Here is a 221966-nt window from a genome sequence, read left to right as displayed (position 1 = left end):
TTCACGTAGAGATGGGCGTCGCCGAGCGTGTGGACGAAGTCTCCCGGCTCCAGGCCCGTCACCTGGGCGATCATCGCCGTGAGCAGCGCATAGGAGGCGATGTTGAACGGCACGCCGAGGAACACGTCGGCCGAGCGCTGATAGAGCTGGCACGAGAGCCGGCCGTCGGCGACGTAGAACTGGAACAGGCAATGGCAGGGCGCCAGCGCCATCCTGTCGAGGTCGGCCGGGTTCCAGGCCGAGACGATCAGCCGGCGGGAATCGGGGTTTCGCCGTATCTCGTCCACGAGCCAGGAGATCTGGTCCACGGCGCCGCCGTCGGGCTTGGCCCACGAACGCCATTGCTTCCCATAGACCGGCCCGAGATCGCCGTTCGCATCGGCCCATTCGTCCCAGATCGTGACGCCGTTGGCCTGCAGGGCGCGCACGTTGGTGTCGCCGGTGAGGAACCACAGCAATTCGTGGATGATCGAGCGCAGGTGCAGCTGCTTCGTCGTGACGAGGGGAAAGCCCTCCGCCAGGTCGAAGCGCATCTGGTGGCCGAAGACCGAGAGCGTCCCCGTGCCGGTCCGGTCGTCCTTGCGCGTTCCCTCGGAGAGGATGCGTTCGAGAAGCTGATGATAGGCGTGCATCGGGGTCCCGTGTTGCGTCTCCCGCGATACCGCGAACGGGGCCGCGAGGCGAGCGTCAGGCGGGCGCCGGCCACAGCAAGTAGGCGACCACGGCGAGATTGCTCCAGACGTGGAGCAGGATACAGGGCCAGAGCCGCCCGGTCCGCCAGCGCAGCCAGCCGAGCATCAGGGCGAGGGGAATCAGCGAGACCGGGCGGGCGATGCTGCCGACCTGGATGTGGAGCAGCACGAACAGGGCGGAGGTGGAGAGGATCGCACCCCACGGATTGAGGAAGCGCGAGGCCCGCTCGAACATCGCCCCGCGCATGAGCACCTCTTCCGCCACGGGCGCCAGCACGATGGTGAAGGCGAGCCAAGCGATGGCCCCGGTTCTGCTGAGCAGCGGCGACAGGCCGACATTGCGGCCGAACGCCATGTGGAAGACGTCCGCCGTCCCGATCACCCACAGGATGTGGAGGAACGGCCAGAGCAGGAGGATGGCCAGCAGCCGCGAGGGCGCGAGGCCCGGCGCCTCCACGGGGGTCAGCGCGAGTCTGGCGCGCCACGCCCCGCCACTGGACCGGATCGCCGCGCCGATGACAATGGCGACGATGAGGCATTGCCGCAGGATATCGCTCGCCACCTCGCGCAGGACCAGCTGCTGCGGATACAACCGGGGGCGGCGGGCCTCGGTGGCGAAGGGGTCTATGCCCTGCAGGATGTCCGCGCCGACGCGCACGACGAGCAGGGCGGCGATGGCCGCCGCGACCATCACGAACAGGGTCGCCAGGACGAGGCCGATGGCATCGCGAAACGCCGCCGCGGCGAGGCGGATCGGGGACCGGCGCGACCGCGCGCCACCGGAGGTGGCCAGCATTGCGCCGATTGCCCGGTTGTCGGACAACTCCACGTCAGGATCGGGCTTCAAAAGCGACGCCTCTCCCTCTATATTCGTGTCGTTCGGTCGAAAGGCCGAACTGGGTGCCTGACAATCTTCGGCCAAGGCCGCTCGATCCCGGCGCTTTCACCAGAATCCCGGGTACGTGGATACGGTGTCAATTCACCGCCCCCCGTGGAGACCACGGTGGGAACGGCGCGATTGAAACCGGCGCCCGAGTCCGGCAAGCCTTCACGTCAATTCACCGACCCGGTGCGCCGTCGGCGCGACATTCCGGCAGGTACCGGGCAAAGCGACAAGCGATGGCAGACGATCTCATCCGTTACGACCTCCTGGTTCAGGATGCCCTGCGCGGCGTCGTGCGCAAGGTGCTGACCGACGCGGCCCGCGAAGGTCTCGCCGGCGAGCACCATTTCTACGTGTCGTTCCGGACGGAGGCGCCGGGGGTGCGGATGTCGCAGCGCCTGCGGGAGAAATACCCCCAGGACATGACCATCGTCCTCCAGCATCAGTTCTGGGATCTCGGCGTCACCGAGCATTCCTTCGAGGTCGGCCTGTCCTTCTCCGGGGTTCCCGAGCGCCTGCTCGTGCCCTTCGACGCCTTGAGCGGGTTCTTCGACCCCTCGGTGCAGTTCGGCCTCAAGTTCGATCTGAACGAGACGGCGGACGAGGACGCGCAGGACGATGCGCCGCAACCTCCCGGCACGAAGAACGCCACGCGGGGCGCGGCCTCCGAGCCGAGCGAGATCATGCCGAAGGGCAACGCCGTCTCGGCGATCGGCGCCAGCGTGCCCAAGCTCCTCCCCGCGCAGGGCGCGAGCCAGAACCTCGACAAGACCGAGGACGGCCCCGACGGCAAGGCGGCCCGCCCCGCGGCCAAGAAGCCCGAAGGCGGCGAAGCCGGTGCCGAAGTCGTCAGCCTCGACGCGTTCCGCAAGAAGAGCTGAGATTAAAGTCGCTTCGCCGCTTTTCGCGATGCCCGACGAATCGGGCCGTGCTTCGCTCCACCCGTCCGGGGCTACCGGATTCACGCAATTGCTCGACGGCTGTTCCCATTATTCAATAGGGTTCGGCCTAAGGCGCGACGTGCTCCCTCTCCTTCCAGGAGAGGGGACCCGCGAATTGGTGAGTGTCGTAGCCATCGGGGGAAGGGACGTTGGTTACGCTGAGTCTGCGCGAGCGCGGTCGTGAGACCTCGCCCCCCTCTCCTCAACGTCTGCAGCGCAGCGGAGGGTGATCCGCGACCCGCCGCAGCGAGTCTCAGCCCCGCCGCTCCACCTGCATCCGCAAGCCGTGTTCCGGCCGCAGCGTCACCCGCTGGAGCGGCGTGACGGGGGCGTGGTCGGGTGACAGCGAGAAGCGCGCGGCGCGGGCGATGTGCGCCAGGACGATCACCGCCTCCTGCAGCGAGAAGCTCTGGCCGATGCAGACGCGGGGGCCCGCGCCGAACGGCAGATAGGAGAAGCGCCGAACGGTGGCCCGGTTCTCCGGCAGGAAGCGCTCCGGCATGAACGCCTCGGGATCGTCCCACAGGGTGCGGTGGCGGTGGAGCACGTAGGGCGCCACCATGATGAGCGAGCCCTTGGGGATCTTGATCCGGCCGATCCGGTCCTCCGCGATGGCTTGACGGCTCAGGAACGGCACCGGCGGGAACAGCCGCATCGTCTCTTCCATCACCGCCTTGGTGAAGGGGAGCGCGTCGGCATCGAACCCGTCGCCCTGCACGGCATCCACCTCGCGCTCGACGCGGGCACGGGCCTCGTGATCCTGCGACAGGCAATAGAGCGCCCAGGTGAGCGCGTTCGCCGTGGTTTCGTGGCCGGCGGCGATGAAGGTGACGATGTTGGCTTTGACCTCCAGATCGCTGAGGCCCTTGCCGGTTTCCGGGTCCTGCGCCTGAAGCAGCAGGGTCAGCAGGTCGGAGGGGGCCGTTCCGGCGTCGAGCTGCGTGCGCCGGCGCGCGATGAGGGCGTTCACCACCTCCTCGAAGAAGCGGATCGCCGGCCGCGCCCGGAGCCGGCCGATGCGCGGCACGAAGGCCGGCACGCCGAACACGTCCATCGGGTCCACCGGCCCGACCGATTCGAGGAACCGGGTGATGGCGCGGCCCAACGCATCGGGGTCGCTGGACAGGCCCTCGGTGAAGATCGTCCGCTCCAGCACGTCGAGGGTGACGCGGGTCATTTCCAGGGGCACGTCCACGGTGGTGGCGTCGCGCCGGGCGAGGCGGCGGCCGATCCGCGCGCCCGCCTCGTTCATGGGGGCGGCGAAGCCGAGGACGTGGCGGGCCGAGAAGATCGGCGCCAGGGTGCGCCGCTGCAGCTTCCACTCCTCGCCCTCCGCCGTGAGGAGGCCGTTGCCGAGCCCCGGCGCGAGCACCCGGCGCTGCAGGTCGTCCTTGCGGTAGTTGGCGGCGTTCTCCACGAACAGGTAGCGGATCAGGGCCGGGTCGCTGACCACGGTGACGCGGCCCATGGCGCCTTCGCGCGCCACCACGGGCTCCACGAAATGCTCGTCGAGCCAGGTGGTGATCGGGTTGGCGCGCACCGCCTTGAGGAAGGCGAGCAACCCCGGCTGTTCGCGCCGGGGGCGCGGGACGACGGGGCGGAAGCGCGGGAGGGCGTCGGGCTCCAGGGTCGCGGCGTCCAACGGCATCGGCAATCGTCCTCGCTTTGTCCCGGAGCGTGCCTGACTCCGGCACGGACCTGTGACGCCTTTGAAAGAAAGCACCATCGCGGTTTTCGGCCGCACCGTTTAAGTAGGGCCGCATACCCCGCCATCTAAGAGGCCACGATGTCGCCGCTCGAAAGCCCCACCGAAACGTCCGCCACCCGGACCGAGTCCGACACGTTCGGCCCCATCGAGGTTCCGGCCCATCGCTACTGGGGCGCGCAGACCCAGCGCTCGATCCAGAACTTCAAGATCGGCACCGAGAAGATGCCGGCCCCCCTGGTCCATGCCCTCGGGATGGTGAAGCAGGCCGCCGCCCTGGTGAACCAGGATCTCGGCGCCCTCGACCCGAAGGTGGCCCAGGCTATCGCCGCCTCCGCCGCCGAGGTGGTGTCCGGCGAGCACGACCAGGAATTCCCCCTCGTGGTCTGGCAGACGGGGTCGGGCACCCAGTCGAACATGAACGCCAACGAGGTCATCGCGAGCCTGGCCAACGAGCTGCTCGGCGGAAAGCGGGGCGGCAAGTCGCCGGTCCACCCCAACGACCACGTGAATCGCGGCCAATCCTCCAACGACGTGTTCCCCACGGCGATGCACATCGCGGTCTCGCGCGAGATCAACGACCGGCTGCTGCCCTCCCTGAAGCACCTGCACGACGCGCTCCAGGCGAAGTCCGAGGCGTTCTCGTCCATCGTCAAGATCGGCCGGACCCACCTACAGGATGCGACGCCCGTCTCCCTCGGCCAGGAATTCTCCGGCTATGTCGCGCAGGTGGCGTTGGGCACCGAGCGGGTGAAGGCGACGCTTCCGGGCGTTCTTGCTCTCGCGCAGGGCGGCACGGCGGTCGGCACCGGCCTCAACGCCCATCCGGAATTCGCGGAGAAGTTCGCGGCCAAGGTCGCCGAACTGACCGGCCTGCCCTTCACCTCGGCCGCCAACAAGTTCGAGGCGCTGGCCACCCACGACGCCCTCGTCTTCACGCAGGGCGCGCTGTCCGCCCTGGCGGCGGGCCTGTTCAAGATCGCCCAGGACATCCGCTTCCTCGGCTCCGGCCCGCGCTCGGGCCTCGGCGAACTCTCCCTGCCGGAGAACGAGCCGGGCTCGTCGATCATGCCGGGCAAGGTCAACCCGACGCAGTGCGAGGCCCTGACCATGGTCTGCGCCCAGGTGATCGGCAACGGCACCACGGTGAGCTTCGCCGGCTCCCAGGGTAATTTCGAGCTCAACGTGTTCAAGCCGGTCATCGCCAACGCGGTGCTGCAATCGATCCGCATCCTCGCCGATGCGGCCGTGAGCTTCGCCGACAATTGCGTCGTCGGCATCAAGGCCAACGAGGACAAGATCGCCGACCTGATGAGCCGCTCGCTCATGCTGGTGACGGCGCTCGCTCCCTCCATCGGCTACGACAAGGCCGCCGAGATCGCCAAGACCGCGCACAAGCGCGGCACCACCCTGAAGGAAGAGGCCCTGCGTCTCGGCTACGTCACGGAGGCGGAGTTCGACCACGTCGTGCGCCCCGAGACCATGCTGGCACCGAGCGTCGACTGACGGGGAAGCTCATGGCCGAGATCATCAACCTGCGCTCGGTCCGCAAGGGCAAGGCGCGGGCCGAGAAGGAGGCGAAGGCGGAGGACAACCGCATCGCCTTCGGCCGGCCGAAGAAGGCCAGGACCCTGGCCGAGGCCAAGAAGGCCATCGAGTTCTCGCGCCACGAAGGCCACAAGCTCGTGGGACCGGATTCGGACGGGTGACAAGCGTGACGCTTCACCCTCCCCCCTCTGCGGGGGAGGGTGCCTGCGGAGCAGGCGGGAGAGGGGGCGACCTCTCCGGATACGGCGCTCCCCTCTCCCGACCCACTTCGTGGGCCACCCTCCCCCGCAAAGGGGGGAGGGAATGACCGAGCCGACCCCCGGCACCACCAAACGCTCGGTGATGATCGCCGGCCACCGGACCAGCGTATCGTTGGAGACGCCGTTCTGGGAGGCTTTGCGCGAGATCGCCGCCGCCCGCGGGCAGTCGGTTCAGGTGCTGATCGGCGAAATCGACGAAGCGCGGGGCGCGCAGAACCTGTCCTCGGCGATCCGGGTGTTCGTGCTGGCCGAAGTGCGCCGGCCGAACTGAAGCCGCGGGCGTCTATGGCCGCCGGATACCGACGAGGCTCGCCGAGGCGGGCGCGCCGAACGTCTCGCGGAAGGCGTTGGCGAAATGGGCCTGATCGGCGAACGCCGCGTCGTGGGCCGCTCCCGTGAAGGTTTCACCCCGAATGACGGCGTCGATCGCCCGCCGCATGCGCAGCCACGAGCGATAGCGCCGGAAGGGAACTCCGACCTCGCGGGTGAACAGATGCTGCATCCGCGAGGAGGACAGCCCGACGGAGGCCGCAAGGCGCGGTGCCGACATGCCCGTGTCCTGGCAGGTGCCGAGGTCGGCCATGATCCGGGCGATGCGCCCATCGAGCGTCGGTCCGTTCCGGCGCACCGCGAAACCGGCGAGATCGGCGATGGCCTGCCCGGCCCAGACCGTGGCGCGCGGGCATTCGTAGAGCGCACGCAAGGGCTCGATCTCACCCCGCATGGCGACGCGTGCGCCGTCGATGTCCTGGCCGGCGGCGATCAGGCCCAGGAGAGCCCGCGCTCCCGCCTCCGGCTCGAGATAGAGCACGGCCAGGGGGTCGCCGGCGCAATCGAGTTCGTGCCGCATCCCGGCCGGGACGAAAGCCGTGCGGCAGGCGATCCACGGACCGGGCCTGAACCGGATGCGGAAGGGGCCATACAGGCCCGCCAGATAGACCGGCGCACCATGCTGGTGGCTGGCGTTGTAGGCGAGCGGTCCGGCAAAGAAGGTATGCCCGCCCTCGACGTGCCAAAGGGGGCCGAGGGCGGGGGCAGCACGTTCGTTCAAGCGGTGTCCCCTCCCCACGCGCTAGGCCGGTCATCCCCGCCTCGCGGCCCACCGGCGCGGCAGGGACAGCCGGAGATCCTGCGACGATGATCACATTGAGCCGCCGCCTTGTCACGGGCGCCCTCGCGGGCCTCGCTCTTTCCGGCGCGAGGCCGGCCCTGGCCGGTGCGGTCGCCCTGGCCGAGGCGTCGGCGTCGGGGCGCATCCGGCTCGGCGCCTTCACCATCACCACCTTGCTCGATGCGGACGAGACCATCGACGGGCCATGGCCGATCGTCGGCGAGGACCGCCCGAGAGAGGAGGTGCAAGCGCTGATGCGGGAGAACCGGCTTGCCCCGGACCGCTTCACGCCGGGCTTCACCCCGACGCTGATCGAGACCGGCACACAACGCATTCTCTTCGATACCGGAAACGGCGAGGTCGGCTTCATCCCCAGGCCGGCGGGAGGGCGGCTGGGTCGGGCGCTACGGCGCGCCGGAATTGCGCCGGAGACGATCGACCTCGTGGTGATCACGCATTGCCATACGGACCATATCGGCGGCCTCCTGGAGGGCGGCATTCCGCAATTTCCCAACGCGGCCTATGTCGTGGGAGAGGCGGAATACCGCTTCTGGACCGCGGAGGAGCGCCTTTCGGCGCCGGCGGACAGCAACACCTACCGGTCGGCCGCAGTGGTGCGCAGCCACCTCGTCCCGCTGCGCGACCGCATCCGCTTCGTCGGACCCGGCGACACGGTCGCGCCCGGCATCGACGTGGTGGCGGCCTTCGGGCACACGCCGGGGCACCTTGCCTTCCATTGCGAGAGCGAGGGGCATCGGATGCTCGTGTGGGGCGATTGCGCCCATCACGAGGTGGCATCGTTGAGCCACCCCGAATGGCACGCCCTGTTCGATCTCGACAAGGATCGGGGCATCGCGACCCGTCGGGCGATCTACGCGATGGCCGCCACCGAGAGGCTGCTGGTGGCGGGCTATCACACGGCGTTCCCGTCGCTCGGCCATGTCGAAGCGCGAGGGACGGGCTATCGCTGGATTCCGGTGAGCGAGTCCGGAACTCCCTGACCCCCCTCTTCCCGTCCGCGGCCGATCCTAGCCATCGACAGGACATGCGCAGGTCTTGGGCAAATGGTCAGGTCCTGGCGTCGCTTCGGGCCTACTCCGCCGCCTCCAGCACCCGCGTCCCGCCCAATCCTTCCAGTACCGCCGGCTTCGGCCCGCCCGTCGCCCAGTCCAGCAGTTCCACCGTGTGCACGATGGGGATGCGCGTGCCGTTCCCGATCTGCGTGGCGCAGCCGATATTGCCGGTGGCGATGAGATCGGGGCGCATGCGCTCGATATTGGCCACCTTCCGGTCGCGCAGGCGCCCGGCGATCTCCGGCTGGAGAATGTTGTAGGTGCCGGCCGAGCCGCAGCAGATATGGCCCTCGGGCACGTCCTTCACGGTGAAGCCGGCCTTCTTGAGCAGGTTCTTCGGCTCGGTGCGGATGCCCTGGCCGTGCTGCATCGAACAGGCGGAATGGTAGGCGACCACGAGATCGCTCTCGAACAGCGGCGGCATCAGGCCGAGGTTGGCGACGTATTCGGTCACGTCCTTGGCGAGGGCCGAGACCCGCGCCGCCTTGTCCGCATAGGCCGGGTCGTCGCGGAACATGAAGCCGTAATCCTTGATCGTCGTGCCGCAGCCGGAGGCCGTGACGATGATCGCGTCGAGGCCGTCGCCGTCCATCTCGGCGATCCAGGCGTCGATGGTGCGCTTGGCCTGGGCGTGGGAGGTCTCGGACTTGCCCATATGGTGGGTGAGCGCGCCGCAGCACCCCTCCCCTTTCGCCTGGACCACCTCGACGCCGTGGCGGGTGAGAAGCCGGACCGCCGCCTCGTTGAAATCCGGCCGCAACACGCTCTGGGCGCAGCCGCGCAGGAGGGCGACCCGTCCGGCGCGGGCGGGCGCGGCCTCGCCCTGGAGCAGGGCGCTGGCTTCCCGCGCGCGGTTGTCGGCGGGGAAGGTCCCGGGCCGGTCGTTGACGGTGCGGTTGGGCAGGAGCGCGGGGGCGAGGTCGAGCATCGCCGCGAGGCGGTTGCCGACACGGGGCAACTGGGCGACGAGCGGCCGGAACGGCGAGCCGATCTTGGCGGCCAGAAGCGCCAGGCGGAAGCGGTTCGGATAGGGCAGCACGAAGGCCAGCACGCTGCGCAGGAGCCTGTCGCTCAAGGGCCGGCGATAGGTCTCCTCGATATGCGTGCGGGCGTGATCCACGAGGTGCATGTAATGCACGCCGGACGGACAGGTCGTCATGCAGGACAGGCAGGACAGGCAGCGGTCGACATGCTTGACCACCTCGGGCGTCGCCGGCTTGCCGCCCTCCAGCATGTCCTTGATGAGGTAGATGCGGCCGCGCGGGGAATCGAGTTCGTCGCCGAGGAGGAGATAGGTCGGGCAGGTGGCGGTGCAGAACCCGCAATGCACGCAGGTCCGCAGGATCTTCTCGGACGCCGCCATCGCCGGCTCGGCAAGCTGCGTCAGGCTGAAATTGGTCTGCACGGCGTTTCCTCGGGGTCCCGATACGTCAGCCCGCCCGGCGATCGTCCGCCGCCCGGCGCTGTTTCCTGAAGCTTAGAGGGAATTTGGACGGAAGCCGAGGCTTGGAACGGCTCTAAGCGGCAGCCTGCCGCACCCCGACGGCGCGGATGGCGCAGACCGGCGGAAGCGCTCCCCACGAGCGCTCGCCGCGGGACGTTCAGATGCCCGCATACATCCGGCCGGGGTTGAACACCCCCTTCGGATCGTGGGCCGCCTTGATCCCGGCCGTCATCCGCAGCAGGGGATCGGACAGGGGCTCGAAGACGGCGGTGGCCGCGCGCACCGCGTCCGGCGCCCGCACCAGGGTGGCGTGCCCTCCGGTGGAGCGCAGGACGTCGCGGATGGTCTCGGCGCCGGCATCACCCTCGGAAGAAGTGGCGAGCCAGACGAGGCCGCCGCCCCAATCGTAGAACCAGCGCGCCTGGCGCTGCGCCGCGATGGCGGCGGTGACGGCGGGTCCTTTGGTCGGCGTGGTGGAAATCCGCCATACGGCGGCCGCGCGCGGCTCCGTCAGCGGGATCACGTCGCGGATCGCAGCCCACAGGACGGCGCCGATCCCGTCCTCGATGATCTCCGGCTCGCCGAAGCGCCGCAGGAGCTTGCGCAACTCGCCGAGGCGATAATCGAGGGAGTCCGAAAAGCCCTCCAGACGCATCAGGGTGCGTGGGCTCGGCCCGTCGAGGCCGCTCGGCAGGTGAGCGGCGCCGGTGAGTTCGAACGGCGATCCGAGGGCGGCGCTGAGGGCCGCCACCGCCGTGGCGTCGTCCAGGCCGGAAAAGGCCAGGGTCGCCGTCCGTTCCTGGACCGGCAGCACCTTGAAGGTCACCTCGGTGAGGAGGCCGAGGGTGCCCCACGAGCCGGCCATGAGCTTGACGAGGTCGAGGCCGGTGACGTTCTTCATCACCCGCCCGCCGGACTTGATGGCCTCGCCGCGCCCGTTGACGAAGCGGACGCCGATCAGGCTGTCGCGGGCCGCGCCCGCATTGATCCGGCGCGGTCCGGCATTGTTGGTGGCGGCCACCGCGCCGAAGGTCGGCTCGCCGCCCGAGCCCATCAGGATGCGGTGGTCCATCGGCTCGAAGGGCAGCATCTGGCCGCGTTCCGCGAGCAAAGCCTGGACCTGCGCGAGGGGAGTGCCGGCGCGGGCGGCGACCACCATCTCGGCCGGTTCGTAGAGCGTGATGCCGGAGAGTTTCAGGGAAGAGAGAGTCGATTCGTCCTGCGCAGGGCGGCCGATGGCGGCTTTGGTGCCCCCGCCGACGAGGCGCATCGGCTCGGCGCGGCCAGCCGCATCGGCGACGATGGCTTGCGCCTCGCCTTCGTCCTGAGGCTCGTATGTCCGCATCGTTTCCCGCCCGTTGTGATGCTCGCCGGCATCCTTTGCCGAACCATATGCGGGAAGCGGTGCCCCCCTTTCAAGCGGCGCTCCTGTCTCAGGCGGTCGGGGTGACGGCGCGCTGCCGCAGATACGCGGCGGCGAGGCCGCGCAGGCCGGCGATGTCGAACAGCGCCACGAGCAGGGCGTAGACCAGCACGCCGAGGGGCAGGGAGATGGCGAGGGCCATGGCCGGGTCCATGTGCCGGAACGGCGCGAGGCAGGCCATCATCGCCAGGGTGGCGGTGCAGGCGGCAAAGACGTCCCACCAATCGATCCGCAGGCGCTGCGGTCCGGCGAGAGCGCGGACCGCCAGCCACAGGGTCGAGGCGACGAGGCCGGCGCTCTGCGCCATGGCGATGCCGGGCGCCCCGAAATGCGCGGGCAGGACGAGCAGGCAGACGGCGTTCACGGCGAGGCCGACGATGGCGGCGGCGATGACCGGCACCGTCTTGCGGCGGATCTGGAAGATCGGGTTGAGGCCGAAATTGAGCAGCGTGCCGCAGAGCAGGCCGGGAATGAGGATCAGCGCGTAAAGGGCGAAGGGTCCGCGATACGCCTCCGGCACGATGAGCCCCTGGATCGCAGGAAGCACCGCCCAGAGCCCGCCGGCGCAGGGCACCATCAGGGCCACCACGATGCTTGCGTTGCGGCCGATCTGGGCTTCGGCCGCCACGTGGCCCTCGTGCTCGTCCACCCGCACGGCGAGCTGGAACAGGATGAGGTCGAGGGCCGTGCCGATCATGCTCAGGCTGCGGGTGGCGACATCGGCGGCCAGGGCGAAATAGCCGGCCTCCGCCAGTCCGAACCACATGGCGATGGCGCTGCGGTTGAGGAACGGCGTGATCTGGTAGATCGCGTTCGCGGCGATGAGCGGCAGCCCGTAGGCGCGAAACAGCCGCCAGGTCTCGCCCATGCGCACGCGGACGATGGGCACCTTCGGATCGAGCAGAGGCCTGCGCAGCACGAGGACGGGCAGGAACTGGCTGAGCCCGCAGGCGACGAGCACCCAGACCGGCTGGGGAAACAGCCAGGCCGCCCCCGCCATGAGCAGGAAGGCGAGGCCGTTTTTGACGATGGTCAGCTTCAGGTAGAGGCCGCCGTCGAAGCGCGCCCGCGTCAGGGCCGCGTGATAATCGAACAGGCCGATGCCGAAGGCGGCCAGCCCTGCCCCCGCCGCGATGGCGAAGCGCCCTTGCGCATCCATCTCCACCGTCGCGCCGACCACCGCGCACAGGGCGGAGGCGACCAGCAGGACGAGGGCGAGGACGGCATAGGCGCGGTCCAGTCCATGACGGATCCAGGGCTCTTCCTGCCGGACGCGGTTGGAATAGAACCGGGTGGCCGAGAGCCGGAGCCATTCGAAGACGAGGGTGTTGAGGACCACGGCGCCCGTGGTGGCGAGGCCGAACAGGCCGAAATCCGCCGGCCCCATCAGCTTGGCGAGGAGCAGGCCGAGGCAGAAATTGAGCCCGGCATTCAGGATGAAGGCGGCGATCACGGCCATACGGTCGACTCTGGTCGCCGGAGGCCCGGCTCTGCTCTCGATCCTTGCGCGCCGGCCCGAAAAGAATTCCCTAAATCCCGAACCCGACCGGTCGGCCCCGCGTCAGAACCAGCCGCGCAGCTTGAAGAAGACGACCGGGATGATCGCGCTGATGACGATCAGCGACAGACCATAGGGATAGCCGTAGACCCAGTCGAGTTCCGGCATGTGCTTGAAGTTCATGCCGTACATGGAGGCGATGAGGGTCGGCGGAACGCCCACCACCGAGACTACGGTGAGCACGCGGAAGGTGTTGTTCTGCTCGATGTTGATGAGGCCGAGGGTGGCGTCGAGGAGGAACTGCACGTTCTCCGAAAGCCGGATCTCGAACTCGTCGAGGGAGGCGATGTCCCGGCGCAGGGTCTCGAAGCGCGGCATCTCCGTGGCGCCGAGGAGGTGCTCGCACTCACCGGCGACGAACGGGAGGATGCGCTCGAGGCCGAGTAGGCTCGAGCGGATCTTGCCGAGCGCCTTGCCCCGCCGGCCGACGCTGCGGAGGATGCGGCGGAGGGCCAGGTCGCGCCGACGCGGGGTCTTGCCGGAATCGCCGGCGACGCCCCCTGCCCTCACGTCGAAATCGAAGATCCGGGTGGAGAGTGCGTCGAGATCGGCGCCCATCTCCTCCAGGGCGTCAGCGAGGCTGTCCACCAGCTCCTCCACCAGGAGGAGGAAGATCTCGGTGCCGGTCTGGCAATCGCCGTCGCCGTCGCCGATGCGCTTCTTGACCTCCTCGAAGGCGCGCAGCTCGTTGAACCTGACCGTGATGAGCCGGTCCCGGGTCAGGACGAAGCCGAGCGGGGTCAGCTGCGAATCCACCTTGTCGAAGGTGATCATCGGGGTGGAGAGCGAGAGCCCGTTCTTGAGCCGCCGCAGGCGGCTGGAATTCTCGACCTCGCTCAGGGCTTTTCGCGAGGGGACGCGCAAGCCCGTGGCGGCCTCGATATGCTCCGCCTCCTCGGTGCTCGGATCGTTCAGATCGATCCAGATCGCGTGGCTCGGCACGCCGCCGCCATTGGCTGCGCCGGAATGCTCGACCGCGCCCTGCGGTCCCTGAAGACTGATCATGGGGTGATTGTCATCCGTCTGTCAGCGACCGGAGAGCAGAACATGCTGCGCAAACGCGGCATGACGCGTCGTCCGCGTCTTGACTCGCAAGGGGCTTGGGCCTACCTCCGCCCTTGCTTTGGCACTCTTCGCTCGGGAGTGCTAACAGCCTGGGTTGGGCGAGCCCTTCGGCCGCATCAACGCCATCCATGAATTTGAAGCAAGAGGGCAGCTCATGAAGTTCCGTCCGCTGCACGACCGTGTCGTCGTCCGCCGTATCGAAGGCGAAGAGAAGACCAAGGGGGGCATCATCATCCCCGATACCGCCAAGGAGAAGCCGCAAGAGGGCGAGATCGTCGCCGTCGGCCCTGGCGCCCGTGACGAGGCCGGCCGGGTGAACCCGCTCGACGTCAAGGCCGGTGACCGCGTCCTGTTCGGCAAGTGGTCCGGCACCGAAGTCAAGATCGACGGTCAGGACCTCCTGATCATGAAGGAATCCGACATCATGGGCGTCGTCGCCTAAAGCGACCCGGCCCTCTTCCTTCTTCCCATCCAAGCCCTTCGAGCGCGCACTTCGATGAGCGCCTCAGGGCTTCGAACCTCATGAGGATTTGAACATGGCAGCGAAAGAAGTACGCTTCGGCTCCGATGCCCGCGAGAAGATGCTCCGCGGCGTCGACATTCTCGCCGATGCAGTGAAGGTCACGCTCGGCCCCAAGGGTCGCAACGTCGTCATCGAGAAGAGCTTCGGCGCTCCCCGCATCACCAAGGACGGCGTCACCGTCGCCAAGGAGATCGAGCTCTCCGACAAGTTCGAGAACATGGGCGCCCAGATGGTGCGCGAAGTGGCCTCGAAGACCAACGACATCGCTGGCGACGGCACCACCACCGCCACCGTCCTGGCCCAGGCCATCGTCCGTGAAGGCGCCAAGTACGTCGCCGCCGGCATGAACCCGATGGACCTGAAGCGCGGCATCGACCTCGCCACCACCGCCGCCGTGAAGGACATCACGAGCCGCGCCAAGAAGGTCGCCTCGTCCGAGGAAGTCGCCCAGGTCGGCACCATCTCGGCCAATGGCGACAAGGAAATCGGCGAGATGATCGCCCATGCCATGCAGAAGGTCGGCAACGAGGGTGTCATCACCGTCGAGGAAGCCAAGACCGCCGAGACCGAGCTCGACGTCGTCGAGGGCATGCAGTTCGACCGCGGCTACCTCTCCCCGTACTTCATCACGAACGCGGAGAAGATGGTCGCCGAGCTCGAGGACCCCTACATCCTCATCCACGAGAAGAAGCTCTCGTCGCTCCAGGCGATGCTGCCGGTTCTCGAGGCCGTGGTGCAGACCGGCAAGCCGCTCGTCATCATCGCCGAGGACATCGAGGGTGAGGCTCTCGCCACGCTCGTCGTGAACAAGCTGCGCGGTGGCCTCAAGGTCGCTGCCGTCAAGGCTCCGGGCTTCGGCGATCGCCGCAAGGCCATGCTCGAGGACATCGCGATCCTGACCCAGGGTCAGATGATCGCCGAGGACCTCGGCATCAAGCTCGAGAACGTCACCCTCCCTATGCTCGGCCGCGCCAAGCGCATCCGCATCGAGAAGGAGACCACCACGATCATCGACGGTCTCGGCGAGAAGGCGGACATCGAAGCCCGCGTCGGCCAGATCAAGGCGCAGATCGAGGAGACCACCTCGGACTACGACCGTGAGAAGCTCCAGGAGCGCCTGGCCAAGCTCGCCGGCGGCGTCGCGGTCATCCGCGTCGGCGGCGCGACCGAGGTCGAGGTCAAGGAGAAGAAGGACCGCGTCGACGACGCGCTCAACGCCACCCGCGCTGCGGTGGAAGAGGGTATCGTCCCCGGCGGCGGTACCGCCCTCCTGCGTGCCCGTGAGGCCGTCCGCGCTCTCCAGAGCGACAATCCGGACGTCCAGGCCGGCATCAAGATCGTGCTGAAGGCCCTCGAGGCCCCGATCCGCCAGATCGCCGCCAACTCGGGCGTCGAAGGCTCGATCGTGGTCGGCAAGATCACCGACAACACCTCTTCGATCACCTACGGCTTCAACGCCCAGACCGAAGAGTATGTCGACATGATCCAGGCCGGCATCGTCGACCCGGCCAAGGTCGTGCGCACCGCTCTGCAGGACGCTTCCTCCATCGCCGGCCTCCTCGTCACCACCGAGGCCATGATCGCCGATGCTCCCAAGAAGGACGGCGGCGCTCCCCAGATGCCGGGCGGCGGCGGCATGGGCGGCATGGACTTCTAAGAAGTCCGCGCTCTCCATCGGAACGGTTGCTTTCGCGGTTTTGGCCGCGAGGGCGGAAAGGGTCGTCGCAAGACGGCCCTTTTTTCGTTGTGGGGAACCACTGCGGGCAAGGATATCACGGGTCTGCCCGGCCTCGATCGGGCTACGACCTTCACGCAACTGGCAGGCATCGCGGGTCCCCTCTCCTTCCAGGAGAGGGAGTGCCGCCGCGCCTCTTGTCGAACCCTCTTGGATCGAGGGAACGGCTGTCGAGCAGATGTGTGAATCCGGTAGCCCAGATAGGGGGAACCGGGCAGCGCGCCATGCCCCCGCCGCGGAGATGGCCCTCTCCGCGACCCCGCTCGCGCCTATCCCGCGCGGCGCCGGCACCGGACGTAGGAGGCGTCGCCCTTGGCGCTCGACCATGTCAGGCGGTTGCCGTCGACCAGAAGCTTCACCTGGGACGACCAGCGCCGGCCGCCATCGCTGCAGGAGGCCGACACGCTCCAGCTCGCGCCGATGCGCCGCCCGTCGCGGAAGGTGCACACCGTGTTGCCGGCCCGAGCCCCGCTTTCGGTGATCCGCGCCGGAATGTATCCCCGCCGCCGCGCGCCGCGGCCGCACGCGGATTCGTTGGGTCCCCAAAGACCGACATAGGCTGCCGGCTCGACCGGGGGCGATGCGGCCGTGACCGCGTCGGCACGGGGCGCCAGTTCGGCATCCTGCCGCAAGGCGGCGGACCGGATGCCGGGCTGGACCGCTGGGGCGACCACGGCATCCCGGCCCGACGGACCGGACCCGACACCCACATCGGACCAGGGAGCGCTGCCACGGGGCGGGCGCGCCCCACCCGCCCGATTCTCGAACGGACCGGGTTCGTTGAAGGCCGTCTGGATCGTGTCGATCTCCGGGCGCGCCGGCGGGTCGTCGGTCAGCAGAACGGTGCTGTAGCCGAGGAGCACGCCCCAGCCCATGGCGAGCGAGACGGGAAGCACCAGGGCGCGGCTCGACCTGACGGAGCCGTTCGCTACGGCCGGCGACGGCGCTCCCTCGTCGCTCCCCCTCGCATCCCTCTCTTCGACGCCCGCGGTCATCGTCGTCTCCCGTAAGGCTCCCCCTGGGGCGGAACCGATCTCGCAGCGGCGGCCGCTTCACCGTTCGGCGACTTGAGCAGCCCCCGCCCCCCTTCGACAACCGGACCCTTATGCACTCATGAAGCCGGCTTTGGTCAGGACAGGCCTGTGGCTATTCTGTCCCGGCGCCATCGATAGCGGTGGATAGACTCCGCGAATAGGGCGAGCAAACGGCAAGCCCTTCCCGTCCCTCACCAAAACTGCCATGCTCAAGCTTGTGAGAAACAAGTCAGTTATCCGTGCCATCGTGATGAGACGCTTCGCCTTCGCCGTCTGCGTCACCATCGCAGTCCCGGCCGGTGCTCAAGCACCCCCCTCCACCATGCGGATGGCCTGCGCGGATGCGATGGCGCTCGTGAAGCGGGACGGGTCGGCGGTCCTGTCGTGGCCGGCGGGCAAGCCGGAGAAGCCAAGCAGGATTGAGCCACCGGGCCGGACCGAGCGCTTCGTCAGCGACCGGAGCCAGTGCGGGATGACGGAGATCGCCGAACTCCGCTTCGTGCCCACCCGCGACAATCTGGAATGCCCGGTCGGCTACCGATGTCGCGAACCGGATTACGGCGATTGGGATTGGCCCTGATCCGATCTGACGCATCCGGCGGCGCCTTCCCCCGCCACGATCTCGCCACGACCGGCCGTCACTGCCGCCGTCACGGTCCGGTCCCGATCCGGCGGGCGAAGTCGCCTATTTGAATCATCCACTTGAGGAGACGCGCGTGGCCGTACTCAGGACAGGCCTCGGCCTGCAGGCCGCCATTACGGCGCTCTTCGCACTCCTGCTGCTCCTTTTGCCCGGTGAGCTGTCGCCGCCGCTCTACGTTTCGCTGGCGGGCTTCGCCATGGCGGCGATCCTCATCGCCTCGCGCAACATCTCCGCCTATCTGAAGGTGTTCATCTCGGTCTACGCGGCCGGGTACGTTCTGTTGGCCGGCTCGAAGGCGCTGGCGACCGCGAACCTTCTGCCGGCAACGGTCGCGGCGCTTCTGCCACCGGCCTTCGCGGCGACGGCAGCCGTCGTGTTCGCACTCATCGTCATGCTCGTCTCATATCTCAAGCCCATCCGAGCGATCACGCAGATCACCGACCCGTTCTTCATGAACCGGGACGAGCCGACACAAGAGATCAAGATGTTCCGCTGGTTCGGGAATACCGAAGGGCGGATCGGACAGCGGCTCGTGGCTTTATCGATCTTCGTCAGCTTCCTCGATGTAGCATTGACGCTGAGATTCAATTTCTACTATCGCGACATGTACAACGCGCTCCAAGAATACAACGCTGAGGTATTCTGGTATCAGGTCGTCTGGATCTTCATACCGCTCGCGGTCATCAACGTCGCTCTTGGGATGTTCGACCTCTACGTCGATTCCTCATTGCATATCCGTTGGAGGACATGGCTGACGCGGAGCTTTTATCAGCGCTGGTTGAACGACAGCACCCATTATCGGATTCCGTTCACCGGCGAGGAAGCCGATAACCCGGATCAGCGCATTCAAAGCGACGTCAATCTGTTCATTCAACAGACAGCGAGCCTTTCGATCCGGCTCCTGTCCCAGGCGGCGCAACTCGTCTCGTTCCTCGTCATCTTGTGGACGCTGTCGCGGGACTTCATCCTGCCCTTCACCGAGAACACGGTCATCCCCGGCTTCCTGGTCTGGATGGTCGTCGCCTATGCCGTCGTTGGCACCTGGCTCACGCACATCGTTGGCAAGCCGCTCATCGGGCTCGATTTCCGCCAAGAGAAGGTCGAGGCGGACTTCCGGTTCTCGCTGGCCCGGAACCGCATCTACAGCGAGCAGATCGCCCTCCTCCGCGGCGAGCGCGCGGAGACGGTACGGCTGAGGACGTTCTTCCATTCGATCATCGAGAACTACGTCGATATCATCTATCGGCGGATCAAGCTCATCGCCCTGACGTTCAGCTATCGGCAGGCCAGCGCGATCTTCCCGCTGGTGCTCGCCGCGCCCTCCTTCTTTGCGAAGAAGATCACCCTGGGGGGCCTCCAGCAGACATCGAGCGCCTTCGGAAGCGTGCAGGAATCGCTGTCGTTCTTCATCAACGCCTACATCACGATCGCGTCCTACAAAGCCAACACGAACCGGTTGGCCTCCTTCAACCGGGCGATCAGCAAGGCGGAAGCCCTGTCCGGTGCCGGATACGGGCTCGTCCAGGGCAATGGGACCGGTCCGAACGTCACCGCCTCCGGCCTGACCCTCGCCCTGCCCGACGGCCGCGAGATCGTCACCGCCGGCTCGTTCACCCTCGGCAAGGGGGCGGCGACGCTGCTCACCGGGCCGTCCGGCTCCGGCAAGTCGACCCTGTTCCGCGCGATCGCCGGCATCTGGCCGTTCGGGAAGGGCCGGGTCGACGTGCCGGAAGGCCAGTCCGCGCTGGTTCTGCCGCAGCGGCCCTATATCCCGCTCGGGACCCTGCGCGGTGCCGTGGTCTATCCCAGCACCACCGACCAGTTCTCCGACGAGGCGATCCGCGAGGCGCTGATCGCCGCGCAGCTGCCGCAGCTCGCCGACCGTCTCGACGAGGTCGATGCCTGGGATCAGCGCCTCTCCGGTGGCGAACAGCAGCGGCTGGCCATCGCCCGCGCCGTGCTGGCAAAGCCCGCCTGGCTCTTCCTCGACGAATCCACCGCCGCCCTCGACGAGCCGAGCGAGGCCGGCATCTACCGGATGCTGCGCGAGCGCCTGCCGGGGACGACGATCGTTTCCATCGGCCATCGCTCGACCCTGCATGCCCTCCACGACACGCGCATCGACATGAAGCCGGGCCAGGACGGGCGCTTCACGCCGACGGAACTCTCCGGAGCCGCGGGCGCCAAGTAAAAGTAAGCAGCCTCAGCGCAGGAACGTCACCGCGAGCGGCGCCAGGATCGCGGTGATGAGGGCGTTGAGGCCCAGCGCGATGCCGGCGAAGGCGCCGGCCACCTCGTTCACCTGGAACGCCCTCGCCGTGCCGACGCCATGGGCGGCGAGACCCGCCGCGAAGCCGCGCGCGCGCATGTCCTCGATGCGGAGCAGGTTCATGAGCGGAGTGACCAGGATGCCGCCGGTCATGCCGGTCAGCATCACCAGCACCGCCGCCAGGGTCGGATCGCCGCCGAGATTCTGGGCGATGCCCATGGCCACGCCGGTCGTCACCGATTTCGGCACCGAGGCGACGATGACGTCGTGCGGGATACCGAAGGCGGTTCCGAGAGTCGTCGCCGAGATCAGCGCCACCACCGAGCCGACGAGGAGGGCCGCCAGCATCGGCGTCAGCGAGCGAAGCACCGTCGCGCGGTATTCGTAGAGCGGGATCGCCAGGGCCACGGTCGCCGGCCCCAGCAGGAAGTGGACGAACTGCGCGCCCTCGAAATAGGTGGGATAGGGCGTCCCCGTCAGCTTCAGCACGCAGGCCATCAGGATGATGGCGACCACCACGGGATTGGCGAGGGGATGCCGGTTCGTCGCCGTGGCGATGCGGTCGGCCACGGCGTAGACCATGAGCGTGACGGTCAGCCACAGCAGGGGCGTGCGCGAGAGATAGACCCAGAGGGCGAAATCTCCGGTCATGGCCGCTCCCCCGGTGCGACCCAGCGCTTGACGGCCACGAAGGTGAGCGCCGTCGCCGTCAGGGTCGCCAGCGTCGAGACGACGACCACGCAGGCGAGGGCCAGGCCATGGGCTTCGAGCACGTCGAGCCGGCCGACGATCCCGGCGCCGGCCGGGATGAACATCAGCGAGAGATGGGCAAGCAGCCCTTTTCCCGAGCGCTCCAGGGTGCCGTCCACGAGGGGCGCGGCGAGGATGCGGGCGGCCTGGCCGCGCCAACGGTCTCGGACCACCATGAAGAGAAGGAGGAGCGCCATCCCGATGACGGGGCCTGGCACCGGAAGGGCCGCTCCCCGTGCCAGCGCTTCACCGACGAGCTGAGCCAGGAGGATCAGCGTCAAACTGACGATCATCGCGCCACGATCCTCCCGCCACGCCCTATGGCCCGCCGATCCCGGAGATCGCGCCTGCAAGGCCGCCCTACGATACCGCTTCGGTCTCGGCGCCAGCGCGTGCGAGGCGGATCGCCGTGTCGTCGAACCGCAGCAGGCGCCCGAGCCGCCAGACCAGCGCTTCCTCGAATTCATGAACGGTGCCATCGGCGCCGGCCACGGACCAGGCCATCGACAGCAGCCGCGCCCGCTCGGACTCACCGAATTCGTGGCCCATCATCTCCACCAGCAGCGCCATGTCGCGGGTCTGCGAATCGACACTGGCCGCGCGGGCGATGAGCGCCTCGGCCTGCTCGCGGTTTCCGGCGTAGCGCCCTTCCACGAGGCGGCACAGCCGCTCCGACTCGGCCCCGTCGAGGACGCCGTCCACCCGCGCCACATGGACGAGAAGGGCGATGGCCGCCAGACGCTCGTCGACCGCCTCCGCCTCCTCCGGGCTCGCGGACAGGCCGAACGCGTCGGCGGCATAGGCACGCAGGCGGGCGATGAGGGACATGGCGGTTCCTGACAGACGCCGCGAGCCTTCGAAGCCGCGCCGCCCTACGTCAAGGCGGCACGGACGGTCGCGGGACCGGGAGCCGGCCTGCGTGGCACAGTTGCATCAGGAAGACGACGCCGAGCACCTTGCCATCGGCCGATCGGACGGCTATGACCCCGCAACGATCCGACGCGCCACGCAGCGTCACACCACGGATCTCGCCGCAATAGCTCAGCTGGTAGAGCACCTCATTCGTAATGAGGGGGTCGGGGGTTCGAATCCCTCTTGCGGCACCAGCATCCTTTCGAGTTGCCGGTTTGTCCGTGATGAATTTGAGTGAGTGCCCGAGCGGTTCGGCACCGAAAGTTCAGTGCATCCTTGTCCTTACAGGCTGAGCCTTCCGTTGAAGCCGGCATCGCAGGCCATGGACGGGCCGAAGGGCTTCAGGAGTAGGCGACCAAGTGGGTCGCAGCATGATAAATTGCTCCGTCGAGCCTGTCTCGCCCCTCGGTCGGAGAGCATCGTAATCGTCATGGAAGACTGGAAAGATGGCGTCGATCCGGAGTTGTTCAACGCGGATCTCAGGCCGCAGGACGATGTCCTCATTGTCGGCGATATCGAGGCCATCAATCCACGCGGCGGAAAATTGACTTTGAAGAAAGGGAGTTTCTTCAAAGTCAGAATGTTGGGAGGCATCCTGTTCTGCCGTCCCAAGGGCGGCGGAAAGCACGACGAGATCGCAGTCATGCCAGCGGACTTCCGGAACGTTCAATTCCTGCAGCTGAAGGTGGTGCCCGTCGAATGACCGGCTACGGCACCAGCCGGACACGCCGAGGCGTTGGGACGGGCATTAAAGCGGATCGGCGGCGCGGGCGCCATTAACGGAATTCCACCGGTTTGCACCCGGTCTCCGGCCGAGCGACGACAGCGCGCACCAGGTTCCTGATTCGCACATTTTAGTGCCTCGGGCGTGGTTCAATCCAAGGCTCAAGACCGGCCGCATCGGGGCTCCCAGGGAGACCTATGGATCAACTGCTGAGACTGACGCTCCTCCTCAGCCGGTGGACGCGCCGCCGCTGGACGCGGACGGAAGCCATGATCGCATTGTCGGTCATCGCTTTCGCCTTCATCATCGGGATGATCGAGTGGGCCGGTTATTGGCCCGAGGCCCTGGTGGCCGAGAAGGTGCGTAGGGCGCCGATGAGGTTTTGAGGCACCCATCGGTGGCGATCTTCCCCCCAATTACGCGGTGATGCCAACGATCGGCGATCAGGTCGGCCGCCCGCGGATATCGGTGGGTTCTAGATTGTCGCCGAACACCCAGGCTGAAACCTTGAGTGGCGTCTCATTGGGAGCATCTAGGAAGAGGTAAAGATAATCGAACGAGCGTTGCTCATGATTCAGCACGCATTCGATGATCTGGATATCGTCCGTGAGCTTCGCCCATTCCGCGTTCGGCAGATCATAGACCCGATCTCCCTGCCTGCCCCACTTGGTGTAAAGGCCTCCGCTGATGACACCGCCCGGAATGCCATGCGCCATGGTGATCACCACGCGATGGGGAATGGAGACGAACGCATTACCGTTGATGGCGTGATCGCCCGCCACAGTCAGATCGATGTCGTTCGTGCGCCCCAGCCACGGCTCATTCCCGATACGGGGATTACCGGAAAGACCGTTTCCAGAGGTCATGAAAAGCGGGGGCAGCGCTTGCAACTCGCAGGTCGTCCACTGCCCGTTATGATAGACCACGATGCCGTTTCCTGCCTGGCTCATGTCGGGGCCGGAGCTTACGCCGACTGCTCTGCGAGGATTGAAGACGGGCATGAAAAGTTCCCCAGTCAGACGGTGGTGACGGCGTTCTCGGCAGCGAGCCGCGCCTTCAATTCAGGAAAGGGAACATCGGCGAGGGCCCGATCGGACAGACTGCCGTTGTTGAAAGCGAGCGCCGTGAGCATGCCGCAGGATTGAGCCCCGCAGGCCACGGTCTGCTCCATCCGCCATGACGAGCGCCAGATGGCATCCCCGCTTGCTCCCCAGGAGACGGTCAGGTTGGAGCATTGTCCCGGATGCGGCAGGAAACAACGAAGCGGCACGCCATAGTTCGGGCGCTCCCTGTAGCCGATCGACCCTTCCTTGCGCGCGTAACCTTCGGGGGTATTGTAGTAGTAGGGCGTGTGAATATCGGCATGGTACCCGCCGGTGGCCACGCTATCTTCGAAATTCCAGGCGCGACGTGTTGAAGGATCTTTCCTCAAGTGTTCGGCCGTCATCATGAACTGTCCCCAGATGCCACCGCCGTCGCGGATGTAGAACTGCGGTGGCCATCCTGGAAATAGCGTGTAGATCTCTTGGAACGTGTCGTCCGGGAGGAGCAGGGTCTGCATTGACTCGCGTCGACTTCTGGCGACATCCGGATGGTTCGCGGTCACCCAATGTGACCCCATGGTGATCCAGGCTGCGCGCTCCACGATGCGTTCTCTTTCCGCATAGCTCGCCTCGCACCAGCCGTTCGTGAAAGCGCCGGGGAGATCGCAGCCGTTCGTGCCATACCGGCCGGATTGGCGCGCCACGGTCGTGTCCACTGCTCGGACGGACCCGCCAAACGGGAAAAGGCTCCCCGCGGCACCCGTGCTCTGCGGACTGTTCGGCGCCTGTGACCTGTAGATGAGGTCGAGAATGCGACGGTCATCCGCTTGCGTCCAATCTGAAGGCTTCACCCATGGGAGCCCCCCTGGTTCGCCTTTGGCTCTTCGAAACAACTCGAAACGCCAACCATTGGCTTGGTTCGCCGCGGTGGCATCGCCCGTGTTGAGGCCCCGTTGAGGCGCCTGGGTGGCGAACCAGAACCTGTCGCCGCGTGTATCGACTAGAGTATGATCCTCGTTCTCATGCCGTGACGGGTTCCAACCTGGCGTCGACATCTTGCCGTTGCGGTCTTCGTGTTCGACTGGCGCATTGAACTGCGCTTGCCCCTCGCGACCGGAGCGCAGGCGAACTCCGGCAAGGCGGGCGAGGTCGTATTCGTACGAAGCATCATGGAAGTAATCGGCGACGATGAAATCGCCGCTTTCTAGCTCGACCATACTGATCCGCGCCGTGCCAGGGTGCTTATAAACCTTCTTAAGCCGAATATTGGTGCGTACATCGATCAATGGACTTGCTAAGTACACCGCATCCATTGCTGCGCGCATTTGGTTGGCGCTGACATTTTTCATCTCTCGGCGGTCGGTGAAGCCTAGGTTCTCGCCGATCTTCACGTTGACCCGCTTCGTCTTACCCCAGCGGCGCGTCGACCAATCACCGATGCCGAGACCACCGGCACTAGTACCGCCGATATGGCGGGTCCATTCGCCGATCAGGCAACGCGCGCCGGTCTCGACAGCATAGGCCGCGAAGGCCATCCCGGCCTGAGTGGCCCCATAGCAGAAGATATCGGTGTTGATGGTCGCCATCGTTACGCACCCGCCTGAAGTACGGCGAATGCAGCGCGCATCTTCGAAGCGGCGGCCTCGATCGAAAGCGTTTGTCCATCCGTCATCGGAGCTCCCGCCCAGACGAAGAATGGGGTGAGGTTCGAGAACCCGACGGCTTTGCCGCTCGGTGTGGTCTGAGCCAAAACGAGCATCTCGTAATTGTTGCCGCCCAGCGTAACCGACGCTGTGGGGACATCCTGAAACCGACGACGGTGGGCAAAGCGATATGTGGCCGCGCCGATACGGTTCACCGCGAAAAGTCCGCCTTGATCCTCGGTAGATGTAGTCCCGCTGAAGAGAACGTCGTTCGTGGTCTTGCCCGAGCGAGCACCGGCAGCGGTGAACGATTCCCGGTTCGGCGCGAGGCCAGTCGTATAGCTGCCCATGACAGAAGCGTTTGCACCGTCGGGCACATCATTCACCAAAGCCCCAAAACCGTGGTGATTCACGGCAAACTTGCTCGTATCTGCGCTTGGAACGTAAGTCGTATTTATGTATTGGTCGATCGAATTACCGGTAAAGCCTTCGTACTTGGTGAAAGCGATCTCGCTTCCGCTTGGTGAGACCTCGATCCACGCTACATTTCGAACGATGTCCTGCAGGGCCAGGGCTCGGGAGGGGCCGCCCAGAATCGCGCCCATGCTCATGTTTCTGAGCGCGCCTGAAACCCGGATTTCGCTCAGGAAGGTGGCGATGATCTCTCGCTCGGCTGTCGTAGGTTCGTAGGACGCCTTGGCGAAATAGGCGTCCGCCACGGCATATTTCAGCGCATCGATGCCGGAATTGTTGGTGTAGTCGGCGCGGACCGGGCATGTGCCAGCCTTGGCCATCGCGTAAATCGCGACCTTGGGCGGATGCATCCGGTAATAGGTTCCGCCACCCGGCTCCAGAGGCTGCGTCCACTCGGTGCCCTCCACCGGAGGTGCGCCGATGCCAAGCAGAAGAGTCTGATCCGCAGAATTGTTTGTAATATCGACGCTATTCAGGCCTCGATCTTCAGGAATAAGAACAACAATATCATTTCCTACCTTTGCGTGAGCAATAAAGGAATAAAATTTTTCGCCCAATCAAGCCTCCGGCTGTGCGATATGTTTTAGGAAAAGGGAGCGAGCGCGCCGTTTGACCGATATCTGCCGCAACGATCAAGAATGCGTGATCGATTATAGAAGGGATTGATGCGGTTGCAAAGCCTTCAATGGACGCTTTGACGCATATCGTACGAACTGCCGGAGAGGTCCTGTCCGCGACATCACGCAAAGGCTTCGGCTCGAACGCGCGAAGCGGACTCGTAGGAGGCGCATTTATGATGCGCTGCGGTCGGAGACCGCCCGAGTAGGCACGCGGTTCGTGCCGAATCGAGGAAGCGTCGTCTTGGGTGCCGATCTGGCCGTTTTGTCCCAGAGGAGGCGGAGGTTCAGGCCGCGGACAGGCGATCCGGGTACGGCTTGACCTCACCCATGCGTGTCATGCCGCGTGCTCGGTCGCCCGGCTCGAATTCGCCGGCGGGATCACGGATTGGGATTCCACCCGGTTCCGGCCCGCCGTCTTCGCCGCGTAGAGCGCCGCGTCCGCGGCACGGAGCAGTTGCGATGCGGTGAGGCCCACATGCCGTAGCGCGCCGTGGGCTGCGGTGACCCCGATGCTCACGGTGACGACACCACCATCCGGCAGGCCGGGATGGGGAATCGCCTGGCCCATCACCGCCAGCCGCAGGCTTTCGCCCACATCGCCGATCGTCTCGGCCGTGGCCCGGGGAACGAAGGCGGCGAATTCCTCCCCGCCGTAGCGGCAGACGAGGCCGCCCCAGCGGGCGAGATCGCGTTTCAGAGTGTCGGCGACGCTCACCAGGCAGCCATCGCCCTCGGCGTGGCCGGCCGTGTCGTTGAGACGCTTGAAATGGTCGATATCGACGAGGAGCACGCCGAACCATTCGTGTCGGGTCGCGGCAAGCTCCCAATGCTCGTCCAGCTGCTCGGCGAAGAGCCGGCGGTTCGCCGCACCGGTGAGAGGGTCGGTCTCCGAGAGGATCGTGAGTCGGGCGCAGGCCCGGGCCAGTTCGTCCGCCTGTTCCCTCTCCCGCAGACCGAGGAGGAAACTCTTCTTGCGGTCCCATTCGCGCGAATAGGCGAGCTTGATCGGCACCAGGATGAGCGCCGCCACGAGGAGGGGCACGCCCGTATGCCCATCCGGTCCGAACCCGGACACGAAGACGAAGCCGACATACAGCAGAAATGCCGATCCGCAGAACCACAGGCTGAACCGGAACGACAGGGGCGAGATCATTCCCACCACGAGGGGAACGATGGCGGCGAGGATGAGGTAGGTGTCGGCGTGCTCCTGCGGCACCATCCTGGCGCTGTTGAGGATGATCGCCATGTCCGCGAGTGCCGTGATCGTCGCGGCCGCTCCCTGCCGGCGCAGGGAGGGCCGCCCGCGCAAAGCCACGATCCACCCCAACGCGAGGGGAATGAAGACACCGACCGTCAACCCGGCGGGCACCGCGATCGCATCGCGGCCGAACAGATCGAAATCGATTTTCAACGAGATGATGTTGAAGAGGACGAAGACCAGCAGCCACGACTGCAAGTACAGGCCACGCGGAGGCACGTCCTCGGCATGGTATTGAGCTTCGAGGCGCTGCGGCAGGCGAAGGCGATGCCAGGGCCGGCTCAATCCGACCTCGATGGACGTGGGCATCAGGTCACGACGCTCCGGCGCGGTTAGTTCAACTGTTCCGCCGCATCATAAAATGAGAGCACCGTAAACGCAAAGGTCGCCCTCCCCCGCTTCGTTTGGCGTTTCGACGGCGCAGCGACGAGGCGCGAGCCGATCGGGGGGACGCATCAATCGGAGCCGGGGCCTTTCGCAAAGCCGGCCAGGGTGAAGAGGTCGACGGACAGTTTGGCGCCGACGACGAAGGCATCCGGAATGGGCTTGCGATAGGTGGGAAACCGGGTCTGGTCCGGGTCGACGATGTATTGCAGGTTCGGCGTCAGGCGGATCGCGGGCGTGACCTGGATGCCGTAATTGAGCTCCATCATCACCTGCCGGCTCGGGATCTTGCGATCGATGCCCAGCGCGGCCTGGGCCAGCCGGATGTTCTGCAGGGCGAGATCGCTGAACGCCTGCGTGTTGATGACGAAGCCCAGCGTATCGAAGGGCCGGCCGGCGAAGGTGCCGGTCTGCAGGGCGCCGATCTCGAGGAAGTAATCCTCGTTGAGACGCCCCGACGTGCCGGCCATGGCGACGCCGAACAGGGTCAGCCCCTGGGGCGCGGTGGGGTCGGGCCGCCAGACCATCTGGTCGAACCGGGCATAGACGCCCGAGCGCCCGAACCGGGTGCCGAGGGGCAACCCGGTGAGAACCGCCGGCCGGCCGGTGACGTCGCGCATGGGATCGACATAGTCGGAGGCGTCGTACCAGCCGCCGATCCCGTAATTGCGCGGCAGGCGATCGTTGGCGAAGGTGGTGGAATAGCCGAGCTCGAACGGCATGATCGCGCCGGTGGCGCCCTTGGTGGAGAAATCGAGGCCGTTGTCGCCCGGCTGCTGGTGCAGCGGGTTCACTTCGTAGATTCCGCCATGGACGAACACCCTGTCGGTGAGCCAGGCCTTGGCGTGCGCGCCCCAGCTCGCCACCGGCCAGAAGGTGAAGTTCGAGGTCTTGAACACGAAGGTCGGGTTGCCGCAGGCGGAATTCGATTGAAAATTGCAGTAGATCGGTGAGTTGAGGAAGGCGATGTTGGCAACCAACCGCCCGAACTCGACGTCGAGCCGATTGTCGAACAGCTTCTGCTGGTAGCTGAGCAGCGTGAGCCGCGTCGTCTGCCCGCCGCCGAAGATCTCCTGGACCGAGGTGTTGTTGCCGATGGAATCGTCGGAGAGGCTGCGCCCGTGGCGGTTGGTGACCGCGATGTGGAACGAGCCGCCCGCGATCCCGGCGAGGCGGTCGAGGTCGCCGTCGATGCCGAAGAAGAGCTGCCCCGCGTAGGCCGAGCCCTGGCGAATGCCGCCGATCGGGTTCGCGGCTGCCTGGCCCGTGTAGTTGGCGCTCAACGCGAGTCCATTGCCGATATCGAACACGCCGACCGGCAGGGTCGCCGGGGTCGCGCTCTGCCCGAGGGTATCGGCGGCGCCGGCCGCGCTGTCGGCACCGGTGATGTCCTGGCCGTCCGGCTGGCCGGCGGTCGTGCCGCGCGGCGCCATCTGCGCGAGGGTCCCGGACGTCGTCGCCGCGCAAAGCGCGAGCGCTGCGAGTATCGTCGGTCCTGCCTTCATCCTGTTCCCCCCTCGATGATTCCGATGCTGTCGCGGATCCGCTCCTGCTGCCGGCTCCGATGCGTGTCCCTCTCACCTCCACGGGAGGGGGTGGCCCTCGCGTGAGCGGGGGTCGGGAGAGGGGGGCGCGTTGTCCGGAAAGGTCGTCCCCTCTCGTGCTCGATGAGGGCTGTCAGGCCGACCGCTTCTTCAGCAGCCCCACCATCAGGCCCGTGACGACCGTCCCGGCCACGAGGGCGATCACGGCCCAGGGCAGGTTCGTGACGGCATTGGGGATCGGCAGCACGAACAGGCCGCCATGGGGCACCTTCAGGGTCACGCCGGCGGTGAGCGCGATGGCGCCGGCCAGGGCCGAGCCCGCGACCATGGAGGGGATCACCCGCAGGGGGTCGGCCGCCGCGAAGGGAATCGCGCCCTCGGTGATGAAGGCGGCGCCGAGCACCGCCGCCGCGCCGCCGGCCTCGCGCTCGGGTTGCGAGAAGCGGTTCGGGAACAGCCGGGTGGCCAGCGCGATCCCGAGCGGGGGCGTCATGCCGCCGAGCATCACCGCCGCCATGGGCGCGTCGACGCCGGAAGAGAGCAGGGCCGCGGCCGAGGCATAGGCGGCCTTGTTGATCGGGCCGCCCATGTCGACGGCCATCATCCCGCCGAGGATCAGGCCGAGGACGAGGGCGCTCGCCCCCTGCATGCCCTTCAGCCAGTCGGTGAGGCCGGCCAGAATCGCGGCGACGGGCACGCCCACCACGTAGATCATCATCAGTCCGGTGATGGTGGTGGCGAGCAGCGGCAGGATCAGGACGGGTTTCAACCCTTCGAGATTCCGGTGCAGCCGGATGTGTCGATTGAGGAAGCGCGTGACGTAGCCGGCGATGAAGCCCGCCGCGATGCCGCCGAGGAACCCGGCCTGGAGGTTCGCCGCCAGCATACCGCCGATCATGCCCGGTGCGATGCCGGGCCGGTCGGCGATGGAATAGGCGATGTAGCCGGCCAGGGCCGGGACGATGAGGGCGAAGGCCGCCTTGGCACCGATCTCGCCCAGCGCGTAGCCGAGGCTGCCGGCATGGTCCGGCTTCATTGCGTCGATGCCGCCGACAGCGAAGGCCAGGGCGATGAGGAGGCCGCCCGCCACCACGAAAGGCAGCATGAAGGAGACGCCGGTCATCAGGTGCTTGTAGGCGCCGGCCCTGCTCTCGGCGGCGGCCGGCCGGGATGGCGTCTCCTCCGTCTCGGCACCATGCCCCTGCCCCTGGACCTGCGCTTCGGCGAGAGCGGTGGCGATCAGCCCTTTCCCGTCGCGGATCGCCGCCTTGGTGTTGGTGGCGTAGAGCCGCTTGCCGGAAAAGCGGGAGCGGTCGACCCCGGTATCGGCGGCGATGAGGACGATGTCGGCCGACGCGATCTCGGTGGCGGTGAGCGCATCGCGGGCACCCACCGAACCTTGCGTCTCCACCCTCACCTCGTGGCCCAGCGCCTGCGCGGCGGCCTGGATGCCTTCCGCCGCCATGAAAGTGTGGGCGATGCCGGTGGGGCAGGAGGTGACGGCGACGATCCGCATCCTACCGCCCGCGTCGGGCGCTGCCGGCGCGGTGTCACTGTCCGTCAGGAAGCGACCGAGCACCGAATCGGCGTCGGTCAGCACCTCCTCGATACCGATCCGGACCTTGCGCATGGTGCCGAAACGACCCTCCCCGAGATCGCCCTCTCCGATCAGCAGGACGGAATCGCCCCGGGCGATGGCGGATTCGGCCAGCGGATTGCCACCGACCCCCTTGCCCCTGAGTTCGAGGTCGAGGGCCTGCCCGAGGCGGGCGGCGGCCTGGCGCAGGGCCTCTCCGGCCAGCACCGCATGGGTGCCGAGATCCCCGCCCCCGACGACGGCCAACATCTGGGCCATGGTTTCCTCCGCCTGTTCTTGGTTGTGTCCGGGCCGCGCCCTTCGGATCCATCACCTCAGGGTGAGGTTCGGGGTGGGACGTTCATGGTCTCGACCCGCACGGTCTCGACGATGGCGAGGATGGTCCCTCGGCTCGGCAGATTGGCGCCGGGAAGGGTCAGCTTGCCGGCGGCGAAGGCCAGCGCCAGCCGCGCGGTCTCGGCCAGGGGCAGGCCCGCATGGAGGCCGGCGACGAGGCCCGCCACCAGGGCATCCCCCGCCCCCACGGTGCTCGACACCTCCGTCGGCGGCGGATGGGCGAGGAGCGCCTCGTCCCGCGTGACGAAGAGGGCGCCGTCGCCTCCCAGCGACACCACCACGAGGGGAATGCCGCGCGCGACCAGGGCACGCGCCGTGGCGACGACCTCCGGCAGGGTATCGAGGGGCCGGCCGGCCCAGTCCGCCAGTTCCTGGCGGTTGGGCTTGATCACCTCGGGGAGGTGATCGGACGCGAGGGCCGCCGTGAGGGCCGGGCCGGACACGTCCAGCACCACGCGGACGCCGCGCGCCGTCAACAGCTGCGTCAGGGCCGCATAGGTCTCGACCCCGAGCCCCCCCGGCAGGCTGCCCGCGAGGACGACGAGGCTCCCCTCCGTGGCGACCTGGCGCAGGACCGCCCGGATGGTGTCGAGCGCACCCGACGTCGCGGCGAGGCCTGGCAGGTTGATGTCCGTGGTCTCGTTGGAGGCGGCGTCGAGGAGTTTCAGGTTGGTGCGGGTCTCGCCGGGGATCCAGGCGAAGCGGTCGTCGATCCCCTTGCGGGCGAACAGGGCCTCGAACGGCGTGGCGTTGTCCGAGCCGAGGATGCCGGTGGCCGAGACCTTCGAGCCCCAATCGGCGAGGCAGGAGGCGACGTTGACGCCCTTGCCGCCCGCATCCGAGCGCACGGCGCGCGCCCGGTGGACGTGGCCCGGCGTCAGCGCGTCGAGGGTAACCGTCTGGTCGATGGCCGGGTTGAGGGTGACGGTGACGATGGCGGCGCTCATGCCTCGGCTCCTTCGAGGGCGCGGACGGCGGCGGCGTCCTCCTGGTCGCAGGCGCGGGCGGCGAGCGCCTGCAACTCGCCCATCTCCGAGGCCCGGAGCCGCGCCTTCACGGCGGGGACGTCGCGGGGTGTCATCGAGAGTTCGTGGACGCCGAGGCCGGCGAGGAGGCTCGCCCCGAACGGATCTCCGGCGATGCCGCCGCAGACGCCGACCCAGCGCTCGTGCCGCGCCGCGCCCGCACAGGTCATCCGGATCAGGCGCAGGACGGCCGGGTGCAGGCTGTCGGCCTCCGGCGCGAGCTCGGTGTTCTGGCGGTCGATGGCGAGGGCGTATTGCGTGAGGTCGTTGGTGCCGATGGAGAAGAAGTCGCAATATTTCGCCAGGGCGTCGGCCTGGATCGCGGCGGCCGGCACCTCGATCATGATGCCGATGGGCAGTGCCGGCGCGTCGAATTCGGCGCGGATACGCTCGCAATGGCCGCGCAGGGTAGCGATCTCGGGGATCGAGGTGATCATCGGAAACATGATCGACAGCGGGGCGTCCTTGCCCCCGGGCGCGTCGGCCGCGATGCCGTCCCTGGCGGCGCGGTAGAGGGCGCGCAGCTGCGGCTCCATCAGGTCCGGCCGGCGCAGCAGGAGGCGCGCGCCGCGCACGCCGAGGAAGGGATTCTCTTCCCTGGGCAGGTGGAGATGCGCCACCTGCTTGTCGCCGCCGATATCGAGCGCCCGCACGATCAGGGGCCGGCCCTCAAGGGCGCGCAGCATGGCGCGGTAGGTGGCGTATTGATCGTCCTCGGAAGGGGTGTCGCCCCGTTCCAGGAACAGGAACTCGGTGCGCATGAGGCCGACGCCTTCGGCGCCCTGGTCGAGGGCGAGCGGCACCTGCTCGGAATTGTTGACGTTGGCGCCGATGGCGACGGAATGCCCGTCCCTGGTGCGGGCGGGGAGCGCGCGCTCTCGTGCCTCTTCCTCGGCGGTGGCGCGCTGGCGGTCGCGCCAGTCGCGGGCCGAGGCGAGGTCGGCCTCGCTCGGATCGAGGTAGAGCCGGCCGGTGCCGCCGTCGAGGATCGCCGATCCGTGGTTCTGAAGGGCCATCAGCGTCGGCCCACCGGCCACCATCGCCGGGATGCCGAGGGTGCGGGCGAGGATCGCGGTATGCGAGGTCGGGCCGCCCTGGGCCGTGGCGAGGCCGATGACGCGGGACGGATCGAGCCCGGCCGTGTCGGATGGCGCGAGATCGGTCGCGATGAGGATGCAGGGCACGTCCGGCAGATCGTGGCCACTTTTTAGAGAGGGGTCGATCTGCGCAAGCACGCGCCGGCCGACATCGCGCAGATCGGCGGCGCGGGCGGCCAGAACCGGGTTGCCGAGGGCCGAGAGCCGCCCGGCCATCCGCTCCACCGCCGCGTTCCAGGCAAAGGCGACTCCGTGACCCTCGACCATGAGCTGGCAGGCCAGCGTGATCAGGTCGGTATCGGCGATGAGTTCGCCCTGAGCGCGGAAGATGCCGGCATCGGCCTTGCCGAGGCGGCGCTCGGTATCGTCGGCGAGCGCCCTCAACTGACCTCCGGTGGTGGCCAGCGCCGCGTGCAGGCGGTCTCCCCCCGTGGTGAGCGGCTCCGGCTCGTCCGGCACCGCGATCTCGGCGGTGGCCAGCACATGGATCGGACCGATACTGATGCCGGGGCTCGCCCCGATTCCCGCGATGGTGCGCGGCGAATCGGACGGGTTCCAGCCGGCGACCGGCCCGGCCGCCCTGGCGGCGGCGTCTTCGGCGGCCTTGGCGGACGCTTTTTCGCCTGCGGTGAGAGAAGTGACTGCGGCGCAGACCTTTGCCAGCGCCCCGGCCTCGTCGTCGCCCTCGGCCGAGATGGTCACTTCGTCGCCGCAGCGCAGGCCGAGCTGGAGCAGGGCGATGAGGTTCTTGGCGTCGGCGATCTCCGATCCGTGCCGGACTTGGATGCGGGCCGGGCAGAGCCGCGCCACCTCGACCCAATGCGAGGCCGGCCGGGCATGCAGGCCGGTGGGATAATCCACGGTCCAGTCGAAGCGCTGGCGCAGGTCGGCGGCGGGGCCGGCCGAGCCCGTCACGGGCGTATCCTCGGAAAGCGCCGCCGCGATGTCCTCCTTGGCATCGGTCTTCCGCAGGGTCGCGAGGCGCGCCTCGTCCTGGATCAGCCGCGTGAGCCGGCGCAGGATGGTGATGTGGGTGTCCGATTGCGCCGCGATGGCGACCACGAGATGGGCGATCTGGCCATCGTGCCACGCCACGCCGTCCGGCACCTGAAGGATCGCCAGCCCGCTCTCGCGCACCAGATGGCGGTCGTCGACCATGCCGTGGGGGATGACCACGCCGTGGCCGAGATAGGTGTTCGCCACCGTCTCCCGGCGCAGCATGCTCGCGCCATAGGCCGCATCGATGCAGCCCCCCGCCACCAGCAATTGCGACGCCTCGCGAATGGCGTCCTCCTTGGTCGCGGGCGTCGCGCCGAGGCGGATCAGCAATCGGGGTGTCAGGACCGGCGTCGGTGCGAGCATGGCGTGCCCTCCCTGTTGTCGTTGATGGCAATGAAAACGTTTTCACTCTTCCTGTCAACGACGACCGGCGAAATAATTCAGCTTGCCGCCTTGTCGACCTGGAATGGGAATGCCAGAACGTCGTCATGACGTTGAAAACGTTTCCTCCCGCCTGAGGCCGTCACCATGACGATCGGCATCCGCGACGTCGCCCGCGCCGCCGGGGTCTCCACCGCGACGGTCTCGCGCGCCCTCGGGCGCGGCCCGGTCAGCGATGCCTTGAAGCGTCAGGTGGAGGAGGCCGTGCGCCTCACCGGCTACCGCCCGAACCTGTCGGCGCGGCGCCTGCGCTCGCAAGCGACCCGGACCATCGGGCTGATCGTCGCCGACATCCGCAACCCGTTCTTCACGGCGGTGAGCCGGGCCGTGGAGGATGCGGCCTATGCGGCCGGCATGCGGCTGATCCTGTGCAACACCGACGAGGATCCCGACCGCGAGGCGATGTATCTCCGGCTGATGGAGGAGGAGCGCGTCACCGGCGTGATCTTCGCGCCCACGCGGATCACGGCGGACAGGCTCGCCGCCCGCGACCTCGACGTCCCCGTCGTCTTCATCGACAGGACCGGACCGCCCGGCGCCCATGACAGCGTCGTCCTCGACAACGAAGCCGCCGCCGCCCTCCTCGTGGACCATCTGATCGGGTGCGGCTACCGGCGGATCGGCGGCCTGTTCGGCTCCACCTCGTCCACCGCCCGGGAACGCCGGGCCGGCTACGAGACGGCGATCCGGCGCGCGGGCCTCGTGCCCGACATGCGCTCGGCGCCACCCAACGCCGCCGCTTCCGAACTCTGCGTCGGCCGCTGGCTCTCGGAAGCGACGCCGCCCGACGCGCTGATCCTCTCCAACGGGCTGATGCTGATGGGCGCGGTGCGTGCCGCCCGTGCGGCGGGCCTCGGCGTGCCGGACGATCTCGGCCTTGCCGGGTTCGACAACGATTCCTGGACCGACCTCGTCGAACCCGGCCTCACGGTGATCGAGCAACCCGTCGCCGAGATCGGCGCCCAGGCCATGTCGCTCCTGTTCGACCGCCTGAAAGCGCCGGACCAGCCGATCCGCAAGGTCACCCTGAGCGGACGGCTGGTGGTGCGGGGGTCTTCGCAGCGGGGGTGAGAGAGCGGCGGGTTGCCCGTTGGTGTGCAATCAACTCTGGTTCGATCGGGTGCCGTCGACCTAAAGGTCGACGATGGATCGAGCTTGACGATGCTGTCGCCCGATGATCTCTTGCAGACGGGCTGATGCAGCCTGCCGCTCGCGCCCCTGGGTACGGTGAATGCATCGAAGGATAAGGTCGCGATCCCTCAACCAGGGTCGGCCGGTCGGCAAGGCGAGCACTGACAGCGTGGTCGATCCGGTACGGGGATCAGCATGCCCACTGTTGACGATGCAAAGTCCATGGCCCGAGCTATGGAGGGCGCATTGCGCGCCAAGAACGTCACCCTCTCCCACGGCGAATGTCTCGACATCGTTGCTCGCCAGTTTGGCCTCAAGGACTGGAATGTCCTGTCTGCCCGAGCCAAGCGGTATGAAGCTACCGCGCAGCGGCGGGCTTCTCAGTTAAAGGGATGGGTATTCCTTTCCGAGCACCCGGATGTGTATGATCACGGGGCCGACGACGATCCTATCGCCCCTGGCGGCGGAACGGCGGTGATCCGTCTCGATCCCTTGCTTGGGCCACGCCGTTATCCCGAGCATTCTCGCGCCTTCGGATGCTACACGCAGACCATCTCGGCCGTGCCGTTCCATGGCAAGCGGGTGGAGATCAGCGGCAACCTACGCTGCCAGGATGTGAGCCATGGGGCGACACTCTGGGCCAGGGTGGACGGCATGCCGGGACATACCCTCAGCTTCGACAACCTTAAGGACGCCTCGGAGGGCTGGTTGTTCGGCACCATGTCCTGGATCGGCCGGAAGATTGTTCTGGACGTTCCCGCCGATGCAATCTCTCTCCACTACGGCTTTTTCCTGAAAGGCAAGGGAGCACTCTGGGCAGCCGACTTCGAGGTCAAAGAGGCACTCGCCGAAGCGCAGCTTACGTCGTCGCCGCCGGTGCAACACCGGAGAGCCCCTGCATGGCTCACTCCGACGAACCTGCAGTTCTCTGATGTGATCAACCTCCCGGCGATCGCTTTGTAATCACAGCCTCGTAGCTAGCGCAGTCCCGAAGTATGGTTCGCATGGGCGACGAAAGTCACGTCGACCATGCGAGCCGGATGGATGAAGACCGTTCCCCCCCTCACAAACGCATCCCTATGCCCCCGCAAACAACTCCGGCCGGCGCAGCCGCAGCGCGAAAAGCAACACCAGGGTCTTCATGTCGGTGATCTCGCCCCGGTCGCTCATGGCGGCGAGGGTGGCGAGGGGCATCTCGTGGACGGTGATGGTCTCGTGCTCTTCGGCGAGCCCGCCCCCGGGGCCGGAGCGGTCGGCGGCGGTATAGGCGCCGAGGAAGAGGTCCATCTGTTCGGTGGAGATGCCGGGCATGGACCAGCCGGTCGTCAGGCGTTCCAGGGTGCCGAGGCGGACGCCGGTCTCCTCGAAGGCCTCGCGGCGGGCACCGTCCTCGGGCTCGGATTCGTCGAGAAGCCCGGCCGGGACTTCGAGGAGCGACAGGGTGCCGGCGGCAAAGAAGGTGGGTGGCCGGAACTGCTCCACCAGCAGGGCCACGCGGCGCTCGGGATCGTAGGGCAGCACTCCGACCGCGCGGCCGTGATCCTCGATCTCGCGGGTCAGGCGCGTGCCGTCCGGCATCGTGACCTCGGCCACGAGAAAACGGCTCCAGCCATCGTGCAGGATGCGGGTGCCACGGATCACCGGCGCCATCGATTCGTTCCCGTCTTCCGGCCGCGGGCGGTCGCGCGGCCTTCTTCGGGATCACCTAACCGCCAGTTGCCGCATCAATGAGGCGAAGACGGTGCGGAATGAACGAGTTTTCAGGCTCCGCCCTTCTCGATGGTGAAGCTGAAGATGCCGTCGTCCCGGCCCTGACCGACGAGACGATCGCCCTCCTGGGTAACGAGATGGGGGATGTCGATCACCGAGACCGGATCGGTGCAGAGGATGGTCAACTGCGCCCCCGGTTCCAGGCCGCGTAGGGCCTTGCGGGTGCGCAGCACCGGCAGGGGGCATTTCAGGCCGCTGAGATCGAGGACGGGCGGCGCGTCGGTCATATCAGCCCCGCGATACGAAAACCCCGCCCGAGGCCGGAGCCTGGAGCGGGGCGTGAGCCGAAGACGAGGCTCGGTGGATGATGTCAGTAGCCGTAGGCCGGATAGCCGTAGGCCGGGGCGTAGCCATAGGCGGGCGCGTAGCCATAGGCCGGGGCATACCCGTAGCCGCCGTTATAATAGCCGTAGCGGGGAGCCTGGCTCGCCGCGATGGCGCCGCCGATGATACCCAGGGCGGCACCCGCCGCGAGGGCTCCGCCAATGCCGGGTCCACGGCGATAGCCGCCGCCGTAATAGCCGCGACGGTAGCCGTAGCCGCCGCCGTAATAGCGGCCGTAACGCACGGTCTCCACGGCCGAACCGCTGCCGGCGACCTGCGCCGAGGTCAGCGCGGGCATCGGGGCGGCCTGTGCGCCGGAGAGAGGAGCTGCCGCCAGACCGACGGCGGTCGAACCGGCAAGGACCAGGGACATGATGCGCGACATGCGTGCGATCTCCAATTACGAGTGAACCTGATCCGTAAAAACACCATCTCCGATGAACCGTTCCGGAACAGACGAGGCACTATCGGCCGGACGTGTGCTCCGACACAATTGTCGTGACCAGAAGACGTGGTTTCATGGTCAATGCCGTCTCTTCAGAACACGCATTCGGTGAAGGCCGGCTCCACGGAGCGGCGCCACGGACCTTCGTAATCGGCGAGCCTGTCCTCCGCCCGCGAACGACCGCTGGCGACGATGGCTTCCAAAGGTTGCAAATGATGTGTCTCGTCGCGCCCCTGCTCATCGCGGCGCCCGCGCGCCTCGAGGCCCTTGCGGGCGATGGCCAAGGCTTCCGCCGCCACGGTTCCGAGACTGCGGCCCGCGATCGGCGTGGCGAGGCCGAGGCGCGGGACCATGGCGCGCAGGCATTCCCGCTCGGAGGCGCTCCAGGCCTTGGCGATGTCCCAGGCCGCCGCGAGCCCGGCCTCGTCGTAGAGAAGGCCGACCCAGAAGGCCGCCTGCGCGACGATCATGTCCGCGCCGCCCACATCCGAGCCGCGCATCTCGATGTAGCGCTTCAGCCTGACCTCGGGGAAAGCGGTGGAGGCGTGGTTGGCCCAGTCGGACATCGTGGCCCGCTCGCCGGGAAGGGCCGCGAGGCGCCCATCCATGAGGTCGCGGAACGAGGCGCCGCTGACGTCGTGATAGGTCTCGCCGCGCTTGACGAAATACATCGGCATGTCGAGCAGCCAGTCGACATAGGCCTCGTAGCCGAACCCGGCCTCGAAGGCGCGCGGCAGCATGCCGGTCCGGTCGGCGTCGGTGTCGCGCCAGATCTCCGAGCGGCGGGAGAGGAAGCCGTTGGGGCGGCCATCGGTGAAGGGAGAATTGGCGAACAGAGCCGTCGCCACCGGCTGCAGCGCCAGGGCGACGCGCATCTTGGCCGCCATGTCGGCCTCGGAGGAGAAGTCGAGATTCACCTGCACCGTGGCGGTGCGCAGCATCATGTCGAGGCCGAGGGAGCCGACCTTGGGCATGTAGCCGGCCATGATCTTGTAGCGGCTCTTGGGCATGACCGGCGTGCCCTCACGCGTCCATTTCGGGCTCATGCCGAGGTCGAGGAAGCCGATGCCGAGGGGATCGGCCGCCCGAGCGGTGGCTTCGAGATGGATGCGCAGCTCACGCTCGGTGGCGTGGACGTCCGGAAGCGGCGCGCCGGAGAGTTCGAACTGCCCGCCGGGCTCGAGGGAGATCGCACCGCCATCCGCGCCGGCGAGGCCGATCAGGTGGCCCGCATCCTCGATCGCCTCCCAGCCGGTCTCGCGCGCGACGCCTTCGAGCAGGGCGCGGATGCCGGTCTCGCCCTCGTAGGGGACGGGCGAGTTGCCGTCCCGGTAGAACGGGACCTTCTCGTGCTCGGTACCGACGGCGAAGCGCTCGCGCGGTTTCTCGCCCTCGGCGAACCACGCGATCAGTTCGTCCCGCTTCGTCAGCGGTGTGGTGTCGGACGTATCGCGCGCCATGCGCTGCCTCGTGGTGAAGGTCGTTTGTGGTGAGAGGCGCGCCGGACCGCAGCGGAGGAGCCTCCTGAGAGATGGCGACTCCTTAGTCCAGCGGCGAGGCAGGAACAACGTAGGCCAAAGGAGGCCCGCTCAGCGTGTGTCGCCGAGCACAGACTGCACCAGAGCCAGCGCCACCACGGCGGCGGTGTCCGCGCGCAGGATGCGTGGTCCGAGGGACAGCGCCACGGTGTTCGGCCGGGCGGCGATCATGTCCCTCTCCTCCGGCGAGAAGCCGCCTTCGGGCCCGATCAGCACGGCCAGCGGCGGTGGCGCCGCCGGGTCCGCCGCCTCGCGCAGGGCCGCCACCGGATCGGCGACGGGGGCGTCTTCGTCGCAGAAGACGAGGAGGCGGGCAGGGTCGAGCTCCGCCAGGGCGACGGGAAGCCGGACCGCCTCGGGGAGATCGGGAATCGCCAGGATGCCGCATTGCTCGGCCGCCTCGATGGCGTTGGCGCGCAGGCGATCCAGGTTGATCCGCTCGCCCTGGGTGTAGCGGGTGAAAACGGGGCGGATGGTGCCGGCGCCCATCTCCACCGCCTTCTGGGCCAGGTAATCCAGCCTCGCGGTCTTCAACGGCGCGAAGAGGTAGTGCAGGTCGGCCCGACCGGGCTGCGGGCGCAGACGCTCGACGACGATCAGTTCCGCGCTCTTGCGGCCGTTCTGGGCGATGCGGGTGCGCCACTCGCCGTCGCGCCCGTTGAAGACGAGCACCGGATCGTCCGGGCCGCGTCGCAGGACGTTCAGCAGGTAGTTCGCCTGCGCGCGTTCCAGCGGGAGAACCGTCCCTTCGCGGAGGTCCGGCTCGACGAAGAGGCGCGGGGCGGTGAAGTCGTAATGTGCCATGGACCGGGGTGGTCGCTCGCGGCACCACACCTGTCAACGCGTGAGGGAGGCCGGGGTGATGCGGAAGCGCAACAGCGTCGGATTATGTCGCGTTTCCCCAAGCGCATGTATTACCGCCCGTTTACGTCTCGAAAGACGCCACATTCCTATGGCGAGACGTCTTGCAGGATAGGCAATCGCTCCGGCGGCCACGAATCGGGCACCGGTGGGGATTGGGGGAGAGGGAAGCCTAGCTAATGTCATCGAAGACCATCGCGGCGGTCGCCGGAGCCCTGCTGGGTTCCGCCCTCCTCGCCGGCCCTGCTTTCGCGCAGAACGCGGAATGCGGCGACATCCAAAAGACGCTTCAGTCGCGCAAGGATCTCGTGGCCAAGGCGAATGCCGCCTCGAACTCGAAGAAGAAGATGACCCCGGCCGAGGCCTGCGCCCTGTTCGGCAAGCTGCAGGCCAACGGCAACGAGGGCGTCAAGTGGATCGCCGCCAACAAGGAATGGTGCTCGATTCCCGATTCCTTCGCCGAAGGCTTCAAGGCCGACCATCTGAAGGTCGCTGGTATCCGCACCAAGATTTGTGGCGTCGCCGCCCAGGCCGCGAAGATGGAAGCCCAGGCACGGGCGCAGGCCCAGAACGGCGGCGGCGGTGGCGGTGGCGGCATGCTCGGCGGCCCCGGCCTCACCGGCAGCCTGAAGATGCCGCAGGGCGCGCTTTGAGCCTTGGCTGAGTCGCCGCGTCACGGCCTCGTTTCAGCATGGCGGGCGTGACCTCCCGGCCCGGTGCGGATGGCAGGGTCGCGGATGCGGTCGCCGGGCACTGGGTCGATCGCCTCGCCCCGCGCGGCCTGCGCCCCTATCTCAGGCTGGCGCGGATCGACCGTCCCATCGGATGGTGGCTGCTGTTGCTGCCGTGCTGGTGGTCGGCCGCCCTCGCGGCGCTCGCCGGCCACAAGCCGTTTCCGGACCCGGCCCATCTCGTCCTGTTCCTCATCGGCGCCATCGCCATGAGGGGGGCGGGGTCGACCTACAACGACATCGCCGACCGCGACCTCGACGCTCAGGTGGAGCGCACGCGCTCGCGCCCCCTCCCCTCCGGGCAGGTGCGGACACGCTCCGCCGCGATCTTCCTGGTACTGCAGGCGCTGGCGGGGCTGGCGGTGCTGTTGCAGTTCAACCGTACCGCCATTCTCGTCGGCATGGCGTCGCTCGTGCCGGTGGCGATCTATCCGTTCATGAAACGGGTGATGTCGATGCCCCAGGCAGTGCTGGGCCTCGCCTTTTCGTGGGGCGCGCTGATGGGGTGGGTCGCCGTCTTCGGCGATCTCGGCGCCCCGGCGCTGCTGCTCTATGCCGGCACGGTGGCGTGGGTCGTCGGCTACGACACGATCTACGCGGTGCAGGATATCGAGGACGACGAGATCGCCGGCATCCGCTCCTCGGCCCGCTTGTTCGGACGCTGTTTGAGGCCGGCCATCGGCCTCTGCTATGCGGTTTCGGTCGCTTCCATCGCCGCCGCATCGACCCTGGCGGGGGCCGGCCCCGTGGGCGCCCTCGGCGTCACCCTCTTCGCTCTCCATCTCGGATGGCAGGTCGTCCGTCTAAAACCCGGCGACGGGCGCGGGGCGCTCAGGCTCTTCCGCTCGAACCGCGATGCCGGGCTGATCCTCTTTGCCGGACTGGCGGCGGATGCCGTCTGGCAGGGGCTGTCCTGAGCCAGATCCGGCCTCAGGACAGGGCGCCGCCGACGATCTCATTCTCGCCGCGATAGATCAGCGGACGCACCGGCAGCACGCCGGTCTTGCGGCGGACGAGGAAGCGCGGGCGCCGGCCGTTGAGCAGGCCGTGGCGGCGGCGGGTGCGCGTGGTGCCGAGGGCGACCCGGCCGAGCTGCCGCGACACGACGGCGAGGGTGCCGTCCTCCCTTACGATCATCCGCGGCAGGCCCGTGCGGGCCGAGCAATCGCGCCAGACCGCCACGACGTCCTCGTCACCGTAAGGGCCGAGGCGGCCGAGCGTGGTGCCGGCGCCATCCACCAGAAGAAGGGCGAAACGGTCTTCGTCGCACGCATCGCTGTCCTCGGAGGCGAAAGCGAGGGCGACGCCGACGGCTTCGGTACCGCCACCGATGCGGCCGGTGATCGGAAGCGACGAGGGGGAAAACGTCGTGGTGGGCAGCGTGACACCGTCCTGGAGGCAGGCATCCGCAGCGGTGCAGACAGTTGTCTCGGTCTGATTCATGTTTGAGAAAGTGTTCATCGGATCGACGCCCTGTTGGTGTGGTCGGCCTCTTGAGGGCCGCCTCTTATGACAAGCAGAATCACGTCTAACCTCATCACACCAGCTTAATAGCCAGAGTTAAGCGATGGTGGATGGGCGGGAAGCGTTCGGAATGCTCAACACTTCCTTGCCGCATTCGTCAGGATCCGGGGGCATCGCCCGCGCGCGATCCTTGTGGGCATCGCGGGCTCACCCTACAAAGAAAAGGGTCCCTTGCACCGCCCTGCGCGTGGAAGACGGATTCGCCACCGCCACCGATAGAACCCCGACGATCCGGAGACGCATGTCCGACACGATGTCGCCCAAAGCCGCCCAGGCGCTGCTTCCCGCCCTGAGGGAGGCGATCCGTGAGGCGGCGTCCCTGGCCCTCCCCTTCTTCAGGTCGGGGGCGCAGACGACCGCGCGGACATGGTCGAAAGCCGGCGGGTCGCCGGTGACGGAAGCCGACGTCGCGGTGGATACGTTTCTGAAGATCCGTCTCAGCGCGCTGCTGCCCGAGGCGGCTTGGCTGTCGGAGGAGACCAGCGACGATGCCATCCGGCTCGGCTCGGACCTCGTCTGGATCGTCGATCCCATCGACGGGACACGGGCCTTCCTCACCGGCCATCAGGACTGGTCGATCTCGGTGGCGCTGCTGGCGGGCGGACAACCGATCCTCGGCTTCGTCCACGCACCGGTGACCGACCGGTTCTACGAGGCCGTGGCGGGGGGCGGGGCGACCTGCAACGGCGTGCCGCTGTCCGTTTCGACCCAGACCGGCCTCACGGGGGCGAAGGTGACCGGACCGAAGCCGATGATCGACAAGCTCGCGCGTGGCGGATCGACGAACGGCGAGGCCCTCGATGTCCAGATCGTCCCTCGGGTGCCGTCCCTCGCCTTGCGGGTGGCGCGGGTCGCCGAGGGATCGATCGATGTCGGCCTGGTCTCGTCCGATGCGCGCGACTGGGATCTTGCCGGGGCGGATTTGCTCCTTCGCGAAGCCGGCGGATCGGTGAGCGACCTGAAGGGAACCCGCACGACCTACAACCGCCCGGACCCCGTCCACGGCGCGCTGATCGCGATGTCGGACGGCTTGCGCGACGATGTCGTCGCGGCTCTGACGCGGGGCTAGGGCGGCCTTCGCCAACGGGGATGCAGGCTCGGCCAAAGGCCGAGCCTCACCACGGGACTGCAGCCCCTGTGGAGGAAGACGCCGGCGATCACGATGGCATCTCCGCTCAGGCTGTGTTCCGGATGCACCCGCGGACGCACCCGGAGGCAAAGCCCGGTCAGATCAGCATGGCCCCGCGACCGGACGCGACGACGGGGGGAATGCCCGCGTAGAAGAACGGGATGCTGTGCTCGGGGTCGTTCGCCACGCGACCCCTTACCTTGGCCATGACGCAGACACCGATTTCGGCCTCCCCTCTGCCGATGGCCAGAACGAAGGGATTGTCTTTGTCGCCCCGCAGGTAGCGTCCGCCGAACGCACGGCGCGCGACCTCATCCTTCGAGCTCGGATGAAAGAGCTTGAACGTCTTCGGTTCGATTTCCCGGACCCGCCACGGTGAGGACCCTCCCGGAGGGTGGATCAGGCAGCCCGAACGGCATCGATGAACTGGCCGATCTCATATGCCAGACGCCTTGACTGTTCATCGAGAGTGGCTGCCGAATGAAGGACCTCATCGGCAGCGCGCCCGGTCTGTTCCGCCGAACCGGCGACCCCACTGACATGTTGGGTCACTTCGTGGGTGCGAGTCGCCGCCTGCGTCACGTTGCGGACAATTTCCTGGGTCGTCGCACCCTGCTCCTCAATGGCCGCGGCCACGGTGGCAGTGACGCCATCGAGTTCAGTGATTCGGGCATTGATGGTCTCGACGGCGCCGACCACTTGGTGGGTCGCACGCTGGATCGTCGCGATCTGGCCGTTGATGTTCGAGGTCGCCTGCGCCGTCTGATTCGCGAGTTCTTTGACCTCGGTCGCAACCACGGAGAAGCCGCGTCCCGCTTCACCGGCCCGTGCCGCCTCAATCGTGGCATTGAGCGCCAGCAGATTGGTCTGGCCGGCGATCTGCGCGATGACCGCGACGATGTCGCCGATCTCGTTCGCGGCGCCGCTCAACGCGCTCACAACTTGTGCTGTGCTCAGCGTCTCTTCGACCGCCGACCGTGCGAGACGCGCCGCTTCCTCGATCTGGCGACTGATCTCCAGGACACTGACGCCCATTTCCTCGGTGGCGGCGGCCACGGTTGTTACGTTCGCTCCCGCGTCGCGGGCGGCGGCGGCAACCGACGCCGATTGCGTCGCCGTTCGGCCGGCCGTGCCTGCCATGGCTTGCGCAGTGGTCTGCAGTTCACCGGACGCCGCAGCCACGTGGCGAACGATACCATCGACGGCGGTCTCGAACGCTCGGGTCGCCGCGTCGATCTGCTCGGCCTGACGCATCTTTCGATTCTGATCGTCCTGCTGCTGCTTCTGCAAGCAATCGGCGGCTACAGCATTGTCCTTGAACGTCTGAACGGCGCGGGTAATATCGCCCACCTCATCACGCTGATCCGTCTGTGGGACATCGATGTTCAGGTTGCCACCCGCCAGATCCAGCATACTCTGGGTCAGAGGTCGAAGGGGACGGATGGCACGGTATGTCCAAGAAGCAAAACCGAGACCGATGATGCAGGCGATGCTGCAGAGGCCGATCATCAGCATCATGAAGGTCTGTGAAACGGTGCGCACGTTGTCTCCAATGGACTGATTGCGCGCTTCCTGCAGGTCGATGAACTGGTTGATACGTCCGAGCCACTCCACGAAGGCACGACGCGCCTCCAGCATCAGGGTGCTCCGGGCGCGCTCGTAACGGCCTTCCTGCTGATCGTCGATGACACGCTTCATTAGGGGCAGCGTCCGGGCTTCGGTTTCCTTGATGCTGGCCAGAATGGCGCGCTCGTCGTCCGATGCTAGGCCGGTTTGCGAGAACATCCAATCCATCTTCTCGGCCGAGTCGGCATAGGCACGATTGAGACGGGCGATGTCGGAGAGAACCTCAGCCCGTCCGGCTTGGTCATTGACCAGAGTAAAGTCGCGGAGACTGATCGCACGATCATGTACGCTGCCTCTGAAATTGATCGCGTATCGCTGTTTGACCGAGTTGACGGTATTGATGGTCGATAAATTTCGGTCGATCAGAGCGACTTGACTTATACCATAACCTGTCAGGGCAACCATCAGTCCGAAAAGTGCTGTGTATCCAATGAGCACTTTTGAGCTCAGGCGGAGATGTCTGATCATGGAGTTGCCTAGTGCTGGTTCAGGAGCGCGATGCACGAAATCGGTGGTGTAAGCTCACCTTAGGATGCATGCATTAAGACGCTATTACACAGTAACATGCATCATATTCGCGTGATTGAAAGTAGAGGCAATGCGCCTTTGAGCCTCGCACTTCCAAAAAGTGCCGCGGGCCGCTCAGGTTTCGTCCTGGCCGTCCGGCGACTTCGAGTGACAGCAGGGCATGGGGTGACAGCAGGGCATGATCGAGGATTCGCACTCCCGCCCATCGCCTGAACGATCGGCCTCATTGCGGCAGGCAGACTGTGGACATGCGAACGCCGAGCTCGGTGAGGAACTCGGCGTGAAACGTCATCGAGCGCGAGGAGACTATCCCCGGCGCGGAAAGGTCCCGATCAGGCGTGTTCGCGAACCGCGACCACGTCGGGAGCCACGCCCAGCCGCTCGGCCAGATGCCAGCGCAATTCACGGGGCGAGTGATAATTGTAAGAGGTGTCGATGAGGTGGCTGAGATCGATGTCCTGCGCTTCACGCGACGTCGTCTGCTTCAGCTTTCCCACCTTGAAGGTCGCCGCATCGGTGATCGGCGAACGGACGCCGCGGCGTCGGGTATATTCGAACAACATGTTTTCTTGTGATCTTTCAGATTTTCTTGGTGTGCGAAACGACGAGCTTTGCCTCTCGTTCCGTAAGTCAAAGGATTTTGGGGTTGCGGATGGGTCATCCCTGAAACGAGCTCGTCTCCCCAGAGGAGCGCGTCGGGATGCCGGCGAAGCCGGCGCTTGGCGCCGGTGGTGACGCCAGCCCCGAGGGCTGGCGCCGGGTGCGTCAGGCCGCCTGGAGGTTGCCAGCCGAATCCTTGCCGCTGCGCTTGTCGGTCTGGATCTCGTAGGAGACCTTCTGACCTTCAATGAGATTGCGCATTCCCGCGCGCTCGACGGCGGAGATGTGAACGAACACGTCCTTGCCGCCGTCATCGGGCTGAATGAAGCCGTAGCCTTTGGTTTCGTTGAACCACTTAACAGTGCCGGTATTCACGAATAGAACCTCGTATCGTTCGTTGACCAAACACGCGTATCTGCTCGAGACACCCGGCGCCGGTCCTCTTTTACATTTGACGGGATCAGCAGGTCGTGAGACGTGCGAGGCACGTTGTGTTCGGCTCACTGACGCCCGCTGAGATCCATGTAGGCGCATTGTGCGGCGGCAACAAGGCATCCGGCTGGATCTTGCCTGTCGGATCGACGCACCGCCCTCTCATGCCGCACGATGCGAGCCCCGTGGCGAACCCCGTGTTTTTCGGTCCGCGACGTGCATATATGAGTTCGGCTCCAGGCAGTTAGGCGACGCAATCAGGCGGTTCATGGCGGGCATCTCGGTTTCCCTCGAAGGCGCGAACATCCAGCTCTCGTTCCAGAAGGACGATCAGGCCACGGCCGTCGTCATGGATGCCCGTGCGGCCCGTGCCCTCGTGCGCGCGGTCGGGCATCTGCTGACCGCGATCGACGAGCCGGACGAGGTCGATCCGCCGGACGACCTCGCCGACGAGGACATCGCCATGCTGGAAGTCACCTCCTCCGCCATCGAGGTGGGAACCGACGAGAAGGGTCAGGCCGTCGTGGCCCTCCAGGCGGGGCCGCTGCCGCCGTTCCAGCTGCGCCTGACGGACGAAGAGGCCCGTCACGTCGCGACGAGCCTCTCCGAAATCCTCAACGCCCCCCGCGATGTACGCGCATCGCATGGGGATCACTGACGGAACGGTTACATCCGCACGCCCGGGTCCGTCGGACCGCCGGGCAGATAATCGGGCTCGGAGCCCGGCCCCGCCGGCTCGTCGATGCCGGGATCGTCGACGGGATAGGGGGTCCGCGGACCGGTCGGTCCGATATCCGGAGCCTCGTCCGGCGGCAGCGGCGGGGGCGGCAGGTCGCCGGGAATTCCCCCCGGGAGCGGCTCGGGGATCGGTAGGCCTGGATTGGCCATGCAGCGTCTCCTTCGCTTTGAGGTGGATCGGTCGGTGTGCCGGAGAAACCCACCCCGGCAGTCGCCAGTTCCAGCCCGATGCGGATTCGAGCGTTGCACTGCCACCGAGGCTGCATTGCATCTCCCCGGAACCAGGAACCCGCCATATCGGCTACCAGTTCTTCCGCCATCATTCGTGACACGTGCGGAGATCAATCATGTCCGACATCAAGCAGTCGAAAGTTCTCATTCTCGCCACCGACGGTTTCGAGGAAACCGAGCTCACGGTCCCGCTGCAGACCCTCAAGAGCGCCGGGGCGAGCGTCGTCGTCGCCTCGCCGAAATCGCGCGAATCGCGCGAATCCATTCGCGCCTGGGACAAGACGGATTGGGGCAAGAACGTCGCGGTGGACAAGGATCTGGAAGACATCGACCCGGCGGATTACGACGCCCTCGTGCTGCCGGGCGGCCAGATCAACCCGGACAAGCTCCGGCTCGAGCCGAAGGCCCTCGACGTGATCAAGACGTTCCTCGTCTCCGGAAAAGTGGTGGCCGCGATCTGCCACGCGCCGTGGCTGCTGATCGAGGTGGGGGTCGTGAAGGGGCTGAACCTGACGTCGTTCTCGTCGATCAGGACGGATGTCATCAATGCCGGCGGCCAATGGCGGGACGAGGCGGTGGTGACCGACAAGGGCATCGTCACGAGCCGTAATCCCGGCGATCTCGACGCTTTCTGCGCCAAGATCATCGAGGAGATCGAGGAGGGCAACCACGGCGCTCGCCGCTTGGCCGCCTGACACTGGGCCTCGGGACGCTAGAGCGCTCTCCGCCGAAGTGGATGCCGGTTCGGCGAAAAAGAGCGCGGCACAACAAAGGCCTAGAGATGTGCCCCGACCCAACGTGGTCGGGCGCTGCTCTAGGCCCTGACCGGCCGGCGTCCCTCTCAGCCCCGCGAGGGGCCGTCCTCGCCGGTGACTTCGAGGACCATGGCGGACGAGAACGGGCGCCCGTACTCGTCCCGGACCTCGACGCTGATGCGATGGCTGCCGGCCTGGATGTGGCCGCCGAGGCGCGCGACCCAGATGTGGCTCGACGGCTCGGCCTTCACCCACGGCTTCTTCGCCTCGGGATAGCGGAGGAAGATTTCGGCGACGAACGGGTCGGGCCGCCGCGTGCGCACCATCTCGACGGCGGGACCGTCGTCGATGCGGTACCGGACGCTGGTGCGCGGACCGCCGTCGAAGACGTTCACCACCAGATTGGTCGCCCCGACGCTCTCCCGCGGCACAGGCGAGCGCAGGGTCTGCATCGGCCGGTAATCGCGCAGGACCTCACCGGCCCCTCCACGATACTGGCTCTCCAGCACGATTCTCATTCTCTCTTCCGGTTCGCCCTGGGCCGGTTGGTAGCGAGTGGTGTAGTCGGCGCCGTCGATGGACAGGACGTGGAAACCGTTGGGTGTCCCGTCGCGGCTGTCGGCCGAGGGAATGCCGGTGCGCGCGGAGGGGCCGCTCCACCACGATCCGGACACGGCGGTGAGGACGTGGTGGTGGTGGCTCCCGCTTGCGCCCGCGCGGGGGTAATGATGCTCCGTCGTGTGGGTATGGCCGGCGAGGCTGAGCACGGGTCGGTCACCCAGGAGGTCGAGCAGGCGCTCGCGGTCCATCACGTTCTGGCGCGGATCGGCCGGGTCGAGATCGGTGACCAGCGGGATATGCATCGCGATGACGACGAGGGTCTCCTTCGGCGTCATCGACAGCATGTTGGCGATGAAGGTCATCTGCCGCTCGCCGATGCGCCCCTCGTAGCGGCCGACACCGTCGCCCTTGCCCGACGCGGCGCCCAGGTAATGCACGGTGTCGAGCATCAGGAAGAGGGCCTTGCCGTGGTGGAAGGCATAGTAGGGCGCGCCGTAGACCCGCTTGTAGGTCTCGCGGCTGTAGCGGGCGTCAGGCGCCTCGAAGTTGAGATCGTGGTTGCCGCCGATATGGAACCAGGGGATCCCAATGCGCCCCATGATGCGGTTGGAGCGGCCGTAGAACGACAGATCGTCGAACAGGATGTCGCCCGTGGTCATGCCGAAGGCGGCCTTCGTGCCGAGGACCCGCGTCACCGCCGTATCGCGGACATGGCTGAGCTCCACTGGGCTTTCCGGCTGCGGATCGGTGAACAGGATCACGTCGAACGCGTCCGGCTCCGGTTCGCGGGTCAGCGCGAAGTCGATGGAGGCGGGAAGCGGTCCGGTCGGGTCGATGCCGCGATAGCGCAGGCTTAGATCGGACGGCGTGCCCTGCGGCTGATGGATGTAGCTGAAGCGCGGAATGTTGTTCTCGTCGCGCGGCAGCGCGAAGCCGGCGGGCTTCACCACGAAGACGATATCGCCGTCCGAGACGTCGAGCGCGTAGCGGCCCTGGCCGTCGGTGCGGACCACGTCGCGACCGTTCGAGACGGCCACATCCGGGATGCCTGCCCGCCCCCCCGGAACCACTTCATAGACGGAACCCGTCGCGCGCTCCGACGACCGCGCCGCCGAAGGCGCCAGGGCGAGGACGGCGGCACCTGCCAGGGTTTCGCGGCGGGTGAGAGCGGGACGGTCAATCATGCGGCAGCCTGTTGCGACGGGTCGGCCGCACCGAACCACGCCCTCTTGACCATGGCGTGACGATAGTCGCGTCCGCCCTCAGTGCCTGGCTGCGGCCTTCTCGACCTTTGGCTTGTCGCCAGTGGCGCCCGAAAACAATTCGCCGAGGTGTTTCTGGTCGAGACCGCGTGTCACGTCCGCAAGTCGTTCGCGAGTTGGGGATTGCGCGCTGCGCGTGAGGATCGAACCGGTGGCGACCGGATCCTTCACCGCTGCGACGGGGGCCGGCACGGCGGTGGGCGCGCGCTGCACGCGCATGGCCCAATGGGCGGCGGTGGAAAGCGCGGCAATGGCGACGATTGCCTTGATGCCACCGGTGAGAAGGCGTCGCATGCTGGAAAGCCCGAGACTACGCGGAGGAACGCGACCGGTTCCCCGGCCCGTCTCACTTGTGCGAGAAGTCGGTAAACCATTTGGCCGCTGGCCGGCCCGGAGCCTGTCCTGAAATGGCGCGACCCATCCGCTACTACGATGAGCGTGGGCCATCAGCCACGGCGACGGTTCCTGTTCCCCGCGCCCGTGACACACTTGCCGCGACCCGGCCCACGAGGCCTCACAGGATCGACGCAGAGAACTGGTCCGCACCGCCCCGTCACGACAAGCCCTGCAACCGCGCCAGTCCGAGAGGGTTCGCGAAACCATCGGACGCATCGGCTGCGGGGATGGTGGATGTAGACATCCTGACTTGAGCCGGCAACCAACCCGGCTGCATCAGGGCCTTTCCGCCGCAGCGGCGAAGGTCTTCAACTGCCCGACCTCGTCCCCGTCGCACTCGGCGGAGAGCCGTTCATAGACGCGCCCCGCGCCGTCGAACATCAGTCGGCCGCCATCGTCGTTCTCGAGAAAACTCGCGATCTCGTCCATCTCCGCGACCCAGCGATAAGCCTTCGGCACCATGTCGGGCAGGACGCGGGAGAACCGCGCGAGCAGTTCCGGCTCGCTTTCGGCGAGTTCGGCATGCAGCGCATTGGCCGCTCCGGCACGGCCTGCCGCGAGTACCATGACGGCGGCGAGCGCCGTCAGCCCCTTGTTGATGCCGGCATAGGACATTTTGAGCGCCGACGCCGCGCCGACGCCGCCCTCTACGGGTCGGACGTCCAGCCCCATTTCGCGCAACGCCACGGACGCCGAGAGATCGTCGCCGGAGACGTAGAACCGTGGCCCCCGTTCGCCGGATTTGGGCGGCGCTCCGATGATGGCGGCATCGATGAAGGGCGCGCCGGCCTGTCCGATCACGGCGGCGACGCCACGTTTCGTCACGACGTTGAGAGCGTTGCAATCGACATAGACCGGTTTGCGCACCGCTGCAGCGAGCAGCGGGGACAGGCGAATTGCAAGGTTCGCCGCCTCCGCTGGCGGGACGATGGAGAGGATGAGGTCGGCCTCGGCGAGGGCCGTCTCCTCCACTCCTTCCATTCCGGATTCCTGGGCGCGTGCGATCGTAACGGCGCTTCGACCGGCCAGAACGGTGAGGATACGGGCGCCGTTTCCGTGCAGTCGCGCTGCGATCGCACTGCCCATGGCACCAGGTGCGATGACAGCGATCGTCGCCATGAACGTCTCCTCCGAGTGAACCCACCCGGCTCGCATCTGACTCGCGTCAGACGTGAGTCGTCAAGTCGCGATTCACCCTCGGGTGGGTCAGCTCAGCGAGCCGCAGAAGCGCTGGATGCGGGTGCAGGCCTCTTCCAGCGCCGTGTTCGAGGTGGCGTAGGAGATGCGCAGGTTCGGTCCGAGGCCGAAGGCCGAGCCGTGGACGGCGGCGACACCCTCCGCCTGCAGCAGTTCCACCACGAAATCCTCATCGGACTGGATGACCTTGCCCGACGGCGTCTTGCGCCCGATCGTCTCGGCACAGGACGGGTAGACGTAGAAGGCGCCTTCCGGCGTCGGGCATTTGAGGCCCTTGGTCTGGTTCAGCATGGAGACCACGAGGTCGCGGCGCTCGTGGAAGGCGGCGCGGAAACGGGCGAGATGCTCCTGCGTGCCGTCGAGGGCCGCCACCGCCGCCCATTGGGAGATCGAGGAGGCGCCGGAGGTCTGCTGGCCCTGGACGAAATCCATCGCCTTGATGAGGTGCTCGGGGCCGGCGGCGTAGCCGATGCGCCAGCCGGTCATCGCATAGGCTTTCGAGACGCCGTTCATGGTCAAGGTGCGATCGTAGAGGCCGGGCTCCACCTGGGCCGGCGTGACGAACTCGAAATCGCCGTAGCAGAGGTGCTCGTACATGTCGTCCGTGAGCACCCAGACATGGGGGTGGCGCATGAGGACGTCGGTGATCTTCTTCAGCTCGTCGCGGGCATAGGCCGCGCCGGAGGGGTTCGACGGCGAGTTGAGGATGATCCACTTGGTCTTGGGCGTGATCACCCGCTCCAGCTCTTCCGGCTGGAGCTTGAAATCATGCTCCATGTCGGTCTCGGCGAAGACCGGGGTGCCGCCGCACAGAACCACCATCTCCGGATACGAGACCCAGTAGGGACGCGGGATCACCACCTCGTCGCCGGGGTTCAGGGTGGCCAGGAGCGCGTTGTAGATGACGTGCTTGCCGCCGGTGCCGACGATGGTCTGAGACGCCTTGTAGTCGAGGCCGTTCTCGCGCTTGAACTTCCGCACGATCGCCTCGCGCAGGGGCACGATCCCGGAGACCGGCGTGTACTTGGTCTCGCCGCGACGGATCGCGTCGATGGCCGCCTCCTTGATGTGGTCCGGCGTATCGAAATCGGGCTCGCCCACCGACAGGCTGATCACGTCCATCCCGCCGGCTTTCAGCTCGCGGGCCTTCTGCGTCATCGCGATGGTCGCGGACGGCTTCACCTTGGACAGGGCGTCGGCGAGAAAGCCCATGATGGTCTGCTCCGATCACGTCAGATGGGCGCCGATGCGCGCCCCTTCAAAAAGCGCGCGGACCCTAGTCCCGGAGCTGTGAGCCGGCAAGGCTGAGTCACAGACGGCAGTGTATCAGAGCCGGCTCGATCTCGCCCTCGGGGTCGAAGCGGTCCCCAGCTCCCACCCACCACGTCATTCTGAGGTGCTGCGAAGCAGCCTCGAAGGAGGGCTCCAGCATCCAGGGCGCCAACTGGAGCCCTCCTTCGAGGCCTCCGCTCCGCTTCGGCGCCTCAGGATGAGGTGAAGGGTGGGAGAAACGGTGTCACCCGTACGCTCTGAGACCGTCGATCGCCGGACCATCCGTCGTGCGAGGAGAAAGGTGCCTTTGGAAACAAAGCCGCCACCCGCCCCGCTCTTGGCAGGCCGGATGGCGGTTCGTTTTAGCCGGTGGCGCGTCCGTTCAGATGCCGCCGAACACCCACCTGAGCTTCGACAGGAACCCTCCGCCGGATTTCGCGGCGCGGGTCGCCTCCGGCTCGTCCTTCTCCGCTGCGGAGGCCTTGTCCGCATGGATCAGGCCGAGGGCCGCCGTGTCGGTGGTCTCGCGGTCGATGAGGATGAAACCGCCGGTGTCGCGGTTCGCCGCGTAGGCATCGATGGCCACGGCGCGGTCCAGGCTGAGGGTCACGTCCGCGATGTCGTTGGCCACGAGGCGCGCGGCCGGCACGGGATTGCCGCTTTCCGGATCGATCCGCGTATGGATGGTCGTGACGGTGGCGTTCACCGTCACGGTGCCGATCTTGGCGAGCAGGGTGGCGCCGGGCAGCAGTTCGGTCTCGGCCGCCCAGAAGAGACGGGCATCGAAACGGTCGCTCACCCGCATCGGCGCATCGGCCGTGACGATCACCGACCCGCGCGAAGCGTCGATCTCGTCGGCGAGGACGAGGGTGACGGACTGGCCCTCCACGGCATGCGGCAGGTCGCCATCGGCGGTGAAGATCCGGGCGATGGTGGAGGTCCGCCCCGAAGGCTCGACGATGATCGCATCGCCGGGGGTGATGCGGCCGCTGGCGATCAGGCCCGAGAACCCGCGGAAGTCGGAGTTCGGACGGTTCACCCACTGGACCGGAAGACGGAACGGAGCGGCCTGCTCTTCCACCCGCACCGGCACTTCCTCCAGGTACTGGAGGAGCGGCGTTCCCGTGTACCAGGGCACGGCGGCGCCGGGCAGGACGACGTTGTCGCCGTTCTTGGCGGAAAGCGGGATGGGCCGGATTTCGGTGAAGCCGAGGGGCGCGGCGAACGCATCGAACGCCGCCGTGATCTCCTCGAACTTGCCCTGCGACCAGCCGACCAGATCCATCTTGTTCACGGCGAGGACGACGCGCTTGATCCCGAGCAGCGAGACCAGCAGCGCGTGCCGCCTTGTCTGGCGGGTGAGACCCTGCCGAGCGTCCACCAGGATCACGGCGACATCGGCCGTGGAGGCACCGGTCGCCATGTTGCGGGTGTACTGCTCGTGGCCAGGCGTGTCGGCGACGATGAACGAGCGCTTGTCGGTGGAGAAGAAGCGATAGGCGACATCGATGGTGATGCCCTGCTCGCGCTCGGCCTGGAGACCGTCCACGAGGAGGGCGAGGTCGATCTCGGCGCCCTGGGTGCCGTGCTTGCGCGAATCGCGCTGCAGTGCCGTCACCTGATCGTCGAAGATCTGCTTGGTGTCGTGCAGGAGGCGGCCGATCAGGGTGGACTTGCCGTCATCGACGGAGCCGCAGGTGATGAAGCGCAGCACTTCCTTGCTCTGGTGAGCGGCGAGGAAGCTGTCATAGCCGAAGGCTTCGGGTGACTGATGGATCGTCATCTTAGAAATACCCCTCCTGCTTCTTGCGCTCCATGGCGCCCGACCCGTCCTTGTCGATCACGCGGCCCTGACGCTCGGAGGTCCGGGCGGCCAGGGTCTCGCCGATGATCTCGGGCAGGGTCGCGGCATCGCTCTCGACGGCGCCGGTCAGCGGATAGTCGCCCAGCGTCCGGAAACGCACGGACAGGTTCTGCGGGGTCTCCCCGGGGTTCAGGGGCAGACGGTCGTCGTCGACCAGGATCAACTGGCCGTCCCGCTCCACCACGGGGCGGGGCTTGGCGAAATAGAGCGGTACGATCGGGATCTGCTCCTGCTCGATGTAGAGCCAGACATCGAGCTCGGTCCAATTCGAGATCGGGAAGACGCGCAGAGATTCGCCGCGCTTCTTCTTGAGATTGTAGAGGTGCCAGGGCTCGGCGCGCTGGCGCTTCGGGTCCCAACGGTGCTGGGCCGTGCGCAGGGAGAAGATGCGCTCCTTGGCGCGGGACGCCTCTTCGTCGCGGCGGGCGCCGCCGAAGGCCGCGTCGAACTTGTGCTTGTCCAGCGCCTGACGCAGTCCCTGCGTCTTCATCACGTCGGTATGGACTTCCGAACCGTGGCTGATTGGGCCGATACCACGGGCCAGGCCCTCCTGATTCGTGTGGACGATGAGATCGAGGCCGAGATCCTTGGCGCGCTGATCGCGGAACGCGATCATTTCCTTGAATTTCCACGTCGTATCGATGTGCATCAGCGGGAACGGCAGGCGTCCCGGCGCGAAGGCCTTCAGCGCCAGATGCAGCAGCACGGACGAATCCTTGCCGATGGAATAGAGCATCACCGGGTTCTCGGTCTCGGCGACCGTCTCCCGCATGATGTGGATGCTCTCGGCTTCGAGACGCTGAAGGTGAGTCAGACGCTCGGGCAGCGTTGCGGCCAGCGCGGTGGCGGCGCTCATCGGGCGATCTCCAGATTGCTGTTACGGGGTGTCGGTTCGAATGCGGCGGCTTCCTGGCCCGGCTGAACGTTCGCCTCGGGCTGATGCACGTGAAGGCCGCATTCCTTCTTGGATTCCTGCTCCCACCACCAGCGGCCGGCGCGCTCGGATTCACCGATCTTCACGGCGCGGGTGCACGGGGCGCACCCGATCGAGGGAAAACCGCGGTCGTGGAGGACGTTGTAGGGAATGTAATTGTCGATGACGAAGCGGTCGACGTCGGCGCGGGTCCAATCCGCGAGTGGATTGATCTTGATGAGCCCGCGCGCCTCGTCGGCCTCCGCCAGGGGCGTGTCCGAACGGTTGGCGGATTGGCCCGCCCGCAGACCCGTCAGCCATCCGGCGGCGCCGGCAAGGGCGCGGCTCAGCGGCTCGACCTTGCGGAAGCCGCAGCAGGCTTGCCGGGCGGCGACCGAGTGGCGAAAGCCATTGATGCCCTCTTCCCGCACGAATGATTCTTCCGAGACCCGCTCGGGTGCATAGGCCTGGATGCGGATGCCGTAGGCGGATTCGGTCTCCGCCCAGACGTCGTAGGTCTCGGGGAAGAGCCGGCCCGTATCGAGGGTGACGATCTCCGTCCGCCCCTTGGCCATGGCGAGGGCATGGGTGAGAGCCTGATCCTCGATGCCGAGGCTGGTGGTGAAGACCAGTCGGCCGGGGATTGCGGACTCGATCGCACGAATGCGCCCCTTCAGATCGAGGCCGGCCATGGCGGACGCGAGGTTCCGCGCCGTTCGTTCCAGGGAAGTGCTCATCTGCGGTGCTCGATACGACTGCCTGAAAGATGCCTGCTTGTCTGGCACCTGAAATGTTCGCTATAACGAACGCTGTCAAGGCATAGCGGCCATCGCGGCGCGGCATTCCCACGCGGACGCCGCTATGGTTTGCAAAGGCGCGGCGACCGGATTGGTTGCCTGTCGAAGGAATATCCTTCTCAATTCGCCGGTCGACGTCGTGCCTCCGCGCACCTCGGCGCCGCCGATCGGAACTGCTTAGCGAGGTCAATGTGGACGCGATCGATCTGAAGATCCTGGCACTGCTGCAGAACGACGCCACTCTGTCGATCGCGACGATCGGAGAGAAGGTCGGCCTATCTCAGACGCCCTGCTGGAAGCGTATCCAGCGCCTCGAAGCCGATGGCGTGATCGACCGCAGGGTCGCGGTTCTCGATCCTGTCAAGCTGGGTCTCGGCCTCACCGTCTTCGTGTCCATCGAAACGTCGGACCATTCCCGCGATTGGCTCGAGCGCTTCGCCTCGACCGTCGCCGCTATGCCCGAAGTGCTGGAGTTCTACCGCATGGCGGGGGATGTGGATTACATGTTGCGGGTCGTTGTCGCTGATATGCAGGCTTACGACACATTCTATAAGCAGCTCATCGCCACCTTGCCGCTCAAGAACGTGACGTCGCGCTTCGCCATGGAAAAAGTGAAGTCGACGACGGCACTTCCGCTGCCGGCCGCTCCGTCGAACGGTCGTTTCACGCCAACCCTCTCGGTCGTGGCGGGAGAATAAAATTCTCTATTGCGCTGAAAGGATAGGCAGCTCCTTCTACCCCGACGTCGTTCTGTAAAACGGACATCCCGTTGACAGCCGGCCTCTCAGGACGACATGGCTTACCGATGGCACGACAAGCGATCCTTCCCCAAACCGCCCCGTTCAACGACAGCGAGCGCGCGAGCCTCGATTCGGTCCTCTGCGGAGCGACGCCGATCCAACGCGCCTGGCTGGCGGGCTTTCTCGCGGGGTTGGATGCGGCCGGCGGCCAGAATGCCGTGGCACCCGCAGCGCCGCCGAAGGCATCCGAGCCGTTGACGATCATCTACGCCAGCGAATCCGGCAATTGCGAAGCCCTGGCCGGGTCCGTGGCCAAGCTCGCCAAGAAAAGCGGCTTCAAGCCGAAGGTGGTGGATTTCGCCGACCTCGACGTCGCCACGCTGACGGGCTCCAAGAACCTCATCGCCATCGCGGCGACCTGGGGCGAAGGTGAGCCTCCGGCCCGTGCCACCCGCGCCTACAACGAGTTGATGGGCGACGGCGCCCCCCGCCTCGACGGCGTGACCTTCGGTGTGCTGGCCTTGGGTGACACCTCCTATGTGGAGTTCTGCGCCATCGGGAAGGCGCTCGACGCGCGGTTCGAGGCACTGGGCGGCAAGCGCGGGGCCGAGCGGGCCGATCTCGATCTCGATTTCGACAAGCCCGCCGCCGACTGGATCAAGAACACGCTGAAGGCGCTGGCGCCCGCGCCGAGCGCCGACAACGTCGTCGCGGTGGATTTCGCCGGCCGCGCCGCCGCCGAGGACGACGATGCCGAGCCGAGCCGCGAGCCGGTGGTGGTGGAGGTGGTGGATCACATCAACCTCAACTCGTCGCTCTCCGACAAGGAGACGATTCATCTGGCCCTCGAATTCGAGGACGGCGCTCCGGCCTACGAGCCAGGCGATTCGCTCGAGATCTATCCCGAGAACGATCCGGCCCTCGTCGAGGACATCCTCAAGGCGACGAATCTCACCGGCGACGAGGCCCTGCGCAAGGCGTTGCTGTCCGAGCGCGACATCACCACACTCTCGGCAACCACGGTGGAGCGGTTCGCCAAGGCGACGGGCCATGCCGAGGCGCAGAAGCTCATCGACAGCGGCGAGGTGCGGGCCTGGATCGAGGGGCGCCACCTCATCGATCTGATCGAGACCTTTCCGGCCACCCTCTCGGCCGAGCATCTCAACACCATCACCCGGCCCCTGCCCCCGCGCGCGTACTCCATCGCTTCCTCGCGCAAAGAGGTCGGCGACGAGGTCCATCTCGTCATCGCCGCCGTGCGCTACGAGACGCATGGGCGGTCACGCTCGGGCGTCACCTCGGTGCAGGTCGCGGACCGGGTCAAGAACGGCAGCAAGCTGCGCGTGAAGCTGAAGCCGAACCGGCATTTCCGCCTGCCGCAGGACCCCGCCACCGACATCATCATGGTCGGCCCCGGCACCGGCGTCGCCCCGTTCCGTGCCTTCGTGCAGGAACGCCGCGCGATCGAGGCCACCGGCCGTTCGTGGCTGTTCTTCGGTGACCGCCAGTTCACCCACGACTTCCTCTACCAGCTCGAATGGCAGGAGGCCCTGGAGGACGGCTCGCTCACGAAGATCGACGTGGCCTTCTCCCGCGACCAGCCCGAGAAGATCTACGTGCAGGACCGTATCCGCCACCACGCCAAGGAAATGGTGGAATGGCTCGACGGCGGCGCCAGCTTCTATGTCTGTGGCGACGCGAACCGGATGGCCAAGGATGTCCGTAACGCGGTCGTCCATGCCTATGCCGAGGTCAAATCGTTGAGCGAGGCCGATGCCGAGGCCGCCGTCGCGGCGCTGGAGCGGGCGCATCGCTACCAGCAGGACGTTTACTAGGGCGCGTCGTCCCTCCCCCCTCGCGAACGGGGGGATGCGCATGCAGCGCCCCGACTATGAACTGAACAAGACCGGATCATCGCCATGGACGACCTGACCCCTCCCCGCACCTACGAGACCCCGCCGACCACCCGTCCCATCGACGAGGCCGAAGCGGCGCGCGAGGCGGGCCTCGCGCATAACGAGCACATCAAGATCGCGAGCGGTTTCCTGCGCGGAACCCTGGCCGACGGTCTGCTCAAGCACGCCACCGGGGCGATCTCCGAGGATGACGGCCAGCTCGTGAAATTCCACGGGATGTACCAGCAGGACGACCGCGACCTGCGCCCCGAGCGGACCAAGAAGAAGCTCGACAAGGCCTACAGCTTCATGATCCGCCTGCGCATCGCCGGCGGGGTGGTGACACCGAAGCAGTGGCTCGTCCTCGACAACATCGCCACCACCTACGCCAACGGGACGCTGCGGGCGACGACGCGCCAGACCTTCCAGTATCACGGCGTCATCAAGTCGAACCTCAAACGCACCATGGCCGCCATCGATGGCGCCTTGCTCGATACCATCGCCGCCTGCGGCGACGTCAACCGCAACGTCATGGCCTCGACGAATCCGGCCCAGTCCGGCGCGCACAAGGCCGCCTACGAACTCGGCAAGGAGATCTCCGACAGCCTCCTGCCGAAGACCAATGCCTGGCGCGAGATCTGGCTCGACGGCGAGAAGGTGATCGGCGGCGAACCGGAATTCGAGCCCGTCTACGGCAGGACCTACCTGCCGCGTAAGTTCAAGATCGTCATTGCGGTACCGCCCTCGAACGAGGTCGACGTCTTCGCGCACGATCTCGGCTTCATCGCCATCCTCGACAAGAAGAACAAGGTGACGGGCTGGAACGTCACCGTCGGCGGCGGCATGGGCATGACCCATGGCGAGCCCGACACCTTCCCGCGCACGGCCGACGTGATGCTGTTCTGCAAGCCCGACGAGGCGGTGCGGGTGGCCGAGGCGGTGATGACGGTCCAGCGCGACTGGGGCAACCGCAAGAACCGCAAGAACGCCCGCCTCAAGTACACGATCGAGCGGTACGGCCTCGCCGCTTTCCGCGCCGAGGTGGAGAAGCGTGTCGGCAAGAAGCTCGCCGATCCCAAACCCTTCGCCTTCACCGGGAACGGCGACCGGTTCGGCTGGACCGAGGGCGATGACGGTCGTCACCACCTGACGCTCTATGTCCCGTCCGGCCGCATCAAGGATGTGGAGGGCGACGGCCCTCGACTTCTCACCGGCCTACGTCGGATCGCGGAGATCCACGAGGGCGATTTCCGCCTCACCGGTAATCAGAACGTCATTATCGCCAACGTGCCGGGAGAGAAGCGCGCCGAGATCGAGGCGCTGGTGGACGAGTACGGCATGCAGAAGGGAGCGGGCGCCCTGCGCCGGAACTCCATCGCCTGCGTCGCCCTGCCCACCTGCGGCCTGGCCTTGGCGGAGAGCGAGCGCTACCTGCCGGACCTGATGACGGAACTGGAGGAAAGCCTCGCCTCGCACGGGCTGCAGGACGACGAGATCACGATCCGCATGACCGGCTGCCCCAATGGCTGCGCCCGTCCCTTTATCGCCGAGATCGGCTTCGTCGGTCGCGGCCCGGAGCGCTATCACCTCTATCTCGGTGCGGCCTTCGACGGCTCACGCCTCGGCAAGCTCTATGCCGAAGACGTGACCGCCTCGGAGATCAGGACGATCCTCGATCCGCTCTTCGGCGCCTACGCTCAGGGCAAGACTCCGGGTGAACGGTTCGGCGATTTCCTGATCCGCGCCGGCTACGTGGCGAGAACCTTCAACGGGCCGGATTTCCACACGAATATCGGTGCCCTGAAGGGCGTTGCCTGAACCTCTTCGACGCGTGCACTGCTTCATCGATGCTGCAGTGCACGTGTTCCGGATGGTACGGTCAAGCTTAGGCGACACACGAATATAAGTCCGGCATCGCTGAACTCTCGCCCGGCTTCGCGGTTGATCCTGCAAAGCGACCGGAGGCGACGATGGCCAAGCACGAAATCCTCAGTTTCTTCGAGCATCGTCGCGACGGTGCTTGGATTTGCGTGAAGCCGTTCACCCTGACGACGAAGCAGAGCAGTGTCGATATCCGGCAGGGCATGCGGTTCGATTACGGCAAACGCGTCGGCGGCGTCGACCTCGCGGAGTATCTGGAACAGCTCGGTTCCCAGTTCGGCTCGTAAGCCGTCGGCGGCGCGGCCGAAGCGCCGGGCCGCTTTTCCCCGGCCCCTGTCGCCGACCATCAGACTGCTGCTGGCACCAGACCTGCGTTCGGGGCCGATGTCGCCTGTCTAGGATCGTCTTGTCGCGGACGATGGCCAAGTCGGCTCCCTGAGCCATCGTCCGGCGCTGTCTTGCGAAACCCCGGCTCTATCTCGTACGTCCGCCCAAGATCGGACCGGCTCTGAAGCCGGTATCGGCATGCGGATTTCATTCCCGTGGCGTTTATCCGTCCTATGCGACAGCGGCACCCTCATTGCCGTGTCTTTGACGGCCGGGAGCAGGAGACCTAGGGTCGTTCCATGACAATCTCTGTCGATCCGTTGCAGGCGAGCCTGGAAGTCGCCGCACCCACGACCCGATGCAGGATTTTGGCGACGGCGGAGAGGTTCTTTCGCGAGATCGGCTACCAGAAGACCACCGTGGCCGACATCGCCAAGACGCTCGGGATGAGCCCTGCCAATGTCTACCGGTTCTTCGATTCGAAGAAGGCGATCAACGAGGCGGTGGTCGAGCGCGTGACCCGCGAGGTCGAGGCGTTGATCGCCGGCATCGCCGTGGCGCCCGGCCTCAGCGCCGATCAGCGGGTCGCCGAAATCATCCGGGAGCTCCACCGCGACTGTATCGAGCGATGCAAGGACAATCCCCGTATTCATGAGATGGTGGAGGCCGCCATGTCGGAGAGTTGGGGGGTGTGCCGGCACCATATCGACAGGATCGGCGCCGCCCTGGAACGGGTGGTGACGGACGGGGTTCGCAGCGGTGAATTCCAGGTCGAGGATCCCGCAATCACCGCGGCTTGCCTGCATGTGGCGATCACACGCTACTGCCACCCGGTCCTGGTGAGCCAGTACCCCAACGCACCGGCTCCTCCCATCGACGCGATGATCGCCTTTCTGCTGCGCGCGCTCCACGAACCGGCCAGGAACGACGCTCCTTCAAAGGCGAGAGAGCCGGCCGAGTCGATCTAGCGAACGCTGTTGGCCGTCGGGGCTCAGCCCATTTCCGCGAGGATCGCCAAAGCCGCGGCGCGGGGATCGACGCTCTGGGTGATGGGGCGGCCGACGACGATGTGGTCGATCCCCGCTTCCATCGCCGCCGCCGGCGTCAACACGCGTTTCTGGTCGCCGACATCGTCGCCCGCCGGCCGGATGCCGGGGGTCACGATGAGTCGCGACGGCCCGATGGCGGAGCGGACGGAGGCCGCCTCGGCGGCACTGCAGACGATCCCGCCGATCCCGGCCTCTGCCGCCTGCCGCGCCCGCAGGGCCACCAGATCCGCGATGGGGAGGGCGTAGCCCGCCTCGTCGGCATCGGCCTGGTCGTAGGAGGTGAGCACGGTGACGGCGAGGATCGTCGGGCCGTCCGCGCCCCTTCCCCGCACGGCGGCGCGCATGGTCTGTGGGTAGGCGTGGACCGTGAGGAAGGTCACACCGAGATCGGACAGCGCCCGGACGCCGTCCTCCACCGTGTTGCCGATGTCATGCAGCTTCAGGTCGATGAAGACCTTGAAACCGGCCTTGGACAGCCGCTGAACCAGGGCGAGGCCGCCCGAATAGGCGAGCCGGTATCCGATCTTGTAGAACGTCGCGGCATCGCCGATCCGGTCCACCATCGCCTCGGCCTCGTGGACGCTCGGCAGGTCGAGGGCGACGATGAGGCGATCGCGCGGATCGCTGGCGGCGGGTGACGCGGCGTGGGACATGGCGGGCTCCGGAGGATCGGGTGACGGATCGCCGCCCGGGCTTCCCATGTCAACGCGAAGGCGGGGTCAGCCGCGCGTCATCACCCGGGAAACCTCCTCCTTCAGTACCGGCAGCAACTCGTCGGCGAACCAGGGGTTCGTCCTGAGCCAGCCGTTGTTGCGCCAGGACGGGTGCGGCAGCGGCAGCACCCGAGGCCGACGCGGCTCCTCCAGAATGGCGCGCCAGTTCCGCACCATGGCGGTGAGGCCTCCCTCGACGCGGCCGAGATGCCAGGCCTGCGCGTATTGGCCGATGACCAAAATCAGATCCATCTCGGGCAAGCCGGCAAAGAGCGCCTCGCGCCAGTGCTCGGCGCATTCGCGGCGGGGCGGCTTGTCTCCGCCCTTCGCGTCGAGCCCCGGAAAACACGCGCCCATGGGGACGATGGCGAGCCGCGTGGCGTCGTAGAAATCCGGCTCGGACAGGCCGAGCCACGACCTCAGCCGGATGCCGGACGGGTCCATGAACGGGATACCGCTCTGGTGCGCCCGGTTCCCCGGAGCCTGACTGGCGATGGCGAGACGCGCCGAGGTCGAGCCCTGAACGATGGGCTTCGGCTCCTGCGGCAGGCGCGCGCCATACCGAGGTGCGTCGCGACAGATTCGACAGGCGCGCAGGGCGGCGGCGGTGGATTCGAAGGGGGTCATACGAGAGGACAGGTAGTGCGGGCATGGGGCCGTGGGAATCCGGGGTGCCGGGAATCCGGGGTGCCGGGAATCCATGCCGCGGGAACGAGAGGCCGCACCCCGCGCTTGAATCGCCATAGGAGCCGGCATTGCCGGGCTCATCCGCGAGCACGCCCGACCAGGGAATACAGGGAGCAGCCCCATGGCCTTCATCACCGCGCCGGATGGCACGAGCCTCTACTACAAGGACTGGGGCAGCGGACGGCCCGTGGTCTTCCTCCACGGTTGGCCCCTCGACGCGGATATGTGGGAGTACCAGATGGTCCCCGTCGCCGAGGCGGGTTTCCGCACCATCGCCTATGACCGGAGGGGCTTCGGACGCTCGGAGCACCCGTGGCAGGGCTACGATTACGACACCTTCGCTGACGACCTGAAGGCGGTGCTGGACGAACTCGATCTGACCGATGTGACCCTGGTGGGCTTTTCCATGGGGGGCGGAGAGGTGGTGCGCTACCTGTCACGGCACGGCAGCGACCGGATCTCCCAGGCGGTGCTGATCTCGGCGGTGACGCCGATGATGCTGAAGACGCCCGATCATCCCGACGGTGTCGATGCCGGCGTGTTCGAGGAGATCATCGACGGGCTGAAGATGGACCGGCCGTCCTTCCTCGCCAAATTCAACAAGGGCTTCTTCGGTGCGGGCGTGTTCAGCTCACCCGCTTCTGCGGAGATGATCGCCTGGGCCGGGCAGGTCGCCATGCTGGCCTCGCCCAAGGCCACCATCGCCTGCGTGAAGGCCTTCTCCGAGACCGATTTCCGGCCCGACATGGCGAAGGTCACCGTGCCTTGCCTGATCATCCATGGCGATGCCGACCAGACCGTGCCGATCGACGTCACCGGAAAGGTCGCGGCCTCAGCCGTGCCGAGCGCGGAATTCGAGATCTACGAGGGCGCACCGCACGCGATACCGCTGACCCATCACGAGCGTCTGACGACGGACCTCATCGATTTCCTGAGGCGCTGACGCCCCCGCCGATGGCGGACGCGCGCTGCCCTTCGGGCTCAGACCCCCTTGAGGCCGCTGAGATCCAGGGGCAGGGAGCGCAGCCTCTGCCCCGTCGCGGCGAAGATCGCGTTGGAGATCGCCGGGGCGATGACGGGCACGCCCGGCTCGCCGATGCCGGTCGGGGCGGCATCGGAGGCCACGATATGGACCTCCACCACCGGCATCTCGCTCATGCGCGTCGGCTCGTAGGCGTCGAAATTCTTCTCCTGCACCACCCCGTCCGTCAGCGTGATCTTGTTGCGCAGGACCGATGACAACGCGAAACCGACCGATCCCTCCACCTGGGCGCGGATCACGTCCGGGTTGACGGCGACGCCGACATCCACCGCCGCGACGATGCGATTGACCTTCACATGGCTGCCATCCGCCGTGATGTCGGCCACCATCGCCACGTAGGAGCCGAAGGATTCGTGCGCCGAGATGCCGAGGCCCTGGCCCTTGCCGCCGCTGCGCTTGGCCCAATCCGCCTTCTCGGCGGCGAGTTTCAGGACACCGGACAGGCGCGGCGCGCCGGTCAGCATGCCAAGGCGATAGGCCAGCGGATCGGCACCGGCGGCGTGGGCCAACTCGTCGATGAAGACCTCCATCGCCTGCGCCGTATGGGTGTGACCCACCGAACGCCACCAGAGGACGGGCACGCCCTCGCGGGCGTTGTGGACCTCGAACCGGTAGGCCGGGAGGGCATAGGGCGTGTCCGACGCGCCCTCGATGGACGTGGAATCGACCCCGTTCTTCACCAGCATCGCCTCGAAGGGCGAGCCGATCATGATCGATTTGCCGACCATCCGGTGCTGCCAGCCGGTGATGGCGCCCTTGGCGTCGATGCCGGCCTTGAGGGTGTGCAGCACCATCGGGCGGTAATACCCGCCCGCCATGTCGTCCTCGCGGGTCCAGACCAGATGGACCGGCGCCTTGCCGCCGGTCGCCTTCACGATGGACGCGGCCTCGGCGATGTAATCGGCCGTCGGCGTCGCCCGGCGCCCGAACGATCCGCCGGCCCATTGCGTGTGCAGCCTGACCTTGTCGGCGGTGACGCCGAGGGTCGCGGCGGCCACCGCCTGTTCGATCGTCTGGAACTGGAGGCCGGCATAGATGTCGTAGGATCCGTCGGCCGTCCGCTCGATCGTGGCGTTGAGGGGCTCCATGGCCGCGTGGGCCAGATAGGGGAAGGTGAACTCCGCCTCGATGACCTTGGCCGACCCGGCGATGGCGGCGGCGGGATCGCCTTTCTCCGATGCGACGATACCCGGCCGCTTGGCCGTCTCGCGATACTCGGCGAGGATGGCGTCGGAGGATCGCTTCTCGGCCGTGCGCTCGTCCCAGGTGACCGACAGGGCGTCCCGGCCCTTCATCGCCGACCATGTATCCTTGGCGATCACGGCGACTCCGGTGGGAATCGTCACGACGTCGATCACGCCTCGCACGGCGCGGGCGGCCTTGTCGTCGACCGTCGACACGGTGCCGCCGAAACGCGGGGCATGCGCCACCACGGCCGTGACCTGACCCGGCCGGCGGATATCCATGGCGTAGATCGCAGTTCCATTGGTCTTGGCCACGGAATCGAGGCGCGGCAGCTTCTTGCCGATATGGACCCACTGGCTCGGATCCTTGAGCTTCGGCTGCTCGGGCACGGGGATCGCCGCCGCTGCCTCGGCCAGGGCACCGAACCGCTCCTCGCGCTTCGAGGCGAGATGGCGGACCGTGCCGTTCGAAACCGTGATCTCGGAGGCCGGGACGGACCATTTCTCGGCCGCGGCGGAGACGAGCATGGCACGGGCGGCCGCCCCCGCCTTGCGGAGCTGGAACCAGGAATTGGCCACCGCGGTCGAACCGCCGGTCCCCTGGATCGGCCCCATCAGCAGGTTGTTGTAGAGCTTCGCATCGGCGGGAGCGAAGGCCACGCGCACGCGCGACCAGTCGGCATCGAGCTCGTCGGCCAGGATGGTGGCGAGGCCCGTCGTGTTGCCCTGCCCCATGTCGAGATGCTTGATCAGCACCGTAACCGTATCGTCGGCTGCGATCCGCACGAAGGCATTGGGCTGGGCGGGAGCGGAGGACAGGTCGGGTCCCGCCGCCGCGCGAACCTGTTTTGCCGGGTCGAGGGTGAATCCGATCACCAGGGCTCCGGCCGCGACACCGGCGCCACCGAGGAAGGCGCGGCGCGACGGACGGGGAGCAGCCGCCTCGGATTTGGTCTGACGGACCTTCAGCATGGCTTCCTCCACGGAGACGATGACGCGCACGGTATCGGGCAGGACGATGCCGGCCCCGGGGCCGACGTCGCGTTTGGATCAGGCGAGGGAGCGGGCGGCTTCGTGAATGGCGGCGCGAACGCGCTGGTAGGTACCGCAGCGGCAGATGTTACCGTCCATCGCGCCGTCGATCTCGGCGTCGCTGGGCTTCGGGGTAGTCGAGAGCAGGCCGATGGCCGACATGATCTGGCCGGACTGGCAGTAACCGCACTGGACAACGTCGAGGCCGCGCCACGCGGTCTGAACCGCCTCCGCCACCCGTCCGGACACGCCCTGGATCGTGGTGACCTTCGCCTCCCCCACATCGCCGATGCGAGTCTGGCAGGAGCGGACGGGCTGGCCGTCGAGATGGACGGTACAGGCGCCGCACTGGGCGATGCCGCAGCCGTATTTCGTCCCGGTCTTGTCGAGATGATCGCGCAGCGCCCACAGGAGCGGCATGTCGGGATCGGCATCGACATCATGCGACACGCCGTCGACATTCAGTTTCAGCATGACGTCTCTCCGACTTCAGTATCGACTTGTTCTAAATATTACACACTTCCGAAAAATGTGCGCCTGCACACATCGATCTGAGATCGGTGTCGATGCAGCGTCGGGTCGCGCGCCGTGGATGGGCGCGATTTGGAGACAAGTGTCATGACCGGGTCAGGTCGTTCTTAACCTATCGGGCGCAGATTCGCCGGGTCGCAGCGTCGACGGGTCACGGTCCTTCCGACCGCAGGTTTTCCTCTCAAAAGATCCTCAAAACGGTGATGTCCGACCTGACAGCGGAGATGGTTCAGCGCGGACGCGGTCCTTCGGCACCGGAATCCGCTCGCCGCCGCAAGGTGGCCCGAGACATCCGATCGGCGCGCGAGCGGTTGACCTCGGCGAACGGTCTGGAACGCGCGTTCGATTACGAATTGATCCGGATCTATGCCGAGTACCGCTCCGGTGCCGGTCTGACCCATGCCATGCTCGGGCTTCTCATCGCAGGGGCGTCGTCGCTCTGGGTGCCCGTTCCCATCGCCCTGTCCTGGGTCGTCTGCCTGCTCTGCGGCGTCGGCCTGTCGATGGGGCTGACCAAGCATTTCCTTCGTCAGTCAGCGGATTCCGTGTCGGTCAGGCGCTGGCGCAGCGCCTTCATGCTGAGCGAGATCGTGCAGAGCGCGTCCTGGGCGCTGATGGTTCTCGTGGCCGCGCCCAGTGCCCGCATCTTCGTCCTGTTCGGCCTCGTCATCGTCGCTGCGGTCGCCGCGATGCTGGCAGCGACCCTGCCCGCCGCCGCCGCCGCCGCGCTCCTTCCGCTGATCCTCGCGGCGCTCTCTCTCCTGGCGTTCTCGCAGGACATGGACACAATCATGCTGGTGACCATGGTGGTCGGCTCGCAGATCTTCTTCATGGGCCTCGCCCGCCGCGTCTACGCCTCGGCGGTGGGCGCGCTGAAATCCCAGGCGGAGAAGGACGCCATCTTCATCGAGCTCGAACAGGCCAAGGCCAATTCCGATGAGGCGCGGCGGCGGGCAGAAGAGGCCAATCTCGCCAAGTCACGTTTCCTCGCGACCATGAGCCACGAGTTGCGCACGCCGCTGAACGCCATCCTCGGCTTCTCGGAGGTGATGAAGAACGAGGTCTTCGGCGCTCACATCGCTCCGTCGTACAAGGAATACGCGGGCGATATCCACGATAGCGGGATGCACCTCCTCAACCTCATCAACGAGATCCTCGACCTGTCGCGCATCGAGGCCGGGCGCTACGAATTGAACGAGGAGGCGATCCAGCTCGCCCATGCGGTGGACGAGTGCCGGCACATGGTCGCCCTGCGCGCGCGCGGCAAAGGCCAGGCCTTCCACGAGTTCATCGATCCCGACATGCCCCGTATCTGGGCGGACGAACGGGCTTTGCGCCAGATCGTGCTCAATCTCCTCTCGAACGCCGTAAAATTCACGCCGCCGGGCGGCGACATCACGATCAAGGTCGGCTGGACGGCCTCGGGCGGCCAGTATGTCAGCGTCAAGGATAGCGGGCCGGGTATTCCCGAGGACGAGCTCGGCACGGTCATGTCGTCGTTCGGCCGGGGCTCGCTGGCGATCAAGACCGCCGAACAGGGCTCGGGCCTCGGCCTGCCCATCGTCAAGGGGCTGGTGGACCTGCACAACGGCAACTTCCACCTGAAGTCGAAGCCTCGCGAGGGAACGGAAGTCGTCGTGATCTTCCCCGCGAGCCGTGTCATGGACACGCTACCCGCCCTGAACCTGTCCACCGAAGCGACGTCGAGTGCAGACATGGACGGCAGGCGGAGCGCGGCGCGCGCGGCCTGATCGGCGCATTCGCATGCCCCGCTTTTGTCATCATCGGGACGCCGGGCCGTCACGGGCCCGGTGTCCCCGATGGGATGCCTTCAGCTTTCGCTGCGTCCCGACACCCCCGCCTGGGCGAACGTCGCCATGTCGCGATGGCAGGCGAGCGCGCCCTTGAGCAGGCCGATGGCGAGGGCGGCGCCGGATGCTTCGCCGAGACGCATGCCGAGAGCCAGCAGCGGCACCAATCCGAGGCGTTCCAGCACCTCGGCATGAGCCCCCTCGGCCGAGACGTGGCCGGCGAGGCAATGGTCGAGCATCGACGGATCGATGGCGTGGAGGATCGCCGCGGCCGACGTCGCCACGTAGCCGTCGATGACCACGGGGATGCGCTGCATCCGCGCCGCCAGGATGGCACCGGCCATGGCGGCGATCTCGCGGCCTCCGAGGCGCGACAGGACATGGAGCGGGTCGTCGAGGTGGCCGGAATGGAAGGCCAAGGCGGCCTCCACGGCCGCGACCTTGCGCTCGATCCCGGCCGCATCGACGCCGGTGCCGCGCCCGACCCAATGCGCCGCCCCACCGCCATAGAGCGCCGCGTATATCGCCGCCGCGATGGTGGTGTTACCGATCCCCATCTCGCCGAGGCCGAGACAATCGGTTCCGGCGGCGATGGCTTCCATGCCGAAGGCCATGGTGGCCACGCATTCCTTCTCCGTGAAGGCCGGGCCTTCGCAGATGTCGCCGGTGGGAAGATCGATGGCCAGGTCGAAGACCTTGAAGCCGAGGCCGTAGGCAGCGCAAAGTTGGTTGATCGCGCCGCCGCCGGCGGCGAAATTGTCGAGCATCTGGCGATTCACCTCCGCCGGAAACGCCGAGACACCGCGCTTGGTGACGCCGTGGCTGGCCGCGAAGACGCAGACGAGGGGCCGGTCGAGGCTCGGTTGACCCTTGCCCTGCCAGGCTGCGAGCCACTCCACGAGGTTCTCGAGGCGGCCCAGCGCGCCGGCTGGCTTCGTCAGCATCGCGTCCCGCTCGCGCACCATGGCGACGGCGTCACGGTCCGCGCCCGGCACGGAGGCGATCAGTCGGCGGATATCCGAGAACGGCGTCTGATCGGGATTGTCCTGGTTCGGGATCGTCTGAGTCATCGCGCGAAACTCGGCCTTCCGTCTCGGCGCGTCCGGTATGGCGGCCTGCCTGTGGGGCGAGCTATAACCAACCGGGCGCGAGCGGTGAAGGCAGGTCCTCGATGACGCAAGGCCGGGATCTGGAACCGGACGATGCCTTTCCCGGCGCGTCCATGGCTTACGATCTCGCGGCGTGCCTGAGATTCTATTCGCGGCTGCCGGTGCCGCGCCTGCCCGACGAGGGTGATCCGCATCGTCTGCCGGACTTCCGCACCCTGCCGCGCATGCTGCCACTGGCCGGCCTCATCCTCGCCCTGCCCTCCGCCCTCATCCTGCTCGTCGCCTGGGCCCTGGATCTCGGACCGTTCCTGGCAGCCACCCTCGCCCTGGCGGTCGGGACGCTGGTGACGGGGGCGCTGCACGAGGACGGTCTCGCGGATGTGGCGGACGGGTTCGGTGGCGGCACGACGCGCGAGCGCCGCATCGAGATCATGCGCGACAGCCGCATCGGCGCCTATGGGGGCGTCGCCCTCGTCCTGACGCTGGCCCTGAGGATCGGAGCCCTCGCGACGCTGCTCGATCGCACCGGGTCGCTGGCCGCCTTGGCCCTTGTACTGGCCGCCTCTCTCTCGCGCAGCGCAGCCCTGGCGCCGATGGTGCTGCTCGGCCCCGCGCGGCCCGGCGGGGCGGGGGCATCGGTGGGAACACCCGATCGCCGCACCATCGGAATCCTAGCCCTCTTCGCCCTCGCCTTCGTCGTCATTGGCTGGATCGCCGGCTTGCCCTTTCTCGGCATGGTGCTGATGCCCGCCCTGGCGCTAGGAGCCTCCCTCTGCCTCACCGCCCTGGCCCGAGCCAAGATCGGCGGCCAGACCGGCGACGTGATCGGAGCCTGCCAGCAGGTGGCCGAGATCGCGGCGCTTCTCGCCCTCGTGGCGACGGTCCCGCGCTGACCATGGCACTTTGGCGCTTGATCGCGACCCGCCCCTGAGGGCATGGAACGGCCATGACCCAGCCTGTCGCCCCGAGGGCTTCGAGCCCCTGCACGAAGCTCTGCATTCTCGACGCCATGACCGGGCTTTGCGAAGGCTGCGGACGCACGCGCGAAGAGATCGGGCTGTGGGGATCGCTGTCGGAGGCGAAGCGGCAGGCCATCATGGCGACCCTCGGACATCGCCTCCGCGCCGCCTATCCTCTGCGGGACAAGGCCCTGGCCGAGCCATGATCTACGCCGCCCTTGCCGTTCTCCTCGGCATCGTCGCCTTCCTCGCCCTCTCGGACGAATCGAGCACCGTCGCGGGGCTGGAGAAGGACCAGCTCGCGCGGCTCGCCTTCAGCGGAACCCTGCTGACGATCTTCCTCGCCGGGTTCTGGCATCGGTTCCGCGAACAGATCGGTACCAACCTGAAGGCGCTGCTATTCTGGGCCGCCCTCACCGTCGCTCTGGTGGCGGGCTATGCTTACAAAGAAGAAGCCGGGGATGTCGGCAATCGCCTCGTGGGGACGCTGCGCCCCGGCAGTGCCGTCACGGCGGGCGACGGAAGCGTGACGATCAACCGCCGCGCGGACGGGGACTTCTCCGTGCGGGCGGAAGTGAACGGCCGCGCACAGGTCTTCCAGTTCGATACGGGCGCGAGTTCCGTGGTCCTCACGGCGGAGAACGCGGCGGCCATCGGGATTTCCCCCGCGGAATCCGACTTCTCGATCAGGGTCTCCACCGCCAACGGCGTCGCCATGGCCGCCCCGGTCTATCTCGACAGCCTCAGCATCGGCACAATCACCGAACGGCGTGTCTCGGCCCTGGTGAGCCGGCGCGGTGCCTTGTCGGGAAACCTGCTCGGCATGACGTTCCTCGACAGGCTCGGCTCCTACGAAGTGCGCGGCGACCGGCTGGTGTTGCGCCCTGTGCGCTGATGATCGAAGTCTGCCTCATCGAACCGTCCGCTTGGACACAAACCAGGCGCACGAGATGATGTCTCTGCCGCTGGAGAGCGGACGTCGGCATCCCTTGCCGCGAATGGCGGAAGCGACCTGAAACGGGAAGGCGCCTGTGTCCCTGCGGTGGATTCTTTGGCCGGCAAGCGGAATTCTGGCCGGCTTGGCGCTCGTCAAATCCTTGTCTCGGCGGCACGCCAGCCGGTATCGGCGCGCGTATTCGGGCCGGCTCGAAACGAGGTGGATCCAAGTGGACGGCAAGACGATGCATGCCCGCGTCTCGCTCGATGCTGTGCCGGATGACCGCATACCCGTCATCCTCGTCCATGGGCTCGGGATGTCGAGCCGGTACATGATCCCGCTGGCAAATCATCTCGCCCCTCATGTCGAGGTCTATGCTCCCGACCTGCCCGGCTTCGGATTGAGCGAAAAGCCTCGCCGCGCGCTCACGGTTCGCGAGCTCGCGGATGCATTGGCGGCCTTCATGACAGCGATCGGGGTGAGGCGCGCAGCCTTTGTCGGGAATTCGCTCGGCTGCGAAGTGCTGGTCGAACTGGCGCTGGTTTACCCTCACCTCGTGGACCGCCTCGTGTTGCAGGGGCCCACGCCGGACCCGGAGGCGCGCAACCTGGTCCGGCAGGTGGTCGGCTTCCTCGCCATCGCGCCGTTCGAGCGCTGGTCGCTCGCCTTGGTGGCGCTCACGGATTATGCCCGTGCGGGCATCGGACGCTACATCCTGACTCTGCGGAGCATGGTCGACAACCGCATCGGAGAGAAGGCGCTGCGGGTCGAGCAGCCGACGCTCGTGGTTTGGGGCACGCGTGACTACATCGTCCCCCATGCCTTCGTCGTGAGCCTCGCAGACTCCCTGCCCCGGGGCCGCCTTGCCGTCATTCCGGGAGAGGCCCACGGGATCAACTACTCGCATCCCGAGGCGTTCACCGCCGTCCTTCTGCCGTTCCTCCTCGATGAGGGGGAGATGCCTGTCGCATGGAGCCGGACCCCGGCGACTCCGCGAATGCGTGGCGCAGGTATGCCTGTACGAAGTCGGGCATCGAACGGGGGTCGATCTCGCCGCTGGAACCGACCGTGACGAAACCGGCGAGTTCCGGCTCGATCTCTGCCCGGCGATGGCGCTCCATCCTCTCGCGCAGTGCGTCCGCCCATTCGGGGAACATCACGGGCCGCAGAAATGCCGCCTGGGTCCTTCCGCGCAGCAGAAGCCAGTTTTCCGGAGCGTCGGCGGGGAGCGCCATGCCGGTCTCCTCCACGAACTCGCGCCCGGCGCTGCCGGCGAGATCGACCGTATCGCCATCCCGCACGTCGTCGAGGTCCGGCGTGCCGCAGGGGAAGTAGGCCTGTCCGGCATTGGCGGTGTGAGCGCCCATGACACCGAGCAGCACGGCGCCGTCCGACCCGTGCGGGACGATGGCGGCGAAGGCGTTGAGGACACCTCGGTCGGGCGAGCCGAGATCCTTGTGGGTGATGAAGCTCGCGTAGGACGTCTCGAACAGCTCGACGGCACAGGATGTCCCCTCGATACGGCACGACTTGGCGAGCAGCACGCGTCCGTCGAACAGCCCCGACCGCTCGGCGCAGCGGCGCGCCCAGTTCTCGGCGATGGAGGCCGCGTTGGCCTTCGCCCATTCCCATTCGAACGGCACCAGCCGGGCCGTCACCCTCTCGATCCGCGTGAGGGTGAGACCGTCAGGCAAGCAGCGTCCCCTCGCTCATCACCACGGCCGCGCCGCCGATCTCGACGGATTGGAGGGCTCCGGATTCGATGACGAGTTGAAGCGCGATCTCGCTCGGGCGCCCCATGGCGACCCCTTGGCGGATCAGGACATCGTGCTCGCCGTCACCGAGGGGCTCGAACTCCATCATCACGCCGGCGAAGGCCGCGGCGGCGGACCCCGTCGCCGGGTCTTCCATCACGCCGAGATGCGGCGCGAACATCCGGGTCTGGAAGCGGAGGCCGAGGCCTTCCGGGTCCAGGGCATAGAGGTAGAGTGCCGTCCGAGGCTCCAGGGTGGAGAAGGCGGCGAGGTCCACGCGGGCCGCATCGAGCTTCGCCCGCGTGTTGACCGGCACGAACAGGAAAGCCGGCCCGGCCGTGTGCCGGCTCGGCACGTGACGCGCGAAGCCGATATCCTGCGTCTCCAGCCCGATCATCTGGGCGAGGAGCGTCGCGTCCGGTCCCTCGCCATCGTAGTGCGGCAGGATCGGGAGCTTGAAGCGCCCACGGCCGCGCCCCTCGCCCGCTTCGACGACGCAGGCCACGGTGCCAATCGTCTCTTCGAGACCGAAGGCGGTGGCGTCGGTGAGGCCGGATCTCGCATCGTGCAACGCCAGCAGGATCGCCGCCCCGAGCGTCGGGTGGCCGGCGAAAGGCAGCTCACGGGCGGGCGTGAAGATGCGCAGGCGGGCCTTGTGGCGTGCCTCCGTCGGCGGCAGCACGAACACCGTCTCGGACAGGTTGAACTCGCCCGCGATCCGCTGCATCGCCGCGTCGTCGAGCCCTTCCGAATCCAGCACCACGGCCAGCGGATTTCCGGCGAAGGGCGTGTCGGTGAAGACGTCGAGGGTGACGAAGCGGCGGCTCATCGGCTTTTCCTTTTCGCTGACCATCAGACCGGTTCTACCGGGAACGTCTCGCTGGGTGCCACGAACTCGTCCTGCGCATCGACGGTGAGGATCTCGCGCGAACCCGCCTCCGCCGTTCGGCGCAGGAGGCCGTAGACCGAAGCACCGGCCATGCCCAAAGCCAAAGCCGCCGAGCCGGTGCGGGCGTAGTGGACGAGGAACAGCGCCGCGATGGCATCGCCCGCGCCGTTCACGTCGAGGGCGAGGCGCGGCGTGCGCAGGCGCCAGAACAGGCCACCCTCCCCCGCCATCAAGTCGATGGACTCGGACGGGGTGTCCTCGGTGACCAGGGACGTCACCAACACGACGCGCGGCCCCAAAGCCTGGATCGCCGCCAGGGCGGCCTTGGCCTCGCCGAGTGTGCCGGTGGGCAGGCCCGACAGGAAGTTCAATTCGAACTGGTTCGGGGTGACGATGTCGGCGGCGGGCAAGGCCTGATCGCGCAGGAATTCAGGGATGCCGGGGCGGACATAGATGCCCCGATCGGTATCGCCCATCACGGGGTCGCAGCAATACAGCGCCTTGGGGTTGGCGCTCCGCACCGCCGCCACGGCCCGCACGATGGCGGTGCCGATATCGGCCGAGCCCATATAGCCGGACAGGACGCCGTCGCATTGCCCCAGCACGCCGCGCTCCGCGATGCCGAGCACGAGGTCCTCGATCATCGGCCCGTCGAACACCCGGCCGCGCCAGGCGCCGTAGCCGGTATGGTTGGAGAACTGCACGGTATGGATCGGCCAGACCTCGACGCCGAGCCGCTGCATCGGGAACACCGCCGAGGCATTGCCCACATGGCCGAAGGCAACGTGCGACTGGATCGATAGAATTCTCATCGGCGTATCAGGCTTTGCTTCGACGGGTGCGAGCGCGACGATCAGCGTCGTAGCCGGTTTCGCTCTGCGGTGCATTCACAACCGACGCGAGGCTCGTCCGTGACGAGATCGACGCTTGCCGGAAGGGCGACCTTCCCGCACATCGGGCGCGACAGGCAGGGGCATCCATGGATTTCGAAGCGCTGAAGACCACGACCCTGACCTTCGTGGAGACGCACAAGGAATGGGCACCCCTCATCATCGCCGTGCTCGCCTTCTGCGAATCCCTGGCCTTCCTGTCGATCCTGGTCCCCGCCACGGTGCTGCTGGTGGCCATCGGCGCGTTGATCGGTGCGAGCGGCATCCCGTTCTGGCCGATGGTGATCGCCGGCGGCATCGGCGCCGGGCTCGGGGATTGGGTGTCCTACGAGATCGGCCGCTACTTCCAGCACGGCGCCAAGTCGATCTGGCCGATGAGCCGCTATCCGCAGATGGTCGCCAAGGGCGAGGATTTCTGCAGGCGCTACGGCGCCTGGGGCATCGTCATCGGCCGGTTCATCGGCCCGGCCCGCGCGGTGGTGCCGCTCATCGCCGGGATGTTCGAGGTGGCGCGCCTGCCGTTTCAGCTGGCCAATTGGAGTTCGGCCTTCGTCTGGGCCTTCGTCTGGCTCGCGCCGGGCGCGGGCGTCATCAGCTTCTTCAAGTCCTGACGCCACATGCGCCGGTTCCCGCCCGAACGCATCGTCTGCCTCACCGAGGAAACCGTCGAGACCCTCTATCTGCTGGGTGAGGAGGACAGGATCGTCGGTGTGTCCGGCTACGCCGTGCGCCCGGCTCGCGTGCGCAAGGAGAAGCCGCGCGTCTCGGCCTTCACGAGCGCCGACCTGCCAAAAATCCTCGCCCTGCAGCCGGACCTCGTCCTCGCCTTTTCCGACATGCAGGCCGAGATCGTCGCCGACCTCGCCCGCGCCGGAATCTCGGTCCATCTCTTCAACCAGCGCGACGTCGCCGGCTGCCTTGCCATGATCCGTACCGTGGGCGCCCTGGTCGGGGCCAGCGAGAAGGCCGACGCGCTGGCCCAGGGTTACGCCCACCGCCTCGGCGCCGCCGCCCTCGACAATGCCGGCCCGCCCCGGCTGACCGTCTATTTCGAGGAATGGGAGGAGCCGATGATCTCCGGCATCGGCTGGGTCTCCGAACTCATCGGCTATGCCGGCGGCGACGACGTCTTTCCCGACCTCGCCCGCCAGCCGGCGGCCAAGGACAGAATCGTCACGTCGGATCAGGTGATCGCCGCGCGGCCGGACGTCATCCTCGCCTCGTGGTGCGGCAAGCGGGTGAACGTGGCGCGGATCCGCGAGCGGCCGGGCTGGGATTCGATCCCCGCCGTGGCGGCGGGGCGTATCCACGAGATCAAGTCACCTCTGATTCTGCAGCCAGGGCCGGCGGCGCTCACCGATGGGTTCGACGCGATCCGCGCCGCACTGGCGGGCGGGCAGGCTGCCGCAGGTGACAAGGGCGGGCCGACCTGATTCCCTGGCGGGACAGTCGATTCGAGACCGCACTCTTCCCAAGTGAAGCCATCCCCAAGCGAAGCCATGTCAGCAGCCCTCGCCCATCTCGTCCTTCCGCCGGACCGCCGGCAATCGGCGACCGCGCTCCAGGTCCAGCGCGGGGTCCGCCGGCTGTTCGCTGACCTCGGCCATGTGACGATTCCGGAATTCTCCCTCGCCAATGGCAGGCGGGCGGACATCATCGCCCTGTGCCCGGCGGGCAGGCTGACCATCGTGGAGATCAAGTCCAGCGTCGCCGACTTCCGCGCCGACAAGAAGTGGCCGGATTATCGGGACTATTGCGACCGCTTCTATTTCGCCGTTCCGGATTCCCTCCCCGAAGGACTGACGCCCGACGAGGCCGGGCTGATCATCGCCGACGGCTACAGCGCCGCGATCCTGCGCGACCCGGTCGACCATGTGCTGAGCGGCGCCCGCCGCAAGGCGGTGACGCTCCGCTTCGCCCATTCCGCCGCGCGGCTGCTGCACGTGCTCGCCGATCCTGGCGCGGTGCGGGAGGGGGCGCTTTAGCCTAGCAGGACGCTGCACGAGTCTTGTAAGCCGGCCGCCCCCGGGATCGGCCTACCGCCCGCTTCGCCGCGCCGAGACCAGCGCCAGGGCGGCGAGATCCTTGTCGCCGTCGCCGTGGCTGACGGCGTCGATGAGGGTGTCGCGCAGCACGCTGGCGAAAGGCATCGGTACGCCGGCCTGGCCCGATGCCGCGAGGGCGAGGCCGATATCCTTCAGCCCGAGCCGCAGACCGAAGCCCGGCGGCTCGTAGCGCCCGGCGGCGATCGAGGCGCCGTAGCCCTTGTAGACCGGCGAAGCGAAGAGCGTGTTGGTGAGAAGGTCGAGGAGATCGGCACCGGCGACGCCATGCCCTTCGGCGAAAGCGGCGGCTTCGCCCATGGCCTCGATGGCCGCAAACAGCATGAAGTTGCCCGCGAGCTTCACCGCATTGGCCCGGTACGGCTCGGTTCCGAAGGGCCAAGTCTTCGTGCCGAGGGCGTCGAGCAGCGGTTGCGCCGTCGCGATGACGGAAGGGTCTCCCGCGACGACGATGTTCAGGGCACCGTTCTGCGCCACGTCCGGCCTGCCGAAGACGGGGGCGGCGATATAGGGCACGCCGGCCCGCGCGTGGATCGCGGTGAGTTCCTGCGCGAGCCCCACCGAGATCGTGCTCATGCTGAGATGCAGGCCGGGCCGGGTGCCGGAATCGAGAAGCCCGCCCTCCACGATCACCGAACGCAGGGCCGCGTCGTCGGCGAGCATGGTGATCGCAGCATCCCCGGTGAAGGCGTCCGCCGCGCTATGCACGACCGTCACCCCGTCGAGACCGTCGGCGGCCGATGCGGTCCGGTTCCAGACCCTCACCCGATGACCGCCCCGGACGAGGCTCTGAACCATGCCCCGGCCCATCCGGCCCAACCCGATCACGCCGACATCCATCTGAGTGTTCCCTTAGTTTGTCCCGGCTCAATGGCCGTTGAGGAATTCGAGCATCGTGGCGTTGAAGCGATCGGTCGCTTCCATATGGACGAGGTGGCCGATGCCGTCGAAGACGACAGCGCGCCCATCGGGCATCCGTGCCGCCAGGGCTTTGGCATGGCCGGCATTGTCGCCCATGGCGGCGCGCAGGTTCTCGGGGGCGAAAGGCTTGCCCGGTGCGTTGCGGTCGTTCCCGCCCATGACGAACAGCGTCGGCGCGGCGATCGGCGGGATCTCGTGCACCACCGGCTGTCCCCAGATGATCTGGTAGGAATTGACGAAGGATTGGAGCCAGCGCGGATACTCGCCTGAGCCTTTGACGCGCTCGCGTATCGACACGAAGGGCTCGATCGCCGAGGAGGGAAGCGACAGCGCGTAGTTCGTCGTCAGCTGGCGCCGGTAGGCTTCCGCGGTGACACCGCCCTCGATCCGCAGAAGCGTGTCGTTGGAAACCGGCGGGACGGTGAAGCGATAATCCTCGAGACCGATCGGCGCTTCGAGGACGAGGCTGTTCACCCGGCTCGGCGCGTTTCGGGCGAGGCGGGCGGCCAGCATACCGCCCATGGAATGGGCGACCACGTCGACCCGCGGGAGATTGAGGGCATCGAGAAGCGATACGGTTTCCGCCGCCATCACGTCGAAGCTGAACGGTCCCACCGGCTTCGACGATTTGCCGAAGCCGAGTTGGTCGGGAACGACCACGCGGTAGCCCGCACCGGCCAGCGCGCCGATCACCGGCTCCCAGTAACTCGACGGGAAATTGCGGCCGTGCAGCAACAGCACTGTGCGTCCATTTGGCGTCCCGGTCGGCGTGACATCCATATAGGCGAGACGCTGGCGCTCATTGTCCCGTGTCAGGTCGAGGAACCAGACCGGATAGGGATAGGCGAACCCTTCGAGCCCGATCCCGAGAGGGTCTGTATCCTCGGCTCGCACGGCGGCGGGCAACAGCGCGAGCAGGCAGCCGAGCAGGAGTGTCGCCAGACGCATGTCATTCCTCCGAAGGGGGTAACGATGCCGCCCCCCTTGCCGAGGGGTGACATAGGGCACTTGCCGAAGCGAGCAGGGATCGTCCACGGCTTTGTGCGATGACGCACGAGGCAACTCCCCCTGGCGGCGGCAAGGCCGGGCCGGTCCCCGACAAACCGATGGACGGCCTGCCGGTGCGCGAACGCATGCTGGCGCTTCTCGCCATCGGGCTCGCCATGACCATGGCGGTGCTGGACGGGGCCATCGTCAACGTGGCCCTTCCGGCCATGGCGAAGGATCTCGGGGTCAGTCCGGCCTCGGCGATCTTCGTGGTCAACGGCTTCCAGATCGCGGTGACAGCATCGCTGCTGCCTTTGGCCTCCCTCGGCGACATCCTCGGCTATCGGAAGGTCTATCTCGGCGGCCTCGTCCTGTTCGTCGCGGCGTCCCTCGCCTGCGCTCTTTCCACATCCCTGCCCGGGCTCATCGTCGCGCGCATCGCCCAGGGGTTCGGCGCCGCCGGGATCATGAGCGTGAACATCGCCCTGGTGCGGTTCATCTACCCGCACCGCATGATCGGCCGGGGCGTCGGCAACGTCGCTCTCATCGTCGCCATGGCTTCCGCTACCGGCCCCACCGTGGCCGCCGCGATCCTGTCCGTGGCGACTTGGCCCTGGCTGTTCCTGGTCAACCTGCCCGTCGGCCTCGTGGCCCTGGCGGTGGCGGCGCGGACCCTGCCGGTGACGCCGGTGAGCGAGGCCCGGTTCGACGTCCCGAGCGCGATCCTCAACGCCCTCACCTTCGGCCTTCTCATCATCGGGCTCGATGGAATCGGCGAGGCGAACGGGCGCTGGCTCGCCCTGGCGGAGATCGCAGCCGGGCTCGCGGTCGGCACCGTGTTCGTGCGGTATCAAGCGCGGCTCACGACGCCCCTGCTACCGGTGGATCTGCTGCGCATTCCCGCCTTCGCCCTGTCGATGGTGACCTCCATCGCCTCGTTCGGGGCGCAGATGATGGCCTATGTCGCCCTGCCCTTCTATTTCCAGGATGCGCTGCACCTCTCGGCAACCGAGACCGGCTTCCTGATGACGCCCTGGCCCATCGCCATCGCCATCACGGCGCCGATATCCGGCCGCCTCGCCGACCGGTACGCGCCGGGTGTTCTCGGCGGAATCGGGCTGGCGCTCATGTCCGGTGGCATCGCGGCGCTGGCGCTGCTCCCCGCCGCTCCGTCCCTCCTTGATATCGCCTGGCGGCTGACCGTCTGCGGCGTCGGCTTCGGGCTGTTCCAATCGCCCAACAACAAGGTGATCGTCACCAGCGCACCACGCTCGCGCAGCGGCGGAGCCAGCGGCATGCAATCGACGGCGCGGCTGACCGGGCAGTCGCTGGGCGCGGCCCTCGTCGCCGTCATTTTCGGGCTCACCCACGCCAGCGGCACGGTGTTCTCCATCGGAACCGCTCTGTGGTGCGCCTGCGCCATGGCAGCGGCGGGTGCCGTCTCCAGCATCATGCGGCGCCAGCCGACGGGCTGATCCACCGAACGCAGCCACCCATCGCCTCGGGCGTTGATCAACGAGGCTGCCAACGGAGGAACATTCATGGACATGAATCTGAAGGGGCGACGTGCGCTGGTGACCGGCTCGACCGGCGGCATCGGCTACGGCATCGCCAAGGCCCTTGCCGGAATGGGTGCAACCGTCGCCGTCAACGGGCGCACACCGGACCGGGTCCGGGCGGCGATCGCGCGCTTGACCGAGGAAACCGGCACGACCTGCTTCATCGCGGCGCCCGGCGACATCGCCACGGCGAGCGGTGCGGAGGCGGTGGTGAAGGGGCTGCCGGCCGTCGATATCCTGGTGAACAACACCGGCATCTTCGAGCCGAAGCCGTTCTTCGAGATACCTGACGAGGATTGGCTTCGCTTCTACGAGACCAACGTCATGAGCGGCATCCGCCTCTCCCGCGCCTACACGCCGGGCATGGTCGCGGCGGGATGGGGGCGGGTCGTCTTCATCTCCAGCGAGTCCGGCCTGAACATTCCGGTGGAGATGGTGCATTACGGCATGACGAAGACGGCGCAACTCGCCGTGTCACGCGGCCTCGCCGAGACCGTGGCCGGAAGCGGGGTAACGGTCAACAGCGTGCTTCCCGGTCCGACCCTCTCGGAGGGTGTCGCGGACTTCATGGCGAAAATGGCGAAGGATACCGGCGAGGTCGACCTCGACAAGCTGGGACGGGACTTCGTCGCCGAGCACCGCTCCACCTCGCTGATCGGTCGCCTCGCGACCGTGGAGGAGGTCGCCAGCATGGTGGCTTATATCTGCAGCCCGGCCGCGAGCGCCACCAGCGGCGCCGCTCTGCGTGTGGATGGCGGGGTCATCCGGCACATCGCCTGAGGCCGACCCACCCGAACCGGGAGCGGCCGTATCGCCGTCTCGAAGAGCCTGCCCGGCGCTGTCGAAGCGCCGGGCCGCATCGGCGTCAGGCCGACTTGAGATGGGCCGCGAGGTGCTTGTTCATTTCGAACATGGTGCACTTGTCCTTGCCGAAAACCTTCTTCAGCTTGTCGTCGGCCAGGATCTCGCGCTTGTTCTCCGGGTTCTGGAGATTGTGCTTCTTGATGTATTCCCAGACCTTGCTGACGACCTCGCCGCGCGGAAGCGCTGCGGCGCCGACCACGGCTGCGAGTTCCTCGGAGGGCTTCAGCGGCTGCTGCAGCGCGTTCGGCTTGGCGGCGCCTTCGGCCTTCGGAGCAGCGGCCTTCTTGGCGGCGGCCGGCTTTTCGGCTGCCTTGGTGGTGGTTTTGGTTGCCATGAGTTCCTCCGGAATTTGGCTTCGAGCGCCGTCACGCCCACGGCCAGGGGCCTCGGAGCGCATAGCTGCAACAACTAAGCGGTGCTGAGAGCGTTCCAAGAGGGAATCACGTAGACCCACCGCCCATCCACAGAAGGGACGGGGATAACGGGGACCCTGCAGCCCTTTCGATCATCGATCACACACAATCTCCGTGGCATGGGCGGTCGCCAGTGCAGCCACGCTTCGCAGCAGGCCGACGAGACGTCATTGCGGCCGTGGACCGGAGTTTTTTTCCGAAAAGCTTCACGCTAACAACGGCTTGTGTGGCTGCCGGCACGGCCGAGGGGGATTCGCGCCACCGACGCGTCATCCGGCTCAAAGCAATGCGGCCGGTGCGAAGCGCGTGGGCTGACGACGGCGTCCCGAAGCATCGAGGGCCTGTTGTGACCGCCAGGCGCGAGGATGGAATTTTTTTCGACCGACCGTCATCGAGGACGCAGGCGCATCGCCCGACCCGGACAATGCAACGATCCCTTAAACTCGATGAGGAACACTCCGCGCATGATCATCGCAGTCGTTGCCCTCACCATCGTCGCTTCCGGCGCGTTCCTCGCTGGTCTTGCCGGACTCGTCGCCGCCGAGAGTCGGGGCGAAGCCGACACACGTGGCGCCGACCTGATCTGACCGTCGAGATCACGCTTTCCGCATGCAGCGTTTCCGCCGTGCGGAAGGAGCCGTTGCAGTGCCTTTCACGAAACTCCCGCATCGCCGCCCGGCCGGAAACGGAAGGCGGCGATGACCGGGAGTTTCGCGAGCGTTCCTCAGAACTTGCCGCCGAGGCCGACGCTGCCGCCCGAGCCCATCTGCGGAGCGAGACCACCGGAGCTCGACCGGCTGGTCGTATCGCCTTCGATATCCTCGCGGCGGATACGCCGCTCCGACTCCGCCTGCGAGCGGGCCTGGCCACCGGCCGATTTCGGCAGGTCGAGCCGCCGCGTCGGCGCCGTCTGCAGAGGCACGCCATCGGGGTCCACTTCGGCCGCCCGCGGGCGCTGGGCTCCGGGAACCGAGCCACGCATGGACGGCGGAGGCCCCACTTCGCTCTCGGGCATGACGCCTGAATTGCCGGACAGCGCCTGACATCCGCCCAGGGCCGCCGCGATGAGCGCCACGGCGCAGACGTTCGACGGGATACGCATCGACTTGATCCTCAAAAGTATTCCACCCTGGTTCGCGCGGGTGGTCCGGCACGCTTGCGCGCATCTCTACGATGCACAAAAGGCGAAAACCAGACGATCGCAGGGCGTTTGTCACACCTCCCCCCTCGACCTGAGGGAAAATTCGGGGTGATCGTCCACCGGTTCGTCTGGACACCCCCCATACTCCACGCCACCATGGCCGCGACGGTCCGGTTCTTGCCAACTCGACATCGCGGCGAGCCGCATCGTCGCCGATCGACCCGCCCTCATCCACAACTTCGCCTTGGTCCGCCCTCATACGCCGTCCGTCCCATGGCAGGTGGGAACTCATCGGAATGGCTCAGGTTGAGCGGGAGCCGGCGAGATGCTTCTTCGGGGAACGCACGTGTTCAGAACTGTCCGGATGGTCGCCGCCGCGTCGATCACCCTTTGGGCCGCCGCCGCAGCAGCAGCGGATGGCAACGCCACGGTCAACGGCCCGGCGAGCGAAGCAGCGCCGGCCGCCCCCGCCGCGCCTCCTGCCCCGCCGCCCGCACCGGCCCCGCAGCCTGCGGCGCCGCCGGCTGCGCCAACGGCCACCGCACCCGTACTGCCGACCGGCACCCCTGCCACGGTCCTGGACACCCAGGATTACGAGGGCGTGCTCGGCAAGGGCGTCCGCAGTTCCACCGGCGAGGATATGGGCCGGATCATCGACATCATCCTCGACAAGGACGGTCGCCCGCGCGCCGCCATCATCGATTTCGGCGGCTTCCTCGGGGTCGGCTCCCGCAAGATCGCCGTGGATTGGCGGTCCATGCGGTTCTCGCCCGATGGCAAGCCGAGCCGCCTCGTCCTTCAGTTGAGCCGCAACCAGGTGCGCGTCTCGCCGGAGTACAAGCCGGGAGATCCCATCGTGGTCCTCGGTCCGGCTAGCCCTAGCGTTCCGCCCGATGGCGAGCCGGCTCCTGCGACCGCGTCGAGCCAGGTTCCGGCGGCTCAAGCGCCAGTTGCCCAGCCCGCGGCTCCGGTCCAGGCTCCGGTGGCGCCGACGCCGAGCGTTGCACCCTCTCCCGCGCCCGACAAGCCGGGTGAGAAAACGCCGGACAAATGACGGCATCCCGCTCGCAGAATCGACGCGTCATCAAGCCCCGTGAATTGCCGCGATCGGAGTTCCGGCCGCGCGGGGCTCTTCGACGCGACGCCTATGCCGAGAAGCCCGGAGAGGGTTCCACCGACATGCAGGCTGGTTCGGTGAGGAGCAGCCGGGGGCTCGACGCCTTTGCGTTCTTTGTCGCGAACCTCCAGACCGGATTCGGTCCGTTTCTCGCCGTGTACTTCACGCAGGCGCAGTGGACGCAATCCGACATCGGTTTCGCCCTGACCGTCGGGAGCCTCGTGAGCCTGCTCGGCCAGGTGCCGGGCGGTGCCTTCGTCGACGCCGTCCGCTCGCGACGCTTCGCGGCGGGGCTCTCGGTGGTGGCGATCTCGCTCAGCGCCTTCGCTCTCGCCATGTGGCCGAGCTTCCTCATCGTCCTCCTCGCGATGGCGGCCCATTCCGCGGCGAGTTGTATTCTCACACCGGCCATCGCGGCCATCAGCATCGGCCTCGTCGGCCATAAGCGAGCCGGTGAGCGGCTCGGGCGCAATGCCAGCTTCTCGGCGCTCGGCAACGCCGTCGCTGCGGCGCTGATGGGGGCCTGCGGCTACTACCTGTCGAACGACGCGGTGTTCTACCTCACCGCTTTCCTCATGATCCCGACCCTGATCGCGCTCTCGTTCATTCGCCCTGGCGCGGTGCCGCTTCAGGCACGCCAGGGCGAGACGGTGGAATCCGGCCCCAAGGAAAGCGCGCTGAAGGCCATCGTCACCAACCGCGCCCTGCTGTGCTTTGCCGCCTGCATGACTCTGTTCTTCCTCGCCAACGCCGCCATGCTGCCGCTGGTGGGCAGCATGCTGACCTTACGGGCCAGCGAGACCGCCACGGCGCTCATCGCCGCCTGCATCGTGGTGCCCCAGGTCGTCCTGGCGATCTCCGGACCTGCCGTCGGACGGGCCGCAGAGAAGTGGGGGCGACGCCCCCTCCTTCTCATCGGCTTCGCCGCCCTGCCGATCCGCGGGCTGCTGTTCGCCTATACCGACAGCCCGGAACTCCTCGTCGCGATCCAGGTCTTCGACGGCGTCTCGGCGGCCGTGTTCGGGGTCATGGTGCCCCTCGTGGTCTCCGACGTCACGCGCGGCACCGGACGGTTCAATCTCGCCCTCGGTGCGGTCGGAACCGCCATGGGCATCGGCGCCGCCCTGTCGACGTCACTGGCCGGAATCATGGCCGATCATCTCGGTAGTCACAGCGCCTTCCTCGGCCTCGCGATCGTCGGTCTCGCCGGCTTCGCGCTGCTTGCCCTGATCATGCCGGAAACCCGTCAGGCCGAGGTGGTCTGAAGGGTGGGACGGCACCGAATTCGCTTGCCGCTCAACACCCGTTCAGGTTTCCTCTCTACAAACGGGCAAGCTTGACGGTCGCCCGCAACGCTTGGACGAGATTAGCGTTGCGACCTATAAGTTCACGGTTCCGTGCGGCCTGCTTGCGGGATCGCGCGAGCATCCGTCAGTTAAAAACGAGCACTGGGATGGTCACCCATATGGAAGACCTCTGCGTCTACGCCGACAGGCCCTTCGCGTTCGTCGCCCGCTATCTCAAGCGGCGGGCACTGCCGCATCTGGTGATCCTCTGCGCCGTCCTCGGAGCCGTCGCGTTCTCGGTGAGTACCGATTACGCACTCAAGGGCGTCGTCGATGCCCTCAGCAAGGGACCCGACGCGGGCTTGATCTGGGGGGCGCTGGCGATCCTCATCGCCTTCATCGCCGCCGACAACATGCTCTGGCGCGTGGCGAGTCTCGTCGGGTCCTTCACTTTCGTCGGTGTGACGGGTGATATCCGCCGCGATCTGTTCCGGCACATGACCGGCCACTCGCCGTCCTTCTTCGCCGACCGGCAGCCGGGCACCCTGGCCTCGCGCATCACGGCGACCTCGAACGCGATCTTCACGGTCGAGAACATGTTCGTGTTCAACGTGATGCCGCCCTGCGTCGCGGCCTTCCTGTCGATCATCTATATCGGCACCGTGAATCTCACCATGGCGGGCGTCCTGGCCGGCATCTTCGCCGCCGTCGTCGTCCTGATGTTCAAGATGGCGGCTGCGGGAAAGCCGCTCCACCACGACTTCGCCGCCAAGGCCGCCAGCGTCGACGGCGAGATGGTCGACCTCGTCGGCAACATGCCGCTCGTCCGGGCCTTCTCGGCGTTCAAGCGGGAGTACAAGCGCTTCGACGGCACGATCGGCGTCGAGATGCGCTCGCGCCGGTCGTCGCTGCTCTACCTGGAGAAACTGCGGATCGTTCACGCGATCCTGACGGTCTTCGCCGTGCTCGGTCTGCTCTATTGGGCCATCATCATGTGGGAAGCCGGCCAGGCGACGAACGGTCAGGTGGTCCTCGTCTGCACCCTCGGCATCCGCATCCTCGCCGCCACCCGCGACCTGGCCGTGGCCCTGGTGGATGCGACCCAGCATACCGCCCGCCTCTCGGAGGCCCTGCATACCCTGCTTCAGCCGCACGACCTGATCGACCATCCGGAGGCCATGCCGCTGTCGGGAACGGGCGCCGAGATCGATTTCGATCACGTGGCCTTCTCCTATCCCGATGGGCGCGCGGTGTTCACGGACTTCAACGTGAAGATCGAAGCCGGCCAGCGCATCGGCCTCGTGGGCAAGTCGGGCGGCGGCAAGTCGACCCTGTTCTCGCTGCTCCAGCGCTTCTACGAGGTTCAGGGCGGGAAGATCCTGCTCAACGGCCAGGACATCAACCGCGTGACCCAGGACTCGTTGCGCGAGGCCATCACCGTGGTGCCGCAGGACGTCTCGATGTTCCACCGGACCCTGCGCGAGAACATCCGCTACGGCCGGCCGGACGCATCGGACGAGGATGTCTGGAAGGCCGCCGCGGCGGCGCATTGCACCGATTTCATCGAGGCACTGCCAGAAGGTTTCGACACCATCGTGGGCGACCGGGGCGTGAAGCTGTCCGGCGGTCAGCGCCAGCGTATCGCCATCGCCCGCGCGATCCTGAAGGATTCGCCGATTCTCCTGCTCGACGAGGCCACGTCGGCCCTCGACGCGGATTCCGAGGAGGCGATCCGGCACGCTTTGGCCAACCTGATGAAGGGCCGCACCGTCATCGCGATCGCACATCGTCTCTCGACGCTGAAGGATTTCGACCGGATCGTGGTGCTGGAAGGCGGGCGTATCATTCAGGACGGCTCACCGGACAAGCTCACCCATCTCGACGGGTTCTATCGCGAGTTGATGAAGAAGGAATCGATGTCGATGGCGGCTTTGGCCGCCGCCTGACCGACCAGGCGAATGGAGACACCCCAGAACCCTCGATCGCGCGGATGAGAGAAGCCGCGCGATCGGGCTTTGGAACAATCACCGCACCCTCCATCATCCGGGAGGGATGGGAAATGCCGGTGGCATCATTCAACGCTATGTAAGGCGGGCCTCGCGCGCGGCCTCGCCCGTGTCTCGTTACTCGACCACGAGCTTGTAGCTTTGTCCCGCACGGATGACGGCGCCCCGCTCCAGCTCGTTGAGCACGAGGAACCGGTCGAGGGGACGATCCGGAACGACCATCCTGCGTGCCATCTCGTCGGCCGTATCGGCCGGTCCGGCGGTCACCACCTGGATGCGCAACGGGCGCAGGGATTTCACCTCGTCGGGGCCGACGCCGGACAGGCTTTCGGTCCAGCGCCGGAACGCACCGTCGGGATCCGTGCTGCCCTTGGCGGCCATGATCATGCGGAAGGTCGTCTCTCCGACCCGGACGGCAGCGAGGCGGAAGGTCCAGTCCTTGCCGCGCGACATCGCCGTCACCGCCGAGTTGCCGGCGACCATGCGGTTCTCCACCGAACTCGCCTCGATGCTGTCGCTCCACGTGGCGCGCAACACCTCCTCCAGGCTCTGGCCCACATGGCTTTCGACCTGATCGAACAGGAGGCGGCGGCTCCCCTCCCCCGTGGCACCGAGGACGGCGTTCCGCGTGTTCTCGATGGTGAACCCCTCCGGCACCTCGAAGGCGATGCCGAGGCTCGGATGAAGGAAGCGGCGGCCCTTGACGATGCCGTCGCCCGGATTGTCGCCATAGGCGATCCCGTCGATGGCGGCGAGGTAACGGGCGCGTTCATCGACGCCGAGGCCGGGCGCGCCGATGAGACGCGCGGCTCGGGTGACGAGGTTGATCCGTTCGCTCGTGCCCGGATGAGTGGCGAGCATGTCGGGCTCGCCGGCCATGCCCGTCCCGGTCTTCATGTTGGTGGTGCGGTTGAGGGAGTTGAGGAACCGCCCCGCGCCGAACGGATCGTAGCCCGCACGGGCAAGCGTCCGCACGCCGATCCCATCGGCCTCGAGCTCCTGATCGCGGGAGAAGCGGGCCAGGGCGAATTTCGACTGGTTCTGGAGTTGCGCGCCGGTGGCCGGATCGTTGAGGACGTCGGCGACCACCCGGCTCACCAGTTGGGAGCGCAGGGCGAGCTCGGTACGGGCCGTGGCATGGCGCAGGGTGACGTGGGCGATCTCATGGGCGAGGACGGCGGCGATCTCCGACGTATCGCTGGCGAGCGCCAGCAAGCCTCTCGTCACGTAGAGACGGCCATTCGGCAGCGCGAAGGCGTTGATGACCGGCGAATCGAGCAGCGTGACCGCGTAGGTCTCCTCGGGACGATCGGTGGCCTTCACCAACCGGTCGGTCACCTCGGTCAGCAGGCGCAGAGCCGCCGGCGAGCGGTATTCCCCGCCGAACGACGCCACGAGCTTGGCATGGTCGGCATCGGATGCGGTGCGCTCCCGGCCGGTGGTCCGAGGCGCCTCGACGGGCACCTTGATCGCCGCCGGCTGCAGGACCACGCCGCTCTGGTCAGAACTGCAACCGGTCAGAATGAGCGTCGAGACGAGCAGCCCGGTTCGGACCGCTCCATATCCGCGATGTCGTGTCTGCCCCCCGCTCATACCGTTCAGCGCCGAAGCGTCCGCTCCTCATCCAGAACTTCGATCATGTCTGCGCTCGCGATGTCGAGGGTGGGGCCGCGCCACGCTTCCACGATTCCCCGAACCCGGACGATGCGCCCCCGCAGGGCCGCCATATTCAGACCACGTTCGCGCAGCCGCCGCCAAGTGCGCTTCGACACGGTGACCGTCAAGCCATCCTCGCCTCGTTTGGCGAAGTCGAGATAGGTCCGCGCCGGACGCTCGCCGACATTCACGACCCGGCCCTGCGCCACGATGAAACGCCCCGTGGCCTCACGCAACGCAGCACCGTCCCGGCCCTCGCGGACACCAGCCCGCCACAGGCCGCGGGCGGCCGCCCGAGCCCCGGATTCCAGGGTCAGCAAGGCCGGCCGGCAGAGCGTATCGCGTTCCCCCGCATCGGCATAAGCGAGCCCCTCCTCGATCAAGCCACCGGCCAGGTCGATGGCTTCGTCGGAGACGGCCGCATCCACATGCATACGGCCCCAGCGGTCGATCTCCCCGCGCGGTACGAGGGTCAGCGTACGGTGCCGATGGTCGAGCATCCAGGCACGCGCGGCGCCGTCATCCTCCACCGGCCAACGGATCCCGTCGAGTACGGCGCGATCACCCGATGCCAGGATCATCTCGCCACGCTCCCCGAGCCCGGCGAGCGCCTCCTGTCGCGTCGGCCCACCCACGCATTGGGGCGCCACGGACCGCGCCGCTTCGGCACGCGCCGCCCCGGCGAGAACCAGCGCCATGCTCGCTGTCCTCAGGATGCGTTCGATCCGCCGCCCGATCATCACGCGCTGCATCCTCGCCCATCCGGATCCGAACCGGAGCAACCAGATACCATTCTGGGGCTTCGCATCGCGGCAAAACAAGGAAACGAGGGCAGGACCGGGTGGTTTGCCCCGTCATGCGGCCAGTAAGCCACACCGTAAGCCACGCAGGCGGACGCGGCCGAACTCCCTTGCGCGACAAGGGCCTTCGACGCTGCCGGGACATCCCTTGATTCCCGTCCCTGCGGATCCCAAGTGACGGCAATCGGCTGCGGGCCCCTCTGGCGGATGCGCGTCTACGCCTTCCGTGATGTCGGAGCCGATGCTTTCCTGCGTTTCGCAAAGCATCGACGGTCCCGAATGGTCGACTTTCTCTTCATCGAATGGCTCGGCAAGCCTGTCTGGATGTGGCTCGGCTTCCACGCCCTGGTCGCGGGCCTTCTCGCCTTCGATCTCGGCCTGTTGCACCGGGACAAGGACCACGAGATCGGCGTGAAGGAGAGCCTTCTCCTCACCGCGTTCTATTTCAGCCTCGGCCTTGCCTTCGGGGGCTGGATCTGGTGGTACTTCGGTGCTCAGCCCGCCCAGGAATATGTCGCCGGCCTCGTGGTCGAGAAGTCGTTGTCCATGGACAACGTCTTCGTCATCGCAGTCATTCTCACGTCCCTCGGCATTCCCCGCGCCGCCCAGCACCGGGTTCTCGTCTGGGGCATCCTCGCCGCGGTTCTCCTGCGCGGTCTGATGATCGGGCTCGGTGCCGCCCTGGTGCATCAGGCGGCCTGGGTGCTGTCGATCTTCGCCGCCTTCCTGATCTTCGCCGGTTTGAAGATGCTGTTCGGAAAGGAAGAGGAGGCCGGCGACATCCAGGACAACGCCATGGTGCGGGTGCTGCGCAAGGTGATGCGCATCACGCCCGAAATGCATGGCCAACGCTTCGTCGTCCGTAAGGCGGATCCCGAGACCGGGAAGTCGGTGCTGTGGTTCACGCCTCTCGCCCTCGGCCTGATTCTCGTGAACGGTGCCGACGTGATCTTCGCCGTCGATAGTGTCCCGGCGATCTTCGCCATCACCACGGACACCTTCGTCGTCTACACCTCGAACATCTTTGCGATTCTCGGCCTGCGCGCTCTGTATTTCGCCCTTGCCGCGATGGTCGACCGTTTCGCCTACCTGAAGACGGCCCTCGCTTTCATTCTCATCTTCATCGGCACCAAGATCGTGGTCGCAGACACGTTCGACCTCGTCCACGTACCGCCGTGGGTATCCCTGGCGGTCACGCTCGTACTGCTCGCCGGTGGCGTCGCCTACAGCCTGTGGCGCACGCGGGACGTGGCAAAGCACGAGGGTACGGACAGGGTGTCGCAACGCGCCTGATCAGATGGCCTTCGTCGTCCATCCACCTACTCCTGCGTCCGGTCGAGCGAGCCAAGCGACGGGGCCGCACAAGGGCACCGGGCATGGACCGATCGACGTCGTTTCATGGCGTCGCCGGTGCGAATGGCCGCCACACCACGTGCGTCGTACGATGCAAGCCGTATCCCGCGCGGCGGCGCGCCGCTCAGCGTGACGGCAATCCGGCCAGGAGATCCCGCAACGTCGTGATCGTGGATGCATCGGCGACGCCGTCCACGCGCTCCTGCCTGAATCTGCGCTGGAAGGCGGTGATCACGGCTTTCGTTCGCGGGTCGAAGATCCCGGTCACCGGAATGTCGTAGCCATAGAGCGCGAACATCGCTTGAAGCGCCTCGATCGGTTGGCCTGCATCCCCCTCGGCGAAGAAGCGGCCGTCGCGAATGGGCGCCGCCGGCACGTGATGCCCCACCCCGGCTGCCGCCAGGCGATCCCAGGGGAAATGCTCGCCGGGATCCTCCTTGCGTTCCGGCGCCACGTCGGAATGCGCAAGCACGTGCCACGGTGCGATGCCCCAGCGGGCGATGATGTCCCGGGAAAGCGCGATCACCGCGTCGATCTGTTTGGACGGGTAAGGCGGCAAGCCGCCGACATGCCCGCCATTGACGATCTCGATGCCGATGGAGCGCGAATTGATGTCTCGCTCCAGCCCGGAGGCCGTGCGCCCCCATACACCGGCCCCCGCATGCCAGGCGCGGCGCGATTCCGGCACCATCTGGATCACTCGTCCGTCCTCCAGCACGACGTAATGCGCCGATACCTCGGAGATCGGGTTCGCGAGACGCTGCAGGGCAGCGGCCGCGCTCTCCATTCCGGTGTAGTGCAGGAGCAGCATGGTCGGCGGACCGCCCCTGCGCTCGCCGTGGTTGGGCGACGGCATCACGCTGGTCGCCACCGGACTTTCCGGAATAGGCTTCATGAGGCAGCTCTCCCGTTGCGTGTCAGCGCAGCCCTCGCTCGGCGGCGATCCGGTCATAGGCGGCATTGATCGCGGCGAGCCGCGCGGTGGCGATCTTCACCGCCTCGGGCGGAACGCCGCGGGCGATCGCCCGGTCCGGGTGGTTCTCCATGACGAGGGCACGATGCCGGGCTTTCACCTCCGCGTCCGTCACCTCGTGGTCGAGGTCGAGCACGAGATAGGGGTCGTCGGCGAGGCGCACGTGCCGGGCGGCAATGCGCCGGAAGGCAACGTCGTCGAACCCGAAAGTTTCGGCGACGGCACGCAGGTAGCGTTCTTCCGCCTCATGGATCGCACCATCGGCCTTGGCGATATGGAACAGGCCGTCGAGCACGTCTTCCAGCAACGCCGGCTCATCCTGAAACGCCGTTGCCATCTGTCGCGCATAGGCCTCGAACCCTGCCGAGGTGCCTTTGGCGAGGTCGAACAGGCGCTGGACCCCGGGCTTCTCCCGGTCGCTCACCTGCACCACTTTGGCGAAGGCCTCGATTTCGGAAGGCGTCACCACCCCGTCGGATTTCGCCATCTTGGCCGCGAGCGCCACGAGGCCGGTCGTGAAGACCACGTCCTTCGGCGTCGCGCCGAACAAGGCCCCTTCCCGATCCACCAGGAAGTGACCGGCGACTCCGCCCACCAACCCGCCGATCGGTCCACCGATGGCGAGGCCGATCCCCGCGCCGCCGAGCTTGCCCCAGATGCCGACGCTCACGCCGCGCCACCATCGTCAGCGACAGCAGCGTTTGGGCGAAGGGGATAGAAAAGGTCTTGAGGCAGCATCGGCATCGCAGCGCATCGTCCACCGGCCATCCGCCGGGTCAGCCCCGCATACGGCAATTTCCGCCTGCTCGTCCTGTCTCCGAGACATGAAAAAGGGCCGAGGCATGCGCCCCGGCCCTCCGCTTCTCCCAAACGGGAGAACGATGTCAGCGGCAGTACACGTCGCCGTAAGCGTCGCGATACGTGCCGTATGGGCAGCGCGGAGCCGTGCCGGCACCGATGATCGCGCCGCTGGCTCCGCCGATGGCCGCACCGGCCAGAGCGCCGCCCGCACGACCGGTGGCAGCGCCGCCGATGGCCGCACCGGCCAGGGCGCCGAGACCGGCGCCGCCAAGAGCACGATCCTGCGGCGTATTGCAGGCGCCGAGGGAGAGGGCGAGAGCCCCGGCGAGGGTAGCGGCAATGAGCTTCTTCATGGTCCCGAGACTCCCTTGTGCGTTTTGTGGCCCGGCTTATCGCCGTGGTGACCTTGCGCAACGTAGCTTAGCCATTCCGTTCGTGGAATGCACCACGTGAGGAAACGGTTCCAGCCACGCTTTCCGTTCAGGCAGAAAACCCTCTACTGATGCACGCCAGACACCTCGGGCGCCCCTCGCCGGACGCCCGGACAAAACCCAGGACCGTTTCGAGGAAGCCATGCTGCGTGCCACCGCCATCGTCCGCAAAGCCGCCATTCGCCCGGATTCCGCGGCGGATACCGTGACTCTCGACCATGCGGGACGGCAGGGAGCAGCCGCGATCCTCACCGGCGCGGGCGGTGTGAGTTTCACTCTGGCGCTGGCGAAGGCTGCCTCCATCGAGGACGGTGACGCGTTTCGTCTCGAAGACGGGCGCCTGGTGACCGTTCGCGCTGCGGCGGAATCCTTGCTCGAAGTACGGGCGGAGAATCCGGCTCGCCTGCTGCGGTTGGCCTGGCAGCTCGGCGGCAACCACGTCCCGGCGGAGATCGGTGCAGACGTCCTCTATGTACCCGCGACCTCGGCCAATGCCGAACTGATCCGTGGGCAGGGTTGCGCCGCGACCCCGGTTTCGCGGGCTTTCAAGCCCGAACGCGAGGCTCACGACCACAGTCAGTGCGGTCACGACCATGCTCACGACCACGGTCACGATCATTCGCATGCGCACGATCACGACCATGCAAATCACGGCCACGCAAATCACGGCCACGCAAATCACGGCCATGCCCATGTGCATGGCCCCGATTGCAAGCACGATCACTGAGGCGGGCAAGGGAAGCGGTCGCCGCACAATTGAAACGGAGCTGCGTCTCTTTCATACGGACACCATGACACCCAGCGATATCCGATTTTCCGTCGCACCGATGATGGATTGGACAGATTGGGGCTCTCCATGGAGGAGAAAGTGGGGGCTCACTACGTCATGCTGTAAAAATGCTGTAGCTTAGGCAGGCTACGGCGCGCCTGAAGGATACGGTTAGCGTTTGTATCGCGTCGTTTCGGCGCTAGCTGAGAAGCGGGTGAGGAAGGGGGCGAGAGCCGCGTGTCCCCGAACTCTCGATCAGAAACGCGCCTTCCGGCGGTGGCCCGTGAGCCTGTTGACCGCAGACTCTGCGGCAACACCGATGAGGGCGCCCGCCAGCACGTCCGCGGGGAAATGCGCCCCACGCAGGACCTGAGCTGCGACGACACCAGCCGCGGCGACATATGCAGTACTCCTCACATCCGGATAGGAGCGAACGGCGGCGCAGGCGACGGCAGCACTCAGTGCGGAGTGACCGGAGGGGAAGGATTGCCACGGCCCATTGCTGGTTCCGGGCCACCCGCGCGCGTAGACCCCCTCGTCCATTAGGACGTTTGGACGTGTCCGATGCACCGTGCGCTTCATACTCGTTTTCACGACACTTGCCAGAATACCGGCTTGGAGCATGTGTCGGCCTGCCTCAGCGAGGCGGCGGTCGCGCTTCACTATCCCCAAAGCCAAAGTGCTAGCAGATAGAGCTAGCAGTGACTTCCAGCTTCCAATTTCGCTCGCTAGCCCCAATGCGCGAACGGCAGGATGATCCTTGGCGCCGGCGAGCCTCAGCCCCAACGTCACGTCTGCAGCCTCGAATCGACGGGCGGCAGTGGCAGGTTGTGAGTGCGGCATTCGAAACGGAGGTGGCGCAAGCATGGCCGTAAACGCACGCCCTTGAAAATCGTTCGCGTCTACGCTGATGGGCAAAAGCGCTTAGACTTTTACGGGGACGTGATCCCCTCTCCGAAGGCATTGCTGGACGGCCGAAGTACGGAAGAGAAAGGGGACGCGTGGCATGCGGTTTAGGGATGTCGGACCCGATCCTGGACTCGGTGTTGCAATCGTCATCGCGATGGCGGTGACCATCGCTCTCGGGTTCATATTTGGGCTTATCGGGTGATGTCATGAGAATGCCACAGGTGCTGACGTCGGACACCGATCAAAGTAACCATTGCGCTGGAACAAGCACTCGGCTCTCTCCTCGCCCTGGGCCGCCCCGTTCGGGCCGCCCGCCTCCAACTCCATCTGCCGCTCGGCCGAAAAGCCGATGATCGCGCTCAGCAAATCCGCGTCCGGGCTCTGCTCCATGAGACCGCTTAGGGGCATCGTCTCGTCGGTCATCAGGGGGCTCTCGGGCTCGCGGTTGGCAGTCGCAATCGGACCCCGCCCGGCAACCGCCAATGACCATCCCGCGCGCTACATCACCGCCCGGGACACGCCCTCAGCATCCTGCCGACGGTCCAGTGGATGGTTTTATCACCGCCCTACATAACTGCCTTCCGAGACAAGTAAAAAATAAAATTGCGCTGATCTGCAGGGCGACCAATCGGTAATAATCAGTGTTATGGTTTGATCTGCGTGAATAAATAGACAGAGGAGAATGATCAATATCTTTGGCGCGGCAAGACATCGATAGGCATCTGAAGCGCGACCGGACCGATTGGAGGCTCCACAATGGGTCGATCACTCGTGGGAACGGGATTGCCCGGCCCCGCGACGATGCCTGCGCGTTCACAGTCGCGAGCTTCATCGAGACACGGATGCGGCGGACGTTGCACGGCAATCACCCCAGCAACTCATCTTTGCCCCGACGCTGTTGGTTGGCTGCAGTGATCTTCTTCATCAGGCGGATCAGGGTCGCTTGCTCGTCTTCCGAGAGGGATTCGAGCGTCGCGTCGTGCGCCTGTCGTGCGGCCGCCTCCATCCGGCTCAGCAAGACGCGGCCGGCCTGAGTCAACCGGCAGCGTTGAGAGCGCCGGTCGGTCGGTGAAGCAGAGCGTTCGACGAATCCGCGTGCTTCCAGACGTTTGATGGCGCCGGTCGTCGTCGTACGGTCGAGAGCCACAGCATTGGCTAAGGTTGTCTGATCCGCTTCGCCGCATTCTGCCAGCAAAGAGAGCAGGCTGTACTGCAGCGGAGTGATGCGGAAAGCGCCACAACGCTCTGAAAAGAGGCTGACGTGAATCTGATGAAGGCGCCGGATGAGAAATCCCGGCCGCTCCGGCAAAAGCCAATGCGTCCCGAGGGGCTGAAGAGCCTCTGGTGATGGCGCCGCATCCGCTTCAGCCAGCCCGCTTTCGTTCATCTGCGTCTCGTCTACCGCTCCCGATCCGAAGCCCGGACCGTTTCTGGCACATAACATGCTTAAGGAAATATACGAAGCATGCTTCGCATTTCCTTGGTCACGTCCGTGCGAGGCAAGGCGAAGGCCGACGCGCGACGATGGAGGAGACGAGATGGACGCTGGTCGCTACGACATGCTGCTGCGCGGCGGACGGGTCATCTGCCCGGTTTCTGGCATCGACGGCATCAAGGACGTCGCGATCCGTGACGGGCGGATCGCTGCCGTCGAGGACCACATCGTCCCCTCCGCATCGACCGAGGTGGTGAACGTCCAGGCCAAGCTCGTCCTGCCGGGGATGATCGACACCCACGGTCACGTCTACCAATACGTCACCGGCCGGTTCGGCCTTCCGCCGGACATGGTCGGCGTGCGCTCGGGGGTAACGACGGTCATCGATCAGGGCGGCGCGTCCTGCATGACCCTGCCGGGCTTTCGCCACTTCGTCTCCGAGAAGGCCGAGACCCGGATCTACGCCTTCCTCTCCGCCTATCTGGTCGGCGGCCTCGAAGGTCACTTCTATCCGAACCTCTACAGCCCGGACGGAGTCGACATCGACGCCACGGTGAAGTCGGCGGTGGAGAACCGCGACCTCGTGCGCGGCATCAAGGGGCACGCCGAGATCGGGGGCTTCGCCCGCTGGGGCATCAAGGTGATGGAGATGGCGGCCGAGATCAGCCGCCGGGCCGACCTGCCGCTCTACGTGCATTTCGGCCAACTCTGGGGCCTGCCCGAGAGCGGCGCCAACGGCGAGGACGCCAACACCATCATGGAGCGGGTGATCCCGCTTCTGCGCCCCGGGGATTTCCTCGCCCACCCGTTCACCCGGCATCCGGGCGGCTTCATCAACGAGGAGGGGGTGGTTCACCCGATCATCCGGGCGGCGATGGACGCCGGCCTCCGGGTGGATGTCGGGCATGGCAGCCACTTCTCCTATCGGGTCGCCCGCGCCTCCCTGCCGGCGGGCGTCGTGCCCTACACGCTGGGCGCCGACATGCACGGCTACAACACCGAGGTGCCGCGGCCGGCGGGCACGCCCGACGAGCACCACGACGACGAGAACCACCCCTTCCTGGGCCAGGCCCGCTTCAGCCTGACCCAGGCCATGAGTTCGATGATGGCTTTGGGCCTCAGCCTCGAGCAGGTCGTCCCCATGGTGACGAAGCATCCGGCCGAGATGCTGGGCCTGTCCGACCGGATCGGCGCCCTGACGCCGGGCTTCGCCGCCGACGTCTCGGTGCTGCACGACCATCGCGGCCGCTTCCTGCTGCGCGACAACGAGGACACCCAGGTCATCGCCCAGCGCCTGCTGCAGCCGGCCTTCTGCCTGCGTGCGGGTCGCCGCTTCGACGCCGACTCGCCGATCCTGCCCAGCGCCATCGCGGCCTGACCCCGGCACCCAAGGAGACGACCGCATGAGGGCCGATCCGTCCCCGCTGCCGCCCGACCCCCGGCACGATTGGTCCCGCCTCGACCGGGCGGCGCGCGATGCTGCATACGACAACAACGCGGCGGTACCCGATGCCGCCGCCCAGGCCGCTGTGCGGAACGCGGCCTCCGCCGCCTACCGCGCCGCGCATCCGGGCGCCCTCGACATCCCTTACGCGCCGGCGCCGCGCACGGCCCTCGACCTCTATCCGGCGAAAAACCCGGCGGCGCCCTGTCTCGTCTTCATCCATGGCGGCTACTGGCAGCGCAATTCCCGTGACCTGTTCGCCTGCTTCGCCGAAGGCCCCGCCGCCGCCGGCTGGTCCGTGGCGATGCCGGGCCACACCCTCGCCCCCGAGGCGAGCCTGACCCGGATCGTCGAGGAGATCGGCTTGTGCCTCGACTGGCTGGCCGAGCACGGGCCGGCGCACGGCGTTGCCGGTCCCTTGGTGATCGCCGGCTGGTCGGCGGGGGCGCATCTCGCGGCGATGCAGCTCCATCATCCGGCCGTTGTGGCGGGGCTCGCGATTTCGGGCGTCTACGAACTCGGGCCCATCCGTGACACCGGCCTGAACGATGCCCTCTCACTCACGGACGCTGAGGTCGCGGCCTTGTCGCCCTTGCGCCTGCCGGTGGTGGGAAAGCCCTTGGCCATCGCCTACGGCACAGCCGAGCGCCCAGCCCTCGTCCACGATGCCCGCGACTTCCACGCCCTGCGTAGCGCCCACCACGCGCCGGGGCCACTCGTCCCCGTCGCGGGGGCCGAACACTTCTCGATCTTGAACGAACTGCGTCGTCCCGGCGGCGTGCTGGTGCGCGCCGCGATCGACCTCATCGAGGGGAGACACGCATGAGCGACGCGAACGGCCTCACCGAGGGCGTCGGCGCCCGCCTGCCCCGCAAGGAAGACGACCGCCTGATGCGCGGGCGCGGGCACTATGTCGGCGACCTGCGCCTGCCCGGCCTGCAGGACGTGGCCTTCGTCCGCAGCCCCCTGGCACATGCCCGCATCCGGGCGATCCACGTACCTGACGCGTTTCGCGGGCAAGTGTTCACGGCGGCCGACCTCGCGGGCGTGCAGCCGATCCGGGCCGTCTCGGGGCTCGCCGGCTTCAAGGTCTCCGAGCAGCCGGTCCTCGCCAAGGACAAGGTCCGGCAGGTCGGGGAATTGCTGGCGATCTGCCTCGCGCCGACGCGGGCGCAAGCCGAAGACATCGCCGCCGCCATCGTCCTCGACCTCGAAGAGTTGCCGGCCGTGCACGACATGCTCGCCGCCCGCGAGCCCGGCTCCGCCCTGGTCCACGAGCATTGGGGCGACAACGTCTTTCTTGAGACCCTGGTCGATGTGAATTTCACTTCGGCGCTCGACGCTCCGATCAAGGTCTCGCGCACCATCTCCACCGGACGCCAGTGCATGGCGCCCATCGAGGGGCGGGGCACGGTGGTGCATCTCGACCACCGCATGGACCAGCTCGTGGTCCACACGGCGAGCCAGATGCCGCACATCGTGCGCAACGGCCTCTCCGAATGTCTCGGGATCGAGCAGGGGCGCCTGCGCATCGTCTCGCCCGATGTGGGCGGCGGCTTCGGCTACAAGGCGATCCTGCTCGCCGAGGATGTCTGCCTCGCCTGGCTGGCGCTCCGCGTCGGCCATCCTGTGCGCTGGCTGGAGGACCGGCGCGAGCACCTCACGGCCAACGCCAATTGCCGCGAGCACCATTACCGCATCACCGCCTATGCGGAGCGGGACGGCACCCTCCGGGGCATCGATTGCGAGGCCACGGTCGATTCCGGTGCCTACTCGGCCTACCCGTTCTCCGCCTGCCTGGAGGCCGCGCAGGTGGCCAGCATCCTGCCCGGCCCCTACGACTTCCCGGCCTATCGCTGCCGGACCTGGTCGGTGGCCACCAACAAATGCCCGATCCTGCCCTATCGCGGGGTCGCCCGGACCGGCGTGTGCTTCGCCATGGAACTGATCCTCGACGCGGTGGCGGCCGAGGCGGGCATCGAACCCTGGACGGTGCGCGAGAAGAACCTCGTGCGGGCCGAGCAGATGCCCTTCGACAACATCACCGCCAAGCATTTCGACAGCGGCGACTACCCGCAGGCGTTGAGACGCGCCCTCGCCGCCATCGACGTCGACGCCGTAAGGGCGCGCCAGCGGACACCAGAGCCCGACGGGCGCCGCATCGGCCTCGGGCTTTCGATCTATTGCGAGCAGGCGGCGCATGGCACCTCGGTCTATTCCGGCTGGGGCATCCCCATGGTGCCGGGCCACGAGCAGGCGGGTGCGCGCCTCACTCCCGATGGCGGTCTCGAGCTCCGGATCGGCGCCCACTCCCACGGGCAGGGATTGGAGACGACCCTGGCGCAGGTGGCGCACGAAATCCTCGGCGTGCCGGTGGCCCACACGCGCCTCGTTCATGGCGACACCGCAATGACGCCCTATTCCACCGGCTCCTGGGGTTCGCGCGTCATGGTGATGGCGGGCGGCGCCGTGGCGGCGGCCTGCCGCGAACTCAGCTTGCGGGCGCTCCGCATCGGGGCGCACCTACTCCAGGCCGACCCGGCGGACTGCCGCTTCGAGGCGGGCCGCGTCATCGGCCCCTCGGGCGATGTCGGCCTCGCCCAGATCGCCCACACCTGGTACCGGCGCCCGCAGGATCTCGCCCTCGACGTCGATCCGGGCGGTCTCGAAGTCACCGCCGGTTACAAGCCGCAACGCGATTCCGGCACCTTCTCCTACGCGGCCCATGCGGCCCTCGTCGCCGTGGACCCCGATTTAGGGGCGGTGGAAATCCTCGACTACGTGATCGTCGAGGATGGCGGCACCCTCGTGAACCCGCTGGTGGTGGACGGCCAGATCTATGGCGGCCTCGCGCAGGGCATCGGCACGGCCCTCTACGAGGAGATGCGCTTCGATTCTCGGGGCCAGCCGCTGGCCTCCACCTTCGCCGACTACCTCCTGCCGGGGCCGGCGGAGGTGCCCGAACCTCGCATCGACCACATGGAGACCCCCTCCCCCTACACGCAGTTCGGCGTGAAGGGGATCGGCGAGGGCGGGGCCATCGCGCCCCCGGCCGCGCTCGCCAACGCCATCAACGACGCCCTGCGCCCCCTCGGTGTGGCGATGCTGCATGCGCCGGTGAGCCAGCATCGAATCGTCGAGGCCGTCTTGGAGGCCCGTGACGCGGCCACTGCCCGCAGCCGGGAGGCCGCATGAAGCCCGCCCGCTTCGCCTATGAGCGCCCCGGCGATCTGCCCGCCCTGCTCGCCCGGCTCGCCACCGCCGAGCGCAGCGTGAAGCTGATGGCCGGGGGGCAATCCCTCGGACCGATGCTGAACCTGCGCCTCGTGGAGCCCGACCTCGTCCTCGACATCACGGGCATCCCCGAGCTGCGCCGGGCGTCCGTCGAGGGCGAGACCCTGGTGGTGGGTGCCTGCATTACCCACGCGGATATCGAGGACGGGCGCATTCCCGACCTCACGGGCGGCGCCATGGCGCGGGTGGCGATGGCCATCGCCTACCGGCCGGTGCGCAATCGCGGCACCATCGGCGGCTCCCTCGTCCATGCCGATCCGGCCGCCGACTGGGTCACGTCGCTGATCGCCCTCGGCGCCGAAGTCGAACTGGCCTCGGCCTCCGGCCGCCGCCGGCTGGCCCTGGAGGACTTCGTCACCGGCGCCCTCGACGTGGCCCTGGCGCCCGGCGAAATGCTGGTCGCCGTGCGGATTCCCGCCCTCCCTCCCGGTACCGCCTGGGGCTACGTCAAGCATTGCTCCAAGATCGGCGAGTTCGCCTACGCCATCGGGGCCGTGCGGATCGAGCCTCATGCCAGGCGCGGCCGCGTGGTGATCGGCGCCATCGAGCGTGCGCCCCTCGTGCTGCCGGACGCCTCCGAGCTGTTCGGCGGCCGGATCGGCCCCGACTTCGCCGAACGCTTCGATGCACGGGCCGCCGATGCGCGCCTGCGCGGGGCCGGGATGACCGACGCCGTCGACCGCCACGTCCACGTCACCGTTCTGGCGCGCGCCATCGCGCAGGCGGCTGCCGCGCCGCCCTCCCTCACACGCACAGTCGGCGAGGCCGCATGAGCACCGCATCGTTCGCCCTCCGCGACGAGAGCCCGCCCCTCGCCCTCACCGTCAACGGCCGGGTGAGGAGCCTTCGGGCCGAGCCGCGCACCCATCTCGCCGACGTCCTGCGCGACACCCTCGACCTCACCGGAACCCATCTCGGCTGCGAGCACGGAATCTGCGGCGCCTGCACGGTGCTCCTCGACGGCGAGCCGGCGCGGGCCTGCCTGACCTTCTCCGGCGCCTGCGCGGGCGCCGAGGTGACCACCATCGAAGGGCTCGACGACGACCCCGTCGCCGGAGAACTGCGCGCCGCCTTCAACCGCGAGCACGCCCTCCAGTGCGGCTACTGCACGCCCGGCATGCTCATCGCCGCCCGCGATCTCGTCCTGCGCCTGCCGGACGCCGACGAGCGCCGCATCCGCGCTGGCCTCTCGGGCAACCTGTGCCGCTGCACCGGTTATGTCGGCATCGTCCGGGCGGTCCGTAGCGTCATCGCCGAGCGCCGCGCCCGCGGCATCGGGCCGACGACCGGCGGACAGCGCGGCCTCGGCCCCGTCGGCGCGCGCCTCGGCACGCCATCCGGCCCGGCATCGGAGGCGGCCCGCACGCCCCTGCGGCCCGTCGCGCAGGCCGAGGCCGCGCCGTCGATCGCCGATCTCGACGGCGATTTCGTGCCCGCCCACCGGTTCGATCAGGCCTTCACCGTGGCGCACCCGCCCGACACCGTTTTCGCCTTGTTCGGCGACGTCGAGGCCGTGGCCGCCTGCCTGCCCGGCGCCATGCTGACGGGCCAGCCGACTCCGGACGCCGTCGAGGGCGCGCTTGAAGTGCGGATCGGGCCGATCGCCGCGCGCTTTCGCGGTCGCGCCCGGATCTTTCGCGATGAGGCGGACCGCACGGGACGCATCCTCGGCGCGGGCAGCGACGCGGGCGGACGCTCCGCCACGCAGGGTGAGATCCGCTACCGCGTCGGACCGGGCGAGACCCCCGGTACCGCCCGGATCGATCTCGCCGTCGGCTACACCCTCAAGGGACCGCTGGCGCAGTTCGGGCGGCCGGGGCTCGTGCGCGACCTCGCCGGACGCCTCGGGGCGGAGTTCGCCGCGAACCTCGAAGCCCGGCTCTCGGGTGCCCCGGCCCCGGCGGCCACGGGCCTGAACCCCCTGCGCCTGCTCCTCACGATGCTGACGACCTCCCTGCGCCGGCGCCTCGCCGCATGGGGCCGCCGTCCCTGACCGTCGCCTCCTCCCCGCGATCCTGCCCGCGATACTGCCAAAGACCGGAGACCACCATGACGCGCAGCCACACGATCCCCGTTCTGACCCTCGCCTTCGTCCTGTCGGCGGGGGTGGCCCACGCGCAGGCCATCCGAATCGGCGTCAACGAGCCCCTCACCGGTCCCTTCGCGGCGTCGGGCACCTACGTGGTCAATGGCGCCAGGATCGCCGCCGACGAGATCAACGCCAAGGGTGGCGTGCTGGGCAAGAAGCTCGAACTCGTCGTCGAGGACAACAAGAGCAACCCCACAGAAGCGGCGGCGGTGGCCGAAAAACTCATCACCAGCGACAAGACCCCGGTGCTGATGGGCGCCTGGGGGTCCAGCCTGACCCTCGCGGTGATGCCCAAGCTCGCCGATTACGAGACCGCGATGCTGGTGGAGACCTCGTCGTCCGGCAAGATCACCACCTCGGGCAACCCCTATGTCTTCCGCATCTCGCCGCCCTCGGCCCTGGAAGCCGAGGCCTTCGCGCCGATGGTCGAAAAGCTCGGCCTGAAGAAGGTCGATTTCCTCGCCATCAACAACGACTGGGGCCGGGGGGCGGCGGCCGATTTCGGCAAGATGCTCAAGGTCAAGGGCGTCACCGTCGGCCTCGTGGAGACGATGGACCAGGGCGCGCAGGACATGAGCGCCCAATTGTCCAAGCTGAAGGGCACGGATGCCGACACGATCATGATTACGGCCGCCGTCGATCAGCTGACGCTCCTGTTCAAGCAGATGGCGGCGCTCGGCCTCAAGAAGCGGATCATCACCACCGGCGGCTCCCAGAACCCCGATCAGATCATCGCCCAGGCTGGCGCTGCCGCCGAGGGGACGATGCATCTCACCACCTTCCTGCCCTGGTATCCGGAGAAGACCCCGAACCCGGCGGCCACCGCCTATTTCATCGGCGAGTGGAAGAAGCGCGGCTTCGAGTTCGCCGGCGTCACCGAGAGCTTTCGCGGCTACGACGGCATCCGCGCCATCGCGGCGGCCATCGAGAAGGGCGGCGCCGCCGATGCGGCCTCGATCAAGAAGGGCTTCTGGTCAGTGGATTTCACCGGCCTCAACGGACAGATCCGCTTCGCCAGGGCCGGCCCGGCCGGGTCCGAGAGCGGCCAGAGCAAGCCCGACGTCTACCTCGTCAAGATCGACGGCGGAAAAGTCGTGGTGCCGACGCTCTAGCCGCGCGCATGCCTTCCGGCGGCCGGGGCTCCGGGTTTCTCTGATCCGTGTGTTCGCCTCCGGTGTCACGAGCGGAACATGCTCCCTCTTCTTCTAGGAGAGGGAGCCGCGCCAAGCTTGCTGACTCTGCACTGACGCTCAGCCGACGACCGTATCACCTGCTTACAGGCGAGGCCTCGATGACCGAATTCCTGCAGCACCTCCTCAATACCTTGGTCCTGGGGGGAACCTATGCCCTGCTCGGCATCGGGCTGACCCTGATCTTCGGGATCATGAACGTGGTGAACTTCACCCACGGGGCGCTCTACACGGTGGGCGCCTACGTCATGTACCTCGCCGTCACCGCCCTCGGGCTCGGCTTCTTCGCCGCCCTGCCGACCGCGATCCTCGGCGGCCTCGTGCTCGGCGCAATCCTCGACCTCGTGCTGCTGCGGCCGTTGCGCGGCGCGGACATGGACACGACCATGCTGGTGATGATCGGGGCCGGCATCGTCCTGCAATCGGGCACGCTCTGGCTGTTCGGCGGTGTCGCCAAATCGATCCCGACCCCTTTCCCGGATGCGCCCCTTCAACTCGGACCCGTCTCGGTGTCGTGGTTGCGGCTGTTCGTGCTGGGCGCGGCCCTCGCGCTGATCGGCCTGACCTACTGGCTCATCAACCGGACCCGCCTCGGGCTCGCCATGCGGGCCACCTTCCAGGACCACGACACCGCCTCGCTGATGGGGGTCAACGTGCGGCTCGTCTACACCGCGACTTTCGCTCTCGGCTCCAGCCTCGCGGCGGCGGCCGGTGCCCTCCTCGGGCCGGTCTACGTGGTGTTCCCGCAGATGGGCGGCATGGCCGAGTTGAAGGCTTTCGCCATCGTCATCCTGGGTGGGCTCGGCAACGTCACCGGGGCGGCCATCGGCGGCTTCATCCTGGCGCTGGCCGAGGAGCTGGGCGCCGGCTACATCTCGTCGGGCTACCGGGACGCCATGGGCTTCCTGATCATCATCGCGGTGCTGATCTTCAAGCCGACGGGCCTCTTCGCCAAGGCGGAGCGCATCGGATGACCCGGCACCTCCCCGCTCTCGCCATCCTGGCGGCGCTGGCCGCCCTGCCCTTCGCGCTGGGCCACAACCCCTACCTGCTCAACGCGCTGATCACGACGGGCATCGTCACCATCGCGGCCATGAGCCTCAACCTGTTGCTCGGCTTCACCGGGCAGCTCAGCCTCGGGCACATCGCCTTCTTCGGCATCGGCGCCTATGTCAGCGCCCTCACGAGCCTCGGCTTCGACGTGGAACTGCTCTGGGGCCTTCGCATCGTACACGAGCCCTGGCCGCCTGTGGTGGGCTTCGGCCTCGCCGTGCTGGCGACGGCCGCCTGCGGCTACCTCGTCGGGCGCCTCTCCTTCCGGGTGCGGGGCGCCTATTTCGTCATCGTGACGATCTCCTTCGCCGAAGTTGTGCGGCTCGTCGCCCTCAACTGGGTGGAGCTGACGCAGGGTCCCCTGGCGCTGACGGGCATCCCGCCGTTCAGCTTCTGGGTACCCGGCCTTGGCACGACCACCCTGCGGACGAAGCTGCAGAACTACTACCTCGTCCTCGTGGTCGGCACGCTCTGCTACGCCCTCATCGCCCGCCTCGTGCGTTCGCGCTTCGGCCGGGCCATGCGGGGCCTGAAGGAGAACGAGTCCCTGGCCCTCTCGGTGGGCATCAACGCCACCCGCACCTTGACCCTCGCGGCAGTGATCTCGGCGGCGATGGCGGGGGCGGCCGGCAGCCTCTACGCCCATTACCTACGCATCATCGACCCCGACGTGTTCCTGTTCTCCACCACGGTGACCATGGTCATCATGGTGGTGGGCGGCGGAAAGGGCACGCTGCTCGGCCCCATCGTCGGTGGCCTGATCTTCGGCCTGCTCCCCGTCGCCCTGAGGCCGGTCATGGTGCCGGAGGCGCAGTGGATGGTGTTCGGCCTCGTGCTGATCGTGATCCAGTTCGTCATGCCCCGGGGCATCGTCCCGGGCCTCGCCCGCCTCGCCATGCGCCGTCACGCGCCCGGTGGCGCACCCGCCCGGATGCCCGTGGAGGCCAGGCCATGAGCGAGATCCGCGCTCCCATGCTCTCGGTGGACCATGTCGGCGTGCGCTTCGGCGGCCTCGTCGCCATCGCCGACCTGCATTTCGACGTCCATCCCGGCGAGATCGTCAGCCTGATCGGCCCGAACGGGGCCGGCAAGACGACGGCCTTCAACGTGATGACCGGCTTCCTGAAGCCCAGCCAGGGGCAGGTCCGGTTCCGCGGCACCAGCCTCCAGGGGTTGCAGCCACATGAGATCGTCCGTCTCGGCCTGAGTCGGACGTTCCAGCGCACGAGCGTGTTCCCCGACGACACCGTGTTCGACAACGTGATGATCGGCCTGCATCGGCGGGGCCGCGCGCGGCTGGTCGATACGCTGCTCGGGCGGGACCGCGCCGGTGAGGCGGCTCTCCGGGACCGGACCCGTGAACTCCTCGACTGGGTCGGGCTCTCCGGCCGGGCCCAGGACAAGGCCGGGTCCCTGGCCTATGGCGAGCAGCGCCTCGTCGGGGTCGCGCTGGCGCTGGCCACGGAGCCCGCCATGCTGCTCCTCGACGAACCGGTTTCCGGCATGAACGCCTCCGAGACCCAGGTCTTCGTGCGCCTGATCCGCTCGATCCGCGAGCGCGGCGTCACCGTCCTCCTCGTCGAGCACGACATGCCGATGGTCATGGAGGTCTCCGACCGGATCGTGGTGCTGAATTACGGCCGCCTCATCGCCGAGGGGCCGCCGGCGGCGATCCGATCCGATCCGACCGTGATCGAAGCCTATCTCGGCCAGGGCAGTGCCGCCCGCGAAGCCGCCCAGGCCGCCAGGGAGACGATCGATGCTTGAGATCCGGGATCTCGTCTGCGGCTACGGCGCGGTGACGGCCCTGAAGGGGCTCTCGCTCAAGGTGGACGAAGGGCAGCTCGTGGCCCTGGTGGGGGCCAACGGCGCCGGCAAGTCGACGACGCTCCGGGCGGTGTCGGGGCTCATTCCGGCGCGCTCGGGCAGCATCCACTTCGCCGGCCGGGACATCACCGGCACCGACCCGCGCAAGGTGCTGGCCCAGGGCATCGCCCATTGCCCGGAGGGGCGGCGGGTCTTTCCGCAAATGAGCGTCGCGGAGAACCTCGCCATGGGCGCCTACCTGCGGCGCGATCCGGCCGGGGTGTCCGCCGATCTCGCACGCATCTACGGCGAGTTCCCGCGCCTCGCCGAGCGCAAGCACCAAGCCGCCGGCACCCTTTCGGGGGGCGAGCAGCAGATGCTGGCGATCGGCCGCGCTCTGATGTCCCGTCCCCGGCTCGTCCTGTTCGACGAGCCCTCCCTGGGCCTTGCCCCCAACATCGTCGAGCGCATGTTCGCCGTCATCCGGGCGATCTGCGACACCGGCACCACGGTCCTTCTGGTGGAGCAGAACGCCTTCGCGGCCCTGGAACTCTGCGACTATGCCTACCTCTTGGAGACCGGCCGGATTGTGCTGGCGGGAACAGGCTCGACGTTGATCGCAGATCCTCATGTGCGCCAAGCCTATCTCGGCGGCTGACAGCGGGCGCTGGGTTCACGTCTGCCGTATCGACGCGCTCGCCGGCAATGCGATCATCCCGGTCTTCGTGGCGGGCCGTCATCTCGTCCTCGTGCAGGATGGCGACGGGATCTTCGCCGCGGAACGGGCCTGCCCGCATGAGGGGGCGGATCTCGCCCTGGGCCATTGCTCCGGAGGGCGCCTGTTCTGCCCGCGGCACCTGGCATGGTTCGCGCTCGCGAACGGTGCCGTCTCGGCGGGATGGTCCTTTCGTGCTCTTCGCACCTACCCGACCCGCAAGGAGGGGGTGGATATCCAGATCCTGATCGATGCCAGTCGATGAGAGGGCCGAACAGGGCGGGCGGGTGACGAAACACTGGGTTCTGACAGGTCTCCGGCCAAGGTGATGCCGTTGCGCTGGCCGGGATTGGCTGGGCGGGTTTCGCAAAAGTGGTCATCGGTTCTGCGTCCTAAGAAGCGCTTCGGTCGCGGGAGGATCTTCATGCTCGGCCCGCCGCTGTTGACATGTTCGCCGATGTCGCCGTCCGCGACGGTTGCGGTGCCGACCACCGGACGGTCATCATGTGGCTCGGACGAACGGCCAGGGAGCCACGCCGTGCGGCTGACACATGACCTGACCGGTTCTTGGTGTAGGGTCATGTCATCTCGACCGACAAAGGGGCATCCTATGCGACTGATCCGGGCTCTCTGCTTGGGAGGCGTCATGGCTGTGAGTGGGCTTTCTCAGCAGGCATCGGCGAATGACGCGCAACGGCCCGGTTATTCCGAGGGGGCTCAGGTCGTTCGCGTCGAAGGAAGCCGAAGCCAGGTCGACCAGATCAGCGGTGTGATCTATTCCCAGATCCGATCGATGCGTGCGGTCAGACAATTGCGTATGTCGCTTCTCGTGCCACGCACCAACGACAAGAAGCCTGCGATCGTCTATTTCCCAGGTGGCGGATTTACCTCTGCCGACCATGAGAAATACTTCGAAATGCGCTCGGCATTGGCCGCGGCCGGCTTCGTCGTCGCCGCCGCCGAGTATCGCGTCGTCCCCGACAGGTTCCCGGCTCTGGTGCAGGACGGCAAGGCGGCCGTGCGCTACCTGCGGGCTCATGCGGCCGAATACGGCATCGACCCGGCCCGGATCGGCGTGCTCGGCGATTCCGCCGGCGGCTATCTCTCGCAGATGGTCGGCGTCACCGGTGGAGAGAAAGCCTTCGACAAGGGCGATCATCTCGATCAGTCCTCCGATGTGCAGGCGGCGGTGACCCTTTACGGCATCTCGAACCTTCTCAATATCGGCGAGGGATTTTCTCCGGCGGTTCAACTCATGCACCAATCGCCTGCGGTGACCGAAGCGCTCTTGGTCAACGGACCGGCCTTTCGCGACTTCGCCGGTGCTTCGATCTCGGCCGATCCTGCCAAGGCGCTGGCGGCAAGTCCCATGGGTCATCTCGGCGCCGATGAGCCGCCCTTCCTGATCATGCACGGCACTGCCGACACGCTCGTCTCGCCGGTGCAGAGCAAGCAGTTGTTCGAAGCCCTGCGGGCGAAGGGCAACAAGGCGGAGTATGTGCTGGTCGAGGGAGCGGGCCACGGCGACCTGCCCTGGTTTCAGCAGCCCGTGATCGATCGGGTCGTCGCCTGGTTCAAGGCGACGCTCGGTGGCCCCATCGCGGGAGCCGGCGGCAAGACCGATCCCAGATCCGATCTCTGACCGCCCCCGGCCGCATGGGAACCCGACCCCGCTCCCCGCGCTTGCCCTCACGAGCCGGCATTCCGCCCGGCCGAGGAGACCGCCATGTCGAGCGACACCGAGAAACATCAGGCTCTCCTGGCCGCCCTGAAAACCGCACAGGGCAAGGGTGACGGATCGTTCGAGCAGGCCGTCACGCAAGCTTTCGCGCATGTCTTCGAGCATCTCGAGCGCCTGAACGCCGTCAGCGGTCCCGATGAGGGACGCGCCCTTCATGCCGGCGAGTCCCCGACCCTGCGGTAGGTCCGCACTCATCGTGGGGAGCGAGGTTCTCAGCTGCCCGAGTCGATGACCGTGCGGACCTGTTCCAGCAATGACGGACGGATCGCCAGCGGTCCGTCGAAGGGGCGTTCATGCATCGCCACGACTCCCAGCGTGATCACCATCGCCAGACCGAAGACGGTCAATGTCATTGCCTGCGACGCGGGTCGTTCGGTGTGGATCGCGGCGATGACCAGCAGGGTCAGGGCCAGGAGCGCGAGCAGGGTCGCCCACTTGCTGTCGTCCCCCTCCACCTCGCTGAGGGCGAGCCGTTCGCTCCGGGCGGTCTGCAGGGCGAGGGTGGCGGCCAGGAGAGCGGAGTGATTGGCTCGGCCCACGACGATGTCGAAATTCGGCGCCACCACGGCCTGGAGCAGCCGGCCGAAGGCCTGATCCGCCTTCGATGATGCCTTTCCGCCATTGGCCATCGCCGGCCATTCCTCGACCACGATGGCCTCGATGTACTCCGCCAGCATCATGCGGATATCCGGTAGATCCTTCGACACGGACCGGCTCAGGTTGAACACGGCCCGCGCCTGAGCGCTCTCCGTCTGGACGACGCGGGAGGCTTGCCTCTGGCGCTCCCACGCATCGTTGGCGACGAATCCCATCAGGAGCGACAGCAGTACCGACAGGACACCCACGAAGGCGGGGGCGATCCCGGTCGCCACCGCCACGACGACGGGACGCGTCCGCTTCGTGTTGGTGAGCAGCATCAGGATCAGGCACCAGGCCGAGACGAGAAGCGCAAGGATCCCGAAGATCAGCCAGATCGGCTGGTCGAGCCAGAACGTGAGCATCATGGGTGATCCGGGCCGGTGGCGGCGGCCGTGATGAGGGCTGCGCGAGCGAGGACGCATGCGTCGTTCCAGATTGCGGACGACGATGCCCGCCGTCACCCGCAGGGGCGCACGAAGCACCGCGCGCCTTTGGAATGCAACGCAACACGCCCGGTGCCCGCGATCCGAAGGGCCACCTCATTGTGAGTGACGGGCCCACCGCGTGGCGCTCGCCCCAATTCCCTCATTCGCGTACCCCGATTCCACGCCGGCACTTGCGCTCGTACTGCGGCGTACCATCTACAGACCATCCAACGAGATGGTATGGGGATGGTTTTCGATGTCGGATACGGTTCGTGAGCTTCGTCCCAAAGCGCCCGACAGCGAGAAGCTGACCCTCAATCTCGGCTTCGTCGATCTCGGCCAGATCGACCTCCTGGTTCGGGACGGGTTCTATGCCAACCGTGCCGACTTCATCCGCACGGCCGTGCGCAATCAGCTCGACCGTCAGGGCGACGCGGTGAAGCAATCGGTCGCCCGCAAGCAGCTCAGTCTCGGGCTGTCCCACTACAGCGTCCGCGATCTCGAAGCCGCCAGGGATGCGGGGACGCCGCTGCACATTCAGGTGCTCGGCCTTGCCAGCATCGCGTTCGATGTGACGCCGGAGCTGGCCCGACAGGCCATCGCCTCGGTGCAGGTTCTCGGGGCCTTCCAGGCCAGTCCCGAAGTCAAGGCGGCCTTGGCCGACCGCATCGCCTGACCATTCGCCATGACCCGTGCGGAACGACGTTCCGTGCCGCCACCCCATCCAGGATCGTGACCATGACCGCTTTCTCGACCATCGACATGGGTGAGGTGACCCGTCTCACCCGCGCGGGCCAGTTGAGCGAGGCGATGGCCCTGCTCCAGGGACGGCCTGTTCCGTCGACACCGACCGGCCCCCACGCTGCTGCCGGGACCATCGACATGGTGGCGCCCACGATGTCCGGCGGGGCCTGGACCGCGCCCGCCACCGACCGCACGTCCGCCGATGGGGCGGCGAGCACGGCGAAAACCGCCTTCGCACGGCCGGGACTCGCGGAGACGATCCAGACCCTGCGCGAACGTTTCCCCAAGATGGGCGCGATGCCCGACCTCGGACAGGGCATCGGATCGGCGAGGGGCGCCACCGTCGCCGTGCCGGAAGGGGCGCGGTTCGAGGAGCGGAGCTTCGGCAACGAGGCGGGCAGCCGGGCCTACAAGGTCTATGTCCCCAGCGGCTACCGGGGCCAGGCCCTTCCCGTCGTCGTCATGCTGCATGGCTGCACCCAGAACCCGGACGATTTCGCCGCCGGAACCCGCATGAACGCACTCGCCGAGGAGCAGACGTTCCTCGTGGCCTATCCCGGCCAGCCGCAATCGGCCAACATGCAGAAGTGCTGGAACTGGTTCAACGCCGGTGACCAGCAGCGAGGCCGCGGCGAACCTTCGCTGATCGCCGGCATCGCCCTGGAGGTGGTGAAGGAGTTCTCCGCCGATTCGAGCCGGGTCTATGCGGCGGGCCTGTCGGCCGGCGGGGCGGCGGCGGCGATCATGGCGGCGACTTATCCGGATGTCTTCGCGGCGGTCGGCGTCCATTCCGGGCTGCCGTGCGGGGCGGCCAGCGACATGCCCTCCGCCTTCGCCGCCATGAATGGGGGCGGTACTTTCAAGGCGTCGCAGAACGGTCCGGGCGTGCCGACCATCGTCTTCCACGGGGATGCCGACAAGACGGTGAAGCCGGTCAACGGCGAACAGGTCATCGCCCTCGCGATGCCGGGCGTTTCGCTCGCGCGCACGGCGACCCAAGGGACGACCGAGGGTGGGATGGGCTTCACCCGTACGGTCCGGACGGATGCGTCCGGGCGCGCCATGCTCGAACATTGGGCGCTTCACGGCGCCGGACATGCCTGGTCCGGCGGAAGCAGCGACGGAACCTACACCGATCCGCGCGGCCCCGATGCCAGCCGGGAGATGGTGCGGTTCTTCATGACGCACGCGAACCGTTCGTCGTGACCGCTTCGACCTGCGGGGCTCTTCGGACTGCGTCGAAGGTCTTCGCAGGACCCGTCGTTCGGGAGACCGTTCCGTAGGACGGGACGAAAGAGACTCCCGGCGGGACGCTCTCGGCCGCCCGGTACTAACCGGCCTTCAGCCAGGCGCGAAGACCGAATGAGACGATCCCGAGGGCGACGATGCTGGCCGCCCAGATCGCCGCGAACCAGAGCAGACGCCGCCACAACGGCGATGGGTTTCGGCGAAACGCGGCGGGCTCCATCAATGGTACCCCGCCTCATCGACCTTTCCGCGAAAGACCCAGTACGAATAGGCGGTATAGGCCAGGATGATGGGGATCAGCACGGACGCGCCGGCCAGGAGGAAGACCTGGCTCGCATGCGGCGAGGCGGCTTCCCAGATAGTGATGCGGCCGGGCACGATATCCGGGAAGATGCTGATGCCGAGCCCGGCGAAGGAGAGCAGGAACAGACCGAGGGCCAGGAGAAACGGCGCGGTCTCGGCCCCCTTCCGCAGCAGGCGGAAGAACAGGAACGAGGCGACGGCGACCAGGATCGGCACCTGCGCCGTGAGCAGCACGTTCGGCATCGAGAACCAGCGCTCCCAGTATTGTCCCTTCAGGAACGGCGTCGCCGCGCTCACCGCCGCCACGGCCGCGATCGTCGCCGCGCCGAGCCACAGGGACAGCGAGCGGGCGCGTTCCTGCAGCGATCCTTCCGTGCGCATGACGAGCCAGGTCGCCCCCAGGAGCGCATAGCCGCAGACCAGGCCGATTCCGACGAGCACGCTGAAGGGAGACAGCCAGTCCCACCAGCCGCCGGCATAGGCACGGCCTTGGACCTCGATGCCCTGCAGCAGCGCACCGAGGGCGACGCCCTGCGCGAAGGTGGCCACCACCGATCCGCCGGTGAAGGCGATGTCCCACAGGGCCCGGTGGCCGGGGTCGCGCCACCGGAACTCGAACGCGACGCCCCGGAAGATCAGGCCCAGCAGCATGGCGATGATCGGCGCATAGAGGGCCGGCATGATCACCGCGTAGGCGAGTGGAAAGGCGGCGAACAGGCCTCCTCCGCCCAGGACCAGCCAGGTCTCGTTGCCGTCCCAGACCGGGGCCACGGAGTTCATGGCGGTGTCCCGCTCCTGCCCCGGTCGGAACGCCGGGAACAGGATTCCGAGACCGAGATCGAAGCCGTCCATCACGATATAGGCGAAGACCGCGAAGGCGATGATGAAGGCCCAGACGACGGTCAGGTCGATGCTCGCGAGCATGGCGGAATCCTCACTCGGCCGGATGGAGGGAGCGGCCGGGATCGACCGAGGGTGCGGGCGTGATGCCCGCGGTGCGGATCGGAACACCGGGCTCGATCCCGTGCTCGCCGAGATGCGGGGATTTCGCCATCAGGCGCAGGATGTAGAGGATGCCCATGCCGAACACCGCGAAATAGATCAGCACGAAGGCTACGAGAGAGGAGCCCACGGCCGGCGCCGAGAGGGGAGACGCCGATTCCGCCGTGCGCAGCAGGCCGTAGACCGTGAAGGGCTGCCGCCCCACCTCCGTGGTGATCCAGCCCGCCACCACGGCGACGAAGCCGGCCGGCCCCATGGCGATGGCGAAGCGGTGCAGGAGCGTCCATTCGTAGAGCGCCTTCCTGTAGCGCGCATACAGGCTGGAGACGCCGAGCAGCAGCATCAGCATGCCGAGGCCGATCATCACGCGGAAGGACCAGAACACCACCGGAACCGGCGGCCAGTTCTTCCGGTCCACCGTGTCGAGCCCCTTCAGCGGCTCGTTCCACCCGTGTTTGAGGATCAGCGAGGACAGTTTCGGGATGGAGATCTGGTAATCGACCCGGCCTTCCGCCTGGTTCGGCAGGCCGAACAGGATCAGCGGCGCCCCGTCCGGATGGCTCTCGTAATGCCCCTCCATCGCCATGACCTTGGCGGGCTGGTGCTCGAGGGTGTTCAGCCCATGGGCGTCGCCGGCCAGGATCTGCAGCGGCGCGACGATGGCGGCCATCCACATGGCCATCGAGAACATCGTCCGCGCCCCGAGATTGTAGCGGTCGCGCAGCAGGTGCCAGGCGCCCACCGCCCCGACCACGAGGGATGTCGTGAGGTAGGCGGCCAGCACCATGTGGACGAGACGGTATGGGAAGGAGGGATTGAAGACGATCGCCCACCAATCCTCCGGGATGAACTGGCCGGCTTCATTGATGCCGTAGCCCTGCGGCGTCTGCATCCAGGAATTCACCGACAGGATCCAGAAGGCCGAGAAGAAGGTGCCGATCGCCACCATGAGGGTGGCGAAGAAATGCAGCTTCGGCCCGACCCTGGACATGCCGAACAGCATCACGCCGAGGAAGCCGGCTTCGAGGAAGAAGGCCGAGAGCACCTCGTAGGCCATCAGCGGGCCGAGCACCGGCCCGGTCTTGTCGGAGAAGACCGACCAGTTCGTGCCGAACTGGTAGGACATGACCAGCCCGGACACGACGCCCATGGCGAAGGCAATGGCGAAAATCTTGATCCAGTATTTGAACAGATCGAGGAAGACCTGACGGCCCGTCGCCAGCCAGAGCCCCTCCAGCACTGCGAGAAAGCTGGCGAGCCCGATGGAAAACGCCGGGAACACGATGTGAAAGGCCACCGTGAAACCGAACTGGATTCTCGCGAGCAGGAGGGCGTCAACGTCCGACAGCATGTCGATCAACCTGAATGGTCGTTGGGAACGGGCAGGAAAACGACTCGGCAGCGCAGTCTCGTCGACGAACCCTGCCCCATTGCGTCGCTGCGCTCAACGCCCGGCTTCCGGCCCGGCCTTCGGCACGGCCCGGACCGCGAAGCGGCCTTCCTCGGCCTTGTTGATGTACTGGCTCGCGATGAAGAGCCCCTTGAGCGGGCGGATGATCGGCACGCAGGCCAGGAGAAGCAGAGGGAGCGTGAGCACCGCATGGATCCAGAGTGGCGGATCGTAAGTCAGTTCCAGCCAGATCCCGAAGGCGGTGACGGGAAATGCCATCGACATCATGATGAAGAAGGCGGGGCCGTCCGCCGGATCGGCGAAGCCGTAATCGAGGCCGCAGGCCTCGCATGCCGGCTTCAAGGTGATGAAGCCATCGAACAGCCGCCCCTCGCCGCAGCGCGGGCATCGGCAGCGCAGGCCAACCGACAACAGGGATCGATCCGTCGTTCCGTCCATGGTCGAGGTTCCTTGATGTTGGCTCACGTCCCGCACTCGATCGGCAGCGGCTCAGGTTTGCGGGCTACAGATTGTATGGTACAAAAATCCATACATTGCCTTACAGCTTATGGTGCTGCTGGCGGCTTATGGGCTGGGAAGCCTGCGCCTCTGTTCGATGTATGCATACAACTTTGCGTGATGTAGGGTCAATGATGGAATCGTGGAGCCCTACAATCCTGGACGAGGCCGGGCCGAAATATCTGGCCATCGTCCGGGTCCTGGCGGACGACATTCGCACCGGGCGCCTCGCCCCCGGCATGCGGCTGCCGCCGCAGCGCAGCTTGGCAAAGCATCTCGACGTCGATCTCACCACCGTCACGCGGGCGTTCAACGAAGCGCGGAGGGCCGGGCTGATCGATGCCTCGGCCGGGCGAGGCAGCTTCGTTCGCGCCGCCGCGTCGCCGCTGGCGAAGGTCAGGGCGCCGGACCCATCGGCGAGCGTCGATTTCAGCATGAACATGCCGCCCCAGCCGGCGGAGGCGCGGCTCGCCGAGCGCATGGAGGCGGGTCTGGCGCGGCTTTCCGCCTCGCCGGGCTTCCTCGACCGCATGCAGTATCAGGACAGCGCCGGCAATCTGGCGGATCGCGCGGCTGCGTCGACTTGGCTCGCTCGCCGGCTGGGTCCCGTGCCGGTCCAGCGGGTCATCGTGGCCGGCGGGGCGCAGGCCGCCCTCTCGGCCGTTCTCGCCGTGCTGCTCAGGCCCGGCGACGCGCTCTGCGTTCCCGCCCTGACCTATCCGGGCCTGCGGATGGCGGCCGAGCGACGCGGAGCCCGGTTGCTTCCCGTCGCGACCGATAGTGACGGCATCGACCCCGATTCCTTCCTCGAGCGCTGCCGGGCCGAGAGGCCGCGCGCCCTCTACCTGGTGCCGACCCTCGACAACCCGACGACGGCGACGCTCCCGCTGGCCCGTCGCGAGCGGATCGCCGAGATCGCCCGCTCCCACGGGGTCGCGATCATCGAGGACGACGCCTACGGCGCCCTGCCGCCGGACGCTCCGGCCCCGTTCGCGGCTTTGGCCGGCGACATCACCTGGCATGTGGCGACCCTGTCCAAATGCGTCACTCCGGGCTTGCGCATCGCCTATGTCGTCGTGCCTGGCACGAACGAAGCGGTCCGTGTCGCGGCCGAGCTGCGCGCCATCAGCATGATGGCCTCACCGCTGGCCGCCGCCCTCGCCTCCCACTGGATCACCCACGGAGACCTCGACGCGATCGTCGGGTCCATCAGGCGCGAGAATGGCCGCCGTCAGGTCGTGGCGCGGGAGGCGCTCGTCGGCCTTGAAGTCCACGCTCATCCCTGCGGGCACCATCTCTGGCTCCCGCTCCCGGCGCCGTGGCGGCGGGGCGAGTTCGGGGCGCATGCGCGCCAGCTCGGGGTGTCGGTGATCCAGAGCGATGCCTTCGCCGTCGGTCCGGCCCCCGACGCGATCCGCGTCTCTCTCGGCGCCGCGCCCGACAGCGAGGCCCTGCGATACGGCCTCGGCCTTCTGGCGACCCTGCTGGCACACCCGCCCGGTGCCATTTCGAGCGTCGTGTGAGGGAAGAGCGGGACCCGGCAGCCTCGATCCCCAGTGAGCGTGTCTGGTCACCCTGCATCCGGGATGAATACAGCAAAGCTTGGCATTCAGCCTCGGTAGGGTCTCCCTCGACATCGGGCGATACGATTTCACCCTCAGTTTAGAATTCCTTTAGCCTGTGTTCAGCTTTCATTTGCCAAAAGCTCCCGTTGGCATTGCCCAATGAGCCCGGCGCGCACGGCGTGCCGACTGCCGAGGGGGGATGGATGGACGTTCGCAAACCGGGAATGGCGCAATCACCGCAACCGGCCGAGGCTGATGGTCAGTCCTTGGAGCGCCCCGCCAAGGGAGGGATACCGGAGGCGGTGCGCGTGCATCTGGGGGCCGAACTGAGGGCGGTCTACGCTTGCATCGTCGCGGAAGATCAGCCGCCGGCTTTGTTGGATCTGATTGCCCGGCTCACGCACGCATCCGCCGGGCGCGGCGACGCCGCCTATGCCGCCTTCAGCGCCGATCTGCTCACGGCTCTGCCGGGTTTGAGGGCCTTCGCCCTGTCGCTCGCCATCAACCCGGCGATGGCGGACGATCTCGTGCAGGAGACGCTTCTGAGAGCCTGGCAGAACCGGCATCGGTTCGAGCCTGGCAGCAATCTGATGGCCTGGCTCTGCACCATCCTGCGAAACCACTTCTATACGGAGTGTCGCAAGCGGAAACGGGAGGTCGAGGACGCGGATGGCGCCATGGCGGCGCAGGTGGCCGCGCCGGCATCCCAGGAGGCGAGCAGCGACCTCAAGCGGGTCTGGCAGCATCTCGGCAAGCTGCCGCCGTCTCAGCGGGAGGCCCTGATTCTCGTCGCGGCGCAGGGGATGACCTACGAGGCCGCCGCGGAACTCATCGGCTGTCAGGTCGGCACGATGAAGAGCCGTGTGAGCCGCGCGCGCTCGTCCCTGGTCGGATTCCTCGGGATGGAGGTGCGCCCGAAGGCGCCCTTGGGCCAGATCGCCGCCGACAGTCTCGAACCCGCCGCCATGCAGGTCGGCCTCGGCGCCTGACATCGATAGGGCTGGACGTCGAATCGATGAGCCGCCGTCGACCGGCACTTCACCCTGAACATCATCGCTGATGTCGGCGGATACCTTTTGGCAAGGTCATACTCGCACCGGCGGATCAGCATGTCCCCCCTATGCCCGCCGCCGGGTTTCCCTCGGGCCGAACCTGATGGCCCCTGCCCCGTCCCGTCATGCGAATGATTGCGCCGGCCCACCGACGAGCCCTACCATCTCCGTGCCAGCCGCGAGGTCATGCGGTCTCGGCCCGGATGAGGTCGCCTCATGTTCGTGGACGAAGGTTGGAAGCCGCCGAGAGAACCATCGTGGGAGCCGCCAGCTCGCAAGCCTCCGCTAACCAGAGGCCAGGAGCGGGCGGTGGTCTGGATCATCGGGGTGAACGTGTTGCTCCTCTTTGTAGCACCGGTAGGCGGAGCGACCGTGATCCATGCTATCGCCGCGCTATTCGTGAGGGGCTGAGCGATGGATAGTAAGACGCAGATTTTAATCCTTGCGGTCTTGGTCGCACTTGCGATTGTTATATTTGACCGATTGCGGAACTGTGATCCAGCCTCATGCTCTTACCGAAAGGGGCCGACAGTGGCGTTGCCACGTTGATCGTGCCCGCTCGCCCGGCAGTAGCGACACGTTGTCGTCCGCAAGGGTATACCGCGGCGTACAACTCGGCGACCGTTCTTGAGGCCGTTCGTAAGGGTTAGCATCGGCATACCGATCCTCCCCCGGTTTCGCGGACACCTTTGATACGCTCCTTGCGGGCAGGGAAGGTGATTGATGGCCAAGACGAGACGTGAGTTTGCTTCGCTGCACCTTCGGTGTCACGCCAGAGTTCAAACGCGAGGCGGTGGCCCTGCCGGAGACCAGCGGCCGGCCGCCACCGCATCGTCCTCGGTGAGGAGCCGCGCCAATTCGCCCGCCTCGATCTCCGCATCCTTGGGCATGACCGACTGCCCAACTTGGAGGGTAGGCCTCTCACCGCGCTTGAGCCGCTCCACAGCCGCGAAGTGCGCCATACAGTCCCTTGGGACGCGCGAGCCTAATTGCTCCGCGATGGCCAGGGGGCGTCCTGAGGCTCAACTTCCAGTTTGCCTTCCCCGCCCATGGGGTGGCACGAAGGACCTTGGGTCCCCTGGAATCACGCTGCAGAAGTAGTATGAGCCCAGCCTCTCGCGGAGGGGGTATGACCTCAATGCCATCAATGGTTTGCACCACCGGACTGTATGACCGGCGCCTGCTAAGGCACTGATTTTCGCGCTATTTCAGCGTAGGCAATGGCTAAGAAACCTAATGGCGCGCCCTGCGGGAGTCGAACCCGCCTTTTCAGCGTGAAAGGCTGACGTCCTAACCGATAGACGAAGGGCGCTTGCTCGAGAGCGAGGGTTCTATAGGCGGCTTCTCCCGGCAGGGCAACCGGTGTTTCGCGGTGTTTCACGCTTGACGAACGGCATGGCGGTCGCTTTGTCGCTGCTCAGCATCGGCGCGGCGTTTCGATCGTGCCGTCAGACAGTGGATTACACCATGAATACGCGACGCGACGGGCCGGGCGGACCCCGCACCGGCCGCCCCGGTGGCCAACGCGACCGGTTTCGTCATGGTCCGCCCTCCTCCGGGCCGCGCGGGTCAAGCGGCGATCACGTCGTGCTCTATGGGTGGCACCCGGTGTCGCAGGCGCTGGCGAACGAGGGGCGCGGCCTGCATCGGTTGCTCGCCACCGAGAACGCCCTCGCGCGCCTGACCGAGGAGCTCGGCCAACTCCGGATCGACGCCGAACTGGTGCGCCCCAACGCGATCAACGCCCTGCTCGGGGCGGACGCCGTGCATCAGGGCCTCTATCTCGAAGCCGATCCCCTCCCCGGCCCGGATCTCGACGACCTTCCGGACGATGCGCTCCTGCTGGCGCTGGACCAGATCACCGACCCGCATAATGTCGGCGCCATCGTCCGCACCGCCGCCGCGTTCGGCGTCGCGGGCATCATCACCACGGCGCGGCATTCGCCCACCGCCACGGGCGTACTTGCCAAATCCGCCTCGGGGGGGCTCGAACACGTTCCGCTCGTGATCGTGCGCAACCTGTCCGATGCGCTCATCGATCTGGGCAAGCGCGGCTTCACCCGCATCGGTCTCGATTCGGAGGGGGAGGCCACCCTCGATTCCGTCGGGCCGAAGCGGCCTGCGGTGATCGTGCTCGGTGCCGAGGGCAAGGGACTGCGCCAGCGCACGCGGGACAATTGCGACGTCCTAGCCCGTATTCCGTTCAGCGGCGAGATCCGCAGCATCAACGTGTCGAACGCCGCCGCGATCACGCTCTATGCCCTGAGCGTGCGCGGTGATTGAGACCGAGCGACGCTGACCCCGACCGGTGGCCCTCCTCGGCGGGATCGGCGGACGCCCGCCGCCGCGTAGGCAGACGGTGATGAGGTTCACTCACCACCGTCTGGTCTGAGGCCGCGATTCAGCGCCAGAACGGTTTCACGTCGAGCAGTTCCTCGTGTGCCTTCTCCGCCGCCTTGAGCAGATCGTTGGTGCGTGCCTCACCGTCGGCGGCGGTGAGGCCGGCGGCGAACAGCGCCCGCCCGTCGATGCCGGAGGTCTCCTCGGTTTCGGCGCTCGCCAAGCTCGCGAGCACGGAATGGGCGGTGGCGAGGTCGTTGAGCGCGCCGAGATGGTCCTGCAGGTCCGAGAGGGCCGAGACGAACGCCTTGTGGTGCTTCTGCGCCTTCTTCTCCGCATAGAGCGAGGCGAAGAATTCCGCGCCGTAGCGCAGCTTCTTGGCTTCGATTCGCACCTCGTGGCGGGCCTCCGCATCGAGGCGCTGGAGATGGCGGCCGCGCTTGCGGATGCGCCGGCGGGCCTTGTCGAGCATGGCTTCGGCATGGTCGCGGGCGGAGACCGCCTCCCGCTTCGCATGGCCGCGCCACGGCCCGGTCTCGATCCAGGCGGACAGATCGAGGATCAGGCTGCGCCAGGCTTGCGATTCCAGGATCGTGAAGACGGTCCCATAGGCGCGATCCCGCTCGGCTTCGAGGCGGATTCGCAGATCGTCGAGCCCCGCCTCCTCCGGTCTCCGGGCCATCTCGTCGGCCAGGGTTTCGCTGAGGAAGACATCAAGGTTGCGGGCGTGCCCGAACGGCTCGGTTACGCGCTTGATCTCCTCGCGCAGGGTCGTGGCGGCGGGATCGCTCACGAGAATCGGCTTGAACAGGGTGAAGGCCGAGCGCAGCCGCCGCAGGGCGACGCGGATCTGGTGCAGCCCTTCCGGGTCGCGCGTCTTGAGGAAGACATCCTCGTTGAGCCGCAGATGGGTCAGGCAGGCAACGGCGATGGTGCGGAAGGCCGTGGCCGCCGAAGCGTCCCGGTCGAGCTTGACCGCTCCGGCCTTGCTCGGACGCCGCAGGCTCTCGCCGAGGATCCGGAAGCCGCGCTCGCTCTTCGACAAGACGCCGAGACGCAGGGGCACGGTCTCCGCGAGGCTCTGCGCCAGGGAGAACAGGTCCGCCGGATCGCCCTCGATCAGTTCGAGTTCGAGTTCCCAGATGGGCGCGTCGCCGACCGGCGTCTCCACCCGCCCCTGGTCGAGGGTCGCCGAAATGCGCGAGTGTCCGTGGGCGACGGCCCGGGTGGTACGCTCGATGATGGTGGTGACGACGGCGGCGAGGTCGGGCGAGGACGCGCTGGCGAGTACCTCCGGCACCGGCGTCTCCTCGAGGAGCGACAGGTCCGGTGCCGGGCCGTCCACGGCCCATTCCCATTCCGAGCGGTCGAACAGGCCGGCCGCCGAGGAGGCGGCCTTCACCGTCTGGACGTGACGCTCCCCATGCCGGCGAACCCGCAGGGTCATCCCCTTGCGGTGAAGCGCCCGGTCGGCCGTGTCGTAATAGGTGGCGGACAGGAACTCGGCCTCCGTCGGCTGCTCGACGGCAAGCAGCGGGTGGCGTGCCAGCTCCGCCAGTTCCGCGGCGCCGCAATCCAGCTTCAGCTCGACTTCCCTCGGGGTACCCATCGATCGTCCTGTTCTGTGATCCGGTATGACGGGCGCCAACGCCCGAGGACCGGGTGTGGATCATCCATGGGCTTCGATGGGCGCGCAAGCGGGCCATGTCGTTGCCCGGATGGACAAACCCGAGAATTCCCGTAGCTGAGACGGGGTGGCCCGGTTGGTCTGGCCTCGATCCGGGGAATCGGATCTTAGGCGAGAGATCACACGGGATCGTAAGGGTTCGATGACGGTGGACCGGGTGAGGGCCGATCGGCTCCTGGTCGAGGGCGGCCATTTCGAGAGTCGGGCGAGGGCCCAGGCTGCGATCGAGGCGGGCCTCGTCACCGCCGACGACCGCCCCGTGACCCGCGCCTCCGACAGGCTCGACCCCAGGGCGCGGATCGTGGCAAGCGCGCCGCACCCCTTCGTCTCGCGCGGCGGGCTGAAGCTGCAGGCCGCGCTGGTGGCGTTCGGCTTCGATCCGGCCGGGCTCGTCTGCCTCGATGTGGGTGCGTCCACCGGCGGCTTCACCGACGTGCTGCTGAAAGCCGGTGCCGGGCACGTCTATGCCGTCGATGTCGGCCGCGACCAGTTGCATGCCTCCCTGCGCGGCGATCCCCGCGTGACCAGCCTCGAGGGCCGGGACGTGCGTGGCCTCGACACCGCGGCGATCCCGCGCGCACCGTCCCTGGTGGCGATCGATGTCAGCTTCATCGCCCTTCGCCTTGTCCTGCCCGCAATCGTGCCGCTCATGGCCCCTGGTGCGGCCCTGGCGGCATTGATCAAGCCTCAATTCGAGGCGGGGCGCGACCGGGTCGGGCGCGGCGGCATCGTGCGCGACGAGGCCGTCCACCAGGCGGTCTGCGAGGAGGTGACGAACCTCGTCGCCGATCTCGGCCTGTCGGTCCTCGGCCTCATTTCCTCCCCTGTCGCCGGTGGCGACGGCAATCGCGAGTTCCTCATCGGGGCACGCTCGACGGTGCGCCCATGACGGACACGACCATGACCGAACAACAGACCCTTCGTACCGTCGAGATCGCGCGCCTCGGGCAGCGCGGCGACGGCATGGCGACGGACGGCACCGTCGTCCCCTATGCCCTGCCCGGCGAGCGCGTCTCGATCCGCAAGGACGGCGCGCGCGTGTCCCTCGTCGCGGTGGAAACGCCCTCCCCGGACCGGATCGACCCGTTCTGCGGCTATTTCGGAACCTGCGGAGGCTGCGCGGTCCAGCATCTCGCGCCAGAGCCCTACGCCGCCTGGAAGCGGGGCAACCTCGCGCAGGGCTTGGCCCAGGCCGGAATCGACGTGCCATGCGAGCCCGCGCGCGATGCCCATGGGTCGGGCCGCCGCCGGCTGACACTCCACGTGCGCGAGATCGACGGCAAGGGCGTCGCCGGGTTGATGGAGGCGCGCAGTCACGCCCTCGTGGCCATCGACCATTGCCCCATCACCGTCGAGCAGCTCCACCGGGCGCCGGCCGTCGCGCGGGCGCTGAGCGCTCCCCTTGGCCACGGCCGCAAGCCCCTCGACGTCGCCTTCACCGCCACCGAAGCCGGCCTCGACGTGGACCTGCGCGGACACGGCCCGGTGAGCGAAGGCCTGCGCGCCACGCTGGTGCGGCTGGCCGGCGAGCTCGACCTCGCGCGCCTGTCCCTGCACGGCGACATCGTGGTGGAGCGCCGCGCGCCCGCGATCACCACCGGCGAGACCCGCCTCGTGCCGCCGCCGGGGGGCTTCCTGCAGGCGACGGAAGCGGGCGAGGCGATGCTCGCCGAACTCGTGGTCTCCGCCCTCGACAAGCGTGTGAAGCGCGTGGTCGACCTGTTCTCCGGGGCCGGCCCGTTCACCCTCGCCATGGCCCGCACGCGGGATGTCCATGCGGTGGAGGGCGAGGCGGCGGCGATCGCCAGCCTCGACCGGGCGTTTCGTGCCACGCGCGGCCTGCGCCGGATCACGAGCGAGACCCGCGACCTCTTCCGCCGGCCGCTCCTGCCCATCGAACTCGAGACCTTCGACGCCGTGGTGTTCGATCCGCCGCGCGCCGGAGCCCAGGCCCAGGCCAAGCGCATCGCGGAATCGAAAGTGCCCCTGGTCATCGGCGTCGCCTGCGACATCGGCTCGTTCGCCCGCGACGCGGCGACCCTGATCGAGGGCGGCTATCGCCTCGAACGGGTCGTCCCCGTCGACCAGTTCAAGTATTCGAGCCATCTCGAAATGGTGGGCGTGTTCCGCAAGGATGTCGCCAAGCGCAGGCCCTCGCTGAGGTAGTTGCCGGCCCCGACGGTCGCGGAGACCGCCTGTTCTTAGGGTCGCGGTGCGCTGCGGCACGCAGCAGGGCTCCGCGAGGTCATGGCAGCCGCGCTCGAAATCCCATGGCCGGCGTGGATGGCCATCGCCATGTTGGGAGGAGCAAAGTCGCTTCCCCAATCAGGACCATTCGTCGTGGACGTCTTCACCGCCAAGCTGCTGGTTTCCGCAGCCATCGTCACGGCTGTCGCCGGTTTCTCCCTGCTGACCGCCGGCTGGGCTCTCCTCGACGTCTACAACGATTTTCGTCGCGGTGCCGACGAGCGTAACTCGTCCCGCCCCCAACCCTGAACGCCCGCGCCCTTCGGTCAGAACAACGTCCCCTGAGCGTCCTCGTCGCTGGATAGCGGGCGCTCGTCCGGCGGAATGTCGAAGACCGTCTCCGGTCTGGCCCGGCCGACCGGGACGGCGAGGTCCGCTCCTTCGTTGCGTGCGTCGTTGACCCTCGCGCTCACCACGTCGAGGGTCAGCCATTGGTCGGGGCACGGCCGGCACAATGAGACCGCATCGCGCGCCTCCGTGCCGAGATGGTCGAGCCAGGGTTCGATGGCCTCGGGCGGCAGGATGGCCGGCATCCGGTCGTGGATCGCCGCCATGGTGCCGTTGGCGCCCGTCGTGACGATGGCGGCGGTGTCGATCTCGGACCCGTCGGCCCCGAGCCAGTTCTCCCACACACCCGCGAGCGCCATCGGCGCCCCGTCCGCCCGGCGGATCATGTAGGGCGTGCGCGTCATGGCCTTGCCGGTTCCCTCCCGGCGCCATTCGTAGAACCCGTCGGCGAGGAAGACACAGCGGCGGTGGCGGATGGCCCCCCGGAACGTCGCCTTCTCCAGCACCGTCTCGACGCGCGCGTTGATGATGAGCGGAAAGCCCTTCGGGTCCTTCAGCCAGCCCGGCAGGAAGCCCCAGCGCATGAGCCGGAAATGCCGCTCGCCGCGTTCCGCCAGCACGATCGGCACCGGCTGCGTCGGCGCCACGTTGTAGCGCGCCGGGAAATTCGGCTGCTCGGGATAGCCGTAGAACGACCGGAAGACGTTCGGATCCTGCTGAATGAGGAAGCGGCCGCACATGTGCTTACCTTCGCCCGCCGTCCATTGCAGGACGAGCCCGATGAGCGGTGCCGAAAGTCCGGGGACGCACGAGATCCATCCCGCCCTACAGCCATTTCTTCCAGCGAAAGAACACATACGGCAGTACGGCGGCCACCACCATCATCACCACGGCCATGGGATAGCCGAACGTCCAGTCGAGCTCGGGCATCGCCTTGAAGTTCATGCCGTAGATCGAGGCGATGAGGGTGGGCGGCATGAACACCACCGCCATGACCGAGAACAGCTTGATGATGTTGTTCTGCTCGAGATTCACGAGGCCCAGTGTCGCGTCGAGGAGGAACTGGATTTTCGAGGATAGGAAGGTCGCATGCTCCTCGAGCGACTGCAGATCGCGCAGGGTCGAGCGTACGTCCTCGCGCAGTTCCCGCGGCGCCTTGGTGGTGCGGTAGGTCGCCGAGAGCGAGAGCAGGATGCGCTCCATGGAGACCAGGCTCTCGCGCTGCTTCGAGATCAGGTCGCCCAGGCGTCCGAGCGCCCGCAGCGTGTCCTGCAGGGCGGTGTTGCGGGCCGAGGGGTCCGCCTTCTCCTCGAAGATCTTGCCCGAGAGCCGGTCGATCCGCTCTCCCTGGAGCTGGAGCACGTCCGCCGCCCGGTCGATCACGGTCTCGATCAACCCGGCGAGAATCGTCTCGCCCGACGGAGCGGCGGAAGGACCGTTGCCGGTCGAGCGTCCGGCCCGCTGGGTATACATGCGGAAGGCCTGGGGCTCCTCGTAGCGCACCGTCACGAGGCGGTTGCCGCGCAGGATGAAGGTGATGCCGGCCAGCCCCGGCTCATCCGCGTCGCTGACCTTGCTCAGCACCCGGCCGGTCATGTAGCGCGCGCCGTCCTCCACGTAGAGGAGCTCGGAGGGCTCGATGTCCTTCATCTCCTCGCGGGTCGGCACCGAGATGCCCATGAAGGCCTCGACCTTGAGGTCTTCCTCCCGCGTCGGGCGGATCATGTCGAGCCAGACGGTCTCGTCGGGAATGGGGTCCTGCAGTTCGAGGGGACGGCGGTCGAGCAGGATGTGCCCGGGGCCGGCGATCGGCTGATGGATGAAAATCACGCTTTACGTCTCAGGCGAGGGCCCCGGAAGGCGGTGTGTTCGCATCCGGCACGAAGAAGTCCGGCGCAAGGGGTATGCCGGGTGTGACGCGGTATTGTGTGAAGTCCGTGACACCTTGCTCGGCGAGGAAGCTGTCGTCGATGAGGAAGCGGCCGGTGACCTCGCGGGAGGGTTTCAGGAACAGGGCATGGGCCGCATCGGCGACGATCTCGGGCGTCCGGCTCGCCTGGATCAGCGCTTCGCCGCCGAGGAGGTTGCGCACCGCCGCCGTGGCGATGGTGGTGCGCGGCCACAGGGCGTTCACCGCGATGCCCTGCCTACGCAGCTCGCCGGCAAGCCCGAGGACGCAGAGAGACATGCCGAACTTGGCCATGGTGTAGGCGAGATGCGGCGCGAACCACTTCTCCGCCATGTCGAGGGGCGGCGACAGCATCAGGACATGCGGGTTTGGCGCCTTTTCCAGATAGGGGATCGCGTGTTTCGAGACCATGTAGGTTCCGCGCGTGTTGATCTGGTGCATCAGGTCGAAGCGCTTCATCTCCGTCTGCGGCGTGCGGGTGAGCGAGATCGCGCTCGCATTGTTCACCACGATGTCGATGCCGCCGAAGGTCTCCGCCGTCCGCGCGATGGCCGAGGCGACGCCGTCCTCGTCGCGCACGTCGACTATGAGCGGCAGGGCGCGCCCGCCCGCCGCCTCGATGGCGGCCGCCGCCGTGTGGATCGTGCCGTCGAGCTTCGGGTGCGGCGTGTCGGTCTTGGCGGCGATGGCGACGTTGGCCCCGTCGCGGGCGGCGCGGAGACCGATGGCGAGGCCGATGCCGCGCGAGGCGCCGGTGATGAAGAGGGTTTTGCCCTTCAGGGACTTCGAATCCGTCATGGCCGTCTTCTCACGATCCGAGTTGAAAACGCGGCGGCGTCGTGCCGTCGGCGTCGGTGAAACCGTATTCGGCGGCGAGATCGCCCGCGTGCAGGATGCGCCCGGCACGGGCCTGGACATCGGGATCGGCGGCGAGGGCCGCCAGCGCCCGTCCCGCATAGAGCGGGCTCTCCGTCGCCCGGTCGGCATGGCCGTTGTCCCGCGCCCGCTCCGTGAGGACGAAGCCGGGCGAAAGGCCGAGCGCGGTGACCCCATGGGGGGCGAGCTCCCGGGCGCAGGCGAAGGCGAGCCGGTTGGTGCTGGCCTTGGCCAGATCGTAGAACACGTCGCCGAGGTAGCCGGTCTCGGTGTCGAACGAGACGAAGGCGATGAGACCGTGTTTGGCCGAGACCATCGCCGGCGCGACGGCTCTGGCAAGGAGCAGCGCCGGATAGGGGCCGGTCTCGAAGCCCTGCGAGAACGACTCGGCGGAGCGGCGCCAGAACGGTGTGCCCCATTCGATCCCGTCGGCGTAGCTCTCCCCGTCGAAGCCTTCGTTGCCGCCCCAGACGCTCGAGACCGCCACGTCGATCCGGCCGAACCGACGCAGCACCCAGTGCACGAGCCCGTCCACCGCCCGTTCGCTGGTGTGGTCGCAGAGGTAGTGATGGCCCTCGCCCCCGGCGGCATCGACCTCGCGGGCGGTGTCCTCAATGGTCTCCGGCCTGCCCTCGGTGCGCGGCCCCGTCTCGCTCGACCGGGCGGTGACGATGACGGTGGCCCCGGCCTCCCCCAGCCCACGGGCGATGCCCCGGCCGACTCCCCGTGAGGCGCCCGCGACGAGGCAGATCGTCCGGCTCAGATCCGGGACGGAGGCGCGCCCGCTCATGAGGCTTTCGACTTGCCGAGAAAGCGCGCGAACGCTGCTTGCGCCTCGGGCGCCCGCAGCCGTGCTTCGAAGGCCACGGCCTCCGCTTCGAGCGCGGCCTCGACCTCGGCTTGATTGCCGCGGATGAGCCTGCGTGTCGCGGCGACCGCGCCGGGCGGAAGCGCGGCGAGGCGCGCCGCCTGCGCCAAGGCGTGATCGAGCAGGAGGTCGCTCGGCGCGATGGCGTTGACGAGGCCGAGGCGCAGGGCTTCCTCCGCATCGAACGGTTGCGACAGAAGGAAGAGCTCGGTGGCCTTCAGGATCCCGACCCGGCGCGGCAGCAGGTAGGACGAGGCCGCTTCCGGCACGAGGCCGAGTTCCACGAACGGCATCCGGAACCGCGCCGCCGGACTCGCATAGACGAGGTCGCAATGCAGCGTCAGCGTCGTGCCGATTCCCACCGCGATCCCGTCCACCGCCGCCACCATCGGTGTCGTCGTCTGGGCGAGCCGGCGGATGAAGTGAAGGGCCGGCGCCTCGGTGAAGGGTTTGCGCGCGCCGGCGACGAAATCGGCGAGGTCGTTGCCGGCGCTGAACGCGCCCGGCGCCCCGGCGAAGACGATGGCGCCGATACGCTCAGATGAATCCGCCTGTGCCAGCGCGTCGCGCATGGCATCGTACATGGCGCCGGTGAGCGCGTTCTTCTTCTCCGGCCGGTCGAGGCGGATCAGGCGGACGCCGTCCGGTCTGTCGTGGATCGCGATGTGCTCGGTCATGTGTGTTCTCGCTTTCCGGCGATCCCTCTCCCCTTTGCAGCAGAGCTATCGCATGTGGCCGCTTCGTCGAACGGAGGAGAGAGCCCCCCTCTCCCCGCGTGCGGGGAGAGGGTCGCGGGCACCTTGTCGTGTCCGCGATGAGCGAGAGGCGAAGCCGAAGCGAGGGTGAGGGGGCGATTCCGGATGAGACTCCTTCGGGTCCACCCCCTCACCGTCGGCTGCCGCCTCGCCGCGTCGACGACAAGGTCGTCGCGGCCCTCTCCCCGCAGGCGGGGCGAGGGGATGCGTACCCGTCGCTCCGCTTGATGCATCCTCCCCTTTCATCTCCAGTTGCTCCCTCTAAATCCGAGCCGTCCCGAGTTGGGCATCTGAGATGGGAACCACGGACAAGCACTGGATCCGTGTGGGGAGGGTCTTCGTGCTCACCCCGCCAGAGCCAGCATGCCGTCCTGCGTGAACCCGCCACCGTCGACGACGCTCTGTTCCAGCCCGCCCGCCGCCGTGAGGAGGTTCTCGGCGAAGAACCGCGCCAGCGCGATGCGGGCGCCATGGGCCGCATCGGTCTCGCCGGCCCTCAGGGCGGCATTCGAGGCCAGAGCCGCAAGGGCGAGGCAGGTCGCGCCCTGCGCGAGGCCGAACAGGCGCAGATACGGTGTCGCGCCGGCCTGGGCCTCCTCCGGCCGGTTCGAGGCCAGCGCCTTGAGGAGGTAGCTCGTCGCCCGGTCGAGGCTTTCGATCCCGGCGCGGAGGCGCGGCCCGAGATGGCCGAAGGCCGGAATCGCGTCCTTCTGCACGGCCTCCGCCACGCGACGCATGGAGGCCAGCTGCGCCCGCACGGTGGCCCCGCCATTCAGCGGCAGCTTGCGCGCCACGAGGTCGATGGCCTGGATGCCGTTGGTGCCCTCGTAGATGGCGAGGATGCGGGCGTCGCGCATGTGCTGTGCCGCGCCCGTCTCCTCCACGAAGCCCATGCCGCCATGCACCTGAACGCCCAAAGACGTCACTTCGTTGGCGATGTCGGTGGAGAAGGCCTTGGCCACGGGGGTCAGCAGCGACGCCCGGTCGAGCCCGGCCTTGCCCTCGGCCCCGCGCGCCGCGTCGAGAGCTTGCGCCGTGAGGTAGCAGATGCCGCGCGCGGCCGCCGTATAGGCCTTCATCGTCAGCAGCATGCGCTGCACGTCGGCATGGTCGACGATGGGGCTGACGGGATCGGGCGAGCCCGCCGCCTTGCCCTGGCGCCGGTCGCGGGCATAGGCCAACGCCTGCTGATAGGAACGCTCCGCCACCCCGACGCCCTGCAGCCCGACATTGAGCCGGGCCGAGTTCATCATCGTGAACATGCAGGCGAGGCCCCGGTTCTCCTCGCCGATGAGCCAGCCCGTGGCGCCGCCCTGGTCGCCGAAGGCCATGGAGCAGGTGGGCGAGCCATGGATGCCGAGCTTGTGCTCCAGCCCCGAGCAGCGCAGGTCGTTGCGGCTGCCGTCGGGAAGGATCTTCGGCACCAGGAACAGGGAGATGCCCCGCGTTCCGGCCGGCGCATCCTTCAGCCGGGCGAGGACGAGGTGGACGATGTTGTCGGTCAGGTCGTGCTCGCCATAGGTGATGTAGATCTTCGAGCCGACGATCCGGTAGGTGCCGTCGCCCGCGGGCTCCGCCCGGCTGCGCAGCAGCGACAGATCCGACCCCGCCTGGGGCTCGGTGAGGTTCATCGTGGCGGTCCATTCACCGGAGACGAGTTTTCCGAGATAGCGCTCCTTGAGATCGTCGGAGCCGTGCTTGGCCAGCGCCTCGATCCCGCCGGCGGTGAGGAGCGGACACAGGGCGAAGCTGATGCTGCCGGCATTCCACATCTCGCTGCAGGCCGCATTCAGCAGGAGGGGCAGGCCCTGGCCGCCGTGATCGGCCTCGGCGCTGAGCCCGTTCCAGCCGCCCTCGATCCAAGTGCGATAGGCCTCGCGCCAGCCCGGCGACGTGGTCACGGCGCCGTCGGCGAGACGGGCGCCCTGCCGGTCCCCCACCGGGTTGAGCGGCGCGATCACCGCATCCGCCACCCGGCCCGCCTCCTGAAGGATCGCGTCCGCGTCCTCCATCGTCAGGTCGCCATGGGCTCCCGAGGCGATGGCGGCATCGAGCCCGGCCACGTGGCGCAGGGCGAAGCTGATTTCGGCGACTGGCGTGCGATAGGTCATGGATGGTCCTCCCGCGTCGTCTCGAGCGACGCTTCACCTGAGTTTGACGCGCGCGCCGACCCGGCGATACGGCCCGTCGCGCCATGTGCTCCCAGGCATAGGCAAGACGGGTTCACGGGGATAGGCAGTCCCCGTCGACGATGTGGCACCGAGCCCGACGCCCTTCAGGCAGGGAATAGTTTAGATATGAACGATCTCGGGTCAATCCCCGGTGAAACGCTGAGGCTGGACATCGACGAGGCCGGGATCGAGTGCTCCGCGCGGCTTCTGCGGAGCGGCGGGCTCGTCGCGTTTCCCACCGAGACGGTCTACGGCCTCGGCGCCGATGCCTCCGACGCCGAGGCCGTCGCGCGCATCTATGCGGCCAAGGAGCGGCCGAGCTTCAACCCGTTGATCGCCCATCTGCCCGGTCTCGATGCAGCCCGGCGCGAGGGCGTGTTCGACGGTCTCGCCTTACGTCTCGCAGAGGCGTTCTGGCCCGGCCCGCTGACACTGGTCGTCCCGGCGGCGTCGGGCGGGACCGTGAGCGACCTCGCCCGCGCCGGTCTCCCCAGCGTGGCCCTGCGCGTCCCGGCCAATCCCGTGGCCCTGTCGCTGCTCGAAAAAGTCGGGCGGCCGGTGGCGGCGCCCTCCGCCAATCGCTCGGGCCGTGTGAGTCCGACCCGTGCCGAGCACGTCCTTGCAGATCTCGACGGCCGCATCGCCGCAATCCTCAATGGCGGGAGTACCCCGGTTGGCTTGGAATCCACGGTCGTCGCCTGTCTCGACGGTCGCGCGCGCCTGTTGCGTCCCGGCGGCGTGACGCGGGAGGCGGTCGAGGCGATCCTGGGATTTGCCCTCGATGCCGGTCAGGAATCCGGCGAGGCGCCGATCGGCCCCGGTCTTCTCGCGTCCCATTACGCGCCGAGGGCCGCCGTGCGGCTGGAGGCATCGTGGGTCGAACCGCACGAGGCGGTCCTGCTCTTCGGCCCCGTGGACCCGCCCGGAGCGGAAGCGGCGACAGCGCGCCTGAACCTGAGCGCGGCAGGAGACCTGCGGGAGGCTGCCGCCGCCCTGTTCTCGGCGTTGCGCCGGCTCGACGAGGCTGGAACCGGGACCATCGCCGTCGCGCCGATTCCTCGCACGGGGCTCGGAGAAGCGATCAACGACAGGCTGCGCCGAGCCGCGGCACCCCGCTGAATTTTTTTCTGCAAACCGTGGAACTCATCCAAGGCGAGCACGTTTCACAGTCACGAAGGTCGGTTCAGCCCCCAATGACCTTCTCCCCTTCAAGGCTCGGATTTATCCGAGCCTTTTTTCTTGGTCGCTGCGGCACTTCCCGACGTCGAAAGCCCCGCGCGATGCGCGAGGCCTGTCATGCGCCGACGCTCGATCAGCCGGCGAGCTTGGCGGCGATGCCGGCCACGTGCCTGCCCTGGTAGCGGGCACCGTCGAGTTCGATGCCGGCCGGCTGGCGGCTGCCGTCCCCATCGGCGATCGTAGATGCACCATAGGGCGTGCCGCCCTTCACCTGCTCGACACCGTTCTGCCCGGCGAAGGAATAGGGCAGCCCGACGACGACCATGCCGTGGTGGAAGAGCACGGTGTGGAAGCTCGTGAGCGTCGTCTCCTGACCGCCATGCTGGGAGGCGGTGGAGGTGAAGACCGAGCCGACCTTGCCGATCAGCTTGCCCTGCGCCCAGAGGCCACCGGTCTGGTCGATGAACTGCTTCATCTGGGCGGCCATGTTGCCGTAGCGTGTGGGCGTACCGAAGATGATCGCGTCGTAATCGGCCAACTCGTCCACGGTGGCGATGGGCGCCTGCTGGTCGAGCTTGTAGTGAAACTGTTTGGCGACATCGTCGGGGACGAGTTCCGGCACGCGCTTGACGCTGACCTCGGCCCCCGCCTCTCGTGCACCCTCTGCGACGGCGTTCGCCATCTGCTCAACATGTCCCCAGGACGAGTAGTAGAGAACCAGTACCTTCGCCATCCTGCTCACTCCATCGATGGGAGCCGCGCCGCGGCTCCAAGCTTGGCGGAATATCGGTCCGCGCAGGGTTCATGGAAGCGCCATGGGCCACGAAAGCAGCCTGAGGCCCACCGGACTCCGTCGCAGCGCGCGGAAAGCGCGGGCGTTCACGGGACGAAATCTGGCCGAACGCCGGAAGCTGTCACGCTCGGCGCGCGGCAGCTAGGTTCAGAGAAGTCGCCGGATAAAATCCGGCTGCCCGCCGTTCAGGCGATCGACTCGATCTCGACCTCGTGCCCATTCACTTCGACGCTGTCGCCCACGCTTTTTCCGGTGAGCGCCTTGGCCATGGGCGAGACATAGGAGATCGACCCTTTCGCAGGATCGGCCTCGTCCTCGCCGACGATGCGGAACGTCTGCTTGGTGTCGTCTTCTTTGACGATCGTGACGGTGGAGCCAAAATGCACCGTGTCGCCGCTCATGGGCTCCACCAGTTCGGCCGAGCCGAGCCGGGCCGTCCAGTAGGCGAGGTCGCGGGTGACACGGGCCTCATCGGCCTTGGCCCCCGGCGTCAGCGCGGAGAACTCCGACTGCAGCCGCGCCACCTCTGCCTCCATCTGGGCGAGCCCCTGGGGGGTGACGAAATTGGTGTGGGGCGAGATCGGACGGTCGGGAAGATCCTCGAAGGCCTCGCCGCCCTCACGCTCTTTGACGAATGCACTGCTCATGGAAACGGCAATGCTCCGGGATCGAAACGGTTCCGCTTGCCCTCAGCCGATGGTGACGACGGTGCGGCCACGAGTCCGTCCCGCGAGGATGTCTTCCGCGAGTGCTCCGACTTGCGCGAGGGGCACGGTGCTCGTCATCCTGGCGAGGAGGTCCCGGTCGAGCTCCTTCGCGATCCTCGCCCAGGCTTGCTGACGCTTGGGCAGGGGCGTGGTGACGCTGTTGATGCCGAACAGGCTGACGCCGCGCAGGATGAAGGGTGCCACAGATGTCGGCAGGTCCATGCCGCCGGCGAGGCCGCAGGCCGCGATGGCCCCGTCGGCCTTGGTTGCGGCGAGGAGATTGGCGAGGGTCGTCGAGCCCACCGCGTCGATCCCGGCCGCCCAGCGCTCCTTCGCCAGGGGCTTGCCGGGATTGGCGAGTTCGGCCCGGTCCAGGATCTCGGAGGCGCCGAGGGATGTGAGGTAATCCGCTTCGCCGGCGCGGCCGGTGACGGCGATGACGTGCCAGCCGGCTCTCGCCAGAAGCGCCACCGCCACCGATCCGACACCACCGGAGGCGCCCGTGACGATGGCCGGTCCATCGGAGGGTCTGAGTCCATGGGCATCGAGCGCCATGACACAGAGCATGGCGGTATAGCCGGCGGTGCCGACCGCCATCGCCTCTTCGGGTTTCAAACCGTCCGGCAACGGAACGAGCCAATCGCCCTTCACCCGCGCGCGCTCGGCATAGGCGCCGAGATGGCTCTCACCCACGCCCCAGCCGGTGAGCACCACCGCATCGCCGGGCTTGTAGTCCGGATGCTCCGAGCTCTCGACCACGCCGGAGAAGTCGATGCCGGGGATCATGGGGAAGCGGCGCACCACGGGCGAGCGACCGGTCATCGCCAGTCCGTCCTTGTAATTGAGGGTCGAGTGGGAGACCCGGACGGTGACGTCGCCGTCCATCAGGTTCGCTTCGTCGAAATCGGTGAAGCGAAGGTTCTGGCCCGCCTCGCCCTTCTCCACCACCCATGCCTTGAACGTCGCCATGTCCGTCGGTCTCCTCACGCGTCGGTCATGACCTGTGGCGGGGCGGGCGTGAATCAAGCCGGCCCCGAGCGCGGATGCGCCCGAGGCCGGGAAGGCGTCGCCTCGCGGTCGATCAGTAGCCGTCGTAGATGCTGCCGGTGGAGAAGCCGAGGCCGACCCCGATATCGGCCGAACTGGCGCCGGTGATGCCGAAGGCGTCGGGGATCGAGCCGATGACCGGAGCACGGTGGGAGCCGACATAACCGGGGCCGACATAACCGGCGCTGGCATAACCGGGGCCGGAATGGGCCGGCACCCAGCCGGACCGGCCGCGCGAGACCAGGACGGAGCGCTGGACGCTGGCGTATTCTGCGGGAATCGTCTCCGGGATGGTCTGGCCGGGCTGTGCCAGGATCCGGCGGTGACGGACGGCGAAGCGCGGCGGAATCTCGACCCAGCATCCGATCGTCTCGCCATAGGCATCACGCCGCGTCTGCCAGACGCGGCCGCCGGGCGAGACCTGAACCTGTTCGGAGACGGTCTCGTAGACCGGAGGAATCGAGCGGTAGACGGTGCGGGCGGGGCGGACGAGGACGCGCTCGGACACGGTGTCGTAGACCGGAGGGGTCGTGACATGCCGGTAACATTCGGCCCCGCCGCAGCCCCCGGCTTGGGCCGATGTCGCGAGGATCGATGCACCGAACAGGGCGCCGGCGAGGGCGGAGGCGGACATTGGGAAATGGGTGACCGGCGCGGTCATGCTCGAATCCTCGACACTGAAATGCGGTGTGATGGGCGCGCACCCAGCGTTGGTGCGCAGCCTTCGACGCATTAGAGGCGGTCAAGTTGCCTTCGGAGCAAGCTCTATCGCAGATCAGGGTAAAATTAACCTTGGCTTAACACTACGCAATCTTCATCTTGCTTAAGTAAAGCGCTTTCGTTCGATTCACGGGTCGTTAAACCGGTCTCAGGTCTGGCCGCGCTTCAGCTGGTAGAAGATGTGACGTCCGATCACGTCCATCTTCTGCAGGCGCCGGGACCAGCCCGGCTTCACGTAATCGGCGTGGTAATGCGTGGCGCCTCCGACCTCGCTGAGATAGGTGCGGCCTTCGATCACCGCGCTGGCGATGCGGGTGGCGCTCTGCCAGGAGGGGCCGTCGGTGATGCGCAGGGACTTGCCCTCGCAGGCGAAGGAGAACTGGCAGCCCATGTAGCGATGACGGTTCTGGTAGACGACGCCGCAGACATTCGACGGGTAGAGCCCGCTTTTCACGCGGTTGAGCACGACTTGGGCGACGGCCGCCTGGCCGTCCTCGGGCTCGCTCCGGGCCTCGAAATAGACCGCTTCGGCGAGGCAGCGTTGCTCGCGGTCGATGGAATCGGGGACGATCAGGTCGGCATAGCGGTGCCGGGCGTCCTCGGGGACGGTCTCGGTGATGCCGGAGCCGAGATCCTTTCGCGGCGAAAAGCCGGGAATCAACAGGCTGGCCGCCGCGACTTCGATGGGCGTGGCATCCGCCGGGGCCGGTGTCGTGGACGACAAGGCGATGGCGCGGGGAATGGCCGGCGTGGCGCCGTCCGACGGCTCATCGGTCTCCTCCTCGCCGACCATCTTGTGCGGGGGCGTGAAACCCGAAGCCGCTTCGAGGTCGGGCGACCAGATCGCGGAGCCGGGGACGAGAAGGCCGGTATCGGCGCTCGACAGGCCGACCCTGACGACGGGCGCCTTCATGTCCAAGCCGGCACCTGCCTCATGGTTCGGATAGAGCCGTTCCGTCGCCTTCGCATCGACGCGGCGACGAACCCCCGGCGTATCATGGGGCAGCCGCAGGGCGATCCTCGCTCCGCCCTGCCCCGTCAGGCCGGATGCGGAAGGGTCGGTTCCGGCGCTTGCCGTGAAGGAGACGACGAAGCCGAGGGCGAGGGTCCACGGCACCATGGAGGCGCGAAACCAGGGCCTTTGGCAGGGGCGGCGAACGCGTTTCGTACTCACGACCAAACAACCCGGTTACGGACCTGGCCTCGCTGGTCACGCTCGAGGGCGACCAGAAGGGATGATCCAAACTATCGGGCGTTATGGTTGCGAGTGTCTTAAGACGATGCACGTGATCGCGTCTCGCTAAGACCTCGGACGGTCGTCGCGAAGTTGTTCGGACGTATTGGAGAGCGATCAGAGGTTTCCGGGGCGACCGTGTGTCACTGCGAGGGCGCCCACGAGAGCATTGACGCTGGAGCGTCCCTTGCTCTCGGTAATGCGCTCCGCATCGGCACTGCTCTGCGTCGCGACCGCGAAGACGAGAAGAGCGATGGTCGCGACACCGCCGAGCGCCGAGACGACCCAGATATAGGCCTGCTGGACGACCCGTGGCACGGGCACGGCATGCGAGGTTTCGGAGAGGAATACAGGGGGTTGGCTCGAGTCGCTCATGGTCGGCGTTCCCGCGCGTTCAATGCCATCCCACCCAGCCGGGAGCGTCGTCGCGCTTTGGTCTGGCACTAGCACTCAACGTGCCGAAGCGACATCGGTTCAAGGGGTATTCGGAGATTTATTCAACGACATTTCCAATGGCGCAGCGCCACGAAAAAGGGCGGCCATCGGCCGCCCTTTCCAGTCTTCGAAGTCTCAAGGTCCGGCACTCAGGCGCGGGTCTTGTCCCGCATCGCGAGCGCTGCCTGAGCGGCGGCGAGACGCGCGATCGGCACGCGGTAGGGCGAGCACGACACGTAATCCAGGCCGACTTCCTGGCAGAAATGGATCGAGGCCGGATCGCCGCCATGCTCGCCGCAGATGCCGAGCTTGATGTCGGGGCGGACCGCCCTGCCCCGCTCGACGCCGATGCGGACCAGTTCGCCCACGCCTTCCTGATCGATCGAGATGAACGGATCGGCGGACAGGATGCCCTTCTGGGTATAGGCCCCGAGGAACGTCGCGGCGTCGTCGCGCGAAATGCCGAGCGCGGTCTGCGTCAGGTCGTTGGTGCCGAAGGAGAAGAACTCGGCGGTCTTGGCGATGTCGCCCGCGCGCAGGGCCGCGCGCGGCAACTCGATCATGGTGCCGACCTGGTAGGACAGCGCCGCGCCGGTCTCCTCGGTGACGGCCTTCGCCATGGCGTCGATGCGCGCCTTGACGATGTCGAACTCCATCTGGGTGAAGACCAGCGGAACCATGATCTCGGCGGTAACGGGGGCATCCGTCTCCTTGGCGGCCTGGACGGCGGCCTCGAAGATGGCGCGGGCCTGCATCTCGGCGATCTCCGGGAAGGCGATGGCGAGGCGGCAGCCGCGGAAGCCGAGCATCGGGTTGAACTCGTGCAGCTCGGTCATCCGGCGGCGGAGCTTCTCCTCGGACACGCCGGTGCTCTTGGCCACATCCTGCACTTCCGCATCGGTATGCGGCAGGAACTCGTGCAGCGGCGGATCGAGCAGGCGGATCGTCACCGGCAGGCCGGACATGATCGTGAACAGCTCGACGAAGTCCTGGCGCTGATAGGGCAGGATCTTGGCCAAGGCCGAGCGGCGGCCCTCGACGTCGTCGGCGAGGATCATCTCGCGGACGGCGACGATCCGGTCCCCTTCGAAGAACATGTGCTCGGTGCGGCAGAGGCCGATGCCTTCCGCGCCGAAGTTGCGGGCGGCGCGGGCATCGGTGGGCGTGTCGGCATTGGTGCGCACCTTCATGGTGCGAACCTTGTCGGCCCAGCCCATCAGGGTCGCGAATTCACCGGAGAGCGAGGGCTCGAGCATCTTCACTTCGCCGAGGAGGACCTGGCCGGTGGAGCCGTCGATGGTGATCTTGTCGCCGGCCTTCAGCGTCGTGCCCGCCACCGTGAGGGTGCCGGCCTTGTAGTCGACGCGGATCGTGCCCACGCCCGAGACGCAGGGCTTGCCCATGCCGCGGGCGACCACGGCGGCGTGCGAGGTCATGCCGCCGCGCGTGGTGAGAATGCCCTCGGAGGCGTGCATCCCGTGGATGTCCTCGGGGCTCGTCTCGATCCGCACGAGAATACACTTGCGCTCGGCCTTGCGGGCGGCCTCGGCATCCTCGGAATTGAACACGATCTCGCCGGTGGCCGCACCCGGGGATGCCGGCAGGCCGGAGGCGATGATCTTGCGTTCGGCCTTCGGATCGATGGTGGGGTGGAGCAGCTGGTCGAGGGCGGCGGGCTCGACCCGGCCGATCGCCTCCTCCTCGGTGATCAGGCCTTCGGCGGCGAGATCCACGGCGATGCGCAGGGCCGCCTTGGCGGTGCGCTTGCCGTTGCGGGTCTGGAGCATCCAGAGCTTTCCGCTCTCGATGGTGAACTCCATGTCCTGCATGTCGCGGTAATGGGTCTCGAGCAGCCCATAGATCCGTACCAGCTCGGCATAGGATTCGGGCATCGCCCGCTCCATCGACGGCTTGTCGGACTTGGCCTCGATCCGCGCCTTCTCGGTGATGTCCTGTGGCGTGCGGATACCCGCCACTACGTCTTCGCCCTGAGCGTTGATGAGGAACTCGCCGTAGAGCGCCCGCTCGCCGGTGGAGGGGTTACGGGTGAAGGCGACGCCGGTGGCCGATGTGTCGCCCATGTTGCCGAACACCATGGCCTGGACGTTGACCGCCGTGCCCCAGCTCTCGGGGATGCCGTTGAGCTCGCGGTACTTCTTTGCGCGCGGGATCATCCAGGAACTGAACACCGCGCCGATGGCGCCCCAGAGCTGGTCTTCCGCGTCCTGCGGAAAGTCCGAGCCGTGCTCGTCGCGGACGATCTTCTTGTAGAGACCGATCATGTGCTTCCAGTCCTCGGCACCGAGTTCGGTGTCGAGGTTGAAGCCCTTGGTCTCCTTGTAATGCTCCAGCGCCTCCTCGAAGGCGTGGTGCTCCACGTCGAGGACCACGTTCGAGTACATGGTGATGAAGCGGCGATAGGAATCGTAGGCGAAGCGCGGATCGCCGGCGCCCTCGGCCAGGGCTTCGACGGTGGTGTCGTTCAGGCCGAGGTTCAGCACCGTGTCCATCATGCCCGGCATGGAGGCGCGGGCACCGGAACGGACGGAGACGAGGAGCGGGTTCTTGGGATCGCCGAAGCCGCGCCCGGTGAGCGCACCCACCGCATCGAGGGCGGCCTGGACCTCGGCCTTCAGCTCGGCCGGGTATTGGCGACCGTTGTCGTAGTACCAGGTGCAGACTTCGGTGGTGATGGTGAAGCCCGGAGGGACTGGGAGTCCGAGATTGGACATCTCGGCAAGGTTCGCGCCCTTACCTCCGAGGAGGTTGCGCATGGAGGATTGACCCTCCGCCTTGCCGTCGCCGAACGAGTAGACCCACTTCGCCATCGTCATTGATCCGCTTACAACACTTCGGGGTAGCATACCCCTAGATGCCGCGTTGGACCATTGCATGCTGCAACGCAAGATGAACGGCCGTTCGAGGCCCGTTGCGTGTAACGAGAGACGAAATTTGTCATACGGCGATGTGACAAATATGCGTCATGCAGGGCGTGTCACCCCGACGAGAGGGCACCCGGCGGTTCTGCCTGCTTGCGCGCAATCATCGGTCCTGGCGAACCTCGCCCGAGGATCGCGGGCCGATGTCGGCGTTGCCGTCGCTCACGGATGAGGTTGTCTCGGCCCCGTGCCCGGACTCGATCCGCCCTCAGACCCGATATTTGCCGTTGCGCCGCACCAGCACCCGCGTGCCGACGGGGACGCGCTCGAACAGGTCGACGATGTCTTCGTTCAGCATGCGGACACAGCCGGACGACATCTGCTCGCCGATGCTCCACGGCTCGTTGGTGCCGTGGATGCGGAACAGGATGTCCCGGTTGTTCTGATAGAGGTAGAGCGCGCGGGCGCCCAGCGGGTTGTCGACGCCGCCCTTGCGGGTCCGCGGCAGGTCGGGGTTGAGGGAGACCATCGTGGTGGTGGGGCTCCAATCCGGCCACACGCCCTTGCGGCCGACCTTCGCCTCGCCCTTCCAGGAGAAGCCGAGCTTGCCGACGCCGATGCCGTACTGACGGGCCGTGCCGTCCTCCTGCACCAGGGCGAGCTGGCGGTTGTCGATGTCGACGACGATGGTGCCCGGCTTCTCCGCGCCGGTGTAGCGCACGACCTGCCGACGATATTTCGGATCGAGCCGCGACGTGTCCACCAGCGGGACGTCGTAGGGCTTGTCCGGCATCGAGCCCGTATACCAGGCGGCCTCTTCATCCTGCGCCACCGTCATCGGGCCACGGGAATTGCACGCGGCCAATGGAGCGATGACGAGCAGGCTAAGAAGGACGCGGCGGATATGCATGGAGGGCTCCACGAAAGTGGTCGTCGGGCGGATCATTGCCCTCATGACTACCGTCCGGTGGCCTCTGATGTTGTGTCTTTCACGTCGCAGCAGCAGGGAACATGCCCGTCCGGCCGGATTTACGAGAGGTAGTGGTCATGGACCCAGCCCGTCTGGCTGGGCTGACCTTGCGTATTCAGCACGCTCACCCCGAGCCATCTGCCATCGCGCTCGATCGGCTCCACCAGCGTCCCGGCGGGCAGCAGCCGGACCACGGGGAACGTCGTTCCAGGCCCCGTCCTCAGGTTGAGGCCCTCGGCGACATCGACCGTGAGGCTGATCCCATCGTTGTCGGCCCGGCCACCGAAGACCAGGCTGCGGAAACGCTCCATGTCGAAGGCGGGGCCGGGGTCCCATTTCCGGTCAGGACTGATGTCGTCATGGCCGACGATCTCCTCGACGCCATAGCGCTCCTTGAGGAGCCTCGCGATCTCCGCAGCCGCCTGGAACTGAACCGGGGGATAGGCCTCCCACGCGATCGGCCCCTTCACGCCGTTGGGATTGCCGTTCCGATGGGTGGCCATGTGCGGATGAGCGATGGTGACGCCCGTATGGGTCTTCCATTCGGTCCCGGCCGGATTGAGGTACCCCCAATTGGCGAGCTCGATGCCGATGGAATACTGGTTGAGGCCGGACAGGCCGCGCCATGTCGATTTGCCGGCATGCCACGCCACCTTGTCGAAGCGCACGCACTGGATGACCGATCCATCGCGGTCGATGACGAGATGGGCCGACGAACCCGGATTGTCCTTGCTTTGGAACCACTCGGCGCTGGATCTCGCGCTGGCTCCATAGGTGAAATGCATCGCCAGAAAGCGCGTCGGTGAGGGAAGTGCTCCGCCGGTATAAGGCGATGGTATGGAGGTGACGGGTTTGCCATCGCGGCGCAACTGATTGGCACTGATCGCGAACGCCATGATCCCCGCCCCCCTCCTGAGCCGCGTATGATTCGCGGCAGGACGATCATGTGGAAAAGCCAACGGATCATGCAACCTGAGATTTAGCTGTATATTTCAAGTTTGCACGGTCGGCGCCACCGCGCGGCCTGCGTTGCCCCGCCGGTCCGCACGGGGCATGCTCCCTACGACGCGGCCGAGCCGCCGGAAACCGAGGCGCAGACGCGATGGCCGATACTGAGACGCTCACGGTCGCGGAGATCGAGGAACCCCTCGCCGAGCTCGGGCCGGCGATCCATCTCGACCATTGCGTGATCCATGTCTCGGATTGGGAGCGGTCCACCGCTTTCTATCGCGACGTGCTTGGGGCCGAGGTGATCCCCCGTGGGAAGGGTGTCGCGTACCGGTTCGGTGGCGTTCAATTGAACGTCCATGGTCCGGGGCTGTCGCCGACGCCCCTGGCCGAGCGGCCGGTGATGCCCGGCGGCAGCGATCTGTGCTTCCGCTGGTCGGGTTCGATCGACGACGCGGTGGCGCATCTGGCGGCGCAGGGCGTCCCTGTCGAGCTCGGCCCCGTGGATCGCAATGGGGCTGCCGGCGCGGGGATCAGCGTCTATTTCCGCGATCCGGACGGGTCGTTGATGGAATTCATCACCTACCCGACGGAGTGACGGTTTCGGCTCAGGCGCGGCGTTCCGCCAGCTGCTGGTTCGTATGCTCGAGCCGCAGCGCGAGTTCCCGCATGACGGCGATGCTGATCTGCGGGAACTGAGCCAGGAGTTCGAGGAAGACGGTCCGATCGATACGGAGCGCCGTGATGGGGGTCTCCGCCTGGACGGTGGCCGAGCGCGGCTGGTCGGCCAGGATACCCATCTCGCCGACGAGGGCATTCGGCCCGAGAAGAGCCAGCCGGAACGGGCCGAACGTTCCATCGATGGTCACCGCCGCCGAGCCTTCCAGAAGAAGGTAGGCGGCGTCCGCCACATCGCCTCGGGCGAAGAGCTGCTGGCCGGCCTCGAAATGAACGCGCTCGCTCGTGAAGGCGAGGAGCTTCAGGCGCGACGGCTCGACACCGCGAAACAACGGCACCTGTCGCAGTGAGGATACCTCCGTGTCGAGGGTCATGATGCGTGGACCATTCTGAGCGCTCCGCTCGCAGGCGCCCAAAGCCGGGCGCCTCTACGTCCCGCGCATCCATGCGGTTTGCCCATCCATTGTCCAGCCCTGCCCGATCCACCCGCATGCCTCACCCTCGCGGAGATCGCCGAGGCGGTCCGCCGCCGCCGATCCATGGAAGTGACCGGCCGCATTCCGCAGCGAATTTCCGGCTTCGCCGAGGCAGATGACGACAGTGATGGACCGTGCACGACCAGACCGAAGCGGCCATTTGTCTTCGGCAAGGTCGGCCGAGGAACCATCGATATTGGCGAAGGTTGTTTAGTTCGAGAACCACATGCTGAGGAGGCGCTGATGGCATCAGGAAATTCTACCTCAAAGCGAGGTTTTGCATCGATGGATCTGGAGCGGCAACGCGAGATCGCGAGCAAGGGTGGGCGGAGCGTTCCGGCGGAAAAGCGTTCATTTTCCCAGGATCGCGAATTGGCCTCGTCGGCCGGTCGCAAGGGTGGCCAGTCGACAACCCCCGGGCGTCACGGCGAAGACTAGAGCCCGGATCATATCGAAACGAGGCGCGTGCCGTTTACCGGTGCGCGCCTTTTTCGTTGCGGGCGCCCTTCGGCCATCCGTTCCGTTTCGCGAAAGCGACCGTTGACGGCAAAAAACCCTCCGCGAAGAGCGAAGGGCTTTTTTCCGGTCTCTCGACCCAAAGAATACTCGGCTTGTTCGTCCAAGGCGTAACCTCATCCTGAGTGCCGCGCAGCGGCCTCGAAGGAGGTTTCCAGGGCTCGCTCTGCGACTGGAGGGCTCCTTCGAGGCCTCCGCTACGCTTCGGCACCTCAGGATGAGGTCGTCTGTTGGGAAAGTCTACTTTGGCGTGAATATCCGCTGAGAGACCCGATCGAGCAGGCTCTCAGGGACACCTCAGGCGATGCAGCGGCCCGGGATCATGCGACGCGCCTCCGGGCCTGCCAGTGAACTGATCGCTCCCTCGCAGCCATCGCGCATCGTCCGGCGCGGTTTCAGCACCGGCTTGTCGGTCATAGCCGAATTCTGATCGGACGCCGTTCCGGGAGCCCGACGCTCGACGGAGAGCGCTGTCGAGACACGGAGTGTCGTACCCCCGTCCTTCGTAGCCCCCATTGGAGTGAGGAAGATCGCCGGAGCGACGCTCACGGGCGCCTGCTGCGTGACAGTGGTGCCGGGGGGTGACCGAAGGTCGGCCTCGCGCTGCAGGATGGGATGCACCAGCATCGTCAGGAGTGCTGCAGGTCCACCGACACTCAGGATGAAACCGGACCGAAGCATTGTCGTAATCTCCAAACGGAGCTTGACAGGATGCTCAATAACCGAACCAGGCCGTTCCGGGTTCCTCGACTGGTCTAAAAACTTTATGACTAGTGAACAGGGCCCTCTTTGTTGCTAAAAATTTTCGACCAATGACAAACGGTCCACAGGTCGGCGTTGCATAAAAATCACGTCAATCCATAAAGCGGCGACATATGCATTTTTTGGAACCGTGTGGCATCTGGCTCGTTATCGAATCACCCGGCCGCCTGGTCCTCCCCCCGCATTCCCCTTGTGCATTGGCCGGAAACTTTTTGACGGGTCGGACTCAGTCCGGCCCGTTTTTTCATGGCCGAAGGGTTGGATCTCCAAAAGAAAAGCCCCGGTGCGAGACCGGGGCTGCTTGCTTCGTTCGAGGCTTGCCGCGTGTTGCGCGGCGCCTTGGTCAGGCCGTCTTCTCGCGCCGCCGGGCGCTCTGCTGGAAGAACAGCGCCTGGCTGATCACCGCCGACACATTGGCGGGCTGGAACGGCTTGGCGATCAGGAAGGCCGGCTCCGGACGTTCTCCGGTGAGGAACCGCTCGGGATAAGCGGTGATGAAGATCACCGGGACCTCGAAGGTCTTCAACAGGTCGTTCACGGCATCGAGGCCCGACGAGCCGTCCGCGAGCTGGATGTCCGCCAGGATCAGGCCGGGGCGTGAGCCCTCCGACGCGATCTTGATCGCCTCGGACCGTGTGCGCGCGACGCCGATCACATTGTGGCCGAGGCCTTCCACGAGGGCTTCGAGGTCCATGGCGATCAGCGGCTCGTCCTCAATGATGAGGATCTCCGTCGCCATGTCGGCCGCCAGCTCCCGCCCCGCTTCGTCGACGAGGTCGCGCACCTGGCTGACGTCGACCTCGAGGATCACGGCGGCATCCTCCTCGGAGAAGCCTTCGAGGCAGGACAGCAAGAACGCCTGACGAGGCAGCGGCGTGATCTGGCCGAGGCGCACTTCGGCGGGCAGGTCATGCTGGACATGATCGCTCTGGCCGTTCACCGAGAGGGAGTTCCAGATGCGCGTGTAGACGCGGAACAGGTCGGCCTTGACGTTGGTGCTGCGCCCCAACGTATCCGGCTCGTTCACGAGCGTTTCCAGGGTGGCGGCCACATAGGCATCGCCGGCGACCTGGCTGCCGGTAAGCGCCCGCGCGTAGCGGCGCAGGTACGGCAGATGTTGCACGACGAGTTGAGCTGTCGACATTAGATCCCCTTAGGCTCTGCCGTTCTTTATGGTCGCCACCGCCACAACGCGGATCGATGGGCTGTGTTCCGCTACGCCCGGAACCGATTGTATGGCGCTGCGTTGCAGGTGCAGCCATGACTTATGTCAAGCCGCAAAACAATCGCGGCGATGCCACCGCGTGGCATCAAGGGGATAACCGAATGGACGATGACGAGACGGGCCGCATCTCCGTGCCGGAGACGCGATCGGAGCAGGTACATGAGCCGAGACCAGAAGGCCCCGATTCTCACCGCTTGAGTGACCTCACTCAGAAGCGGATCGGCATGCACTTGCGCGCCATGTACGACACCATCGTTCAGCAGCCGGTCCCGGATCGCTTTCGCGACCTGATCGCCCGGATGGACGAATCCTCGGTTCAAACCCTCGACGACGTTTAGGTTACAATACGGATCATTCGTCTGACGTGTGCACCGGCACGATGGCGGTCGTCAGACCGGGCGACGATTGAAGAAAAGCCGCCGGATCATCCGGCGGCTTTCTCGTTTCCGTGCCTATTCGACGCCGTTGCGCCGAGACGTCCTCCCGTTAGAGGGTCGGCGAGCGACCGCGCATCAAGCCGATCACGGCCGAGATGGCGAACAGGACGATGGCGACGAAGAAGACGAGCTTTGCGGCTTCCATGGCGGTGCCGGCAATACCACCAAAGCCAAGCAGAGCGGCCACGAGAGCGACGACGAGGAATGTTACAGCCCAACCAAGCATGGTCCGGATCCTTTTGAAGCTGGCGCGACCTGTGCCGCGACCTCATGACAGCAATAACGCCAAGTTCTCCGGCCGGTTCCTGACTTTGACACAAAGCGGTCACGATTGATTTTCGGCCGTCGCTCGTCGTGGTCACGGCTTGCGGGACTCCGGGTTCTATCATTTGGACTCACGCCCTTCCTGCGTCTGTCTGGGGCGGATGTGACGTCCGTTCGGCCGCGCGCATCGCAGACATGCGTCATATCGACGGGTCTCTTGTCGGCGCCCGGAGGACAGACCCACATAGCTGTTGACGTCAGAGTGGAACCCGGTGTCCCATGTGGCGTTCGTCACCTGTTCCCGAACACGGATGCAATCTGATGAGAGAGTCGCTGGCCGCATCAATCGCACGACGCTTCCTGGATGCGGTCGCCGCTGCCGCTCGCGGATTCGTACAGGTCGTCGAGGGCACCTCCCCCACTCCCCAGCTTGTGCCGGTTCGGGTGCGGGGCGCGCGTCGGCGCTGATCAGTAGGTGAGCGTCGAGCGGAGGCCGAACACGGCGCCGCCCTTGATGCGCTGGCCGGGGCGGTTCGGATCGGCGGCACCGCCGCCGGGATGGAAGACGTATTGGATGTCCGGTTGGATCGTCCAACCGGGCACTACCGCGAAAAGATAGGTCGCTTCGATCGTGGCTTCGTAGCTGCGCGGAACATGGAACCCCGTGCCGAGTGAGAGCCGGTCCAAGTCGTAGCGCCGGGCGTTCTCGCCGATCCGAGCGTAAATGACGCTCAGGCCGAAGGCGTCTTTCGGACGACCGGGTGTCATGCCCGTGACCACGATTCCCCCATCCGTCCAGAGATCGATGAGATTCCGGTCCGAAGGGCTCGTCGAAAGGCGGGCATAGGCGGAGATCCCCTCAATCTCGTTGCCGCCCGCGGGCCGATACAGCTGCGCATCGACGACCGCATAGGCGCCGCTGGTGCCGGCGTGGCGGCGGGCCGAGCCGCCGCTGCGTGGGTTTGCCAGGGAAAGTCCCGTCCGGTCGTAGCGGTCATCGTCGAAACGTCCGAAATGCCGGTACCCGCCGAGCTTCAGACTTCGACCGAGCCCGTCGGGGCCGGGCACCGCGCGAAACTGGACTTCGCCCATCACCAGGGGGGCGTCGTTCAGTCGAAAATTCAAACCTGTCCGGTTGACGCTCGCCTGATCGCCGGGATCGCCGTTGAAGATGGCGACGAGCCCGCTCACCGAAGCATCGGGCCTCCAGCGCAGCCTCATGCCGGGGGTCGAGATCGGATAGGCGGGGCCGCCGCTCGGGAGATTGGCCCCGGTGATGGTCGGCCAGTCGTTGCTGAGGAAGATCTTGCCGGTCTCGGACGAGAAGAACTCCCCATCCGCCACCAATTGCCCGAAGCGCAGGCTCAAGTACCGGTCCTCCGAGGTCCGCTCCAACCAGAGTTCCGAAAGGCGCGTCGAGGGATAGGCTTCGATGTTACTCACCGTGATGAGCCGCTGGAAGCTCCGGTCGCGCAGGCCGCCGGTGTCGTGGATCTGGAAGACGTTGGCGAAGCCGCTCCAGCCGGTCCAGCCGGCGAGGCGGTCGAAATCGACCGTGACGGCGGTCTCGAACTTGCCGGCATGGATCGCGCCCTGCCTCACCCCGCCGGACAGGTTGCCGAGGACCTCGTTCGTATAGAGCAGGTTGTAGTCGATGCCGCGCGCCGCCAACAGGCTGCGGAAGCCACCCGGATCCCCGAATGCGCCGAGCGACGTCTGGATCGAGGGGGGACGATCGGGTTCGAGGGGAGCCGATTGCGCCGGACGATCGTCCACCGCCCCCGTCTCACCGGGGTCCGACCATGCGGGATCGACCGACAGGAATGCGAAAACGGCGGCGACCATCCGTGTCGGCGCCCTCTGTCGTCGTGCGATCATCCTCATGCTGATCATCGACGCCTCTTCTCGATAGTATAGCCTATGCTATATGATTGGGCAAAGCTTCACCGTCCGGTGCCGCGTCGCGGCCCGGGTGGGGGCTGTGTGGTGTCCGCCCGTCGCCCGTCAGGGAAGCGGGCGTCGGACCTTGTGCGTCAGGCGCCCGTGACGGTGTCCACCAGGAGCTTGACGTTCAGGACGACGATGATGGCGGCGATCACCCAGGCGAAGAGCTTCAGCCAGGCCGGAATCACCAGGGCGCCCATCTTCTGCTTGTCCGACACGAAGCGCACGAGCGGGATCACGGCGAAGGGCAGTTGCATGGACAGGACGACCTGGCTGAGCACCAGGAGGCGCGCGGTGCCATCCTCCCCGTAGAGCCCCGTCACGACGACGACGGGGACGATGGCGATGCCGCGCGTGATCAGGCGCCGCGCCCAATCGGGAATGCGCAGGCGCAGGAAGCCTTCCATGATGATCTGGCCGGCCAGCGTCGCGGTGACGGTGGAGTTGAGCCCCGAGGCCAGGAGCGCCACGGCGAACAGGGTGGAGGCGATGCCGGCTCCCAGCAGCGGCGACAGCAATTCGTAGGCCTGCTCGATCTCCTGCACGTCGGTGCGGCCGGTGGAATGGAACACCGATGCGGCCATGATGAGGATCGCGGCATTGACGAAGAGAGCCAGCATCAGGGCGATGGTCGAATCCGTCACCGCGAAGCGCAGGGCGCCCCGGCGTCCTTCCTCGGTGCGGGGATAGGCCCGCGTCTGCACGATGGAGGAGTGCAGGTAGAGGTTATGCGGCATGACCGTGGCGCCGATGATGCCGATGGCAATGTAGAGGGCGGCAGGGTTGGTGACGATCTGCGACGAGGGGATGAAGCCCGCGAGCACCGCCTGGATCGGAGGCGCGGCGAGCGCGATCTGGATGCCGAAGCATACGAAGATCACCAGCAGCAGCGCGATCACGAAGGCTTCGAGCGCCCGGAAGCCGCGCCGCATCAGCAGCAGGATCAGGAACACGTCGAGGGCGGTGATGATCGCCCCGATGACGAGGGGAATGCCGAAGAGCAGCTTGAGGGCGATGGCGGTGCCGATGACCTCGGCGAGGTCGCAGGCGATGATCGCCGCCTCGCAGGCGATCCACAGCACGAAGCTGACGGGCCGGGGATAATGATCGCGGCAGGCCTGGGCGAGGTCGCGGCCGGTGGCGATGCCGAGCCGGGCCGAGAGGGCCTGCAGCACGATCGCCATGAGGTTCGAGAGCAGGATGACGGCCAGCAGCGTGTAGCCGAATTGCGATCCGCCCGCGATGTCGGTGGCCCAGTTGCCCGGGTCCATGTAGCCGACGGAGATCATGTAGCCCGGCCCGATGAAGGCCAGCAGCCGCCGCAGCCAGGAGCCGTGGGACAGCACGGGAATGCTGGCATTCATGCGTCCGAGGCTCGGCTGTTCGTTCGTCTCGCGGCTGAAGCGCCACCCCCGGTCTTCGTCGAGCCTGTCCATGCCGCGTCTTCCGTCGAGCTGAATCGTGGGTACCGCACTGCACCCGGAACGGCATATAGCATCGGCTATAATGGAAAACAAAGGCTAAGATACAGGCTCGCGCCTCCGTCCTGCGAGTGTCGTAGGAAGGGCACGAAACGCCCGCTGCCGAGTGGGGGGCGGGTCCGCTCTCGCGTTCCCCTGTCGGGCCTCCAGCGGGACGCACGGGGAGGGATCGGCCCTTCGCCGATGGGCGAAACTCGGTGGTCTACCCCGTTGCGAAGGCGCTCGCCTCGGCCGTAGGCAGGACGGGCGTCCTAGCGGACGGTTTCCGACGGGTTAAGAGAACGATGCGGTCGATGTACCCCGGCAGGAGACGGACGAGTTTCGCGGCGCAGACGCGCGTCGTCGCCCCGGTCATGGCCGGGCTGATCCTCGGCCTCGGCAGTGTCGTTGCCGGATCGAGCCTGGTTCAGGCCTCCGAGCAGGGAGGCATCTTCAGTTTCTTCGAAGAGATGTTTCGCGGTCCGGCGGTGAAGCCGCAGCCCGCGCCCGTCTCGATGCCGCGCCCTCCCCGGCCCCGCTACGCCTCCCTTCCCACGACGAGCCGCATCACGGCGGTCCAGGCGCCGCGCCAGACGCCACGCCTCGCGCGTCTCACGCGCCCCTCCCCCGCCCGAGCGAGCCGCGCCGCATCCGCTGCGCTGACCGCCTCGGCGCTGGGCGCCCGCACGGTCTGCGTCCGGGCCTGCGACGGCTACCTGTTCCCCCTCGGGCGCCTGGCGTCCCGCTCCGACATTCCCCTGCACGAGGCGGCCTGTGCCGCGTCTTGCCCCAACGCCGCCACCAGCCTCTACACGCTGGGGGCGAGGCAGAACGATCTCGACCGGGCCGTCGGTCTCGACGGGCGTCCCTACCGCGCCCTCCTCGTCGCGAACCTATACCGCACCAAGCGTGTCGAGCAGTGCTCCTGCCAGCCAGAAGGCGCGGCGGCGGCGCCACTCCCGATCGAGCGCGACCCGACCGCACGGGTGGGCGACGTGGTCGCCACCCCATCGAGCGCCCGTGTGGTGGTCTCCACCCGGCCCGGCGGTTTCACGGTGGTGGATTTCCGCGAGGCCGGTCTCCTCTCACCGCGCGAGCGCCGCAGCATCGATCGCAAGATCGACGTCGTCCGGCGAGAGGCCGATGCCCGCGCCGCCGAGCAGGATGTCCGTCAGGCCGGCCGAACGGTCGACCGTGCCCCCCGCATCCGTGTGGCGCAGATGGGCTCCGGCGATGGCACCGGAGGCTTCGGCACCGTCCGGCGCCGGCAGGACGCAGATGCGGGTTTCGCCATCGTCCGCGTCGTGGTGTCCTCGCCCTTCACCCGCTGACGTCGTCCGCCGCCATCACTGCCGACCGGGGCTTCCGTTGTGGCTCGCCCCGCGATGGCTTAGGGGCGAACAAGAGTGTGATCGTTCCAGGTACCGCATGACCAAGACCAGCGACGACGGCGACACCGCGGTGGATCCGAACTTCGACGGGGCGGCGCCGGCCAACGGCGAGACGGTGAGCCTGTCGCCGCTGGTGCGCCGGCGGATCTGTCCCAACGCCAGTCCGTTCACGTCGAGCGGCACCTGCAGCTACATCGTCGGCCGGGGCGAGGTCGCGATCATCGATCCCGGTCCGGCCGATGCCGCTCACGTGGCGGCGCTGGTCGCGGCCATTGCCGGCGAGCGGCTCACCGCCATCGTCGTCACCCACACCCACCGCGACCACTCGCCGGGCGCCCGGCTGCTGCAGGCGGAGACGGGCGCGCCCATCGTCGGCTGCGGCCCGCATCGCGCCGCCAGAAACCTGGCGGAGGGCGAATTCCCGCATCTCGACGCCAGCGCCGACCGGGACCACAGGCCCGACCGCCAGATGAACGAGGGCGACACGCTGGAGGGGCCGGGCTGGACCCTGCGGGCGGTGGAAACGCCGGGTCACACCATGAACCACCTCGCCTTCGCCCTGCCGGAGGAACAGGCCCTGTTCTCGGGCGATCACGTGATGGCGTGGTCCACCACCATCGTGGCCCCCCCCGACGGTTCGATGCGCGCCTACATGGCCTCGCTCGACGCGTTGCGCGGGCGCGACGAGACGATCTATTGGCCGGGCCATGGTGGCCCGGTGCGCGATCCGCGCCGCTTCGTCCGGGGCCTCGCCGCCCACCGGCGCCAGCGCGAGAGCGCGATCCGCACCCGGATCGAGGCCGGGGACCGCGATATCCGCTCCATCGTCAGGGTGATCTATCAGGGCCTGAGCGCCCCCCTTCAGGGTGCGGCGGCGCTCTCGGTCTTCGCCCATCTGGAGGATCTCGTGGAGCGCGGGCTCGTCGTCACCGACGGCCCGCCGCGCCTCGACAGCGTCTACAGGCCGGCCTGACACCGGCATCGTGTGATGGCCGCGGATCGAGCGGTCGCTCCAGGTCCCCCCTTTGCTTCGGGGTTACTGGATTCGCCCATTTCGAAGGAGGCGCGGCTTTCCTCCCCCTTGTGGAGAGGAGTCGGAGGTGGGGGTGGTTGGGTGACCCTCAGGGCGTGGAGGCCCGCGGAGCCACCCCCACTCCTAACCTCTCCCCACAAGGGGGAGAGGGACGCGGCCTGCCTAAATGGACAGGGGTGAATGTCGTAGCCTTCCGAGATTGGAAGTGCGCGCTTCGCCTTCAACCGAAGCCAACCGCCGAAGCCGGGAGAACCGACCGTTCACTTGACGGCGATGGCGAGGTTGGCGACCTCGTCGAGATAGCCCCGGATGGTGTCGGCATTGGCGCCGAAATCTCGGTCGCCGATACGGGAGGCGGAGCGCACGTCGATCCGGGCTCCGTCCGCCCTCGGTCGCACACGGACCGTGATGTCGCTGGCGAGGTTCAGGATGAGTCCGCGCGTCACCGCTTCGATCCGGCCGTTGCCGACGCGGCCTCCGGGGCGGATCGCCTCCACGATCTGCCATTTGCGGTTCACCGCGGCCTTCCGGGCGAGTTCGAACGCGGCGTTGGCGTCGAGGTCGAGGGTGAGCGGGGCGATCTGCAGATAGGAGGCGCGCTGCGCAATCCGTGCCTCGGGGCCGGGATCGGGGGGATAATGTCCTTCGCGCGCCGCGAAGGCAGCATGCGAGCGTGAGAAGGCGGGTGGGTTGTCGGTATCGGTGGTCACGTCGGTGATGGCGGGAAGCCGCAGGCCGCGCAGCCCGACGAAGACCGGATAACCGAGGGTGATCGCGGCGAGGAACAGGCCGGCGAGAGCGCTTGCCACACCGCGCGCTCCCTCGCGCCAGACCCGGACGAAGGCGAAGACCGCAAAGCCGATCGCGATCACCGCCAGGACGAGGCCGGATGCCAGTGTCACCAGCGCGGGCCCCTCCTCCGCCCTCGGATCGCGCACCAGAACGAGGGCGAACAGGGTGACGAGGACCGACAGGATCGCGGTCCCGCGCGAGAGCGGTCCGGCGCGGGTGATGGGCTCCTCGATAAGCGAACGACGCATGATACGGGTGAAATCGCTGTCCGGGAGATCGCCGCGCCATCGGGAGATGGTGCCCGCGCGCCTGAGCCCAAAGCTTTACCGGGCCTCGCTTTCCGACGCCACCCGCGAGATGGCCGCGCTTTCGATGCCGCCCGCTTCTGCTATAGCGGCCTCCACATGAGTCTCACCGCAGCGCCCCGCACCCCCGTGCCCGATGGAGGATCGGAAGACCCGTTGAGGGTCTGGTTCCGCTTCATCCGCCTGAACCGGAGGGTGACCGCCGCGATGGCGACGGAGCTGCGCGGCCTCGGACTGTCGATTCCGCAATTCGACGTGCTCTCGACGCTCACCGAACGCGAGGGCCTGACGCAGCAGGATCTCGCCGCGCGCCTCTACGTCACCAAGGGCAACGTTTCGGGGCTGATCGACCGGCTCGTGCAGGCCGGTTTCGTCGAGCGCCACGCCATCCCCGGCGACCGGCGCTCGCACGCCCTCCGCCTCACACCGGCCGGAACCGAGATCGCGGCCCGCGGCATCGCCGCGCAGAAGGCCTATGTCGCCCGCACCCTCGGCACCCTGCCGCGGGACGACATCGCGGCCTTCGAGCAGCTCGTTCTCAAGTGGCGCGACGTGGCCCGCGCCGATTCTGAGACCTGATCCCGGATGGTGATGAGGCGCCCTCTCCTCGTCGGCCCGCAGGATGGCGGAGATTCGCCGCACGCGCCAAATCCCCGGATGGTCAGAGTGATTGACGGATCACCGGGCGTCCCTCGGCCTCGACCTGCGGGTCGATCTGGCGGGCGGCCCGCAGGCCCGCCTCGATCGCGCCTTCGACCCAGCCGGTCTTCAGGCTGGTGAAGTCCCCGGCGAAATGGATGCGGTCCTCGGGCGTCGTCCATTCGCGGATCATCCACCCGCCGCCCAACGGAGGCGAACCGAACGAGCCCCTGATCCAGGGCTGCTCGGTCCAGGCGAAGTCCTTCACCGTGATCACCTCGTCGAACAGGTCGGGCATGTCGGCGCGGAACTGATCGACGGTCACCTGAGCCCGCGTCTCGCGGGGGCGGGCCAGGATCGCCTCCGCATTGGCGCCGTTGAGGTAGAAGAAGACGTTTCCGTGCGAGCCGGTCTCGTTGCCGGTGATGTCGATGACCCGCTCCCAGGGGCGGTCACCGCCGGCCATCGGCCAGCCATGGACGTTCTTCGAGAGCCACGAGGGTGTCTTGGTCTGCACGATGACCTTCACGGTCTTGTCCCATTCCATCTCGGCGAACATGCGCCGCTTGGCCTCCGACCAGCCGGGTTTCACGTCGATGCCGCCGAGGACGCTGAAGGGGATCGTGGACACAATCGCGTCGCCGGAGAAATCGCGGCCGTCGCGGGTGCCGACTCGGACGCCGCCGCTGGTCTGCTCGATGCTGACCACCTCCGCCTTCAGGACGATGTTCGCGGGGCCGATGGCCCCCGCCAGGGCCATGGGCAGGCGGTTGTTGCCGCCTTCGATGCGGAACACGTTCTGGTCGCCGAAATGATAGGCGAGGTCGGGAATGGCACCCAGGGCCTGCGAGCGGCTTGTGAAGGTGCCGCCATGGGCATCGAGGAGCTGGCAGAAGGCATCCGATGCGCCGACGCCCTTCACGAGGTCGCCCACCGTCACGTTGTCGTAGCGGGCCAGGGAATCCGGGTCGGGCCAGCGGGAATCGAGCACAGAATCGGTATCGAGCCCCGCCCTGTAGAGATAGCGGTTGAGGCTCGTCGCGACGCTGACGTTGCGCTCCTCCCGTGAAACGGCCCAGGGCCAGTTGGCGAGGTCGGCGCCCGTGCCGGTCTGCCCGCCGACCATGTAGCGGGGAAGACCGTCGTTGAGGCTGAGGAGCGGCAGGTTGAAGCGCCGGACGTAGCTCAGCACATAGGGCATGTTGGATCGGAAATGCCCGCCGCCGGCCTCCGTGAATTGACCGTTCTTGAGCGGAAGGGAGAGGAGCCTGCCGCCGATGCGGTCCTGATACTCGATGACCGTGACGCGGTGTCCACGGCGCAGGAGCGCCAGCGCCGCCGTCAGCCCGGACATGCCGGCACCGAGGACGAGCACGTGTTTTCGGGCCTTGCCGGTCTGCGCGAGGGCGGGTGAGGCGACGAATGGCAGCGCCGCCGCGAAGGCCGTGCCGGCGACGCCACGGAGAATGTCACGCTTCGTCGGAGCCAGAGGGCCGCCGGCTTCGAAACCGGCGCGGTCGTCACGGATCATCGTCGGGTACTCACCGGAAAAGCAGGGAGGGTGGCGCAATGGCGAGGCATCTTCGATGCGCCATCTCCCCATTGTTGTCGCGCCATCGCGCGGCCGCTCGGGACGGCGCATGGCGCAACCAAGGGCCTCTCTATGGCGGGCGGGAATGTGGCCGCGTACCGGTAAAAATTCCCCTTCCATCCGCCTCGGGACGCCCCCCGATGGCGCGTTCTACTCGGCGATCCGGTCGAGCAGGGCGGCGAGATCGCCGATCGATGCGATCACATGGTCTGCCAGCGGTGCCATGACCTCGCGGGCTCCCTCCCCCAGGGGGCCGCTCAGGACCGCGATGGTGACGGCCCCGGCCGAGCGGCCGGCGACGAGGTCATAGGGTGAATCGCCCACCATCGCGATCCGCCCCGGCGCGACGTTAAGATGCGCCGCGAAGGCGCTGACCATGCCGGGTTCCGGCTTCGATCCGTGCCCGGAATCGTAACCAGCGACGTAGGTTAGATGCCGTGTCAGGCCGAGAATATCGGCCTGCGCCCGGGCCGAGGCTTCGGCGTCGTTGGTCGCGATTCCGAGGGCGTAACCCGCATCAGCGAGACGCTGCGCGGTCGCCGCCGGATCGCCGATGGGACACAGATGCGCCAGCCCTTCGCGGCGGAACAGCCGGTCCATCTCTCCGTAGAGGTCCGGTCCCGCCGGGCGGCCGAGCACCTTGGCCCAGATCGGGCCATAAGCGGCCGAAGAGCCCGCGATGAGGGGGGACGTCGGCAGGAAGCGGCGCTCCTCTTCGACGTAATGGCTCACCGCCATCAAGTCTTCCAGTCGGACGCGCTCGCCCCCGGCAAGGTCATCCATGACCGCATACGCTGCCGGACCCCAGGTCCGGTCGAAATCGATGAGGGTGCCGTCTTTGTCGAACAGGATGCCGGCGAGACGGCGTGGCGTCGTCACGGTCAAGCGCCGGCCCTCACCTTCTCGACATCGAAGACGCCGGCGCGATCTCGCCGCACGATCCTGTCGCCGGGCTCGAACACGCCCAAGGCCACGTCACGGTCCGGCAGGATGACGGTGGTGGATGTGTTGAGATGGACGAGGACGAGCCTGTCCTGCGCCAGCGAAGCGGCGGCCCAGCGCCGCAACTGTGCGTAATACGGCTCGCGCCGCCAGGCGTTAGGCTGGCCGGGGTCGACCTGGACGTTCATGTTCTTCGTCACCGGGTCGAGGGCGAGCACCATCTTGGCTTTCTCCGGCTTCCACTCGCCCCCGAGCCAGGCTTCCGTCATCCAGAGGCAGTGGAAGGCGCGGCAATGGTCCGGCCGTGTCGGATGGATGGCGCAGCCCCTGCCCTGCCTGGTGTGGCGGCACCATTGACCGGCGACGCTCTCCACCGCCGGGACGTCGTAGACCTTGCAGCACAGGGTGCAGGTTCCGCAGGAGCGGCCGGGCGCCGGATGGGCCACGAAGGTTGCGGGATCGAGCATGGTCCTGACGTTCCGTGCGGGCGCTGCGGTGACGGGATGGGTTTGTGAAGGCGCGCCGGGTCGCTAATGTGGCATCGCATGAACACGGGGCCGAACCGGCCCGCTTCCACAGGTAACGGCAGGCCCATGCTCTCGAACCTCGCGACCCGCGACGTCGAAACGCTGATCCATCCCTACACCAACCTCTCCACCTTCCGCGAGACCGGCCCCCTGGTGCTGGAGCGCGGCCACGGGGTCTGGGTCTATGACAGCGACGGCCGGCCCTATCTCGAAGGCATGGCCGGCCTGTGGTGCACGGCGCTGGGCTATTCCAACGAGGAACTGGTGGAGGCGGCGAGCGAGCAGATGTCGCGCCTGCCCTTCACTCACCTGTTCTCGGGCCGCAGCCACGATCCGGCGATCGAGCTCGCCGAGACCCTGAAGGAGCTGATGCCGATCCCGACATCGAAGATCTTCTTCACCTCGTCGGGCTCCGAGGCCAACGACACCCAGGTGAAGCTGACCTGGTATCTCAACAACGCGTTGGGCCGCCCCGCCAAGAAGAAGATCATCTCGCGGATCAAAGGTTATCACGGCGTCACGGTCGCCACGGCCTCGATGACCGGCCTCACGGCCAACCATGCGGATTGGGACCTACCGCTGCCGGGCTTCCTGCATGTGGGCTGCCCGCATCATTACCGCTTCGCCGAGGCCGGCGAGACGGAGGAGGCCTTCTCGCAGCGCCTCGCCGACGAACTCGAGGCCCTGATCCTCCGCGAGGGGCCTGATACCGTCGCCGCCTTCGTGGCGGAACCGGTGATGGGTGCTGGCGGCGCCATCGCCCCGCCGGCCGGCTACTTCGCCAAGATCCAGGCCGTGCTCGACCGCTACGACGTGCGCTTCATCGCCGACGAGGTAATCTGCGGCTTCGGGCGCCTCGGCACCTGGTTCGGCTCGGAAGCCCTGGGAATGCGGCCCGACAGCCTATCCTTCGCCAAGGCTGTGACATCGGGCTACATGCCGTTGGGCGGCATCAGCATCGACGAGCCGCTCTACAAGGCTCTGGTGACGCAGAGCGCCAAGCTCGGCACGTTCGGCCACGGCACAACCTATTCCGGTCACCCCGTCGCCTGTGCCGTCGCGCTGAAGACCATCGAGATCTACAAGCGCGACCGCATCGTCGAAGGCGTCGCCGAAAAGGCTCCTCACTTCCAGGCCCGGCTCTCGGCTCTGGCCGACCACCCCATCGTCGGGGAGGCGCGCGGACTCGGTCTCATCGGCGGCCTGGAGATCGTCGCCGACAAGTCATCCAAGCGTCAGTACGAGCCGAAAGCCGGCGTCGCGGCCCGATGCGTCGCCTTCGCGCAGGCCGAGGGTCTGATCGTCCGGTTCCTCGCCGGTGACCGGGTCGCTGTCTGCCCTCCCCTGGTCATCTCGCACGACGAGATCGACACGCTGTTCGACCGCCTCGGTCGTGCTCTCGACCGGACCGAGGCCTGGATCGCGTCGGAAGGTCTGAACGCAGCGCTTTAGAGTGCCTCACAAAACTCCCGATCACGGTCGGTTCTCGCTCCACGCACGACAGCGCAGCCGGAGTTTTGTGAGCGACACTCAGAGCCGCGCTGCCACAGAAAAGTCCAGATCTTCCGCGTCGCAATGAAGGTCAGATTGCGTTGCGGAATGGTATTTTTTATTTTTCCAATATTGCTTGTGTGTGTCACAAGACACGCAGCGCGGCGAGATGAAACTCTACCCTGGTAAAGTCTCGCCTATCCTTAAGCTCCCGTTCATGATCCTTCGCCGCATATGGATCTCGTGCCGCACAGCGCCGGTCCGGGTCGAACCTCTTGCGGGTGCCCGAGAGACTGGCGTGATCGTCAACCAGACAAACGAGGATCTGGTGGCGTTCCGACACCGTGAAACAGGACCCGTTCCCATGTCCCGCCCCGAACAGAACCAGCGCGCAGCCATGTCGTCGACGCCCCGTGCGTCCGGTCTGGTAACCGATCGCGAAGGTTTCCGCCCCGTGGCACTGCCCGCCCTTGCCGCTGCGGTTCACGTCTCGGCGTCCGCTGCGAAAGAGGCGGCCCGGAAGATTGCCGCCCGCCGGCAGCTCTCCCGCTTCCAGCACGAGGATGCGCCCCTCGTCTGAGGCTTTTTCCTCCCGACCGAACGCCTCACGGCCAAATCGTGCGACCAAGCCTTCACGGGCTTGGTCAATCAGGTTCGATCATCGGAAGCTCGATCACCGGAACTTGGCTGTATCGGATTCGTGCCCCCCAGTGCGATGAAGCCGCATCGGCTCTGCGCTCGAGGACGATGACATGTTGATCCTGCCGACGAGACGGCAGTTCCTGACCGGGATCGGTGCGAGTACGAGCCTCGTGGCTGCCACGGGCGCTTATGGCTTCGTGATCGAGCCACGCCATCGACTCGTGGTGACGCGCTACGCTCCCTCCCTCCCGGGCTGGACAGAGGGATTGACGCTACGAGTCGCCGTCCTCGCGGATTTTCACGTGGGCGAGCCGACCATGCCGCTCGACCGGATCGCCGAGATCGTCGATGCGACGAACCGGCTCGAACCCGATCTCATCCTGCTTCTGGGAGACTATCCGTCCGGCCCCAGCGTGACCACGCGCAAGGTGCCGCTCGTCGAGTTTGCACGGGTGATCGGGGGGCTGCGAGCCCCGCTCGGTGTCCATGCCGTCCTCGGCAATCATGATTGGTGGGATGACGAGGTCGCGCAGGCGAGACGGCGCGGGCCTGTGGAGTCGCAACGCGCGCTGGAGGCACGCGGCATTCCAGTGATGGAGAATACGGTTCTCAGGCTGGAGAAGGACGGTCGCCCGTTCTGGATTGCCGGGCTCGGAGATCAGGAACCGTTCCTGCCGCGGGGCGATCGGCGCGGCCGCGACGATCTGCCCGGCACCCTGGCGCAGGTGACCGACGAGGCTCCGATCCTCCTTATGGCGCACGAGCCCTACATCTTTCCTACCGTTCCGGGGCGTGTCTCGCTGACCCTGTCCGGGCATACGCATGGTGGCCAGGTTCGGATCTTCGGCCTGTCGCCGCTGAGCCCATTCGCGCGCGGCAAAGATCTGACCTACGGCCATGTCGTCCACGGCGGACGGCATATGATCGTCTCCGGCGGCTTCGGCGTCAGCCGTGTCCCGATCCGGATCGGGGTGCCGCCGGAAATCGTCCTTCTCGAACTCGGGAGCGTGGCGCCGCCGACGTCGGTCGAGGCAGCGCCGCCCGCCTGACGGAGCGCTACTTCTTCGCGCCGATGCTCACGGTGCCCTTGGTCGAGGGGGCCGCGGCGATCGTCTTCACGACCGGCTTCTTCGGCTTCTTCGCTTCGCGGCCACCGCGTGGTTTCTCACTCGCCATGATCGTCTCCTTGGATCGTCGGAACACGAGCATGCCACGGATTCGGCGGCAGGCGACATGAAATAACGCATCGGCATTGATGGCGGCTCACAGACCCCCGCGACCGGGTGGCATTACCGGGATCGCGTCGGCGATGGAGATCCCGCTCGGGTCGATGCGGCAGCGATGGGCATGGATCTCGACCCCGCCCGCAGCCGCCCTGGCGAAGGCCCGGTCGAAGGCCGGGTCGAGGTCCCGCGCCACGTCGAACCGCTCGGCCTGCATCTGCACCACGATGATCAGCATCGCCCGGCCGCCCTGAGCGACGACCTCCGTCAGCTCGTCCATGTGCCGCGCGCTGCGGGCGGCGACGCAATCGGGAAACTCGGCGAGGCCCGGCTCGCGCAGGAGGTGACAATTCTTCACCTCCACGTGGCAGGGCGGCAGCCCCTCGCCCGTGGCCAGGAAATCGACTCGGCTGGCACGACCGTAGCGCACCTCCGGACGCAGCGAACCGTATCCCACCAGCGGCGGGAGACGCCCCTCGGCGAAGGCCTCGGCGACGAGGGCATTGGGCCGCATGGTGTTGATGCCGACCCATTGCGGACCGCCGGGAAGGTCCGCCTCCACCAGTTCCCATGAAAAGCCGAGCTTGCGCGCCGGGTTGGTGGAGGCGGAGAGCAGGACGCGCGATCCGGGCACGACGAGGCCGAGCATGGCGCCCGGATTGGCGCAATGCGCGGTGACGAGGCTGCCATCCGCCAGCTCGATATCGGCGAGGAACCGCTTGTAGCGCCGGACGAGCCGGCCCTCGATCAGCGGCACTGCGAACTTCATCCGGTGAAACTCCACATCCGAGCGGGTGCCCCGCCCTATCAGCAGCCTGCCGGCCGGACCAGGGAGCCGCCATGGTCAGGTGGGCATCGTCGCGCTACGTCGTGGTCCATCGCCACGCGACCGCCACGGATTCCGATGACAGACCCCGCTCCTTACCCCATCACCGCCGCGATCCTCGTCATCGGCGACGAGATTCTGTCCGGGCGGACCAAGGACAAGAACATCGGCACCATCGCCGATTACTGCACGGCCATCGGCATCGACCTGCGGCAGGTCCGCATCGTCCCCGACGAGGCCTCGGAGATCGTCGATGCGGTGAACGCATTGCGGACCCGCTACACCTATCTCTTCACCACCGGGGGCATCGGTCCCACCCATGACGACATCACTGCCGATTGCGTGGCGGCCGCCTTCGGCGTGACCATCGATGTCGATCCACGAGCCAAGGCCATGCTGCTCGAGCGGCACAAGCCGGAAGACCTCAACGAGGCCCGGCTCCGCATGGCGCGTATTCCGGCCGGTGCCGATCTCATCGCCAACCCGATTTCGAAGGCACCTGGCTTTCGCATCGGCAACGTCTTCGTCATGGCCGGTGTGCCGGCGATCATGCAGGCCATGCTGGATGAGATCGGCCCCACCCTCGCGACGGGAGCGCGCGTCCTGTCGGAGACGATCGAGGCCGGAAACCTGCCCGAAGGCAACTATGCATCGGGCCTCGGTGAGATCGCGAAGGCGCACCCCGGCGTCTCCATCGGGTCCTATCCTTCGATGACGCAGCAGGGTTTCGCCAATCGGATCGTGGTGCGCGGCAAGGATTCGGATGCGGTGGCCCGAGCCCGGGTCGAGATCGCCGACCTCGTGGCGCAATTGAAGGCCGCCGACGGCAAGGCATGACCGTATCGAGGTCGGGACCACCGGCAGCGAGACCGCGCGCACGGAGATGAATAATGCCCGAGCGGTCGCGCACGCTCCGGTTCAGCGGCTCGATGGCACGATGATCCCGTGCCGCAACCCCATGGCGGGAGCGGTCCTCTCTCCGGAGACGTTCCGTGCCCGTGAAACCGCTATCATTCCTCGCCAGGCTTCGTATGACGCCGGTCCTGTCCGGATTCGTGGTCGTCGGCCTCTGCAGCGTACCCGCTGTCGCCGCCGATTTCCCCGATCCTTATGGACCGCCCCGTGATTTCCCCGCCGAGCGGCGGCTCCCGCCTCCTGTGGAGGATTTCGGCCCCGAGCGCGGGGCGGCCCGGCTCATCGAGCCGTGCCGGGTCGTGGTCCGGCGCCGGATCACGCCCGATGGGGAAGAGATCGTGAAGCGGGTGACGATCTGTGAGGAGCGTTCGGACCGCTTCCGGCACGAGCCGGATCGTGGATACGGCGAGGCGAGGCCCTTGCTCCGACCCCCGCTGCCGCCCCGCGACATTCCATTCGTGGATGAAACTCGCCCCGGTCGGGGAGCCGATCACGGGGAAGATCGCCTTGAAGAGCGCCCGGCGGACGGGCTCGCCGGCGACGAGCGCCTGTCCGACGAGCCGCCGTTGGAAGAGCGCGGACGCGGCCCGCGCTACTGAGGCGGTCGCGTCGGGCTTCGAGGTATCAGGCCCGTACGACGGGCCGAGCCTTCACGGCTGCGGCCAGCGCCTTCAGCTGGCGGTTCAGATCCGCCAGTTCGTTGAGGGCGATGGTCCGGTGGCCGTCCTTGACCGCACGCTCGATGTCGGCGACCTGCGCTGTGGCCATGCGCTTCAGTTCGGCGGCGAGTTGGTCCCGGGTCATCGGCGCTCCTGTCACGGCTCGGGGTGGTGGGACCGTGATAGGGCCCGCATGCTTAACCGACGGTGTTCATCGAGTGCGGGGCACCCAATGAACCGTGTCCGTCATGCGGTCTTACGTCCGCCAGGGATGCGCGGGCAGCTCGGTGGCGCCGACCGCGCTGGCACCGGCGAGAGCGACGGCGTGGTCGTTCTCCACGCTGGAGCCGCTAACGCCGATGGCGCCGGACATCTCGCCGTCCTTGTCGACGATCGGGATGCCGCCGGGGAAGGTGATCAGGCCCTCGTTGGAATGCTCGATGCCGAAGAGCGGGCCGCCCGGCTGCGACAGCTGGCCGATCTGCCCCGTCATCATGCCGAAGAACACGGAGGTCTTGGCCTTCTTCTGGGCGATGTCGATGGAACCGACCCAGGCCCCGTCCATGCGGTAGAACGCTTTGAGGTTACCGCCGGAATCGACGACGGCGATACACATCTGGGTGTCGAGCTCCACCGCCTTGGCGCGGGCGGCCTCAATGGCCTTGTGGGCGTCTTCGATGGTCACATGCATGATGGTTTCTCCCTTGTCGGTCGACGAGATCGGAGCCGTTTGGCCGTCTTCGCGTAGCGGAAGCGAGTGGCCCCGGCGCCTGTTCTCACGGCGACACACCGTGAACGATAGGACATTTCGGGCCTAAAGCGAGGACGGCCGCCCCTTTCGGAAGCGGCCGTCCTGCTCAGCGATGTCTACGAAGCGAGCGAATCAGCTGGCCGACATCGCGTTGGCCTTCTCGATCAGCGCCTCGGCCATACGGATCGAGGCGATGTCGATGAGGCGGCCGTCCAGCGAGACGGCGCCCTTGCCGGCCTTGGCGGCCTCTTCCATGGCTTCGAGGATGCGGCGGGCCTTGGTGACTTCGGCTTCCGACGGGGTGAACACTTCGTTGGCGAGGTCGATCTGCGAGGGGTGGATGGCCCACTTTCCCTCGAAGCCGAGAGCGGCGCAGCGGCGGGCGGCGGAGGTGTAGCCGTCCGGATCGGAGAAGTCGCCGAACGGGCCGTCGATCGGACGCAGGCCGTAGGCGCGGCAGGCGATCAGCATGCGGTTCTGGGCGAACAGCCACGGGTCCTGCCAATGGGTCTCGCGGTTGCCGGCCTCGTCCTTGTCGGTGAGCACCGAGAAGTCCTTGTTCACGCCGCCGATGACGGTGGAACGGGCGCGGGTAGAGGCGGCGTAGTCGGCCACACCGAAGGACATGGCTTCCAGGCGCTTCGACGAGGTGGCGATCGCCTCCACGTTGGCCATACCCAGAGCGGTCTCGATCAGCACTTCGAAGCCGATCTTCTTCTCGCGCTTCTTGGCCTGCTCGATCTGGGTCGTCAGCACGTCGATGGCGTAGACGTCGGCCGGCACGCCGACCTTGGGGATCAGGATCATGTCAAGGCGCGGACAGGCTTCGACGATGTCGACCACGTCGCGGTACATGTAGTGGGTGTCGAGACCGTTGATGCGGATCATCATGGTCTTGGTGCCCCAATCCAGGTCGTTGAGCGCCTGGATGATGTTCTTGCGGGCCTGCTCCTTATCGTCGGGGGCGACCGCATCTTCGAGGTCGAGGAAGATCACGTCGGCCTTCGAGGAGGCGGACTTCTCCATGAAGGTCGGGTTGGAGCCGGGAACGGCGAGTTCCGAGCGATGGAGGCGCGGGGTCGCCTGCTGGATCAGGGTAAAGCTCATCGGGGAATCCTTCCTTGTTTGGTTTCGTTGCGGGTGGTGAGACCGCAAAACGCGGTCCACCATACCGGTCGTGGGGCGCTCTCGCGCCAGCCCCAGGGCCGTGTCCGACCCTCGGTATCCTTACAAACGCCTCAGCCCGTCGCGCCGAAGCCGACGGCGATGCAGTTGATCGACAGCAGCAATGCGGATTTCACCGCCTCGCGCTTGTCCTCGTCTTCCTCGCCCCGAAAACGGCGAAGCAACTCCACCTGTTCTCGGCTGACCTGATTGATCGTCGGCAGCCGGCCATTGAGGCGGTCCCGGAACTGCGGGTAGCGCTCGGCCAGTTCGCGGTCGCCGCTGACACGCAGGGCCATCTCGCGGGTCAGTTCGTACTCGGCCTCGATCAGCGGGAAGATGCTGTTGCGGGCGGCCTCGTCGGGCACGAGACCGGCGTAATCTTTCGCGATAGCGAGATCGACCATCAGAAGTGTCTTTTCGACCTCGTCGAGGATGAGGCGGAACGGCTTCGATTCGGCAAAGAGCCGCTTCAGCTGTGCCTCGCCCTGCGCCCCGCGCACGTCGAGGAAACTCTTCAGGCCGGAGCCGACGCCGTACCAGCCGGTGATGACGTGGCGGTTCTGCGACCAGGCGAAGACCCAGGGAATCGCGCGCAGATCCGCCAGCGAGCGGGCGCCGAAGCGCCGCGCCGGACGGGAGCCGATGTTGAGGAGCGCGATCTCGTCGAGCGGGCTCGCGGCCTGGAAATAGGTCACGAGATCGGGGTGCTGGATCAAATTGACGTAGGCCGCGCGCGAGGCGCCCGACAGCGCTTCAAGCGTGTCGTCGAATTCGTTGCGCGGGATGTTGATCGCCTCGCGCTCCGATTTCAACGCGTGGTCGAACACCGACGAGGCCAGGAGCTCCATCTGATAGGCCGCGGTGCCGCGGTTGGCGTATTTGAAGGAGACGACTTCTCCCTGTTCGGTAGTGCGGAAGCGGCCGTTGATCGATCCCGGCGGTTGGGCGGCGATGGCCCGGGCGGTGGGCGCCCCGCCACGGCTCACCGAACCGCCGCGACCGTGGAAGAAGGCGATCGGCACGCCCGACGACTTGCCGAGCTGGGTCAGCTTGTCCTGAGCCTTGTACAATTCCCAGTTCGAGGCGACGAAGCCGCCATCCTTGTTCGAATCCGAGTAGCCGATCATCACCTCCTGCATCCCGCCCTGCCAGCGGGTGGAGCGGCGCACGACGGGGATCGAGAACAGCTCCTTCATGATGGCGGGCGCAGCGCGCAGGTCGTCGATGGTCTCGAACAGCGGCACGATCGGCAGGCAGCAGATCTCCGTGCCGGCGGCATCGAGGAAGTTGCCGGCCTCCTTGGCGAGGAGATAGGCGCCGAGGATGTCGGGGACCGAGCGGGTCATCGACAGGATGAACGAGCCGAAAGCCTCGCGGTCGAGCTGCTCGCGCATCTCGCCGACGAGGGCGAACGTCTCGAGCGTTTCGCGGGCATCGTCGGGCAGGCTTTCGAACGAGCGCTCCCCGTGCATCGGCTTTGCCAGTTCGGACAGCAGCCAGTTCTTCCACTCGGGCGATTCGAGGGCGGGCGGCGTCTTGTTCTGGCCGTGGCTCTGGTGCCACAGGGCATGGAGCGTCTTCGTGGTGCGCGTGGTGTTCTCGCGCAGGTCGAGGCGCACGGTGGAGAAGCGGAAGATCTCGACCATGCGGCGCACCGGCCGGACGAGGTCGATGGCCAGCGACGGGCAATTCGCTTCGGTGAGGCCGGCTTCGAGGTGGCGCAGATCGTTGATGAGCCCGTCGGCGCTCGGATAGTCGGGTCCGCTGGTACGCTGCCCCTTGTTGCGCGCGATGGTGGCTTCGAGCTTGCGCAGGATGCAGGTGAGGAACTGGCGATAGGCCTCGCCCGGATTGCGGCTGGCGATGGCACGCCCGTCGCCGCTCTCCGCGAGAAGCTGCGCGAGTTCGGACTTGAACGTCGCCGGCACGGGCAGCGAGCGCTCGGTGAGGGAAAGCGTGCGGCCAAGCGCCGTAACCCCGTCGCGGTAGCGTCGCAGGGAGGCCAGCGCGTTGCGCTGGAGCGTGGCACGGGTCACCGACGAGGTGACGTAGGGATTGCCGTCCCGGTCCCCGCCGATCCAGGAGCCGAACTGGAAGAAGGCCGGCACCTCGAATTTCTCGTCCGGGTAGTATTCGGCGAGCGATTCCTCGAGCGAGTAGAGCACCTCGGGGAGCATCTCGAACAGGGTCTCGTCGAAGAAGTGCAGGCCCCAGGCGACCTCGCGCTCCACCGTGGCCTTCTCCAGATGGAGTTCGCCGGTCATCCAGACGAGCTCGATCTGGTCGCGCAGCTCGTTCATCAGGCCGTTGCGCTCGCGCTCGGTCCAGCGCGGCAACTCGAGCTCGCGCAGGACGAGGTAGATGCGGCGGAACTTCTCCAGCACCGTCACGCGCTTTCCCTCGGTGGGGTGCGCCGTGATGGTCGGCCGAATGCGCAGATCCTTCAGCAGGGCGTGGATCTCGGGCGCTTTGATGCCGTTCTTCACCGCTTCCGCCAGGACCGCGCTGAAGCTTCCGCCGAGCTCCGCCCGTCCCTTCGTGCGCTCCAAGTGCCGGCGCCGACGCATGGCGGCGTTCTGCTCGGCGATGGAGAGCAACTGGAACCAGATGCCCTGCACCTGAAGGGCGCGGGCGAGGAGCTCGGGCGAGAATTCCGAGATGTTGGCTTGGCCAAGAAGCACGGCCTCCAGTTCCGGCTCATGCCGGCGGGCGACTTCGAGCAGAGCGTGGAACAGGATGTCGAGCGCCTCCTTCGACGACGTACCGGTGATGACCGGCGGCGCGAAGGGATGGTCGAGGGTCCCGACCGGGGCGTGGAGGGTATCGGTCATCGGATGGCCACCTCGAACAGAGTTGAGCCGATGGCCGCCGGGGACGCGCGGGCAACGGTGATGAAGCGGCCGCCCCGCAGCATGGAACGCAGCGTCGGGGCGATCAAGGGGTGGTTTCTGTGGCTGGGTCCGTCGGCGGCCGGGCGGCGCTGCCCCTCTCCCGGTCGCTCCGCGACCACCCTCCCCCGCTGAGGGGGAGGGTTTGCGCGTTCAGGCGGCGAGTTTGCGCATCACCTGCTCGACCGTCGAGCCGAAATCGCCGGGGCTGGGGGCCACGGTCAGGCCATAGGAGCGCATGATCTCGGCCTTCTCGGCGGCACTGTCGCCGGTGGCGGAGATGATGGCGCCGGCATGGCCCATGCGGCGGCCCTTCGGAGCGGTGAGACCGGCGACGAAGCCGATGACGGGCTTCGACATGTTCTCCTTGATCCAGGCCGAGGCCTCGGCCTCCTGCGGACCACCGATCTCGCCGATCATCAGCACGGCCTTGGTGTCGGGGTCCTGCTCAAACAGGGCGAGATGGTCGAGGAAGGACGACCCGTTGATCGGGTCGCCGCCGATACCCACCGACGTGGTGATGCCGATGCCCTTCTCCTTCATCTGCGCCGCCGCCTCGTAGCCGAGGGTGCCCGAGCGCGAGATCACGCCGACATTGCCCTTGAGGTAGATGTGGCCGGGCATGATGCCGAGCATCGACTTGCCGGGCGAGATGATGCCGGCGCAGTTGGGGCCCACCACCATGGTGCGCTTGTCCTTGGGGTAGCGGCGCAGATACCGCTTCACCCGCATCATGTCCTGGGCCGGGATGCCGTCGGTGATCGAGCAGATCAGCGCGAGCCCGGCATCGGCCCCTTCCATGATCGCGTCGGCCGCGAAGGGCGGTGCGACGAAGGTGATCGAGGTGGTGGCTCCGGTGGCCTCGACGGCCTCCTTGACGGTGTTGAACACCGGGACGCCGAGATGGGTCTTGCCGCCCTTGCCCGGGGTGACGCCGCCGACGATGTTCGAGCCGTACTCGATCATCTCCTTGGCGTGGAACGTACCCTTATCGCCGGTGATGCCCTGGACGATTATCGGGGTCTTCTCGTCGATCAGAATGCTCATGACGTATCCTCCCCTCGTCTCAGTGGTTGCGCTTGGCGGCGTCGCAGGCGGCGACGGCCTTGGTGGCGGCATCCGACAGGCTGTCGGCGGTGATGAGATCGAGGCCGCTCTCGGCCAGGATCTTCTTGCCCGCCTCGACATTCGTTCCGGCGAGCCGGACGATGAGCGGCACGTCGATCTTCACTTCCTTCGCCGCCTGGATCACGCCCTGGGCGACCCAGTCGCAGCGGTTGATGCCGGCGAAGATGTTGACGAGGATCGCCTTGACGTTGCGGTCCGAGAGGACGAGCCGGAAGGCCGTCGCCACACGGTCGGGGCTGGCACCGCCGCCGACATCGAGGAAGTTCGCCGGCTCGCCGCCCGCATGCTTGATCATGTCCATGGTGGCCATGGCGAGGCCGGCGCCGTTGACGATGCAGCCAATCTCGCCGTCGAGGCCGATATAGCTGAGATTGTGCTCGGCAGCCTGGGCCTCGCGCGGGTCGCCCTGCGAGGGATCGTGCATGTCGGCGATGTTGCGCCGGCGGAACATGGCGTTGTCGTCGAAGGACATCTTGGCGTCGAGCGCCAGGACGCGGTCGTCCTTGGTGACGACGAGAGGGTTGATCTCCAGCATCGTACCGTCGCAATCGCGGAACGCCCGGTAGGCGTTCATGATCGTCTTCACGGCCGCCGAGACCTGCTTGATGTTCAGGCCGAGCTGGAACGCGATCTCGCGGGCCTGGAACTGCTGCAGACCGACGGCCGGCTCGACCACGACCTGGATCAGGGCCTCGGGCTCGTTGGCGGCGATCTCTTCGATATCCATGCCGCCGCGCTGCGAGGCGATGACGCGGACGCGCTCGGCCTTACGGTCGAGGACGTAGCCGAGATAGAGTTCGCGCTCGAACGGGTCGGCGGTCTCGATATAGACGCGCTGGACAGGCTTGCCTTCCGGGCCGGTCTGGAGCGTCACGAGGCGCTTGCCGAGGAGGTCCTTGGCGGCATCGCGAACCTCGTTGTAGGTCCGGCACAGCTTGATACCGCCCGCTTTGCCACGGGCGCCGGCATGGATCTGGGCCTTCACCGCCCAGAACGAGCCACCGAGCTCGGTGGCGGCGTAGACTGCCTGGTCGGGGCTGAAGGCCACCGCGCCTTTGGGAACCGCGACGCCGAATCCGGCGAGCAGCTCCTTGGCTTGATACTCATGCACGTCCATGTGCGTTCTCCTCGGCGTTTTTCCCTGAGACAGACACTCTCGTAAATTTCACTTCACGGAAAGAGGTTCTGTTGTAATATTTTTTTACATTCTCTTTCACTCCGCCTTTAATGGCGGACGGAATGTATTTTTTAGACGAAAAGGCCGGCTGAGTTTGCTCTCGCCGGCCTGTCGTTGGTCTTAGTTCACCTTGGCCTTCACGACCTCGTAGATCTTCTCGTTCAATGGTCCAGATGGCCCAAGCAACTCTTCGAGTTGCTTCAGTCGCTCATCGGCAAATCCCCGATCGTCCAGGCCCTTGGCGTTGACATAGACGTTGAGCGCTGCGCTGCGCAGTCCGGCATGAGCGGAGAGAACCGCGACCCCGGCATCGGAGATGACGTTGAGGTTGCCCTTGTCGGCCACGGCCTCGGCGAGGTCGATGACCTCGCGGCAGGCACGGCAGCAGGCGAGCGGCACGTCGGTGGCGACCTTGAGGGCCTCCTGGATTCTGGCGGCACGGGCCACCTTCTCCTCGTCGGTGCCCTTCGGCAGGCCGTAGGCTCCCATCACCGCGTCGAAAGCCTCGACATCGTCGGCGATCATTCCGGTGAGTTCGGCCCGGAGCGCTTCGGACTTGTCGAGGATCTCCTTCAGCTCGCCCTCCACCTCGACGTACTTCTTCTTTCCGATGGTGAGGTTGCACACCATGCTGAGGAGCGCGGCGCCCATGGCACCGGAGATGGCGGCGGCTCCGCCGCCTCCGGGGGTCGGGGCCGAGCTCGCGAGCCCGTCGAGGAAGCTCTGGATGGTTTCGTTGGCGGGCGACGTCTTCTCGCTCATGGGTCAGGCCATCGTCTTGGCGAGGGCATAGATCTCCTCGGCGTCGAAGACCTTCTCGGCGCTGTCGAAGAGCTGGCCGACGCAGGCGCGGTGCAGCTTCAGCTTCAGGCCGCCGATGCCGAGGGCCCCGAACACCTTCTTGCCGTGGCGCTCCTTACCCTTGTCCATGGCGTCGATGCCGCCGAAGCCGAGGGGCGGCTGGGCGTTGTAGTCGGCGATGAACTCGATGCTTGCCTCGTCCTTCCAGTCGGCTTCGGCAAGAAGCTCGAGGCCGATGGCGCCGGCCGAGAAAACGAGGTTCTGGCCCTTGACGATGGCGGCGCGCGAGGCGGCGTCCGGCGTCGCGGCGGCGCTGATCTGAACGTGGAAGCGCTTGTTGATGGAATCGGCGGCGGCCTGGGCCTTGTCCAGCGAACGACCGCAGAGGACGACGGTGGCGCCTTCCTGCGCGAGAAGCGCGGCCGAGCGCATACCCACCGGACCGGTGCCGGCGAGCACGACAGCCTTTTTGCCCTGGAGCGATCCGGCGGCCTTCTGGACCAGCGCGACGCCGGCGGCGGCGGTGGTGTTGGAGCCGTTCGAATCGAGCATGATCGACACGCGGAAGGGGCCGAAGAAGCGCTTCTTCACCGCCTCGAACACCGCTTCGCCGGCCGCCATGCTGCCGCCGCCGACGAAGATCGCCGTGGATTTCTTCTCGGAACCCCCGCGGGTGTAAATCGTGCCGTCCACCAGCGCGCCGACATTGTCGGGCGTCACGTTGCCGTAGCCGGTGATGCGATCGGCCCCGCCGTCATAACCGACGACCACATCGAACACGCTCGGAACGGTATCGGTATCGAATTGGAACAGCAGCTTCTTCGTCATGTCGTTTCCTCTGCCCGCGTCGCTGCGCGGTTATCGTATGATTGGCGAGACTGCGTTGAGCCGCGCGATGGTGTGTTCCGCCAACCCGGAGTGTCGGCGAGCTCGTCATCCGAAGACCCCGCCGGCACCGCCTCGATCAGCGCCTGACGATTTGGATTCCGGGCTCCGCTCCACTACCCCTGCAGGACATCGGCGTCTCCGAGCCGGGTCTCCACGTATGGAGCCCTATCCTCACACCACGTTCTGCGGCTTGCCCGCAACATAGGCCTCGACGTTGTCCACGAGCTGGTCAGCCAGGATCTGCATGGCCTCCTTGCTCGCCCAGGCCACGTGCGGCGTGACGATGAGGTTGGGCAGGTCGAGCTCGCACAGGATGTTGCCGTTCTTGGGCGGCTCGGTCATCACCACATCGAATCCGGCGCCACCGATCGTGCCGGCCTTCAGGGCCTCGGCAAGAGCCTCCTCATCGACGAGGCCGCCACGCGCCGTGTTGATCAGGATGGCGTGCTTCTTCATCTTGGCCAGCTGCTCGGCGCCGATCATGTTCCGGGTCTCCGGCGTCAGCGGCGCATGCAGGGTGATGACGTCGGATTCGGTCAGGATCGTCTCGAAATCCACGAGGCCTTCCTGCGGGAACACGTCGTAGGCGATGACCTTCATGCCGAGCGCTTCCGCCCGCTTGGCGATGGACTTGCCGAGCGCGCCATAGCCGACAATGCCAAGCGTCGAGCCGGCGATGTCGTGGATCGGATAATCGAAATAGCAGAACTGGGTGGACTTCGCCCAATCGCCCCGGCGCACGGAGTTCGCGTATGGCACGATGGCGCGCCGCAGGGCGAACATCAGGCCGATCACGTGCTCGGGCACGGTGTTGAAGGCGTAGTTGCGGATATTGACGACCGTGATGCCGAGTTCCTTGGCGACGGCCTTGTCGACGACATCGGTGCCGGTGGCGGCCACGGCGATGAGCTTGAGGTCGGGGAGCTGCTTCAACGTCTCGGCGCGCATGGGCACCTTGTTGATCAGCGCGATCTCGGCCCCCTTCAGGCGCTCGACGATCTCCTCCGGCGTCCAGGTGGAGTCGTACTCGGTATATTCGTGCGGGAAATTGAACTCACGCACCTTGGCGTCGAGGGATTCACGATCGAGGAAGACGATTTTGTGCGCCATTGGAACCCTCAAGCGACGTTCCGCGCCGAGCGCGACGTTACGCGATACACGCTTCTATAGACGATGCCCCGGGGCCGGCGAGATGCCGGCCCCGGGAAACAGCTTCGATCAGGACTTGGCGAGGGGGTTCTCACGCAGGTAGCTAGAGGCGGCGGCGACGCCGGAGCCCGGCTGCACCTTCACGCCGTTGTCGAGCATGGCCATTTCCGCGCCGGCGATGGCGCCGAGAAGCGAGAGCTCGTTCAAGTCACCCACGTGGCCGATGCGGAACACCTTGCCGGCCACCTGGCTCAGACCCGCGCCGAGGGCGAGGTTGTAGCGCACGAAGGCGTGCTTGATGATCGCGGCGGCGTCGATGCCCTCGGGGACGAGGATGGCCGTCACCGTGTCCGAGTTCCACTTGGCTTCCTTAGCGCAGGTCTTGAGACCCCAGGCCGCCACGGCCTGGCGGGTCGCCTCGGCGAGTACGGCATGGCGGTGGTAGACGTTCTCGAGACCTTCTTCCCGCAGGCAGGCGAGTGCCTCGCGCAGGCCGTAGAGAAGCGGCAGGGCGGGGGTGTAGGGGAAGTAGCCGGCGCCGTTCTGCTTCTGATGGTCGGCCCAGTCGAAGTAGACATGCGCGAGACGGTCGTTCGGGCCCGACGAGGACTCGGCGGCCTTGAGCGCCTTCTGGCTGACGCAGATCACGCCGAGGCCGGCGGGGAGCATCAGGCCCTTCTGCGAGCCGGCGATGGCGCAATCGACCTTCCACTCGTCGGCGTAGAACGGCAGCGAGCCGATCGAGGACACGCCATCGACGAAGAGAAGTGCCGGGTGGCCGGCCGCGTCGATCGCCTTGCGCACGGCACCGATGTCGCTGGTGACGCCGGTGGCGGTCTCGTTATGGACCGTCATGACGGCCTTGATCTCGTGGTTCGTGTCGGCGCGCAGCGCCTCCTCGATCCGCTGCGGGTTCGCACCCGTGCCCCACTCTTCTTCCTGAACGATCACGTTCAGGCCCAGACGCTGGGCCATGTCGATCCACAGGTGGCTGAACTGGCCGAAGCGCGAGGTCAGTACCGTGTCGCCGCGATGCAGGGTGTTGGTCAGTGCCGATTCCCAGATGCCGGTACCCGAGGCCGGGAACAGGAAGATCGTGCCCTCGGTCGAGCCGAACACGGCCTTGGTCTCTTCGAACAGGGGCTTGGTCAGCGTCGGGAAATCCACCGAACGGTGATCCTCGGAGGGAACGATCATCGCCCGCTGGACGCGGTCGGGGATGTTCGTGGGGCCCGGAACGAACAGATGGTTCCGACCCGGCCGTCTCGTTGCCGCCATGTTGTGTCTCCGGTTCTTCTTCGGTTCGCGCGCACGCATCGTGCGACGCTGGGATCGAATACGGTGGTCCGAGGTCGCGATCCGGCCTGATGGGCAGCCGGGACGGTTCCTAAGCTTTGGGAAAGAAACGGCGGCGCTGCCAGGAGGCCCGGCTGCCGCGCGTCCGTCTGGAGGAGAAGGCACGGTCCACGATCGTCGGCGGAAGGCGCGAGGCCCGCCTCGTGCCATCACCGATGACTGCGAGTTCCGGAGCGCTCGACGTGACTGCCTTCGACTGGATCAAGCCTCTCTCCGTTGGCCGGGGCGCGCGAATACCGCACACTCCCAGGGCCTTGGACGTCGTTTCTCACCTCGTCGGCAACCTTGATTCCGCCTCGCATGGGCTCCGGACACGCGCTTTCCAGCGCGATCCGGTGGGTCACCTTGATCGGGACTATGCCGGGGTTCGCCACCGAAGGAAAACGCAAAAAACTTCCCGGCCACTCAAAAAATTTGTCGCGCAGTGCAACATCCGCGCGATGCGGTTGAAGTAGTCGCATTGCAAGGCGAGCCACGGGGCGAGACAGCGCACGTCATCAAACTGATACGGGAATCCGGTTTGGCTCAATGCACCGAAGCCGTTCGGAGTGGGTCGTGGGCGAAGATACAGAGAAGACGATCCGCGTGAGGACGCTCTTCCTGTCCGATATGCATCTGGGCACGAAGGGCTGTCAGGCAGGATTGTTGCTGGAATTCCTGCGGGATTACGATGCCGACGAGATCTACCTCGTCGGCGACATCGTGGACGGGTGGCAGCTCAAATCGGGCTGGTTCTGGCCGCAGAGCCACAACGACGTGGTGCAGAAACTGCTGCGCAAAGTGCGCAAGGGCTCGACGCTGATCTACATCCCCGGCAACCACGACGAGTTCCTGCGCGATTATCTCGGCATGACGTTCGGCGGGATCGAGGTGGTGGACGACCGGATCCACGTCGCCGCGGACGGCAAGCGCTACCTCGTCATCCATGGCGACCAGTTCGACATGGTCGTGCGGCATGCCAAATGGATCGCCTTCCTGGGCGACGGGGCCTACACGTTCGCGCTCTTCATCAACACGCATCTGAACACGATCCGGCGTCGCCTCGGCCTCGCCTATTGGTCGCTTTCGGCCTGGGCGAAGCTGAAGGTGAAGAACGCCGTCAACTTCATCGGAAAGTTCGAGGAGCTGCTCAGCGCGGAGGCCAAGCGCGTGGGCGCGGACGGTGTCATCTGTGGACACATCCACCATGCCGCGCACCGGCAGATCGCCGGGCTGACCTATCTGAACACCGGGGATTGGGTGGAATCCTGCACCGCCATCGTCGAGCATTACGACGGCACCATGGAGGTGCTGCATTACCCGAGCGTGTTGCGGGCGCGGGCCGCCGCGGAAGAAGCGGAGCGCAGCGCGGTCACCGTCGGTCCGGCGCGGGCTGTCGCGTGAGGCTGTTGATCGCCACCGATGCGTGGCACCCGCAGGTCAACGGGGTCGTCCGCTCTCTCGAGAACATGGCGGCGGCGGGCCAGGAGCTCGGCTTCGAGACCGTGTTCCTGACCCATCAGGACTTCGCCTCGGTGCCGCTTCCGGGATATCCGGAGATTCGGCTGTCTTATGCGACCAAGGGCAAAATCGCGCGCCTATGGTCGGATCTCGCCCCGACTCATGTCCATGTGGCCACCGAGGGGACCGTCGGTTACGCGACCCGGCGCTATTGTCTCGCCCATGGCCGCCCTTTCACCACAAGCTATCACACGCGCTTTCCCGAATACCTCGCCGCCCGTGCGCCCGTTCCCGAAAGCTGGAGCTACGCCTGGCTGCGGCGCTTTCACGGCGCGGCGAGCGGGACGATGGTCTCGACCCCTTCCCTCGAGCGTGACCTCGCCTCACGCGGATTCGGCAACCTGATGCGCTGGACGCGGGGGGTCGATACGGACCTCTTTCGCCCCGCTGGGCCGGATGACGTCCCGCCCGATGCCCTGGTCGGATTGTCCGGACCGTTCTTTCTCTTCGTCGGCCGGCTGGCGGTGGAGAAGAACGTCTCGGCCTTCCTCGATCTCGACCTGCCGGGTACCAAAATCGTGGTCGGAGACGGCCCTGACCGGGCACGCCTCGCCGGCCTGTATCCAAAGGCCCGCTTCCTCGGCACCCTGACCGGCGCGGCGCTCGCCCGCATCTACGCGGCAGCGGACGTCTTCGTGTTCCCGAGCCTCACCGACACGTTCGGCATCGTCCTGCTCGAAGCCCTCGCCTGCGGCGTTCCCGTGGCGGCCTATCCGGTCACAGGCCCCCTCGACGTCATCGGCGGAACCGGTGCCGGAATCCTCGGACCCGACCTGCGCGAGGCGGCGCTCGCCGCCCTGTCGATCCCCCGCGAGCGCTGCCGCGCAGAGGCCCTGCGCTACACCTGGGGCGAGAGCGCGCGCCAGTTCTTCACCAACATTTCGCTGGCTCACGGCACAGGTCTTCCCACGCCCCGGCGCCGGGCGTTCCGGGCGGCAGCTGCGGTGTAGCCCGAAGCCGTGGCGATGACCTTCCGGCCTCCTCGTCCAGAGAGTTCGGCCACGCTCACACACGTTTCTCACCCAAATCCCGGTGACCGGTCTTTGGGTGAGGTATATCCAATGGTCCAATGACCAAACCATTCGCCGACCCCGTCGCCAGCACCCTCCCCGCGCTCATCGGCTGCGACGAGGTCGGGCGCGGTGCCCTGTGCGGCCCCGTGGTCGTGGCGGCGGTCTGGTTCAATCCTGCCGTGTTCCCGGCCTCCGTGCTGGCCTGCCTCGACGACAGCAAGAAGCTCGACCGGGCAACGCGCGAGCGCCTGACGCCTCTGATTCGCGAACATGCCGAGGTGGCGGTGGCGGCCGGGTCACGGCAACTCGTGGACCGGATCAACGTCCGCGCGGCGACCCTCGACGCCATGCGGCGAGCGGTGGAGAAGCTCGGCCTCGAAGCGCCCGTGGCCGTGGATGGGCGCGATGCCATCCCCGGCCTGTCCTTGCCGTGCCGGGCGGTGATCGGCGGCGATCGGCTGGTGCCCCAGATCGCGGCGGCCTCCATCGTCGCCAAGACCTTGCGGGACGATCTCATGCGGGTTCTGGCCGGCCGTCATCCGGCCTATGCCTGGGATCGCAATGTCGGCTACGGCACCGCGGCTCATCTCGCCGGTTTGGCGAGCCTCGGCCGCTCCGCGCATCACCGGGTGAGCTTCACCAAGCGTTTCGCGTCCTCGCCCTCTGTCGTCACAACAGGCGCAGCTGTGCCCTGGACGCCGCTGTAGGATCGAAGAGATCCGTGCGCAGGGAGATGCGCGCATCGGCATAGCCGAGGCGTTGCTTTGCCAGCCGCATGCGTTGGCCGATGAGATCGGCATAGGCCCCGCTGCCGGTCATCCGCCGGCCGAAAGTCGCATCATAGGCCTTGCCGCCACGGGCCTCGCGCACGAGCGACATCACGTGCCGCCGGCGCCCCGGATAATGCTCGGCGAACCAGTCGTTCACGAGGTCGTCGAGTTCGAGCGGCAGCCGCAGCAGGACATGGCGGGCCTCGACGGCACCGCATTCCCGCGCCCGCTCCAGCACCGCTTCGATCTCATGGTCGTTCAGCGATGGGATGACCGGGGCCATCATTACCATGACCGGGATGCCCGCGCGGCTGAGCTGACGGATCGCTTCGAGGCGCCGGTCGGGATGGGGAGCGCGCGGCTCCATCCGGCGGGCCAGGACAGGGTCGAGGGTCGTCACCGACATCGCCACCTTGACGAGACCGAGCTCCGCCATCGGTGCCAGGATGTCGACGTCCCGGGCGACGAGGTTCGATTTCGTGACGATCCCCACGGGATGGCGGAAGCGCGCCAAGACGCCGAGCACGGCGCGGGTGATCCCATGGTCTCGCTCGATCGGCTGATACGGGTCCGTGGCCGTCCCGAGGGCGATCGTCTGCGGGACGTAGCCCTTCGCGGAGAGCTCGCGCTCCAGCAACTCGGCCGCATTGGCCTTGTGGAACAGCTTCGTTTCGAAATCGAGGCCGGGGGACAAGCCGACATAGGCGTGGTTGGGCCGGGCGAAACAGTAGACGCATCCGTGCTCGCAGCCGCGATAGGGATTGATCGAGCGATCGAACGGCAGGTCCGGTGACGTATTCCGCGTCAGGATGGTGCGTGCGTGCTCGGGCCGGTCTTCGGTGCGCAGGCGCTGGGCGGCATCATCCGAAACCCAACCGTCGTCGAAGGCTTCCCGCCGGGCCGGTTCGTAGCGACCGCAGGGATTGGCCGTGGCCCCCCGCCCCTTTCTCGCATCCGCCGACAGGGTGCTCCCCCCAAGCCGCCGGTCGCGCGTGTCGAACGCCTCGTCACCCCCGTGCCCGCCGGCCTTCACCGCTCGGACCACACAGCAAGTTCCGTTCCCGCCGGGTCCTTGAAATGGAAGCGGCGACCGCCGGGAAAAGCGAAGATCGGCGCCACGATCGTGCCCCCCGCCGCCTCGACCCGTGCCTGCATCGCTTCGAGATCTTGCGCATAGAGTACGGGCAAGGGCACCGCCTTCGCCGAGTCGGCATCGAACCCGCCATCGAGCCCCTCATCGAAGGCGGCATAGCGCGGGCCGTAATCGACGAAGCTCCAGCCGAAAGCGTTCCCGTAGAAGGCTTTCACCCGGTCGATGTCGCCGCCCGGCAACTCGAGGTAATCGATCTTGCCATCCTGCCGCATGCCTTGCTCCCCATCCGTTTCGACGACGTGACGCAGGGACGCCCGGCGCGTCGCGCGATACCCCTCCGTTCGGGTCGCGAACATATCAGGAACATTCAGGATGTCCCTGCCCTTTTTTAGAGCAATCGACGGGTTATGCCTGCGAGGCGCGGGTTCTCGTCGTTGTTTCGGCGCCATTCGGCTTTCTCCGGGCCGAAAATACGGTATGCGCGCGCATGATTTCGGCTCTGATCCATGTAGCGATGCCGGTCGGCCCCGATGCGGTCGACCAGCTCGCCGATACTCTGGGGGCTCTCGTCGAGGGCGTTGCCGCCGGGCTCGTCGGCGACGCGGTCATCATCGCCCCCGCCCATGATGCTGCGATCGATGCCGTGGCCGAGGCCACGGGCGCGACCTTCGTCGTCCGTTCGGGCGGTACGCCGCCCTGGTCGGAGGGGGCGAGGGCCGCGCGGCGGGAATGGGTCCTGTGCCTCGAGGCCGGTGACGTGCCGGCCGAGGGCTGGATCCGCACCATCGATCGGTTCATCGGCACCGCCCGGCCGGAGATGGTCCTCGGGCGGCTGCGCCGACCCCATGCGGGGTTGCCGTCACGCCTTGCGGCACAGGGCGAGTCCGTCATCGGCGTGCGCACGCCGCGCGCCGGAGACCTCGTACGCCGGGACCGCCTCATCGCGAGCGCCGTCTTCTCGACCCGCCTGCATCCCCGGCGGGTGAACGTGCGGCTGAACCGAGGGTAATCAGACCGGGATCGAGGCGCCGCGCCGCAGGTGTTCGTCCAGGCGCGGCATGATCTCGACGAAGTTGCAGGGCCGGTGCCGATAGTCGAGTTGCGCGGCGAGGATGCCGTCCCACGCATCGCGGCACGCGCCCGGTGAACCGGGCAGGACGAACACGAAGGTGGCGTTCGCGAGCCCCGCCGTGGCTCGTGACTGCAGGGTGGACGTCCCGATCTTGTCGTAGGAGATGCGGTGGAAGACCGCCGAGAATCCGTCCATCCGCTTCTCGAACAACGGCTCGATCGCTTCGGGTGTCACATCGCGTCCGGTGAAGCCCGTGCCGCCCGTGGTGATCACCACGTCGACAGCCGGGTCCCGCGTCCAGGATTCCACCTGAGCGCGGATCGCGACGACCTCGTCGGGGACGATGGCGCGGCCGGCGAGGCTATGCCCGGCCGCGACGAGCCGTTCGCACAGCGTGTCGCCGGAGCGATCGTCCTCGGCGACACGGGTGTCGGAAACGGTCAGCACCGCGATGGAGAGCGGGATGAAGCTGCGGGTCTTGTCTGCGGCGACCATGGCTGACGGCTCTCGGCTCGGCGGTACCGACCGGTTCTAGCCGCGAATGGGGCGGCAGGTCGATCCCGCCACCCCTTGGGTGCTCCACCGCTCCGGCTGACGCGCGATGGCCTCTTTCCGAAGTCGGTCGGGAGGGACGCGATGCCGCGTCAGGTTGCTTTACCGGCGCTGGGTCAGTTCCGGGCCGCCCTGAAAGTGTCGCAGGACTTGGTCTGGCCGCTCTTGTAGCCCGTCATGAACCACCGCATCCGCTGGTCCGACGAGCCGTGGGTGAAGGAATCCGGAACGGCGTAACCCTGCGACTGCTTCTGGAGCTTATCGTCACCGATGGCACTGGCTGCCTGCATGGCTTCCTCGATGTCGCCCGGCTCCAGGGAGTTGTACTTGTCGTTGGAGTTCTTGGCCCAGACGCCGGCGAGGCAATCGGCCATCAACTCCACGCGGACGGAGAGCTGGTTCGACTCGACCTTGCTGGATGCCGCCTGCTGGCGACCCTGGACCTTGCCCAGGATGCCGAGCTCGTCCTGGACGTGGTGGCCGACTTCGTGCGCGATGACGTAGGCGTAAGCGAAATCACCCTTCACGCCGAACTTCTGTTCCATCTCCTTGAAGAACGACGTGTCGAGGTAGATTTTCTTGTCGAGCGGACAATAGAACGGCCCCATGGCCGCTTGCGCGGAACCACAGCCGCTGCGCGTGCCGCCCTTGTAGAGCACCATGCCGGTGGGGCGGTATTGCTTGCCGGTCTGGTTGGGCAGAATCTCCTTCCACACATCCTCGGTGTTGCCGAGGATCGCGGCCGCGAAGCGTCCGCTTTCGTCCGTAGGTTTGGTGTTGCGCTGCGCCTGTGTCTGCGGGTCGACCCGTTCCTGGCGCGGCTGTCCGCCGCCGCTCATCTGCTCGGCGCCGCCGATCAGGATGGCGGGGTTGATGCCGGTGACCCAGCCGATGATGCAGAGGATGACGATCGTGCCGATGCCGAGCCCGCCGGCGCCGCCACCGGGAAAGCCGCCACCGCCTCCGCCGCCCTCTCCCCGGCGGTCCTCGACATTGTCCGAAGAGCGGAAATCTTCCCAGCGCATGATCTCGTCACCCTTCGTGGCGTGGACTCAACCCGAAGCCGGCCGCCCAACGCATCTCTGTCTTGAGCCTCGTGTGCCCGAACTAATCCGGCGGTGAAAGATACAGTTCCGCTTCCGCCCCGCCTTTCGCCCTACGCCTTGCCGTCCAGTGTCGCCCGCAACAGGCGGAAATCGCGCCAGGCCAAGCGCTTCTGCAGGGGCTGACGCAGGAGATAGGCCGGGTGCAGGGTGGCCAGCGCCTTCACCTCCCTGTCGCCCACCCGATAGGGATAGAACCGTCCGCGCGCCTTCAGAATGCCGTCCTTCGTGCCGGTGATCGCCTGCGTCGCCGGGCTGCCGAGGCAGACGATGACATCCGGATCGGCGAGTTCGATCTGGCGTTCGATGAACGGCCTGCAGATCGACACCTCCTGCGGGGTCGGATTGCGGTTTCCCGGCGGCCGCCAAGGCACGATGTTGGTCACGTAGGCTTTCGTCCGGTCGAGGCCGATCGCCGCCATCATCCGGTCGAGAAGCTGGCCCGAGCGGCCCATGAACGGCTTGCCGACGCGGTCCTCGTCGGCGCCAGGGGCCTCGCCGATGAACATCAGTTTCGACGCCGGGTTGCCGTCGGCGAAGACGAGGTTCTTGGCGGTGAACTTCAGAGGGCATCCGTCGAAATCGGCGAGCAGCGCTTCCAGCTCTTCGAGGGTCGCGACATCCTTCGCCCTCGCCCTCGCATCGCCCGCGGCCTCGCCTGGCTTGGACGCCGCGGATTGCCCGTAGGTTCGTGCGGGCGATGTGGCGGGCCCCTCGCCGCGCGGCGGCAATTCGCGACGGGGGGGCACGGCATCCGCCTGCGGCCGCTCCCGAGGGGCGGAGATTTGTGAGGGACGATCAAGGTGGGGCAGGTCGTGCGTCGGCAAGCCGTTCCGCGCCGGTGCCGGGCGCCAGGGTGACGCCTCCTCGACTTCGGAGAAGCGGTCGTGCGGCCGTTCGTCGAGGCAGAGATCGACGCCGGCTTCCACGTGGAAGTCCAGTTCGGCGATTACGTCGCGCTGATGGTCGGGACCTTGGCTCATGGTTCTCGATGTGGACCCTGACTGGCCTGTGGACAACACTTCGCCGGACACGTTACGCGGCCATTGGTACGGCGGCGAGACGGCTCAGACCATGCTGAGACCATTGGCAGGCTTGCGTTCCCAGCTTGGAATCGGTTGAGAGTGTTCGCAATCATAACATCGCGCACGCGCTGACCGGTCTCGATCGGTCCAGGCTGGGGCGGCAGGAGGAGTTCACAGGATGGCGTTGCCGGAACGCGAGGGTATGGATTTCGACGTGGTGATCGTCGGCGCGGGGCCCGCCGGCCTCGCCGCTGCGATCCGCCTCAAGCAGATCGCCGCCGATCTTGCCGTCGTGGTGGTGGAGAAGGGGTCCGAAGTCGGCGCGCACATCCTCTCCGGCGCGGTGATCGATCCGCTCGGGCTGGACCGCCTGCTTCCCGAGTGGCGCCAGGACGAAGCCCGGCCGCTCAAGACCGAGGTCGAGCGTGACGAGTTCCTGTTCCTCACCAAGAACAGCGGCATCTCGCTGCCGAACTTCGCCTTCCCGAAATTCATGTCGAACCACGGCAATTTCGTCGGCTCGCTCTCGAACGTGACGAAGTATCTCGGTGCCAAGGCCGAGGAGCTCGGCGTCGAGATCTATCCCGGCTTTCCGGCCTCGGAAGTGCTCTACGACGATGCCGGCACGGTCATCGGCGTGGCCACCGGCGATCTCGGCATCGGAAAATCCGGTGAGCCGCGCGACGATTACACCCGCGGCATGGAGCTGCGCGGCAAGTACACGATCTTCGGCGAGGGCGCGCGCGGCTCGCTGACCAAGACGCTGATCGACCGCTTCCAGCTCAACCGGGACAGCGACCACCAGAAATACGGATTGGGCGTCAAGGAGCTCTGGCAGCTGAAGCCCGAGACGTTCGAGCCGGGTCTCGTGCGCCACACCATGGGCTGGCCGCTCTCCAACAAGACCGGCGGCGGTTCCTGGCTCTATCATTTCGACGACCACCTGCTCTCGGTCGGCTTCGTCACGCACCTGAACTACGAGAACCCGACCCTGTCGCCGTTCGAGGAGTTCCAGCGTTTCAAGACCCACCCGATGATCCGCGACGTGTTCGAGGGCGCCAAGCGCATCGGCTACGGCGCCCGCGCCATCATGGAGGGCGGCTGGCAATCGGTGCCGAAGCTCGTCTTCCCCGGCGGCTGCCTCGTCGGCTGCTCGGCCGGCTTCGTCAACGTGCCGCGCATCAAGGGATCGCACAACGCCGTGCTCTCCGGCATGCAGGCCGCCGAGGCCATCGCCGCCGCCCTCACCGCCGGCCGGCAGGGCGACGAGCTCACCGATTACGAGACGGGCTGGCGCGACAGCGATATCGGCCGCGACCTCAAGCGCGTGCGCAACGTCAAGCCGCTCTGGTCTAAATACGGCACGCTCGTCGGGGTGGGTCTGGGTGGCCTCGACATGTGGTCGCAGACGATCCTCGACGCCTCACCCTTCGGCACGCTCAAGCACGGCAAGCCGGATCATGCCGCCACGAAGCCGATCTCGGAGGTGACGCCGATCGTCTATCCGAAGCCCGACGGCAAATTGACCTTCGACCGGCTCTCCTCGGTCTATCTCTCGAACACCAATCACGAGGAGGACCAGCCGCCGCATCTCAACGTCACGGACGCGGCGCTCCAGAAGTCCTCGGAGCACGACGTCTACGGCGGCCCCTCGGCGCGGTACTGCCCGGCGGGCGTCTACGAATGGGTGCAGGAGGGCAACGGCGTCCGCTACCAGATCAACGCGCAGAACTGCGTCCACTGCAAGACCTGCGATATCAAGGACCCCAACCAGAACATCAACTGGGTGACGCCGGAGGGTCCGGGCGGGCCGAACTACCCCAACATGTGAGGACGCACCGGACCCTAAGTGCCCGCCATCCTTTCGCCTTGCGAGGATGGCGGGAAGAGTTCAGTGTCCCCGCCCGATCGGCATCGGTCCCTGACGGACGATGCGCTACAAACGCGACTGGTGCCCATGAACGGAAACGCCGCGACCCGCCGGACCCTCTCGGCTCTCGCCCTGTGCCTCGCCGCCTCAGTGGCGACGTCGGTCACGGCCCTGGCCGCCCAGCCTCGGGAATCCGCCCCGGTGACGGAATACGAGCCGGCCGAGTCGCTGGAAGGCAACTTCCTCTCCGCTTATATCGCCGGCGCCTCCAAGGACACCTCCGCCGCGGCGAGCTTCTACCGCGAGGCGGTGAAGGCCGACCCACGCAATGCCGAATTGCTCGAACGCGCCTTCGTGTCGCTGCTCGCCGACGGCGCTCTGCCCGACGCCTTCCGTGCGGCCGAGCGCCTCACCGCCCGCGACGGATCGAACGGCCTCGCCCAGCTCAGCCTCGGAGTCCGCCAGATCAAGGCCGGCCAGTTCGCGCAGGCCCGCCAGAACTTCGCCCGCAGCGGACGGGGTGCTGCTGCCGATCTCACCAGCACCCTCCTGACCGCCTGGGCCTATGCCGGTGCCAATGACGGCAAGCGCGCCCTCGAAGTGGTGAACAAGCTGAAGGGCGAGCGCTCCTACAACACTTTCCGCGACTTCCATGCCGGGTTGATCGCCAACCTCGTCGGCGATCAGGCGGAGGCGGAGCGCCGGCTCAAGGCTGCGTACGACGCGGACCCGAACACGCTGCGCATCGTCGATGCCTATGCCCGGTTCGAAGCGCAGGCCGGTCGGACGGACCTGGCGATCCAGGCCTACACAACCTTCGATCAACTGCTGCCGCGTCACCCGATCGTGCGTGACGCCCTCGACAAGCTCAAGGCCGGCAAGCCCCTGACCCGCCTGGTCAACACGGCACAGGAAGGCGCCGGCGAGGTGCTCTACGGGCTCGGCTCGGCCGGATCGACCCAGGGCGACGAGTTGCCCGCCGTGGTCTATCTGCGCCTTGCCCTCTATCTCGCCCCCGAACACGCCCTCGCCCGCCTCACCCTCGCCGATACACTCGACCGGATGAAGCAGACCGAGCGCGCCAACGACGCCTATGCGCAGATGCCGGCAACCTCGCCGCTGAAGCTCAACGCCGACATCCAGATCGGCCTCAATCTCGAGCAGCTCGGCAAGGGCGAGGAGGCGATCCAGCTCCTCGACGCCGCCATGAAGGAGCATCCCGACAGCATCGACGTCGTGACCGCCCTCGGCAACGTGCAGCGCTCGCGCAAGAAATACGAGGAGGCGGCGGCCACCTACAGCCGCGCCATCGAACTCATCGGCAAGCAGCCGGCCTCCAATTACTGGACGACGTTCTACTTCCGCGGCACCGCCTACGAGCGGGCCAAGCAATGGCCGAAGGCCGAGGCGGACCTGAAGAAGGCGCTGGAACTGGTTCCGCCGAACCAGCCGGCGGCGCGGGCGCAGGTGCTCAACTACCTCGCCTATTCCTGGGTCGACCAGAACATGAATATCGACGAGGCCTTCACCATGCTGAAGCAGGCCGTCGATGCGAGCCCGCGAGACGGCATGATCATCGACAGCCTCGGCTGGGCCTATTTCCGCCTCGGCCGCTACGACGACGCAGTGCGCGAGCTGGAGAAGGCCATCGAGCTCAAGCCCGGCGACCCGACCATCAACGACCATCTCGGCGATGCCTACTGGCGTTCGGGGCGGCGGCTCGAAGGCAAGTTCCAGTGGCAGCACGCCAAGGACCTGAACCCCGAGCCGGACGATCTCGTCAAGATCAACGCCAAGCTCAAAGACGGCCTGCCGGAACTCGAAAAGCCCGCCGCCACCGCCGAGAATCCTCCCGAGGCGGAGAAGGTGAATCCCGATCTGCCCAAGGGCGCTCCGGCTCCGAGCGAGCCCCCCGGCGCGGCCGACAAGAAGACCGGCGGCTGAGACCCGGCTTGACGGGTAGGGGATCGCGGGGCCAGACCGGCCGCGCATTCCCGCGGTCGACAGACCCGCCCCTCTCCGACAGAGCAAGCCGTGCCCAGCCTCGTCACCCGCGCTCCGGCGAAGATCAATCTGACCCTCCACGTCCTCGGCCGTCGTGAGGGGGATGGCTATCACGAGCTCGAAAGCCTCGTGGCCTTCACCGGTTCGGGGGATACGCTGAGCCTGATGCCCGGCGGCGAACTCACCCTCGACGTGTCCGGGCCCACCGCCGGTCCCGCCGGACCGCTGGACGACAACCTCGTGATCCGCGCTGCCCGAGGGCTGGCCAAGGCGATCCCCGGTCTACGTCTCGGCCGCTTTCACCTGGTCAAGCGTCTTCCGGTGGCGGCGGGGATCGGCGGAGGATCGTCGGATGCCGCCGCCGCCCTGCGGTTGTTGGCGCGACTCAACGACCTTCCCCTCGATCACCCCGCCATCGTCGAGGCCGCCCGCGCCACCGGGGCGGACGTTCCCGTCTGCCTCGATCCGCGCGGTCGGATGATGCGGGGTGCCGGAGAGGATGTCGGACCGGCGCTCGATTTCGCGCCGTTGCCGGCCGTGCTGATCAATCCCGGTGTGCCGGTCGCCACCGCGCCGGTCTTCAAGGCACTGGGGCTGACGGTGGGACAGCGCCATGCCGGCGAGGCCCATCCAATCCTCGCGCGAGGTCTCGGCTTCGGCGAGATACTGGCGGCGGTGACGCCGGCTCGCAACGATCTGGAAGCGCCGGCGCTCACGGTCGCCCCCGTCATCGCCGATACGCTCACGGCCTTGCGCGACCAGCCGGGATGCCGGCACGCCCGCATGTCCGGCTCCGGTGCTACGGTGTTCGGCTTGTTCGCCACCCGATCCGATGCAGTTCGGGCGGCTGCCGCCATCCGCGCGATGCAGCCATCCTGGTGGGTCCGAGCCGCCTTACTACGGTGACGGCCTTCCCTGCCCGGCTCGCGTGAGGAGCCGGGATCGGATCAGTGAGCCCGGGCGATGCAAAAATCGACGACCTGCAGCAGGGCCGACTTCATCGGCCCGTTGGGGAACAGCGCCAGGGCATCGCGGGCGATAGCGCCGTAATGGCGCGCCCGGTCGATCGTGTCCTCCAGGGCCCGGTGTTTCCGCAGGATGGCGAGGGCCGTGTCGAGATCGGACTCTTCGACCCGACCGTCTTGGAGTGTACGACGCCAGAAGGTCCGCTCCTCCTCGCTGCCCCGCCGGAAGGCCAGGACGATCGGCAGGGTGATCTTCCCCTCGCGAAAGTCGTCGCCGACATTCTTCCCCATGGAGGCACTGGTGCCGCCGTAGTCGAGAACGTCGTCGATCAACTGGAAGGCGATCCCGAGATTCATGCCATAGGAGCGGCACGCCGCCTGCTCCGCCCTCGGGCGGTCGGCGATCACCGGGCCGACCTCGCAGGCGGCGGCAAACAATTCCGCGGTCTTGGCGCGGATGACCGCGAGGTACTCGTCCTCGGAGGTCTCGGTGTTCTTGGCGGCAGTGAGCTGCATCACCTCGCCCTCGGCGATGACGGTCGCGGCGGCCGAGAGAATATCGAGGGCGCGTAGCGAACCGACCTCCACCATCATGCGGAAGGCCTGGCCGAGGAGGAAATCACCGACGAGCACGCTCGCCTCGTTGCCCCACTTGATCCGCGCCGCGACGCGGCCGCGCCGCATGTCGCTCTCGTCAACCACGTCGTCATGCAGAAGGGTCGCCGTGTGCATGAACTCGACGCTGGCGGCGAGCTTCACCGCGCCATCTCCGGCCCCGTATCCGCAGAGATCGGCGGTGGCGAGGGTGAGGATGGGGCGCAGGCGCTTGCCCCCGGAGGCGATCAGGTGATTGGCCACCTCCGGAATCATCGCGACGTCGGACCCGGTCCGCGACAGGATGGTCGCGTTCACGCGTTCCATCCCCTTGGCGACCAGGGCCACAAGATCGTTCAGGCTCGACTCCGGATCGGAGCGGCCCTCATCGAAGGAAACGACGACACCCAAACGCGATGCCTCCCGAGCTTTTTACACCGGGCAGATTCCGGCGGCGTACCCGCCGCTCGGGCCGATCCGCTCGACCGGGCAATCTCCCGTGACCAACATCCACGCGGGCACCCCTTCGCATGCGCGCCGAGGCGCTGCAACATCCCGCGTTTCTCCCTGTATACAAAGGGCGGCGGCGGGAAGCCGCCGATGAGGCGGGTGGACGCATGAGAGAGCTGATCCGGAGCAACGACATCGTCCTCATGGGCTTTGCCGAATCGCTGCTGCAGGGGGCGGATATCCCGGTCCTGATCGCCGACACACATATGAGCCTGCTCGAAGGCTCGATCGGCGCGTTCGCCCGCCGTCTTCTCGTGCCCGACGATCATGCGTCCGATGCGCGAAGGCTGCTGGAGGATGCAGGTCTGGCGCACGAACTGCGCGATGCGTGATGTGAGCATCGAGGAAGCGGTCCCCGCGGCCGTGACCGCCGATCTGTGGCTCGGCGGCCGTCTTCGCCTGTATCAGCCGCCGCGCGGGGCGCATCGCGCCGGTACCGACGCTGTGCTCCTGAGCCGAATCGTGCGACCGCCACCGGGGGCGGTCGTCATCGATGTCGGCGCGGCCACCGGGGCGGTGGGGCTGGCGGTGGCCACCTACGAGGCGGCGGCGAAGGTCATCCTGGTTGAGCGTGATCCGGACCTCGTCGGCCTCGCGGCGAGGAACATCCACGGGAACGGTCTCGATGGCCGGGTCGGGGTAACCGCCGCCGACATTCTCTCGGTCGAGAGCCGGAGGGCAGCCGGCCTATCGTCGAACATGGCGGATCTGGTCCTGACCAACCCGCCCTTTTTCGAACCCCGGCGTCACAGGCCATCGCCGATCCCGGGAAAGGCCTCGGCCCATACGTTTTCCGACGGTGATCTCGAAGCCTGGATCAAAGCCTGTCTCGACCTCCTGAAGCCGGGCGGGACGCTCGGCCTCGTGCATCGCGCCGATGCCCTGCCGGATTGCCTCGCCGCCTTGCAGAGGCGCTTCGGAGGGATCGTCGCGAGGCCGGTCCAGGCTCGAATCGAGCGGCCCGCGATCCGGGTATTGATGACGGGAATCAAGGGAAGCCGCGCGCCGTTCACTCTGGCGCCCCCCCTCATCCTGCAGGAAGCCGACGGTGCGATGACACCGGAGGCGGATGCACTTCACCGCGGGCTGTCCTGGCCACCCTGATGATCTTCGCGGCGAGGAAGGACTTCCTCGCCGCGAACCGCTTGTTTCAGAGCATCTGCTCAGTAGAAACGGCGCCAGTGATGATGGCGGCGGTGCCAGTGATGGCGATGCCAGTGATGACGCCGGTGCCAATAAGGCCGGCGCCATCCATAGGCCGGACGGTGGTAGCCATAGATCGGGCGGTAGTAGCGCGGCCGCCAGTAGTGCCGGCGGTAGCCGTAATGCGGACGGTGCCAGTAATGGCGCCGGTGCCAGTGATGCCGGCGGTGCCAGTGGTGCCGACGCCAATGCGCCTTCTCCACGAGTTCCGTTCCGGCGGCTCCCGCGACGGCTGCGATGGGTAGCGGCGCCGCGCGGGCCTGGGACAGGGACCCGTAGGCCCCTCCCAGCACCCCGACCAGAACGATCATCCACGTCACGATACGCATGATGGTCAGTCTCCCTGTTTCAGCGGTCCGCATCTCGGTGGCCGTCGGCCTGCGGCCGAGTGCTGCGATACCGGACGAGTGAAACAGCGAAGCCTGTAAAATGGTTCGATCATCTCCATTTCGTGGTGTCTGGACCGGAAGCGAGGGCCGTCCCACGCTTCCATGCCCACGACCTCCCCGTTCAACCGAGACGAGACCGATGCCTCTGGCCCTACCGCGCTTCCTTCACCCGCTCGTCCCGAAGGCATGGCGTGGCGGCAAGCCCATGGTGGCGGTCATCCGCCTCAGCGGTGTCATCGGCGCCGCGTCACCCCTGCGGTCCGGCCTCTCCATGGCGACGGTGGCGTCCAGCCTGGAAAGCGGCTTCGGAATGGCGGGCGTGTCCGCGGTGGCGCTCATCATCAACTCGCCGGGAGGATCGCCGGCGCAATCCCACCTCATCCACCGGCGCATCCGCGCGCTCGCCGCGGAGAAGAAGCTGCCCGTCTATGCCTTTGTCGAGGATGTGGCCGCCTCCGGCGGGTACATGATCGCCTGCGCGGCGGATGAGATCATCGCCGATCCGACGTCGCTGATCGGATCGATCGGGGTGGTCTCGGCCGGTTTCGGCTTCGACAAGCTCATCGAACGGATCGGCATCGAGCGCCGTGTCCATACACAGGGTGAGGCCAAGGCCATGCTCGATCCGTTCCGCCCTGAGAATCCCGAGGACATCGTGCGCCTCAAGGCGATCCAGGCCGACGTGCAAGATCTCTTCACCTCGCTCGTCAGCGAGCGAAGGCCCGCCGTGAGGGCGGGTGGCGAGAACCTTTTCACCGGTGCCGTCTGGACGGGGCGCCAGGCATTGCCCCTGGGGCTGGTCGATTCGTTGGGAGACGTGCGAACCACGCTGAGGGCCAGATTCGGAGACGATGTCGTCCTGAAGTTGATCGCCGAGAAGCAGGGCTCGTTCATTGGCCGGCTGCTGCGCCGGGCCGTGCCGGGCTCGACCATCACCGGACTCACCGGCAACGGTCTTGCCGCCGACGCCCTCGCCGTGATCGAGGAGCGCGCCGCCTGGGCGCGCTACGGGCTGTGAGCACTCAGCGGAGCGCGACCGTGCAGGCCGAAGGCGGTGCACCGTAGCCGGAGTAGACCACCCGGACCTTGCGGGTGCAGGTCTCGGTCGCAGCGGGGGCCGGCACGGAGGACACCTCGATCGCCGTCACGGGCGCCGGCATGGCGACGATGTCGGCCTTGTCGGTGGTCGCGAGGGCGTTCGAGGCTCCGACGACGAAGGGCGTAGCGGCCAAGGATGCTGCGAAGAGTGCGGCGAATACAGTGATCGAATTGCGCATGGTCCGACTTCCGCAATGCTCGCCGCTCTTTGCGAGCCGGCTGATCCCTTGATTTGTGCTAAGAACCAGCGACAAGCGGGACAGTTCCGGCGATAAACCCGATCGTGGCGAAAATGTGTGCCGCCGCGCACCCGCATTCGCGGAACGGCTCGGCTTGACTCCGCAAGCCCGCCTCTTAAACGCTGCCGCCCTTTCCCGCTGACCGGAAGCTTCCCCATGTCGAGCGCACAAGCCCTGCCGAGCGCTGTCGATCTCGCACCCAGGACCTCGTTCCAGGGTCTGATCCTGACGCTGCAGAATTTCTGGGCCGCGCAGGGCTGCGTGATCCTCCAGCCCTACGACATGGAAGTGGGGGCCGGCACGTTCCATCCCGCCACCACCCTGCGGGCGCTCGGCCCCAAGCCCTGGAAGGCGGCCTATGTCCAGCCCTCGCGACGCCCGAAGGACGGCCGCTACGGCGAGAACCCCAATCGGCTGCAGCACTATTACCAGTTCCAGGTGATCCTGAAGCCGAACCCGCCGAACCTGCAGGAACTCTACCTCGCTTCCCTCGACGCCATCGGCGTCGACCTCAAGCTCCACGACATCCGCTTCGTCGAGGACGATTGGGAGAGCCCGACCTTGGGGGCCTGGGGGCTCGGCTGGGAATGCTGGTGTGACGGCATGGAGGTGAGCCAGTTTACCTATTTCCAGCAGGTCGCCGGGATCGAGTGCGCGCCGGTCGCGGGCGAACTCACCTACGGTCTCGAGCGCCTCGCCATGTACGTCCAGGGCGTCGAGAACGTCTACGACCTGAACTTCAACGGCGGCACGGGCGACGACAAGGTCACCTATGGCGACGTCTTCCTCCAGGCCGAGCAGGAATATTCGCGCCACAATTTCGAGGCGGCGGACACCGCGATGCTGTTCCGCCAATTCACCGACGCGGAGAAGGCCTGCCGCACCTATCTGGATGCGGGCGCGCCGGAGGATGACGCTGGGCGGCACAGGATGGCGCAGCCGGCCTACGACCAGTGCATCAAGGCGAGCCACGTCTTCAATTTGCTCGACGCCCGCGGCGTCATCTCGGTGACCGAGCGCCAAAGCTACATCCTGCGGGTGCGGGAACTGGCCAAGGCCTGTGGCGCGGCGTGGCTGAAGACGGCGGGTGGCGGCGTGGCGTGAAAGGATAGGTAATTTATAGTGATCGGTCATTTTCTGAAAGATACCCAATCACTTCCATACCCTAGCTGACAGATCGATGGCCGCAACAGTCGCGCCAACGACATCCTGACTATCAATTCGGACGCGACCTGAACCCATGCCTGATCTCCTCCTCGAACTGCGCTCCGAAGAGATTCCCGCCCGCATGCAGCGGCGGGCCGCGGAAGACCTGCGGAAGCTCGTCACCGACGCGCTGGTGGAGCGCGGCTTCCTCTACGAGGGCGCCAAGGCCTTCTCCACACCGCGCCGCCTCGCCTTGCACGTGGCCGGGCTGCCGCCGCGCGGGAAGGACGTGCGCGAGGAGCGCAAGGGGCCTCGCGTCGGCGCGCCGGACGGGGCGATCCAGGGATTCCTGAAGAGCGCGGGCCTGACGAGGCTCGATCAGGCGACCACCGTCACCGACCCGAAGAAGGGCGAGTTCTACGTGGCCGTGATCGAGCGTCCCGGCCGGGACACGATCGACGTGCTGGCCGAGATCCTGCCGGCGATCATCAAGAGCTTCCCCTGGCCGAAATCCATGCGCTGGGGCGCGGCCTCGGCCCAGCCGGGCTCCTTACGCTGGGTGCGCCCGCTGCAATCCATCGTGGCGACCTTCGGCCCCGAGACCGAGACACCCGAAATCGTGCCTTTCTCCGTGGACGGGATCGCGGCCGGCACCACCACCTACGGACACCGCTTCCTGGCCCCGGACGCCATCGAGGTGCGGCGGTTCGACGATTACATCCAGGCCCTCGAGCGCGCCAAGGTCGTCCTCGACCCGGAGCGGCGCAAGGACATCATCCTGCACGATGCCCGCGACCTCGCTTTCGCGCGCGGCCTCGAACTCGTGGAGGACGAGGGGCTGCTCGACGAGGTCGCCGGCCTCGTGGAATGGCCGGTGGTGCTCCTCGGGACCTTCGATCCGAGCTTCCTCGACATCCCCGCCGAGGCGATCCGCGCCACCATCCGGGCCAACCAGAAGTGCTTCGTGCTCCGCGAGTCCGGCTCCGACACCCTGGCTCCCGCCTTCATCCTCGTCTCGAACCTCGTCGCCAGCGATGGCGGCATCGCGATCACCGGCGGAAACGAGCGCGTGGTCCGCGCCCGCCTCTCGGACGCGAAATTCTTCTGGGAGACCGACAAGGGGATCCGCCTCGAAGACCGGCTGGCGAAACTCGACAGCATCGTTTTCCATGAGAAGCTCGGGACCCAGGGCGAGCGGGTAGCGCGTATCGCGGCGCTGGCGCGCGGCATAGCACCGATCATCGGTGCTGATGTACAACTCGCCAGTCGCGGCGCTCAGCTCGCGAAAGCCGATCTCGTTACCGAGATGGTCGGCGAGTTCCCGGAACTGCAGGGGCTCATAGGGCGCAAGTATGCGACGTTGCAGGGCGAGCATCCCAGTGTCTGTGCGGCGTTGGAAGAGCACTACAAACCTGTGGGTCCGTCGGACCGCGTGCCCACCGATCCTGTTTCCGTCGCCGTCGCCTTGGCCGATAAGTTCGATACTCTTGCCGGCTTCTGGTCAATCGATGAGAAGCCCACCGGGAGCAAAGACCCCTATGCACTTCGACGGGCGGCCCTCGGCGTGGTCCGGCTCATTTTGGAGAATGGCCTGCGCCTAAAGCTCCGCGACGACGTGCTGAAAGACGCTTTCTATGTTCAGAACAAACGCCACGTCGCCGTCATATCCCTCTCCGGGGATGACGGCCGCGATATGGCCGCGCCGGACGACCACGGGAACCTCGAAGATCCTCTTCCGGCCGATCTCCTCGTTTTCTTCGCCGACCGCCTGAAAGTCTATCTCCGCGACCAGGGCGCCCGCCACGACCTGATCGACGCCGTCTTCGCCCTGCCCGGCCAGGACGACCTCCTCATGGTCGTCCGCCGCGTCGAGGCGCTTGGCCAGTTCCTCGAGACGGACGACGGCAAGAACCTGCTCGCCGGTTACAAGCGCGCGGCCAACATCCTCCGGATCGAGGAGAAGAAGGACGGGCGCTCCTACGAGGCCGAGCCCGACCGCGCCGCCATCGCCGCCTCCGGCGAGCCGGAAGAGCAGGCCCTGTCCGAGGCGCTGGTGGCCGCGCGTGACGCCGCCTCCGCGGCCGTGGCGGCGGAGGATTTTTCGGGGGCCATGCGCGCGCTTTCGATCCTGCGCGCGCCGGTGGATGCTTTCTTCGAGAAGGTCATCGTCAATGCGGACGATCCGGCCTTGCGCGAGAACCGCCTCGCCCTGCTCAATGCCCTGCGGGCGGCCACCCGCGAGGTCGCCGATTTCTCGAAGATCGAGGGATAGCCCGTCGCGAGACGCAAGCGGGAGAATTCGGCAATTCAGGATCGAAGACGGGAACGGTCTAGCTCGCCCCGTCGTTGGGGCGCATGGTTTCGAAGGAGATGTCCATGCGTCAATCGATCCTCACCACCGCCGCGTTGCTGACTCTCTTCGGCGCCTCGGCGGTCCAGGCCCAGACCACCATCATCGAGCGTGAGGTGCCCGAGCGCGTCATCGTCGAGCGGCCGGAATCCGAGACCCGCACCGTCGAGACCCGTGAGACCCGAGACGGCTGTCGGGTCAAATCGGTGACCCGCGAGAATGAAGAGGGTGACCGCAAGACGGTGACCCGCGAATCCTGCGACTGAGCCGCCACGAGACCGTTCGCTGTCCCGGATACGACAGCGAGCCCCTGTCCGTCGTTCCGGGCCCTGCCATGCGGCCCGGGATGACGGTATGGGAAGGCATGAGGTCGATGCCCGCGACGGCTAACTACAAGGCCTTCTCGTAGCGCCACGCTTCCATGCCGTCCTCGTAATAGTCTTCGAGGATGGCGAACCGGGCGTAGCCATGGCGCTCATAGAGGCGAATGCCGGCGCCGTTATCGGCCCTCACCTCCAGCCGCAACATCGTGCAGCCATGCGCTTTTGCATCGGCCTCCGCTGCGTCCAGCATGATGCCGCCGAGCCCCTGGCCGGCGCGTCCGGGGGACACCGCGATGGAGGAGAGTCGGCAGCTGCGGCTTCCCTTGCGGCGCTCCAGCGTGGCCGCCGCCACCAAGATCGAGCGGTCTTCGGCGTCAAGCGCCACCAGCAACGACATTGATGGAGAGCCGATGGCGTGGCGGATCGCCCGCCGTTCCGCCCGGTCTCCGGAAAACGCCGCGTGTTCCAGCGCGACCAGGGCATCGAGATCGCCCAACGTCGCCGGGCGGATCGTGACCGGAGCGACCGTCTGCCGTTTATGGGCTTGGACGCTCACGCTGCGGTCCAGGGATAGACCCAGGTTTCCGACAACGCTCGACCGCCGGCGCGCAGGAAGGCGCGGAGATCGGTTGACTGATCCGCCGCGTCGAGGGTGATGTCGATTGCTGCCCGCAACCCGCCAATATGAGGATTCGGGGTGATCGAAGTGGCGGTGATCCGTCCCCGCGAGGCATCGGCCACCACCTCCACCTTGCTCGGGTCGGGGAGATAATAAGGCAGTTCGCCCCCGGCGAAATCGATGAGGAAGCGGCGGCTCAGCGTCCCTTTGGCCTCCTCCCCCTTGGCGGCACCGCTGGCGCTGGTGGCGGCCAGGAAGGTATTCGCCACATACCCGCCCGGATGCAGCCTGGTGTTCGAACTCCTGGCGCGCACCCGGTACGACATGCGGACCGGTTCGCCGGCCGGATAAGGCTGCTTCGGACGCCAATAGGCGACGATGTTATCGTTGACCTCGGTGTCGGTCGGCAGTTCCATCAGGGTCACGGCGCCCTCGCCCCAGCCGCCTTCGGGTTCGACGAAGTAGCTCGGCCTCCGTCCATAGGAAGCCTCGAGATCCTGGTAGGATTCGAAGGCGCGGTCCCGCTGCATCAGTCCGAACCCCTTCGGATCGCGATCGACGAAGGACGAGATGCGTCGCGCCTTCGGATTGTCCAGTGGGCGCCAGAGCCATTCGCCCGATCCGGCCGCGATCTGAAGACCATCGGAATCGTGGAGCTCGGGCCGGTAATCGTCGGAGTGGTGCCGGTCGTTCTCGCCGATGAAGAACATCGAGGTCAGCGGCGCGACGCCCACCGATGGGAGCGCGACCCTTGGGATCAGCGTCGAGCGAACGGCGACGCTGGTCTCGTCGCCGGGCTTTACCGTGAAGGCGAAGGCACCCGTCACCGAGGGGCTATCGAGAAGGGCATGAATCAGCAGCGAATCGGCATTCGTCTCCGGCATCGTCACCCAGAATTCGCGGAAGACCGGGAATTCCTCCGGGGCGCCCTCCCCCTCCACATTGAGGGCGAGGCCCCGAGCCGAGAGGCCGTAGAGCTGATCGCGCCCGAGGAAGCGGTAATAGCTGGCGCCGAGAAACACGATGAGTTCGTCGAGCAGGTTCGGCTTGTTGAGGTAGCTGTGGAAGCGGAGGCCGGCAAAGCCGAGATCGACGGGCAGAGGCTTGTCGAGCTTCGTCCGACCCATGTCGAACAGGCTCGACTGATAGGCGATAGGAGTCGCGATTCCACGCCGCGCGAGGTTCACGGTGACAGGGCGTGTGTAGAGAAAGCCGACATGGAAAAGCTGCAGCCGGAATGGGCTGTTCTCTCCCCCGAGAAAGGCCTTGTCGGGCTTGAAACGGATGTCACGCCAAGCGTCGTAATCGAGCTTTGCGATGGGAGCCGGAAGGGGCGGTACGCGGGCATCGTAGGCGACCTTGGCGAGTTCCTCGGCGCGCCGTTCCACCTCCTCAAAATCGAAGGGTTTGGGTGCGCGTCCCTCCTGCGCCGTCGACGCGGTGCCGGCGACGGACAGGGCGGCGATCCCGGTGAGAAGCGCGCGGCGGGTGGGCTCGGTCATGATCCTGCGGCTCTGGTCGGTGGTGAGAGACGATCGGGCTTCCCCGCACGGCCCCATCCAGCCGCCTCATCCTGAGGTGCCCGCCTCGGCGGGCCTCGAAGGAGCCCTCCAGAGGCCGCCATGCGTGCTGGAGCCCTCCTTCGAGGCCTCCGCAGCACTCCGGGACCTCAGGATGAGGAAGTGGATTGGAATGGTTCGATCAGCATGAAAACCGCTTGCTCAATGACCCGTTCGCGGCGCCTTGAAAAGAGCTCGCGCGATGGAGTGAGCCTTCGCGGCCACAATGCCGGGGAACGGCGGTGTTTTTGCGGGCTCGGGACCGTTTTTCCTTGTTGCGAAGTCGCATGAGACGTATATGCGCCTTGCCCAATTTCGCACGTGCCTGTGGCCGCGTGTCGGTTGGTGGGCATCCGGCCAACTGCCGGACAGCCGCCAGGGGTCTTAAAGGATCGATGGTCGACAGGGTGGATTCCCTCCGGCCGGCATCCAGGTGGCAACACCGGACCCCGACAACAACCGGCAGCCGGAGGCGAAACCGGCGAACCCCGCTCTCCACGGGGGACGCAGCTTAAAGCAACGACGAACGGGCTTTTTTGGTCTCGTCGGCCCTCCAAAGGCCGGCACCGAAGAGGCTTGTTTCTCTTTGCCCGGCGTGCGGTGGGGATCTCCCTTCCAATCCACGGCAGCTTCCGGGTGCTGATGCGCCCGCGGTCGACGACGTGTCTCCAAAGCACGCCGCCCATCGCGTTGCATCGCCCCCCGACGCCGGACGGCTGATCGCCGTCCCGATTTCGACAGCGCGCCCCACGAACGGGCGCTCGCGAACCTGTGGGTTGGAACGACCATGACCGATCGTATCCGCGATTTTCTGCGCGCTCGCCGTGACATGGGCCAGGACGAAGGCCCGGTGATGGTGCTCGACCTCGATGTCGTGCGCGACAACTTCACGGCCTTCGCCCGCGCGCTGCCCGATACCCGCGTCTTCTACGCGGTGAAGGCGAACCCGGCTCCGGAAGTGCTGCGTCTGCTCGCCGAGATGGGCTCCTGCTTCGACACGGCCTCCGTGGTCGAGGTCGAGATGGCGCTTGCCTCCGGCGCCACGGCCGACCGGATCTCCTTCGGCAACACCATCAAGAAGGAGCGCTGCATCGGTCGCGCTCTCAAACTCGGCGTGCGCCTGTTCGCCGTCGATTGCGAGGCCGAGGTCGAGAAGATTTCCCGCGCCGCCGATGCGGTCGGTATCGAAGCCGGCGAGGTCCAGGTGTTCTGCCGCATCCTCTGCGACGGTGCAGGCGCCGAATGGCCCCTGTCGCGTAAGTTCGGCTGCGTGCCGGAGATGGCCGTCGACGTACTCGAGCATGCCTGCCGCCAGGGCCTGCACGCCTATGGCGTGTCGTTCCATGTGGGCTCGCAGCAGGGCAACATCGAAGCCTGGGACGGGGCGCTCGCCTCCGCCTCCACGATCTTCCGCGAATGCGCCGATCGCGGCATCGCCTTGTCCATGGTCAATCTCGGCGGCGGCTTTCCCACCAAGTATCTCAAGGCCGTGCCGGGGGTCGAATCCTACGGAGACGCGATCTTCCGCGCGCTCACCAAGCATTTCGGCAACCAGCTGCCCGAAACCATCATCGAGCCCGGTCGCGGCATGGTCGGCAATGCCGGCATGATCGAGGCCGAGGTGATCCTGGTCTCGAAGAAGTCCGATGCCGAGGACGAGATCCGCTGGGTCTATCTCGACATCGGCAAGTTCGGCGGGCTCGCCGAGACCATGGATGAGTCGATCCGCTACGCGATCCGCACCGAGCACGACGAGGATCGCATGTCTCCCTGCGTGCTCGCCGGGCCGACCTGCGATTCCGCCGATGTGCTCTACGAGAAGGTGCCCTACCCGCTCCCCGTCTCGCTTTCCATCGGCGACAAGGTGCTGATCGAAGGAGCCGGGGCCTACACCACCACCTATGCGGCGGTGGCGTTCAACGGGTTCCCGCCCCTTCAGCAATACGTCATCTGACTGCGATATGATCGTCGGCCGAACGGCTCCATGGTCGTTCGGTAGCGGACGCGGACGGTTCCGTCGCCCATCTCCGGCGCAGAACCGCCCGCCGTCACGTCAGTTGGGTTACCCGGCAGGACCTGGGAAAGGGCACGGCCTTGATCGAAATTCGCGACGAACGGCCGACCGATCTATCGGCTCGGGAGCAGCTGCTCGATACCTGCTTCGGACCGGCGCGATTCCTCAAGGCCTCCGAGCGTCTGCGCGAGGGACGCCTACCTGCCAACGGTCTGGCACTGACCGCGGAACTGAGCGGCCGAGTCGTCGGCACCGTTCGTTTGTGGCACGTGGAGGCAGGGCTCGGGCGGCCTGCCCTGCTGTTGGGGCCGCTCGCCGTCGATCCCTCGCTTCGGGGCCACGGCCTCGGCAGCACCCTGATGTGGGCCTCCATCGGCAGGGCGCGCGCCCTCGGTCACAGCGCCATCGTCCTCATGGGCGATGCGCCGTATTACGCCCGTTTTGGTTTTTCCGGTGATCTGATGACCGGGCTGTCCATGCCCGGCCCGTTCGAACGGGCACGGTTCCTCGGTCTCAATCTCCGCAAGGGCGCCCTCGACGGGGCGAGCGGCATTCTCTCCGCTTCAGGCACCCTCGAAGAGGCTGCCTGTCCGGAGAGATTGGATGCACGACGACAGGCGGCGTGAGCGCTAGATGGCGGTCGTGGTCGTGGCCTGCTCGCAGCGGCGGCGGAAGGCTGCATCGTGCTGGCGGCGCACGGCGCGGATCAAGGCCGCAGCGAGGGTGATGACGCCGGGATCGCGATCGATCGGCTCTTCGGCCGGCGCGGGGGTATTAGCGATAAACAAGGATAACATCGGAACTCCGTCATTTGGCGTTCTGGCGTTTTCCGTCCCTTCAGGTTTGTCTATGCCGTGTTTGTTGCATCGCAATATCGGTCCGGCGCCGACCGTTCGCAACGGCATCCAACGGGAGGGCGACCCGCGTCTGAATCATGTGTCGACGTAACGTCATGTTAATGATCTTCCCGCTTGGGCCTCTCGTGGTCCACGAGGCGGTAGGCGACGACGTGGTTGACCGCACGCCCTCGACCGGCCACTAGCCCGTCGCCTGACCGTCATTTCCGCCGACTAAGGACGTGCCTCGCTCGTGAGTTCGAGCGGGGCCGAGAAGAAGGATTGCCCGCATGACCGAAGCCGCCACCTCCTGGCCCGTCCACGGCCGCATCAGCGGTCCCATCGTGATGATCGGCTTCGGCTCGATCGGTCGCGGGACCCTTCCGCTCATCGAGCGTCATTTCGAATACGACAAGGCGCGCTTCACCGTCGTCGAGCCCTCCGATGCGCATAAGGCCCTGGCCGATCAGCATGGCCTCCGCTTCGAGCAGGTGGCGCTGACCAAGGACAATTACCGCGAGATCCTCACGCCCCTCCTCACCGAGGGCGGCGGCCAGGGCTTCTGCGTGAACGTGTCCGTGGACACCTATTCTCGCGCCATCATGGAATTGTGCCGCGAGCTCGGCGCCTTCTACATCGACACCGTCGCCGAGCCCTGGCCCGGTTTCTACTTCGACAAGTCCAAGAGCCAGGGCGACCGCACCAACTACGCCCTGCGCCAGGATATCCTCGATGCGCGCGCCGCCAATCCCGGCGGCACCACCGCCGTCTCGTGCTGCGGCGCCAATCCCGGCATGGTCTCCTGGTTCGTCAAGCAGGGGCTTCTCAACGTCGCCTCCGATCTCGGCCTGACCACGCCCGAGCCGAAGACCCGTGACGAGTGGGCCGCCCTCATGCGCGAAGTTGGCGTGAAGGGCATCCATATCGCCGAGCGCGACACCCAGCGCGCCAAGGGCCCGAAGCCCATGGGCGTGTTCGTCAACACCTGGTCGGTGGAAGGTTTCGTCTCCGAGGGCAACCAGCCGGCCGAGCTCGGCTGGGGTACCCACGAGACCTGGCGCCCGGACAATGCCCGCGACCAGGAGAAGGGCTCGCGCTGCGCGATCTACCTGCTCCAGCCCGGCGCCGACACCCGCGTTCGCTCGTGGACCCCGACGGCCCAGAGCCAGTTCGGCTTCCTCGTGACGCATAACGAAGCCGTGTCGATCTCCGATTACTACACGGTGCTGGAGGGCGAGCGCGCCGCCTACCGCCCGACCTGTCACTACGCCTACCACCCCTGCAACGACGCCGTGCTCTCGCTCCACGAGATGTTCGGCAAGGCCGCCGAGGTGCAGGAGAAGCACCACATCCTCGACGAGAACGAGATCGTCGATGGGATCGACGAACTCGGCGTGCTCCTCTACGGCCACGAGAAGAACGCCTATTGGTTCGGCTCGCAGCTCTCCATCGAGGAGACCCGCCGCATCGCGCCCTACCAGAACGCCACCGGCCTTCAGGTGACCTCGGCCGTGCTCGCGGGCATGGTCTGGGCTCTGGAGAACCCGGAAGCCGGCATCGTCGAGGCCGACGAGATGGATTTCCGCCGCTGCCTCGAAGTGCAGATGCCGTATCTCGGCCCTGTCGTCGGCGTGTACACCGACTGGACGCCGCTCACCGGCCGTCCGGGCCTGTTCCCCGAAAACATCGACGAGACCGACCCCTGGCAGTTCCGGAACGTCCTCGTTCAAAGCTGAACGGACGAACGGGGCGCGGGATCGTACTCCCCGCGCTCCGTGCCCTCTGCTTGGCGCCGAGGGTCAGGCCATGGTCGGCGAGGACCAACGCCACGTCTTTCCTCAGGCCTCGCTGTGGAGCCCGGTATCCCGCCCGAGCACGACTGCATAGCGGCTTGCTCTGCACGGATGTTGCAGGGTTCCGGCGGGATGCTACCATCCCGTATCCGATCGGGAGCCCCCGCCATGGCCGTCGCCGCGCGCCGCGATACCCGCATGACCGTCGCCGAGTTCCGCACCTGGGCCGAGCCCCGGCCCGACGAGGAACGCTGGGAACTGATCGACGGCATAGCCCTGCCGATGTCGCCGCCCTCTGCGCGCCACCAGCGCATCGTTTCCAACCTGATCCGGCGCCTCGACGAGCTCGCGGAACGCCGGGGCTGCAACGCGCTTCCCGGCCTCGGCGTGCTCAGCGCGGCGATGGACGATTTCGCGCCGATCCCCGACATCGTCGTGACCTGCGGCCCGCTGGGTCAGGACGGCTATACCAGCAACCCTTTGCTGGTGGCCGAGGTCCTGTCGCCGAGCACGATGAGTCTCGATCGTGGCCGCAAGACCGATTTCTACCGCTCTGTGCCGAGCCTGCGGACCTTCCTCATCGTTTCGCAGGACGAGGTCAGAGTAGAGGCCTGGCGCCGGACCGAGGCGGAGAGCTGGACGGTCGAGGCCCTGTACCGTGACGACAGCCTCGACCTTCCCGAACTCGGTGGCGCCGTGCCAGTCGGCACCCTCTATATCGGACTGCCCCTCTGAGCTTCCCATCGCCCTCGCCGCGTCAGGTCCCGCCCTTGCCCCACTTTGAAGATTTCTACGCCGACAAGCTGCGCGGTTCTCTGGGAGTCACCGATGCGGAATCCGTTCTCGACCTGCGCGGGACGAATCGTCCGACGTCCGAAGCATCCTTGAACGACATGCTGGAGCGCAGTCGCTTCGGCAAAGGCAAGACCGTGGCGATCCGCTTCGATCCCCCGCCGGAAGGAGGCGGAGAGACCTTGTTCCAGCCCGTTGGGCGGCTGTTGCTCGATGCGAAGCGCAAGGGGATCGTAGACAGGCTCCAGACCCTTCCGGCCGGAGACGGCCTCGGATTCTATGTGGCCCTCGCCGGGAAGACGACGCGTTCGAACGAGTAGGAGGAGCGGGTCTCGCTCCGGCAATGAAGTGAGGGCCATGCCGGAGCGGTCCGAGCCCGATCGGCGTTGAGGATGGTACGGCACATTCGGCCGTCTCCGAAGCACGCCATCGTGAAGGGCACCTCGTGAATCGACTGGGCCGCAATACCATCGAGCGTCTGGCGCGCATGGGGTTCGGCGCGCGAGGCATCGTCTACTGCATCGTCGGCGGGCTGGCGCTTCTCGCGGCACTAGGCCACGGCGGTCGAGCGGGCGACAGCGAGAGTGCGATCCGCTGGGTCTTCCTCGGTCCGTTCGGGGTCATCCTCGTCGGCCTTATCGCTTTGGGTCTGTTCGGCTTCGCGACTTGGCGCCTCGTCGAATCCGTTACCGACGCCGACTGCCATGGGACTTCTGCGAAGGGGATCGTGGTTCGTCTGGCCCATTTTGGCAGTGGCATCGTCGCGGCCGGCCTCGGCATCACCGCGGCTAGCCTTGCCCTCGGCCTGGGCCGAAGCGCGGGTGGCGGCGACGGCTTGCAGGACTGGACCGCCTGGCTCCTGGCGAAGCCGTTCGGTCCCTGGCTCGTCGGCCTGATCGGCCTCGGAATCATCGGCGGCGGGATCGCCTTTCTGGTGAAGGCCTGGAAGGGCGATGTCACGGATCGACTCGCCCTTGACGAAGCCCATTGCCGATGGGTCAAGTCGCTCGGCCAGTTCGGTTATGGCGCTCGCGGGATCGCGTTCCTCATCATCGGCGGCTTCGTCATCGTCGCTGCCTGGTACCAGGCCTCCTCGGAGGTAAAGGGTCTGGCCGGCGCCTTCTCGGCCCTGCGGTCTCAACCCTATGGTGCGGCTCTCCTCGGCGTCGTTGCGGCGGGGCATCTCGCTTTCGGCGTGTTCGGTCTCATCCAGGCACGGTATCGGCACATCGACGCGCCGGACCTGGACGAAACCGACGATGCGGTCAGGAGTGCGGTGCAGTCCTTGACGTGATGGGCGGCTTCTCGGTTCGCGGATGCGTTGACAGAGAGGCATCCCGTCGCCGATACCGCGCCCGGCCCGGAGCCCATGAAGCAGCGCATCTACAAGTCGGCGGTGATGGTGGTCCACGATTGCGTGGCGACCGTCCTGGCCGTGACCCTCACCTTCGTCTTTCGGTTCAACGGTGAGTTGCTCTCCGAACGCTTGCACGCGCTCCCGATTCTTCTCCCGCCTTTCGTCGGCTTCGCCGCGCTGGTCTACAGCTGGTTCAAGCTCTACCGAACCAAGTGGCGCTTCGCCTCGCTCCCCGATCTTGCCGGGATCGTACGTGCGGCGAGCGTGCTTGCCCTGACTCTTCTCGTGGTCGATTACGTGCTCGTTTCCGCGAGCATGTACGGTTTCTACTTCTTCGGAAAGATCGCCATCGCCCTGTATTGGGTGCTGCAGATCTTCCTGCTGGGCGGCACCCGGCTCGCCTTCCGCTACCTGAAATATTCTCGCTCGCGGCAGAGCCAGGCTCGCGGCGCCACGACCCCGACGCTGCTGCTGGGACGCGGCAGGGATATCGAGCTTCTCCTTCGGGCCATCGAAGCGGGCTCGGTGCGACACCTGTCCCCCAAGGGCATCCTGTCGCCGCGCAGCAACGAAACCGGACAGATCATGCGCGGCGTCCCGGTGCTCGGTGGATTTTCGGAGCTCGAACGCGTCGTCGCGAACCTCGCCGCCGAGGGATCTCCCGTGCGCCGCCTCGTCGCCGTGCCCAACGCCCTGACGCCCGAGGCCGGCCCCGACGACCTGATCGCCCGCGCCCGGCGGCTGGGCGTCCCGCTCTCTCGGGTCACGAGTCTCGGCGAGGGGATGCGCGATGCCGAACTGGCGCCCCTGGAGATCGAGGATCTGCTCCTTCGGCCCACCGTGTCCATCGACCGGCCGCGCCTGGAACGATTCCTCAAGGGAACGCGCGTCATCGTCACCGGAGGCGGCGGCTCGATCGGCTCGGAGATCGTCGCCCGGGCCGTCGCCTTCGGCGCGGCTTCGGTCCTGGTCGTGGAAAATTCCGAGCCAGCCCTCCACGGCATCCTGAGCCAGCCAGCCATTGCGGCGGCAGATGTGACCGGCGCTCTGTGCGACATCCGCGACCGGGAGCGTCTGCACGGCGTCTTCGCCGACTTCCGGCCGGATTACGTGTTCCACGCCGCTGCCCTGAAGCAGGTGCCGTATCTGGAGCGGGACTGGCCCGAGGGCATCAAGACCAACGTCCTCGGTTCCATCAACGTGGCGGATGCGACGGTCGCCGCCCGCGCCCGCGCCATGGTGATGATCTCCACCGACAAGGCCATCGAGCCGGTCTCCCAACTCGGCGTCACCAAGCGTCTGGCGGAGATGGTGGCTCAGGCTCTCGATGCCGAGCAGGCCGTCGCGCCGCAGGAAAATCCGACCCGGCTGATCGCGGTGCGGTTCGGCAACGTGCTGGGCTCCGTTGGGTCGGTGGTCCCGGTGTTCAAGGCGCAGATCGCGCGGGGCGGCCCGGTCACCGTCACCGATGCGGAGATGGTGCGCTATTTCATGACCGTGCGCGAGGCCGCCGACCTCGTTCTCACCGCCGCCTCCCACGGCGACCGCGAGGGACGCTGCCTCTCCCTGACCACCCCCGAATCCGACCAGCGCGCGGCGGTCTACGTGCTGAAGATGGGCCAGCCCGTGCGCATTCTCGATCTCGCCGAGCGCATGATCCGGCTCGCCGGATTCGAGCCCGGCGAGGATATCGAGGTGGTCTTCACCGGATCGCGGCCGGGAGAGCGCCTGAACGAAATCCTGTTCGCCCGCGAGGAGCCGCGTGTCGCCCTCGACGGGATCGACGGCGTCATGGCGGCCAAGCCCGTCTTCGCCGACAGGTCCGTGTTGGAAAGCTGGATCGCGGCGTTGAAGCGGGCGGTGGAGACCCATGACAGGGCCGCCGCCGACCTGGTGTTCGAGACCGCCATTCCGGATTATCGCAACCGGCCGAAATGCGTCCCCGAGCCGAAGCCGGCCCCGGTGACCGTGCCGGCTTAAGCTGCCGTATCGCCGCGGGACAGGGCGGCGAGCCCTTCGGAGGAGGTCTGAGCGGGCGTCCACCCCAGCGCCGACAGCCCGTCGGAACATGCTACGAGATCCCCCGACAGGCGCTCGAAGACCTCTCCCCGACCCGTCACCCGGCAGGCCAGGCCGAGCAGGCTCGGCGGACAGGGAACGAGGCCGGCGCGCCGGCCCAGGCCCGCCCTCAACGCTGCGATCATCTCGGGCAATCTCAGCGCGTCGGGTTCGGCCGCCACCAGGGAACGGCCGAGCGGCCCTCGGTGGCGCAAGACCGTAACGATGGCGGCCAACAGGTTTTCCACCGAAATCAGCGACCGGCGCCCCGTCAGACTCGCGAACGGCAGGGGATAGGGCGTGCGTGCGAGCCGCAGGAGTGCTGCCATGTTGCCCTTCACCCCCGCGCCGTAGACGAGGACCGGACGCAGGGCGACCCAGTCGATCCCGATCTCGGCCAGGGCTGCCTCGGCGGCGAGTTTCGAGCGGCCATAGGCATCCGTGGGATTTGGCCGATCGTTTTCAGTGATGGCTCCCGCCGCGCTGATTCCCGTCTGTGCCCTGATCGAGGAGAGAAACACGAAGCGCCCGACCCGCGCCTTGGCTGCGGCTTCGGCGAGACGTCGCGTCGCCTCGATGTTCGAAGAGCGGTAATCGTCCTCCGGCGTGCCGGACATGGCATGGGCGAGGCCAGCGGAATGAACGATGGCGTCGACGCCGGACAACGCCGCCGCCATGTTCATGGGACGGCTCAAATCGCCCACTACGGCCCCGCTGGCGCCGGGAGGCAGCTCGACCGGGCGGCGCAGAAGCACCCGTACCCGGTAACCCTGATCGGATAGAGAGCGCAGCAGGTGGCGGCCGATGAAGCCGGTGGCACCGGTGAGCGCGATGACGTTTCCGCTCAAGGGGCTTTTCCTCTTTGCATCGTCGAGAACTGCCGCAGCACCAGGGCGACGAGGGCCGTGCCCGCGCCCATCGCAATGAGCGTGACGAGCGGGGACGGCCAAAGCAAGGTCGTCCCCGCAAGGATCGCCAGGGCGACGTCGAGCAGGAAGACCCGGGTGACGACCTCCATCACCGAGAAGCCGTTCGTGGTGGCGCGCTGGTAGAAATGGCTGCGATGCGCCTGCCAGACTGGCTCGCCCTTGGTGGCACGGCGCAGCAGCGTCAGCGTGGCATCGGCGAGGTAGTAGAGCGGAAGCAGGATGGCGGCCGCCAGCCCGCCCTGCAGGCTCAACCGATACAGAAGCCACGCCACGAGAAGGCCGATGGGAAGGGAGCCGACATCGCCCAGGAACAGGCGGGCCACCGGGCGATTGAAGGGCGCGAATCCGATCAACGCACCGAGGAGGGATGCGGCGACGAGGGTCGGCAACGGCGGCAGACCGCCAACGAGTCCGAGGAGCATGAGCGCGCCGGTGACCGGCACCATGGCCGAGACCGTCATCCAGTCGAGACCGTCCATGAAGTTCGTCAGGTTCACGAACCACACCCCGGCCAGGACCGCGAAAGCCCGTTCGGCGGCGAGCGGCACGTCCGGGAGCAGCCGGCCATCCACGGACAGGACGAGAGCTGCCACGACGAGCGTCTGGAGACCAAGCCGGAGGGAGGCCGGCAGCGGCCGGATGTCGTCCACGGCGCCGACCACGGCGAGGATCAGGGTCGCGTGAGCCAGGACCAGCGCTTCCATCGCGTCCGGCATCGGCGGCGTCAGCGACGCAAGAAGCCCGCAGGCGGCAAGGATCGCGAAGACGATGGCGATGCCCGCACCCTGGGGCGTCGGGACGCTATGGCTCGACCGAGCGATCGGACGCGCAAGGGCGTATCGCTGTAGGAGTGGTTTCAGAAGGACAATCAGCACCGCGCTGAGGCCGGCAGCCAGCGGTACGGCGACGAGCGGCGCGAAGGGCATTGTCGTGTGAGGTTCCGCTGGTGTCGACGGGTCGTGCGCACGCCGTACTTCGCCTCACCTCGGGAGAGAAGTGCCCCGTGCTCGAGACCGTCACCTCTCCCCCGCCCGTTTCGCAGACGCCCTCCCCCGAATCGGAGAGGGATATGCGGCGCTAGAATACCGTCTCGCCACCCCTGACGGAGGAGCCGCCGATCCCGGCGGCGGCGTCCGCCTTCTCGGCGGCGCGCTTGTCGAGGGCGCGGCCCACCACCTTGGCGATGCCGATCATGATCGTGTCGAGAATGTAGTCCTTCGGCGTGTAGACCGCCGTGACACCCATGTTCTTGAGCACGAGTTCGTCCTCCGGCGAGATGATGCCGCCGACGACGAGGGGAACGTGGTCGAGGCCGGCTTCCCGCATCTTCGCCTTCACGTCGCGCACCAGCGGAACGTGGCTGCCGGACAGGATCGACAGGCCGACCACGTGGGCGCCGGTCTCCTTGGCTTTCGCCACGATCTCGGCCGGGGTCTGGCGGATGCCGTCATAGGTCACGTCGAACCCGACGTCGCGGGCACGAAGCGCGATCTGCTCGGCGCCGTTCGAATGGCCGTCGAGGCCGGGCTTGCCGACGACGAGCTTGGGCGTCTCGCCCAGGCGCTCGCCGAGATCGGCGATGAGGAGCTTGGCGTCCTCGGCGGCACCCGAGGAGATCGTCTCGAGGCTGACGCCGGTGGGGGCGCGGTATTCGCCGAAGACCTGGCGCAGGCGCGTGCCCCATTCGCCGGTGGTGACGCCGGCCTTCGCCGCCGCGATCGAGACCGGCATGATGTTGGCGCCCGAGCGCGCGGCGGCTTCGAGCTCGTCGAGGGCCTTCTCCACGGCTTTGCCGTCGCGCTTGGCCCGCCAGTCGCGGATGCGCTGCTCGGCTTCCATCTCCACCGTCTCGGAGACCGTGAAGATGGCGCCCTCCCCGGCCGTGAGAGGCGAGGGTTCACCGGTCTGGAACTTGTTGACGCCGACGACGACCTGATCGCCCGCCTCGATGGCCGAGATGCGCTTGGCGTTGGATTCCACGAGGGCGCGCTTCAGCGCCCCGGTCTCGACCGCCGCCACCGCGCCGCCGATGCCGCCGATCTCCTTGAGCGCCGCGCGGGTCTCCTCCTTGAGGGATTCGACCTTGGCGTCGATGACCTTCGAGCCGTCGAAGATGTCGTCGTACTCCAAGAGGTCTGTCTCGAAGGCGAGGATCTGTTGCATGCGCATGGACCATTGCTGGTCCCAGGGGCGCGGCAGGCCCAGAGCCTCGTTCCAGGCCGGCAGCTGCACGGCACGGGCGCGGGCGCGTTTCGACAGGGTGACGGCCAGCATCTCGATGAGGATGCGGTGGACGTTGTTCTCGGGCTGCTGCTCGGTGAGCCCGAGGCTGTTGACCTGAACGCCATAGCGAAAGATGCGCTTCTTCGGGTCGGTGATGCCGTAGCGCTCCTGGGCGATCTCGTCCCAGAGTTCCGAGAACGCCCGCATCTTGCAGATCTCGGTGACGAACCGCATGCCGGCATTCACGAAGAACGAGATGCGGCTGAACACGTCGGCGAAGCTCGCCTCGTCGAAATCGGGGTCGTCGCGCACCGTGTCGAGCACTGCGATGGCGATGGCCAGCGCGTAGGAGAGCTCCTGCACCGGCGTCGCTCCGGCCTCCTGCAGGTGGTAGGAACACACGTTCATCGGGTTCCACTTCGGCACTTCCTTGGTCGTGAACAGGATCACGTCCTTGGTCAGGCGAAGCGAGGGCGCGGGCGGGAACACATAGGTGCCGCGCGAGAGATACTCCTTGATGATGTCGTTCTGAGTGGTGCCCTGGAGGCCGGCGAAGGGCACGCCCTGCTCCTCGGCCACCGCGAGATAGAGCGACAGCAGCCACGGCGCCGTGGCGTTGATCGTCATCGATGTGTTCATCTGCGAGAGCGGGATCTGGTCGAACAACGCCCGCATGTCGCCGAGATGCGCGATCGACACGCCGACCTTGCCGACCTCGCCGCGCGCCAGTTCGTGGTCGGGATCGTAGCCGGTCTGGGTCGGCAGATCGAAGGCTACCGACAGGCCGGTCTGACCCTTGGCGAGGTTGCCCCGGTAGAGGGCGTTCGATTCCTTGGCGTTGGAATGGCCGGCATAGGTCCTGATGATCCAGGGCTTGTCGCGCTTGACCTCGGCGACGGTCGCACTCGCGCTCATTCCACTGACTCCACTCGATTCCAACGGCCGCGCCATCTCGCGCTTATTGTGCGGCACCCTATCCAAGCCTCGGGCGTCCGTCATCTGGCCGAAGGTCGGACTTCTCGGCTCATGGCTCAGAATGTTTCGAAAAATTCTAGACGCCAGGATCAAGCGAATTAAAGGACGCCGCACGACAAGGCAGATGCGAAGTCGCTCTAAAGCATTGATTTCGATGCGTAATGCGCCGAGTTTGCCAGTCTGTTGAAGCAACAATATTTTGAATACACACATTGACCCGGCCGACGGCTCCGGTGCGGAAGCGTGGTGACGGGTCATGGCCATTTAGGGGGCCTTGGAGCAGTTCAGGTTCGTCGATATAGGGTCGCTCAGAAGAATAACCGGGAGAGCCAAGATGTCGGCGAGTGCGGCCTTGAATACGACCGAGGGCAAGGACCTCTACGAGTTGGGCGAGATCCCGCCCCTCGGCCACGTTCCGGCGAAGATGTATGCCTGGGCGATCCGGCGCGAGCGTCACGGTCCGCCGGAGGAATCGATGCAGGTCGAGGTGGTGCCGACCTGGGAGATCGGCGACGACGAAGTGCTGGTCTACGTCATGGCCGCCGGTATCAACTACAACGGCGTGTGGGCCGGGCTCGGCGAGCCGATCTCCCCCTTCGACGTGCACAAGGCCGATTACCATATCGCCGGTTCGGATGCCTCGGGCATCGTCTGGGCCGTGGGCGCCAAGGTGAAGCGCTGGAAGGTCGGCGACGAGGTCATCGTCCATTGTAACCGCGACGACGGCGACGACGAGGAATGCAACGGCGGCGACCCGATGTTCTCGCCCTCGCAGCGGATCTGGGGCTACGAGACGCCGGACGGCTCGTTCGCGCAGTTCTGCAGGGTGCAGTCGCGCCAGCTGATGAAGCGGCCGCAGCACCTCACCTGGGAGGAAGGCGCCTGCTACACGCTGACCCTCGCAACCGCCTACCGCATGCTGTTCGGCCATGCTCCCCATACGGTGAAACCGGGCCAGAACGTGCTGATCTGGGGCGCCTCGGGCGGTCTCGGCGTGTTCGGCGTCCAGCTCTGCGCCGCCTCCGGTGCGAACGCCATCGCGGTGATCTCGGACGAGTCGAAGCGCGACTACGTGATGAGCCTCGGTGCCAAGGGCGTCATCAACCGCAAGGACTTCGATTGCTGGGGCCAGTTGCCGAAGGTGAACTCGCCGGAATTCCACGCCTGGACCAAGGAAGCCCGCAAGTTCGGCAAGGCGATCTGGGACATCACCGGCAAGGGCAACGACGTCGACATCGTCTTCGAGCATCCCGGCGAGGCGACCTTCCCGGTCTCGGCGCTGGTGGTGAAGCGCGGCGGCATGGTGGTGTTCTGCGCCGGCACCACCGGCTTCAACATCACCTTCGATGCCCGCTACGTCTGGATGCGCCAGAAGCGCATTCAGGGTTCGCACTTCGCCCACCTGAAGCAGGCCTCGGCCGCCAACCAGTTCGTTCTGGACCAGCGCATCGACCCGTGCATGAGCGAGGTGTTCCCGTGGGACAAGATCCCCCAGGCGCACACCAAGATGTGGAAGAACCAGCACCCGCCCGGCAACATGGCCTGCCTCGTCAACGCTCCCCGCGCCGGCCTGCGGACGCTGGAAGACGTGATCGAGGCCGGTCCCCTGAAGCGCTGAGGTCGAGAACCGTGCTCAGCGCTTGCCGCCCTCGGCGGGCAGGTGCTGGGCATAGGCCTCGCGCTCTTCGCGCTCCTTGATCAGATCGGCATAGGCCTGGCGCATTTCCGGTGACACGGAAACGCTCCGGGCCTTTTCCTTTTTGCGCTTGGGCGCCTTCTTGAACTGATTCGCGGTCTCGTTCATCGCGTCATCCCGGTCCTTGATCGCGGCTACCATAAGCGGCTTCGACGACTGCGGCGAGACAGGCTTACCGCCAACCGCACGCGGTGCTAAACATCGCTCTGGATTCTTTTCGGCCGACGAAAGCACCGTGTGCCCTGCCCTTCCACCTCAGGACGAGGTTCATAGCCGGGGAGACGAGCGCGGAACTCTCAACCACCCGGACTTCGAGCATCATGGAAAAGTTCACGACCCTGACCGGCGTTGCCGCGCCGATGCGCATCACCAACGTCGATACTGACCGGATCATCCCGAAGCAGTATCTCAAGACGATCAAGCGCACCGGGCTGGGCAAGGGCCTGTTCTCCGAGATGCGCTACAACGACGACGGCTCCGAGAACCCTGATTTCGTCCTCAACCAGCCGGCCTATCGCAACGCCAAGGTGTTGGTGGCCGGCGACAATTTCGGCTGCGGCTCGTCGCGGGAACACGCGCCCTGGGCGCTCGCCGACTTCGGCATCCGCTGCATCATCTCCACGAGCTTTGCCGACATCTTCTTCAACAACTGCGCCAAGAACGGCATCCTCGCCATCATCGTCTCGCCTCAGGATCTGGAGAAGCTGTTCGACGATGCCGAGCGCGGCGCCAACGCCACCCTGACGATCGATCTGGAAAGCCAGACCATCAAGGGGCCGGATGGCGGCACCCTGCATTTCGACATCGATTCCGGGCGCAAGGAGAGCCTGCTCAACGGGCTCGACGAGATCGGCCTGACCCTCAAGCGCGCGCCCAAGATCGACGCCTACGAGGAGAAGCTCGCCGCGCGCGGATTTGCCTGAGCGCCAGCATCATCACGGTTCGTTTACCATGCGCGCGGCTTAAAGGTCGGGAAACGCCGAAACCCGCCGGGAGACCGCCCATGACGTCGCGCGCGAAGCTGACCGCCCTCCTCTGCCTCGCGAGTGCGGCAGCGTCCGTCCCGGCTAAGGCCGACTTCCGCTCCTGCCTCGCCTCGCTTCAGGCGGAGGCGGCCTCGCAGGGGATCTCGGCCCAGACCTTCCGCGCGGCGACCGACGGCATCGCCTTCGACGACAAGGTCATCGAACTCTCCCAGGCGCAGCCCGAATTCAAGACGCCGATCTGGGACTACATGGCTGCCCTCGTCGACGAGGAACGCGTGGACGACGGCAAGGCGGCGATGAAGCAGCACGGCCAGGCCCTCGCCAATGCGGAGGCGCGCTACGGCGTCGACCGCTACACCATTGCCGCCGTCTGGGGCGTCGAATCGAACTTCGGCAAGAACCTCGGCAAGATGCCGCTGGTTCAATCCTTCGCCACCCTGATCTGCTCGAATCACCGCCGCGCGGGCTTCTTCAAGGGCGAGCTGATGGCGACCCTGAAGATCATCGAGCGCGGCGACATCGACCCGTCCCGCCTCACGGGGTCATGGGCCGGCGCCTTCGGCCAGACCCAGTTCATGCCCACCACCTATCAGCGCCTCGCCGTCGACGGTGACGGCGACGGGCGTCGCGACCTCGTGGATTCGGTGCCCGACGCGGTGGCCTCCACCGCCAACTTCCTACGCGTGGCCAAATGGTCGAACGGCCAACCCTGGGGCTACGAGGTGCGTGTGCCGAAGGGCTTCAATGCCGGGGCCGCCGGGCGCAAGAACAAGCACGCGGTGGCGCATTGGGCCTCCATGGGGGTCACCCGGATCGACGGACGCCCGCTTTCCGGGGACGGCCCTGCCGGCATCCTGCTCCCGGCCGGCATCAACGGTCCGGCTTTCCTGGTGACCCGGAATTTCGACGCGCTCTATTCCTACAATGCCGCCGAATCCTATGGTCTCGCCATCGCGGTGCTGTCCGACCGCCTGCGCGGTCGCTCGGGCGTCCAGGCGGGATGGCCCACCGACGATCCGCCCCTGTCGCGCGCCGAGCGCCGCGATCTTCAGACCCGACTGGCGGCTCGGGGCTATGACGTGGGCGAGCCGGACGGCAAGGTCGGCGCCAAGACCCGCGACGCGATCAAGGCCATCGAGCGCGAGCTCGGCATGCCGCAGACCGGGCGGCCGGGCGGCAAGGTGCTTGAGGCTTTGCGCCGGGGATAGTGGTGCGAAGGGGTCGGGACATCCTCGTTCGATCGGCCGACCCGACCTCCGATGCGCCCTTTCCGGGACGCTGATGAAGCTGACCCCTCATCCGAGGCGGCGCCGGTCGCTGCCTCCGGCTGTGACGCCCAAGGCTTCGGCCGGAAGGAATGTTTCCGACGACGTCTTCTCATCACTTGAACTCAAGCGGCGTGATCGCTTTTGTAAGATGACGCCGATATCTACCGTTATTTATCGAGATCGCTTCCGGAAGTAAAAACTCGATTTACTTTGCTATGTGCCGTCATCTTACCGACGATCTTTTTTATTGTGCTTTGGCGGGACCACGTTCGGATCGAGTCATGCGGTTAATCCGCCTCTCCGAACGCAATGTCTCGCATTTCCTCATGGCCCGTGTGACGCCGCACCCTGTTCGCGGACTGGGCTGTTTGGCGTAGGATTAGGCATTATTGGCCGCTCGTTGATCCTTATGTAGCTTAAACATGCACTAAGGAAAATCATGTTGTATAAATATGTAGCAATTGCCGCCGTGCTCATTATAGCGACGGCTTCCTCGGCTGCGGTTGCCCAGACGGCGGGGAAGCGCGGCGTTCAACAGCGTCACCAAGATATCGACGCGACTCATGCGATCGACCAGCGCTATGAGCCGTCGCGGATGTTGAGCCCTGCGCCGAAGCAAGACATGAAAATGATCCCCTTCCCCCGTGGCGGGCGGATGGAAATGATCCTCGTGCCGGCCAATCCGTCTTCGTAACTGTTGCAATCGAGGATGGGGTGGGTCGAGCATGTCTCGGGATACGAGACTGGTTTGGGATGGATGCCGATGCGGCGTCCATCCGCCAACGAAAAAGGCCGGGCAATGCCCGGCCTTTCGCAATTCTGACGGGTCGCGCCGAAGATCTTACTCGGCAGCGGTCTTTGCAGCGGACTTCGCGGCCTTCTCGGCCTTGCGGGCGTCCTTGTTGGCCTTCGAGGCATCGGCCTTGGCGGCCTTCTCGGCGGGACGGTCGGCGCGCTCGACGATACGGGCCGACTTACCGCGGCGGTCGCGCAGGTAATACAGCTTGGCGCGACGCACCTTGCCGCGACGCACGACGGCGATCGAATCGATCATCGGCGAGTAGACCGGGAAGACGCGCTCGACGCCCTCGCCGTAGGAAATCTTGCGGACGGTGAAGCTCTCGTTGAGGCCGCCACCGGAGCGCGCGATGCACACGCCTTCATAGGCCTGCACGCGGGTGCGCTCGCCTTCCTTCACCTTGACGTTCACGGTCACCGTGTCGCCGGGCTGGAAGTCGGGAATGGTCTTGCCGAGCGCAGCGATCTGCTCCTGCTCGAGCTGCTGGATGATGTTCATGGTCAAGTTCCTGCCGGTGCGCGCCCGCGATCCCAGGAGGGGAATGCGTGCGTCAGGATTTCGGCATCCTGTTTTGAGTTGCCGCGGGCCATACAGGAAGCATCGACGCTTGTCGACATCCCACACAGCGAAAGCGCGTCTGCGGGCATGACCGCGGAGGTGTGCAGGTTGAGAAAATCCCGCGCGCGGTCCACATGAATACAGAGGCGCGGGCCATTCCCCGCGCCCTTCCCGGCCGGCCTTGAACCGGCGCAGTGGACGAGGATACATCAAAGCCATGTTCATCCAGACCGAAGCCACCCCGAACCCCGCCACCCTGAAGTTCCTTCCCGGCCGCGTGGTCCTGCCCGAATCGACTTTCGAGGCGCGCGACGTCGAATCCGCCGCGCGCTCTCCCCTGGCGCAGCGCCTATTCGACGTACCCGGAGTCGCGGGCGTGTATTTCGGCCATGACTTCATCTCGGTGACGAAGACCGAGAACGAGCATGGCTGGCCGCAGGTGAAGCCCGCGATCCTCGGTGCGATCATGGAGCACTTCCAGTCGGGCGCCCCGGTCCTGGCCGAAGGCGTCGTCCTCGGCGGCGACGATGCGGAGGAGTTCTACGACGAGGCGGACCACGACACCGTCGTCACCATCAAGGACCTCCTCGAGACTCGCGTGCGCCCGGCCGTGGCCAGCGATGGCGGCGACATCACCTTCCGCGGCTTCAAGGAGGGCGTGGTCTACCTGGAAATGAAGGGCGCCTGTTCCGGCTGCCCGTCCTCCACCGCCACCCTCCGGCACGGCGTGCAGAACCTGTTCAAGCACTTCCTCCCCGAGGTGCGCGAGGTCCAGGCGGTCTGATCGCCGTCGCAAGCGCGCAACACCCCGCGTCCTTCGTCTCTTTCGAGGCCGCCCCGCGCTGACGGGGCGGCCTTTTCCGTCGTAAACTCACGCGCCCGACGGGCATCCCGATCTGGAGTGACGTTGCGTATCCTGGCTATCGACACGGCGCTCGACGCCTGCTCCGTCTGCATCGCGACGGATCTCTCCGACGATCTCCTCGCCGAAGAATCCATGACGCTGGCCCGTGGCCATGCCGAGGCGCTGCTTCCTATGCTCGAACGCGTGATGGCGCGGGTGGAGGGCGGGTTCGAGAGCCTCGACCGGGTCGCCGTCACCGTCGGTCCCGGGAGCTATACCGGTCTGCGCGTCGGCCTGTCGGCCGCCCGGGCCGTCGGGCTCGCGGCACAGATTCCGGTGGTCGGCGTCACCACCCTCTCGGGCCTCCTGGCACCGCTCCTCGCCACGAACGGCCAGGGCCTGATCGCGGCCGCGATCGATGCCCGGCACGGCTCCGTCTATTTTCAGGCCATGAACATGGCGGAAGGCATCGTCGTGCCTCCCAGCCTGTTGCGGCTCGAGGAAGCGGCCGATCACGTCGGCCGTGATGCCGTCACCCTCGTGGGGTCCGGTGCGCACGCTCTGTCGGGCTTGCTCAGGTCCCGCGGCATCGCCGCGACGGTCAGCGATGCCGGCCCGCCGCAGATCGCCTGGATCGCCTCCCTCGGCATGCTGGCCGACCCCGCCCAAGCCCTGGCACGCCCGCTCTATCTGCGCGGACCGGATGCCACTCCCCAGGATCACGCGAGGCTGGCCCGTCGATGATTCGTCCCGTCTCTCCGCTCTGGGCTCTCGATTGGTGGCTGGCCTGGTGGGACGCCTGGGGTGGCGAGCCCTATGTCACGCCCCTGCGCGATTCCTCCTCCGCCGCCGCCCTCGCCCGCCTCCATGCCACCGCCTTCGCCCGGCCGTGGGACGCCCATGAATTCGAGCGGATGCTGTGCGAGCGCTCCACCGAGGCCCATGCCCTGTGGCGGGCCGGTTCGATCCAGGGCTTCATCCTCTCGCGCCGCGTGGCCGACGAGGCCGAAATTCTCACCGTCGTCCTGGCGCCTGCCGTGCGCGGTGGGGGCCTGAGCCACAAGCTCGTGCGTGAGCATCTCGGGCATCTGGCGTTGAGCGGCGTGCGCAACGTCCATCTCGAGGTCGACGAGGGCAACGCCGCCGCCCTGAAGCTCTATGCCCGTCACGGGTTCAAGCAGGTCGGCGAGCGGACGGGGTATTATGCCCGCCCCGATGGCAGCCGCGCCACCGCCTTCACCATGACGGCGTCCCTGTCGTGAGCCGCGATTCGTGATTGGCTGCGGGCGATGACGCGTCTCGGCACCGTCTTCCGGCTCCTGATCTGCGTCCTCGCCTTCGCGGTGCTGGTCGGGCCGCACGTCCTCAGCCTCAGGTTCGGGCGGGGGCGCATCGCCGCGCATACGCCGACCTACTTCCACCGGATCTTCCTGGCGCTGTTCTCGGTGAGGGTGACGCAGAGTGGCACGCCGCCGGCCCTCGGCGAGCCAGCCCTCGTCCTGTCCAACCACATCTCCTGGCTCGATATCCTCGTCCTCGGGTCGCTGCGGCCGCTCTCGTTCGTGGCGAAATCGGAGATTTCCGGCTGGCCCGTGGTGGGAACCCTGGCCCGGCTCCAGCGCACCGTCTTCATCGACCGGGCGCGCCGCGCGGCCACCGCCAGCGTCAACGCCACGGTGGCGAGCCGGTTGACCGACGGCGATCTCATCGTCCTCTTTGCCGAGGGCACCACGGGCGATGGAACGCGGCTGCTGCCGTTCCGCTCCTCCCTGGTGGGGGCCGCCCGCGCCGCCATCGATGCCGAGGGCGGCACTCGCGACCGTGTCCGGCTCCAGCCCCTCGCCCTCACCTATCCGCGCCGCAACGGCCTGCCCGTGGTCCGCTCGGAGCGGCCGGGCATCGCCTGGTACGGCGACATGGAGCTCGCGCCGCATCTCGCGGTCTTCCTCCGGGACGGTCCGATCGACGTCCACGTGGTCTGGGGCGATCCCATCGCCTTCGAGGCCGGCACCGACCGCAAGCGCGCCACCGCCATGGCCGAGGCCTCGGTGCGCAGGGCGATGCAGGCCTCGGTGACGGGACGCTGGGAGAGCGGGGCGGCGGTTCGGTCGGTTCCGCCACCCGGCACCGAGACGTTGCCTGCCTCGAATATCGCCGCCTGAAACCCTTCAGGCGCCGGTGATCGACGGTTCGATGGCCGCAAAAGCGTCGGCATCCCGAGATCATTCGGCCAACGATGTTGATGGTCGCCATGCGTGTCTGCGGCGCAGCAAGACGTCACGGCCTTCGTCCAAGGTCAGTCTTTGTCGCGGTCGCGCGTAGAGTGTCGTGGGGAAGCGACGGGCCGGGTGAAACGTGGTAGCACCGCCGACAGCAATGGGCGTCCGAGCGACGCCCGGGGTTCATACGGTGCTGGAACGGTCGCGTTGAAGAAAGCCTTCGTCAAATCCTACGGCTGCCAGATGAACGCCTACGATGCGGGCCGCATGTCGGACCTGCTCGCCAGCCAAGGCTATGCCGCCACGGAGAGCGTCGAGGAGGCGGATGTCGTCGTCCTCAACACCTGCCACATCCGCGAGAAGGCCGCCGACAAGGTCTATTCCGAACTCGGGCGCCTGCGCGTTCTGAAGACGGCCCGCGCCGAGGCCGGCCGGGACACCCGGATCGTGGTGGCCGGCTGCGTCGCGCAGGCCGAAGGCAAGGAGATCCTGGCGCGGGCGCCCTCGGTCGACGTGGTCGTCGGCCCGCAGAACTACCATCGCCTGCCCGATCTCCTCACCCGCTCCGCCTCGACGCGCGTGGTGGACACGGAGTTTCCCGTCGAGGACAAGTTCGACCACCTGCCCATCCGCCGGACGGCCGCCGTATCCTCCTTCCTCACCGTGCAGGAAGGCTGCGACAAGTTCTGCGCCTTCTGCGTCGTGCCCTATACGCGCGGAGCCGAGGTCTCGCGCTCCGTGGAGGCGATCCTGGACGAGGCGCGCAAACTCGTTCGGGGCGGCGCGCGCGAACTCACGCTGATCGGGCAGAACGTCAACGCCTATCACGGGGCCGGGGCCGACGGCGTTCCGGTGACGCTTCCCGCTCTGATGCGCGCTCTCGAGTCGATCCCCGGCCTCCTGCGCCTGCGCTATACCACGAGCCACCCCAACGACATGGCCGATGACTTGGTCCGGGCACATGGGGAGATCGCCGCGTTGATGCCCTACCTGCATCTCCCGGTGCAGTCGGGC

The 221966-nt window shown here is 67.0% G+C and carries 215 protein-coding genes, 2 tRNA genes and 2 pseudogenes (2 of these 219 cut by a window edge); 103 read left to right on the top strand and 116 right to left on the bottom strand.

From position 1 onward, the window contains the following. On the bottom strand, nt 1–632 hold the 5' portion of the coding sequence (locus tag A3OM_RS0104670; RefSeq protein ID WP_018042567.1) for a thymidylate synthase. The gene continues 163 nt to the left of window position 1, outside the view; the window shows 632 of its 795 coding nt (coding positions 1–632); its start codon is at nt 630–632; its stop codon lies off the left edge, out of view. A 55-nt stretch (nt 633–687) separates the two neighbouring features. Further along, nucleotides 688–1539 carry a CPBP family intramembrane glutamic endopeptidase gene (locus A3OM_RS0104665; RefSeq protein ID WP_245257758.1) on the bottom strand — a complete coding sequence of 284 codons (852 nt, stop codon included), beginning with the start codon at nt 1537–1539 and terminating at the stop codon, nt 688–690. A gap of 272 nt (nt 1540–1811) precedes the next feature. Between A3OM_RS0104665 and A3OM_RS0104660 the strand changes: the two genes are divergently transcribed. Beyond that, nucleotides 1812–2456, top strand: coding sequence for an SspB family protein (locus A3OM_RS0104660; protein WP_018042565.1), 645 nt, complete (start codon nt 1812–1814; stop codon nt 2454–2456). A 313-nt stretch (nt 2457–2769) separates the two neighbouring features. Here the strand turns inward: A3OM_RS0104660 and A3OM_RS0104655 are convergent, their stop codons facing one another. Then, complete coding sequence (locus A3OM_RS0104655; protein ID WP_018042564.1) at nt 2770–4164, bottom strand: cytochrome P450; 1395 nt, start codon at nt 4162–4164, stop codon at nt 2770–2772. 138 nt (nt 4165–4302) lie between these two features. Here A3OM_RS0104655 and fumC point away from each other — a divergent pair, with 138 nt between their 5' ends. The 3 genes from fumC (at nt 4303) to A3OM_RS0104640 (ending at nt 6300) form a co-directional block, all read left to right on the top strand. Continuing rightward, on the top strand, nt 4303–5727 hold the full coding sequence (fumC, locus tag A3OM_RS0104650; protein ID WP_018042563.1) for a class II fumarate hydratase: 1425 nt from the start codon (nt 4303–4305) through the stop codon (nt 5725–5727). Nucleotides 5728–5738: 11 nt separating this feature from the next. Next, nucleotides 5739–5930, top strand: coding sequence for a DUF4169 family protein (locus A3OM_RS0104645; protein ID WP_018042562.1), 192 nt, complete (start codon nt 5739–5741; stop codon nt 5928–5930). Nucleotides 5931–6072: 142 nt separating this feature from the next. Continuing rightward, nucleotides 6073–6300, top strand: a complete 228-nt coding sequence (locus A3OM_RS0104640; RefSeq protein ID WP_018042561.1) for a ribbon-helix-helix domain-containing protein — start codon at nt 6073–6075, stop codon at nt 6298–6300. A 12-nt stretch (nt 6301–6312) separates the two neighbouring features. Here A3OM_RS0104640 and A3OM_RS0104635 read toward each other — a convergent pair whose 3' ends face one another. Beyond that, a complete protein-coding gene (locus A3OM_RS0104635) occupies nt 6313–7080 on the bottom strand; it encodes a helix-turn-helix domain-containing protein (RefSeq protein WP_018042560.1) in 768 nt (255 codons plus the stop codon). Between the two features lie 86 nt (nt 7081–7166). Here A3OM_RS0104635 and A3OM_RS0104630 point away from each other — a divergent pair, with 86 nt between their 5' ends. Further along, the gene (locus tag A3OM_RS0104630) at nt 7167–8141 is read left to right on the top strand and encodes an MBL fold metallo-hydrolase (protein ID WP_018042559.1); all 975 of its coding nucleotides are present in this window, start codon (nt 7167–7169) and stop codon (nt 8139–8141) included. A 91-nt stretch (nt 8142–8232) separates the two neighbouring features. Here the strand turns inward: A3OM_RS0104630 and A3OM_RS0104625 are convergent, their stop codons facing one another. The 4 genes from A3OM_RS0104625 to A3OM_RS0104610 all read right to left on the bottom strand — a co-directional run bounded on the left by A3OM_RS0104625 (nt 8233) and on the right by A3OM_RS0104610 (nt 13643). After that, nucleotides 8233–9618, bottom strand: coding sequence for a heterodisulfide reductase-related iron-sulfur binding cluster (locus A3OM_RS0104625; RefSeq protein ID WP_018042558.1), 1386 nt, complete (start codon nt 9616–9618; stop codon nt 8233–8235). A 196-nt stretch (nt 9619–9814) separates the two neighbouring features. Next, a complete protein-coding gene (locus tag A3OM_RS0104620) occupies nt 9815–11002 on the bottom strand; it encodes an FAD-binding protein (RefSeq protein ID WP_018042557.1) in 1188 nt (395 codons plus the stop codon). Nucleotides 11003–11090: 88 nt separating this feature from the next. Next, the gene (locus A3OM_RS0104615) at nt 11091–12539 is read right to left on the bottom strand and encodes a polysaccharide biosynthesis C-terminal domain-containing protein (protein WP_018042556.1); all 1449 of its coding nucleotides are present in this window, start codon (nt 12537–12539) and stop codon (nt 11091–11093) included. A gap of 102 nt (nt 12540–12641) precedes the next feature. Next, nucleotides 12642–13643 (bottom strand): magnesium transporter CorA family protein, encoded by a 1002-nt coding sequence (locus A3OM_RS0104610; RefSeq protein WP_018042555.1) that lies wholly within the window; start codon nt 13641–13643, stop codon nt 12642–12644. Between the two features lie 214 nt (nt 13644–13857). Here A3OM_RS0104610 and groES point away from each other — a divergent pair, with 214 nt between their 5' ends. Together groES and groL are read left to right on the top strand one after the other, a co-directional pair. Next, nucleotides 13858–14145, top strand: coding sequence for a co-chaperone GroES (gene groES, locus A3OM_RS0104605; protein ID WP_018042554.1), 288 nt, complete (start codon nt 13858–13860; stop codon nt 14143–14145). Between the two features lie 94 nt (nt 14146–14239). Then, nucleotides 14240–15883, top strand: coding sequence for a chaperonin GroEL (gene groL / locus A3OM_RS0104600; protein ID WP_018042553.1), 1644 nt, complete (start codon nt 14240–14242; stop codon nt 15881–15883). Between the two features lie 347 nt (nt 15884–16230). On the opposite strand, the gene A3OM_RS0104595 is transcribed toward groL, so the two are convergent. Beyond that, complete coding sequence (locus A3OM_RS0104595) at nt 16231–16956, bottom strand: hypothetical protein (protein ID WP_018042552.1); 726 nt, start codon at nt 16954–16956, stop codon at nt 16231–16233. A gap of 361 nt (nt 16957–17317) precedes the next feature. Here A3OM_RS0104595 and A3OM_RS0104590 point away from each other — a divergent pair, with 361 nt between their 5' ends. After that, nucleotides 17318–17575: a hypothetical protein gene (locus A3OM_RS0104590; RefSeq protein WP_308444986.1), complete on the top strand. Its 258-nt coding sequence runs from the start codon at nt 17318–17320 to the stop codon at nt 17573–17575. A gap of 136 nt (nt 17576–17711) precedes the next feature. Further along, nucleotides 17712–19829 (top strand): ABC transporter ATP-binding protein/permease, encoded by a 2118-nt coding sequence (locus A3OM_RS0104585; protein WP_018042550.1) that lies wholly within the window; start codon nt 17712–17714, stop codon nt 19827–19829. A gap of 12 nt (nt 19830–19841) precedes the next feature. Here the strand turns inward: A3OM_RS0104585 and A3OM_RS0104580 are convergent, their stop codons facing one another. The 3 genes from A3OM_RS0104580 to A3OM_RS0104570 form a co-directional block, all read right to left on the bottom strand. Next, nucleotides 19842–20558: an LrgB family protein gene (locus A3OM_RS0104580; protein WP_018042549.1), complete on the bottom strand. Its 717-nt coding sequence runs from the start codon at nt 20556–20558 to the stop codon at nt 19842–19844. After that, entirely contained in the window at nt 20555–20950 is a 396-nt protein-coding gene (locus A3OM_RS0104575) for a CidA/LrgA family protein (RefSeq protein WP_018042548.1), read from the bottom strand. Before A3OM_RS0104575 ends, A3OM_RS0104580 begins: the two co-directional genes overlap by 4 nt. A gap of 67 nt (nt 20951–21017) precedes the next feature. Next, the gene (locus A3OM_RS0104570) at nt 21018–21485 is read right to left on the bottom strand and encodes a TerB family tellurite resistance protein (protein WP_018042547.1); all 468 of its coding nucleotides are present in this window, start codon (nt 21483–21485) and stop codon (nt 21018–21020) included. Nucleotides 21486–21687: 202 nt separating this feature from the next. Here A3OM_RS0104570 and A3OM_RS0104565 point away from each other — a divergent pair. From A3OM_RS0104565 to A3OM_RS0104555, 3 genes are all read left to right on the top strand, one after another. After that, nucleotides 21688–21763, top strand: a tRNA-Thr gene (locus A3OM_RS0104565). A gap of 236 nt (nt 21764–21999) precedes the next feature. Continuing rightward, entirely contained in the window at nt 22000–22272 is a 273-nt protein-coding gene (locus tag A3OM_RS0104560; RefSeq protein WP_018042546.1) for a hypothetical protein, read from the top strand. Nucleotides 22273–22490: 218 nt separating this feature from the next. Then, complete coding sequence (locus A3OM_RS0104555; protein WP_018042545.1) at nt 22491–22679, top strand: hypothetical protein; 189 nt, start codon at nt 22491–22493, stop codon at nt 22677–22679. A 57-nt stretch (nt 22680–22736) separates the two neighbouring features. Here A3OM_RS0104555 and A3OM_RS25690 read toward each other — a convergent pair whose 3' ends face one another. The 8 genes from A3OM_RS25690 to ptsP form a co-directional block, all read right to left on the bottom strand. Next, complete coding sequence (locus A3OM_RS25690) at nt 22737–23294, bottom strand: hypothetical protein (protein ID WP_157196432.1); 558 nt, start codon at nt 23292–23294, stop codon at nt 22737–22739. 14 nt (nt 23295–23308) lie between these two features. After that, complete coding sequence (locus A3OM_RS0104545) at nt 23309–24922, bottom strand: FAD-dependent oxidoreductase (protein WP_018042543.1); 1614 nt, start codon at nt 24920–24922, stop codon at nt 23309–23311. Between the two features lie 2 nt (nt 24923–24924). Beyond that, entirely contained in the window at nt 24925–26010 is a 1086-nt protein-coding gene (locus tag A3OM_RS0104540; RefSeq protein ID WP_157196431.1) for a hypothetical protein, read from the bottom strand. Nucleotides 26011–26407: 397 nt separating this feature from the next. Then, complete coding sequence (locus A3OM_RS0104535; protein WP_018042541.1) at nt 26408–27640, bottom strand: diguanylate cyclase; 1233 nt, start codon at nt 27638–27640, stop codon at nt 26408–26410. Nucleotides 27641–27786: 146 nt separating this feature from the next. Beyond that, a complete protein-coding gene (locus A3OM_RS0104530; RefSeq protein ID WP_018042540.1) occupies nt 27787–29148 on the bottom strand; it encodes a carbohydrate porin in 1362 nt (453 codons plus the stop codon). Between the two features lie 244 nt (nt 29149–29392). Next, complete coding sequence (locus A3OM_RS0104525) at nt 29393–31114, bottom strand: fructose-specific PTS transporter subunit EIIC (RefSeq protein WP_018042539.1); 1722 nt, start codon at nt 31112–31114, stop codon at nt 29393–29395. 56 nt (nt 31115–31170) lie between these two features. Then, nucleotides 31171–32139, bottom strand: a complete 969-nt coding sequence (pfkB, locus tag A3OM_RS0104520; RefSeq protein ID WP_018042538.1) for a 1-phosphofructokinase — start codon at nt 32137–32139, stop codon at nt 31171–31173. Further along, nucleotides 32136–34676 (bottom strand): phosphoenolpyruvate--protein phosphotransferase, encoded by a 2541-nt coding sequence (ptsP, locus tag A3OM_RS0104515; protein ID WP_018042537.1) that lies wholly within the window; start codon nt 34674–34676, stop codon nt 32136–32138. Before ptsP ends, pfkB begins: the two co-directional genes overlap by 4 nt. Nucleotides 34677–34841: 165 nt before the next feature. On the opposite strand from ptsP, the gene A3OM_RS0104510 reads away from it, so the two are divergent. Next, nucleotides 34842–35825, top strand: a complete 984-nt coding sequence (locus tag A3OM_RS0104510; protein ID WP_018042536.1) for a LacI family DNA-binding transcriptional regulator — start codon at nt 34842–34844, stop codon at nt 35823–35825. A 255-nt stretch (nt 35826–36080) separates the two neighbouring features. Further along, nucleotides 36081–36848 carry a glyoxalase superfamily protein gene (locus A3OM_RS0104505; protein ID WP_018042535.1) on the top strand — a complete coding sequence of 256 codons (768 nt, stop codon included), beginning with the start codon at nt 36081–36083 and terminating at the stop codon, nt 36846–36848. Nucleotides 36849–36962: 114 nt separating this feature from the next. Here A3OM_RS0104505 and A3OM_RS0104500 read toward each other — a convergent pair whose 3' ends face one another. The 5 genes from A3OM_RS0104500 to A3OM_RS0104480 all read right to left on the bottom strand — a co-directional run bounded on the left by A3OM_RS0104500 (nt 36963) and on the right by A3OM_RS0104480 (nt 40766). After that, entirely contained in the window at nt 36963–37535 is a 573-nt protein-coding gene (locus A3OM_RS0104500; RefSeq protein ID WP_018042534.1) for an NUDIX hydrolase, read from the bottom strand. Nucleotides 37536–37645: 110 nt separating this feature from the next. Next, a complete protein-coding gene (locus tag A3OM_RS0104495; RefSeq protein WP_018042533.1) occupies nt 37646–37882 on the bottom strand; it encodes a sulfurtransferase TusA family protein in 237 nt (78 codons plus the stop codon). 83 nt (nt 37883–37965) lie between these two features. Then, nucleotides 37966–38364 carry a hypothetical protein gene (locus tag A3OM_RS0104490; RefSeq protein ID WP_018042532.1) on the bottom strand — a complete coding sequence of 133 codons (399 nt, stop codon included), beginning with the start codon at nt 38362–38364 and terminating at the stop codon, nt 37966–37968. Nucleotides 38365–38516: 152 nt separating this feature from the next. After that, nucleotides 38517–39884, bottom strand: coding sequence for a glutamate--cysteine ligase (locus tag A3OM_RS0104485; protein ID WP_018042531.1), 1368 nt, complete (start codon nt 39882–39884; stop codon nt 38517–38519). A 129-nt stretch (nt 39885–40013) separates the two neighbouring features. Beyond that, nucleotides 40014–40766, bottom strand: coding sequence for a 16S rRNA (uracil(1498)-N(3))-methyltransferase (locus A3OM_RS0104480; RefSeq protein ID WP_018042530.1), 753 nt, complete (start codon nt 40764–40766; stop codon nt 40014–40016). A gap of 236 nt (nt 40767–41002) precedes the next feature. On the opposite strand from A3OM_RS0104480, the gene A3OM_RS0104475 reads away from it, so the two are divergent. Next, entirely contained in the window at nt 41003–41476 is a 474-nt protein-coding gene (locus A3OM_RS0104475; RefSeq protein ID WP_018042529.1) for a hypothetical protein, read from the top strand. A gap of 38 nt (nt 41477–41514) precedes the next feature. Next, the gene (ubiA, locus tag A3OM_RS0104470) at nt 41515–42471 is read left to right on the top strand and encodes a 4-hydroxybenzoate octaprenyltransferase (protein WP_018042528.1); all 957 of its coding nucleotides are present in this window, start codon (nt 41515–41517) and stop codon (nt 42469–42471) included. A gap of 13 nt (nt 42472–42484) precedes the next feature. Here the strand turns inward: ubiA and A3OM_RS0104465 are convergent, their stop codons facing one another. Continuing rightward, nucleotides 42485–42997 (bottom strand): DUF6101 family protein, encoded by a 513-nt coding sequence (locus A3OM_RS0104465; protein WP_018042527.1) that lies wholly within the window; start codon nt 42995–42997, stop codon nt 42485–42487. Between the two features lie 322 nt (nt 42998–43319). On the opposite strand from A3OM_RS0104465, the gene A3OM_RS0104460 reads away from it, so the two are divergent. After that, nucleotides 43320–44147, top strand: a complete 828-nt coding sequence (locus tag A3OM_RS0104460) for a 3'(2'),5'-bisphosphate nucleotidase CysQ (RefSeq protein WP_018042526.1) — start codon at nt 43320–43322, stop codon at nt 44145–44147. Between the two features lie 459 nt (nt 44148–44606). On the opposite strand, the gene A3OM_RS0104450 is transcribed toward A3OM_RS0104460, so the two are convergent. The 3 genes from A3OM_RS0104450 to A3OM_RS0104440 form a co-directional block, all read right to left on the bottom strand. Next, nucleotides 44607–46301, bottom strand: a complete 1695-nt coding sequence (locus A3OM_RS0104450) for a methyl-accepting chemotaxis protein (protein WP_026175705.1) — start codon at nt 46299–46301, stop codon at nt 44607–44609. Between the two features lie 392 nt (nt 46302–46693). Further along, complete coding sequence (locus A3OM_RS0104445; RefSeq protein WP_018042523.1) at nt 46694–46924, bottom strand: hypothetical protein; 231 nt, start codon at nt 46922–46924, stop codon at nt 46694–46696. Nucleotides 46925–47126: 202 nt separating this feature from the next. Continuing rightward, the gene (locus A3OM_RS0104440) at nt 47127–47336 is read right to left on the bottom strand and encodes a cold-shock protein (RefSeq protein ID WP_026175704.1); all 210 of its coding nucleotides are present in this window, start codon (nt 47334–47336) and stop codon (nt 47127–47129) included. A gap of 325 nt (nt 47337–47661) precedes the next feature. Here A3OM_RS0104440 and A3OM_RS0104435 point away from each other — a divergent pair, with 325 nt between their 5' ends. Beyond that, nucleotides 47662–48051 carry a hypothetical protein gene (locus A3OM_RS0104435; protein WP_018042521.1) on the top strand — a complete coding sequence of 130 codons (390 nt, stop codon included), beginning with the start codon at nt 47662–47664 and terminating at the stop codon, nt 48049–48051. Between the two features lie 8 nt (nt 48052–48059). Here the strand turns inward: A3OM_RS0104435 and A3OM_RS0104430 are convergent, their stop codons facing one another. After that, nucleotides 48060–48281, bottom strand: a complete 222-nt coding sequence (locus tag A3OM_RS0104430; protein WP_018042520.1) for a hypothetical protein — start codon at nt 48279–48281, stop codon at nt 48060–48062. A gap of 197 nt (nt 48282–48478) precedes the next feature. Here A3OM_RS0104430 and A3OM_RS0104425 point away from each other — a divergent pair, with 197 nt between their 5' ends. Next, nucleotides 48479–49057 (top strand): type 1 glutamine amidotransferase domain-containing protein, encoded by a 579-nt coding sequence (locus A3OM_RS0104425; protein ID WP_018042519.1) that lies wholly within the window; start codon nt 48479–48481, stop codon nt 49055–49057. 146 nt (nt 49058–49203) lie between these two features. On the opposite strand, the gene A3OM_RS0104420 is transcribed toward A3OM_RS0104425, so the two are convergent. From A3OM_RS0104420 to A3OM_RS0104385, 7 genes are all read right to left on the bottom strand, one after another. Further along, the gene (locus tag A3OM_RS0104420; protein ID WP_018042518.1) at nt 49204–50862 is read right to left on the bottom strand and encodes a calcineurin-like phosphoesterase family protein; all 1659 of its coding nucleotides are present in this window, start codon (nt 50860–50862) and stop codon (nt 49204–49206) included. A 78-nt stretch (nt 50863–50940) separates the two neighbouring features. Further along, a complete protein-coding gene (locus tag A3OM_RS0104415; RefSeq protein WP_018042517.1) occupies nt 50941–51234 on the bottom strand; it encodes a hypothetical protein in 294 nt (97 codons plus the stop codon). Between the two features lie 378 nt (nt 51235–51612). Continuing rightward, a complete protein-coding gene (locus tag A3OM_RS0104410) occupies nt 51613–52455 on the bottom strand; it encodes an NAD(P)-dependent oxidoreductase (protein WP_018042516.1) in 843 nt (280 codons plus the stop codon). Nucleotides 52456–52542: 87 nt separating this feature from the next. Then, the gene (locus A3OM_RS0104405) at nt 52543–53745 is read right to left on the bottom strand and encodes a pyridoxal phosphate-dependent aminotransferase (RefSeq protein ID WP_018042515.1); all 1203 of its coding nucleotides are present in this window, start codon (nt 53743–53745) and stop codon (nt 52543–52545) included. 442 nt (nt 53746–54187) lie between these two features. Further along, nucleotides 54188–55588: a sulfate adenylyltransferase subunit CysN gene (gene cysN, locus A3OM_RS0104395; RefSeq protein WP_018042513.1), complete on the bottom strand. Its 1401-nt coding sequence runs from the start codon at nt 55586–55588 to the stop codon at nt 54188–54190. 1 nt (nt 55589) lies between these two features. Next, entirely contained in the window at nt 55590–56525 is a 936-nt protein-coding gene (gene cysD, locus A3OM_RS0104390; protein WP_018042512.1) for a sulfate adenylyltransferase subunit CysD, read from the bottom strand. Then, complete coding sequence (locus A3OM_RS0104385) at nt 56522–57319, bottom strand: phosphoadenylyl-sulfate reductase (RefSeq protein WP_018042511.1); 798 nt, start codon at nt 57317–57319, stop codon at nt 56522–56524. The genes cysD and A3OM_RS0104385 overlap by 4 nt, the downstream gene beginning before the upstream one ends. 251 nt (nt 57320–57570) lie before the next feature. Between A3OM_RS0104385 and A3OM_RS0104380 the strand changes: the two genes are divergently transcribed. The 5 genes from A3OM_RS0104380 (at nt 57571) to A3OM_RS23470 (ending at nt 63190) form a co-directional block, all read left to right on the top strand. Then, entirely contained in the window at nt 57571–58077 is a 507-nt protein-coding gene (locus A3OM_RS0104380; RefSeq protein WP_018042510.1) for an Lrp/AsnC family transcriptional regulator, read from the top strand. Nucleotides 58078–58184: 107 nt separating this feature from the next. Beyond that, on the top strand, nt 58185–59954 hold the full coding sequence (locus tag A3OM_RS0104375) for a flavodoxin domain-containing protein (protein WP_018042509.1): 1770 nt from the start codon (nt 58185–58187) through the stop codon (nt 59952–59954). 84 nt (nt 59955–60038) lie between these two features. Continuing rightward, nucleotides 60039–61832 (top strand): NADPH-dependent assimilatory sulfite reductase hemoprotein subunit, encoded by a 1794-nt coding sequence (locus A3OM_RS0104370; RefSeq protein ID WP_018042508.1) that lies wholly within the window; start codon nt 60039–60041, stop codon nt 61830–61832. Nucleotides 61833–61984: 152 nt separating this feature from the next. Then, the gene (locus A3OM_RS0104365) at nt 61985–62182 is read left to right on the top strand and encodes a hypothetical protein (RefSeq protein WP_018042507.1); all 198 of its coding nucleotides are present in this window, start codon (nt 61985–61987) and stop codon (nt 62180–62182) included. Nucleotides 62183–62521: 339 nt separating this feature from the next. Continuing rightward, nucleotides 62522–63190, top strand: a complete 669-nt coding sequence (locus tag A3OM_RS23470) for a TetR/AcrR family transcriptional regulator (protein WP_051074299.1) — start codon at nt 62522–62524, stop codon at nt 63188–63190. Nucleotides 63191–63213: 23 nt separating this feature from the next. On the opposite strand, the gene pyrF is transcribed toward A3OM_RS23470, so the two are convergent. Both pyrF and A3OM_RS0104350 read right to left on the bottom strand, forming a co-directional pair. Then, nucleotides 63214–63924 carry an orotidine-5'-phosphate decarboxylase gene (pyrF, locus tag A3OM_RS0104355; RefSeq protein WP_018042505.1) on the bottom strand — a complete coding sequence of 237 codons (711 nt, stop codon included), beginning with the start codon at nt 63922–63924 and terminating at the stop codon, nt 63214–63216. Nucleotides 63925–63990: 66 nt separating this feature from the next. Continuing rightward, a complete protein-coding gene (locus A3OM_RS0104350; protein WP_018042504.1) occupies nt 63991–64611 on the bottom strand; it encodes a uracil-DNA glycosylase family protein in 621 nt (206 codons plus the stop codon). 181 nt (nt 64612–64792) lie between these two features. On the opposite strand from A3OM_RS0104350, the gene A3OM_RS0104345 reads away from it, so the two are divergent. Beyond that, nucleotides 64793–65614 carry an alpha/beta hydrolase gene (locus tag A3OM_RS0104345; RefSeq protein WP_018042503.1) on the top strand — a complete coding sequence of 274 codons (822 nt, stop codon included), beginning with the start codon at nt 64793–64795 and terminating at the stop codon, nt 65612–65614. A gap of 38 nt (nt 65615–65652) precedes the next feature. Here the strand turns inward: A3OM_RS0104345 and A3OM_RS0104340 are convergent, their stop codons facing one another. Further along, a complete protein-coding gene (locus A3OM_RS0104340; protein WP_026175703.1) occupies nt 65653–67869 on the bottom strand; it encodes a xanthine dehydrogenase family protein molybdopterin-binding subunit in 2217 nt (738 codons plus the stop codon). Nucleotides 67870–67947: 78 nt separating this feature from the next. Further along, nucleotides 67948–68403: a (2Fe-2S)-binding protein gene (locus A3OM_RS0104335; protein WP_018042501.1), complete on the bottom strand. Its 456-nt coding sequence runs from the start codon at nt 68401–68403 to the stop codon at nt 67948–67950. Between the two features lie 260 nt (nt 68404–68663). On the opposite strand from A3OM_RS0104335, the gene A3OM_RS0104330 reads away from it, so the two are divergent. Further along, entirely contained in the window at nt 68664–70211 is a 1548-nt protein-coding gene (locus A3OM_RS0104330; RefSeq protein ID WP_018042500.1) for a HAMP domain-containing sensor histidine kinase, read from the top strand. A gap of 80 nt (nt 70212–70291) precedes the next feature. Here A3OM_RS0104330 and cobT read toward each other — a convergent pair whose 3' ends face one another. Then, the gene (cobT, locus tag A3OM_RS0104325) at nt 70292–71341 is read right to left on the bottom strand and encodes a nicotinate-nucleotide--dimethylbenzimidazole phosphoribosyltransferase (RefSeq protein WP_018042499.1); all 1050 of its coding nucleotides are present in this window, start codon (nt 71339–71341) and stop codon (nt 70292–70294) included. Nucleotides 71342–71442: 101 nt separating this feature from the next. Between cobT and cobS the strand changes: the two genes are divergently transcribed. The 4 genes and pseudogenes from cobS to A3OM_RS26275 form a co-directional block, all read left to right on the top strand. Then, nucleotides 71443–72273 (top strand): adenosylcobinamide-GDP ribazoletransferase, encoded by an 831-nt coding sequence (gene cobS, locus A3OM_RS0104320; protein WP_018042498.1) that lies wholly within the window; start codon nt 71443–71445, stop codon nt 72271–72273. Between the two features lie 53 nt (nt 72274–72326). Further along, on the top strand, nt 72327–72545 hold the full coding sequence (locus A3OM_RS0104315) for a DUF1289 domain-containing protein (RefSeq protein ID WP_018042497.1): 219 nt from the start codon (nt 72327–72329) through the stop codon (nt 72543–72545). Beyond that, complete coding sequence (locus tag A3OM_RS0104310) at nt 72542–73234, top strand: TIGR02281 family clan AA aspartic protease (protein WP_018042496.1); 693 nt, start codon at nt 72542–72544, stop codon at nt 73232–73234. Before A3OM_RS0104315 ends, A3OM_RS0104310 begins: the two co-directional genes overlap by 4 nt. A 286-nt stretch (nt 73235–73520) precedes the next feature. Continuing rightward, a pseudogene (locus tag A3OM_RS26275) lies at nt 73521–74141 on the top strand (alpha/beta fold hydrolase); the annotation flags it as partial. 52 nt (nt 74142–74193) lie between these two features. Here A3OM_RS26275 and A3OM_RS0104305 read toward each other — a convergent pair. From A3OM_RS0104305 to pdxY, 3 genes are read right to left on the bottom strand one after another with little or no spacing between them, the layout of a single operon-like run. Next, nucleotides 74194–74970, bottom strand: coding sequence for a hypothetical protein (locus tag A3OM_RS0104305; protein WP_018042495.1), 777 nt, complete (start codon nt 74968–74970; stop codon nt 74194–74196). After that, entirely contained in the window at nt 74963–75859 is an 897-nt protein-coding gene (locus A3OM_RS0104300) for a PhzF family phenazine biosynthesis protein (RefSeq protein WP_026175701.1), read from the bottom strand. The genes A3OM_RS0104305 and A3OM_RS0104300 overlap by 8 nt, the downstream gene beginning before the upstream one ends. Nucleotides 75860–75882: 23 nt before the next feature. After that, nucleotides 75883–76731 (bottom strand): pyridoxal kinase PdxY, encoded by an 849-nt coding sequence (pdxY, locus tag A3OM_RS0104295; RefSeq protein WP_018042493.1) that lies wholly within the window; start codon nt 76729–76731, stop codon nt 75883–75885. Between the two features lie 167 nt (nt 76732–76898). Here pdxY and A3OM_RS0104290 point away from each other — a divergent pair, with 167 nt between their 5' ends. The 3 genes from A3OM_RS0104290 to A3OM_RS0104280 all read left to right on the top strand — a co-directional run bounded on the left by A3OM_RS0104290 (nt 76899) and on the right by A3OM_RS0104280 (nt 78794). Then, nucleotides 76899–77420, top strand: coding sequence for a DedA family protein (locus A3OM_RS0104290; protein ID WP_018042492.1), 522 nt, complete (start codon nt 76899–76901; stop codon nt 77418–77420). 6 nt (nt 77421–77426) lie between these two features. Further along, a complete protein-coding gene (locus tag A3OM_RS0104285) occupies nt 77427–78242 on the top strand; it encodes a cobalamin-binding protein (RefSeq protein ID WP_018042491.1) in 816 nt (271 codons plus the stop codon). A gap of 66 nt (nt 78243–78308) precedes the next feature. Next, nucleotides 78309–78794, top strand: a complete 486-nt coding sequence (locus tag A3OM_RS0104280; protein WP_018042490.1) for an MmcB family DNA repair protein — start codon at nt 78309–78311, stop codon at nt 78792–78794. 51 nt (nt 78795–78845) lie between these two features. Here A3OM_RS0104280 and A3OM_RS0104275 read toward each other — a convergent pair whose 3' ends face one another. Beyond that, nucleotides 78846–79712, bottom strand: coding sequence for an NAD(P)-dependent oxidoreductase (locus tag A3OM_RS0104275; protein ID WP_018042489.1), 867 nt, complete (start codon nt 79710–79712; stop codon nt 78846–78848). A gap of 27 nt (nt 79713–79739) precedes the next feature. Then, entirely contained in the window at nt 79740–80741 is a 1002-nt protein-coding gene (locus tag A3OM_RS0104270; protein ID WP_018042488.1) for an alpha/beta fold hydrolase, read from the bottom strand. A 98-nt stretch (nt 80742–80839) separates the two neighbouring features. Between A3OM_RS0104270 and A3OM_RS0104265 the strand changes: the two genes are divergently transcribed. Both A3OM_RS0104265 and A3OM_RS0104260 read left to right on the top strand, forming a co-directional pair. Then, a complete protein-coding gene (locus A3OM_RS0104265) occupies nt 80840–82255 on the top strand; it encodes an MFS transporter (RefSeq protein WP_157196430.1) in 1416 nt (471 codons plus the stop codon). Between the two features lie 66 nt (nt 82256–82321). Further along, the gene (locus A3OM_RS0104260) at nt 82322–83119 is read left to right on the top strand and encodes an SDR family oxidoreductase (RefSeq protein WP_018042486.1); all 798 of its coding nucleotides are present in this window, start codon (nt 82322–82324) and stop codon (nt 83117–83119) included. Between the two features lie 85 nt (nt 83120–83204). On the opposite strand, the gene A3OM_RS0104255 is transcribed toward A3OM_RS0104260, so the two are convergent. Next, nucleotides 83205–83537 (bottom strand): SWIB/MDM2 domain-containing protein, encoded by a 333-nt coding sequence (locus A3OM_RS0104255; RefSeq protein WP_018042485.1) that lies wholly within the window; start codon nt 83535–83537, stop codon nt 83205–83207. A 543-nt stretch (nt 83538–84080) separates the two neighbouring features. On the opposite strand from A3OM_RS0104255, the gene A3OM_RS26520 reads away from it, so the two are divergent. Further along, nucleotides 84081–84203, top strand: a complete 123-nt coding sequence (locus A3OM_RS26520) for a hypothetical protein (protein WP_018042484.1) — start codon at nt 84081–84083, stop codon at nt 84201–84203. A gap of 137 nt (nt 84204–84340) precedes the next feature. On the opposite strand, the gene A3OM_RS0104245 is transcribed toward A3OM_RS26520, so the two are convergent. Further along, nucleotides 84341–84718 carry a hypothetical protein gene (locus tag A3OM_RS0104245; RefSeq protein WP_018042483.1) on the bottom strand — a complete coding sequence of 126 codons (378 nt, stop codon included), beginning with the start codon at nt 84716–84718 and terminating at the stop codon, nt 84341–84343. A gap of 403 nt (nt 84719–85121) precedes the next feature. On the opposite strand from A3OM_RS0104245, the gene A3OM_RS0104240 reads away from it, so the two are divergent. From A3OM_RS0104240 to A3OM_RS0104230, 3 genes are all read left to right on the top strand, one after another. Continuing rightward, complete coding sequence (locus A3OM_RS0104240; RefSeq protein WP_018042482.1) at nt 85122–85811, top strand: PRC-barrel domain-containing protein; 690 nt, start codon at nt 85122–85124, stop codon at nt 85809–85811. Further along, a complete protein-coding gene (locus tag A3OM_RS0104235) occupies nt 85808–87139 on the top strand; it encodes an MFS transporter (protein ID WP_018042481.1) in 1332 nt (443 codons plus the stop codon). Before A3OM_RS0104240 ends, A3OM_RS0104235 begins: the two co-directional genes overlap by 4 nt. 200 nt (nt 87140–87339) lie before the next feature. After that, nucleotides 87340–89106, top strand: a complete 1767-nt coding sequence (locus A3OM_RS0104230) for an ABC transporter ATP-binding protein (protein ID WP_026175700.1) — start codon at nt 87340–87342, stop codon at nt 89104–89106. 177 nt (nt 89107–89283) lie between these two features. On the opposite strand, the gene A3OM_RS0104225 is transcribed toward A3OM_RS0104230, so the two are convergent. Together A3OM_RS0104225 and A3OM_RS0104220 are read right to left on the bottom strand one after the other, a co-directional pair. After that, nucleotides 89284–90768 (bottom strand): M48 family metalloprotease, encoded by a 1485-nt coding sequence (locus A3OM_RS0104225; protein ID WP_244476005.1) that lies wholly within the window; start codon nt 90766–90768, stop codon nt 89284–89286. Further along, nucleotides 90765–91574, bottom strand: coding sequence for a hypothetical protein (locus tag A3OM_RS0104220; RefSeq protein ID WP_018042478.1), 810 nt, complete (start codon nt 91572–91574; stop codon nt 90765–90767). The genes A3OM_RS0104225 and A3OM_RS0104220 overlap by 4 nt, the downstream gene beginning before the upstream one ends. A 327-nt stretch (nt 91575–91901) precedes the next feature. On the opposite strand from A3OM_RS0104220, the gene A3OM_RS0104215 reads away from it, so the two are divergent. Continuing rightward, the gene (locus A3OM_RS0104215; protein ID WP_018042477.1) at nt 91902–92915 is read left to right on the top strand and encodes a TerC family protein; all 1014 of its coding nucleotides are present in this window, start codon (nt 91902–91904) and stop codon (nt 92913–92915) included. A gap of 184 nt (nt 92916–93099) precedes the next feature. Here the strand turns inward: A3OM_RS0104215 and A3OM_RS0104210 are convergent, their stop codons facing one another. The 3 genes from A3OM_RS0104210 to A3OM_RS0104200 form a co-directional block, all read right to left on the bottom strand. Beyond that, nucleotides 93100–93870, bottom strand: a complete 771-nt coding sequence (locus tag A3OM_RS0104210) for an N-acetylmuramoyl-L-alanine amidase (protein ID WP_026175698.1) — start codon at nt 93868–93870, stop codon at nt 93100–93102. A 22-nt stretch (nt 93871–93892) separates the two neighbouring features. Then, nucleotides 93893–94618, bottom strand: a complete 726-nt coding sequence (locus A3OM_RS0104205) for a TerB family tellurite resistance protein (protein ID WP_018042475.1) — start codon at nt 94616–94618, stop codon at nt 93893–93895. A 214-nt stretch (nt 94619–94832) separates the two neighbouring features. Then, entirely contained in the window at nt 94833–95102 is a 270-nt protein-coding gene (locus A3OM_RS0104200; RefSeq protein WP_018042474.1) for a hypothetical protein, read from the bottom strand. 220 nt (nt 95103–95322) lie between these two features. On the opposite strand from A3OM_RS0104200, the gene A3OM_RS25045 reads away from it, so the two are divergent. Further along, on the top strand, nt 95323–95907 hold the full coding sequence (locus tag A3OM_RS25045) for an urease accessory protein UreE (RefSeq protein WP_081612624.1): 585 nt from the start codon (nt 95323–95325) through the stop codon (nt 95905–95907). 297 nt (nt 95908–96204) lie between these two features. Here the strand turns inward: A3OM_RS25045 and A3OM_RS26515 are convergent, their stop codons facing one another. The 3 genes and pseudogenes from A3OM_RS26515 to A3OM_RS0104185 form a co-directional block, all read right to left on the bottom strand. Next, a complete protein-coding gene (locus A3OM_RS26515; RefSeq protein ID WP_280790503.1) occupies nt 96205–96792 on the bottom strand; it encodes a phosphatase PAP2 family protein in 588 nt (195 codons plus the stop codon). 303 nt (nt 96793–97095) lie between these two features. Beyond that, nucleotides 97096–97281: pseudogene (locus tag A3OM_RS23465) on the bottom strand (IS256 family transposase); the annotation flags it as partial. A gap of 442 nt (nt 97282–97723) precedes the next feature. Beyond that, entirely contained in the window at nt 97724–98245 is a 522-nt protein-coding gene (locus A3OM_RS0104185) for a MarR family transcriptional regulator (RefSeq protein WP_018042471.1), read from the bottom strand. A gap of 151 nt (nt 98246–98396) precedes the next feature. Between A3OM_RS0104185 and A3OM_RS0104180 the strand changes: the two genes are divergently transcribed. The 13 genes from A3OM_RS0104180 to A3OM_RS0104120 all read left to right on the top strand — a co-directional run bounded on the left by A3OM_RS0104180 (nt 98397) and on the right by A3OM_RS0104120 (nt 111808). Then, nucleotides 98397–99671 (top strand): amidohydrolase/deacetylase family metallohydrolase, encoded by a 1275-nt coding sequence (locus tag A3OM_RS0104180; protein ID WP_018042470.1) that lies wholly within the window; start codon nt 98397–98399, stop codon nt 99669–99671. 25 nt (nt 99672–99696) lie between these two features. Beyond that, complete coding sequence (locus A3OM_RS0104175) at nt 99697–100563, top strand: alpha/beta hydrolase (protein WP_018042469.1); 867 nt, start codon at nt 99697–99699, stop codon at nt 100561–100563. Continuing rightward, nucleotides 100560–102932, top strand: coding sequence for a xanthine dehydrogenase family protein molybdopterin-binding subunit (locus A3OM_RS0104170; protein WP_018042468.1), 2373 nt, complete (start codon nt 100560–100562; stop codon nt 102930–102932). The genes A3OM_RS0104175 and A3OM_RS0104170 overlap by 4 nt, the downstream gene beginning before the upstream one ends. Further along, a complete protein-coding gene (locus A3OM_RS0104165) occupies nt 102929–103804 on the top strand; it encodes an FAD binding domain-containing protein (RefSeq protein WP_018042467.1) in 876 nt (291 codons plus the stop codon). Before A3OM_RS0104170 ends, A3OM_RS0104165 begins: the two co-directional genes overlap by 4 nt. Further along, nucleotides 103801–105024, top strand: coding sequence for a 2Fe-2S iron-sulfur cluster-binding protein (locus A3OM_RS0104160; protein WP_018042466.1), 1224 nt, complete (start codon nt 103801–103803; stop codon nt 105022–105024). The genes A3OM_RS0104165 and A3OM_RS0104160 overlap by 4 nt, the downstream gene beginning before the upstream one ends. A gap of 56 nt (nt 105025–105080) precedes the next feature. After that, nucleotides 105081–106232 (top strand): ABC transporter substrate-binding protein, encoded by a 1152-nt coding sequence (locus A3OM_RS0104155; RefSeq protein WP_018042465.1) that lies wholly within the window; start codon nt 105081–105083, stop codon nt 106230–106232. 179 nt (nt 106233–106411) lie between these two features. Next, nucleotides 106412–107284 (top strand): branched-chain amino acid ABC transporter permease, encoded by an 873-nt coding sequence (locus A3OM_RS0104150; RefSeq protein ID WP_018042464.1) that lies wholly within the window; start codon nt 106412–106414, stop codon nt 107282–107284. Then, complete coding sequence (locus A3OM_RS0104145; protein WP_018042463.1) at nt 107281–108318, top strand: branched-chain amino acid ABC transporter permease; 1038 nt, start codon at nt 107281–107283, stop codon at nt 108316–108318. Before A3OM_RS0104150 ends, A3OM_RS0104145 begins: the two co-directional genes overlap by 4 nt. Continuing rightward, on the top strand, nt 108315–109130 hold the full coding sequence (locus A3OM_RS0104140; protein ID WP_018042462.1) for an ABC transporter ATP-binding protein: 816 nt from the start codon (nt 108315–108317) through the stop codon (nt 109128–109130). Before A3OM_RS0104145 ends, A3OM_RS0104140 begins: the two co-directional genes overlap by 4 nt. After that, nucleotides 109123–109827: an ABC transporter ATP-binding protein gene (locus A3OM_RS0104135; RefSeq protein ID WP_018042461.1), complete on the top strand. Its 705-nt coding sequence runs from the start codon at nt 109123–109125 to the stop codon at nt 109825–109827. The genes A3OM_RS0104140 and A3OM_RS0104135 overlap by 8 nt, the downstream gene beginning before the upstream one ends. Next, on the top strand, nt 109799–110149 hold the full coding sequence (locus tag A3OM_RS0104130; protein WP_018042460.1) for a Rieske 2Fe-2S domain-containing protein: 351 nt from the start codon (nt 109799–109801) through the stop codon (nt 110147–110149). Before A3OM_RS0104135 ends, A3OM_RS0104130 begins: the two co-directional genes overlap by 29 nt. Before the next feature lie 159 nt (nt 110150–110308). Then, nucleotides 110309–111526 (top strand): alpha/beta hydrolase, encoded by a 1218-nt coding sequence (locus A3OM_RS0104125; RefSeq protein ID WP_245257756.1) that lies wholly within the window; start codon nt 110309–110311, stop codon nt 111524–111526. A gap of 84 nt (nt 111527–111610) precedes the next feature. Continuing rightward, entirely contained in the window at nt 111611–111808 is a 198-nt protein-coding gene (locus A3OM_RS0104120) for a hypothetical protein (protein ID WP_018042458.1), read from the top strand. A gap of 29 nt (nt 111809–111837) precedes the next feature. Here the strand turns inward: A3OM_RS0104120 and A3OM_RS0104115 are convergent, their stop codons facing one another. Continuing rightward, nucleotides 111838–112629, bottom strand: a complete 792-nt coding sequence (locus A3OM_RS0104115; RefSeq protein ID WP_018042457.1) for a DUF4239 domain-containing protein — start codon at nt 112627–112629, stop codon at nt 111838–111840. Between the two features lie 316 nt (nt 112630–112945). Between A3OM_RS0104115 and A3OM_RS0104110 the strand changes: the two genes are divergently transcribed. After that, a complete protein-coding gene (locus A3OM_RS0104110) occupies nt 112946–113365 on the top strand; it encodes a CopG family transcriptional regulator (protein ID WP_018042456.1) in 420 nt (139 codons plus the stop codon). A 62-nt stretch (nt 113366–113427) separates the two neighbouring features. After that, nucleotides 113428–114639, top strand: coding sequence for a PHB depolymerase family esterase (locus A3OM_RS0104105; protein ID WP_018042455.1), 1212 nt, complete (start codon nt 113428–113430; stop codon nt 114637–114639). Nucleotides 114640–114763: 124 nt separating this feature from the next. Here A3OM_RS0104105 and A3OM_RS25035 read toward each other — a convergent pair whose 3' ends face one another. The 4 genes from A3OM_RS25035 to A3OM_RS0104085 all read right to left on the bottom strand — a co-directional run bounded on the left by A3OM_RS25035 (nt 114764) and on the right by A3OM_RS0104085 (nt 117835). Next, a complete protein-coding gene (locus A3OM_RS25035) occupies nt 114764–114901 on the bottom strand; it encodes a DUF2474 domain-containing protein (RefSeq protein ID WP_081612622.1) in 138 nt (45 codons plus the stop codon). Next, complete coding sequence (cydB, locus tag A3OM_RS0104095) at nt 114901–115908, bottom strand: cytochrome d ubiquinol oxidase subunit II (protein ID WP_018042453.1); 1008 nt, start codon at nt 115906–115908, stop codon at nt 114901–114903. Before cydB ends, A3OM_RS25035 begins: the two co-directional genes overlap by 1 nt. Nucleotides 115909–115918: 10 nt before the next feature. Then, nucleotides 115919–117337 carry a cytochrome ubiquinol oxidase subunit I gene (locus tag A3OM_RS0104090; protein ID WP_026175696.1) on the bottom strand — a complete coding sequence of 473 codons (1419 nt, stop codon included), beginning with the start codon at nt 117335–117337 and terminating at the stop codon, nt 115919–115921. A 93-nt stretch (nt 117338–117430) separates the two neighbouring features. Continuing rightward, nucleotides 117431–117835, bottom strand: a complete 405-nt coding sequence (locus A3OM_RS0104085; protein WP_018042451.1) for a DUF983 domain-containing protein — start codon at nt 117833–117835, stop codon at nt 117431–117433. Nucleotides 117836–118026: 191 nt separating this feature from the next. On the opposite strand from A3OM_RS0104085, the gene A3OM_RS0104080 reads away from it, so the two are divergent. Both A3OM_RS0104080 and A3OM_RS0104075 read left to right on the top strand, forming a co-directional pair. Continuing rightward, nucleotides 118027–119418, top strand: a complete 1392-nt coding sequence (locus A3OM_RS0104080; protein WP_018042450.1) for a PLP-dependent aminotransferase family protein — start codon at nt 118027–118029, stop codon at nt 119416–119418. A 245-nt stretch (nt 119419–119663) separates the two neighbouring features. After that, nucleotides 119664–120449, top strand: a complete 786-nt coding sequence (locus A3OM_RS0104075) for a sigma-70 family RNA polymerase sigma factor (protein ID WP_245257755.1) — start codon at nt 119664–119666, stop codon at nt 120447–120449. Nucleotides 120450–121749: 1300 nt separating this feature from the next. On the opposite strand, the gene A3OM_RS0104065 is transcribed toward A3OM_RS0104075, so the two are convergent. Continuing rightward, nucleotides 121750–121824, bottom strand: a tRNA-Glu gene (locus A3OM_RS0104065). A gap of 155 nt (nt 121825–121979) precedes the next feature. Here A3OM_RS0104065 and rlmB point away from each other — a divergent pair. Beyond that, the gene (gene rlmB / locus A3OM_RS0104060) at nt 121980–122795 is read left to right on the top strand and encodes a 23S rRNA (guanosine(2251)-2'-O)-methyltransferase RlmB (protein WP_026175694.1); all 816 of its coding nucleotides are present in this window, start codon (nt 121980–121982) and stop codon (nt 122793–122795) included. Nucleotides 122796–122913: 118 nt separating this feature from the next. Here the strand turns inward: rlmB and A3OM_RS0104055 are convergent, their stop codons facing one another. Then, nucleotides 122914–124461, bottom strand: coding sequence for a CYTH and CHAD domain-containing protein (locus tag A3OM_RS0104055; RefSeq protein ID WP_018042446.1), 1548 nt, complete (start codon nt 124459–124461; stop codon nt 122914–122916). A 220-nt stretch (nt 124462–124681) separates the two neighbouring features. On the opposite strand from A3OM_RS0104055, the gene A3OM_RS0104050 reads away from it, so the two are divergent. The 3 genes from A3OM_RS0104050 (at nt 124682) to A3OM_RS26060 (ending at nt 127035) form a co-directional block, all read left to right on the top strand. Beyond that, nucleotides 124682–125428: a TlyA family RNA methyltransferase gene (locus tag A3OM_RS0104050; protein ID WP_018042445.1), complete on the top strand. Its 747-nt coding sequence runs from the start codon at nt 124682–124684 to the stop codon at nt 125426–125428. An 11-nt stretch (nt 125429–125439) separates the two neighbouring features. After that, nucleotides 125440–126705 carry a methyltransferase gene (locus tag A3OM_RS0104045; protein ID WP_026175693.1) on the top strand — a complete coding sequence of 422 codons (1266 nt, stop codon included), beginning with the start codon at nt 125440–125442 and terminating at the stop codon, nt 126703–126705. A gap of 174 nt (nt 126706–126879) precedes the next feature. Next, nucleotides 126880–127035, top strand: a complete 156-nt coding sequence (locus A3OM_RS26060) for a hypothetical protein (protein ID WP_018042443.1) — start codon at nt 126880–126882, stop codon at nt 127033–127035. Between the two features lie 17 nt (nt 127036–127052). On the opposite strand, the gene A3OM_RS0104035 is transcribed toward A3OM_RS26060, so the two are convergent. From A3OM_RS0104035 to A3OM_RS0104010, 6 genes are all read right to left on the bottom strand, one after another. Then, a complete protein-coding gene (locus A3OM_RS0104035; RefSeq protein ID WP_018042442.1) occupies nt 127053–127814 on the bottom strand; it encodes an SOS response-associated peptidase in 762 nt (253 codons plus the stop codon). 85 nt (nt 127815–127899) lie between these two features. Further along, the gene (locus A3OM_RS0104030) at nt 127900–128904 is read right to left on the bottom strand and encodes a magnesium transporter CorA family protein (protein WP_018042441.1); all 1005 of its coding nucleotides are present in this window, start codon (nt 128902–128904) and stop codon (nt 127900–127902) included. A gap of 10 nt (nt 128905–128914) precedes the next feature. Beyond that, the gene (locus A3OM_RS0104025) at nt 128915–129781 is read right to left on the bottom strand and encodes an NAD(P)-dependent oxidoreductase (RefSeq protein WP_018042440.1); all 867 of its coding nucleotides are present in this window, start codon (nt 129779–129781) and stop codon (nt 128915–128917) included. 10 nt (nt 129782–129791) lie between these two features. Beyond that, a complete protein-coding gene (locus tag A3OM_RS0104020; RefSeq protein ID WP_018042439.1) occupies nt 129792–130649 on the bottom strand; it encodes an SDR family NAD(P)-dependent oxidoreductase in 858 nt (285 codons plus the stop codon). Then, nucleotides 130646–131404 (bottom strand): enoyl-CoA hydratase-related protein, encoded by a 759-nt coding sequence (locus tag A3OM_RS0104015; RefSeq protein ID WP_018042438.1) that lies wholly within the window; start codon nt 131402–131404, stop codon nt 130646–130648. Before A3OM_RS0104015 ends, A3OM_RS0104020 begins: the two co-directional genes overlap by 4 nt. Before the next feature lie 422 nt (nt 131405–131826). After that, nucleotides 131827–133593 carry an acyl-CoA dehydrogenase gene (locus tag A3OM_RS0104010; RefSeq protein ID WP_018042437.1) on the bottom strand — a complete coding sequence of 589 codons (1767 nt, stop codon included), beginning with the start codon at nt 133591–133593 and terminating at the stop codon, nt 131827–131829. Nucleotides 133594–133779: 186 nt separating this feature from the next. On the opposite strand from A3OM_RS0104010, the gene A3OM_RS0104005 reads away from it, so the two are divergent. After that, complete coding sequence (locus A3OM_RS0104005) at nt 133780–134772, top strand: L-threonylcarbamoyladenylate synthase (RefSeq protein WP_018042436.1); 993 nt, start codon at nt 133780–133782, stop codon at nt 134770–134772. Nucleotides 134773–134965: 193 nt separating this feature from the next. On the opposite strand, the gene wrbA is transcribed toward A3OM_RS0104005, so the two are convergent. The 9 genes from wrbA to A3OM_RS23460 form a co-directional block, all read right to left on the bottom strand. Beyond that, the gene (gene wrbA / locus A3OM_RS0104000; protein WP_018042435.1) at nt 134966–135565 is read right to left on the bottom strand and encodes an NAD(P)H:quinone oxidoreductase; all 600 of its coding nucleotides are present in this window, start codon (nt 135563–135565) and stop codon (nt 134966–134968) included. A 245-nt stretch (nt 135566–135810) separates the two neighbouring features. Continuing rightward, nucleotides 135811–136272: a transcription elongation factor GreA gene (gene greA, locus A3OM_RS0103995; RefSeq protein ID WP_018042434.1), complete on the bottom strand. Its 462-nt coding sequence runs from the start codon at nt 136270–136272 to the stop codon at nt 135811–135813. Nucleotides 136273–136314: 42 nt separating this feature from the next. After that, complete coding sequence (locus A3OM_RS0103990) at nt 136315–137301, bottom strand: MDR family oxidoreductase (protein WP_018042433.1); 987 nt, start codon at nt 137299–137301, stop codon at nt 136315–136317. A gap of 112 nt (nt 137302–137413) precedes the next feature. Next, the gene (locus A3OM_RS0103985) at nt 137414–138040 is read right to left on the bottom strand and encodes a hypothetical protein (RefSeq protein WP_018042432.1); all 627 of its coding nucleotides are present in this window, start codon (nt 138038–138040) and stop codon (nt 137414–137416) included. A 207-nt stretch (nt 138041–138247) separates the two neighbouring features. Next, complete coding sequence (locus tag A3OM_RS0103980; RefSeq protein ID WP_018042431.1) at nt 138248–139219, bottom strand: cell wall hydrolase; 972 nt, start codon at nt 139217–139219, stop codon at nt 138248–138250. 231 nt (nt 139220–139450) lie between these two features. Then, complete coding sequence (locus A3OM_RS0103975; RefSeq protein WP_026175690.1) at nt 139451–139708, bottom strand: hypothetical protein; 258 nt, start codon at nt 139706–139708, stop codon at nt 139451–139453. 209 nt (nt 139709–139917) lie between these two features. Beyond that, nucleotides 139918–142596, bottom strand: a complete 2679-nt coding sequence (gene ppdK / locus A3OM_RS0103970; protein ID WP_026175689.1) for a pyruvate, phosphate dikinase — start codon at nt 142594–142596, stop codon at nt 139918–139920. Nucleotides 142597–142915: 319 nt separating this feature from the next. Further along, nucleotides 142916–143557: a L,D-transpeptidase gene (locus A3OM_RS0103965; protein WP_043764447.1), complete on the bottom strand. Its 642-nt coding sequence runs from the start codon at nt 143555–143557 to the stop codon at nt 142916–142918. A 119-nt stretch (nt 143558–143676) separates the two neighbouring features. Beyond that, a complete protein-coding gene (locus tag A3OM_RS23460; RefSeq protein ID WP_081612619.1) occupies nt 143677–144513 on the bottom strand; it encodes an N-acetylmuramoyl-L-alanine amidase in 837 nt (278 codons plus the stop codon). A gap of 206 nt (nt 144514–144719) precedes the next feature. Here A3OM_RS23460 and A3OM_RS0103955 point away from each other — a divergent pair, with 206 nt between their 5' ends. Then, the gene (locus A3OM_RS0103955; protein WP_018042426.1) at nt 144720–145163 is read left to right on the top strand and encodes a VOC family protein; all 444 of its coding nucleotides are present in this window, start codon (nt 144720–144722) and stop codon (nt 145161–145163) included. A 10-nt stretch (nt 145164–145173) separates the two neighbouring features. Here A3OM_RS0103955 and A3OM_RS0103950 read toward each other — a convergent pair whose 3' ends face one another. Continuing rightward, entirely contained in the window at nt 145174–145617 is a 444-nt protein-coding gene (locus A3OM_RS0103950; protein ID WP_018042425.1) for a cyclic nucleotide-binding domain-containing protein, read from the bottom strand. Between the two features lie 345 nt (nt 145618–145962). Between A3OM_RS0103950 and A3OM_RS26650 the strand changes: the two genes are divergently transcribed. After that, complete coding sequence (locus tag A3OM_RS26650) at nt 145963–146157, top strand: KGG domain-containing protein (RefSeq protein ID WP_027172650.1); 195 nt, start codon at nt 145963–145965, stop codon at nt 146155–146157. Nucleotides 146158–146532: 375 nt separating this feature from the next. Here A3OM_RS26650 and A3OM_RS0103945 read toward each other — a convergent pair whose 3' ends face one another. Both A3OM_RS0103945 and A3OM_RS0103940 read right to left on the bottom strand, forming a co-directional pair. Next, nucleotides 146533–146916: a hypothetical protein gene (locus A3OM_RS0103945; RefSeq protein WP_018042424.1), complete on the bottom strand. Its 384-nt coding sequence runs from the start codon at nt 146914–146916 to the stop codon at nt 146533–146535. A gap of 424 nt (nt 146917–147340) precedes the next feature. Continuing rightward, on the bottom strand, nt 147341–148141 hold the full coding sequence (locus tag A3OM_RS0103940) for a response regulator (protein WP_018042423.1): 801 nt from the start codon (nt 148139–148141) through the stop codon (nt 147341–147343). A gap of 116 nt (nt 148142–148257) precedes the next feature. Here A3OM_RS0103940 and A3OM_RS26260 point away from each other — a divergent pair, with 116 nt between their 5' ends. Then, on the top strand, nt 148258–148560 hold the full coding sequence (locus tag A3OM_RS26260) for a NepR family anti-sigma factor (RefSeq protein ID WP_147832250.1): 303 nt from the start codon (nt 148258–148260) through the stop codon (nt 148558–148560). Nucleotides 148561–148708: 148 nt separating this feature from the next. On the opposite strand, the gene A3OM_RS25010 is transcribed toward A3OM_RS26260, so the two are convergent. From A3OM_RS25010 to A3OM_RS0103920, 3 genes are all read right to left on the bottom strand, one after another. Next, the gene (locus A3OM_RS25010; protein ID WP_003599466.1) at nt 148709–148885 is read right to left on the bottom strand and encodes a DUF1328 domain-containing protein; all 177 of its coding nucleotides are present in this window, start codon (nt 148883–148885) and stop codon (nt 148709–148711) included. A 506-nt stretch (nt 148886–149391) separates the two neighbouring features. Further along, the gene (locus tag A3OM_RS0103925) at nt 149392–150768 is read right to left on the bottom strand and encodes a carbohydrate porin (RefSeq protein ID WP_018042421.1); all 1377 of its coding nucleotides are present in this window, start codon (nt 150766–150768) and stop codon (nt 149392–149394) included. Nucleotides 150769–150956: 188 nt separating this feature from the next. Then, nucleotides 150957–152303, bottom strand: coding sequence for an Nramp family divalent metal transporter (locus tag A3OM_RS0103920; protein WP_018042420.1), 1347 nt, complete (start codon nt 152301–152303; stop codon nt 150957–150959). Nucleotides 152304–152632: 329 nt separating this feature from the next. Here A3OM_RS0103920 and A3OM_RS23440 point away from each other — a divergent pair, with 329 nt between their 5' ends. Together A3OM_RS23440 and A3OM_RS0103910 are read left to right on the top strand one after the other, a co-directional pair. Continuing rightward, a complete protein-coding gene (locus tag A3OM_RS23440; protein WP_245257753.1) occupies nt 152633–153658 on the top strand; it encodes a DUF2865 domain-containing protein in 1026 nt (341 codons plus the stop codon). A 97-nt stretch (nt 153659–153755) separates the two neighbouring features. Next, nucleotides 153756–154691, top strand: coding sequence for an MBL fold metallo-hydrolase (locus tag A3OM_RS0103910; protein WP_018042418.1), 936 nt, complete (start codon nt 153756–153758; stop codon nt 154689–154691). 320 nt (nt 154692–155011) lie between these two features. Here A3OM_RS0103910 and A3OM_RS0103905 read toward each other — a convergent pair whose 3' ends face one another. Beyond that, the gene (locus A3OM_RS0103905) at nt 155012–155791 is read right to left on the bottom strand and encodes a DUF1499 domain-containing protein (protein ID WP_018042417.1); all 780 of its coding nucleotides are present in this window, start codon (nt 155789–155791) and stop codon (nt 155012–155014) included. Between the two features lie 156 nt (nt 155792–155947). Here A3OM_RS0103905 and A3OM_RS0103900 point away from each other — a divergent pair, with 156 nt between their 5' ends. After that, nucleotides 155948–156427: a MarR family transcriptional regulator gene (locus tag A3OM_RS0103900; protein WP_051074297.1), complete on the top strand. Its 480-nt coding sequence runs from the start codon at nt 155948–155950 to the stop codon at nt 156425–156427. An 82-nt stretch (nt 156428–156509) separates the two neighbouring features. Here the strand turns inward: A3OM_RS0103900 and A3OM_RS0103895 are convergent, their stop codons facing one another. From A3OM_RS0103895 to A3OM_RS0103885, 3 genes are all read right to left on the bottom strand, one after another. Then, nucleotides 156510–158018: an NAD(P)/FAD-dependent oxidoreductase gene (locus tag A3OM_RS0103895; protein ID WP_018042415.1), complete on the bottom strand. Its 1509-nt coding sequence runs from the start codon at nt 158016–158018 to the stop codon at nt 156510–156512. A gap of 210 nt (nt 158019–158228) precedes the next feature. Beyond that, a complete protein-coding gene (locus A3OM_RS0103890) occupies nt 158229–158957 on the bottom strand; it encodes an HAD family hydrolase (RefSeq protein ID WP_043764297.1) in 729 nt (242 codons plus the stop codon). Between the two features lie 2 nt (nt 158958–158959). Beyond that, nucleotides 158960–159487 (bottom strand): hypothetical protein, encoded by a 528-nt coding sequence (locus A3OM_RS0103885; protein ID WP_018042413.1) that lies wholly within the window; start codon nt 159485–159487, stop codon nt 158960–158962. 126 nt (nt 159488–159613) lie between these two features. Here A3OM_RS0103885 and A3OM_RS0103880 point away from each other — a divergent pair, with 126 nt between their 5' ends. The 3 genes from A3OM_RS0103880 to A3OM_RS0103870 all read left to right on the top strand — a co-directional run bounded on the left by A3OM_RS0103880 (nt 159614) and on the right by A3OM_RS0103870 (nt 162729). Next, nucleotides 159614–160999: an aminotransferase gene (locus A3OM_RS0103880; protein WP_018042412.1), complete on the top strand. Its 1386-nt coding sequence runs from the start codon at nt 159614–159616 to the stop codon at nt 160997–160999. Nucleotides 161000–161402: 403 nt separating this feature from the next. After that, complete coding sequence (locus tag A3OM_RS25575) at nt 161403–161618, top strand: hypothetical protein (RefSeq protein WP_056158621.1); 216 nt, start codon at nt 161403–161405, stop codon at nt 161616–161618. 172 nt (nt 161619–161790) lie between these two features. Further along, entirely contained in the window at nt 161791–162729 is a 939-nt protein-coding gene (locus A3OM_RS0103870; RefSeq protein WP_018042410.1) for a metallophosphoesterase, read from the top strand. A 214-nt stretch (nt 162730–162943) separates the two neighbouring features. Here the strand turns inward: A3OM_RS0103870 and sfsA are convergent, their stop codons facing one another. Next, entirely contained in the window at nt 162944–163672 is a 729-nt protein-coding gene (gene sfsA, locus A3OM_RS0103860; RefSeq protein ID WP_018042408.1) for a DNA/RNA nuclease SfsA, read from the bottom strand. A 135-nt stretch (nt 163673–163807) separates the two neighbouring features. Here sfsA and A3OM_RS0103855 point away from each other — a divergent pair, with 135 nt between their 5' ends. Next, nucleotides 163808–164566, top strand: coding sequence for a molybdopterin-binding protein (locus tag A3OM_RS0103855; protein WP_018042407.1), 759 nt, complete (start codon nt 163808–163810; stop codon nt 164564–164566). 155 nt (nt 164567–164721) lie between these two features. Then, nucleotides 164722–165243, top strand: coding sequence for a hypothetical protein (locus A3OM_RS23430; protein WP_157196429.1), 522 nt, complete (start codon nt 164722–164724; stop codon nt 165241–165243). 25 nt (nt 165244–165268) lie between these two features. On the opposite strand, the gene A3OM_RS0103845 is transcribed toward A3OM_RS23430, so the two are convergent. From A3OM_RS0103845 to A3OM_RS0103795, 10 genes are all read right to left on the bottom strand, one after another. Next, nucleotides 165269–165448 carry a hypothetical protein gene (locus A3OM_RS0103845; RefSeq protein WP_018042405.1) on the bottom strand — a complete coding sequence of 60 codons (180 nt, stop codon included), beginning with the start codon at nt 165446–165448 and terminating at the stop codon, nt 165269–165271. Nucleotides 165449–165559: 111 nt separating this feature from the next. After that, nucleotides 165560–165994, bottom strand: a complete 435-nt coding sequence (locus A3OM_RS0103840) for a heme-binding protein (RefSeq protein WP_018042404.1) — start codon at nt 165992–165994, stop codon at nt 165560–165562. Nucleotides 165995–166186: 192 nt separating this feature from the next. Next, a complete protein-coding gene (locus A3OM_RS0103835; protein ID WP_018042403.1) occupies nt 166187–167161 on the bottom strand; it encodes a CoA ester lyase in 975 nt (324 codons plus the stop codon). Between the two features lie 131 nt (nt 167162–167292). Next, nucleotides 167293–170052, bottom strand: a complete 2760-nt coding sequence (locus A3OM_RS0103830; RefSeq protein ID WP_018042402.1) for a phosphoenolpyruvate carboxylase — start codon at nt 170050–170052, stop codon at nt 167293–167295. Nucleotides 170053–170262: 210 nt separating this feature from the next. Then, nucleotides 170263–171156: a succinate--CoA ligase subunit alpha gene (gene sucD / locus A3OM_RS0103820; RefSeq protein ID WP_018042400.1), complete on the bottom strand. Its 894-nt coding sequence runs from the start codon at nt 171154–171156 to the stop codon at nt 170263–170265. 19 nt (nt 171157–171175) lie between these two features. Beyond that, on the bottom strand, nt 171176–172354 hold the full coding sequence (locus tag A3OM_RS0103815) for a malate--CoA ligase subunit beta (RefSeq protein WP_018042399.1): 1179 nt from the start codon (nt 172352–172354) through the stop codon (nt 171176–171178). 180 nt (nt 172355–172534) lie between these two features. After that, nucleotides 172535–173176, bottom strand: a complete 642-nt coding sequence (gene fchA, locus A3OM_RS0103810; protein WP_018042398.1) for a methenyltetrahydrofolate cyclohydrolase — start codon at nt 173174–173176, stop codon at nt 172535–172537. Nucleotides 173177–173179: 3 nt separating this feature from the next. Next, on the bottom strand, nt 173180–174043 hold the full coding sequence (locus A3OM_RS0103805) for an NADP-dependent methylenetetrahydromethanopterin/methylenetetrahydrofolate dehydrogenase (protein ID WP_018042397.1): 864 nt from the start codon (nt 174041–174043) through the stop codon (nt 173180–173182). A gap of 231 nt (nt 174044–174274) precedes the next feature. Further along, nucleotides 174275–175213, bottom strand: a complete 939-nt coding sequence (locus A3OM_RS0103800; RefSeq protein WP_018042396.1) for a D-2-hydroxyacid dehydrogenase — start codon at nt 175211–175213, stop codon at nt 174275–174277. Between the two features lie 108 nt (nt 175214–175321). Continuing rightward, nucleotides 175322–176530: an aminotransferase class V-fold PLP-dependent enzyme gene (locus tag A3OM_RS0103795; protein ID WP_026175686.1), complete on the bottom strand. Its 1209-nt coding sequence runs from the start codon at nt 176528–176530 to the stop codon at nt 175322–175324. A 633-nt stretch (nt 176531–177163) separates the two neighbouring features. On the opposite strand from A3OM_RS0103795, the gene A3OM_RS0103790 reads away from it, so the two are divergent. From A3OM_RS0103790 to A3OM_RS0103780, 3 genes are all read left to right on the top strand, one after another. Then, the gene (locus tag A3OM_RS0103790) at nt 177164–177991 is read left to right on the top strand and encodes a UDP-2,3-diacylglucosamine diphosphatase (protein ID WP_026175685.1); all 828 of its coding nucleotides are present in this window, start codon (nt 177164–177166) and stop codon (nt 177989–177991) included. Beyond that, a complete protein-coding gene (locus tag A3OM_RS0103785) occupies nt 177988–179058 on the top strand; it encodes a glycosyltransferase family 1 protein (RefSeq protein ID WP_026175684.1) in 1071 nt (356 codons plus the stop codon). Before A3OM_RS0103790 ends, A3OM_RS0103785 begins: the two co-directional genes overlap by 4 nt. A 119-nt stretch (nt 179059–179177) precedes the next feature. After that, entirely contained in the window at nt 179178–179828 is a 651-nt protein-coding gene (locus A3OM_RS0103780) for a ribonuclease HII (RefSeq protein WP_018042392.1), read from the top strand. On the opposite strand, the gene A3OM_RS0103775 is transcribed toward A3OM_RS0103780, so the two are convergent. After that, nucleotides 179791–180855: a PA0069 family radical SAM protein gene (locus A3OM_RS0103775; protein ID WP_245257828.1), complete on the bottom strand. Its 1065-nt coding sequence runs from the start codon at nt 180853–180855 to the stop codon at nt 179791–179793. The two genes, A3OM_RS0103780 and A3OM_RS0103775, sit on opposite strands and share 38 nt — an antisense overlap. A gap of 65 nt (nt 180856–180920) precedes the next feature. After that, nucleotides 180921–181256, bottom strand: a complete 336-nt coding sequence (locus tag A3OM_RS0103770; RefSeq protein WP_018042390.1) for a VOC family protein — start codon at nt 181254–181256, stop codon at nt 180921–180923. A gap of 215 nt (nt 181257–181471) precedes the next feature. On the opposite strand from A3OM_RS0103770, the gene A3OM_RS0103765 reads away from it, so the two are divergent. After that, on the top strand, nt 181472–181993 hold the full coding sequence (locus tag A3OM_RS0103765; RefSeq protein ID WP_018042389.1) for a hypothetical protein: 522 nt from the start codon (nt 181472–181474) through the stop codon (nt 181991–181993). Here A3OM_RS0103765 and moaB read toward each other — a convergent pair whose 3' ends face one another. The 3 genes from moaB to A3OM_RS0103750 form a co-directional block, all read right to left on the bottom strand. Continuing rightward, nucleotides 181994–182551: a molybdenum cofactor biosynthesis protein B gene (moaB, locus tag A3OM_RS0103760; protein WP_018042388.1), complete on the bottom strand. Its 558-nt coding sequence runs from the start codon at nt 182549–182551 to the stop codon at nt 181994–181996. A 173-nt stretch (nt 182552–182724) separates the two neighbouring features. Next, the gene (locus tag A3OM_RS0103755) at nt 182725–183633 is read right to left on the bottom strand and encodes a neutral zinc metallopeptidase (RefSeq protein WP_018042387.1); all 909 of its coding nucleotides are present in this window, start codon (nt 183631–183633) and stop codon (nt 182725–182727) included. A gap of 131 nt (nt 183634–183764) precedes the next feature. Further along, nucleotides 183765–184694 carry a uracil-DNA glycosylase gene (locus A3OM_RS0103750; RefSeq protein WP_018042386.1) on the bottom strand — a complete coding sequence of 310 codons (930 nt, stop codon included), beginning with the start codon at nt 184692–184694 and terminating at the stop codon, nt 183765–183767. A gap of 220 nt (nt 184695–184914) precedes the next feature. Here A3OM_RS0103750 and A3OM_RS0103745 point away from each other — a divergent pair, with 220 nt between their 5' ends. The 3 genes from A3OM_RS0103745 to A3OM_RS0103735 all read left to right on the top strand — a co-directional run bounded on the left by A3OM_RS0103745 (nt 184915) and on the right by A3OM_RS0103735 (nt 189516). Beyond that, nucleotides 184915–186567, top strand: a complete 1653-nt coding sequence (locus tag A3OM_RS0103745) for an electron transfer flavoprotein-ubiquinone oxidoreductase (RefSeq protein ID WP_026175683.1) — start codon at nt 184915–184917, stop codon at nt 186565–186567. Between the two features lie 126 nt (nt 186568–186693). Further along, nucleotides 186694–188550 carry a tetratricopeptide repeat protein gene (locus A3OM_RS0103740; protein WP_018042384.1) on the top strand — a complete coding sequence of 619 codons (1857 nt, stop codon included), beginning with the start codon at nt 186694–186696 and terminating at the stop codon, nt 188548–188550. A gap of 90 nt (nt 188551–188640) precedes the next feature. Further along, nucleotides 188641–189516 (top strand): 4-(cytidine 5'-diphospho)-2-C-methyl-D-erythritol kinase, encoded by an 876-nt coding sequence (locus A3OM_RS0103735; RefSeq protein ID WP_018042383.1) that lies wholly within the window; start codon nt 188641–188643, stop codon nt 189514–189516. A gap of 41 nt (nt 189517–189557) precedes the next feature. Here A3OM_RS0103735 and A3OM_RS0103730 read toward each other — a convergent pair whose 3' ends face one another. Next, complete coding sequence (locus A3OM_RS0103730; protein WP_018042382.1) at nt 189558–190580, bottom strand: polyprenyl synthetase family protein; 1023 nt, start codon at nt 190578–190580, stop codon at nt 189558–189560. A gap of 206 nt (nt 190581–190786) precedes the next feature. Between A3OM_RS0103730 and A3OM_RS0103725 the strand changes: the two genes are divergently transcribed. Continuing rightward, the gene (locus A3OM_RS0103725) at nt 190787–191011 is read left to right on the top strand and encodes a DUF2007 domain-containing protein (protein WP_018042381.1); all 225 of its coding nucleotides are present in this window, start codon (nt 190787–190789) and stop codon (nt 191009–191011) included. Next, nucleotides 191004–191783, top strand: a complete 780-nt coding sequence (locus A3OM_RS0103720; RefSeq protein WP_018042380.1) for a methyltransferase — start codon at nt 191004–191006, stop codon at nt 191781–191783. The genes A3OM_RS0103725 and A3OM_RS0103720 overlap by 8 nt, the downstream gene beginning before the upstream one ends. A gap of 59 nt (nt 191784–191842) precedes the next feature. On the opposite strand, the gene A3OM_RS25005 is transcribed toward A3OM_RS0103720, so the two are convergent. Further along, entirely contained in the window at nt 191843–192211 is a 369-nt protein-coding gene (locus tag A3OM_RS25005; protein WP_081612617.1) for a hypothetical protein, read from the bottom strand. A 199-nt stretch (nt 192212–192410) separates the two neighbouring features. Between A3OM_RS25005 and A3OM_RS0103710 the strand changes: the two genes are divergently transcribed. Beyond that, a complete protein-coding gene (locus A3OM_RS0103710) occupies nt 192411–193289 on the top strand; it encodes a S49 family peptidase (RefSeq protein WP_018042378.1) in 879 nt (292 codons plus the stop codon). 4 nt (nt 193290–193293) lie between these two features. Here A3OM_RS0103710 and A3OM_RS0103705 read toward each other — a convergent pair whose 3' ends face one another. Further along, on the bottom strand, nt 193294–193548 hold the full coding sequence (locus tag A3OM_RS0103705) for a hypothetical protein (protein ID WP_018042377.1): 255 nt from the start codon (nt 193546–193548) through the stop codon (nt 193294–193296). Nucleotides 193549–193764: 216 nt separating this feature from the next. On the opposite strand from A3OM_RS0103705, the gene A3OM_RS0103700 reads away from it, so the two are divergent. The 3 genes from A3OM_RS0103700 to A3OM_RS0103690 all read left to right on the top strand — a co-directional run bounded on the left by A3OM_RS0103700 (nt 193765) and on the right by A3OM_RS0103690 (nt 197370). Beyond that, complete coding sequence (locus A3OM_RS0103700; RefSeq protein ID WP_018042376.1) at nt 193765–194712, top strand: glycine--tRNA ligase subunit alpha; 948 nt, start codon at nt 193765–193767, stop codon at nt 194710–194712. Between the two features lie 136 nt (nt 194713–194848). Continuing rightward, entirely contained in the window at nt 194849–197026 is a 2178-nt protein-coding gene (gene glyS / locus A3OM_RS0103695) for a glycine--tRNA ligase subunit beta (protein WP_018042375.1), read from the top strand. A gap of 104 nt (nt 197027–197130) precedes the next feature. Further along, nucleotides 197131–197370 (top strand): hypothetical protein, encoded by a 240-nt coding sequence (locus tag A3OM_RS0103690; RefSeq protein WP_026175680.1) that lies wholly within the window; start codon nt 197131–197133, stop codon nt 197368–197370. A 124-nt stretch (nt 197371–197494) separates the two neighbouring features. Here the strand turns inward: A3OM_RS0103690 and A3OM_RS0103685 are convergent, their stop codons facing one another. Continuing rightward, nucleotides 197495–197983, bottom strand: a complete 489-nt coding sequence (locus A3OM_RS0103685; RefSeq protein WP_018042373.1) for an N-acetyltransferase — start codon at nt 197981–197983, stop codon at nt 197495–197497. Beyond that, nucleotides 197980–199548 carry a glucan biosynthesis protein G gene (locus A3OM_RS0103680; RefSeq protein ID WP_018042372.1) on the bottom strand — a complete coding sequence of 523 codons (1569 nt, stop codon included), beginning with the start codon at nt 199546–199548 and terminating at the stop codon, nt 197980–197982. The genes A3OM_RS0103685 and A3OM_RS0103680 overlap by 4 nt, the downstream gene beginning before the upstream one ends. 844 nt (nt 199549–200392) lie before the next feature. Here A3OM_RS0103680 and A3OM_RS0103675 point away from each other — a divergent pair. Both A3OM_RS0103675 and A3OM_RS0103670 read left to right on the top strand, forming a co-directional pair. Next, nucleotides 200393–201559: a type III PLP-dependent enzyme gene (locus tag A3OM_RS0103675; RefSeq protein ID WP_018042371.1), complete on the top strand. Its 1167-nt coding sequence runs from the start codon at nt 200393–200395 to the stop codon at nt 201557–201559. 140 nt (nt 201560–201699) lie between these two features. Further along, nucleotides 201700–202245: an N-acetyltransferase gene (locus A3OM_RS0103670; protein WP_018042370.1), complete on the top strand. Its 546-nt coding sequence runs from the start codon at nt 201700–201702 to the stop codon at nt 202243–202245. A 3-nt stretch (nt 202246–202248) separates the two neighbouring features. Here the strand turns inward: A3OM_RS0103670 and A3OM_RS26050 are convergent, their stop codons facing one another. Further along, the gene (locus A3OM_RS26050; protein WP_018042369.1) at nt 202249–202416 is read right to left on the bottom strand and encodes a hypothetical protein; all 168 of its coding nucleotides are present in this window, start codon (nt 202414–202416) and stop codon (nt 202249–202251) included. A gap of 329 nt (nt 202417–202745) precedes the next feature. Here A3OM_RS26050 and A3OM_RS0103655 point away from each other — a divergent pair, with 329 nt between their 5' ends. From A3OM_RS0103655 to A3OM_RS0103635, 5 genes are all read left to right on the top strand, one after another. Then, the gene (locus A3OM_RS0103655) at nt 202746–204191 is read left to right on the top strand and encodes a saccharopine dehydrogenase NADP-binding domain-containing protein (RefSeq protein ID WP_018042367.1); all 1446 of its coding nucleotides are present in this window, start codon (nt 202746–202748) and stop codon (nt 204189–204191) included. A gap of 225 nt (nt 204192–204416) precedes the next feature. Further along, entirely contained in the window at nt 204417–204983 is a 567-nt protein-coding gene (locus A3OM_RS0103650) for a Uma2 family endonuclease (RefSeq protein WP_018042366.1), read from the top strand. A 35-nt stretch (nt 204984–205018) separates the two neighbouring features. Continuing rightward, entirely contained in the window at nt 205019–205360 is a 342-nt protein-coding gene (locus A3OM_RS0103645) for a hypothetical protein (protein ID WP_018042365.1), read from the top strand. Nucleotides 205361–205527: 167 nt separating this feature from the next. Continuing rightward, complete coding sequence (locus A3OM_RS0103640) at nt 205528–206334, top strand: DUF1206 domain-containing protein (RefSeq protein WP_051074365.1); 807 nt, start codon at nt 205528–205530, stop codon at nt 206332–206334. A gap of 75 nt (nt 206335–206409) precedes the next feature. After that, nucleotides 206410–208377 (top strand): SDR family NAD(P)-dependent oxidoreductase, encoded by a 1968-nt coding sequence (locus A3OM_RS0103635; RefSeq protein WP_018042363.1) that lies wholly within the window; start codon nt 206410–206412, stop codon nt 208375–208377. Here A3OM_RS0103635 and A3OM_RS0103630 read toward each other — a convergent pair. From A3OM_RS0103630 to A3OM_RS0103620, 3 genes are all read right to left on the bottom strand, one after another. Beyond that, nucleotides 208374–209303, bottom strand: a complete 930-nt coding sequence (locus A3OM_RS0103630; RefSeq protein WP_018042362.1) for an NAD-dependent epimerase/dehydratase family protein — start codon at nt 209301–209303, stop codon at nt 208374–208376. The genes A3OM_RS0103635 and A3OM_RS0103630 overlap by 4 nt on opposite strands. Then, on the bottom strand, nt 209300–210310 hold the full coding sequence (locus tag A3OM_RS0103625; protein ID WP_018042361.1) for a glycosyltransferase family 4 protein: 1011 nt from the start codon (nt 210308–210310) through the stop codon (nt 209300–209302). The genes A3OM_RS0103630 and A3OM_RS0103625 overlap by 4 nt, the downstream gene beginning before the upstream one ends. A 151-nt stretch (nt 210311–210461) precedes the next feature. Continuing rightward, nucleotides 210462–212522, bottom strand: coding sequence for a protein meaA (locus tag A3OM_RS0103620; RefSeq protein ID WP_018042360.1), 2061 nt, complete (start codon nt 212520–212522; stop codon nt 210462–210464). 394 nt (nt 212523–212916) lie between these two features. Between A3OM_RS0103620 and ccrA the strand changes: the two genes are divergently transcribed. Then, nucleotides 212917–214200 carry a crotonyl-CoA carboxylase/reductase gene (ccrA, locus tag A3OM_RS0103615; protein ID WP_018042359.1) on the top strand — a complete coding sequence of 428 codons (1284 nt, stop codon included), beginning with the start codon at nt 212917–212919 and terminating at the stop codon, nt 214198–214200. Between the two features lie 15 nt (nt 214201–214215). Here ccrA and A3OM_RS26045 read toward each other — a convergent pair whose 3' ends face one another. Continuing rightward, a complete protein-coding gene (locus A3OM_RS26045) occupies nt 214216–214386 on the bottom strand; it encodes a hypothetical protein (RefSeq protein ID WP_187273293.1) in 171 nt (56 codons plus the stop codon). A gap of 212 nt (nt 214387–214598) precedes the next feature. Between A3OM_RS26045 and leuD the strand changes: the two genes are divergently transcribed. From leuD to A3OM_RS0103595, 3 genes are all read left to right on the top strand, one after another. Then, nucleotides 214599–215201 (top strand): 3-isopropylmalate dehydratase small subunit, encoded by a 603-nt coding sequence (gene leuD, locus A3OM_RS0103605; protein WP_018042357.1) that lies wholly within the window; start codon nt 214599–214601, stop codon nt 215199–215201. A gap of 80 nt (nt 215202–215281) precedes the next feature. Further along, nucleotides 215282–216472 carry a lytic murein transglycosylase gene (locus tag A3OM_RS0103600; RefSeq protein WP_018042356.1) on the top strand — a complete coding sequence of 397 codons (1191 nt, stop codon included), beginning with the start codon at nt 215282–215284 and terminating at the stop codon, nt 216470–216472. 499 nt (nt 216473–216971) lie between these two features. Continuing rightward, complete coding sequence (locus A3OM_RS0103595) at nt 216972–217226, top strand: hypothetical protein (RefSeq protein ID WP_018042355.1); 255 nt, start codon at nt 216972–216974, stop codon at nt 217224–217226. A gap of 147 nt (nt 217227–217373) precedes the next feature. Here the strand turns inward: A3OM_RS0103595 and rplS are convergent, their stop codons facing one another. Beyond that, nucleotides 217374–217829 carry a 50S ribosomal protein L19 gene (gene rplS, locus A3OM_RS0103590; protein WP_018042354.1) on the bottom strand — a complete coding sequence of 152 codons (456 nt, stop codon included), beginning with the start codon at nt 217827–217829 and terminating at the stop codon, nt 217374–217376. 277 nt (nt 217830–218106) lie between these two features. Between rplS and A3OM_RS0103585 the strand changes: the two genes are divergently transcribed. The 5 genes from A3OM_RS0103585 to miaB form a co-directional block, all read left to right on the top strand. Next, entirely contained in the window at nt 218107–218673 is a 567-nt protein-coding gene (locus A3OM_RS0103585; RefSeq protein WP_018042353.1) for a NifU N-terminal domain-containing protein, read from the top strand. Between the two features lie 123 nt (nt 218674–218796). After that, on the top strand, nt 218797–219477 hold the full coding sequence (tsaB, locus tag A3OM_RS0103580) for a tRNA (adenosine(37)-N6)-threonylcarbamoyltransferase complex dimerization subunit type 1 TsaB (protein ID WP_018042352.1): 681 nt from the start codon (nt 218797–218799) through the stop codon (nt 219475–219477). After that, nucleotides 219474–219995, top strand: a complete 522-nt coding sequence (locus A3OM_RS0103575) for a GNAT family N-acetyltransferase (protein ID WP_018042351.1) — start codon at nt 219474–219476, stop codon at nt 219993–219995. Before tsaB ends, A3OM_RS0103575 begins: the two co-directional genes overlap by 4 nt. 27 nt (nt 219996–220022) lie before the next feature. Beyond that, entirely contained in the window at nt 220023–220895 is an 873-nt protein-coding gene (locus tag A3OM_RS0103570; RefSeq protein ID WP_018042350.1) for a lysophospholipid acyltransferase family protein, read from the top strand. A 264-nt stretch (nt 220896–221159) separates the two neighbouring features. Continuing rightward, nucleotides 221160–221966, top strand: partial view of a tRNA (N6-isopentenyl adenosine(37)-C2)-methylthiotransferase MiaB gene (miaB, locus tag A3OM_RS0103565; RefSeq protein WP_018042349.1) — the 5' portion only. Its footprint extends 534 nt past the window's final position; only the first 807 of its 1341 coding nucleotides appear in the window; the start codon lies at nt 221160–221162; the stop codon falls past the right edge of the window.

The sequence above is a fragment of the Methylobacterium sp. 88A genome (genome assembly GCF_000376345.1).
In the GTDB taxonomy this organism is placed as follows: domain Bacteria; phylum Pseudomonadota; class Alphaproteobacteria; order Rhizobiales; family Beijerinckiaceae; genus Methylobacterium; species Methylobacterium bullatum.
The sequence above is the reverse complement of the archived record's forward strand: the minus strand, read 5'-3'. Positions and strand labels throughout refer to the sequence as shown.

What these genes read in the sequence shown, in the direction of transcription:
- A3OM_RS0104660 (WP_018042565.1), top strand. Translation starts at nt 1,812, where the DNA reads ATGGCAGACGATCTCATCCGTTACGACCTCCTGGTTCAGGATGCCCTG.
- A3OM_RS0104655 (WP_018042564.1), bottom strand. Translation starts at nt 4,164, where the DNA reads ATGCCGTTGGACGCCGCGACCCTGGAGCCCGACGCCCTCCCGCGCTTC.
- fumC (WP_018042563.1), top strand. Translation starts at nt 4,303, where the DNA reads ATGTCGCCGCTCGAAAGCCCCACCGAAACGTCCGCCACCCGGACCGAG.
- A3OM_RS0104645 (WP_018042562.1), top strand. Translation starts at nt 5,739, where the DNA reads ATGGCCGAGATCATCAACCTGCGCTCGGTCCGCAAGGGCAAGGCGCGG.
- A3OM_RS0104640 (WP_018042561.1), top strand. Translation starts at nt 6,073, where the DNA reads ATGACCGAGCCGACCCCCGGCACCACCAAACGCTCGGTGATGATCGCC.
- A3OM_RS0104630 (WP_018042559.1), top strand. Translation starts at nt 7,167, where the DNA reads ATGATCACATTGAGCCGCCGCCTTGTCACGGGCGCCCTCGCGGGCCTC.
- A3OM_RS0104620 (WP_018042557.1), bottom strand. Translation starts at nt 11,002, where the DNA reads ATGCGGACATACGAGCCTCAGGACGAAGGCGAGGCGCAAGCCATCGTC.
- A3OM_RS0104615 (WP_018042556.1), bottom strand. Translation starts at nt 12,539, where the DNA reads ATGGCCGTGATCGCCGCCTTCATCCTGAATGCCGGGCTCAATTTCTGC.
- A3OM_RS0104610 (WP_018042555.1), bottom strand. Translation starts at nt 13,643, where the DNA reads ATGATCAGTCTTCAGGGACCGCAGGGCGCGGTCGAGCATTCCGGCGCA.
- groES (WP_018042554.1), top strand. Translation starts at nt 13,858, where the DNA reads ATGAAGTTCCGTCCGCTGCACGACCGTGTCGTCGTCCGCCGTATCGAA.
- groL (WP_018042553.1), top strand. Translation starts at nt 14,240, where the DNA reads ATGGCAGCGAAAGAAGTACGCTTCGGCTCCGATGCCCGCGAGAAGATG.
- A3OM_RS0104595 (WP_018042552.1), bottom strand. Translation starts at nt 16,956, where the DNA reads ATGACCGCGGGCGTCGAAGAGAGGGATGCGAGGGGGAGCGACGAGGGA.
- A3OM_RS0104590 (WP_308444986.1), top strand. Translation starts at nt 17,318, where the DNA reads ATGCGGATGGCCTGCGCGGATGCGATGGCGCTCGTGAAGCGGGACGGG.
- A3OM_RS0104580 (WP_018042549.1), bottom strand. Translation starts at nt 20,558, where the DNA reads ATGACCGGAGATTTCGCCCTCTGGGTCTATCTCTCGCGCACGCCCCTG.
- A3OM_RS0104575 (WP_018042548.1), bottom strand. Translation starts at nt 20,950, where the DNA reads ATGATCGTCAGTTTGACGCTGATCCTCCTGGCTCAGCTCGTCGGTGAA.
- A3OM_RS0104570 (WP_018042547.1), bottom strand. Translation starts at nt 21,485, where the DNA reads ATGTCCCTCATCGCCCGCCTGCGTGCCTATGCCGCCGACGCGTTCGGC.
- A3OM_RS0104560 (WP_018042546.1), top strand. Translation starts at nt 22,000, where the DNA reads ATGGAAGACTGGAAAGATGGCGTCGATCCGGAGTTGTTCAACGCGGAT.
- A3OM_RS0104555 (WP_018042545.1), top strand. Translation starts at nt 22,491, where the DNA reads ATGGATCAACTGCTGAGACTGACGCTCCTCCTCAGCCGGTGGACGCGC.
- A3OM_RS25690 (WP_157196432.1), bottom strand. Translation starts at nt 23,294, where the DNA reads ATGCCCGTCTTCAATCCTCGCAGAGCAGTCGGCGTAAGCTCCGGCCCC.
- A3OM_RS0104545 (WP_018042543.1), bottom strand. Translation starts at nt 24,922, where the DNA reads ATGGCGACCATCAACACCGATATCTTCTGCTATGGGGCCACTCAGGCC.
- A3OM_RS0104535 (WP_018042541.1), bottom strand. Translation starts at nt 27,640, where the DNA reads ATGCCCACGTCCATCGAGGTCGGATTGAGCCGGCCCTGGCATCGCCTT.
- A3OM_RS0104530 (WP_018042540.1), bottom strand. Translation starts at nt 29,148, where the DNA reads ATGGCGCCGCGCGGCACGACCGCCGGCCAGCCGGACGGCCAGGACATC.
- A3OM_RS0104525 (WP_018042539.1), bottom strand. Translation starts at nt 31,114, where the DNA reads ATGGCCCAGATGTTGGCCGTCGTCGGGGGCGGGGATCTCGGCACCCAT.
- pfkB (WP_018042538.1), bottom strand. Translation starts at nt 32,139, where the DNA reads ATGAGCGCCGCCATCGTCACCGTCACCCTCAACCCGGCCATCGACCAG.
- ptsP (WP_018042537.1), bottom strand. Translation starts at nt 34,676, where the DNA reads ATGCTCGCACCGACGCCGGTCCTGACACCCCGATTGCTGATCCGCCTC.
- A3OM_RS0104510 (WP_018042536.1), top strand. Translation starts at nt 34,842, where the DNA reads ATGACGATCGGCATCCGCGACGTCGCCCGCGCCGCCGGGGTCTCCACC.
- A3OM_RS0104505 (WP_018042535.1), top strand. Translation starts at nt 36,081, where the DNA reads ATGCCCACTGTTGACGATGCAAAGTCCATGGCCCGAGCTATGGAGGGC.
- A3OM_RS0104500 (WP_018042534.1), bottom strand. Translation starts at nt 37,535, where the DNA reads ATGGCGCCGGTGATCCGTGGCACCCGCATCCTGCACGATGGCTGGAGC.
- A3OM_RS0104495 (WP_018042533.1), bottom strand. Translation starts at nt 37,882, where the DNA reads ATGACCGACGCGCCGCCCGTCCTCGATCTCAGCGGCCTGAAATGCCCC.
- A3OM_RS0104490 (WP_018042532.1), bottom strand. Translation starts at nt 38,364, where the DNA reads ATGTCGCGCATCATGTCCCTGGTCCTTGCCGGTTCGACCGCCGTCGGT.
- A3OM_RS0104485 (WP_018042531.1), bottom strand. Translation starts at nt 39,884, where the DNA reads ATGGCGCGCGATACGTCCGACACCACACCGCTGACGAAGCGGGACGAA.
- A3OM_RS0104480 (WP_018042530.1), bottom strand. Translation starts at nt 40,766, where the DNA reads ATGGCACATTACGACTTCACCGCCCCGCGCCTCTTCGTCGAGCCGGAC.
- A3OM_RS0104475 (WP_018042529.1), top strand. Translation starts at nt 41,003, where the DNA reads ATGTCATCGAAGACCATCGCGGCGGTCGCCGGAGCCCTGCTGGGTTCC.
- ubiA (WP_018042528.1), top strand. Translation starts at nt 41,515, where the DNA reads ATGGCGGGCGTGACCTCCCGGCCCGGTGCGGATGGCAGGGTCGCGGAT.
- A3OM_RS0104465 (WP_018042527.1), bottom strand. Translation starts at nt 42,997, where the DNA reads ATGAATCAGACCGAGACAACTGTCTGCACCGCTGCGGATGCCTGCCTC.
- A3OM_RS0104460 (WP_018042526.1), top strand. Translation starts at nt 43,320, where the DNA reads ATGTCCGACACGATGTCGCCCAAAGCCGCCCAGGCGCTGCTTCCCGCC.
- A3OM_RS0104450 (WP_026175705.1), bottom strand. Translation starts at nt 46,301, where the DNA reads ATGATCAGACATCTCCGCCTGAGCTCAAAAGTGCTCATTGGATACACA.
- A3OM_RS0104445 (WP_018042523.1), bottom strand. Translation starts at nt 46,924, where the DNA reads ATGTTGTTCGAATATACCCGACGCCGCGGCGTCCGTTCGCCGATCACC.
- A3OM_RS0104435 (WP_018042521.1), top strand. Translation starts at nt 47,662, where the DNA reads ATGGCGGGCATCTCGGTTTCCCTCGAAGGCGCGAACATCCAGCTCTCG.
- A3OM_RS0104430 (WP_018042520.1), bottom strand. Translation starts at nt 48,281, where the DNA reads ATGGCCAATCCAGGCCTACCGATCCCCGAGCCGCTCCCGGGGGGAATT.
- A3OM_RS0104425 (WP_018042519.1), top strand. Translation starts at nt 48,479, where the DNA reads ATGTCCGACATCAAGCAGTCGAAAGTTCTCATTCTCGCCACCGACGGT.
- A3OM_RS0104420 (WP_018042518.1), bottom strand. Translation starts at nt 50,862, where the DNA reads ATGATTGACCGTCCCGCTCTCACCCGCCGCGAAACCCTGGCAGGTGCC.
- A3OM_RS0104415 (WP_018042517.1), bottom strand. Translation starts at nt 51,234, where the DNA reads ATGCGACGCCTTCTCACCGGTGGCATCAAGGCAATCGTCGCCATTGCC.
- A3OM_RS0104410 (WP_018042516.1), bottom strand. Translation starts at nt 52,455, where the DNA reads ATGGCGACGATCGCTGTCATCGCACCTGGTGCCATGGGCAGTGCGATC.
- A3OM_RS0104405 (WP_018042515.1), bottom strand. Translation starts at nt 53,745, where the DNA reads ATGGGCTTTCTCGCCGACGCCCTGTCCAAGGTGAAGCCGTCCGCGACC.
- cysN (WP_018042513.1), bottom strand. Translation starts at nt 55,588, where the DNA reads ATGACGATCCATCAGTCACCCGAAGCCTTCGGCTATGACAGCTTCCTC.
- cysD (WP_018042512.1), bottom strand. Translation starts at nt 56,525, where the DNA reads ATGAGCGCCGCCACCGCGCTGGCCGCAACGCTGCCCGAGCGTCTGACT.
- A3OM_RS0104385 (WP_018042511.1), bottom strand. Translation starts at nt 57,319, where the DNA reads ATGAGCACTTCCCTGGAACGAACGGCGCGGAACCTCGCGTCCGCCATG.
- A3OM_RS0104375 (WP_018042509.1), top strand. Translation starts at nt 58,185, where the DNA reads ATGGCACGACAAGCGATCCTTCCCCAAACCGCCCCGTTCAACGACAGC.
- A3OM_RS0104370 (WP_018042508.1), top strand. Translation starts at nt 60,039, where the DNA reads ATGGACGACCTGACCCCTCCCCGCACCTACGAGACCCCGCCGACCACC.
- A3OM_RS0104365 (WP_018042507.1), top strand. Translation starts at nt 61,985, where the DNA reads ATGGCCAAGCACGAAATCCTCAGTTTCTTCGAGCATCGTCGCGACGGT.
- A3OM_RS23470 (WP_051074299.1), top strand. Translation starts at nt 62,522, where the DNA reads ATGACAATCTCTGTCGATCCGTTGCAGGCGAGCCTGGAAGTCGCCGCA.
- pyrF (WP_018042505.1), bottom strand. Translation starts at nt 63,924, where the DNA reads ATGTCCCACGCCGCGTCACCCGCCGCCAGCGATCCGCGCGATCGCCTC.
- A3OM_RS0104350 (WP_018042504.1), bottom strand. Translation starts at nt 64,611, where the DNA reads ATGACCCCCTTCGAATCCACCGCCGCCGCCCTGCGCGCCTGTCGAATC.
- A3OM_RS0104345 (WP_018042503.1), top strand. Translation starts at nt 64,793, where the DNA reads ATGGCCTTCATCACCGCGCCGGATGGCACGAGCCTCTACTACAAGGAC.
- A3OM_RS0104340 (WP_026175703.1), bottom strand. Translation starts at nt 67,869, where the DNA reads ATGCTGAAGGTCCGTCAGACCAAATCCGAGGCGGCTGCTCCCCGTCCG.
- A3OM_RS0104335 (WP_018042501.1), bottom strand. Translation starts at nt 68,403, where the DNA reads ATGCTGAAACTGAATGTCGACGGCGTGTCGCATGATGTCGATGCCGAT.
- A3OM_RS0104330 (WP_018042500.1), top strand. Translation starts at nt 68,664, where the DNA reads ATGTCCGACCTGACAGCGGAGATGGTTCAGCGCGGACGCGGTCCTTCG.
- cobT (WP_018042499.1), bottom strand. Translation starts at nt 71,341, where the DNA reads ATGACTCAGACGATCCCGAACCAGGACAATCCCGATCAGACGCCGTTC.
- cobS (WP_018042498.1), top strand. Translation starts at nt 71,443, where the DNA reads ATGACGCAAGGCCGGGATCTGGAACCGGACGATGCCTTTCCCGGCGCG.
- A3OM_RS0104315 (WP_018042497.1), top strand. Translation starts at nt 72,327, where the DNA reads ATGACCCAGCCTGTCGCCCCGAGGGCTTCGAGCCCCTGCACGAAGCTC.
- A3OM_RS0104310 (WP_018042496.1), top strand. Translation starts at nt 72,542, where the DNA reads ATGATCTACGCCGCCCTTGCCGTTCTCCTCGGCATCGTCGCCTTCCTC.
- A3OM_RS0104300 (WP_026175701.1), bottom strand. Translation starts at nt 75,859, where the DNA reads ATGAGCCGCCGCTTCGTCACCCTCGACGTCTTCACCGACACGCCCTTC.
- pdxY (WP_018042493.1), bottom strand. Translation starts at nt 76,731, where the DNA reads ATGAGAATTCTATCGATCCAGTCGCACGTTGCCTTCGGCCATGTGGGC.
- A3OM_RS0104290 (WP_018042492.1), top strand. Translation starts at nt 76,899, where the DNA reads ATGGATTTCGAAGCGCTGAAGACCACGACCCTGACCTTCGTGGAGACG.
- A3OM_RS0104285 (WP_018042491.1), top strand. Translation starts at nt 77,427, where the DNA reads ATGCGCCGGTTCCCGCCCGAACGCATCGTCTGCCTCACCGAGGAAACC.
- A3OM_RS0104280 (WP_018042490.1), top strand. Translation starts at nt 78,309, where the DNA reads ATGTCAGCAGCCCTCGCCCATCTCGTCCTTCCGCCGGACCGCCGGCAA.
- A3OM_RS0104275 (WP_018042489.1), bottom strand. Translation starts at nt 79,712, where the DNA reads ATGGATGTCGGCGTGATCGGGTTGGGCCGGATGGGCCGGGGCATGGTT.
- A3OM_RS0104270 (WP_018042488.1), bottom strand. Translation starts at nt 80,741, where the DNA reads ATGCGTCTGGCGACACTCCTGCTCGGCTGCCTGCTCGCGCTGTTGCCC.
- A3OM_RS0104265 (WP_157196430.1), top strand. Translation starts at nt 80,840, where the DNA reads ATGACGCACGAGGCAACTCCCCCTGGCGGCGGCAAGGCCGGGCCGGTC.
- A3OM_RS0104260 (WP_018042486.1), top strand. Translation starts at nt 82,322, where the DNA reads ATGGACATGAATCTGAAGGGGCGACGTGCGCTGGTGACCGGCTCGACC.
- A3OM_RS0104255 (WP_018042485.1), bottom strand. Translation starts at nt 83,537, where the DNA reads ATGGCAACCAAAACCACCACCAAGGCAGCCGAAAAGCCGGCCGCCGCC.
- A3OM_RS26520 (WP_018042484.1), top strand. Translation starts at nt 84,081, where the DNA reads ATGATCATCGCAGTCGTTGCCCTCACCATCGTCGCTTCCGGCGCGTTC.
- A3OM_RS0104245 (WP_018042483.1), bottom strand. Translation starts at nt 84,718, where the DNA reads ATGCGTATCCCGTCGAACGTCTGCGCCGTGGCGCTCATCGCGGCGGCC.
- A3OM_RS0104240 (WP_018042482.1), top strand. Translation starts at nt 85,122, where the DNA reads ATGGTCGCCGCCGCGTCGATCACCCTTTGGGCCGCCGCCGCAGCAGCA.
- A3OM_RS0104235 (WP_018042481.1), top strand. Translation starts at nt 85,808, where the DNA reads ATGACGGCATCCCGCTCGCAGAATCGACGCGTCATCAAGCCCCGTGAA.
- A3OM_RS0104230 (WP_026175700.1), top strand. Translation starts at nt 87,340, where the DNA reads ATGGAAGACCTCTGCGTCTACGCCGACAGGCCCTTCGCGTTCGTCGCC.
- A3OM_RS0104220 (WP_018042478.1), bottom strand. Translation starts at nt 91,574, where the DNA reads ATGCAGCGCGTGATGATCGGGCGGCGGATCGAACGCATCCTGAGGACA.
- A3OM_RS0104215 (WP_018042477.1), top strand. Translation starts at nt 91,902, where the DNA reads ATGGTCGACTTTCTCTTCATCGAATGGCTCGGCAAGCCTGTCTGGATG.
- A3OM_RS0104210 (WP_026175698.1), bottom strand. Translation starts at nt 93,870, where the DNA reads ATGAAGCCTATTCCGGAAAGTCCGGTGGCGACCAGCGTGATGCCGTCG.
- A3OM_RS0104200 (WP_018042474.1), bottom strand. Translation starts at nt 95,102, where the DNA reads ATGAAGAAGCTCATTGCCGCTACCCTCGCCGGGGCTCTCGCCCTCTCC.
- A3OM_RS25045 (WP_081612624.1), top strand. Translation starts at nt 95,323, where the DNA reads ATGCTGCGTGCCACCGCCATCGTCCGCAAAGCCGCCATTCGCCCGGAT.
- A3OM_RS26515 (WP_280790503.1), bottom strand. Translation starts at nt 96,792, where the DNA reads ATGCCGCACTCACAACCTGCCACTGCCGCCCGTCGATTCGAGGCTGCA.
- A3OM_RS0104185 (WP_018042471.1), bottom strand. Translation starts at nt 98,245, where the DNA reads ATGAACGAAAGCGGGCTGGCTGAAGCGGATGCGGCGCCATCACCAGAG.
- A3OM_RS0104180 (WP_018042470.1), top strand. Translation starts at nt 98,397, where the DNA reads ATGGACGCTGGTCGCTACGACATGCTGCTGCGCGGCGGACGGGTCATC.
- A3OM_RS0104175 (WP_018042469.1), top strand. Translation starts at nt 99,697, where the DNA reads ATGAGGGCCGATCCGTCCCCGCTGCCGCCCGACCCCCGGCACGATTGG.
- A3OM_RS0104170 (WP_018042468.1), top strand. Translation starts at nt 100,560, where the DNA reads ATGAGCGACGCGAACGGCCTCACCGAGGGCGTCGGCGCCCGCCTGCCC.
- A3OM_RS0104165 (WP_018042467.1), top strand. Translation starts at nt 102,929, where the DNA reads ATGAAGCCCGCCCGCTTCGCCTATGAGCGCCCCGGCGATCTGCCCGCC.
- A3OM_RS0104160 (WP_018042466.1), top strand. Translation starts at nt 103,801, where the DNA reads ATGAGCACCGCATCGTTCGCCCTCCGCGACGAGAGCCCGCCCCTCGCC.
- A3OM_RS0104155 (WP_018042465.1), top strand. Translation starts at nt 105,081, where the DNA reads ATGACGCGCAGCCACACGATCCCCGTTCTGACCCTCGCCTTCGTCCTG.
- A3OM_RS0104150 (WP_018042464.1), top strand. Translation starts at nt 106,412, where the DNA reads ATGACCGAATTCCTGCAGCACCTCCTCAATACCTTGGTCCTGGGGGGA.
- A3OM_RS0104145 (WP_018042463.1), top strand. Translation starts at nt 107,281, where the DNA reads ATGACCCGGCACCTCCCCGCTCTCGCCATCCTGGCGGCGCTGGCCGCC.
- A3OM_RS0104140 (WP_018042462.1), top strand. Translation starts at nt 108,315, where the DNA reads ATGAGCGAGATCCGCGCTCCCATGCTCTCGGTGGACCATGTCGGCGTG.
- A3OM_RS0104135 (WP_018042461.1), top strand. Translation starts at nt 109,123, where the DNA reads ATGCTTGAGATCCGGGATCTCGTCTGCGGCTACGGCGCGGTGACGGCC.
- A3OM_RS0104130 (WP_018042460.1), top strand. Translation starts at nt 109,799, where the DNA reads ATGTGCGCCAAGCCTATCTCGGCGGCTGACAGCGGGCGCTGGGTTCAC.
- A3OM_RS0104125 (WP_245257756.1), top strand. Translation starts at nt 110,309, where the DNA reads ATGCTCGGCCCGCCGCTGTTGACATGTTCGCCGATGTCGCCGTCCGCG.
- A3OM_RS0104120 (WP_018042458.1), top strand. Translation starts at nt 111,611, where the DNA reads ATGTCGAGCGACACCGAGAAACATCAGGCTCTCCTGGCCGCCCTGAAA.
- A3OM_RS0104115 (WP_018042457.1), bottom strand. Translation starts at nt 112,629, where the DNA reads ATGATGCTCACGTTCTGGCTCGACCAGCCGATCTGGCTGATCTTCGGG.
- A3OM_RS0104110 (WP_018042456.1), top strand. Translation starts at nt 112,946, where the DNA reads ATGTCGGATACGGTTCGTGAGCTTCGTCCCAAAGCGCCCGACAGCGAG.
- A3OM_RS0104105 (WP_018042455.1), top strand. Translation starts at nt 113,428, where the DNA reads ATGACCGCTTTCTCGACCATCGACATGGGTGAGGTGACCCGTCTCACC.
- A3OM_RS25035 (WP_081612622.1), bottom strand. Translation starts at nt 114,901, where the DNA reads ATGGAGCCCGCCGCGTTTCGCCGAAACCCATCGCCGTTGTGGCGGCGT.
- cydB (WP_018042453.1), bottom strand. Translation starts at nt 115,908, where the DNA reads ATGCTCGCGAGCATCGACCTGACCGTCGTCTGGGCCTTCATCATCGCC.
- A3OM_RS0104090 (WP_026175696.1), bottom strand. Translation starts at nt 117,337, where the DNA reads ATGCTGTCGGACGTTGACGCCCTCCTGCTCGCGAGAATCCAGTTCGGT.
- A3OM_RS0104085 (WP_018042451.1), bottom strand. Translation starts at nt 117,835, where the DNA reads ATGGACGGAACGACGGATCGATCCCTGTTGTCGGTTGGCCTGCGCTGC.
- A3OM_RS0104080 (WP_018042450.1), top strand. Translation starts at nt 118,027, where the DNA reads ATGATGGAATCGTGGAGCCCTACAATCCTGGACGAGGCCGGGCCGAAA.
- A3OM_RS0104075 (WP_245257755.1), top strand. Translation starts at nt 119,664, where the DNA reads ATGGACGTTCGCAAACCGGGAATGGCGCAATCACCGCAACCGGCCGAG.
- rlmB (WP_026175694.1), top strand. Translation starts at nt 121,980, where the DNA reads ATGAATACGCGACGCGACGGGCCGGGCGGACCCCGCACCGGCCGCCCC.
- A3OM_RS0104055 (WP_018042446.1), bottom strand. Translation starts at nt 124,461, where the DNA reads ATGGGTACCCCGAGGGAAGTCGAGCTGAAGCTGGATTGCGGCGCCGCG.
- A3OM_RS0104050 (WP_018042445.1), top strand. Translation starts at nt 124,682, where the DNA reads ATGACGGTGGACCGGGTGAGGGCCGATCGGCTCCTGGTCGAGGGCGGC.
- A3OM_RS0104045 (WP_026175693.1), top strand. Translation starts at nt 125,440, where the DNA reads ATGACCGAACAACAGACCCTTCGTACCGTCGAGATCGCGCGCCTCGGG.
- A3OM_RS0104035 (WP_018042442.1), bottom strand. Translation starts at nt 127,814, where the DNA reads ATGTGCGGCCGCTTCCTCATTCAGCAGGATCCGAACGTCTTCCGGTCG.
- A3OM_RS0104025 (WP_018042440.1), bottom strand. Translation starts at nt 129,781, where the DNA reads ATGACGGATTCGAAGTCCCTGAAGGGCAAAACCCTCTTCATCACCGGC.
- A3OM_RS0104020 (WP_018042439.1), bottom strand. Translation starts at nt 130,649, where the DNA reads ATGAGCGGGCGCGCCTCCGTCCCGGATCTGAGCCGGACGATCTGCCTC.
- A3OM_RS0104015 (WP_018042438.1), bottom strand. Translation starts at nt 131,404, where the DNA reads ATGACCGAGCACATCGCGATCCACGACAGACCGGACGGCGTCCGCCTG.
- A3OM_RS0104010 (WP_018042437.1), bottom strand. Translation starts at nt 133,593, where the DNA reads ATGACCTATCGCACGCCAGTCGCCGAAATCAGCTTCGCCCTGCGCCAC.
- A3OM_RS0104005 (WP_018042436.1), top strand. Translation starts at nt 133,780, where the DNA reads ATGAACGATCTCGGGTCAATCCCCGGTGAAACGCTGAGGCTGGACATC.
- wrbA (WP_018042435.1), bottom strand. Translation starts at nt 135,565, where the DNA reads ATGGCGAAGGTACTGGTTCTCTACTACTCGTCCTGGGGACATGTTGAG.
- greA (WP_018042434.1), bottom strand. Translation starts at nt 136,272, where the DNA reads ATGAGCAGTGCATTCGTCAAAGAGCGTGAGGGCGGCGAGGCCTTCGAG.
- A3OM_RS0103990 (WP_018042433.1), bottom strand. Translation starts at nt 137,301, where the DNA reads ATGGCGACGTTCAAGGCATGGGTGGTGGAGAAGGGCGAGGCGGGCCAG.
- A3OM_RS0103985 (WP_018042432.1), bottom strand. Translation starts at nt 138,040, where the DNA reads ATGACCGCGCCGGTCACCCATTTCCCAATGTCCGCCTCCGCCCTCGCC.
- A3OM_RS0103980 (WP_018042431.1), bottom strand. Translation starts at nt 139,219, where the DNA reads ATGGTGCCGTGGACCCTCGCCCTCGGCTTCGTCGTCTCCTTCACGGCA.
- A3OM_RS0103975 (WP_026175690.1), bottom strand. Translation starts at nt 139,708, where the DNA reads ATGAGCGACTCGAGCCAACCCCCTGTATTCCTCTCCGAAACCTCGCAT.
- ppdK (WP_026175689.1), bottom strand. Translation starts at nt 142,596, where the DNA reads ATGGCGAAGTGGGTCTACTCGTTCGGCGACGGCAAGGCGGAGGGTCAA.
- A3OM_RS0103965 (WP_043764447.1), bottom strand. Translation starts at nt 143,557, where the DNA reads ATGCATATCCGCCGCGTCCTTCTTAGCCTGCTCGTCATCGCTCCATTG.
- A3OM_RS23460 (WP_081612619.1), bottom strand. Translation starts at nt 144,513, where the DNA reads ATGGCGTTCGCGATCAGTGCCAATCAGTTGCGCCGCGATGGCAAACCC.
- A3OM_RS0103955 (WP_018042426.1), top strand. Translation starts at nt 144,720, where the DNA reads ATGGCCGATACTGAGACGCTCACGGTCGCGGAGATCGAGGAACCCCTC.
- A3OM_RS0103950 (WP_018042425.1), bottom strand. Translation starts at nt 145,617, where the DNA reads ATGACCCTCGACACGGAGGTATCCTCACTGCGACAGGTGCCGTTGTTT.
- A3OM_RS26650 (WP_027172650.1), top strand. Translation starts at nt 145,963, where the DNA reads ATGGCATCAGGAAATTCTACCTCAAAGCGAGGTTTTGCATCGATGGAT.
- A3OM_RS0103945 (WP_018042424.1), bottom strand. Translation starts at nt 146,916, where the DNA reads ATGCTTCGGTCCGGTTTCATCCTGAGTGTCGGTGGACCTGCAGCACTC.
- A3OM_RS0103940 (WP_018042423.1), bottom strand. Translation starts at nt 148,141, where the DNA reads ATGTCGACAGCTCAACTCGTCGTGCAACATCTGCCGTACCTGCGCCGC.
- A3OM_RS26260 (WP_147832250.1), top strand. Translation starts at nt 148,258, where the DNA reads ATGACTTATGTCAAGCCGCAAAACAATCGCGGCGATGCCACCGCGTGG.
- A3OM_RS25010 (WP_003599466.1), bottom strand. Translation starts at nt 148,885, where the DNA reads ATGCTTGGTTGGGCTGTAACATTCCTCGTCGTCGCTCTCGTGGCCGCT.
- A3OM_RS0103925 (WP_018042421.1), bottom strand. Translation starts at nt 150,768, where the DNA reads ATGGTCGCCGCCGTTTTCGCATTCCTGTCGGTCGATCCCGCATGGTCG.
- A3OM_RS0103920 (WP_018042420.1), bottom strand. Translation starts at nt 152,303, where the DNA reads ATGGACAGGCTCGACGAAGACCGGGGGTGGCGCTTCAGCCGCGAGACG.
- A3OM_RS23440 (WP_245257753.1), top strand. Translation starts at nt 152,633, where the DNA reads ATGCGGTCGATGTACCCCGGCAGGAGACGGACGAGTTTCGCGGCGCAG.
- A3OM_RS0103910 (WP_018042418.1), top strand. Translation starts at nt 153,756, where the DNA reads ATGACCAAGACCAGCGACGACGGCGACACCGCGGTGGATCCGAACTTC.
- A3OM_RS0103905 (WP_018042417.1), bottom strand. Translation starts at nt 155,791, where the DNA reads ATGCGTCGTTCGCTTATCGAGGAGCCCATCACCCGCGCCGGACCGCTC.
- A3OM_RS0103900 (WP_051074297.1), top strand. Translation starts at nt 155,948, where the DNA reads ATGAGTCTCACCGCAGCGCCCCGCACCCCCGTGCCCGATGGAGGATCG.
- A3OM_RS0103895 (WP_018042415.1), bottom strand. Translation starts at nt 158,018, where the DNA reads ATGATCCGTGACGACCGCGCCGGTTTCGAAGCCGGCGGCCCTCTGGCT.
- A3OM_RS0103885 (WP_018042413.1), bottom strand. Translation starts at nt 159,487, where the DNA reads ATGCTCGATCCCGCAACCTTCGTGGCCCATCCGGCGCCCGGCCGCTCC.
- A3OM_RS0103880 (WP_018042412.1), top strand. Translation starts at nt 159,614, where the DNA reads ATGCTCTCGAACCTCGCGACCCGCGACGTCGAAACGCTGATCCATCCC.
- A3OM_RS25575 (WP_056158621.1), top strand. Translation starts at nt 161,403, where the DNA reads ATGTCCCGCCCCGAACAGAACCAGCGCGCAGCCATGTCGTCGACGCCC.
- A3OM_RS0103870 (WP_018042410.1), top strand. Translation starts at nt 161,791, where the DNA reads ATGTTGATCCTGCCGACGAGACGGCAGTTCCTGACCGGGATCGGTGCG.
- sfsA (WP_018042408.1), bottom strand. Translation starts at nt 163,672, where the DNA reads ATGAAGTTCGCAGTGCCGCTGATCGAGGGCCGGCTCGTCCGGCGCTAC.
- A3OM_RS0103855 (WP_018042407.1), top strand. Translation starts at nt 163,808, where the DNA reads ATGACAGACCCCGCTCCTTACCCCATCACCGCCGCGATCCTCGTCATC.
- A3OM_RS0103845 (WP_018042405.1), bottom strand. Translation starts at nt 165,448, where the DNA reads ATGACCCGGGACCAACTCGCCGCCGAACTGAAGCGCATGGCCACAGCG.
- A3OM_RS0103840 (WP_018042404.1), bottom strand. Translation starts at nt 165,994, where the DNA reads ATGCATGTGACCATCGAAGACGCCCACAAGGCCATTGAGGCCGCCCGC.
- A3OM_RS0103835 (WP_018042403.1), bottom strand. Translation starts at nt 167,161, where the DNA reads ATGAGCTTTACCCTGATCCAGCAGGCGACCCCGCGCCTCCATCGCTCG.
- A3OM_RS0103830 (WP_018042402.1), bottom strand. Translation starts at nt 170,052, where the DNA reads ATGACCGATACCCTCCACGCCCCGGTCGGGACCCTCGACCATCCCTTC.
- sucD (WP_018042400.1), bottom strand. Translation starts at nt 171,156, where the DNA reads ATGAGCATTCTGATCGACGAGAAGACCCCGATAATCGTCCAGGGCATC.
- A3OM_RS0103815 (WP_018042399.1), bottom strand. Translation starts at nt 172,354, where the DNA reads ATGGACGTGCATGAGTATCAAGCCAAGGAGCTGCTCGCCGGATTCGGC.
- fchA (WP_018042398.1), bottom strand. Translation starts at nt 173,176, where the DNA reads ATGAGCGAGAAGACGTCGCCCGCCAACGAAACCATCCAGAGCTTCCTC.
- A3OM_RS0103805 (WP_018042397.1), bottom strand. Translation starts at nt 174,043, where the DNA reads ATGACGAAGAAGCTGCTGTTCCAATTCGATACCGATACCGTTCCGAGC.
- A3OM_RS0103800 (WP_018042396.1), bottom strand. Translation starts at nt 175,213, where the DNA reads ATGGCGCACAAAATCGTCTTCCTCGATCGTGAATCCCTCGACGCCAAG.
- A3OM_RS0103795 (WP_026175686.1), bottom strand. Translation starts at nt 176,530, where the DNA reads ATGGCGGCAACGAGACGGCCGGGTCGGAACCATCTGTTCGTTCCGGGC.
- A3OM_RS0103780 (WP_018042392.1), top strand. Translation starts at nt 179,178, where the DNA reads ATGACCAAACCATTCGCCGACCCCGTCGCCAGCACCCTCCCCGCGCTC.
- A3OM_RS0103770 (WP_018042390.1), bottom strand. Translation starts at nt 181,256, where the DNA reads ATGCGGCAGGATGGCAAGATCGATTACCTCGAGTTGCCGGGCGGCGAC.
- A3OM_RS0103765 (WP_018042389.1), top strand. Translation starts at nt 181,472, where the DNA reads ATGATTTCGGCTCTGATCCATGTAGCGATGCCGGTCGGCCCCGATGCG.
- moaB (WP_018042388.1), bottom strand. Translation starts at nt 182,551, where the DNA reads ATGGTCGCCGCAGACAAGACCCGCAGCTTCATCCCGCTCTCCATCGCG.
- A3OM_RS0103755 (WP_018042387.1), bottom strand. Translation starts at nt 183,633, where the DNA reads ATGCGCTGGGAAGATTTCCGCTCTTCGGACAATGTCGAGGACCGCCGG.
- A3OM_RS0103750 (WP_018042386.1), bottom strand. Translation starts at nt 184,694, where the DNA reads ATGAGCCAAGGTCCCGACCATCAGCGCGACGTAATCGCCGAACTGGAC.
- A3OM_RS0103745 (WP_026175683.1), top strand. Translation starts at nt 184,915, where the DNA reads ATGGCGTTGCCGGAACGCGAGGGTATGGATTTCGACGTGGTGATCGTC.
- A3OM_RS0103740 (WP_018042384.1), top strand. Translation starts at nt 186,694, where the DNA reads ATGAACGGAAACGCCGCGACCCGCCGGACCCTCTCGGCTCTCGCCCTG.
- A3OM_RS0103725 (WP_018042381.1), top strand. Translation starts at nt 190,787, where the DNA reads ATGAGAGAGCTGATCCGGAGCAACGACATCGTCCTCATGGGCTTTGCC.
- A3OM_RS0103720 (WP_018042380.1), top strand. Translation starts at nt 191,004, where the DNA reads ATGCGTGATGTGAGCATCGAGGAAGCGGTCCCCGCGGCCGTGACCGCC.
- A3OM_RS25005 (WP_081612617.1), bottom strand. Translation starts at nt 192,211, where the DNA reads ATGCGTATCGTGACGTGGATGATCGTTCTGGTCGGGGTGCTGGGAGGG.
- A3OM_RS0103710 (WP_018042378.1), top strand. Translation starts at nt 192,411, where the DNA reads ATGCCTCTGGCCCTACCGCGCTTCCTTCACCCGCTCGTCCCGAAGGCA.
- A3OM_RS0103705 (WP_018042377.1), bottom strand. Translation starts at nt 193,548, where the DNA reads ATGCGCAATTCGATCACTGTATTCGCCGCACTCTTCGCAGCATCCTTG.
- A3OM_RS0103700 (WP_018042376.1), top strand. Translation starts at nt 193,765, where the DNA reads ATGTCGAGCGCACAAGCCCTGCCGAGCGCTGTCGATCTCGCACCCAGG.
- glyS (WP_018042375.1), top strand. Translation starts at nt 194,849, where the DNA reads ATGCCTGATCTCCTCCTCGAACTGCGCTCCGAAGAGATTCCCGCCCGC.
- A3OM_RS0103690 (WP_026175680.1), top strand. Translation starts at nt 197,131, where the DNA reads ATGCGTCAATCGATCCTCACCACCGCCGCGTTGCTGACTCTCTTCGGC.
- A3OM_RS0103680 (WP_018042372.1), bottom strand. Translation starts at nt 199,548, where the DNA reads ATGACCGAGCCCACCCGCCGCGCGCTTCTCACCGGGATCGCCGCCCTG.
- A3OM_RS0103675 (WP_018042371.1), top strand. Translation starts at nt 200,393, where the DNA reads ATGACCGATCGTATCCGCGATTTTCTGCGCGCTCGCCGTGACATGGGC.
- A3OM_RS26050 (WP_018042369.1), bottom strand. Translation starts at nt 202,416, where the DNA reads ATGTTATCCTTGTTTATCGCTAATACCCCCGCGCCGGCCGAAGAGCCG.
- A3OM_RS0103655 (WP_018042367.1), top strand. Translation starts at nt 202,746, where the DNA reads ATGACCGAAGCCGCCACCTCCTGGCCCGTCCACGGCCGCATCAGCGGT.
- A3OM_RS0103650 (WP_018042366.1), top strand. Translation starts at nt 204,417, where the DNA reads ATGGCCGTCGCCGCGCGCCGCGATACCCGCATGACCGTCGCCGAGTTC.
- A3OM_RS0103640 (WP_051074365.1), top strand. Translation starts at nt 205,528, where the DNA reads ATGGGGTTCGGCGCGCGAGGCATCGTCTACTGCATCGTCGGCGGGCTG.
- A3OM_RS0103635 (WP_018042363.1), top strand. Translation starts at nt 206,410, where the DNA reads ATGAAGCAGCGCATCTACAAGTCGGCGGTGATGGTGGTCCACGATTGC.
- A3OM_RS0103625 (WP_018042361.1), bottom strand. Translation starts at nt 210,310, where the DNA reads ATGCCCTTCGCGCCGCTCGTCGCCGTACCGCTGGCTGCCGGCCTCAGC.
- A3OM_RS0103620 (WP_018042360.1), bottom strand. Translation starts at nt 212,522, where the DNA reads ATGAGCGCGAGTGCGACCGTCGCCGAGGTCAAGCGCGACAAGCCCTGG.
- ccrA (WP_018042359.1), top strand. Translation starts at nt 212,917, where the DNA reads ATGTCGGCGAGTGCGGCCTTGAATACGACCGAGGGCAAGGACCTCTAC.
- A3OM_RS26045 (WP_187273293.1), bottom strand. Translation starts at nt 214,386, where the DNA reads ATGAACGAGACCGCGAATCAGTTCAAGAAGGCGCCCAAGCGCAAAAAG.
- leuD (WP_018042357.1), top strand. Translation starts at nt 214,599, where the DNA reads ATGGAAAAGTTCACGACCCTGACCGGCGTTGCCGCGCCGATGCGCATC.
- A3OM_RS0103600 (WP_018042356.1), top strand. Translation starts at nt 215,282, where the DNA reads ATGACGTCGCGCGCGAAGCTGACCGCCCTCCTCTGCCTCGCGAGTGCG.
- A3OM_RS0103595 (WP_018042355.1), top strand. Translation starts at nt 216,972, where the DNA reads ATGTTGTATAAATATGTAGCAATTGCCGCCGTGCTCATTATAGCGACG.
- rplS (WP_018042354.1), bottom strand. Translation starts at nt 217,829, where the DNA reads ATGAACATCATCCAGCAGCTCGAGCAGGAGCAGATCGCTGCGCTCGGC.
- A3OM_RS0103585 (WP_018042353.1), top strand. Translation starts at nt 218,107, where the DNA reads ATGTTCATCCAGACCGAAGCCACCCCGAACCCCGCCACCCTGAAGTTC.
- A3OM_RS0103575 (WP_018042351.1), top strand. Translation starts at nt 219,474, where the DNA reads ATGATTCGTCCCGTCTCTCCGCTCTGGGCTCTCGATTGGTGGCTGGCC.
- A3OM_RS0103570 (WP_018042350.1), top strand. Translation starts at nt 220,023, where the DNA reads ATGACGCGTCTCGGCACCGTCTTCCGGCTCCTGATCTGCGTCCTCGCC.